General features: G+C 63.8%; 214 protein-coding genes, 2 tRNA genes and 3 pseudogenes (2 of these 219 cut by a window edge). 93 read left to right on the top strand and 126 right to left on the bottom strand.

The features are described from left to right. A protein-coding gene (locus LMJ30_RS20150; protein ID WP_229434352.1) for a hypothetical protein crosses the window boundary here: on the top strand, positions 1-66 show its 3' end. It extends 201 nt beyond the left edge of the window; the window shows 66 of its 267 coding nt (coding positions 202-267); its start codon lies off the left edge, out of view; it ends in the stop codon at positions 64-66. Between the two features lie 16 nt (positions 67-82). Beyond that, positions 83-286, top strand: coding sequence for a hypothetical protein (locus LMJ30_RS20145; RefSeq protein ID WP_229434351.1), 204 nt, complete (start codon positions 83-85; stop codon positions 284-286). On the opposite strand, the gene LMJ30_RS20140 is transcribed toward LMJ30_RS20145, so the two are convergent. Next, positions 283-846: a carboxymuconolactone decarboxylase family protein gene (locus LMJ30_RS20140; RefSeq protein WP_229434350.1), complete on the bottom strand. Its 564-nt coding sequence runs from the start codon at positions 844-846 to the stop codon at positions 283-285. The genes LMJ30_RS20145 and LMJ30_RS20140 overlap by 4 nt on opposite strands. Positions 847-966: 120 nt before the next feature. Here LMJ30_RS20140 and LMJ30_RS20135 point away from each other — a divergent pair, with 120 nt between their 5' ends. Then, a complete protein-coding gene (locus LMJ30_RS20135; RefSeq protein ID WP_229434349.1) occupies positions 967-2,292 on the top strand; it encodes an aspartate aminotransferase family protein in 1,326 nt (441 codons plus the stop codon). 134 nt (positions 2,293-2,426) lie between these two features. Here LMJ30_RS20135 and LMJ30_RS20130 read toward each other — a convergent pair whose 3' ends face one another. The 3 genes from LMJ30_RS20130 to LMJ30_RS20120 are packed head-to-tail and all read right to left on the bottom strand — an operon-like array spanning position 2,427 to position 5,275. Then, entirely contained in the window at positions 2,427-3,278 is an 852-nt protein-coding gene (locus LMJ30_RS20130; protein WP_229434348.1) for a fumarylacetoacetate hydrolase family protein, read from the bottom strand. Positions 3,279-3,285: 7 nt separating this feature from the next. Then, positions 3,286-4,401 (bottom strand): AI-2E family transporter, encoded by a 1,116-nt coding sequence (locus LMJ30_RS20125; protein WP_229434347.1) that lies wholly within the window; start codon positions 4,399-4,401, stop codon positions 3,286-3,288. 4 nt (positions 4,402-4,405) lie between these two features. After that, positions 4,406-5,275, bottom strand: coding sequence for a c-type cytochrome (locus tag LMJ30_RS20120; protein ID WP_229434346.1), 870 nt, complete (start codon positions 5,273-5,275; stop codon positions 4,406-4,408). A 78-nt stretch (positions 5,276-5,353) separates the two neighbouring features. Here LMJ30_RS20120 and LMJ30_RS20115 point away from each other — a divergent pair, with 78 nt between their 5' ends. From LMJ30_RS20115 to LMJ30_RS20100, 4 genes are read left to right on the top strand one after another with little or no spacing between them, the layout of a single operon-like run. Next, a complete protein-coding gene (locus tag LMJ30_RS20115) occupies positions 5,354-5,737 on the top strand; it encodes a c-type cytochrome (protein WP_229434345.1) in 384 nt (127 codons plus the stop codon). Continuing rightward, on the top strand, positions 5,734-6,663 hold the full coding sequence (locus tag LMJ30_RS20110) for a cytochrome c oxidase subunit II (protein WP_229434344.1): 930 nt from the start codon (positions 5,734-5,736) through the stop codon (positions 6,661-6,663). The genes LMJ30_RS20115 and LMJ30_RS20110 overlap by 4 nt, the downstream gene beginning before the upstream one ends. Continuing rightward, entirely contained in the window at positions 6,660-9,173 is a 2,514-nt protein-coding gene (gene ctaD, locus LMJ30_RS20105; protein WP_229434343.1) for a cytochrome c oxidase subunit I, read from the top strand. The genes LMJ30_RS20110 and ctaD overlap by 4 nt, the downstream gene beginning before the upstream one ends. After that, positions 9,170-9,508 carry a hypothetical protein gene (locus tag LMJ30_RS20100; RefSeq protein ID WP_229434342.1) on the top strand — a complete coding sequence of 113 codons (339 nt, stop codon included), beginning with the start codon at positions 9,170-9,172 and terminating at the stop codon, positions 9,506-9,508. The genes ctaD and LMJ30_RS20100 overlap by 4 nt, the downstream gene beginning before the upstream one ends. On the opposite strand, the gene LMJ30_RS20095 is transcribed toward LMJ30_RS20100, so the two are convergent. Next, positions 9,444-10,730 carry an MFS transporter gene (locus LMJ30_RS20095; protein WP_229434341.1) on the bottom strand — a complete coding sequence of 429 codons (1,287 nt, stop codon included), beginning with the start codon at positions 10,728-10,730 and terminating at the stop codon, positions 9,444-9,446. The genes LMJ30_RS20100 and LMJ30_RS20095 overlap by 65 nt on opposite strands. A 16-nt stretch (positions 10,731-10,746) precedes the next feature. Beyond that, positions 10,747-12,150, bottom strand: a complete 1,404-nt coding sequence (locus LMJ30_RS20090) for a KamA family radical SAM protein (protein ID WP_229434340.1) — start codon at positions 12,148-12,150, stop codon at positions 10,747-10,749. A 290-nt stretch (positions 12,151-12,440) separates the two neighbouring features. Here LMJ30_RS20090 and LMJ30_RS20085 point away from each other — a divergent pair, with 290 nt between their 5' ends. Both LMJ30_RS20085 and LMJ30_RS20080 read left to right on the top strand, forming a co-directional pair. Further along, positions 12,441-12,896, top strand: a complete 456-nt coding sequence (locus tag LMJ30_RS20085; RefSeq protein WP_229434339.1) for a cache domain-containing protein — start codon at positions 12,441-12,443, stop codon at positions 12,894-12,896. A 53-nt stretch (positions 12,897-12,949) separates the two neighbouring features. Next, positions 12,950-14,647, top strand: a complete 1,698-nt coding sequence (locus tag LMJ30_RS20080) for a methyl-accepting chemotaxis protein (protein ID WP_229434338.1) — start codon at positions 12,950-12,952, stop codon at positions 14,645-14,647. Here the strand turns inward: LMJ30_RS20080 and LMJ30_RS20075 are convergent. After that, the gene (locus LMJ30_RS20075; protein WP_229434337.1) at positions 14,644-15,216 is read right to left on the bottom strand and encodes a DNA-3-methyladenine glycosylase; all 573 of its coding nucleotides are present in this window, start codon (positions 15,214-15,216) and stop codon (positions 14,644-14,646) included. The two genes, LMJ30_RS20080 and LMJ30_RS20075, sit on opposite strands and share 4 nt — an antisense overlap. Before the next feature lie 144 nt (positions 15,217-15,360). Here LMJ30_RS20075 and LMJ30_RS20070 point away from each other — a divergent pair, with 144 nt between their 5' ends. Both LMJ30_RS20070 and LMJ30_RS20065 read left to right on the top strand, forming a co-directional pair. Further along, positions 15,361-16,224, top strand: coding sequence for an HDOD domain-containing protein (locus LMJ30_RS20070; RefSeq protein WP_229434336.1), 864 nt, complete (start codon positions 15,361-15,363; stop codon positions 16,222-16,224). Between the two features lie 94 nt (positions 16,225-16,318). Further along, on the top strand, positions 16,319-17,515 hold the full coding sequence (locus LMJ30_RS20065) for a tetratricopeptide repeat protein (protein WP_229434335.1): 1,197 nt from the start codon (positions 16,319-16,321) through the stop codon (positions 17,513-17,515). On the opposite strand, the gene LMJ30_RS20060 is transcribed toward LMJ30_RS20065, so the two are convergent. Continuing rightward, positions 17,509-18,006 (bottom strand): DNA-deoxyinosine glycosylase, encoded by a 498-nt coding sequence (locus tag LMJ30_RS20060; RefSeq protein ID WP_229434334.1) that lies wholly within the window; start codon positions 18,004-18,006, stop codon positions 17,509-17,511. The genes LMJ30_RS20065 and LMJ30_RS20060 overlap by 7 nt on opposite strands. Positions 18,007-18,090: 84 nt before the next feature. Between LMJ30_RS20060 and LMJ30_RS20055 the strand changes: the two genes are divergently transcribed. After that, entirely contained in the window at positions 18,091-18,537 is a 447-nt protein-coding gene (locus LMJ30_RS20055; RefSeq protein WP_229434333.1) for an Mpo1 family 2-hydroxy fatty acid dioxygenase, read from the top strand. 5 nt (positions 18,538-18,542) lie between these two features. Here LMJ30_RS20055 and LMJ30_RS20050 read toward each other — a convergent pair whose 3' ends face one another. Next, the gene (locus LMJ30_RS20050) at positions 18,543-18,683 is read right to left on the bottom strand and encodes a hypothetical protein (protein ID WP_229434332.1); all 141 of its coding nucleotides are present in this window, start codon (positions 18,681-18,683) and stop codon (positions 18,543-18,545) included. A 156-nt stretch (positions 18,684-18,839) separates the two neighbouring features. Here LMJ30_RS20050 and LMJ30_RS20045 point away from each other — a divergent pair, with 156 nt between their 5' ends. Then, on the top strand, positions 18,840-19,778 hold the full coding sequence (locus tag LMJ30_RS20045) for a DMT family transporter (protein ID WP_229434331.1): 939 nt from the start codon (positions 18,840-18,842) through the stop codon (positions 19,776-19,778). Beyond that, the gene (locus LMJ30_RS20040) at positions 19,775-20,272 is read left to right on the top strand and encodes a GNAT family N-acetyltransferase (RefSeq protein ID WP_229434330.1); all 498 of its coding nucleotides are present in this window, start codon (positions 19,775-19,777) and stop codon (positions 20,270-20,272) included. The genes LMJ30_RS20045 and LMJ30_RS20040 overlap by 4 nt, the downstream gene beginning before the upstream one ends. Before the next feature lie 279 nt (positions 20,273-20,551). Here LMJ30_RS20040 and hutI read toward each other — a convergent pair whose 3' ends face one another. The 9 genes and pseudogenes from hutI to ada form a co-directional block, all read right to left on the bottom strand. Continuing rightward, positions 20,552-21,790, bottom strand: a complete 1,239-nt coding sequence (hutI, locus tag LMJ30_RS20035) for an imidazolonepropionase (protein ID WP_229434329.1) — start codon at positions 21,788-21,790, stop codon at positions 20,552-20,554. Then, a complete protein-coding gene (locus LMJ30_RS20030; protein WP_229434328.1) occupies positions 21,791-22,375 on the bottom strand; it encodes a HutD/Ves family protein in 585 nt (194 codons plus the stop codon). It abuts the gene before it with no gap. Then, positions 22,372-23,739, bottom strand: a complete 1,368-nt coding sequence (locus LMJ30_RS20025; RefSeq protein WP_229434327.1) for a formimidoylglutamate deiminase — start codon at positions 23,737-23,739, stop codon at positions 22,372-22,374. Before LMJ30_RS20025 ends, LMJ30_RS20030 begins: the two co-directional genes overlap by 4 nt. After that, positions 23,736-24,524: an N-formylglutamate deformylase gene (gene hutG / locus LMJ30_RS20020; RefSeq protein WP_229434326.1), complete on the bottom strand. Its 789-nt coding sequence runs from the start codon at positions 24,522-24,524 to the stop codon at positions 23,736-23,738. Before hutG ends, LMJ30_RS20025 begins: the two co-directional genes overlap by 4 nt. 14 nt (positions 24,525-24,538) lie before the next feature. Continuing rightward, positions 24,539-26,083 carry a histidine ammonia-lyase gene (gene hutH / locus LMJ30_RS20015; RefSeq protein ID WP_229434325.1) on the bottom strand — a complete coding sequence of 515 codons (1,545 nt, stop codon included), beginning with the start codon at positions 26,081-26,083 and terminating at the stop codon, positions 24,539-24,541. Between the two features lie 20 nt (positions 26,084-26,103). Further along, positions 26,104-27,816, bottom strand: coding sequence for a urocanate hydratase (gene hutU / locus LMJ30_RS20010; RefSeq protein WP_229434324.1), 1,713 nt, complete (start codon positions 27,814-27,816; stop codon positions 26,104-26,106). Between the two features lie 152 nt (positions 27,817-27,968). After that, positions 27,969-29,646 (bottom strand): annotated as a pseudogene (locus LMJ30_RS20005) (amidohydrolase). Positions 29,647-29,744: 98 nt separating this feature from the next. Continuing rightward, positions 29,745-30,425: a 2OG-Fe(II) oxygenase gene (locus LMJ30_RS20000; RefSeq protein ID WP_229434323.1), complete on the bottom strand. Its 681-nt coding sequence runs from the start codon at positions 30,423-30,425 to the stop codon at positions 29,745-29,747. After that, on the bottom strand, positions 30,422-31,480 hold the full coding sequence (gene ada / locus LMJ30_RS19995) for a bifunctional DNA-binding transcriptional regulator/O6-methylguanine-DNA methyltransferase Ada (protein ID WP_229434322.1): 1,059 nt from the start codon (positions 31,478-31,480) through the stop codon (positions 30,422-30,424). The genes LMJ30_RS20000 and ada overlap by 4 nt, the downstream gene beginning before the upstream one ends. A gap of 144 nt (positions 31,481-31,624) precedes the next feature. Between ada and hutC the strand changes: the two genes are divergently transcribed. The 11 genes from hutC to LMJ30_RS19940 all read left to right on the top strand — a co-directional run bounded on the left by hutC (position 31,625) and on the right by LMJ30_RS19940 (position 39,938). Then, positions 31,625-32,344: a histidine utilization transcriptional repressor HutC gene (gene hutC / locus LMJ30_RS19990; protein ID WP_229434321.1), complete on the top strand. Its 720-nt coding sequence runs from the start codon at positions 31,625-31,627 to the stop codon at positions 32,342-32,344. Between the two features lie 176 nt (positions 32,345-32,520). Further along, positions 32,521-32,967 carry a response regulator gene (locus LMJ30_RS19985; protein ID WP_229434320.1) on the top strand — a complete coding sequence of 149 codons (447 nt, stop codon included), beginning with the start codon at positions 32,521-32,523 and terminating at the stop codon, positions 32,965-32,967. A gap of 230 nt (positions 32,968-33,197) precedes the next feature. Continuing rightward, on the top strand, positions 33,198-33,524 hold the full coding sequence (trxA, locus tag LMJ30_RS19980; RefSeq protein ID WP_169465639.1) for a thioredoxin TrxA: 327 nt from the start codon (positions 33,198-33,200) through the stop codon (positions 33,522-33,524). 143 nt (positions 33,525-33,667) lie between these two features. Next, positions 33,668-34,930: a transcription termination factor Rho gene (gene rho, locus LMJ30_RS19975; protein ID WP_229434319.1), complete on the top strand. Its 1,263-nt coding sequence runs from the start codon at positions 33,668-33,670 to the stop codon at positions 34,928-34,930. A gap of 128 nt (positions 34,931-35,058) precedes the next feature. Then, positions 35,059-35,367, top strand: coding sequence for a hypothetical protein (locus LMJ30_RS19970; RefSeq protein ID WP_229434318.1), 309 nt, complete (start codon positions 35,059-35,061; stop codon positions 35,365-35,367). Between the two features lie 144 nt (positions 35,368-35,511). After that, a complete protein-coding gene (locus LMJ30_RS19965; RefSeq protein ID WP_229434317.1) occupies positions 35,512-35,781 on the top strand; it encodes a type B 50S ribosomal protein L31 in 270 nt (89 codons plus the stop codon). Positions 35,782-35,887: 106 nt separating this feature from the next. Continuing rightward, positions 35,888-37,615 carry an ArnT family glycosyltransferase gene (locus LMJ30_RS19960; protein ID WP_229434316.1) on the top strand — a complete coding sequence of 576 codons (1,728 nt, stop codon included), beginning with the start codon at positions 35,888-35,890 and terminating at the stop codon, positions 37,613-37,615. A 66-nt stretch (positions 37,616-37,681) separates the two neighbouring features. Then, positions 37,682-37,766 (top strand) — tRNA-Leu (locus LMJ30_RS19955). A gap of 197 nt (positions 37,767-37,963) precedes the next feature. Next, positions 37,964-38,290, top strand: a complete 327-nt coding sequence (locus LMJ30_RS19950; RefSeq protein ID WP_229434315.1) for a hypothetical protein — start codon at positions 37,964-37,966, stop codon at positions 38,288-38,290. A 70-nt stretch (positions 38,291-38,360) separates the two neighbouring features. Beyond that, the gene (gene ampC / locus LMJ30_RS19945) at positions 38,361-39,515 is read left to right on the top strand and encodes a class C beta-lactamase (RefSeq protein WP_229434314.1); all 1,155 of its coding nucleotides are present in this window, start codon (positions 38,361-38,363) and stop codon (positions 39,513-39,515) included. A 45-nt stretch (positions 39,516-39,560) separates the two neighbouring features. Beyond that, positions 39,561-39,938, top strand: a complete 378-nt coding sequence (locus tag LMJ30_RS19940; RefSeq protein ID WP_229434313.1) for a PH domain-containing protein — start codon at positions 39,561-39,563, stop codon at positions 39,936-39,938. Between the two features lie 7 nt (positions 39,939-39,945). Here LMJ30_RS19940 and LMJ30_RS19935 read toward each other — a convergent pair whose 3' ends face one another. The 9 genes from LMJ30_RS19935 to LMJ30_RS19895 all read right to left on the bottom strand — a co-directional run bounded on the left by LMJ30_RS19935 (position 39,946) and on the right by LMJ30_RS19895 (position 50,925). After that, on the bottom strand, positions 39,946-41,358 hold the full coding sequence (locus tag LMJ30_RS19935; RefSeq protein ID WP_229434312.1) for a diguanylate cyclase domain-containing protein: 1,413 nt from the start codon (positions 41,356-41,358) through the stop codon (positions 39,946-39,948). Between the two features lie 178 nt (positions 41,359-41,536). Further along, complete coding sequence (locus LMJ30_RS19930; protein ID WP_229434311.1) at positions 41,537-41,929, bottom strand: GFA family protein; 393 nt, start codon at positions 41,927-41,929, stop codon at positions 41,537-41,539. A 64-nt stretch (positions 41,930-41,993) separates the two neighbouring features. Further along, entirely contained in the window at positions 41,994-43,055 is a 1,062-nt protein-coding gene (locus LMJ30_RS19925) for a hypothetical protein (protein ID WP_229434310.1), read from the bottom strand. A 142-nt stretch (positions 43,056-43,197) separates the two neighbouring features. Continuing rightward, the gene (locus LMJ30_RS19920) at positions 43,198-43,971 is read right to left on the bottom strand and encodes a substrate-binding periplasmic protein (RefSeq protein ID WP_229434309.1); all 774 of its coding nucleotides are present in this window, start codon (positions 43,969-43,971) and stop codon (positions 43,198-43,200) included. Between the two features lie 81 nt (positions 43,972-44,052). After that, positions 44,053-45,198 (bottom strand): glycosyltransferase family 4 protein, encoded by a 1,146-nt coding sequence (locus LMJ30_RS19915; RefSeq protein ID WP_229434308.1) that lies wholly within the window; start codon positions 45,196-45,198, stop codon positions 44,053-44,055. 2 nt (positions 45,199-45,200) lie between these two features. Then, positions 45,201-46,331, bottom strand: coding sequence for a glycosyltransferase family 4 protein (locus tag LMJ30_RS19910; protein WP_371873058.1), 1,131 nt, complete (start codon positions 46,329-46,331; stop codon positions 45,201-45,203). After that, a complete protein-coding gene (locus LMJ30_RS19905; protein ID WP_229434307.1) occupies positions 46,328-47,269 on the bottom strand; it encodes a GDP-mannose 4,6-dehydratase in 942 nt (313 codons plus the stop codon). Before LMJ30_RS19905 ends, LMJ30_RS19910 begins: the two co-directional genes overlap by 4 nt. Position 47,270: 1 nt before the next feature. After that, positions 47,271-48,314 carry a GDP-mannose 4,6-dehydratase gene (gmd, locus tag LMJ30_RS19900; RefSeq protein WP_229434306.1) on the bottom strand — a complete coding sequence of 348 codons (1,044 nt, stop codon included), beginning with the start codon at positions 48,312-48,314 and terminating at the stop codon, positions 47,271-47,273. A 298-nt stretch (positions 48,315-48,612) separates the two neighbouring features. Further along, positions 48,613-50,925: an NADP-dependent malic enzyme gene (locus LMJ30_RS19895; protein ID WP_267869735.1), complete on the bottom strand. Its 2,313-nt coding sequence runs from the start codon at positions 50,923-50,925 to the stop codon at positions 48,613-48,615. Positions 50,926-51,100: 175 nt separating this feature from the next. Between LMJ30_RS19895 and thiL the strand changes: the two genes are divergently transcribed. Then, positions 51,101-52,069: a thiamine-phosphate kinase gene (gene thiL / locus LMJ30_RS19890; protein ID WP_229434305.1), complete on the top strand. Its 969-nt coding sequence runs from the start codon at positions 51,101-51,103 to the stop codon at positions 52,067-52,069. Here thiL and LMJ30_RS19885 read toward each other — a convergent pair. From LMJ30_RS19885 to LMJ30_RS19875, 3 genes are read right to left on the bottom strand one after another with little or no spacing between them, the layout of a single operon-like run. After that, positions 52,056-54,656, bottom strand: a complete 2,601-nt coding sequence (locus tag LMJ30_RS19885) for an EAL domain-containing protein (RefSeq protein ID WP_229434304.1) — start codon at positions 54,654-54,656, stop codon at positions 52,056-52,058. The two genes, thiL and LMJ30_RS19885, sit on opposite strands and share 14 nt — an antisense overlap. After that, positions 54,653-56,683 carry a sensor histidine kinase, YfiR-like protein-associated gene (locus LMJ30_RS19880; protein WP_229434303.1) on the bottom strand — a complete coding sequence of 677 codons (2,031 nt, stop codon included), beginning with the start codon at positions 56,681-56,683 and terminating at the stop codon, positions 54,653-54,655. The genes LMJ30_RS19885 and LMJ30_RS19880 overlap by 4 nt, the downstream gene beginning before the upstream one ends. Continuing rightward, entirely contained in the window at positions 56,680-57,231 is a 552-nt protein-coding gene (locus LMJ30_RS19875; protein ID WP_229434302.1) for a TOL_0243 family YfiR-like periplasmic protein, read from the bottom strand. The genes LMJ30_RS19880 and LMJ30_RS19875 overlap by 4 nt, the downstream gene beginning before the upstream one ends. Before the next feature lie 316 nt (positions 57,232-57,547). Here LMJ30_RS19875 and LMJ30_RS19870 point away from each other — a divergent pair, with 316 nt between their 5' ends. From LMJ30_RS19870 to LMJ30_RS19850, 5 genes are read left to right on the top strand one after another with little or no spacing between them, the layout of a single operon-like run. Beyond that, positions 57,548-58,030 carry a CinA family protein gene (locus LMJ30_RS19870; protein WP_229434301.1) on the top strand — a complete coding sequence of 161 codons (483 nt, stop codon included), beginning with the start codon at positions 57,548-57,550 and terminating at the stop codon, positions 58,028-58,030. A gap of 21 nt (positions 58,031-58,051) precedes the next feature. Then, a complete protein-coding gene (locus LMJ30_RS19865) occupies positions 58,052-58,927 on the top strand; it encodes a metallophosphoesterase family protein (RefSeq protein WP_229434300.1) in 876 nt (291 codons plus the stop codon). 38 nt (positions 58,928-58,965) lie between these two features. Continuing rightward, a complete protein-coding gene (locus LMJ30_RS19860) occupies positions 58,966-59,694 on the top strand; it encodes a P-loop NTPase family protein (protein ID WP_229434299.1) in 729 nt (242 codons plus the stop codon). A 5-nt stretch (positions 59,695-59,699) separates the two neighbouring features. Then, positions 59,700-60,203, top strand: a complete 504-nt coding sequence (gene traM, locus LMJ30_RS19855; RefSeq protein ID WP_229434298.1) for a conjugal transfer transcriptional regulator TraM — start codon at positions 59,700-59,702, stop codon at positions 60,201-60,203. Position 60,204: 1 nt separating this feature from the next. Further along, on the top strand, positions 60,205-61,152 hold the full coding sequence (locus LMJ30_RS19850) for a cation diffusion facilitator family transporter (RefSeq protein WP_229434297.1): 948 nt from the start codon (positions 60,205-60,207) through the stop codon (positions 61,150-61,152). Here the strand turns inward: LMJ30_RS19850 and cysK are convergent. Genes cysK through tcdA form a run of 3 tightly spaced genes read right to left on the bottom strand, consistent with a single transcriptional unit; the run spans position 61,149 to position 63,623 of the window. Continuing rightward, the gene (gene cysK, locus LMJ30_RS19845) at positions 61,149-62,078 is read right to left on the bottom strand and encodes a cysteine synthase A (protein WP_229434296.1); all 930 of its coding nucleotides are present in this window, start codon (positions 62,076-62,078) and stop codon (positions 61,149-61,151) included. The two genes, LMJ30_RS19850 and cysK, sit on opposite strands and share 4 nt — an antisense overlap. A 34-nt stretch (positions 62,079-62,112) precedes the next feature. Beyond that, complete coding sequence (locus LMJ30_RS19840) at positions 62,113-62,700, bottom strand: FKBP-type peptidyl-prolyl cis-trans isomerase (protein WP_267869734.1); 588 nt, start codon at positions 62,698-62,700, stop codon at positions 62,113-62,115. A gap of 47 nt (positions 62,701-62,747) precedes the next feature. Continuing rightward, positions 62,748-63,623: a tRNA cyclic N6-threonylcarbamoyladenosine(37) synthase TcdA gene (gene tcdA / locus LMJ30_RS19835; RefSeq protein ID WP_229434295.1), complete on the bottom strand. Its 876-nt coding sequence runs from the start codon at positions 63,621-63,623 to the stop codon at positions 62,748-62,750. A 77-nt stretch (positions 63,624-63,700) separates the two neighbouring features. Between tcdA and pdxH the strand changes: the two genes are divergently transcribed. Together pdxH and LMJ30_RS19825 are read left to right on the top strand one after the other, a co-directional pair. After that, positions 63,701-64,882 (top strand): pyridoxamine 5'-phosphate oxidase, encoded by a 1,182-nt coding sequence (gene pdxH, locus LMJ30_RS19830; RefSeq protein ID WP_229434294.1) that lies wholly within the window; start codon positions 63,701-63,703, stop codon positions 64,880-64,882. 52 nt (positions 64,883-64,934) lie between these two features. Further along, positions 64,935-66,140 carry a class I SAM-dependent methyltransferase gene (locus LMJ30_RS19825; protein WP_229434293.1) on the top strand — a complete coding sequence of 402 codons (1,206 nt, stop codon included), beginning with the start codon at positions 64,935-64,937 and terminating at the stop codon, positions 66,138-66,140. Between the two features lie 162 nt (positions 66,141-66,302). Here LMJ30_RS19825 and msrA read toward each other — a convergent pair whose 3' ends face one another. After that, positions 66,303-66,842 carry a peptide-methionine (S)-S-oxide reductase MsrA gene (gene msrA / locus LMJ30_RS19820; protein WP_229434292.1) on the bottom strand — a complete coding sequence of 180 codons (540 nt, stop codon included), beginning with the start codon at positions 66,840-66,842 and terminating at the stop codon, positions 66,303-66,305. 141 nt (positions 66,843-66,983) lie between these two features. Here msrA and LMJ30_RS19815 point away from each other — a divergent pair, with 141 nt between their 5' ends. The 3 genes from LMJ30_RS19815 to LMJ30_RS19805 all read left to right on the top strand — a co-directional run bounded on the left by LMJ30_RS19815 (position 66,984) and on the right by LMJ30_RS19805 (position 71,875). Beyond that, entirely contained in the window at positions 66,984-67,493 is a 510-nt protein-coding gene (locus tag LMJ30_RS19815) for a flavin reductase family protein (RefSeq protein WP_229434291.1), read from the top strand. 64 nt (positions 67,494-67,557) lie between these two features. Then, the gene (locus tag LMJ30_RS19810) at positions 67,558-68,751 is read left to right on the top strand and encodes an acyl-CoA dehydrogenase (RefSeq protein ID WP_229434290.1); all 1,194 of its coding nucleotides are present in this window, start codon (positions 67,558-67,560) and stop codon (positions 68,749-68,751) included. A gap of 217 nt (positions 68,752-68,968) precedes the next feature. Next, complete coding sequence (locus tag LMJ30_RS19805; protein WP_229434289.1) at positions 68,969-71,875, top strand: EAL domain-containing protein; 2,907 nt, start codon at positions 68,969-68,971, stop codon at positions 71,873-71,875. A 108-nt stretch (positions 71,876-71,983) separates the two neighbouring features. Here the strand turns inward: LMJ30_RS19805 and LMJ30_RS19800 are convergent, their stop codons facing one another. The 10 genes from LMJ30_RS19800 to LMJ30_RS19755 all read right to left on the bottom strand — a co-directional run bounded on the left by LMJ30_RS19800 (position 71,984) and on the right by LMJ30_RS19755 (position 82,251). After that, positions 71,984-73,405, bottom strand: coding sequence for an SGNH/GDSL hydrolase family protein (locus LMJ30_RS19800; RefSeq protein ID WP_229434288.1), 1,422 nt, complete (start codon positions 73,403-73,405; stop codon positions 71,984-71,986). Between the two features lie 135 nt (positions 73,406-73,540). Continuing rightward, the gene (locus LMJ30_RS19795; protein WP_229434287.1) at positions 73,541-74,572 is read right to left on the bottom strand and encodes an L-threonylcarbamoyladenylate synthase; all 1,032 of its coding nucleotides are present in this window, start codon (positions 74,570-74,572) and stop codon (positions 73,541-73,543) included. Further along, entirely contained in the window at positions 74,569-75,759 is a 1,191-nt protein-coding gene (locus LMJ30_RS19790; protein WP_229434286.1) for a 5-(carboxyamino)imidazole ribonucleotide synthase, read from the bottom strand. The genes LMJ30_RS19795 and LMJ30_RS19790 overlap by 4 nt, the downstream gene beginning before the upstream one ends. Further along, on the bottom strand, positions 75,756-76,253 hold the full coding sequence (purE, locus tag LMJ30_RS19785; RefSeq protein ID WP_229434285.1) for a 5-(carboxyamino)imidazole ribonucleotide mutase: 498 nt from the start codon (positions 76,251-76,253) through the stop codon (positions 75,756-75,758). Before purE ends, LMJ30_RS19790 begins: the two co-directional genes overlap by 4 nt. A 1-nt stretch (position 76,254) precedes the next feature. Beyond that, the gene (locus tag LMJ30_RS19780; protein WP_229434284.1) at positions 76,255-77,151 is read right to left on the bottom strand and encodes a phosphoribosylaminoimidazolesuccinocarboxamide synthase; all 897 of its coding nucleotides are present in this window, start codon (positions 77,149-77,151) and stop codon (positions 76,255-76,257) included. 57 nt (positions 77,152-77,208) lie between these two features. Beyond that, entirely contained in the window at positions 77,209-78,273 is a 1,065-nt protein-coding gene (fba, locus tag LMJ30_RS19775) for a class II fructose-bisphosphate aldolase (protein ID WP_229434283.1), read from the bottom strand. A gap of 122 nt (positions 78,274-78,395) precedes the next feature. Beyond that, the gene (gene pyk, locus LMJ30_RS19770; RefSeq protein ID WP_229434282.1) at positions 78,396-79,844 is read right to left on the bottom strand and encodes a pyruvate kinase; all 1,449 of its coding nucleotides are present in this window, start codon (positions 79,842-79,844) and stop codon (positions 78,396-78,398) included. A gap of 46 nt (positions 79,845-79,890) precedes the next feature. Beyond that, positions 79,891-81,105, bottom strand: coding sequence for a phosphoglycerate kinase (locus LMJ30_RS19765; RefSeq protein ID WP_229434281.1), 1,215 nt, complete (start codon positions 81,103-81,105; stop codon positions 79,891-79,893). 70 nt (positions 81,106-81,175) lie between these two features. After that, entirely contained in the window at positions 81,176-81,505 is a 330-nt protein-coding gene (locus tag LMJ30_RS19760) for an AzlD domain-containing protein (RefSeq protein WP_229434280.1), read from the bottom strand. After that, positions 81,502-82,251: an AzlC family ABC transporter permease gene (locus LMJ30_RS19755; RefSeq protein ID WP_229434279.1), complete on the bottom strand. Its 750-nt coding sequence runs from the start codon at positions 82,249-82,251 to the stop codon at positions 81,502-81,504. The genes LMJ30_RS19760 and LMJ30_RS19755 overlap by 4 nt, the downstream gene beginning before the upstream one ends. Before the next feature lie 216 nt (positions 82,252-82,467). Here LMJ30_RS19755 and LMJ30_RS19750 point away from each other — a divergent pair, with 216 nt between their 5' ends. From LMJ30_RS19750 to LMJ30_RS19735, 4 genes are read left to right on the top strand one after another with little or no spacing between them, the layout of a single operon-like run. Further along, positions 82,468-82,662 (top strand): zinc-finger domain-containing protein, encoded by a 195-nt coding sequence (locus tag LMJ30_RS19750; protein WP_169465550.1) that lies wholly within the window; start codon positions 82,468-82,470, stop codon positions 82,660-82,662. A gap of 21 nt (positions 82,663-82,683) precedes the next feature. Then, on the top strand, positions 82,684-83,106 hold the full coding sequence (locus LMJ30_RS19745; protein ID WP_229434278.1) for a YybH family protein: 423 nt from the start codon (positions 82,684-82,686) through the stop codon (positions 83,104-83,106). An 11-nt stretch (positions 83,107-83,117) separates the two neighbouring features. After that, complete coding sequence (locus LMJ30_RS19740) at positions 83,118-84,110, top strand: YheT family hydrolase (RefSeq protein ID WP_229434277.1); 993 nt, start codon at positions 83,118-83,120, stop codon at positions 84,108-84,110. Further along, positions 84,103-84,678, top strand: coding sequence for a DUF2946 family protein (locus LMJ30_RS19735; protein WP_229434276.1), 576 nt, complete (start codon positions 84,103-84,105; stop codon positions 84,676-84,678). Before LMJ30_RS19740 ends, LMJ30_RS19735 begins: the two co-directional genes overlap by 8 nt. An 89-nt stretch (positions 84,679-84,767) precedes the next feature. Here the strand turns inward: LMJ30_RS19735 and LMJ30_RS19730 are convergent, their stop codons facing one another. Then, a complete protein-coding gene (locus LMJ30_RS19730; RefSeq protein WP_229434513.1) occupies positions 84,768-86,321 on the bottom strand; it encodes a M48 family metalloprotease in 1,554 nt (517 codons plus the stop codon). Between the two features lie 130 nt (positions 86,322-86,451). Between LMJ30_RS19730 and moaC the strand changes: the two genes are divergently transcribed. Beyond that, positions 86,452-86,964 (top strand): cyclic pyranopterin monophosphate synthase MoaC, encoded by a 513-nt coding sequence (gene moaC / locus LMJ30_RS19725; protein WP_229434275.1) that lies wholly within the window; start codon positions 86,452-86,454, stop codon positions 86,962-86,964. Between the two features lie 81 nt (positions 86,965-87,045). On the opposite strand, the gene LMJ30_RS19720 is transcribed toward moaC, so the two are convergent. The 8 genes from LMJ30_RS19720 to recA all read right to left on the bottom strand — a co-directional run bounded on the left by LMJ30_RS19720 (position 87,046) and on the right by recA (position 94,826). After that, positions 87,046-87,504, bottom strand: coding sequence for a pilin (locus LMJ30_RS19720; RefSeq protein ID WP_307729385.1), 459 nt, complete (start codon positions 87,502-87,504; stop codon positions 87,046-87,048). A gap of 188 nt (positions 87,505-87,692) precedes the next feature. Beyond that, complete coding sequence (locus tag LMJ30_RS19710; RefSeq protein WP_229434274.1) at positions 87,693-88,262, bottom strand: FHA domain-containing protein; 570 nt, start codon at positions 88,260-88,262, stop codon at positions 87,693-87,695. A 118-nt stretch (positions 88,263-88,380) separates the two neighbouring features. After that, the gene (gene sucD / locus LMJ30_RS19705; RefSeq protein WP_229434273.1) at positions 88,381-89,262 is read right to left on the bottom strand and encodes a succinate--CoA ligase subunit alpha; all 882 of its coding nucleotides are present in this window, start codon (positions 89,260-89,262) and stop codon (positions 88,381-88,383) included. Positions 89,263-89,277: 15 nt separating this feature from the next. Further along, positions 89,278-90,447, bottom strand: coding sequence for an ADP-forming succinate--CoA ligase subunit beta (sucC, locus tag LMJ30_RS19700; RefSeq protein WP_229434272.1), 1,170 nt, complete (start codon positions 90,445-90,447; stop codon positions 89,278-89,280). Positions 90,448-90,527: 80 nt separating this feature from the next. After that, positions 90,528-91,091 (bottom strand): DUF2889 domain-containing protein, encoded by a 564-nt coding sequence (locus LMJ30_RS19695; protein ID WP_229434271.1) that lies wholly within the window; start codon positions 91,089-91,091, stop codon positions 90,528-90,530. 189 nt (positions 91,092-91,280) lie between these two features. Continuing rightward, positions 91,281-92,921 carry a methyl-accepting chemotaxis protein gene (locus LMJ30_RS19690; protein ID WP_229434270.1) on the bottom strand — a complete coding sequence of 547 codons (1,641 nt, stop codon included), beginning with the start codon at positions 92,919-92,921 and terminating at the stop codon, positions 91,281-91,283. 359 nt (positions 92,922-93,280) lie between these two features. After that, positions 93,281-93,733, bottom strand: coding sequence for a recombination regulator RecX (recX, locus tag LMJ30_RS19685; RefSeq protein WP_229434269.1), 453 nt, complete (start codon positions 93,731-93,733; stop codon positions 93,281-93,283). Between the two features lie 7 nt (positions 93,734-93,740). Then, on the bottom strand, positions 93,741-94,826 hold the full coding sequence (gene recA / locus LMJ30_RS19680; protein ID WP_229434268.1) for a recombinase RecA: 1,086 nt from the start codon (positions 94,824-94,826) through the stop codon (positions 93,741-93,743). Positions 94,827-95,015: 189 nt separating this feature from the next. Here recA and LMJ30_RS19675 point away from each other — a divergent pair, with 189 nt between their 5' ends. The 5 genes from LMJ30_RS19675 to LMJ30_RS19655 all read left to right on the top strand — a co-directional run bounded on the left by LMJ30_RS19675 (position 95,016) and on the right by LMJ30_RS19655 (position 100,892). Then, the gene (locus LMJ30_RS19675) at positions 95,016-95,726 is read left to right on the top strand and encodes a response regulator (RefSeq protein WP_229434267.1); all 711 of its coding nucleotides are present in this window, start codon (positions 95,016-95,018) and stop codon (positions 95,724-95,726) included. A gap of 26 nt (positions 95,727-95,752) precedes the next feature. Beyond that, on the top strand, positions 95,753-97,246 hold the full coding sequence (locus LMJ30_RS19670) for a sensor histidine kinase (protein ID WP_229434511.1): 1,494 nt from the start codon (positions 95,753-95,755) through the stop codon (positions 97,244-97,246). Beyond that, positions 97,246-97,557 carry a DUF4212 domain-containing protein gene (locus LMJ30_RS19665; protein ID WP_229434266.1) on the top strand — a complete coding sequence of 104 codons (312 nt, stop codon included), beginning with the start codon at positions 97,246-97,248 and terminating at the stop codon, positions 97,555-97,557. Before LMJ30_RS19670 ends, LMJ30_RS19665 begins: the two co-directional genes overlap by 1 nt. Continuing rightward, positions 97,554-99,602, top strand: coding sequence for a sodium:solute symporter family protein (locus tag LMJ30_RS19660; protein WP_229434265.1), 2,049 nt, complete (start codon positions 97,554-97,556; stop codon positions 99,600-99,602). Before LMJ30_RS19665 ends, LMJ30_RS19660 begins: the two co-directional genes overlap by 4 nt. A gap of 75 nt (positions 99,603-99,677) precedes the next feature. Further along, complete coding sequence (locus LMJ30_RS19655; protein ID WP_229434264.1) at positions 99,678-100,892, top strand: 6-phosphofructokinase; 1,215 nt, start codon at positions 99,678-99,680, stop codon at positions 100,890-100,892. 155 nt (positions 100,893-101,047) lie between these two features. Here the strand turns inward: LMJ30_RS19655 and purM are convergent, their stop codons facing one another. Beyond that, positions 101,048-102,091 carry a phosphoribosylformylglycinamidine cyclo-ligase gene (gene purM / locus LMJ30_RS19650; protein WP_229434263.1) on the bottom strand — a complete coding sequence of 348 codons (1,044 nt, stop codon included), beginning with the start codon at positions 102,089-102,091 and terminating at the stop codon, positions 101,048-101,050. A 265-nt stretch (positions 102,092-102,356) separates the two neighbouring features. Between purM and hda the strand changes: the two genes are divergently transcribed. The 7 genes from hda (at position 102,357) to thpR (ending at position 107,336) form a co-directional block, all read left to right on the top strand. Continuing rightward, on the top strand, positions 102,357-103,028 hold the full coding sequence (gene hda, locus LMJ30_RS19645) for a DnaA regulatory inactivator Hda (RefSeq protein ID WP_229434262.1): 672 nt from the start codon (positions 102,357-102,359) through the stop codon (positions 103,026-103,028). Beyond that, a complete protein-coding gene (locus LMJ30_RS19640; RefSeq protein ID WP_229434261.1) occupies positions 103,025-103,699 on the top strand; it encodes a histidinol-phosphatase in 675 nt (224 codons plus the stop codon). Before hda ends, LMJ30_RS19640 begins: the two co-directional genes overlap by 4 nt. Continuing rightward, entirely contained in the window at positions 103,692-105,056 is a 1,365-nt protein-coding gene (gene pcnB, locus LMJ30_RS19635; protein WP_229434260.1) for a polynucleotide adenylyltransferase PcnB, read from the top strand. Before LMJ30_RS19640 ends, pcnB begins: the two co-directional genes overlap by 8 nt. Further along, complete coding sequence (folK, locus tag LMJ30_RS19630) at positions 105,053-105,526, top strand: 2-amino-4-hydroxy-6-hydroxymethyldihydropteridine diphosphokinase (protein WP_229434259.1); 474 nt, start codon at positions 105,053-105,055, stop codon at positions 105,524-105,526. The genes pcnB and folK overlap by 4 nt, the downstream gene beginning before the upstream one ends. Positions 105,527-105,528: 2 nt before the next feature. Then, the gene (locus LMJ30_RS19625; RefSeq protein WP_229434258.1) at positions 105,529-105,876 is read left to right on the top strand and encodes a DMT family protein; all 348 of its coding nucleotides are present in this window, start codon (positions 105,529-105,531) and stop codon (positions 105,874-105,876) included. Positions 105,877-105,945: 69 nt separating this feature from the next. After that, positions 105,946-106,815: a 3-methyl-2-oxobutanoate hydroxymethyltransferase gene (panB, locus tag LMJ30_RS19620; protein WP_371873056.1), complete on the top strand. Its 870-nt coding sequence runs from the start codon at positions 105,946-105,948 to the stop codon at positions 106,813-106,815. Positions 106,816-106,829: 14 nt separating this feature from the next. Further along, the gene (thpR, locus tag LMJ30_RS19615; RefSeq protein ID WP_229434509.1) at positions 106,830-107,336 is read left to right on the top strand and encodes an RNA 2',3'-cyclic phosphodiesterase; all 507 of its coding nucleotides are present in this window, start codon (positions 106,830-106,832) and stop codon (positions 107,334-107,336) included. A 22-nt stretch (positions 107,337-107,358) separates the two neighbouring features. On the opposite strand, the gene LMJ30_RS19610 is transcribed toward thpR, so the two are convergent. Then, a complete protein-coding gene (locus LMJ30_RS19610) occupies positions 107,359-108,840 on the bottom strand; it encodes an aldehyde dehydrogenase (RefSeq protein ID WP_229434257.1) in 1,482 nt (493 codons plus the stop codon). A 173-nt stretch (positions 108,841-109,013) separates the two neighbouring features. Between LMJ30_RS19610 and LMJ30_RS19605 the strand changes: the two genes are divergently transcribed. Further along, on the top strand, positions 109,014-110,450 hold the full coding sequence (locus tag LMJ30_RS19605) for a high affinity choline transporter 1 (protein ID WP_229434256.1): 1,437 nt from the start codon (positions 109,014-109,016) through the stop codon (positions 110,448-110,450). Positions 110,451-110,497: 47 nt separating this feature from the next. On the opposite strand, the gene LMJ30_RS19600 is transcribed toward LMJ30_RS19605, so the two are convergent. The 4 genes from LMJ30_RS19600 to LMJ30_RS19585 form a co-directional block, all read right to left on the bottom strand. After that, a complete protein-coding gene (locus LMJ30_RS19600; protein WP_229434255.1) occupies positions 110,498-111,919 on the bottom strand; it encodes an aspartate aminotransferase family protein in 1,422 nt (473 codons plus the stop codon). Positions 111,920-111,945: 26 nt separating this feature from the next. Beyond that, positions 111,946-113,316 carry a glutamine synthetase family protein gene (locus LMJ30_RS19595; RefSeq protein WP_229434254.1) on the bottom strand — a complete coding sequence of 457 codons (1,371 nt, stop codon included), beginning with the start codon at positions 113,314-113,316 and terminating at the stop codon, positions 111,946-111,948. Between the two features lie 120 nt (positions 113,317-113,436). Further along, positions 113,437-114,198 (bottom strand): gamma-glutamyl-gamma-aminobutyrate hydrolase family protein, encoded by a 762-nt coding sequence (locus LMJ30_RS19590; RefSeq protein ID WP_229434253.1) that lies wholly within the window; start codon positions 114,196-114,198, stop codon positions 113,437-113,439. A 157-nt stretch (positions 114,199-114,355) separates the two neighbouring features. Further along, entirely contained in the window at positions 114,356-115,699 is a 1,344-nt protein-coding gene (locus LMJ30_RS19585; protein ID WP_229434252.1) for a S41 family peptidase, read from the bottom strand. Positions 115,700-115,879: 180 nt separating this feature from the next. Here LMJ30_RS19585 and gabD point away from each other — a divergent pair, with 180 nt between their 5' ends. Next, positions 115,880-117,334: an NADP-dependent succinate-semialdehyde dehydrogenase gene (gene gabD / locus LMJ30_RS19580; protein WP_229434251.1), complete on the top strand. Its 1,455-nt coding sequence runs from the start codon at positions 115,880-115,882 to the stop codon at positions 117,332-117,334. Positions 117,335-117,427: 93 nt separating this feature from the next. Here the strand turns inward: gabD and LMJ30_RS19575 are convergent, their stop codons facing one another. The 6 genes from LMJ30_RS19575 to grpE form a co-directional block, all read right to left on the bottom strand. Further along, the gene (locus tag LMJ30_RS19575; protein WP_229434250.1) at positions 117,428-118,042 is read right to left on the bottom strand and encodes a DedA family protein; all 615 of its coding nucleotides are present in this window, start codon (positions 118,040-118,042) and stop codon (positions 117,428-117,430) included. A 282-nt stretch (positions 118,043-118,324) separates the two neighbouring features. After that, positions 118,325-118,681 carry a nucleotide pyrophosphohydrolase gene (locus tag LMJ30_RS19570; RefSeq protein WP_229434249.1) on the bottom strand — a complete coding sequence of 119 codons (357 nt, stop codon included), beginning with the start codon at positions 118,679-118,681 and terminating at the stop codon, positions 118,325-118,327. Next, positions 118,678-119,355: a carbonate dehydratase gene (gene can / locus LMJ30_RS19565; protein ID WP_229434248.1), complete on the bottom strand. Its 678-nt coding sequence runs from the start codon at positions 119,353-119,355 to the stop codon at positions 118,678-118,680. The genes LMJ30_RS19570 and can overlap by 4 nt, the downstream gene beginning before the upstream one ends. A 67-nt stretch (positions 119,356-119,422) precedes the next feature. Then, positions 119,423-120,547, bottom strand: a complete 1,125-nt coding sequence (gene dnaJ, locus LMJ30_RS19560) for a molecular chaperone DnaJ (protein WP_229434247.1) — start codon at positions 120,545-120,547, stop codon at positions 119,423-119,425. A 132-nt stretch (positions 120,548-120,679) separates the two neighbouring features. Further along, positions 120,680-122,623: a molecular chaperone DnaK gene (gene dnaK, locus LMJ30_RS19555; RefSeq protein ID WP_229434246.1), complete on the bottom strand. Its 1,944-nt coding sequence runs from the start codon at positions 122,621-122,623 to the stop codon at positions 120,680-120,682. Positions 122,624-122,715: 92 nt separating this feature from the next. Further along, the gene (gene grpE / locus LMJ30_RS19550; protein ID WP_229434245.1) at positions 122,716-123,264 is read right to left on the bottom strand and encodes a nucleotide exchange factor GrpE; all 549 of its coding nucleotides are present in this window, start codon (positions 123,262-123,264) and stop codon (positions 122,716-122,718) included. Between the two features lie 225 nt (positions 123,265-123,489). Between grpE and LMJ30_RS21720 the strand changes: the two genes are divergently transcribed. Continuing rightward, positions 123,490-123,612, top strand: coding sequence for a hypothetical protein (locus LMJ30_RS21720; protein WP_267869732.1), 123 nt, complete (start codon positions 123,490-123,492; stop codon positions 123,610-123,612). Positions 123,613-123,692: 80 nt separating this feature from the next. On the opposite strand, the gene LMJ30_RS21900 is transcribed toward LMJ30_RS21720, so the two are convergent. From LMJ30_RS21900 to LMJ30_RS19530, 5 genes and pseudogenes are all read right to left on the bottom strand, one after another. Further along, on the bottom strand, positions 123,693-124,139 hold the full coding sequence (locus LMJ30_RS21900) for an STY0301 family protein (RefSeq protein ID WP_371873055.1): 447 nt from the start codon (positions 124,137-124,139) through the stop codon (positions 123,693-123,695). Continuing rightward, a pseudogene (locus LMJ30_RS19545) lies at positions 124,126-124,530 on the bottom strand (BPSL0067 family protein). The gene LMJ30_RS21900 and the pseudogene LMJ30_RS19545 overlap by 14 nt, the downstream one beginning before the upstream one ends. Positions 124,531-124,639: 109 nt before the next feature. Next, positions 124,640-125,746, bottom strand: coding sequence for a ferrochelatase (gene hemH, locus LMJ30_RS19540; protein ID WP_229434244.1), 1,107 nt, complete (start codon positions 125,744-125,746; stop codon positions 124,640-124,642). Positions 125,747-125,790: 44 nt separating this feature from the next. Continuing rightward, positions 125,791-127,455: a DNA repair protein RecN gene (gene recN / locus LMJ30_RS19535; protein WP_229434243.1), complete on the bottom strand. Its 1,665-nt coding sequence runs from the start codon at positions 127,453-127,455 to the stop codon at positions 125,791-125,793. Positions 127,456-127,471: 16 nt separating this feature from the next. Continuing rightward, positions 127,472-128,374, bottom strand: a complete 903-nt coding sequence (locus LMJ30_RS19530; protein WP_229434242.1) for an NAD kinase — start codon at positions 128,372-128,374, stop codon at positions 127,472-127,474. Between the two features lie 282 nt (positions 128,375-128,656). Between LMJ30_RS19530 and LMJ30_RS19525 the strand changes: the two genes are divergently transcribed. The 4 genes from LMJ30_RS19525 (at position 128,657) to gloA (ending at position 131,366) form a co-directional block, all read left to right on the top strand. Continuing rightward, on the top strand, positions 128,657-128,962 hold the full coding sequence (locus LMJ30_RS19525) for a hypothetical protein (protein WP_229434241.1): 306 nt from the start codon (positions 128,657-128,659) through the stop codon (positions 128,960-128,962). Beyond that, positions 128,962-130,326, top strand: a complete 1,365-nt coding sequence (locus LMJ30_RS19520) for a PQQ-dependent sugar dehydrogenase (protein ID WP_229434240.1) — start codon at positions 128,962-128,964, stop codon at positions 130,324-130,326. The genes LMJ30_RS19525 and LMJ30_RS19520 overlap by 1 nt, the downstream gene beginning before the upstream one ends. 92 nt (positions 130,327-130,418) lie before the next feature. Continuing rightward, the gene (locus LMJ30_RS19515) at positions 130,419-130,847 is read left to right on the top strand and encodes an OsmC family protein (protein ID WP_229434239.1); all 429 of its coding nucleotides are present in this window, start codon (positions 130,419-130,421) and stop codon (positions 130,845-130,847) included. A gap of 90 nt (positions 130,848-130,937) precedes the next feature. Next, positions 130,938-131,366 carry a lactoylglutathione lyase gene (gloA, locus tag LMJ30_RS19510; protein WP_229434238.1) on the top strand — a complete coding sequence of 143 codons (429 nt, stop codon included), beginning with the start codon at positions 130,938-130,940 and terminating at the stop codon, positions 131,364-131,366. Positions 131,367-131,562: 196 nt separating this feature from the next. Here the strand turns inward: gloA and LMJ30_RS19505 are convergent, their stop codons facing one another. The 4 genes from LMJ30_RS19505 to LMJ30_RS19490 form a co-directional block, all read right to left on the bottom strand. Continuing rightward, positions 131,563-132,921 carry a TolC family outer membrane protein gene (locus LMJ30_RS19505; protein ID WP_229434237.1) on the bottom strand — a complete coding sequence of 453 codons (1,359 nt, stop codon included), beginning with the start codon at positions 132,919-132,921 and terminating at the stop codon, positions 131,563-131,565. Between the two features lie 76 nt (positions 132,922-132,997). Continuing rightward, on the bottom strand, positions 132,998-133,321 hold the full coding sequence (locus LMJ30_RS19500) for a rhodanese-like domain-containing protein (protein ID WP_229434236.1): 324 nt from the start codon (positions 133,319-133,321) through the stop codon (positions 132,998-133,000). 12 nt (positions 133,322-133,333) lie between these two features. Next, positions 133,334-133,987, bottom strand: coding sequence for a protein-L-isoaspartate O-methyltransferase family protein (locus LMJ30_RS19495; protein WP_229434235.1), 654 nt, complete (start codon positions 133,985-133,987; stop codon positions 133,334-133,336). Between the two features lie 162 nt (positions 133,988-134,149). Then, positions 134,150-134,800 (bottom strand): TetR/AcrR family transcriptional regulator, encoded by a 651-nt coding sequence (locus LMJ30_RS19490; RefSeq protein WP_371873054.1) that lies wholly within the window; start codon positions 134,798-134,800, stop codon positions 134,150-134,152. 201 nt (positions 134,801-135,001) lie between these two features. On the opposite strand from LMJ30_RS19490, the gene LMJ30_RS19485 reads away from it, so the two are divergent. The 3 genes from LMJ30_RS19485 (at position 135,002) to LMJ30_RS19475 (ending at position 136,024) form a co-directional block, all read left to right on the top strand. After that, positions 135,002-135,397, top strand: coding sequence for a hypothetical protein (locus tag LMJ30_RS19485; RefSeq protein WP_229434233.1), 396 nt, complete (start codon positions 135,002-135,004; stop codon positions 135,395-135,397). A gap of 18 nt (positions 135,398-135,415) precedes the next feature. Then, the gene (locus LMJ30_RS21935) at positions 135,416-135,613 is read left to right on the top strand and encodes a heavy metal-binding domain-containing protein (RefSeq protein WP_229434531.1); all 198 of its coding nucleotides are present in this window, start codon (positions 135,416-135,418) and stop codon (positions 135,611-135,613) included. A 123-nt stretch (positions 135,614-135,736) separates the two neighbouring features. After that, complete coding sequence (locus LMJ30_RS19475; RefSeq protein WP_229434232.1) at positions 135,737-136,024, top strand: YkgJ family cysteine cluster protein; 288 nt, start codon at positions 135,737-135,739, stop codon at positions 136,022-136,024. Positions 136,025-136,046: 22 nt separating this feature from the next. Here the strand turns inward: LMJ30_RS19475 and LMJ30_RS19470 are convergent, their stop codons facing one another. Both LMJ30_RS19470 and LMJ30_RS19465 read right to left on the bottom strand, forming a co-directional pair. Next, positions 136,047-136,268 carry a hypothetical protein gene (locus LMJ30_RS19470; protein ID WP_229434231.1) on the bottom strand — a complete coding sequence of 74 codons (222 nt, stop codon included), beginning with the start codon at positions 136,266-136,268 and terminating at the stop codon, positions 136,047-136,049. A gap of 14 nt (positions 136,269-136,282) precedes the next feature. Further along, positions 136,283-137,158 carry an alpha/beta hydrolase gene (locus tag LMJ30_RS19465; protein WP_371873053.1) on the bottom strand — a complete coding sequence of 292 codons (876 nt, stop codon included), beginning with the start codon at positions 137,156-137,158 and terminating at the stop codon, positions 136,283-136,285. A gap of 298 nt (positions 137,159-137,456) precedes the next feature. Here LMJ30_RS19465 and LMJ30_RS19460 point away from each other — a divergent pair, with 298 nt between their 5' ends. After that, positions 137,457-138,290, top strand: a complete 834-nt coding sequence (locus LMJ30_RS19460; protein WP_229434229.1) for an undecaprenyl-diphosphate phosphatase — start codon at positions 137,457-137,459, stop codon at positions 138,288-138,290. Positions 138,291-138,292: 2 nt separating this feature from the next. Continuing rightward, positions 138,293-140,113: a DNA helicase RecQ gene (gene recQ, locus LMJ30_RS19455; RefSeq protein WP_229434228.1), complete on the top strand. Its 1,821-nt coding sequence runs from the start codon at positions 138,293-138,295 to the stop codon at positions 140,111-140,113. A 271-nt stretch (positions 140,114-140,384) separates the two neighbouring features. On the opposite strand, the gene trmB is transcribed toward recQ, so the two are convergent. The 5 genes from trmB to LMJ30_RS19430 form a co-directional block, all read right to left on the bottom strand. Next, positions 140,385-141,065, bottom strand: a complete 681-nt coding sequence (gene trmB / locus LMJ30_RS19450) for a tRNA (guanosine(46)-N7)-methyltransferase TrmB (protein ID WP_229434227.1) — start codon at positions 141,063-141,065, stop codon at positions 140,385-140,387. Positions 141,066-141,172: 107 nt separating this feature from the next. Further along, positions 141,173-143,275 (bottom strand): CHAT domain-containing protein, encoded by a 2,103-nt coding sequence (locus LMJ30_RS19445; RefSeq protein ID WP_229434226.1) that lies wholly within the window; start codon positions 143,273-143,275, stop codon positions 141,173-141,175. A gap of 19 nt (positions 143,276-143,294) precedes the next feature. Further along, positions 143,295-144,173 carry a hypothetical protein gene (locus LMJ30_RS19440; protein ID WP_229434225.1) on the bottom strand — a complete coding sequence of 293 codons (879 nt, stop codon included), beginning with the start codon at positions 144,171-144,173 and terminating at the stop codon, positions 143,295-143,297. Positions 144,174-144,186: 13 nt separating this feature from the next. Continuing rightward, complete coding sequence (locus tag LMJ30_RS19435) at positions 144,187-144,609, bottom strand: DUF4019 domain-containing protein (RefSeq protein ID WP_229434224.1); 423 nt, start codon at positions 144,607-144,609, stop codon at positions 144,187-144,189. Positions 144,610-144,689: 80 nt separating this feature from the next. Beyond that, a tRNA-Gly gene (locus LMJ30_RS19430) sits at positions 144,690-144,763 on the bottom strand. 223 nt (positions 144,764-144,986) lie between these two features. On the opposite strand from LMJ30_RS19430, the gene ahpC reads away from it, so the two are divergent. After that, on the top strand, positions 144,987-145,550 hold the full coding sequence (gene ahpC / locus LMJ30_RS19425; RefSeq protein ID WP_229434223.1) for an alkyl hydroperoxide reductase subunit C: 564 nt from the start codon (positions 144,987-144,989) through the stop codon (positions 145,548-145,550). A gap of 106 nt (positions 145,551-145,656) precedes the next feature. Further along, positions 145,657-147,252, top strand: a complete 1,596-nt coding sequence (ahpF, locus tag LMJ30_RS19420) for an alkyl hydroperoxide reductase subunit F (protein WP_229434222.1) — start codon at positions 145,657-145,659, stop codon at positions 147,250-147,252. A gap of 120 nt (positions 147,253-147,372) precedes the next feature. Here the strand turns inward: ahpF and LMJ30_RS19415 are convergent, their stop codons facing one another. From LMJ30_RS19415 to leuS, 19 genes and pseudogenes are all read right to left on the bottom strand, one after another. Then, positions 147,373-148,374 carry a TraB/GumN family protein gene (locus tag LMJ30_RS19415; RefSeq protein ID WP_229434221.1) on the bottom strand — a complete coding sequence of 334 codons (1,002 nt, stop codon included), beginning with the start codon at positions 148,372-148,374 and terminating at the stop codon, positions 147,373-147,375. 75 nt (positions 148,375-148,449) lie between these two features. Beyond that, complete coding sequence (locus LMJ30_RS19410; RefSeq protein WP_229434220.1) at positions 148,450-149,199, bottom strand: LytR/AlgR family response regulator transcription factor; 750 nt, start codon at positions 149,197-149,199, stop codon at positions 148,450-148,452. Further along, positions 149,196-150,419, bottom strand: a complete 1,224-nt coding sequence (locus LMJ30_RS19405; protein ID WP_229434219.1) for a sensor histidine kinase — start codon at positions 150,417-150,419, stop codon at positions 149,196-149,198. The genes LMJ30_RS19410 and LMJ30_RS19405 overlap by 4 nt, the downstream gene beginning before the upstream one ends. Before the next feature lie 137 nt (positions 150,420-150,556). Beyond that, complete coding sequence (locus LMJ30_RS19400; protein ID WP_229434218.1) at positions 150,557-152,068, bottom strand: UdgX family uracil-DNA binding protein; 1,512 nt, start codon at positions 152,066-152,068, stop codon at positions 150,557-150,559. Next, positions 152,044-153,273, bottom strand: coding sequence for a putative DNA modification/repair radical SAM protein (locus LMJ30_RS19395; protein ID WP_229434217.1), 1,230 nt, complete (start codon positions 153,271-153,273; stop codon positions 152,044-152,046). Before LMJ30_RS19395 ends, LMJ30_RS19400 begins: the two co-directional genes overlap by 25 nt. 108 nt (positions 153,274-153,381) lie before the next feature. Further along, the gene (locus LMJ30_RS19390; RefSeq protein WP_229434216.1) at positions 153,382-154,617 is read right to left on the bottom strand and encodes a M16 family metallopeptidase; all 1,236 of its coding nucleotides are present in this window, start codon (positions 154,615-154,617) and stop codon (positions 153,382-153,384) included. Positions 154,618-155,009: 392 nt separating this feature from the next. Then, positions 155,010-156,152 (bottom strand): annotated as a pseudogene (locus tag LMJ30_RS19385) (M16 family metallopeptidase); the annotation flags it as partial. Positions 156,153-156,213: 61 nt separating this feature from the next. Further along, on the bottom strand, positions 156,214-157,809 hold the full coding sequence (locus LMJ30_RS19380) for an SEL1-like repeat protein (protein ID WP_229434215.1): 1,596 nt from the start codon (positions 157,807-157,809) through the stop codon (positions 156,214-156,216). Positions 157,810-157,814: 5 nt separating this feature from the next. Beyond that, positions 157,815-160,061: a putative bifunctional diguanylate cyclase/phosphodiesterase gene (locus LMJ30_RS19375; RefSeq protein WP_371873052.1), complete on the bottom strand. Its 2,247-nt coding sequence runs from the start codon at positions 160,059-160,061 to the stop codon at positions 157,815-157,817. A gap of 4 nt (positions 160,062-160,065) precedes the next feature. Then, on the bottom strand, positions 160,066-162,156 hold the full coding sequence (locus LMJ30_RS19370) for an HDOD domain-containing protein (RefSeq protein WP_229434507.1): 2,091 nt from the start codon (positions 162,154-162,156) through the stop codon (positions 160,066-160,068). Between the two features lie 283 nt (positions 162,157-162,439). Next, positions 162,440-162,841, bottom strand: coding sequence for a CCDC90 family protein (locus tag LMJ30_RS19365; protein ID WP_229434214.1), 402 nt, complete (start codon positions 162,839-162,841; stop codon positions 162,440-162,442). 90 nt (positions 162,842-162,931) lie between these two features. Beyond that, on the bottom strand, positions 162,932-164,200 hold the full coding sequence (locus tag LMJ30_RS19360; RefSeq protein ID WP_229434213.1) for a multidrug effflux MFS transporter: 1,269 nt from the start codon (positions 164,198-164,200) through the stop codon (positions 162,932-162,934). 1 nt (position 164,201) lies between these two features. Continuing rightward, positions 164,202-165,404: a THUMP domain-containing class I SAM-dependent RNA methyltransferase gene (locus LMJ30_RS19355; RefSeq protein WP_371873051.1), complete on the bottom strand. Its 1,203-nt coding sequence runs from the start codon at positions 165,402-165,404 to the stop codon at positions 164,202-164,204. Between the two features lie 42 nt (positions 165,405-165,446). Beyond that, positions 165,447-166,046, bottom strand: a complete 600-nt coding sequence (locus tag LMJ30_RS19350; protein WP_229434212.1) for a 2-hydroxychromene-2-carboxylate isomerase — start codon at positions 166,044-166,046, stop codon at positions 165,447-165,449. A 13-nt stretch (positions 166,047-166,059) separates the two neighbouring features. Then, positions 166,060-166,470: a CopD family protein gene (locus LMJ30_RS19345; RefSeq protein WP_229434211.1), complete on the bottom strand. Its 411-nt coding sequence runs from the start codon at positions 166,468-166,470 to the stop codon at positions 166,060-166,062. Positions 166,471-166,487: 17 nt separating this feature from the next. After that, positions 166,488-167,753 (bottom strand): glutamate-5-semialdehyde dehydrogenase, encoded by a 1,266-nt coding sequence (locus tag LMJ30_RS19340; protein WP_229434210.1) that lies wholly within the window; start codon positions 167,751-167,753, stop codon positions 166,488-166,490. Positions 167,754-167,868: 115 nt separating this feature from the next. Next, positions 167,869-168,885, bottom strand: a complete 1,017-nt coding sequence (holA, locus tag LMJ30_RS19335; RefSeq protein ID WP_229434209.1) for a DNA polymerase III subunit delta — start codon at positions 168,883-168,885, stop codon at positions 167,869-167,871. Between the two features lie 9 nt (positions 168,886-168,894). Then, the gene (locus tag LMJ30_RS19330) at positions 168,895-169,395 is read right to left on the bottom strand and encodes an LPS-assembly lipoprotein LptE (protein ID WP_229434207.1); all 501 of its coding nucleotides are present in this window, start codon (positions 169,393-169,395) and stop codon (positions 168,895-168,897) included. A 3-nt stretch (positions 169,396-169,398) separates the two neighbouring features. Next, the gene (leuS, locus tag LMJ30_RS19325) at positions 169,399-172,041 is read right to left on the bottom strand and encodes a leucine--tRNA ligase (RefSeq protein WP_229434206.1); all 2,643 of its coding nucleotides are present in this window, start codon (positions 172,039-172,041) and stop codon (positions 169,399-169,401) included. A 128-nt stretch (positions 172,042-172,169) separates the two neighbouring features. On the opposite strand from leuS, the gene LMJ30_RS19320 reads away from it, so the two are divergent. Together LMJ30_RS19320 and LMJ30_RS19315 are read left to right on the top strand one after the other, a co-directional pair. Further along, positions 172,170-172,568 carry a gp58-like family protein gene (locus LMJ30_RS19320; protein WP_229434204.1) on the top strand — a complete coding sequence of 133 codons (399 nt, stop codon included), beginning with the start codon at positions 172,170-172,172 and terminating at the stop codon, positions 172,566-172,568. A 42-nt stretch (positions 172,569-172,610) separates the two neighbouring features. Then, positions 172,611-172,976 (top strand): VOC family protein, encoded by a 366-nt coding sequence (locus LMJ30_RS19315; protein WP_229434202.1) that lies wholly within the window; start codon positions 172,611-172,613, stop codon positions 172,974-172,976. 183 nt (positions 172,977-173,159) lie between these two features. Here the strand turns inward: LMJ30_RS19315 and LMJ30_RS19310 are convergent, their stop codons facing one another. From LMJ30_RS19310 to LMJ30_RS19290, 5 genes are read right to left on the bottom strand one after another with little or no spacing between them, the layout of a single operon-like run. Then, positions 173,160-173,486, bottom strand: coding sequence for a barstar family protein (locus LMJ30_RS19310; RefSeq protein ID WP_229434200.1), 327 nt, complete (start codon positions 173,484-173,486; stop codon positions 173,160-173,162). Continuing rightward, complete coding sequence (locus LMJ30_RS19305; RefSeq protein WP_229434199.1) at positions 173,486-173,911, bottom strand: ExbD/TolR family protein; 426 nt, start codon at positions 173,909-173,911, stop codon at positions 173,486-173,488. The genes LMJ30_RS19310 and LMJ30_RS19305 overlap by 1 nt, the downstream gene beginning before the upstream one ends. A 6-nt stretch (positions 173,912-173,917) precedes the next feature. Further along, positions 173,918-174,583, bottom strand: coding sequence for a MotA/TolQ/ExbB proton channel family protein (locus LMJ30_RS19300; RefSeq protein ID WP_229434197.1), 666 nt, complete (start codon positions 174,581-174,583; stop codon positions 173,918-173,920). A 9-nt stretch (positions 174,584-174,592) separates the two neighbouring features. Further along, positions 174,593-175,402 carry a 4-hydroxy-tetrahydrodipicolinate reductase gene (dapB, locus tag LMJ30_RS19295; RefSeq protein WP_229434195.1) on the bottom strand — a complete coding sequence of 270 codons (810 nt, stop codon included), beginning with the start codon at positions 175,400-175,402 and terminating at the stop codon, positions 174,593-174,595. Positions 175,403-175,411: 9 nt separating this feature from the next. Next, on the bottom strand, positions 175,412-176,002 hold the full coding sequence (locus LMJ30_RS19290; protein WP_229434194.1) for an outer membrane protein assembly factor BamE: 591 nt from the start codon (positions 176,000-176,002) through the stop codon (positions 175,412-175,414). A gap of 89 nt (positions 176,003-176,091) precedes the next feature. On the opposite strand from LMJ30_RS19290, the gene fur reads away from it, so the two are divergent. Further along, positions 176,092-176,520 (top strand): ferric iron uptake transcriptional regulator, encoded by a 429-nt coding sequence (fur, locus tag LMJ30_RS19285; protein ID WP_229434193.1) that lies wholly within the window; start codon positions 176,092-176,094, stop codon positions 176,518-176,520. Positions 176,521-176,550: 30 nt separating this feature from the next. On the opposite strand, the gene LMJ30_RS19280 is transcribed toward fur, so the two are convergent. The 4 genes from LMJ30_RS19280 to LMJ30_RS19265 form a co-directional block, all read right to left on the bottom strand. Beyond that, on the bottom strand, positions 176,551-177,795 hold the full coding sequence (locus tag LMJ30_RS19280) for a c-type cytochrome (protein WP_229434192.1): 1,245 nt from the start codon (positions 177,793-177,795) through the stop codon (positions 176,551-176,553). A gap of 208 nt (positions 177,796-178,003) precedes the next feature. Further along, positions 178,004-178,708, bottom strand: coding sequence for an RNA polymerase sigma factor (locus LMJ30_RS19275; protein ID WP_229434191.1), 705 nt, complete (start codon positions 178,706-178,708; stop codon positions 178,004-178,006). A gap of 94 nt (positions 178,709-178,802) precedes the next feature. Then, positions 178,803-179,816 carry a heat-inducible transcriptional repressor HrcA gene (gene hrcA / locus LMJ30_RS19270; RefSeq protein ID WP_229434190.1) on the bottom strand — a complete coding sequence of 338 codons (1,014 nt, stop codon included), beginning with the start codon at positions 179,814-179,816 and terminating at the stop codon, positions 178,803-178,805. Positions 179,817-179,905: 89 nt separating this feature from the next. Then, on the bottom strand, positions 179,906-180,619 hold the full coding sequence (locus LMJ30_RS19265; protein WP_371873068.1) for an HAD family hydrolase: 714 nt from the start codon (positions 180,617-180,619) through the stop codon (positions 179,906-179,908). A 192-nt stretch (positions 180,620-180,811) separates the two neighbouring features. On the opposite strand from LMJ30_RS19265, the gene LMJ30_RS19260 reads away from it, so the two are divergent. From LMJ30_RS19260 to LMJ30_RS19250, 3 genes are all read left to right on the top strand, one after another. After that, on the top strand, positions 180,812-181,420 hold the full coding sequence (locus LMJ30_RS19260; protein ID WP_229434188.1) for a hypothetical protein: 609 nt from the start codon (positions 180,812-180,814) through the stop codon (positions 181,418-181,420). A gap of 28 nt (positions 181,421-181,448) precedes the next feature. Beyond that, on the top strand, positions 181,449-182,045 hold the full coding sequence (locus LMJ30_RS19255) for a hypothetical protein (RefSeq protein ID WP_229434187.1): 597 nt from the start codon (positions 181,449-181,451) through the stop codon (positions 182,043-182,045). 271 nt (positions 182,046-182,316) lie between these two features. Continuing rightward, positions 182,317-184,566 (top strand): PhoX family protein, encoded by a 2,250-nt coding sequence (locus LMJ30_RS19250; protein WP_229434186.1) that lies wholly within the window; start codon positions 182,317-182,319, stop codon positions 184,564-184,566. A 118-nt stretch (positions 184,567-184,684) separates the two neighbouring features. On the opposite strand, the gene rsmA is transcribed toward LMJ30_RS19250, so the two are convergent. From rsmA to LMJ30_RS19230, 4 genes are all read right to left on the bottom strand, one after another. Beyond that, positions 184,685-185,464 (bottom strand): 16S rRNA (adenine(1518)-N(6)/adenine(1519)-N(6))-dimethyltransferase RsmA, encoded by a 780-nt coding sequence (rsmA, locus tag LMJ30_RS19245; protein WP_229434185.1) that lies wholly within the window; start codon positions 185,462-185,464, stop codon positions 184,685-184,687. Positions 185,465-185,478: 14 nt separating this feature from the next. Beyond that, entirely contained in the window at positions 185,479-186,570 is a 1,092-nt protein-coding gene (gene pdxA / locus LMJ30_RS19240) for a 4-hydroxythreonine-4-phosphate dehydrogenase PdxA (protein ID WP_229434184.1), read from the bottom strand. Between the two features lie 2 nt (positions 186,571-186,572). Continuing rightward, positions 186,573-187,928, bottom strand: coding sequence for a peptidylprolyl isomerase (locus LMJ30_RS19235; protein ID WP_229434183.1), 1,356 nt, complete (start codon positions 187,926-187,928; stop codon positions 186,573-186,575). A gap of 65 nt (positions 187,929-187,993) precedes the next feature. Continuing rightward, positions 187,994-190,216: an LPS-assembly protein LptD gene (locus LMJ30_RS19230; protein WP_229434182.1), complete on the bottom strand. Its 2,223-nt coding sequence runs from the start codon at positions 190,214-190,216 to the stop codon at positions 187,994-187,996. A gap of 98 nt (positions 190,217-190,314) precedes the next feature. Here LMJ30_RS19230 and LMJ30_RS19225 point away from each other — a divergent pair, with 98 nt between their 5' ends. From LMJ30_RS19225 to LMJ30_RS19205, 5 genes are read left to right on the top strand one after another with little or no spacing between them, the layout of a single operon-like run. Beyond that, complete coding sequence (locus LMJ30_RS19225; protein ID WP_229434181.1) at positions 190,315-191,370, top strand: aminoglycoside phosphotransferase family protein; 1,056 nt, start codon at positions 190,315-190,317, stop codon at positions 191,368-191,370. A 13-nt stretch (positions 191,371-191,383) separates the two neighbouring features. After that, positions 191,384-192,103 (top strand): N-acetylmuramate alpha-1-phosphate uridylyltransferase MurU, encoded by a 720-nt coding sequence (murU, locus tag LMJ30_RS19220; RefSeq protein WP_229434180.1) that lies wholly within the window; start codon positions 191,384-191,386, stop codon positions 192,101-192,103. After that, entirely contained in the window at positions 192,100-193,431 is a 1,332-nt protein-coding gene (pepP, locus tag LMJ30_RS19215; protein ID WP_267869731.1) for a Xaa-Pro aminopeptidase, read from the top strand. Before murU ends, pepP begins: the two co-directional genes overlap by 4 nt. Then, positions 193,431-194,585, top strand: a complete 1,155-nt coding sequence (locus tag LMJ30_RS19210; RefSeq protein ID WP_371873067.1) for an FAD-dependent monooxygenase — start codon at positions 193,431-193,433, stop codon at positions 194,583-194,585. Before pepP ends, LMJ30_RS19210 begins: the two co-directional genes overlap by 1 nt. A 49-nt stretch (positions 194,586-194,634) precedes the next feature. After that, a complete protein-coding gene (locus tag LMJ30_RS19205) occupies positions 194,635-195,501 on the top strand; it encodes a sensor domain-containing diguanylate cyclase (RefSeq protein ID WP_229434177.1) in 867 nt (288 codons plus the stop codon). A gap of 42 nt (positions 195,502-195,543) precedes the next feature. Here LMJ30_RS19205 and LMJ30_RS19200 read toward each other — a convergent pair whose 3' ends face one another. The 3 genes from LMJ30_RS19200 to LMJ30_RS19190 are packed head-to-tail and all read right to left on the bottom strand — an operon-like array spanning position 195,544 to position 198,439. Further along, positions 195,544-196,998, bottom strand: a complete 1,455-nt coding sequence (locus LMJ30_RS19200; RefSeq protein ID WP_229434176.1) for an NAD(P)(+) transhydrogenase (Re/Si-specific) subunit beta — start codon at positions 196,996-196,998, stop codon at positions 195,544-195,546. Continuing rightward, positions 196,995-197,309, bottom strand: a complete 315-nt coding sequence (locus LMJ30_RS19195) for an NAD(P) transhydrogenase subunit alpha part 2 (protein ID WP_229434175.1) — start codon at positions 197,307-197,309, stop codon at positions 196,995-196,997. Before LMJ30_RS19195 ends, LMJ30_RS19200 begins: the two co-directional genes overlap by 4 nt. 17 nt (positions 197,310-197,326) lie before the next feature. Next, the gene (locus LMJ30_RS19190) at positions 197,327-198,439 is read right to left on the bottom strand and encodes a Re/Si-specific NAD(P)(+) transhydrogenase subunit alpha (RefSeq protein ID WP_229434174.1); all 1,113 of its coding nucleotides are present in this window, start codon (positions 198,437-198,439) and stop codon (positions 197,327-197,329) included. A gap of 246 nt (positions 198,440-198,685) precedes the next feature. Here LMJ30_RS19190 and LMJ30_RS19185 point away from each other — a divergent pair, with 246 nt between their 5' ends. From LMJ30_RS19185 to LMJ30_RS19175, 3 genes are all read left to right on the top strand, one after another. Next, on the top strand, positions 198,686-199,189 hold the full coding sequence (locus LMJ30_RS19185) for an NUDIX hydrolase (RefSeq protein ID WP_229434168.1): 504 nt from the start codon (positions 198,686-198,688) through the stop codon (positions 199,187-199,189). A 1-nt stretch (position 199,190) separates the two neighbouring features. Then, positions 199,191-200,291, top strand: a complete 1,101-nt coding sequence (gene mnmA / locus LMJ30_RS19180; protein WP_229434166.1) for a tRNA 2-thiouridine(34) synthase MnmA — start codon at positions 199,191-199,193, stop codon at positions 200,289-200,291. Between the two features lie 104 nt (positions 200,292-200,395). Further along, complete coding sequence (locus LMJ30_RS19175; RefSeq protein WP_229434164.1) at positions 200,396-200,917, top strand: hypothetical protein; 522 nt, start codon at positions 200,396-200,398, stop codon at positions 200,915-200,917. A gap of 84 nt (positions 200,918-201,001) precedes the next feature. On the opposite strand, the gene LMJ30_RS19170 is transcribed toward LMJ30_RS19175, so the two are convergent. The 3 genes from LMJ30_RS19170 to LMJ30_RS19160 are packed head-to-tail and all read right to left on the bottom strand — an operon-like array spanning position 201,002 to position 202,866. Further along, entirely contained in the window at positions 201,002-201,394 is a 393-nt protein-coding gene (locus tag LMJ30_RS19170; RefSeq protein WP_229434162.1) for a response regulator, read from the bottom strand. A gap of 18 nt (positions 201,395-201,412) precedes the next feature. Then, positions 201,413-202,189 (bottom strand): 5'-3' exonuclease, encoded by a 777-nt coding sequence (locus tag LMJ30_RS19165; protein ID WP_229434160.1) that lies wholly within the window; start codon positions 202,187-202,189, stop codon positions 201,413-201,415. A gap of 5 nt (positions 202,190-202,194) precedes the next feature. Next, complete coding sequence (locus LMJ30_RS19160; RefSeq protein WP_229434505.1) at positions 202,195-202,866, bottom strand: glutathione S-transferase; 672 nt, start codon at positions 202,864-202,866, stop codon at positions 202,195-202,197. Between the two features lie 111 nt (positions 202,867-202,977). On the opposite strand from LMJ30_RS19160, the gene LMJ30_RS19155 reads away from it, so the two are divergent. After that, positions 202,978-204,879, top strand: coding sequence for a CocE/NonD family hydrolase (locus LMJ30_RS19155; protein WP_229434158.1), 1,902 nt, complete (start codon positions 202,978-202,980; stop codon positions 204,877-204,879). A gap of 72 nt (positions 204,880-204,951) precedes the next feature. Continuing rightward, entirely contained in the window at positions 204,952-205,824 is an 873-nt protein-coding gene (locus tag LMJ30_RS19150) for a DUF72 domain-containing protein (protein ID WP_229434504.1), read from the top strand. Between the two features lie 74 nt (positions 205,825-205,898). Here the strand turns inward: LMJ30_RS19150 and LMJ30_RS19145 are convergent, their stop codons facing one another. From LMJ30_RS19145 to LMJ30_RS19135, 3 genes are read right to left on the bottom strand one after another with little or no spacing between them, the layout of a single operon-like run. Beyond that, a complete protein-coding gene (locus LMJ30_RS19145; RefSeq protein WP_229434149.1) occupies positions 205,899-206,144 on the bottom strand; it encodes a DUF6587 family protein in 246 nt (81 codons plus the stop codon). Between the two features lies 1 nt (position 206,145). Continuing rightward, positions 206,146-208,035: a ferrous iron transporter B gene (gene feoB / locus LMJ30_RS19140; protein ID WP_229434147.1), complete on the bottom strand. Its 1,890-nt coding sequence runs from the start codon at positions 208,033-208,035 to the stop codon at positions 206,146-206,148. Between the two features lie 3 nt (positions 208,036-208,038). Further along, positions 208,039-208,308: a FeoA family protein gene (locus tag LMJ30_RS19135; RefSeq protein WP_229434145.1), complete on the bottom strand. Its 270-nt coding sequence runs from the start codon at positions 208,306-208,308 to the stop codon at positions 208,039-208,041. 259 nt (positions 208,309-208,567) lie between these two features. Here LMJ30_RS19135 and LMJ30_RS19130 point away from each other — a divergent pair, with 259 nt between their 5' ends. From LMJ30_RS19130 to bfr, 3 genes are all read left to right on the top strand, one after another. Next, entirely contained in the window at positions 208,568-208,780 is a 213-nt protein-coding gene (locus LMJ30_RS19130; RefSeq protein ID WP_229434143.1) for a (2Fe-2S)-binding protein, read from the top strand. Between the two features lie 7 nt (positions 208,781-208,787). Continuing rightward, positions 208,788-209,489: an energy transducer TonB gene (locus LMJ30_RS19125; RefSeq protein WP_229434141.1), complete on the top strand. Its 702-nt coding sequence runs from the start codon at positions 208,788-208,790 to the stop codon at positions 209,487-209,489. 72 nt (positions 209,490-209,561) lie between these two features. Further along, positions 209,562-210,032, top strand: coding sequence for a bacterioferritin (gene bfr / locus LMJ30_RS19120; protein ID WP_229434139.1), 471 nt, complete (start codon positions 209,562-209,564; stop codon positions 210,030-210,032). A 13-nt stretch (positions 210,033-210,045) separates the two neighbouring features. On the opposite strand, the gene LMJ30_RS19115 is transcribed toward bfr, so the two are convergent. After that, positions 210,046-210,969 carry a PfkB family carbohydrate kinase gene (locus tag LMJ30_RS19115; protein ID WP_229434137.1) on the bottom strand — a complete coding sequence of 308 codons (924 nt, stop codon included), beginning with the start codon at positions 210,967-210,969 and terminating at the stop codon, positions 210,046-210,048. Between the two features lie 15 nt (positions 210,970-210,984). Then, positions 210,985-211,596, bottom strand: a complete 612-nt coding sequence (locus tag LMJ30_RS19110; protein WP_229434135.1) for a glutathione S-transferase family protein — start codon at positions 211,594-211,596, stop codon at positions 210,985-210,987. Between the two features lie 124 nt (positions 211,597-211,720). Here LMJ30_RS19110 and purB point away from each other — a divergent pair, with 124 nt between their 5' ends. After that, positions 211,721-213,100, top strand: coding sequence for an adenylosuccinate lyase (gene purB, locus LMJ30_RS19105; protein WP_229434133.1), 1,380 nt, complete (start codon positions 211,721-211,723; stop codon positions 213,098-213,100). Between the two features lie 43 nt (positions 213,101-213,143). On the opposite strand, the gene LMJ30_RS19100 is transcribed toward purB, so the two are convergent. Continuing rightward, a complete protein-coding gene (locus tag LMJ30_RS19100) occupies positions 213,144-215,114 on the bottom strand; it encodes a TOL_0244 family TonB-dependent receptor (RefSeq protein WP_229434132.1) in 1,971 nt (656 codons plus the stop codon). 226 nt (positions 215,115-215,340) lie between these two features. Here LMJ30_RS19100 and LMJ30_RS19095 point away from each other — a divergent pair, with 226 nt between their 5' ends. Genes LMJ30_RS19095 through LMJ30_RS19085 form a run of 3 tightly spaced genes read left to right on the top strand, consistent with a single transcriptional unit; the run spans position 215,341 to position 217,044 of the window. After that, on the top strand, positions 215,341-215,868 hold the full coding sequence (locus tag LMJ30_RS19095; RefSeq protein WP_229434130.1) for a cytochrome b: 528 nt from the start codon (positions 215,341-215,343) through the stop codon (positions 215,866-215,868). 19 nt (positions 215,869-215,887) lie between these two features. After that, positions 215,888-216,442 (top strand): YceI family protein, encoded by a 555-nt coding sequence (locus LMJ30_RS19090; RefSeq protein WP_229434128.1) that lies wholly within the window; start codon positions 215,888-215,890, stop codon positions 216,440-216,442. 29 nt (positions 216,443-216,471) lie between these two features. After that, positions 216,472-217,044 carry a YceI family protein gene (locus tag LMJ30_RS19085; protein WP_229434126.1) on the top strand — a complete coding sequence of 191 codons (573 nt, stop codon included), beginning with the start codon at positions 216,472-216,474 and terminating at the stop codon, positions 217,042-217,044. A 181-nt stretch (positions 217,045-217,225) separates the two neighbouring features. Here the strand turns inward: LMJ30_RS19085 and LMJ30_RS19080 are convergent, their stop codons facing one another. Then, the gene (locus LMJ30_RS19080; protein ID WP_229434124.1) at positions 217,226-218,365 is read right to left on the bottom strand and encodes a hypothetical protein; all 1,140 of its coding nucleotides are present in this window, start codon (positions 218,363-218,365) and stop codon (positions 217,226-217,228) included. 274 nt (positions 218,366-218,639) lie between these two features. Here LMJ30_RS19080 and LMJ30_RS19075 point away from each other — a divergent pair, with 274 nt between their 5' ends. From LMJ30_RS19075 to LMJ30_RS19065, 3 genes are all read left to right on the top strand, one after another. Beyond that, positions 218,640-218,909: a GlsB/YeaQ/YmgE family stress response membrane protein gene (locus tag LMJ30_RS19075; RefSeq protein ID WP_229434123.1), complete on the top strand. Its 270-nt coding sequence runs from the start codon at positions 218,640-218,642 to the stop codon at positions 218,907-218,909. A gap of 63 nt (positions 218,910-218,972) precedes the next feature. Continuing rightward, on the top strand, positions 218,973-220,250 hold the full coding sequence (locus LMJ30_RS19070) for a phospholipase D-like domain-containing protein (protein WP_371873050.1): 1,278 nt from the start codon (positions 218,973-218,975) through the stop codon (positions 220,248-220,250). A 153-nt stretch (positions 220,251-220,403) separates the two neighbouring features. Next, on the top strand, positions 220,404-221,717 hold the 5' portion of the coding sequence (locus tag LMJ30_RS19065; RefSeq protein ID WP_229434121.1) for a S46 family peptidase. The gene runs 843 nt beyond the window's last position; only the first 1,314 of its 2,157 coding nucleotides appear in the window; its start codon is at positions 220,404-220,406; its stop codon lies beyond the right edge, outside the window.

Here is a 221,717-nt window from a genome sequence, read left to right as displayed (position 1 = left end):
AAAGAGCGCGGCGCCGACCTCAATGAGACGGTCGCCGAACTCCTCGCCAAGGGCCTCGCGGCCTGACCTACAGGAGGACAGCATGGCAAAGAAGAAAAACGAGGAACTCGACGAAGAGACGATGGCGCTGATTAACTGGTGCATCGAAGTCGAAGGATTCCTGGTGGCCGGCGGCGCGACCGTTGAACAAGCCCAGGAACACATCGAAGAACAGATCGAGTGGTTCACCGACCAGTTCTACGACGGCCTCACTCCCGAAGAGGCGGCGAAAGAAGCGCTGGCCTAGACGCGCTGGGGCAGGACAGCCGCAGGCGACGGCGGCGCCGCAGTCTGCGCGGCATTCATCACCATCGCGAGGAAGGTGTAGTAGCCGTTAATCGCCATCAGGTCGACCACCCCGCGCTCCCCAAACAGCGCCAGCGCACGCGCATAGGTGGCGTCCGACACCCGCTTGTCGCGGTTCAGCTCCAGCGAAAAATCGTGGACCGCCGCTTCCTCATCCGTCATGTTTTCCGGCCTTCTGCCATGCGCGACGTCGTCGATGGCGGCCGCGCCGATGTCCGACTGCGCCGCGATCGGCGCGTGGATCGCCCACTCGACCTGCTGGTCCCACTGGCGTGCCGTCACCAGGATGGCCAGCTCCGACAGCTTGGTGCCGATGGCGCTGCGGTAGCGCAGGTACTCGCCCATGCGCTGCGCATGGCCCGCCAGCTCTGGGCTGCGCAGCAGCGGCACGAACGGCCCGTACACCGCGCCGCGCGGGCCGTCGATGATGGCCTGCGCCGCAGCCTGCTGGGCGGTCGTCATGTGCCACGCGTCGATGGGGCCGAGCCGGTCCTGCGTCATGGGCGACTTTCACTGTGGTAGTGGAAAAATATTCGCATAGCTTCGGGGAAAAATCAAAAGAATCGCCCCGGTTCAAGATTATTGTCATTCATCAACCATCTTCTTTGCATGAGGGTCCCGATGAGCCACATCATTCACCGCAATCTCCGCCACGCGCCGCCCGTGGCTGTTAGTGCCGAAGGCATGCTGGTGCGCGACAGCCGCGGCAGTACCTACATCGACGCCAGCGGCGGCGCCGCCGTGTCCTCGCTGGGGCACGCCCATCCCGCCGTGATCGAAGCGATGCACCGCCAGATCGACACCATCGCCTACGCGCACACGGCGTTCTTCACCACCGAGGTGGCCGAGGAGCTGGCGGCGCGGCTGGTGGCCGGCGCCCCGCAGGGCTTGTCGGAGGTGTACTTCGTGTCGGGCGGATCGGAGGCGATGGAGACCGCGATGAAGCTGGCGCGCCAATACGCCGTCGAAAGCGGCGAAACCCAGCGCAGCGTGTTCATCGCGCGGCGCCAGAGCTATCACGGCAACACGCTGGGCGCGCTGGCCGTCGGCGGCAACGAGTGGCGCCGCAAGCCGTTCGCGCCGCTGCTGATGGACGTGCCGCGCGTGGCCCCGTGCTACGAATACCGCGACCGCAAGCCCGGCCAGACCCAGGGCGACTATACCGCGTCGCTGCTGCAGGAACTGGAGGGGGCGATCCTCGACGCCGGCCCGGAAAACGTCATCGCGTTCTGCGCCGAACCGGTGGTGGGCGCCACCGGTGGCGCCATACCGCCAACGCCCGGCTACTTCCGCGGCGTGCGCGCGATCTGCGACAAGTACGGGGTGCTGCTCCTCGCCGACGAAGTCATGTGCGGGATGGGCCGCACAGGCAGCATGTATTCGATCGAGCAGGACGGCGTGGCGCCGGACATCGTGACCGTGGCCAAGGGACTGGGCGCGGGCTATCAGCCGATCGGGGCGGTGCTGGCGCAGGGATGGCTGGTCGACCGGCTGCGGCGCGGCAGTGGCATCTTCCAGCACGGGCATACCTACATCGGGCATCCGGTGGCCGCGGCGGCGGCGCTGGCGGTGCAGAAGGTCATCGAGCAGGAAGACCTGCTGGCGGCGGTTCGCATGCGCGGCGCGTCGATGATGGCGATGCTGCACAACGCCTTCGGGCGCAATGAGCACGTGGGCGACATCCGCGGACGCGGCCTGCTGCTGGCGCTGGAGCTGGTGCAGGACCGCGAAACCAAACAACCGTTTTCCCCGGAGCGCAGGCTGCATGCGGCGATCAAGTCGCAGGCGATGGCGCACGGGTTGATGGTGTATCCGATGGGAGGAACGATCGATGGGCAGCATGGCGACCATATCCTCCTTGCGCCGCCGTTTATTGCGACCGACGCGGATCTGGCGGAGATTGTTTCGCGCCTGGTGGACGCAGTTAACGCAGCGCTGAGGGTTTAGACCCGCACCTCCCGGTGCCTTCTTGGTCGGATAAGGTCAGCGACGTAGGGCGGATAAGCGGAGCGCATCCGCGTGCAAGCGCTACGTTAACGCCGCCACGCGGATGCGGCCTTCGGCCTTATCCGCCCTACGGGTTATGGCTTTTCGAACGCGACCACTTCCTGCTGCTGCTCGCCCAGGCCGGGAATCCCCAGCCTGATCTTGTCGCCGCGCTTGAGGAAGCGCTGCGGCTTGCGCGCCATGCCGACGCCTGGCGGCGTGCCGGTCGCGATCAGGTCGCCCGGCTCCAGCGTCATGTAGCGCGACAGGTAGCTGACCAGCTGCGCCACCGTGAAGATCATCGTGCCGGTATTCCCGGTCTGCATGCGCTTGCCGTTCACTTCCAGGTACAGGTCCAGGTCCTGCTCGTCGAAGATCTCGTCGCGCGTCACCAGCCACGGCCCCACCGGCCCGAAGGTGTCGCAGCCCTTGCCCTTGTCCCACTGCGGCCCGGCTTCAAACTGGTACGCGCGCTCAGACACATCGTTGACCACGCAGTAACCGGCCACATACTTGAGCGCGTCGGCTTCGCTGACATACTGCGCGCGTGTGCCGATCACCACGCCCAGCTCCACTTCCCAGTCGGTCTTCTTGGACCCTGGCGGCAGCATCACCGGATCGTCCGGCCCCGACAGGCAACTGGTCGCCTTCATGAACACGATCGGTTCCTTCGGCTCGGGCAGGCCGGTTTCGGCGGCGTGGTCCGAGTAGTTAAGGCCGATGCCGATAAACTTGCCGATGCCCCGCACCGGTACGCCGAAGCGCGGGTTGCCGCGAACCAGCGGCAGCGTCTTGTAGTCGGCCTTGGCGAGCTTGCGCAGCGCCTTGTCGGACAAGACCGAAGCGTCGATATCGTCGACAAGCGAGGACAGGTCGCGCAGGCGGCCTTCATCGTCGAGCATGCCGGGCTTCTCTTTGCCCGGGCGGCCGTAACGCACTAATTTCATCTGTTACCTATTTTTTTTGGTCGCTAAGTTCGCTGGGTGTCATCACGTTATCACCCAGCACGTCCTGCACGTAGAGCATCGAGACCAGCACCGCCAGCACCGCGGTCAGCGGCGTCGCCAGCGCCACGCCGGCCAACCCGAACAGGGCGCCAAGCAGCACCTGCATGGTGATCGTCAGCGCCGGCGGTAGCGCCACCGTCTTTTTCTCGACCAGCGGCTGCAGCAGGTAGCCTTCGGCCAGCTGGATGAATACGAACAGGCCGACAGTGTACAGCGCCAGCTGCGGACTGATGGTCAGGGCGATCAGCACGCCAGGTACGCCTGCCATCAGCGGGCCAAGGTAGGGGATGAAATCGAGCAGCCCGGCGATGATGCCGAGGATGAGCGCGAGCGGCACTCCAAGCAGCGTCAGGCCGATGGCGGTGGCCGCGCCGACCAGCAGCATCGAGCACATTTTCCCGAACAGCCACTTGGACAGCGTCAGGCCGATTTCATCGAGCACTTCGCGGGCGCGGGCGCGCTTGTCCTTGGGGACCAGGGTGACGATGCCGTTAATGTAGAGGAAAGGCTGGGCCGCAAAGTAGATGCCGACGAAGGTGATGATCAGGACATTCCCAAGCGCGCCGAACACGCCCGAGAAGAACAGGCCGGCGCGCGGCAGCATGTCGCCAAGGGTGGAGCGCATCTGCTCCGCGGAAGGCATCCCGCCCAGTATGCTTTCGAGGAAGTCGTAGCGCTTGAGCGACTGCTGCAGCTGTTCGATCGACTTGGGCACCATTGCGGCCATCCGGTCGGCCTGCTCGGAGATGGCGGGGGCCATCAGCCAGCCGCCTCCGCCAATCACGACCAGCAAAATGATCACGACGATGCCCAGCGCAACCTGGCGCGGAAGCGGCAGGTGCCTGGCAAGCCTGCGGCTTGCGTCATACAACAGCACGGCGAACAGGATGCAGGCAAAGATCAGCAGCAGCGCGTCGGCTGCAAACCACATCGCAGCCAGTACCAGGATGAATACCAGTCCGAGGCCATCGACCAGCGCGACCCGGTGCAGGAATTTTCGCTCGCTGGCCTCCTGGCGCTGCTGTTCGGAGCCGGCCGCGGCGCGATTGTCTTGATCGTTCATGTTTTTATTGGCGGGTTAACAAGTAAGCGGCCATGTCGCGCGCGTCCCTTTCGGTCACGCCCAGCACGGGCATTGGGGTGTGCGGATCGATGCTGTGCGGGTCGCGGATCCAGCGCACCAGGTTATCCCGCGTGTTTGGCAGCGTGCCGGCGATGTACTTGCGCTCTGCCAGGCCATCGAGCGAACGCCCGACGTACACCCGCGGCCCGGTCACGCCGGGAATGATGTGGCACGACTGGCAGGCATATTGGGCCAAGGCGATGCGTCCGCGCCCGGCGTCCGGCGGCAGCGATGCGCCCGCGGCGAGCGATACCGAAGGCGCCGTGCTTTTGGACGTGATGTCGCGATAGGCGGCCGGCGTCAGCGTCGGCAGGTGCTGCATGAATCCGACCACTGCCCATAGCTCGTCGTCGGCCAGGTGGAACTCCCAGGCCGGCATGCCGCTCATCTTGATGCCGTGCCGGGTAATCCAGTAAAGCTCGGCCGGTGTCCAGCGCCGCGCGGCGTCGACCAGCGGGCCGGGGACCGGCTGCATCGCCTGTCCGTGGTCCGACTGCGCGAAGCCCGGGGCGCCGTGGCACTGCGCGCACTTGTCGCGGTAGACGATGGCGCCGGCCGCAATACGCTGGGGCGCCACCAGCCCGGCCGGCACGCGGATGTCGCGCGAGCGGTACTCGACCGATTCGCGCATGCCCTGCTCCAGCACGTCGTGTACAGGCTGCATATGCAGCGCCGTCGCGCCGATGTTGTACCAGCCCGCCTTGAACACGATGTAGCCGCCCGCCGCCGCCAGCATGCCAGCCACGAGCAAGGTCGCGGCGGCGGTTTTGAGGATGAGGCGGGTGCGGTTTGAGGGCATGTTCAGGGTGGGCAATAGCGCGTTCTATTGAAAAAATGCCATTATTTTTTTCTTGTATTATATATATCCATCAGGCTTTCGCAGGATCCAACCGTGCGCGTGTTTTCGATGTTGAACGCCAGGCCGCTACTTGCCGCCGTATGCCTTCTCGCCCTTGCCGCGTGCGGTAAACAGGGCGACGCCCCGCGCATCGCCGGCGGCGACGCCAAGGTCGGCAAGCAGCTGGTCGAGCAGTACCAGTGCGGTTCCTGCCACGCGATTCCCGACGTTCCCGCTGCGCGCGGCACCACCGGCCCCGCGCTGGAGGGATTCGGGCGGCGCAGCTACGTGGCCGGACGCTTCCCCAACAATGCCGACGCGCTCACGCGCTGGCTGGTCAACCCGCCCGCGATGAAGCCGGGCACGCTGATGCCCGACCTGGGCGTTTCCCCCGACGACGCGCGCCACATGGCCGCTTTCCTGTACACGCTCCGATGACGGGCCAGCTGCAGTCGGTACTGCACCCGGCCGGGCCGGACGCGGTCATCATCAGCCAGTTCGCCTGGGTGATGTTTGGCGCCGGCGCCCTGATCTTCATCGGCGTGATGGTGCTGCTGGCCCTGGGCGTCAAGCGCGCGCCGCGCGAGGTGCGGCCGCTGCGCTGGATTGCCGGCGCCGGCATCGTGTTCCCTCTGGTGGTGCTGTCCGCACTGCTGGCGTGGAGCACCTGGCGCAGCGCGCAGCTGACGCCGCAGTCGTCGAAGGCGTCGCTGGTCATCTCGGTGACCGCCAAGATGTGGTGGTGGGAGGTGCGCTACCACGACCCCAAAACCGGCCGCGAGATCATTTCGGCCAATGAGATACGCATCCCCGCCGGCCGCGACGTCTATGTGGCGCTGACCGCCACCGACGTCATTCACAGCCTGTGGGTGCCCGCGCTGGCGGGCAAGCGCGACATGGTGCCGGGCCGGATGACCGGGCTGACCCTGCGCGCCGACAAGCCGGGCGTCTACCGCGGACAGTGCGCCGAATACTGCGGCGCCCAGCATGCGCGCATGGCGCTGCACGTGGTGGCCGAAACCCCGGCGGCGTTCGACACGTGGCTGGCGCGCGAGCGCCAGGACGCCGCGCCTCCAACCGGCGCATTCCTGGAGCGCGGGCGCCAGGCTTTCATCGGCCAGCGCTGCGCGGCCTGCCATACCATCCGCGGGGTGGCAGGAGACGCGCGCCTCGGGCCAGACCTGACCCACGTCGGCAGCCGCCTGCATATCGTTGCCGGCACCTTGCGCAACCACCGCGGCACGCTGGCCGGCTGGATCGCCGACCCGCAATCCATCAAGCCCGGGGCGCGCATGCCTGCCGCAAACGATATCGACGGCGAGACGCTGCGCGCGCTCGCCGCTTACCTTGAGCACCTGAAATGACCAGTACCGACCACCAGAACCTGCCCAGCTCCTTGCCGCGTCCAGAGGGCGAACTGGAACGCCTGGAAGCGGTCTGGAAAACGCCGACCGGCTGGCGCTTCTTCTCCAGCGTGAACAACACCAACATCGGCCTGCTGTACATCGGCACCGCGCTGCTGTTCTTCGTATTGGCCGGCATCCTTGGCTTGATGATGCGCGCCCAGCTCGCGGTGCCGGACAACACCCTGCTCAGCGCCGGCACCTACAACCAGGTGTTCACCATGCACGGCACGGTGATGATGTTCCTGTTTGCGATCCCGGTCGTGGAGGCGCTGGCGGTCTACCTGCTGCCCAACATGCTGGGCGCGCGCGACCTGCCCTTCCCGCGCCTGTCCGCCTACGCGTACTGGGCCTATGCGATTGGCGGGCTGGCCTTCTTCTGCACGCTGTTTGTCGGCCTGGCGCCGGACGGCGGCTGGTTCATGTACCCGCCGCTGACCGGTATGGAGTACTCGCCCGGGCTCAATGCCGACTTCTGGCTGCTGGGGATCGGCTTCATCGAAATCTCGGCGATCGCCGGCGCCATCGAGCTTATCGTCGGCATCCTGTTCACGCGCGCGCCGGGCATGACCTTGTCGCGCATGCCGGTGTACGCGTGGGCCATGCTGGTGGTCGGCGTGATGATCGTGTTCGCCTTCCCCGCCATCATCGCCGGCACCGCGCTGCTGGAAATGGAGCGCGCCTTCGACTGGCCGTTCTTCATCGCGGACCGCGGCGGCGACCCGATCCTGTGGCAGCACCTGTTCTGGTTCTTCGGCCACCCGGAGGTGTACATCATCTTCCTGCCCGCCGCCGGCATGGTCTCGACGATGATCCCGACCATCGCCAGCACGCCGCTGGTGGGCCGCCGCTCGATTATCGTGGCGCTGGTGGCGGTCGGTTTCTTCAGCTTTGCGCTGTGGGCCCACCACATGTTCACCGCAGGCCTGGGCGTGATGGAGATGAGTTTCGTGTCGGCCGCCAGCATGGCAGTCGCGGTACCGACCGGCATCCAGGTGTTCGCCTGGATCGCGACACTCTGGCGCGGCAAGGTGCGGGTCAACGCGCCGACGCTGTTCCTCCTTGGCTTCATGTTCATTTTCGTGCTCGGCGGCCTGACCGGGGTGATGGTGGCAGTGCTGCCCTTCGACTGGCAGGTCCACGACACCTACTTCATCGTCGCGCACCTGCACTACGTCCTCATTGGCGGCATGGTGTTCCCGGTGTTTGCGGGGCTGTACTACTGGCTCCCGCTGATCAACGGCAACCAGATGTCGGAGCGCGTGGCGCGCTGGGTATTCGGCCTGATGTTCGGCGGCTTCAACATTTCCTTCTTCACCATGCACATCACCGGGCTGCTCGGCATGCCGCGCCGGGTCTACACGTACGACGCGGCGCTTGGATGGAATGCGCTGAACATGGTCTCGACGGTGGGCGCCTTCATCCTTGCCGCCGGCGTGCTGCTGTTTATCGTCGACCTGATGCGCACCTTGCGCAAGCCGGAAAAACACGTCGGCAATCCGTGGAATGCGCCGACGCTCGAATGGCTGCCGTCGGAAGACTATGGAAACCGCAGCATCCCGACCGTGACCAGCAACGATCCGCTGTGGGAACAGCCCTCGCTGTCGCCCGAAGTCGAGGCGGGCCAGCACTACCTGCCGTTCACCGCCACCGGGCGCCGCGAGACCATCGCCACCAGCCCTGTGGCGGCAGAGCCGCGCTACCTGATGATCCTCCCGGGCGACAGTTGGTGGCCGGTGATTGCGGCGGCGGGCACTGCGGGATTCTTCCTGCTGCTGACCATTAAGATGATCCTCATTGCGTGGATCTGCGGGATCACCGCGGTGGTGGCCACCATGGTGTGGCTGTGGCAGCTGGACCGCCAGCCGCCGATGGCGCAGACCAAGGTGTCCGATACGCTGGTGCTGCCGGTCGGCGCCACCGGCGCGGCTTCGCAGTCGTGGTGGGGCACGATGATCATGCTGGTGGTCGATGCAACCATCTTCGCGTCTTTCGTGTTCGCCTACATCCATATCTCAATGCGCCTGAATGTCTGCCCGCCACCCGGGGCGGCGCTGCCCGAGCCTTTGTGGCCGCTGCTGTCGTGCGGCCTGTTGGTGGCCGGTTCGGCGTTGATCGCCCTGTCCAAGCGCTTTATCGGGCGCTGGCCAATGCCGTTGCTGGTGCTGGCGGCGCTGGCGTGCGTGGCCGCGGCATTCGGCTTCGACCTGAACGGATACCGCCTGGCGGACCTGGACCCGAAGGAGCACGCGTGGAGCGCGGCGATTGCCGCCATCGTTTCCTACCAGGGGCTGCACGTGGTCGTGCTGGCGCTGTCCGGGCTGTTCCTCGCCGCGCGCGGATGGTGCGGCTACGTCAACCAGTCAAGCCGCGCCACGATCGACAACGTCGCACTGATCTGGCACTACACGACCCTGCAAGGCATCGCCGCGGCAGCCGCCATCCATTTCGTTCCGATGGTGATGGGATGAACATGCGCGACCGCTTCTTCGTGCGCGCGCTGCACGGCACCTTGCCGCTGCTGGTGTGGGCCCTGCATTTCTTCGCCAGCTACGCGCTGGTGGCGGCCCAGTGCAGCCCGGCCGTCATCACGCGCGAGGCGCCCAGCGTATGGATGCTGGCCTTGCTGTCGGCGGCGGCGGCGGGGTGTTGCGGCCTGCTGCTGTGGCGCGCGTGGCTCAGGGTGCGCGCGGCCGACGGCGAGCCGGCGCTGCACGACTGGGCGGCGCTCGGATCGGGCATCATGGGGTTGATGGGAGTCGTATGGACAAGCCTGCCGCTGCTGATGCTGGACGGCTGCGCCTGAGCGCGAACGACAACAGGCCAGGCAGCTGGAGCAGCACCAGCACCCCGAACGCCACCCGGTAGGCGGTGGCGGGATAGTGGCCGAGGTGGTTGGGCTCCCACAGGCCGACCAGCAGGCCGAAGCCCGCCTGCACCACGAACGCGCCGACAAAGATCAGCAGGTTCAGGCAGGTGGCCGCGCGGCCCGTCAGCGATTTGGGCATGCTCTGGGCGACAATCGCGTATTCGATCCCGGTGATCGTACCGATCAGCGTGAACAGCACCGACAGCAGCTGGAAGCTGGGCTTCCAGTTGCACACGATCGCCACCTGCACCGCGATAAACAAGGCGATGCCGATGCCCGCGACATCGAGCGGCTTGACGCCGCGCTTGCCCGCCCATTCGGTGATCATGCCGACCGCGATGGCGCCAAAGATGACCGCCGCCATCGACAGGTAAAGCAGGTAGACCACGGCGTGATCGGGAAACCGCGCGACGTCGCTCAGCCAGCGACCGATCCATAAGCCCTGGATGCCGAAGAAAACCGCATGCGGGATCAGGATCAGGGAGATCGTCTTGCGAAACGCGGGATCGCGGTAGACGGCGGCAATCGACGCGATGACCGGCACATCGGACTTCGCCTTGGGCGCCTGCGCAAGGCGCGGGGTGGCGGACCAGATCAGGAAAGCGGTACAGGCCAGCAGCAGTGCAAGGATCACAAACAGGCCGCGCCAGTCCATGTAGTGCAGCGCCGCGCGCACCGGCGCGGTGGCCGACGCGGCGCCCAGCCCGCCGATGGCGATCAGGAAGCCCTGGACCGATGGCAGCCGCGCGGGATCGATCCATGTGGAGATGGCCTTGACCGCCGCCATGAAGCAGCCGCCAAGCCCGAAGCCGATCACGGTGCGGGCCAGCATCAGTTCAAGGAAGCTGTCACCAGACGCAAACATCAGCGCGCCCGCGGCAGCCACCGCCAGCAGCACCAGCTGCACCTTGCGCGGGCCGTAGCGGTCCAGCGCGATCCCCACCGGCAGCTGCACCAGCGCGAACGACACGAAGAACGCGCTGGTGAGCAGCCCAAGCTGTGCGGGGCTTAAGGCGAGCGAGGCGACCAGGTCGGGCGCCAGCACCGCGTTCACGGTGCGCAGCAGCGCCGACAGGTAGTGCCCTGATGCGAACGGCAGGAACACATAAAAGAAGACTTCCCTGCCGCTCAGGCGTAATGCTGGCTGGCCGGCGTTCATGGTCGCAGCCCTGCCCTCAAGCCGCGGTGTGGGCGTTTTCGCAGCTCTTGCCCTGGGCGCGCTGGGCCACCGAGATCGGTATCACCTTGGCCTGCGGCGCGCGGTGGCCGTCGTCGTCCTCGGTCTCGAAGAAGAACTTCTGCTTGCCGAAGGCCGGCACCAGGTGGTCGAGCCAGGTCGCGTTGGGGTCGAACTTGGCGAAGAAGGGTTTGCGTACCCAGTCCGGATTGCGGGCCTGGAGGAACTGCAGCGCAAACAGCTTCTCGCCGTTGATGTTGACCACGCCGTCGATGGCGACCTTGCCGGGGAATGCGCTCATCGACGGGCCGCGCACCGTGCGCGACAGGCCCGACACCATCTGGTAGGCAGCCTGGAAGATCTCGTGGGCGCGCGCCAGCGGCAGCGAGAAGTATTCGCTCGGGCCGGTATCGCGCTCGACGAACATGTAGTACGGGATGGCGCCCAGGCGCACGCCGGTGGTCCACAGCTCGGCCCAGCTCGTGGGATCTTCATTGATGTGGCGGATCAGCGGGCCTTGCATGCGCAGGGTGGCGCCGGTCGACACGATACGCTTGACGGCGCGCTGGGCGATCTCGCTGCGCAGCTCCACCGCATGGCTGTAATGGCCCATGATCGCCAGGTTCTTGCCTGCCTTGACGACGCGCTCGAACAAACGCAGCAGGTCGTCGGAGTCCTTGTCGCTCACAAAACGCTGCGGCCAGTAAGCGACCGACTTGGTGCCGAGGCGGATGTTCTGGATGTGCGCCAGTTCCGGCGCCAGCAGCGGTTCGATGAACTCGGTCAGCGAGCGGGTGTTCATGATCAAGGGGTCGCCGCCGGTGATCAGGACATCGGTGACGTCCGGATGGGTCTTCAGGTAGGACACCAGCTCGGTGGTTTCGCGGGCGTCGAACTTCATGTCGTCCATGCCGACGAACTGCGGCCAGCGGAAGCAAAAGGTGCAGTAGGCGTGGCAGGTCTGGCCCGAGCTGGGGAAGAACAGCACGGTCTCCTTGTACTTGTGCTGCAGGCCCTTGAGCGGCGTGTCGTTCACGCGCGGGACGTTGTGGGTCATCTGGCCGGCCGGGTGCGGGTTCATGCGCATGCGGATCGCGTGCACCTGCTTCGCAATCGCGGCGTCGTCCTTGTTGAACAGCACCAGGTCGCGCAGGGTTTCGTATTCGTCGGCGTGCAGCATGTCGCGGTGCGGGAAAACCAGGCGGTAGATCGGATCGTCGGGAATGTTCGACCAGTCGATCAGCTGTTCCATCACGTATTCGTTGGCGCGGAAAGGCAGCACATGCGACACCACCTGCACGGCTTCCTGCAAGTCGGCCGGCATCCATTGCCACTGGCGCGCCTGGCTGATGGTCTGGCGGGTATAGGGCTTGAACTTCGCTGGCACGTTTTCGGTAGTCACGACAGTCTCCTGTTCTGGAAAAATCGGATCGGGGTATTCCTACAAAGCTAAGGAATTACCGGCAGAGATGTCATCTTAGGCTTGCCGTGCGGAATGCAATTGCCATGCGTCAATTGAACGACGGGAAGATTTCCAAGCGGAACAAATGCCGTGAAGGAATTGATATATCTCCTTGCGCTGCGCGGTGTGCGCCGCTTGCGGTAGCGCAAATCGGCCCTCGAATGGGCGCGTAAATTACCCAATGCACCTAAGCAATATTTAACCAGCGCATCAACCGAGAGGAAACCACCATGAAACTGCTAGTCAGCGCCACCGCCCTGTCCTTCGTCCTCGCCGCCGGCGCCGCCGTCGCCGCCGAACCAACCGAAAAAGACGCGATCGCCATGGTTGAACGGGGCGTCGCCCTGGTCAAGTCCAAGGGCAAGGACGAGATGATCAAGAAGATCAACGCCAAGGATCCGGACTTCGTCCAGGGCTCGCTGTACATCGACATGCGCGACGCCAAGACCGGCATCGTGCTGGCCCACCCGATCAACCAGTCGATCGTCGGCAAGGACCTGACCGACGTGCCCGATGCGACCGGCAAGAAGTACCGCCGCGAGATCATCGAGCTGGCCGCCAAGTCGAACAAGGGCTGGGTCGACTATCACTACAAGAATCCGACCAGCGGCAAGATCGAGCCGAAGACCACTTACATCCAGCTGGTCGATGGCGTGGTGCTGGAAGCAGGCATCTACAAGAAGTAAACAGCAAGCGCGGGCGGCCTGGCCGCCCGCTTAACGATCTGCCGGGGGTATGCATGCTGAACAAACTGCGAATTGGCCCGAAGCTGCTGCTTGCCCCGGGCCTGGTACTGGCCTTGCTGATGCTGCTGTCGGCAGCCGCTTATTACGGGATGGTGCGCCAGAACGCATCGCTGGAAAACATGGTGCAGGTGCGCGCCGCGCGGCTGAAAGCGGCGGCCGATGTGTCGGGCGACGCCAAGTACGCACACGCCAACATCTACCAGCTGCTGGCCTGGATCAATGGCAGCTTCGCCAAGAACCGCCTCGACGCGCTGACCGCCGACATCGGCAAGAAGCACGCCACCATCAAGGCGCAGCTTGGCGCGATGGCCGGCGTGTCCGACCCCGCCGAACGCAAGCTGGTCGATGCCTCGGCCAAGGCGCTGGAAGCCTACCGCAAGAGCGTCGCCGAAACCATCGAACTGGCCCAGGTCGACCAGTCGATCGCGACCAACTCGATGCAAAAAGCGGAAAAAGAATTCGGTGTCCTCAACGCCAACCTGGCGCAGCTGGCCACCCTTGAAAAGACCCTGAGCGAAGCTGCTTATGCGGCGGCCAAAAGCGAGTTCCGCACCTTCGGCATAACCCTCGCGGTGCTGGTGCTGCTGTCGATCGGCCTGTCGCTGCTGGTGACGATGCTGGTGCGCCGCGCGATGCTGACGGACATACGCGCGATCTCGGACGTGGTGTCGGAACTGGCCGAAGGCCGCCTGAGCGCGGGCGTCGGCAGCAAAGGCCGCGACGAGATCGCCGACACCTCGCGCGCGCTTGACCATACCATCGCCAACCTGAACCAGGCCTTGCGCACCGTGCTCACATCGGTTCGCTCGATCGACACGGCGTCGCAGGAAATCGCCACCGGCAACCTCGACCTGTCGAGCCGCACCGAGATGCAGGCCGGCTCGCTGGAAGAAACGGCCAGCGCCATGGAGAGCCTGACGCTGGCGGTGAAGGAGAACGCCAACAATGCGCGCATGGCCAACGAACTGGCGGCAAGCGCAGCCAGCCTCGCGGCCGACGGCGGCAAGGCGGTGGACCGCGCTGTGACGACGATGGAACGGATCAAGGCCAGCTCGCGCAAGATCGTCGAGATCATCGGCGTCATCGACGGCATCTCGTTCCAGACCAATATCCTGGCCCTGAATGCCGCCGTCGAAGCGGCGCGCGCCGGCGAACAGGGGCGCGGCTTCGCGGTGGTGGCGGCTGAGGTGCGTACGCTGGCGCAGCGCTCGGCCGCGGCGGCAAAAGAGATCAAGGCGCTGATTGCGGACTCGGTGGCGATCATCGACGGCGGCAGCGCCTCGGTCAACGAGGCCGGCAGCAGCATGGGCCACATCGTGGCCTCGGTGCGCCAGGTGAACGAGATCATCGAGCGCATCAGCGTGGCCAGCTCGCAGCAGGCCGAAGGCATCGCCGAAGTGAATAACGCGGTGGGCCAGATGGACGACATGACGCAGCAGAACGCGGCGCTGGTCGAACAGGCGGCAGCCGCCGCGGCCAGCCTGCACGAACAAACCGTGATGCTGGCCGAGGCGGTTGCGGTGTTCAAGATTGACGAAGGCAGCGGCGCTTCGCAAGCCGGCGCCGACGGATCGGGCTTCCATCACCCCGGCGAGCGGCGCGCCTCCACCAGCCCGATGCGAGGCGGGCCTCCTGCCAGCCTTGGCGTCAATCCTTCGGTGGCGGAACGGGCCGCGCGGGGCGCGACCTAGCCAGTGCGGAACGGCTTGCTGACAAAACGCGAACCGGCAAGCCCGAAGCGCCAGGGCACCTCCATCGCCTTCGAGATGCCGATGCGCGGACCGGCCACCAGTTCGATCGCGTCTTCCGGCGCCAGCAGCTCGAACGGCGGCGCCGCCAGCGACGCGCCGTTCAGCGCGCGCGTGACGCCGAGCGCCTGGCACAGCTTGCCGGGCCCAGAGCAGAGCAGGCGCGCATCGTCCACCCCGCGCCGCTCGCGCATGACGTCCAGCCCCACCAGCGGTTCCAGTGCGCGCAGCAGCACCCCGGCGCCGTGCCCGTGTTCGCGGCAGACGAAATTCAGGCACCAGTGAATGCCGTACGAGCGGTACACGTAGGCGTGCGCCGGTTCGCCGAACATCGCGCCATTGCGCTCCGTCGGTCCCGAGTAGGCGTGCGAGGCAGGATCCTCGCGGTCGTACGCCTCGGTTTCGACGATGCGCCCGCCGACGCCATTGACCAGCACCACGGTGCCGATCAGTTGTTGCGCCACCTCATGGGCGGGCGCGTGAAAGTCGATTCCAGCGAGAATAGTCTTCATGCAAGAATTTTATATTGATATCGCCTGTGCACCCCGTACAGTCCGATTTGCCACAGATTGCGATTGCCGAGATGCAACGAATTATGCATTCGTTTATGATTGAGCTTTGAAGCAGGCACCAGCGGCGACTCGCCGCATTACCCCATGAGCAACCTAGCCGATATGGCAACACCGAGCGCGGACCCGGTCGATGCCCTGATCAAGTCAATCCGGATTCCGCCCCGTCCCAGCCTGCTGGCCGACATGCAGCGCGAACTGGCCGCCCAAGATCCGTCGCCGGAGGCCATCGGCCGCATCGTCGCGCGCGACGTCGGCATGTCGGGCGCACTGCTCAAGCTGGCCAATTCCTCGTTCTACGGCGGCAAGCGCAAGGCCAAATCGATCGAACAAGCGATCCTTTTTCTCGGCATCAACCAGGTTGCCTCGCTGATGACCGGGTTGCTCGCGCGCCAGGCCATCGCCACCGACAACGCCGCACTGGCGAACTTCTGGGATCTCTCGGGCCGCCGCGCCCAGGCGATGGTGTACCTGTCGCGCCGCCTGCGCATCGGCGAGGCCGACGTGGCCCACACCTTCGGCCTGTTCTGCGATACCGGCGTGCCGCTGCTGATGGAGCGCTTTTCCGACTACGCCGGCACCTTCGCCGCCGCGGCGCTGGATATGGAGCGCCCTTTCACCGCGTTCGAGGATGAGCGCCACAGCACCAACCACGCCGCCATCGGCTGCCTGCTGGCCCGTAACTGGGGGCTGTCGAGCGACGTTTCGTGGGCCATCCTGCACCACCATGACTACAGCGTGTTCGACGACGGCGCCACCCCAGACGGCGTGCGTTCGCTGGTTGCGCTGTCGCTGCTGGCCGAGTGCGCGATCCAGAAGTACCAGGGCTGCGTCGACTCGGTCGAATGGAACAAGGGCGGCGAGCGCGCGTGTGCATACCTCGGCCTGTCGCTGGACGAAACCGCCGACCTGCTCGACGAACTGCACGAGTCCTTCCACAACGACCACTAGGGCGCTGACGGTCTTTACATTCGCCGCGCACAGGACGATACTTTAGTCATCGATCCGGCGCCACCATGCCGCCGTATCCCGACGGAGACGCGACATGACGATCCTGGCGACACTCACTCCCAAGCTGGCGGCGCTGCTGCTGGCGCCCCTCCTGCTCACCGGCTGCGCCGCGGTGCGCGTGCCGGCTCCGATGCCGGCCAACGAACTATTTTCCGACGCGGCGTTCAAACCGCCGTCCGAGCCGGTGGGCGCGGCCGACCTGTTCACCCTCAGCCCCGCGATGCGCGACTACCTCCGGAGCCCGGCGTTCGCGTCGCTGGTGCGCTCGCAAGGCGCGCAGCACGGCCTGGTGTCGGCGCTGTACCAGAAGGGCGAGTTAAAGCTCGAATACGAGTCGAGCAAAACCCGCACGGCCGCCGAAACCTACGAGGCGGGCGTCGGCAACTGCCTGTCGCTGGTGGTCATGACGGCGGCGTTCGCGCGCGAGCTGGGCGTGCCGATCACCTACCAGAACGTCATGGTTGACCACACCTGGAGCCGCACCGGGAACCTCTACTTCGGCAGCAGCCACGTCAACCTGGTGCTCAGCGAGAACCTGACGGACTTCATGCGCACCTACCAGAAATCGCGCGCCACGCTGACGATCGACTTCCTGCCGCCAAAGGATGCGGAGAGCTACCACACCTATCCGCTGGAAGAGCGCGACATCGTGGCCATGTACATGAACAACCGCGCCGCCGAAGCGCTGGCGCAGGAACGCGTCAACGACGCCTACTGGTGGGCGCGCGAAGCGGTAAAGCAGAACCCGAACTTCATTACCGGCTATAACACGCTGGCCGTGATCTACCGGCGGCGCGGCGAGAACGCGCTGGCCGAACGCGTGTTCCGCGCGGCGCTCGAACGCGAACCGGAGAACACGGTCGTGATGCATAACCTGGCGCCCTTGCTGGCCGCGCTGGGCAAGACCGCGGAAGCCGAGCAGCTCAAGGCGCGCCTGGCGGTCATCGAACCCTACCCGCCGTTCTACTACTTCAACCGCGGCATGACGGCGATGGAGAAAGGCGAGTACGAGACCGCGCGCGGCCTGTTCGCCAAGGAGGTCAAGCGGGCGCCGTTCAATCACGAGTTCCACTTCTGGCTGGGGATCGCGCACTGGCGCCTTGGCGACGGCCGCCGCGCGCATGAGGAGTTGAAGCTGGCGCTCGACACCAGCACTACCGCGACGTCATCCGAGCGCTATTCGGCCAAGCTTAGCCAGTTGAAGGGCGGAGCACGCAAGCGCACCTACTGACCGGACACCAGCCGGCTCCACGACGCCAGCTTGGACTCGAATGACAGCGCTGCATGCGCTGGAGAAGACGACGGCAGCACCAGCGTGCGGTATCCGGCCTGCTCGAACTGCGGCGCGAATTTGCCGGAGGCCTGGCCGTTGAAGCCGACCGTCTCCAGGCGCGGGCAAAGCGTGTGCAGGCGCGCGAAATCGTTGGCCGCCGGTTGGCGGATATTGGCGTCGAGGCTGCCCTCGCGTTCGCACGCGGCCAGCACGTCCCACAAGCCGACGCGGTGGGCCAGCAGGCGCGGCAAGCGCTCACTGTACGGCAGTGCTGCGAGGTCGTCGCCCAGCACGGCGGACAAGAGGCGCCACAGCTGGTTGCGCGGGTGCGCGTAATACTGGCCAGCGGCCAGCGAGGCCGCGCCGGGAAAACTCCCGAGGACGAGAACGCGGGTGTCGGCGGCGATGACCGGCGCGAGTCCGGACAGGGGGGGTGTGGTAGCTGGCATCAGGGCCGCATCATAATACGATTCGGCGCGGCGCGGCCGGTGTAGAATTCCCGGACAACCACACCGACACACGGAGACAGACCGATGCAAAACAGCGGCCAGCGGCAGGACATCCATACCTTGCTGTCGCTTTACAGCGAAAGCCACCGCAATTCCACAAACGAGCTGATCCACATCGTGTGCGTGCCGCTGATCGTGTTTTCGCTGCTGGGCATCATCTGGGCCGTGCATCCGGTCGCCGCCCTCGTCGTGGTCGCGGCGGCGCTGTATTACTATTTCCAGCTGTCGAAACCGTTTGCCGTCGGCATGCTGGCGATGTCGACGGTCATGCTGGTGCCGCTGGCCCTGCTGCCGCCGGCCACCGTGCTGGCGCTGTCGCTTGCGATTTTCGTGCTGGCATGGGTCGGCCAGTTTGTCGGCCACCAGATCGAGGGCAAGAAGCCATCCTTCCTCGACGACCTGCGCTTCCTTCTGATCGGCCCGCTGTTTGTGCTCAGCTTCCTGTACCGCCGCCTGAACGTCGCGTATTAATTCCGTCAACGATGAGCGGGATGCAGCAGCGACAGTGCCGCGCCCGCGTGTTCCCCATCGGACTGGGCGGCCTCCAGCACGATGGCAGTACACAGCGCGACATGCGCGATCAGCACGGCAACTCTCAGGTGCATCGACAGCTTCATCTTTGTCCTTTGCGTTAACCAAACCATCATACGTGGCGCTGGCCGCGCAACCGCGGCCCGCCCTCCTGCGTTTGACGGGCGTCACAGGCGGTTGACCCGCCTGTCGTTTCCAAGTCATATCCAGCAGGAAATTATGATTGACCGTATACTTTCGTGATGTCCTCCCCTCTCCTCTTTGTTATCGCGTCCCTCATCTGGGGCTCGACTTTCTGGGCCATCACCCTGCAGCTGGGCGAAGTCGCGCCGGCGGTGTCGGTTGCCTACCGTTTCGCGCTGGCGTCGGCCGCGCTGTTCGCCTGGTGCCTGGTGCGTGGCGACCGCTTGCGGCTGCCATGGAAAGTCCAGCGCTGGAGCCTGCTGCAAGGATTTTTCACCTTCGGCCTGTCCTATGTCTGCACCTACAACGCCGAGCAGTACGTGATTTCGGCGCTGGTGGCGGTGCTGTTCGCGCTGATGGTCTTCTGGAACCCGATCTGCAGCCGCTTCGCGTTCGGCACGCCGATTTCGTGGCGCACCTGGGCGGCCGGCGCGGTGGCGATGGGCGGCGTGACGATGCTGTTCTACCCGTCGATTTCGTCCTCGTGGAAAGACATTACCGAAGGCGGCAGCGGCAACTTCCTGGTCGGCCTGGTGCTGGCGCTGATGGCGACGATTGCCAGTTCCGTCGGCAACATCATGGTCGTGAAGGTACGCGAGCAGTCGCAGAACCTGTTCCTGACGATGGCCTGGTCGATGTTCTGGGGCGCCGCGATGGTCACCTTGTGGGCGCTGGCCAACGGCGAGTCGTTCACCCTGCCGGCGGCGCCGCGTTACTGGTTCGGCCTGCTGTACCTGTCGATGTTCGGTTCGGTGATCGCGTTTGCCGCCTACTTCACGCTGATCAACCGCATCGGCTCGTCCAAAGCCGTCTACATCGGCGTGATCACGCCGGTGATTTCCGTGCTGCTGTCGATGCAGCTGGAGAACTACCGTCCCGGTCCGCTGGAGTGGTTCGGCATGATATTGTGCCTGTCCAGCGTGGCCTGGGTCATGGCGTCGCCCGCGCCCCAGCCCACCAAATCCATTAACCTGACTACCGTACCTGAGGTTCCATGACCGTTTCGAACGCTTTTTCCATCCGCCCTGCCCAGCCATCCGACGTTGCCCACATCCACGGCATGATCGTCGAACTGGCCGTCTTCGAGAAACTGGAGCACATGGTGGTGGCCACCGAGGCCATGCTGCACGAAGGCCTGTTCGGCGCGCACCCGGCATGCGAGGCCATCATTGGCGAGGAAAATGGCGAGGTGGTCACTTTCGCGCTGTTCTTCCACAACTTTTCGACCTTCCTGACCAAAAAAGGCCTGTACCTGGAAGACCTGTACGTCAAGCAAGCACATCGCGGCAAGGGTTTCGGCAAGCGGATGCTGGTGAAACTGGCGCAACTGGCCGTCGAGCGCAACTGCGGCCGCTTCGAATGGTCGGTGCTGGACTGGAACGAACCCGCGATCAACTTCTACAAGGCAATGGGCGCCGAGATCCTTCCGGACTGGCGCGTCTGCCGCGTCACCGGCCCGGCGTTGACCCAGCTGGCTGCGCCAAGCGCTTAACGGACAGCAACATCGCCCTCTCCCCTCGCCTTCGGGGTCAGACCACGGGTCTGTCCCCTCGGACGAGCCCCGAAGTTGGGACGCCGAAGTTGGGCAAAGGGAAAGAAAAAACCCACGGGCGGTGAAGCGCCGTGGGTTAACCCAACTGTTAGGATGGGGAGGGGAGACGTTGAATCGAACACTTTCACTATAGATGCGAATACTTGTCGATTCATGATTCCTTACAATTGCTTACCGCTTCTAAAGATGGGAAGCAATCGATAACGAATATTTACGTATCTACACTTTTACGTGTTGATCGTAGTCAAACATTGCCCTCCGGCTCAATTCCCCTCCCTTGACCACTGCTTTGCATGGATTGAAGCCAATTCCATACGACAGGTCCGCCGGCCGGGCGATCTGCCATAGCGCAAAGTCGGCGCGCTTGCCAATTTCCAGTGTTCCAATTTCATGTTGCAGCCCCAGCGCCCGCGCTGCGTTGATCGTGCATCCGGCCAGCGCTTCCTGCGGCGTCAGGCGCCACAGCGTGCAGGCCATGTTCATCGCCAGCAGGATCGAGGTCATCGGCGACGTGCCGGGATTGCAGTCGGTCGCCACCGCCATCGGCACGCCCGCCGCGCGCAGCGCAGCTACCGGCGGCGGCGTGGTATCGCGCAGGAAGTAGTAGGCGCCGGGCAGCAGCACAGCGACCGTGCCTGCCGCCGCCATCGCATCGATGCCGGCCTGCGTCAGGTGTTCCAGGTGGTCGGCCGACAGCCCGCCAAAACGCGCCACCAGTTCGGCGCCGTTCTGGTCCGATAGCTGTTCGGCGTGCAGCTTGACTGGCAGGCCGAGTTTTTTCGCGGCGTTGAACACGCGCTCGGTCTGGGCGTTGGAGAAGCCGATCCGCTCGCAGAAGGCGTCGACGGCGTCGGCCAGCCCTTCGGCCGCCAGCGCGGGCAGCATGCGCTCGCAGATTTCATCGATGTAGTCGTCGGCACGCCCGGCAAACTCCGGCGGCAGCGCGTGCGCGCCAAGGAAGGTGGTCGATACGCGTACCGGCAGCACGTCAGCGATCCGGCGCGCCACGCGCAGCATCTTGGCTTCGGACTCGGTCGACAGGCCGTAGCCCGACTTGACCTCGATGGTGGTCACCCCTTCGGCCAGCAGGCTGGCGACGCGCGGCAGGCTTTGGCGCAGCAGCTCTTGTTCCGATGCCTCGCGCGTTGCCCGCACCGTCGACATGATGCCGCCACCAGCGCGGGCGATGTCTTCGTAGGTCGCGCCGTTCAGGCGCGCCTCGAATTCGCCGCTGCGGTTGCCCGCGTGGACGATGTGCGTATGGCAGTCGACCAGGCCCGGGGTCAGCCAGCAGCCGCCGCCGTCATGTTCAACGCGCGCGCCACGCGGCGCATCGGCCTGCCGGCCGAGCCATGCGATGCGGCCGTCCTTGACAGCTACCGCGCCGTCACGGATTTCGCCGTAGCCGTCCACCATCGTCGCCAGGTGGACGTTGGTAACCAATACATCAAGATCCATTTACGCACCGTCCAGGAAGATATCGACCACCAGCACCGCGGCCTCCGTCGTTTCGAGCTTCCATACGGTGTCGGTATCGAAGATCACGGCGTCAAAGCGCACCATGCCGATGCGTTCAGTGTCGCTGCACACCGACAGGCTTTCGCCTTCCGCCAGGAACAGGATGGTGATGTCGCCGCGCGGCGCAAACTCGGAAATGCCTTCGAGGCTGCGGCGGCCAAGCCGATGGTGGCAGCGCGCCCGCCGCGTCATCACATTGAAGTCGGTAGTCGGTTCGCCCAGCATCGACGCGCTCACCCGCGCCTCGCCCGGGAACTCCACGACCGGCGACTCCTCGGTCAGCAGAAAGCGCGAGTCGCCGTCGATATCGAGGTTGACGCCCGGCCCGTCGACCAGCGCCAGCGTCCGGTCTATGCCGCGGAAAATGGAAAACGGCCCGTCGTGCGCGATGGTCGCCAGGCTGATGCGCCAGTCGAACTCATCGAATGCGGCGCCGGGCGGATACACCGCAATTTCGGTGGTGCTGCCGCCGCCGTTCTTCCACGGCGCCGGTTCAAGGCTTGCGTACGGAATCAGGACTGTCATGATCGTAGCCTTCGCAGTTCGGTAAGCACTCGTTTGTAGCGTTGCGTAATCGCCGCCTGGCCGATATGCGCGCCATCCTTCACCACCCAGCGGCCGCCAACCAGCACGTCTCTTACCAGGTTGTCGTTACCGCAGAAGACGAAGCTGCCCAGCACATCGGATGCCTCGGCGCCGTCCAGGTTCGGATGCTCGCTGTCGAGCACCAGCAGGTCGGCGCGCAGGCCCGCTGACAGCGATCCTACCTTGCGTCCCGCGGCAAGCGCGCCACCTTGAAGTGCGCCTTGCCACAGGAAGTCGCCGACCTTGCGCTGCGTGCCCGACGCGGCCACGTTGCGGCGCTGGTGCAGCAGCCGCTGGCCGTACTCGAGCCAGCGCAGTTCTTCGACGGCGCTTTGCGAAATATGGCTGTCGCTGCCGATGCCAAAGCGGCCTCCCGCCTTGATGAAGGGCTCGAGCGGGAACAGGCCGTCGCCGAGGTTGGCCTCTGTCGTCGGGCATAAACCAGCCACCGCGCCGCTGGCGGCAAGCGCCGCGACCTCGCCATCGTCAAGGTGCGTGGCGTGCACCAGGCACCAGCGCGCATCGATGTCGATGTTGTCCATCAGGTAGCGCACAGGGCGTGCCCCCGTCTGCGCCACGCTTTGCTGCACCTCGGCCTGCTGCTCCGCGATATGGATGTGCACCGGGCGCTCGCCTGGCAGGCTGGCGAGCACCTCGCGCACCTGCCCGATGGACGCGGCGCGCAGCGAGTGCGGCGCAACGCCAACCTCGGTCTGCGCATCGCGCAGCGGTTCAAGCGCGTCGATGATGTGCAGGATATCGGCTGCATCGGTGCGGAAGCGGTTTTGTTCAGGCTTGAGCGGCTGTTCGCCGAAGCCGGAATAGCTGTACAGCACAGGCAGCATCGTGATGCCGATGCCTGCCGTTTTCGCGGCGGCCACGACACGCTCGGCGGTCTCCGCGGGCCGCGCGTACATCGCTCCCTGCTGGTCGCGCTGCACGTAATGGAACTCGCACACCGAGGTATAACCATGGCGCAGGCATTCCGAAAACAGCTGGGCGGCGATGGCTTCGATGTGCTCCGGGGTGATGTTGCGGGCGAACCGGTACATCAGGTCGCGCCAGGTCCAGAAGCTGTCCGGGCCCTCGCCCGCCGTTTCGGTCAGCCCGCCGAGCGCGCGCTGGAAGGCGTGCGAGTGCAGGTTGACCATGCCGGGCATGACCAGGTCCGCGGCAGCCACGCCTGCGGGAGGCGCGGCATCGGGCGTCACCGCCAGCAGGTCGCCGTCGGCGTTCCATTCGATGTGGACGTCGCGCCGCCAGCCTTCCGGCAGCAGCGCATGGCGGGCGAACAGGGCGTTCATGTCCGCACCCAGTTGACCGCCGCTTCCATCATCTGCTGAAGCAGGCCCTGGATGTCGCGGGCGCGCTCCGGCCGGTAGGCGAACGGCGGCGCCTCGTCCATGTACAGGCACTGCGCCATCTCGAGCTGGATCGCATGCACGTTGTTGTCCGGCTTGCCGAAGTGGCGTGTGATGTAGCCTCCCTTGAAGCGGCCGTTGACCGCCACCGAGAATCGGTCCTGCGCCTGCGCGGCGCCGACCACGGCCTGCTCCAGTCCCGGCGCGCAGGAGGCGCCGCTGGCGGTACCGAAGTTCAGGTCCGGCAGGCGGCCTTCGAAGAAGCGCGGCACCACGGATGCAATCGAGTGCGCGTCCCACAGCACCACCTTGCCGTGGATTGCCAGCAGGCGGTTAAGCTCGGCGCGGACCTGCGAATGATACGGGTGCCAGTAGTGCTTGAGGCGGACCCGCACCTCGTCTTCATCAGGCTCCTGGCCCGGCTTGTACAGCGGCGCGCTGCTGAAGGTATCGACCGGGCACAGGCCGGTGGTGTCCATGCCGGGATACAGGTTGGTGTCCTCGGGCGGGCGGTTCAGGTCGATCACGTAGCGCGACCAGCGCGCCGCAATGGTCGACGCGCCCATCTGCTCCAGGAAATCGTACAGCTGCACCAGGTGCCAGTCGGTGTCGGGCTTCAGCAATGCCTCGGGCGACAGGCGAGCCGCGATATCGTCCGGGATGTCGGTGCCGACGTGCGGCATCGACACCAGGAACGGAAGCGTGCCTGCCTTGAACTGGAAATCCATGCCTGGCTCCTGAATCAGTTATACAGCGATGCGAACAGCTCCTTGCAGGACGCGCTCAGTTCACCTTTGATGACCATCTGCTTGGCCGCTTCGATGTCCGGCGCGAAGAAGCGGTCGGTGTCGAAGAACGGCACCTTCTGGCGCAGCTGGCCATGCACGTGTTCGAGGTGCGCGGACGAGGCCAGCGGGCGATGGAAGTCGACGCCCTGCGCCGCCGCCAGCAGTTCGATGCCGACGATGACCGCCGTATTGTGCGCCATATCGTCAAGGCGGCGCGCAGCGAAGGTGGCCATGCTGACGTGGTCTTCCTGGTTGGCCGACGTCGGCAGGCTGTCGACGCTGGCCGGATGCGCCAGCGACTTGTTCTCGGACGCCAGCGCGGCGGCGGTGACGTGGGCGATCATGAAGCCGGAGTTGACGCCAGGGTCGCGCACCAGGAACGGCGGCAGGCCGGACAAGGTGGCGTCGATCAGCAGCGCGATGCGGCGCTCCGACAGTGCGCCGATTTCGGCGATGGCCAGCGCCAGCGTGTCGGCGGCGAAGGCCACCGGCTCGGCGTGGAAGTTACCGCCCGAGATGATCTCGCCGGTCTCCGGGAAGATCAGCGGGTTGTCGGTGACCGCGTTGGCTTCGATCAGCAGGGTGCGCGCGACGTTCTTGATGAGGTCCATGACCGCGCCCATGACTTGCGGCTGGCAGCGCAGGCTGTACGGGTCCTGCACGCGCTCGTCGCCAACCAGGTGCGAGGCGCGGATGGCGCTGCCCGACACCAGCTGGCGGTACATGCCCGCGGTGGCGATCTGGCCAGGCTGGCCACGCACTTCGTGCACGCGCGCGTCGAACGGCGAGTCGCTGCCCTTGGCCGCGTCCAGCGACAGCGCGCCGGTCACGATGCCCGCTTCCAGCAGGCGTTCGGCCATGAACAGGCCGTGCAGCGCCAGCGCGGTCGAGGTCTGGGTGCCGTTGATCAGCGCCAGGCCCTCTTTTGCGGCCAGCACGACAGGCTCGATGCCCGCCGCCTTCAGTGCGTCAGCCGCGTCGACCAGCTTGCCGTCCACGCGTACCTGGCCCACGCCCATGATCGCTAGCGTCATGTGCGCCAGCGGCGCGAGGTCGCCCGATGCGCCAACCGAACCCTTGGCAGGAATCGCCGGCGTGATGCCTGCGTTGTAGATCGCGATCAGCGTGTCGATGATCACCGGGCGCACGCCGGAGAAGCCGCGCGCCAGGCTGCCGATTTTCATCAGCACGATCAGGCGCGCTACCGCGTCCGACAGCAGTTCGCCGGTGCCGACGGAGTGCGACAGGATCAGGTTGCGCTGCAGTTCTTCGAGCTTGGCGTCAGGGATGCGGGTCTTTGCCAGCAGGCCGAAACCGGTGTTGATGCCGTAGGCTGCATCGCCCTTTGCGACGATGGCTTCGACCGCCGCGGCCGACTTGCGGATCACCGGATACGCTTCAGCGGCCAGGGTCAGTTTGGTTTGCGACGCCCACACGGAGCGCAGGTCGGCCAGCGTCATTGCGCCAGGGGTCAGGGTCCAGCCAATGTTTGGATGCATATTCATTGTCTCGTTATTCTTTACTTGATCATCGGGAGATTGAGGCCGTTGCGCTTGGCGCAGTCGATCGCGGTCTCGTAGCCGGCATCGGCATGGCGCATGACGCCGGAACCGCTGTCGTTGACCAGCACGCGCGCAAGGCGCTTGGCTGCAGCATCGGTGCCATCAGCCACGATAACCACGCCCGAATGCTGCGAGTAGCCCATGCCCACGCCGCCGCCGTGGTGCAGCGACACCCAGGTGGCGCCGCCAGCGGTGTTGAGCATTGCGTTCAGCAGCGGCCAGTCGGATACCGCGTCGGTGCCGTCGCGCATGCTCTCGGTTTCGCGGTTCGGGCTGGCGACCGAGCCGGTGTCGAGGTGGTCGCGGCCGATCACGATCGGGGCCTTCAGTTCGCCGGTGCGCACCATCTCGTTGAATGCCAGGCCTGCGATGTGGCGTTCGCCCAGTCCCAGCCAGCAGATACGCGCCGGCAGGCCCTGGAAGGCGATGCGCTCGCGCGCCATGTCGAGCCAGCGGTGCACCTGCGCGTGGTGCGGGAACAGCTCCTTGATCTTGGCGTCGGTCTTGTAGATGTCTTCCGGGTCGCCCGAAAGGGCCACCCAGCGGAACGGGCCGCGCCCTTCGCAGAACTGTGGGCGGATGTAGGCCGGCACAAAGCCCGGGAACGCGAAGGCATCCTTGACGCCTTCGTCCAGCGCGACCTGGCGGATGTTGTTGCCGTAGTCGACGGCCTTGACGCCCATCGCGTGGAAGTCGAGGATCGCCTGCACGTGCACGGCGCACGATGCGGCAGCTTCGGCCTTCAGGCGAGCGTGCTGCGACGGGTCTTTTTGGGCTGCCTTCCACTGCTCCACGGTCCAGCCGCGCGGCAGGTAGCCGTTGATCAGGTCATGCGCCGAGGTCTGGTCGGTGACCAGGTCCGGCACAATGCCGCCGGCTTTGGCGCGCTTGACCAGTTCCGGCAACACGTCGGCGGCGTTGCCGAGCAGCGCGATCGACACCGCTTCGCGCTTTTCGGTGTGGTGTTTGATCAGCGCGATGGCGTCGTCGATGTCCCTGGCCTGCTTGTCGACGTAGCGGGTGCGCAGGCGGAAGTCGATGCTGCTTTGCTGGCACTCGATGTTGAGCGAAACGGCGCCGGCGAAGGTCGCGGCCAGCGGCTGCGCGCCGCCCATGCCGCCCAGGCCCGCCGTCAGGATCCACTTGCCGCCCCAGTCGCCGCCAAAGTGCTGGCGCCCTGCTTCGGCGAAGGTTTCGTAGGTGCCCTGCACGATGCCCTGGGTGCCAATGTAGATCCAGCTGCCCGCGGTCATCTGGCCGTACATGAACAGGCCCTTGCGATCGAGTTCGTTGAAGTGTTCCCAGTTGGCCCACTTTGGCACCAGGTTCGAGTTCGCCAGCAGCACGCGCGGCGCGTTCTCGTGGGTCTGGAATACGCCGACCGGTTTGCCGGACTGGATCAGCAGGGTCTGGTCGTCTTCGAGCTCGCGCAGGGAGGCGAGGATCTGGTCGTAGCAGGCCCAGTTGCGGGCTGCGCGGCCGATGCCGCCGTACACCACCAGGTGCTTCGGATTCTCGGCCACCTCGGCGTCGAGGTTATTCTGGATCATGCGGTAGGCGGCTTCGGTAAGCCAGCTTTTGCAGGAGAGTTCAGTGCCGCGCGGGGCGCGGATCTCGCGGCTGCCGTCGTAACGCGGATCGTCGTCCAGGTGGTTCGAATCGTGGCTCATGGCGCTATTCCTTGAAGGTTAAAGGGGCGCGCCTGCACCGGCGCGCCATCATGCATCCTCAAAGTCTAAGTTGTCTATACAAGGTAGTCAATTCTTTTTGTCAGCGCCCCCCAATTCCGTCGCTCCCCCGAACGCGGGAACGACGGGTTGGCTTATTTTGAGCTGTATACCTGCTGCCCCGCCACCCAGGTCTGCAGCACGACCGTCTTGTGGATGTCCTTCGCCGGCATCTTGAACAAGTCCTGGTCGATGACGATGAAATCGGCCCATTTGCCCGCTTCCAGCGAGCCTAGTGCTTTTTCCTGGTGCCCGGCATAGGCTGCGTCAAGGGTGAAGCAACGGAACGCTTCCTTCAAGGTCATCGCCTCGTTGGCGTACCAGCCGCCGTCCGGGCGGCCGGCCGCGTCCTGGCGCGTTACCGCGGCATGGATGCCGTAGAACGGGTTTGGCGATTCGACCGGGAAGTCGGAGCCGCAGGCGATCTTCGAGCCCTGCTTGAGGAAGGTGCGCCATGCGTAGGCGCCCTTGATGCGCTTCGGCCCGACCCGGTCTTCGGCCATGTTCATGTCGGAGGTCGCGTGCGTCGGCTGCATCGACGGCACGATGCCGATCTCCTTGAAGCGCGCGATGTCCTCCATCGTGACGACCTGCGCGTGCTCCATGCGGTGACGCAGCCCGGCTGTCGCAGTACGGTCGACCAGCTTCTTGTAGCCGTCGAGGATCTGGCGGTTGCCGGCGTCGCCAATGGCGTGCACATTGACCTGGTAGCCCTTCTTCATCGCCTTTTCCATCAGGCCGTAGATGTCGTGGCTTTTACGGAACAGCAGGCCGTGCGATTTCGGCTCGTCGCTGTATGGCTCGATCAGGGCGGCGCCGCGGCTGCCCAGCGCGCCGTCGGAGTACAGCTTTACCGAGCGCAGTACATACATGTCGTTGGCGTAGGTTTTGAGCGGGCCGTTTTTCGACAGCTCGTCGAAGTCGGCGGCCACGTCGCCGATCATGCCGTACACGCGCGTGGTCAGCTTCTTGTTGCCGGCATAGTCGCGGTACAGGCGGTCGTGGCCCGCGCCAATGCCCGCGTCGTGGACGCTGGTCAGGCCCATCTTTGCGATCTGCTGGAGCGAGCGGTCAAGTACACGGCGCGCTTCGGCCTCGGTTTGCTTCGGCATCACTTTGGTGACGAGGTCCTGGGCGGAGTCGACCAGGACGCCGGTTGCGTTACCGTTCGCGTCGCGCACGATCTTGCCGCCTGCCGGGTCGGGTGTATCCCTGGTGATGCCGGCCAGCTGCAGCACGCGCGAGTTGCCCCAGCCGGCGTGGCCGTCGACCCGCTCGAGCCAGATCGGGCGGTCCGCCACCGCGCCGTCGAGTTCCGCCGCGGTGGGGAAGCGTCCGAGCTTCCAGATCTCCTGGTTCCATCCACGCCCGCGCAGCCATGCCTGGCCCGGGTTGGCCCGGGTTGGCGCGGGCGTAGTCGCCAGCTGCCTTGAGCGCGTCGGCCAGGGTGGCGGAGGCGGAGAGGTCGAGCTGGGTCAGCATCTCGCCCAGGCCGAACACGTGGCCGTGCGCGTCGATCAGGCCTGGCAGTACCGTTTTGCCCTGCACGTCGATGTGGCGCGCGTTCTTTGCCTTTGCCGCGACTTCCTTTGCGCCGCCGACCGCGATGATGCGCCCCTTGTCGTCGAAGGCCAGCGAGGCGAACCTCACCAGTTCATTTTTGCTGTTGAGCGTGTAGCCGTTGGCGTTGTCGATGACAGTGTCGGCCAGGGCCGGCGCCATGGCGCCAAGCGAAAGGGCCAACAGGGAACTCTGCAGGGGAATCATGCGCATCAATCTCTCCGTTTTTTTATAAGTTCGAAAACAACAAACGGAGTGTATCGAAATTCAGGGCGCGACAGTCAAAAGCGAACCGGCGCCCTCGCGGCCATCTATTCGGCGTCGTGGAATATCACGCCCAGCGTGTGGCGCAGGCCGGCGCGCAGCCGGCTGACGCCATGGCGCATGTTGACGCGGTAGACGCCGCGACTGCCATTCACCGGACGGTAATGCACCGGGAAGATCACCGCATCGCCCTGCCCGAGCGGCACTACCTCGACCCGCGACTGCATGCGCGGGCGCTGCTCGGTCAGCACAAACTCGCCGCCGCTGAAGTCCCTGCCGGGTTGCGACAGCAGTATCGCCACCTGCAGCGGGAATACGTGCTCGCCGTACAGGTCCTGGTGCAGGCAGTTGTAGTCGCCCGCGTGGTACTGGAGGATCAGCGGCGTCGGGCGGCGCTGGCCGGCCGCGTGGCAGCGCGCGATAAAGTCCGCATGCTGCGCCGGGAAGCGGGTGTCGATGCCCATCGCCTCGTGCCAGCGGTTGGCGATGGCCGCCAGCGGCCCGTACAGCGACTCGCGCAGCAGCGCCAGGCCTGGGGGCAGCGGGTAAGCGAAGTATTTGTATTCGCCTTTGCCGAAGCCGTGGCGCTCCATCAGCACGCGGCTGCGATACAGGCTGTCGTCCCCGTATGCGTGCGCGTAGGCGGCGCACTCGCCGGCTGACAGCAGCTGGGGCACGACCGCGCAGCCGTCGTTGTCGAGCTGCGCGCCGATGCGTTCCCAGTTCATTTCGCGCCTTCGCGCTCGAGCAGCGCGTGCTTGCGCTCGACGCCCCAGCGGTAGCCCGAAATGCTGCCGTCATTGCGCACCACCCGGTGGCATGGAATCGCCACCGCCACCGGGTTGGCGGCGCAGGCCCCGGCGATCGCGCGCGCCCCTTTCGGCAGGCCGATGCGCTCGGCCAGTTCGGCATAGCTGACCGTCTGCCCTGCCGGTATCTCGCGCAGCGCCTGCCATACGCGCTGCTGGAACGCGGTGCCGCGCACGTCGAGCGGCAGGTCGAGGCCGATGCGGGGCGCTTCGACAAAGGCCACCACCTGCGCCACCGTCTGCTCGAAGTCGGCTTCCGCGCCGCGCAGTTCGGCCTTCGGGAAGCGGTCCTGCAGGTCGCGCGCCAGCAGCTCGGGGTCGTCGCCCATCAGGATCGCGCAGATGCCCTTGTCGGTGGCGGCCACCAGGATCGCGCCGAGCGAGCTGGCGGCGATGGCGAAGCGGATGCTGGCGCCGGTGCCGCCCGCGCGGAAGGCTTGCGGCGTCATGCCGAGCACTTGCGCCGACGCCGCGTAAAAGCGCCCGCTCGAATTGAAGCCGGCTGCGTAGATTGCTTCGGTCACCGTGGGCGCATCGGCCAGTCCCTGCTGCACGCGGCGCGCGCGGCCGGCGTCGGCATAGGCTTTCGGCGTGATGCCAGTGTGCGCCTTGAAGATGCGGTGGAAGTGGAAGCGGCTCATGCCGCAGGCCTGCGCCAGCGTGTCGAGGTCGGGCACGCCGTCGGCGGCGTCGATCAGCCGGCAGGCTTGCGCGACCACGCCGGCATGGCGTTCGGCCAGCGATGGCTGGCCAGGCTTGCAGCGCAGGCAGGCGCGAAACCCGGCCTGCTCGGCGGCGGCGCAGCTGTCGTGGAAGGCGACGTTCTTGCGCAGCGCCGGACGGGCGGCGCAGGACGGGCGGCAGTACACGCCCGTGCTCTTGACCGAGTAATAGAAGACGCCGTCGGCGCCGCTGTCGCGCTGCTGCACGGCTTCCCAGCGTTCGGCTTCGCTTGCGTATCTTGCGGTGATCATCTCTGCTTTCATGGGGCACCTCGCCTGGTTGATGACGGCCATCTTCGCGCAGGGCGCCACCACCGTCATCCCGGCGCTTGCTTTTGAATTCACAAAGCTGCGCGGTGCTAGAATCGGCTTTTAAGCCGGCCTTCGGAGAGTAGTTTGGAAGAACAGATTGCGCAAGACAGTACGCCCATTTTCCAGCGCATTAAGGATTACCTGCTAGGCGAAATCGCCGCGGGCCGCTGGAAGGAAGGCGACGTGGTGCCGTCCGAGCAGGCGCTGGTGCGCCAGTTCGGCGTCTCGCGCATGACCGTCAACCGCGCCGTGCGCGAACTGACCGCCGAGCAGGTGCTCACGCGCCGCCAGGGCTCGGGCACCTTCGTCGCCGCGCAGAAGTACCAGGCCACGCTGGTCGAGATCCGCAACATCGCCGACGAGATCCGCGCGCGCGGCCACGTGCACCGCAGCCACCTGCACCTGCTCGAACCGGCCAAGGCGAGCGATGCGATGGCGGTGCAGTTCGAGCTGGCGGCGGGCCACCCGCTGTTCCACTCGGTGATCGTCCACTTCGAGAACGATGTCCCGATCCAGGTCGAGGACCGCTGGGTCAACCCGGATTGCGCGCCTGACTACCTGGCGCAGGACTTCAGCGCCAGCACCCCGAACCAGTACCTGATGACGGCCGCGCCGCTGCAAAGCGCTACTTACAGTATCGAAGCGCTGCCCGCGCCGCGCCCGGTGGCGGACATGCTGTCGATCGAACCGCGCACCTGCTGCCTCGTTTTAAAGCGTAAAACCCGCTCGCACGACCAGATCGCTTCGGTGGTGACGATGTGGCACCCGGGCCAGCTGTACCAGTTCGCCGGCGCGCTTGGCTGAAATATTCTTTCACCGGATCGATTTTCCCGGTATTTTCTTTCATATTTCCACAGGGCACCGTATCGTTTTGACAACACATTAATATTTTTGCAATGCACTGTGCAGCGCGGGGGTGCGATGGTTGATAATCCACTCCGCCACTGTAACGGCTAATTACAAAAAATAAGTGGACGACAATGAGCGACACGACGGAAAAACCATTGCGCGCCCCCCTGCGCGTGATGCTGCTGGACGACGACCCCTTCATGCTGGAACTGCTGCACGGCATGCTCGACGAGCTCGGCTCGTTCGAGGTGCTGCGCGAAACCTGCGCGCGCCACGCATTGCGCACCCTGCCTGTCGATGCGCCGGACCTGCTGGTATGCGACCTGTCGATGCCGGAGATGGACGGCATCGAGTTCATGCAGGCGGCCGCGCGCGGCGGTTTCGCGGGTGGGGTGCTGCTGCTGTCCGGGCTCGACAAGGGCGTGCGCAACGCCGCCGAACGGCTCGCCAGCGCCTACGGCCTGCGTGTGCTCGGCTCGTTTGCCAAGCCCTTGCCGCTCAACGCATTGCGCGGCGTGGTCGAGGCGCTGGTGGCCACCCAGCCGCGCTTCGGCGGCCATGCTGGCGAACGCGGCTGACTACCGCACGAGAATTTGTACAAGCGCACGACACGTTATGGAAAATAGGTTATTATTTCGGCTAATTCCCCGCCTGACACCCTCTTGCCGCCCTTCCCAATATTGAAATTGGCAACACAGTCTCCACCATGAGTGTTGCAAGAAAAAACGGAAGCCGGATGGCGATACCTTTTAGCAGGGTCGGCTAAATCCCCAGGCGTTATTGACCCACCTCTGATTTGAGGAAAAAAATGAGCGAAAACATCAAACACATTAGCGACGCATCTTTCGAAGCGGACGTATTGAAATCCGAACGTCCAGTCCTGGTCGACTTCTGGGCCGAGTGGTGCGGCCCTTGCAAGGCGATCGGCCCGATCCTCGAAGAAGTCGCTAAGGAATACGACGGCAAGATCCTGATCGCCAAGATGGACGTCGATGCGAACCAGGCAGTGCCTGCCAAGTTCGGCATCCGCGGCATCCCGACCCTGATCCTGTTCAAGAACGGTGTCGCCGCCGCCCAGAAAGTGGGCGCCATGGCCAAGGGCCAGCTGACGTCCTTCATCGACAGCAATATCTAAAGAACCTTAAGCGGCGGCAGCGCGCCCGCACTGCCGCCAAAGACTGGCCGGGAAGCGAAACAGCCTCGACTGATTCCTTCCCAACTTGATTAACCCACGCAGTTCCCTCCCCTACCTTTACCTCCCGTCACGGGACTCAACACATGCACTTATCTGAACTAAAGGCGATGCACGTCTCAGCCCTCCTTGAGATGGCGATCGGCCTTGATATCGACAACGCTGCGCGCCTGCGCAAGCAAGAGCTGATGTTCGCGATCCTGAAGAAGCGCGCGAAATCCGGCGAACAAATTTTTGGCGACGGCGCCCTCGAAGTGCTGCCTGACGGCTTCGGCTTCCTGCGCTCGCCCGACGCCAGCTACATGGCGTCCACCGACGACATTTATATCTCGCCTTCGCAGATCCGCCGTTTCAACCTGCATACCGGCGATTCGATCGAAGGTGAAGTACGTACTCCAAAAGACGGCGAGCGCTATTTCGCGCTGGTCAAGGTCGACAAGGTCAACGGCGAATCGCCGGAAGCGTCCAAGCACCGCATCCTGTTCGAGAACCTGACCCCGCTGCACCCGAACGAGCCGCTGCGCCTCGAGCGCGACATGAACGGCCAGGAAAACATCACCGGCCGCATCGTCGACCTGATTTCGCCAATCGGCAAGGGCCAGCGCGGCCTGCTGGTGGCGTCGCCGAAGTCCGGCAAATCGGTCATGCTGCAGCACATCGCGCACGCGATCACCGCCAACCATCCTGACTGCACCCTGATCGTCCTGTTGATCGACGAGCGTCCTGAAGAAGTGACCGAGATGCAGCGTTCGGTGCGCGGCGAAGTAGTCGCATCGACCTTCGACGAACCGGCAACCCGCCACGTGCAAGTGGCCGAGATGGTGCTGGAAAAGGCCAAGCGCCTGGTCGAGATGAAGAAGGACGTCATCATCCTGCTCGACTCGATCACCCGCCTGGCACGCGCCTACAACACCGTGATCCCGGCATCGGGCAAGGTGCTGACCGGCGGTGTCGACGCCAACGCACTGCAGCGCCCGAAGCGCTTCTTCGGCGCGGCGCGCAACATCGAAGAAGGCGGCTCGCTGACCATCATCGCCACCGCGCTGATCGAAACCGGCTCGCGCATGGACGACGTGATCTACGAAGAATTCAAGGGTACCGGCAACATGGAAGTGCACCTCGAGCGCCGCCTGGCCGAGAAGCGCGTCTACCCTGCGATCAACCTGAACAAGTCCGGCACCCGCCGCGAAGAACTGCTGATCAAGCCGGACCAGCTGCAGAAGATCTGGATCCTGCGCAAGTTGCTGTACTCGATGGACGAGATCGAAGCGATGGAGTTCATCCTCGACAAGATGCGCGCGACGAAGACCAACCTGGAATTCTTCGACATGATGCGCCGCGGCGGGTAATACTGCCAAAAGCATCACAGGAACGGACGGCATTGCCGTCCGTTTTTACGTTTGCACGCACGATAGACACGCCTCAACGGCAACCCGCGACGCTTACGCAAACTAGCAGGACTAGCATGGGGGCGTGCATGGAATCCGACATTGCGAATGGTGATCACGATGACTATATTAGACAGATGGACCGCCGCCTCACCGTGCTCGAAACGCGTTTCGATACTATCCTGCCTACGCTTGCCACGAAGGCCGACCTGGCGCAACTTGAAATGCGCGTGATCACCGAGCTGCATAAATCGATCGCCGGGGTGCACAAATGGCTTGCTGCGATGGCAATCGCGATGCTGCTGGGGTTTGGTGGAATGTCGCTCACCATGCTCAGCGTGATCAACTCCCTTGCCGACCGGGTTGAGCAAGCCGTCCTCGCCCAGCCAAGGCGATAGCCCGCATTTGCCCTCCCCCACCAATCCCCTGTATAATCGCCGGTTGCAGTATTTAACCCCTGGCAAGTGAACAACAATCGGGTCACGAAGCAAGACCGACCGACGAAGTGATGTTTGGCTACCAAACTAACCGAGGCTATACAAATGAAGACCGATATCCATCCAGATTACCGCGAAGTAGTGTTCCACGACATGTCGTGCGATTTCAAGTTCATTACCCGCTCGACGATCCAGACCCGCGACACGATCAACCACGAAGGTAAAGACTACCCACTGGTCAAGATCGAGGTGTCCGCTGAATCGCACCCATTCTTCACCGGCAAGCACAAGATCGTCGACACCGCTGGCCGCGTTGAAAAGTTCCGCCAGAAGTTCGGCAAAGTCGGTTCGAAGACCGAAGTCGCAGCAGGCTAATTGCCGCGCGATGCACGCTGGAAGTTGCAGCGGTAAAAAAAGCAGCCCCCGGCTGCTTTTTTTTCGTTGATACTACGCCTTACCAAAATTTTCCCTACCGTTATCGATGAAGCCAGTCCGCCTTCCCGCCGCCGCCACCCTGGCGCTGCCACGATGGGCCCTGTTCGCACTGGGTCTTTTGTACATCCTGCCGGGCCTGATCGGCCGCGACCCGTGGAAGGACGACGCCGGCAGCTTCGGCATCATGTGGACCATGGCGCACGGCAGCCTCAACGACTGGCTGGTGCCCAACATCGCCGGCCTGCCGTACGCCGAAGACGGCCCGCTGGCGTTCTGGCTGGGCGCCATCTGCATCAAGCTGTTCGGCTGGCTGCTGGGCGACGTCAACGCCGCCCGCGTCTCGACCATTGCCATCTTCGTCACCGGCACCGTCTCGGTCTGGTACACCGCCTTCCACCTCGGGCGCCGTCCCGAAGCCCAGCCGCTGCGCCTGGCCTTCGGCGGCCAGCCCGAACCCAACGATTACGGCCGCACCCTGGCCGACACCGCCGCGCTGATCTACCTCGGCTGCCTCGGCCTGCTGCTGTTCAGCCATGAAACCCTGGCCGTCACCCTGCAGGGCTCGCTGGTCGCCTACTTCCTGTACCGCGCGGTGCGCTACGTAGAAGCGCCAAGCCTGCGCAACGCCGCCCTGATCGGCCTGTCCCTCGGCGGCCTGATCCTCACGCGCGGCTGGCTGACGCCGGTCACCCTGGTGCTCACCTTGTTCCTGGGCACCCGTTTCCTGTCGGTGCCGCCTGGCCGCACCCTGAGCCACCTGGCTGTCGCCTGCGCCGCCGCGGTCGCCATCGCCCTGGTCTGGATCCTCCCTGTATCGGCGCTGGAGCCCTACGGCGAGGCGCCGGTCGCAGCGTGGTTTGCCTGGAACGCCAGCCAGTTCGGCATGCCGGGCTGGACCTCGATCAAGAGTTTCTTCCGCATCGGCATCTGGTTCTTCTGGCCGGCGCTGCCGTTTGCCGGCTGGGCCATCTACGCCTGGCGCCGCCAGAACCACCTGCTGCACATTGTGCTGCCGCTCAGCTTTACCGGTGCGCTGACCCTGCTTGTCCTGTGCGACCCGCACCCTGAAAACGGCGACCTGCTCAAGCTGCTGCCGCCGCTGGCCATCATGGCCGCGTTCGGCCTGCCGACCATGAAGCGCAGCGCCATCAACGCCATCGACTGGTTCTCGGTGATGGTGCTGACCATGATCGCCAGCATCTTCTGGCTGTTCTGGGTCGCCAAGCTGACCGGCTGGCCGGCCCAGTTCGCCAAGAACCTGCTCAAGCTGCTGCCGGGCTACGAGCCAGAGTTCCAGGTGATACCGGTGCTGGTGGCCGCCTGCGCCACCATCGGCTGGTTCTTCCTGGTGTACTGGCGCGTGTCGCGCCGCCCATCGGTGTTGTGGCGCGCCGTGGTGCTGTCGTCGGGCGGGCTGATCCTGCTGTGGGTGCTGGTGATGACCTTGTTCCTGCCTGACCTGAACTACAGCAAGAGCTACGCGACCGTCGCACAGCAGATCGCCGACAAGCTGCCTGCCAACAGCAACTGCATCGATTCGAACGTCGGCCAGCCCCAGCGCGCCTCGTTCGCCTACTTCGGCAAGCTGCCGTTTGCCGGCGTGACGCAGGACCGTGAGCAGTGCGACTTGCTGCTGTTGCAAGACAGCGTGAAAATCAAGGACGACCGCGAAGCCCTGCGCCCGCCCAAGGGCCGCAACTGGAAGCTGCTGTGGGAAGGCCGCCGCGCCGCCGACCGCGACGAGCGCTTCCGTCTTTACCAGCGCCTGGACTGACCCGGCGCTGTTAAAAAAGCTCGTTTTCTGTTCGTCGCTGGTCTATAATGCGGACCTTGCGTGTGAGCCTTGGTGGTGGAACTGGTAGACACAGCAGACTCAAAATCTGCCGCTGAAAGGCGTGCCGGTTCGATTCCGGCCCGAGGCACCAAAACGCAACAATGCAGGACACTTAAGAAGACGCACTCTCATTCTTGGAGACTGCGTCTTTTTTTATGCCGCCTGCGCCAAAACCTGCTTCCTGCGCCCACCAGAGAAAATTTGCGCCCCCGGATGACAAAACAACAGCGACCCCTGCTAAGCTGGCGGTTCATGCAGTTCGACCGGACAATTGAAAGGAAACATGCGATGAAAACCATGAGCGGTGGCCACGGATTTAACGTACAGCAGTCGGTAACGAAAAAGATCGGCATCGTCGTCCTCGTCACGGCGGCCATCCTGCTGGTGCCTCTCATCGCGATGCAGTTCACAGGCGAAGTGAACTGGAGCGCCTTCGACTTCGTGGTTGCTGGCGTGCTCCTCGCAGGCACGGGCCTGGCCTACATCCTCTCGACGATGAAGATGAGCAGCCCGCGTTCGCGCCTGGCCATCGGCGCCATGCTCGCTGTCGCGCTGGTGCTGGTCTGGGCGGAACTGGCTGTCGGCCTTTTCGGGACACCGTTCGCAGGCTCCTGATCCATGCACTGCATCCGAAGCCCGGTTTGACGCCGGGTTTTTTTTCGCCAATCAAAAAGGACACATTACCTTGGCCAACTGCGCAGCAATCGCCCTCCTTTGTTCTGCACTGCTTCCGGTCACCAGCCTGGCAGCGGATCACACCGCCGACATGCGTGCCATCGTCGACGCCGCCATCCGCCCCTTGATGGCAGAGCACGACGTGCCCGGCATGGCGGTCGCCATCACCATCGATGGCAAGCCGGCCTTCTTCAACTACGGCGTAGCTTCGCGCGAAAAGCAGACGCCGGTGAGCGAGAAGACCTTGTTCGAGATGGGCTCCATCAGCAAAGTGTTCACGGGAACGCTGGCCTCCTACGCGCAGGTGCTCGGCAAGCTGTCGCTGGACGATAGTCCCGGCAAATACATGCCGCAGCTCAAAGGCAGCGCGATCGACAAGGCGAGCCTGCTCCACGTCGGCACCTATACCGCCGGCGGGCTGCCGCTGCAGTTCCCCGACGAGGTCTCAAACGCCGGCATGGCCGCCTACTTCCAGCAGTGGAAGGCGGATGCGGCGCCGGGCACGCAACGCCGGTATTCCAATCCCAGCCTCGGCCTGTTCGGCCACCTGACCGCGCTGGCCCTGAAGCGTGATTTCGCTGAGCTGATGGAAACCCAGCTGTTCCCACGCCTTGGCCTCTACAACAGTCATATCCGGATACCAGCCGGCGCGATGGCCAGTTACGCGTGGGGCTACAACCGGGACAACAAGGCGATCCGCGTCAATCCGGGCGTATTTGCCGACGAAGCCTATGGGGTCAAATCGAGCGCAGCGGACATGATCCGTTTCGTGCAGGTGAACATCGATCCAGGGCAGTTGCCCGGCCCGATGCAGCGCGCCGTCGCCGGGACCCATGTGGGTTACTTCAAGGTCGGGGAGATGGTGCAGGGGCTGGGATGGGAGCAGTACCCCTACCCGATCACCGTGGAGCGCCTGTTGGCGGGCAATTCTGCGACGATGATCATGGATCCGAATCCCGCCACGCGGCTCGATCAGCCGGCAGCGCCCGCCAAAGGTACCTTGTTTAACAAGACCGGTTCGACGGGCGGCTTTGGCGCTTACGTGGCCTTCGTACCGGCTGCCAGGATCGGCATCGTGATGATGGCAAACAAAAATTATCCGATTCCCTCGCGCGTGAAGGCGGCGCATGCGATCCTGGCGCAACTCGCAGCGGCCGCCCGGTAAGCCTGCGGGTATGATGCTTAGTCACTCCAACACAAAGGAAACAAGATGGGCTTGCTCGACGGCGTATTAGGCAATGCATCGAAGATCGATGCGGCAAAGGTGCAGCAGGAGTTCCAGCAGGTGCTGGCCCCGAACGAAAAAGTGGAGCACGCCTACCAGCTGATCCGCGACTATTTCGTCTTCACCGACAAGCGGCTGGTGCTGGTCGATAAGCAAGGCGTGACCGGCAGCAAAGTCGAGTACCACTCAATTCCTTACAAGAGCATCACCCACTTCAGCATCGAGACCGGCGGCACGTTCGACATGGATGCCGAGCTCAATATCTGGATCTCGGGCACGGCTGTGCCGTTCAAGAAGCAGTTCAACAAGAAGCTGAGCATCTACGAAGTCCAGAGCGTGCTGGCGGCTTACGTGCTGCGCTAAGTCCGGGTCAGTCGAGGGCCACGGCCTCCGCTTCGCGCGCGGTGCGCGCCAGCGCGATGCAATCCTTGCCTTCGCCCTTGGCCACATACATGGCCTGGTCGGCGCGCACCAGCAGCGCCGCCATATCCTGCGCGTCGTCCGGCAGGAACACGGCCACGCCGATACTGGCGCTGACCGTGACCACGTTGTTCGACAGCGCAAACGGCAGGCGCAGCTGCGGCAGGATCTTGCGCGCGGTGGCTTCGGCATCGCCGGGCGCCGGCAGCATTTCAAGGACCACCACGAACTCGTCGCCCGCCAGGCGCGCCACCGTGTCGGTCTTGCGTACCGAAGCGGCGATGCGCGCGCCAACCTGCCTGAGCAGTTCGTCGCCTTCTTCATGGCCGTAGCTGTCGTTGACGCCCTTGAAACCGTCCAGGTCGAGGAACAGCACGGCGCACGAGCGGCGCAGCCTGACCGCGCGCTTGATCGCCTGCGGCAGCACGTGCATCAGGGCGCGCCGGTTCGGCAGCCCCGTCAGGGTGTCGCTCATCGCCATCGCATGCAACTCGGCGGTGCGCTCGGCCACCTTGGCTTCCAGCTCTTCGTTCATGCGCTCCAGCACGCGCACGTGCTGGCTTTCGGCTTCCAGCATGTGCCACATCGCCTTGGACAAAACCTGGGCTTCGCGGAAGCCATACTCGTCGGGAAGCGCCAGCACCGGACCGGCCGCGGCGCCACTGGCGCGCGTTTCCATCATGCTGCTCAGCTGGTTCATCGGCCGGGTGACCTTGCGCGCCAGCATAGTCGCGATCCACGCAAGCGCGCCGCCCAGCGCCAGGCTGATCCACAGGATGCGCCATTTCAACGCGTCCCAGCCAGCCATCGCCGTCGCTTCGGGCTGCCGTGCCAGCACCGCCCATTCGACCGGGGCGGGGTCCTTCGGATCGCCTGTGCGCGCGTAGCCGGTGAAGTAGGTGCGTCCGTCAGGCCATGTTTCGGCGACCGCCCCGGTGGCGCCGCCAAGCGCCAGCTTCAGGCTGTCGGTGGCGATCTTTTGCCCTTCCATGCCAGCCGGCCCCAGCAGGACTGTGCCGTCGCGGCGCACCACCACGATCTCGGCGCCGTACTCCTTGAACGCATGGTCCGTGACCGTGGCCTGCAAGCTGCCCGGGACGGAGCGCACGTCGGGCAGCAGGCTGGGGTCGCCGCCAGCCTTGTTCGCCACGCGGTCGACGGAGTCGCGCATCTGCCACGCTAATTGCTGCAGCCGCAGTTCGGCTTCCCTGGTGGCATACGGGACGGCGAAATGGTTGACGAGGGCGAGCATCGCCAACATCGTCAGGCCGACCGCGGCGCACACGCCAAGGGTCACAAAACTGCCGAGCCGCGGCGCGGTTCTGGTTTTTTTGGGCGCCGGGACGGCAGTTATCTTGTGCATCACGTTTGTCGTGTGGGTTTTCGATAGATTGCCGACAGGGTACACGCGAACGCAGGAAATGGCGAAAAGTTATTGCCGAACAGCAGGGAAAATAACAGGAAAGCAAGCATTGTGTGGCAAATTTGCATTTGCTTGATGCATAAGCATTGCCGCCGCGCCCCCGGCTGCTGTCTGATAGTTACAGGTAAGCGGTGACTGCCGGCGCCGCATTCCAGCAATCGTTGCGTCCATCGAGGAAGGTCACGGGAGCCGCCGCGAGTTCCTCGTCGCTGGCGTTGTCCAGGCAGGTCACGCTGACGGCGTAAAAAGGGCCCCAGCGCGGCGATGTCCCGGTGCCGAAGGTGTGCACGCCGCAATCCTTGCAGAAATAATGATGGTCGGCCCGGGCGCCAAACTGATAGACGCCCGGCGTTCCCTTGATCAGCCTGAATGCCTCCGGCCTGACGATGGCTGGCCAGAACCGGCGCTTGCGGCAGATCGAGCAGTTGCACTTGATGGTGCCCTGGCCAAGATCGATATCGGCTTCGAAGCGCAGTGCACCGCAGTGGCAGCTGCCATGGTAGGTTTTCATCGGCCGGAACTCCTGTTTGGAAAAAGAAACTCCGGACGAGTCTACCAGCACGCACGCGCCGATCTCAAGGCAGCGGGTCAAGCCGCACCGCATAGCATGTCAGGCCCTTGCATCCGGTGGCGGCAATCTGCCCGCTGTTATTGATACCGCCCGCGCTGACCAGCACCCAGCCGCTGGCCGGATTGATCATCTTGTTCAGGTCGCGCATCTTGCCGGCATGGTAAATGAATGCCTTCTGCCACCCGGTGTCCGATTCGCCTGTTGCCGGCCCGCTAGAGTGGCCAACGACATGGCCATGGTCGTTGATGTCATTTGCCGAGCTGAACTCGCCGCCTGGCAAGGTGCCCAGGTTCTTCATCACGCCGCGGTAGTACAGGAATGCGCGGTTGGCGCGCAGTTCCGGGGTCGAGGATTCGCCGGCAACCTGCCCGCGCTCATTGATCGCCAGCGCCACGCTGTACTGGCCGCCCAGCGTGCCGAGGTCGATCATTTCCTCGCATTTGTAGAGGAAGGCGTGATACGCGCTTTCCGGCGGACTGTACGGCCCCACGACCGAACCGCCAACCACCTGGCGGTGCTCGTTCAGGCCCATCGCGCTGCTGCTGCCTTCGGCATCGGGCACCTCGATCCGGCCCAGGTCCTGCATCGACACGCCGGGACGCAGCAGGAAAGCGCGCGCTTCGAGAGCGGCGTCCGGCCCGAGGTCGGCCCAGCCCGCGATATCGCCGCGGTTGTTGATGTCGCCCGCGGCACTGTTGTTGCCGCCCAGGGTACCCAGGTCGACCATGGTTCCGGCCGCGTAGCGGAACGCGCGGCGGTAGCCGTCGGTGTTGATGGAGGTCCCGACGATGACATTGCTGTCATTGATTGCGGACGCATAGCTGTCCGGCCCGCCGAGGGTGCCCAGGTCGGTGATCACGCCGGCGATGTTGACGAAACCATGGGTGACAGTGGCGCCGAACTGGAAATTGCCGACGACCGCCCCGCTGCTGTTGATATCGGTGGCCTCGCTGCCCGCCACTCCGACCTGGGTGACAGTGTAGCGTGGGGAATGCGCGGACGCGGCCGGCGGCAGTGCAATCAGCACCGCCAAGGCGAGCGGGGAAAGGCTGGGAAGCAAGGACATGGTGTTCTCCCTGGTGTGGACCCGAGATGGGTGGATCCAGCATAGGGATAGCGAACTGTGCCGCTGTGCGAAAAATCATGCGGCCGGGCGCGGCGGGTCAAGGCCTGTGGTCCGATGCCAGCGGGAATACTGTTTATACTTTTTATTGCCTGCGCTGGGCAGGTCCCGGCGCGACGATGTTCTGCTTCCCCCAGGCTTCATATTTGCTGTCGATGCGGCGCGATGTACCGTCGCGCCCCATTGCTTCAAACGCGCCCTGCATCCGCACAACCAATGTGTCGGGCACGGCTTTGTTACAGGCGAGATAGACCTGGACTGTGCGGAACGTCAGCACGGGCTCGATGCTGGCGCTCCAGCCGTTCTGTTCGAGCACTACGCTGCCGCGTCGCAAGCTCGCGGCCCACAGGTCTATCCGGTTGAGCAGCAACTTGCGCGGATTGATCAGGTCGTTGTGGGCGGAGTCGACCTGGAAACCGCGTGCGCGCAGGTATTCCTCGCGGGCGTCGCCGTTGTAAGTGCCGATGCGCAGGCCGCGCGCGTCCTCCAGCGACTTGAAGCGGTAGTGCCGGTCTGTGCGCGCCAGCAACACCCAGTCGGCCGCGTCCAGCGGGCCGATCCAGTGGAACAGCTTTTCGCGTTCAGGCGTACGGGTGGTGGAATACACGCAGCCATTCTTGCGCCGCAGGGCCGAGGTATAGGCCCGCTTCCACGGCAGCAGGTCGATCCGGTAGGCCACGCCACTGCGCGCCATGATCTCGCGCACTTTGTCGGTGCTGCTGCCGGTAACGGTGCGGCCGGCCATCATGCTCGCCGGCGGCGAGCTTTCGGTGGCGATGTACAGCGAGGGCTGCGCGGCCAGGGCCGGAACCAGTGATACGGCCAGCAACAAGCCAGCCAGGGTGTGGGACGTTCGCATACCGACCTCCGGCAGCAGAGGACTTTTGCCGCTGCGCGGTTTCAGCATACCAGCATAGTCGGGTGCGCGGCAATACCGGGGTCAGGCGCCGGCCGGGGCAAGCTGGGTCACCGCGCGGCGCGCGGCGAGCTCTTCGTACAGGGCCAGGTAATTGCTGGCCATCGTCTCGGACGAGAACAGCTCCCAGTAGCGCGCCTCGGCGCGCTTGCCCATGTCGGCCGCCAGCTGCGGGTTGTCCCACAGCGTGCGCATCGCTTCGCCCAGCGCCTGCGGATCGCTTGGCGGCACCACCAGGCCGGTGTCGCCGTCGATGTTGATATAGGTGGTGCCGGTGCCGATCTCGCTGGAGATCATCGGCTTGCCGTACATCGCGCCTTCCAGCAGCGAGATGCCGAAGGCCTCCGAGCGCAGGTGCGACGGGAAGGCCATCGCGTAGCACAGCGTCAGCAGCGCGGCCTTGTCGTCCTCGTCGACCGCGCCGACGAACAGCACGTGCTTCAGGCCGAGCCGCTCGGCATGCGCCTTGAGCTCAGCCTCGATCGGCCCGGAACCGACGATGACGACCGGGTAGTCCGAACTGGCGACCGCGTCGAGCAGAATGTGCAGGCCCTTGTAATAGCGCAGCACCCCGACAAACAGGAAGAAGCGCTCGCCGACTTTGGCGCGCCACTTGTCCATCAGTTCCGGCTTGGCGGCCGGGTAGGTGCTCTTGTCGAGGCCGTAGGTGATGACGCGGGTCTTGTCCTGGTAGCGCTCCAGCACCTGCGACGACGCCATGTAGTTGGGCGAGGAAGCGACAATGGCGTCGACGCTTTTCAGGAAACGGTGCTTGAGCGGCTGGTACAGGCGCAGCAGGTGCTTCTGGCGCACGATATCGGAATGGTAGGTCACCAGCGATGGCTTGTTCACGCGCGAGATGAAGTGGGCCAGGTCCATGAACGGCCACGGGAAATGGTAGTGCACCACGTCGGCCTGTTCGGCCATGCGCGCCAGTTCGCCGAAGGCGGCGAACGACACGGCGTTCGAGGCGATTTCAAAGTCGAGCGGCACGCGGCGCACGTGGTGGCCTTCGAACTCGAAGTCGGCATTGTCCTTCTGGCGCGTCAGGGTCAGCACGTCGTTGGTGACGCCAAGGCGGCCGGTCCCGACGCACATCTGGCGGATCACCTGCTCGATGCCGCCGACCGAGTCGGGATAATAGGTTTTGTAGAAGTGAAGGACACGCATAATCAGTTTTTCAGTACGGCGCGGTACACGTCGGCGGTCAGCCGCGCCGTGTGGCGCCAGGTAAGTTGTTCAGCACGGCGGCGGCCCGCTGCGATGCAGCGCGCGCGCAAGGCATCATCGCGCACCAGCGCCAGCATCGCGTCGGCGATCGCCCCGGTGTCAAACGGGTCGACTTCCAGCGCGGCGCCCTGGCTGACCTCGGGCAGCGAACTGGCGTTCGATGCAACCACCGGCACGCCTGACGCGAACGCCTCGACCACGGGAATGCCGAAGCCTTCGTACAGCGACGGAAATACAAACACCCCTGCGCCAGCATACACTTCGCGCAAGGCGGCGGCGCTCGCCAGGCCGCTCAGCCAGGCCACGTTTTCGCCGTTGGCGGCAGCGGCCTGCAGGCGCCGGGCCAGCTGCTCGCTGCGCGCCCCCGGGGCGCCGACGATGACCAGCTGGCGTTCCCTGCGCACCTCGGCCGGCAGCGCCAGCCAGGCGTCGAGCACGCGCTCGATGTTCTTGCGCGGCTGGAGCGTGCCGACAAACAGGAAGTAGCCGGGGCGCAGGCCGTTGGCGGCCAGGGTCGCGGCCACCGCCTCCGGGTCGGGGGGCGACAGCCATTCCTCATCGACGCCGCAAGGCACCACGCTGATGCGCCGCGGGTCCGCCCCGAAGCACTCGACCAGCTCGTCGACGGCGAAATGCGACAAGGCGATCACATGGTCGGCCTTGCGCGCGGCCTTCACCTGCAGCCAGTTCTTGGCAGCCCGGAAGCGCGGGTTGCACCATTCGGGATACTTGATCGGCAGCGCATCGTGCAAGGTTGCCACCACCGGGCAGTCCATCCGCACCACCCGGTAGTCGGTAACGTGGAAGATATCGGCCGGCATATGCAGGCGCGGCGCGGCCAGTGCCAGGTCCAGCAGCGACGCGCCGGCGAACGAACGCGCCAGCGGGCGCCCCACCGTGATGTCGCCCGCGGCGCCGCGCAGCCGCGGAAAGGAATACGGTTTGACGTCGCAGCCGGCCTGCGGCAGGTTGCGCAGCAGTGCGCCGGTGTAGACGCCGATGCCATCGACCCTGCCGCCAGTCAGCCCCGGTTCGATCATCGTCGTCCCCAGGCCGACAGTCAGCGCACTCACGCCTGGTACATCCAGCGCAACGTGTCTTCCAGCGGTGTCGCTTCGATCTCGCCGATGACGCTGGCCAGCTTGCGGTTGCTGCCAACCAGTGTCGGCACGTCGCTGGCGCGTACAAAGGCAGGGTTGACGCGCACGTCGATGTCGTAGCCGGCGATGCCGGCCATGGTGTCAAGGATGCCGCGCAGCGAATAGGCGCGGCCCGAGCAGACGTTGTAGGCCTGGCCCGGCGGCGACAGCGCCAGCAGGCGGCGGTAGGCCTTGGCCACCACGCGCACATCGGAGAAGTCGCGCGCGATGTTCAGGTTGCCCAGTTCGATGTCGCGGGCGCCGCTGCGGAAGTGCGAGACGATCTTCGGCAGCAGGAAGTTGGCGTCCTGGCCGACGCCGGTGTAATTGAAAGGACGGGCGATGATGATCGGCAGCTTGTCCGACCACAGCTGCGCCATGTGCTCCATCGCCAGCTTGCTCACGCCGTAGTCGTTGAACGGCGCCGGCGTCATGCTCTCGTCAATCACCGGCACGTCCACATGGCCGTAGATGTTGGCCGACGAGGCCAGCAGCACGCTGGACGGCTGGTGGCGGGCGCCAGCCAGTGCTTCGAGCAGGTTGCGGGTGCCGACGATGTTGACCCGGTAGATCAGCTCGGCGTTGGAGTGGGCGACGAAGGCGATGCCGGCCAGGTGCACCACCACGTCCGGCTGCACTTGCTCGACGGCGCGCAACACCGCGTCGCGGTCGCACAGGTCGACGGTAAACACATCAGGACCGGTGGGCTCGCCCGGCAGCACCGTGCCAAACACGCGGTAACCCGCGCTGGTCAGCTCTTGCGCCATGTAATGGCCAGTGAAGCCGCGCAGGCCGGTGATCAGCGCGCGCTTTCCTTCACCCTCGCGGTCAAGCACGAGACTGGTGAATTTTTCCGTGGCCAGGCGGTTCATGTCAGAACGAGAAACCCAGCTCGTTGCGGCGCATATCGGCTTCGACCATCATCTGGCACAGCTGTTCGAGCGTCGTGTCCGGCGCCCAGCCCAGCTCGCGCTTCGCTTTCGATGCGTCGCCGATCAGCAGGTCGACTTCGGCAGGACGGTAGAACTTCGGGCTGATGCGGACCAGCAGCTTGCCGGTGCGCGAGCAGTGGCCGGTTTCGGCTTCGCCCTGGCCCTTCCATTCGACGCCGATGCCGGCGCCCTTGAACGCCATCGTGACGAAATCGCGCACGGTTTCGGTACGGTTGGTGGCGAGGATGAAGGTGTCCGGCGTATCGACCTGCAGCATGCGCCACATGCCTTCGACGTATTCGCGCGCATAGCCCCAGTCGCGCTTGGCGTCGAGGTTGCCCAGTTCGAGCACGTCCAGCTTGTTCAGCACGATCTTGGCGACCGAGTCGGTGATCTTGCGGGTGACGAACTCACGGCCGCGCAGCGGCGACTCGTGGTTGAACAGGATGCCCGACGAGCCGAAGATGCCGTAGGACTCGCGGTAGTTGACCGTCATCCAGTGGGCGTACAGCTTGGCGACGCCATATGGGCTGCGCGGGTAGAACGGGGTGTCTTCCAGCTGCGGAATGGCTTGCACCTTGCCGAACATTTCCGAGGTCGACGCCTGGTAGAAGCGGATCTTCGGGTTGACGATGCGGATCGCCTCGAGCAGGTTGACCGCGCCCATGCCGGTGATGCTGGCGGTCGCGAGCGGCTGCTCGAACGACACGCCCACGAAGCTTTGCGCAGCCAGGTTGTACACCTCGTCCGGCTCGCTCGACTGCATCAGGCGGATGGCCGAGGACAGGTCGGTCAGGTCGTATTCGACCAGTTTCAGGTTGGGATGGGCCTCGATACCGAGTTCCTCAATCCTCCAGAAATTGACTGAGCTGGAGCGGCGGTAGGTACCGGTGACCTGGTAGCCCTTCTCGAGCAGCAGCTGCGCGAGATAGGCGCCGTCCTGGCCGGTAATGCCGGTAATGAGGGCTTTTTTTGCTGTGTGCATGTTATTCGGTATATGACGTGGTGTGGCCGGCTGCCGGAATGGCCAACTGGCTAAATTCAGCCCGGCATTGTAACAGAGACCATATAGCCCCTATTACGCGATAGTAAGGCGTGCAAAATAAACAACATCTGCACTGAGCATTATGCATTGAAACGCAGTTCGGGCGGCGCGCCTTTACGGTTTGTTACTAGTGTCTTCAAGTGTCTTTAAGTGTATTCCGCTCCGATGTGTGGCTTGTCTGACACACATCAAACGCGCGAATTGTCGGCCGGACGCAAAAGTGTCCGGCCGGCATTGCTTAGCGTTGCGCTACAGCATCAACCACGCACAGCGCGGTCATATTCACGATCCTGCGCACCGTCGCCGACGGGGTCAGGATATGCACCGGTTTGGCGCAGCCCAGCAGGACTGGCCCGATCGCGATGCCGTTGCCGGCCGCGGTCTTGAGCAGGTTGTAGGAAATGTTGGCGGCGTCGATGTTCGGCATCACCAGCAGGTTGGCGTCGCCTTCCAGGGTCGACTGCGGCATCTGCTTTTTGCGCAACTTGGTGTCGAGCGCCGCATCGCCGTGCATTTCGCCGTCGATTTCCAGCCCGGGCGCCTGCTGCTGCACCAGCGCCAGCACGGCGCGCATCTTCCTGGCCGATTCGCTGTTGGCCGAACCGAAGTTCGAGTGCGACAGCAAGGCGGCGCGCGGGCACAGGCCGAAGCGGCTCATTTCCTCGGCCGCCATGATGGTGATCTCGGCCAGCTGCTCGGCGGTCGGGTTCTCGTTGACGTGGGTGTCGACCATCGCCAGCTGGCGTTCCGGCAGGATCAGGAAGTTCATCGCCGCATACACATTGGCGCCGGCGCGCTTGCCCAGCACCTGGTCGATGTAATGCAGGTGCAGCATCGTGGTGCCGAAGGTGCCGCAGATCATGCCGTCGGCGTGGCCCTTGTGGATCATCATCGCGCCGATCAGGCTGTGGCGGCGGCGCATTTCCAGCTTGGCCCACTCCTCGGTCACGCCTTTGCGCATGCCCATCTGGTGGTAGGTCTGCCAGTAATCGCGGTAGCGGTCGTCGTGGTCCGGGTTGATCACGTCGAAATGCACGCCCAGCTTCAGGCGCAGGCCGAACTTCTCGATGCGCTTTTCCAGTACGCCGGGACGGCCGACGAGCACGGGGCGCGCCAGCTTCTCGTCGACCACCACCTGCACCGCACGCAGCACGCGCTCGTCTTCGCCCTCGGCGTAGACAATGCGCTTGAGCTCGGGCGGCGTGTTCTTGGCGGTCGCGAACAGCGGCTTCATGAAGGTGCCGCTGCGGTAGACGAACTGCTGCAGGCTGTCGGCATACGCGTCCAGGTCGGCGATCGGGCGCGTCGCCACGCCCGACTCGAACGCGGCCCTGGCCACGGCCGGGGCGATCTGCATCAGCAGGCGCGGGTCGAACGGCATCGGGATCAGGTATTCCGGCCCGAACGACAGGTTCTTGATGCCATAGGTGGTGGCGACGACGTCCGACTGCTCGGCGTGGGCCAGCTCGGCGATCGCATGCACCACCGCGATCTCCATTTCGCGGGTGATCGTGGTGGCGCCGCAATCGAGGGCGCCGCGGAAGATGTACGGGAAGCACAGCACGTTGTTGACCTGGTTCGGATAGTCCGAACGGCCGGTCGCGATGACCGCGTCGCTGCGCACGGCGCGCACTTCTTCCGGCAGGATTTCCGGGGTCGGGTTGGCCAGCGCGAGGATCAGCGGGTTGGGCGCCATCGCGCGCACCATGTCCTGCTTGAGCACGCCGCCGGCCGACAGGCCGAGGAAGATGTCGGCGCCAGGGATCGCCTCGGCCAGGGTACGGAACGGCGTATCCTGCGCGAAGCGCGCCTTGTCCGGGTCCATCAGCTCGGTGCGGCCCTTGTAGACCACGCCGGCCAGGTCGGTCACGGTGATGTTTTCGATCGGGAAGCCGAGGTCGACGATCAGGTCAAGGCAGGCCAGCGCCGCGGCGCCCGCGCCCGACACGACCATCTTGCAGTCCTTCAGGTTCTTGCCGACCACCTTGATGCCGTTCAGGATCGCCGCGCCGACGATGATCGCGGTGCCGTGCTGGTCGTCGTGGAAGACCGGGATCTTCATCCGCTCGCGCAGCTTGCGCTCGATGTAGAAGCACTCGGGCGCCTTGATGTCCTCGAGGTTGATGCCGCCGAAGGTAGGCTCAAGCGAGGCGATGATGTCGACCAGCTTGTCCGGGTCGCTTTCGTTGATCTCGATGTCGAACACATCGACGCCGGCGAACTTCTTGAACAGGACGCCCTTGCCTTCCATGACCGGCTTGGAGGCGAGCGCGCCGATGTTGCCAAGCCCGAGGACGGCGGTACCGTTGGTAATGACAGCGACCAGGTTGCCGCGCGCAGTATATTTAAAGGCGGCGGCCGGGTCCTTGACGATCTCTTCGCAGGGCGCGGCCACGCCTGGCGAGTACGCCAGCGCCAGGTCGCGCTGGTTCAGGAGTTGTTTGGTGGGGGTGACGCTGATTTTGCCGGGGCGCGGGATTTCGTGATATTCGAGCGCTGCGAGGCGAAGCTGTTGACGCAGTTCTTCTTTCTTGTCTGATGACGAATCCATCGGTTGCGGCCTTCCAAGAGCTTACGGGGATTGTCGATTTTAGCAGACCGCCACTTTTGGCAACTACGTATTTTTACCGAGGGCCTGGCGGCGGCGCCGATTGGCCGCCAACCAGCAAAAGATTCACCTCAGCAACTTCGGGCAACTTCCGACAACACTTGGGTACAATCCGGCCATGCTCTCCGAATTCGACCTCATCAAACAATACTTCCAGCGGCAGCAAGCGGGCCGCGCCGTCCTTGGCATCGGCGACGATTGCGCTCTGCTGGCGCCCTCCCCCGGCATGCAGCTGGCCATCTCGTGCGACATGCTGGTCGAGGGCCGCCACTTTTTCGCCGGCGCCGATGCCCGCATGCTGGGCCATAAATCGCTGGCCGTGAACTTGTCCGACCTGGCCGCCATGGGCGCCACGCCGCGCGCCTTCACCCTTGCGCTGTCGCTGCCCTCGGCCGACCGCAGCTGGCTGGAGGGCTTTTCCGCCGGCCTGTTTGCCTTGGCCGACGCCCACCAGTGCGAACTGGTCGGCGGCGACACGACCAAGGGCCCGCTCAACATCTGCATCACCATCTTTGGCGAAGTGGCGCCAGGGCGTGCATTGCGGCGCGACGCGGCAAAAGCCGGCGACGACATCTGGATTTCGGGCACCCTGGGTGATGCGCGCCTTGCGCTGGCCGGCTACCGCGGCGAATTCGCGCTCGATGCCGGCAGCCTTGCCGCTGCGGCGCCGCGCATGCACGCGCCGACGCCCCGCGTCGCACTCGGCATGGCGCTGTCCGGACAGGGGGCGGCGCACGCCGCCATCGATATTTCCGATGGGCTGGTGGGAGACCTCGGCCATATCCTGGCAGCGTCGCAGGTGGGGGCCACGCTCGATGCGGACGCGCTGCCGGCCGGCCCGGTGCTGGCGCGCCAGCAGCAGGACCTGAAGCGCCGCTTCTGCGCGGCCGGGGGCGACGATTACGAGTTGTGCTTCACCGCGCCTGCGTCACGGCGCGAGGCGGTGATCGCGGCCGCGGCGCGGGCCGGTACGCCGGTCACCCGGGTCGGCGCCATCGACGCCGAACCTGGCCTGCGCCTGGTCGATGCGTCCGGCTCCACGCTGGACCTGTCGCTGGCGGGCTTCGACCACTTCAGCGGCGACTGACCCGCAGCCCTTCGGCTTCTTCGTCCTGGGTGATCACGCGGCTGCGGCGCGGGTCGTCGCGGGCGCCGTTGACCCGCCAGTAATGGTGGAACGCCAGCCGGATGTTGTCGCGCAGCTGGGTGTCGTCCCACGGCTTGGTGTAGAAGCGGTAGATCGCGCCGCTGTTGATCGAGTCGAGCACCGCCTGCAGCCCGGTTTCGCCGGCCAGGATGATGCGCACCGTGTCCGGGTACATTTCCTTGACCCGGCTGAGGAATTCGGTGCCGCTCATGAACGGCATCCGCTGGTCGCAGACGATCACCTGCACCTGGTGCTGGGCCAGCAGGTCGAATCCTTCGGCCGGCGACACCGCCGTCAGGATCTTGTAGTTATCGCGCCTGAACAGCCGGTGCAGCGCGGCCAGCGCATTGATGTCGTCATCGACGATCAGCAGGGTCGGATGTTCGGTGTCGTTTGCGGCGTGGTCGTCCGGCGCCAGCCGGTTGGCCGCGACCATTTCGCCCAGCTGGCGCGCCGTCAGCGCGCGGCTGACGTGGAAGCCCTGCACCTGGTCGCAGCGGTGGCGCCGCAGGTACATCAGCTGCGCGCGGCTTTCCACCCCTTCCGCAATCACCTGCATGTGCATGCTGTGGGCCATGCTGATGATCGCCAGCGCAATGGCGGCGTCGTCCGGATTGGTGGTGATGTCGCGCACGAACGCGATGTCGATCTTCAGTTTGTCGATCGGGAAGCGCTTCAGGTAGGCCAGGCTGGAATAGCCGGTGCCGAAGTCGTCGATCGATATGCGGATGCCGAGGTCGCGCAGGCGCGTGAGCACTTCGCTGGTGTGCTCGGCGTTGGCCATCAGCGCGCTTTCGGTCAGCTCCAGTTCGAGCAAGGCCGCATCCACGCCGTGCCGGCGCAGCGCCGTGCCGACCTCTTCTTCCAGGTCGCCTTCGACGAACTGGCGGCTCGACACATTGACCGCCACCCTCACCTCGCCGATGCCGGACGCCAGCCAGGCTGCGACCTGCCTGCAGGCCGCGTCGATGATCCATGCGCCGACCTTGACGATCAGGCCGGTCTCTTCGAGGATCGGCACGAATTCGGCGGGGAATACCATGCCGTAGCCGGGGCGGTGCCAGCGCAGCAGCGCTTCGACCCCGGTGATGCGGCCGGTGTTGACGTTCATCTTCGGCTGGTAGTACAGCTCGAACTCGCCGTTCTCCAGCGCGCGCCGCAGCGCCACCTCGAGGTCGAGGCGCGCCAGGACCTGCACGTTCATCCCGGCGGTGAAGAAGCGGTAGCCGTCGCGCCCCGCCGCCTTGGCGCGGCCCATCGCGGTGTCGGCGTACTTGATCAGGGTCTGGGGGTCGGTGGCGTCGTCCGGATACATGGCGATGCCGATGCTGGCCGTCAGCTGCAGCTGCTGGCCGTCGATGTCGAACGGCCAGCGCAGCGCTTCGCGCACTTCGCTGGCGACATGCACCGCTTCGTCCTGGTCGCGGGTCGGCAAAATGAGCGCGAACTCGTCGCCGCCAAGGCGGCCGAGCGTATCGCGCGCGTGCAGGCACTGCACCAGGCGGTTGCTGAACTGGCGCAGCAGCTCGTCGCCGTGCATCGAGCCGAGCGAGTCGTTGACAAGCTTGAAGCGGTCAAGCCCGATCGACAGCACGGCCACCCGGCCGTCCTTGTCGCGCGCCATCTCTATCGTGTCGTGCAAGGTCTGGTAAAACAGCACCCGGTTCGGCAGGCCGGTCAGGCTGTCGTAGTTGGCCAGGTGTTTCAGGCGCTGCTGCGCGAGGCGGCGTTCGGTGATGTCGCGCGCTACCGCGATCAGCATGCGGCGTCCGTCCGACACCTCCAGCTGCCAGCGCACTTCGGCCGGCAGCGCCGCCATGTCGCTGCCGGTCAGTTCGGTTTCGACCAGCTCCGGCTGCCCCCCGCTGGCGCGCTTCGGCGACGCCTGCGCCGCCATCTGGGCATGGGTCGCCAGGCCGAAGCCGGCCGGGTCGGCGCCGATCAGTTCGTCGCGTTCGTAGCCCAGCATGCGGCAGGCGCCGTCGCTGACATCGACCAGCTCCATGCTGGCCGCGTCGATCAGGAAGATCGCGTCGGCGGTGGCGTCCATCGCGCTGCGGAAGCGCTGCAGTTCGGCGGTGCGTTCGCGTACCGTTTGTTCAAGCCGCGCGCCGTAGCTGGTCGACTCGCGGTGCAGCAGCCGCACTTCCAGCAGGTTGCGGATGCGCGTGAGCACCTCAAGCGCATCGAACGGCTTGCCGATGAAGTCGCGCGCGCCCGCTTCCAGCGCCGCCATTTTCTTGTCCGGGTCCGCGGTGACCACCAGCACCGGCAGCCAGGCGCCGGTTTCCACCGCTTTCAGCGCGCGCATGACGTCGAGGCCATTCATGACAGGCATGTGCAGGTCAAGGATGATCAGGTCATAGCGGTGCTCCGCGTGCAGCGGCGCGACCTGCAGCGGGTCGGTCGTGCTGCTGACGCTGGCGTAGCCGCTGCCGCGAAGCAGCACCTCGAGCAGCTCGACGTTGACCGGATTGTCGTCGACCACCAGGATGCGCGCGCGCAGCAGTTCTTCTTGCGCGATCAAGGCTGCTGCTCCTTGCGGCTTGCCGCGCGGCGGTCGATCCAGGCCAGCGTGCTGTTGACCGCTTCGGTGAATTCGTCGATGTTGATCGGCTTGGTCAGGTAGCGGAAGAAGCCGGCGGCCAGGCCCCGCTCGACATCGCGCGGCATCGCGTTGGCGGTCAGCGCGATGACCGGGATATGGGCGGTGCGCGGATCGCTGCGCAGGGTCCTGAGCGCGTCAATCCCGCTGACGCAGGGCAGGTTCAGGTCCATCAGGATCAGGTCCGGCCGGTGCAAGCGCGCCATTTCGATGCCGAGGTGGCCGTCCTGGGCCGCCATCAGGCGCAGGTCGGGCCGGAAACGCACGATCTCCTCGACCAGCTTCAGGTTGGCCGGATTGTCTTCGACGTACAGCAGCGTGTGGCGCGCGTTCGCCTCCGGCGCTTCCACCGGTTGCGCCAGCGCGGGCGGCGCTTCTTTCAGCGCCAGTGCATGCGGGACGGTGACCGGCAGGTCGATCCAGAACACGCTGCCGACGCCGACCCGGCTCGATACGCCGATGGTCCCGTTCATCAGTTCGACCAGGCGGCGGGTGACGACCAGGCCGATGCCGGTGCCTTCCTGGCCGCTGTTTTCCTGGCCCAGCCGGTTAAACGGCTGGAACAGCATGTCGAGCTGGTCGGGACGCAGTCCAAGCCCGGTATCCTGCACCGACAAGCGCACCTTGCCCGGCGTATCGAAAGCGATGTCGACGACCACGGCGCCGGCGTCGCGGTTGTACTTGACCGCATTCGACAGCAAATTGAGCAGCACCTGCTTGAGGCGCGTGCGGTCCGCTTCGACCACGGTCTCGCAGGCGTCGGGGAACAGCACGCGGATGCCGCGCTCGGCGGCGATCGGTTCGATCATGCTGCGGCATTCGCCCAGCACGTCGCCCAGCTCCACCGGCTCGAGCGACAGGTTCACCGCGCCCGCCTCGACCTTTGCGAGGTCGAGGATTTCATTGATCAGGGTAAGCAGGTGGCGGCCCGACTTCAGGATATGGCCGGCAAACTCCTTCTTCTGCGGCAGCGTGGACGGCAGCGAATCGGAAGTCAGTATCTGGGCGAAGCCGAGGATCGCGTTCAATGGCGTGCGCAGCTCGTGGCTCATGGCCGACAGGAAGGCCGACTTGGCCTGGTTGGCCTCCTTCGCTTCTTCCATCGCCAGTTCGAGTTCGGCGTTGGCCGTCTCCAGCTGCAGCGTGCGTTCGTGCACCCGCACTTCGAGCTGCTCGTTCAGGCGCATCACTTCCTGCTGGGCGCGGGCCCTTTCCTCGGCCTCGCGGGCAATCGCGCGGTTCGAGGTTTCCAGTTCGCCGGTGCGTTGTTCGATCTCGGTCAGCATGGCGTTGAACGAGTCGACCAGTTCGCCCGCCTCGTCGGTGCTGGTGCGCGGCGCGCGGCGCGAATAGTCGCGCGTGCTGACCACTTCGCGCGCGACTTCGGCGATGGCGAAAATCGGCGCGGTGACGATGCGACCGAGGCGCCGCGTCAGCAGCAGCGCCAGCAGCATGGCGACCATCGTGATCAGCAGCGCGACGCCGATGTAGTCGAGGGTCCGCGACACCAGCGCATATTCGGCGCGCAGGTAAACGGTGCCGAGCAGCTCGCCGTTTTCGATGATGCGCCGGTACAGGAACAGGTTGCTGCCTTCGATCTGCACGCCGTCGGCGCGCGCTTTGGCGGGGAATTCGCGCGCCTCGCCGGGCGCCGCATACGATGCGAACAGCTCGCCGCGGGCGTTGTAGATGGCGCCGGCGCGCACCTGCGGACGGATGCGCAGCAGCGCCAGGTTTTCTGCGGCCAGGCGCTGGTCGTCGAAACTGAGCGCGGCCGACGTCATGTGCCCGAGCAGTTCGGCCTGGGTACTCATGTCGCCCAGCAGCGCGCGGTGGTAATGGCGCAGGTCGTAGGCGATCAGGATGGCCACCGAGACCAGCAGCGAGGCCAGGGTGGTCAGCATGACCACGGCGGCGAGCTTCTGGCGCAGCGAATGCATGCGGATCATGAGGCCCCCTCGACGCGCAGGGCAGCGGCAAGCATGCGCGCGCTGATGCGCAGGCGGCTGGTGGCGACGTTCTCGAGCGCCACCTCGAAGCGCAGGCGCTGGCCGTCGACGACGAAATTGACCATGCTGCCCAGCGCCAGCGCCTCGTCGGTGTCGGTGACAGTCAGTACCGACTGGCCGCGCGCGGCCTGCAGGTAATCGCCGATGGTGGCGCGGTCTTGCACGCCGACGAACAGGATGTGCAGGCCGGCGGTGGATTCGCCGCGCCTGACCTTGCGGATGGCGACGGCGTGGCCATTGACGCTGCGTCCGCCGACAGTGCGCGCAAGGTGCTCGGCCAGTGCGTCGTTGCCGGCCACGCCGATCTGCAGCACGCTGTCGGGACGTGCGAAGCTGCCCTCGGGCCACTCCACGAAGGTCGCGAACTTATACAGGTAGGCTGCCTTGACCGCGCTTTCCAGCGGCGCCTGCGGACGCGCCAGGCCGGCCGCAGCCGTCAGGCACAGCGCCAGGCACCCGGCCGCAACCCGGCGGCTCACGCGAACCATGAACAACCTGGTGCTGTGCTGCGGAGGCGGGCGTGAAAAACTGGCATCAATCGTGAATCCAAAAAAAGCGAATTATGCTGTAGAAAGTGACAAGCACAAGCGCGGAGCAGGATAGCAGGCGAGGTAATGAAACGGCGCACGTCTTGCGCCGGGGATTGCCCTCGCGCAATGGCCCCTCGCCCGTTCGTGATAATTGGATAGGATTGTACCTTTGTTACCGATGGGGCAGCTCGGCAATTTTAGCGTGGCGGAACGCTCGCTGCGGGGAACCGCATGGTAAAGTAGAAATGACCGATTTCGATCAAAGGAGCGACACGTGACGAATGACATTCTCGACCTGGCCGCGCGGGTTGGCCAGGCCCTGCAGGCCAAGGGCCTGCTGCTGGCAACCGCCGAGTCGTGCACCGGCGGCGGCATTTCGCAAGCCGTCACTGAAATCGCCGGCTCCACCGGCTGGTTCGACTGCGGCTTTGTTGCCTACTCCAATCCATCCAAAACCGAATTGCTGGACGTGCCGGCAGCGCTGATCGCGCAGATGGGCGCGGTCAGCGAAGAAGTGGCCGCGGCCATGGCGATCGGGGCGCTGGCCAACAGCAATGCCCATGTGGCGCTGTCGACCACAGGCATTGCCGGGCCGACCGGCGCGGTGCCGGGCAAGCCGGTCGGCACGGTCTGCTTCGGCTGGGCCAGGGGCGACCATACTTATACGGAACGCCTGGTGTTCCAGGGTGACCGCCAGGCCGTGCGCGAACAGACCGTGGTGCATGCGCTGCAGGGACTGTTGCGTTTCATCGAATAGGTGGCAGGCACGGCAACTGCCTTGCTGAGGCTGGCGTTGGCGGCCTGCGCCGCCGGCCCGGCCGCTCTTGCCCATGCACAGGCCTACACCGTGTACGCCGCGGGCGACATTGCCTGGTGCGACCACCCCGACCCCAGGTGGTCGGGTGCCGCCGCCACTGCCAGGGTGGTCGAGGCGGGCCTGGCGTTAAACCGCAACGCCGCGGTGCTGCTGCTGGGCGACATTACATACCCGCGCGGCAGGCTGCACGAATTTACCGACTGCTACCACCCGACCTGGGGCCGCTTCAAGGACCGTACCTGGCCCGCGCCCGGCAACCATGAATACCTGACGCCGGGCGCGCGCGGCTACTTCGATTATTTCGGCAGCGCCGCCGGCCCCGGCTATTACCGCGTCAAGCTCGGCAGCTGGCAGGTGTACTCCCTCGACAGCAACCTCGGGCCCGGCCCTGCCGCCGTCCAGCTGGACTGGCTGAAGCAGGAACTGGCCGCCAATCCATCGCACTGCATCCTCGCTTACTGGCATCACCCGCTGTATAGTTCTGGCGGACATGGCAGCATCGCGCGCATGGGCGACGCGTGGCGCGCCTTGCACGCTGCGGGCGCCGAGATCGTGCTGTCGGGACACGACCACGACTACGAGCGCTTCGCCCCGCAGGACGCCGCATCGCGCTACGACGCGCGCGGCATCCGCCAGTTTGTGGTGGGCACCGGCGGCGCCTATTCCACGCCGTTTTTGTTACCATTGCGCAACAGCGAACTGCGCGACAATAGCCGCACGGGCGTGCTGAAGCTGGTGCTGAAGGACGGCGCCTATGAATGGGCTTTCCTGGAGGCCGAGTATCAAGGCTTCCCGAACGGTAATGCGCCGGACCGCGGCGAAGGCCAGTGCCATTAGTTGCTGGCAGATGGATTCATTAATTTTGGAGCAATTCGATGCATAACACGGTTCACTTCATCCTCCAGGGCAAGGGCGGCATCGGCAAGACCCTGGTATCGACCATCCTCGCGCAATGGCTTGCCGGCAAGGACGAGAAGCCGCTGCGCTGCTTCGATACCGACCAGGAAAACGCCACCTTCTCGCGCTACAAGGCGATGAACGTGAAGCACGTGCCGGTGATGACGGACAACCGCATGATCGACCCGAAGCGCTTCGACGCCCTGATGATCGACATCCTGGAAGAAGAAGGCAACTGCGTCGTCGACAACGGCGCCAACACCTTCTCGCCGCTGATGGCCTACCTGCTCGAGAACGACTGCTTCTCGCTGCTGGAGGAGTCGGGCCGCAAGGTGTACATCCACGTGATCGTGGGCGGCGGCGACACCCTGCACGACACCGCGATGGGTTTCGTGTCGACTGCCAAGTCGACCAATGTGCCCCTGGTGCTGTGGGAGAACGAACATTTCGGCCTGCTGCAATCGGCCAGCGGCAAGCAATTTACCGAGTCCAACACCTACGCCGACAACGCCGGGCGCGTGGTCGGACGGGTGGTGCTGTCGCAGCGCAACGCAGACACCTTCGGCGCCGACCTCAAGAAGATGAACATCGCCCGCCTGACCGCAGAAGAAGTGCGCGCCAGCGAGAAGTTCAACGTGATGGAAAAGCAGCGCATCAAGGTGGTGTTCCGCGACCTGTTCGACCAACTCGACAAAGTGCAGTGGTAAGCGGCATGGACCAGCAAAAACTGCGCACCCTGGTGTTTGAAAAGACCGGCGTCAAGATCGACGTCGACGACCCCGTGTTTGCCCTGGTCGCCCTGAACGAAGCCGTGCTGGCCGAAGCGGTCGAGCGCCATGTGGCGCTGCTCGACGAGGCCACCCGCGAACTGGCGGGCCAGGTGCAGGCACTGCAGGATGGCGGGCACATTCCGCGCCCGGCAGCCGCGCGCCCGGCGCCTGCGCCTGCCAAGCCGGCCAATGCCGGGCCGCTCGATGGCGACCGGCGGGTGATCGCCATCGCCGGCGGCGCCGCCCTGCTGGGCGCGGTGCTGGTGCTGCTCGGCCAGGCTGCCTTCTTCCGCCCTCCCCCGCCGCCCGCGCCCATCGTGCAGGCGAAGGAGCTGACCCCGGAACAAACCAGGGCGCTCGCTGACGCCGACAAGATGGCGCGCGCCGTCGAAAAACTGGACGCCAAGAGCCGCAAGCTGATCCAGTCCGAGATGCAGAAACCCTGACATGCCGCACGACCATCACGATCACCACGGCCACGGCCACGGTCACCACCATCACCACCATATTTCGCCGGATGGAAACAACCGCGCGTTCGCGCTGGCCATTGGCCTGAACACGATCTTTGTCGCGATCGAATTCACCTACGGTTTCATTGCCAACTCGACTGCGCTGATGGCGGACGCCGGCCACAACCTGTCCGACGTGCTGGGACTGGTGCTGGCCTGGGGCGCGGCAATGCTGGCGAAGAGCGCGACCACCGAACGCTATACCTACGGGCTGCGCAGCAGTTCGATCCTGGCGGCGGTGCTCAACGCCCTGCTGCTGATGCTGGCCTGCGGCGCGATCGGCTGGGAAGCGGTGCAGCGCCTGGCCAATCCGGCGCCGGTGGCGGGTGTCACGGTGTCGGTGGTGGCGGCCATCGGCGTGGCGATCAACGGCGTGTCGGCCTGGCTGTTCATGGCCGGCAGCAAGAACGACCTGAACATCCGCGGCGCCTACCAGCACATGGCGGCGGACGCGGCCATCTCGCTGGGCGTGGTGGTGTCCGGGCTGGTGATCATGGGCACCGGCTGGACCTGGCTCGACCCGGCGGCCAGCCTGGTGATCGTGCTGCTGATTTTAATGAGTACCTGGGGCTTGCTGCGCGAGTCGATGCAGCTGGTGCTGGGCGCGGTGCCCCCCAATGTCGATGCCGAGAAGGTGTCGGCATTCCTGCGCAGCCAGCCCGGCGTGAGCGATATCCATGACCTGCACATCTGGGCCATGAGCACCACCGAAAACGCCCTCACCGTCCACTTGGTGATGCCGGGCAGCTACCCGGGCGACCACGCCTTCGACGCGATCACCGCTGGACTGAAAGAGAACTTTGCAATCCATCACTGCACCCTGCAGATGGAACAGGGCACCACCGACCACGCGTGCGCCCTGAACGGGCACGATCACGATCACTAAGCCAGGTTGGCGTACAACGGCGTACTCAGGTAGCGCTCGCCGAAGGACGGGATGATGGTCACGATCAGCTTGCCCGCGTTTTCGGGCCGGTGCGCCACCTGCAGCGCGGCCCACAGCGCCGCGCCGGCCGAGATGCCGACCAACAGCCCTTCGCCACGCGCCGCCGCGCGCGCGGTCTCGAAGGCATTGTCGTTGCTGACGCAAATGACTTCGTCATACGCATGGACATTGAGCACGGCCGGAATGAAGCCGGCGCCGATGCCCTGGATCGGGTGCGGGCCTTTGGTGCCTTTGGACAGCATCGGCGAGGCTTCCGGCTCGACGGCAATGGCCTGGAACCCCGGCTTGCGCGACTTGATGACTTCGCTCACGCCCGTGATGGTGCCGCCCGTGCCGACACCGGCGACCAGGATGTCGACCTGGCCATCGGTGTCGCGCCAGATTTCCTCGGCGGTGGTGCGGCGGTGCACCTCGGGATTGGCCGGATTGTTGAATTGCTGGGGCATGAAGTGGCTCGGGTTACCGGCCACCAGTTCTTCGGCGCGGCGGATCGCGCCCAGCATGCCTTCCGCCCCCGGGGTCAGCACCAGCTCGGCCCCGTAGGCGCGCAGCAAGGTGCGGCGCTCGGTGCTCATGGTTTCGGGCATCACCAGCTTGCAGCGGTAGCCGCGCGCGGCGCACACCATTGCCAGGGCGATGCCGGTGTTGCCGCTGGTTGGTTCGACGATGACGGTGTCCGGGCCGATCAGGCCGGCCGCCTCGGCCGCCTCGATCATTGCCAGGCCGATACGGTCTTTGACGCTGTGGGCCGGATTGTGGAATTCCAGCTTGGCCACGATCTGCGCGCCGGCGTCGCGGCCAAGGTTGCGGATACGGACCAGCGGGGTGTTGCCGATTAATTCAGTGACGTCGTTTGCAATTCTCATGACATGTCTCCCACCGGTTCGTTATCGATTTGACTTACTTCACCTGCAGCAGTTCCACCTCGAAAATCAGGTCCGAGTCCGGCGGGATCATGCCGCCGCCGGCGCCGCGCTTGCCGTAGGCCAGGTGGCTCGGGATGATCAGGGTGCGCTTGCCGCCCACCTTCATGCCCGCCACGCCCTGGTCCCAACCCTTGATGACCCGTCCGGCGCCCAGCTGGAACTCAAGCGGTTCGCGGCCGATCGAAGTATCGAACTGGCGGCCGCGCTGGTTTTTGGCCATCGGCTTGTAGAACCAGCCGGTGTAGTTGACCAATACCTTGGCGCCGACGGACGCTTCGGGGCCGGTGCCGACTTTGGTGTCTTTGGTGACCAGCGGATCGAGCGCAGGCTCGGCTGGCGCGGCGGCCACCGCAGGCGCTGCCGCCGGGGCTGGCTGGGCGACTGGCGCGGTAGCTTGTGCTGGCTGGGCCGGCTGGGCAATGGCCGCGGCCTGCGCGGCAGGATCGGTTGCCGCCTGCGACTGCGCCTGGGCTTGCGCGTGGGTGTCCGTGCCAGTCGACTGGGCCTGGGCCAGCGCGCTTGCGGCGCTCAGCATGGCGAACAAGATGGAGCTGCGAATCATGTGGTGATCTTTCTTTGAAAGGTGGTCAAAACGCGATTATCCTGTGCTTATGATAACGCGGCTGCATCGCTCTGCACAGCGGCTTGCTGCGGCTCGCCTGCGGCGTTGGCGTCGGCCGCCAGTTTGCGCAGCAAGTGGCCTGCGGCAACCATGCCAAAGGTGGCGGTGACCACCATGCTGGAGCCGAAGCCAGCGCAGTTCAGGCCGGTAATGCCGGCCGCGCCCTCATCGATGTCGCAGGCCCCGCCTTCGGCCGGCATGGCCAGCGGTTCCATCGAGAATACCGCATCGATATTGAATTTGGTTTTGAGGCTGCGCGGAAAGCCGTACTGGCTGCGCAGGCGCTTGCGCACCATTTTCAGCAAGGGTTCCTGCTCGGTCTTGCTGAGGTCGCGGATGTCGATCCGGGTCGGGTCGATTTTCCCGCCGGCGCTGCCGATGGTGATCATGGGAATCGCATGGTCGCGGCAGTAGGCAATGACCGCGGCTTTCGATTTGACGGAATCGATGGCGTCGATCAAAAAGTCATAGCCGCGTCCGCCGACCATGTGTTCGAGGTTATCGGGTTCGATGAAGTCCTCGACCAGGTTGACCCGGCAGAAAGGATTGATCTGGGCGATACGCTCGGCCAGCGCGCCGATCTTGGCCTGGCCGATGGTGCCGGACAGGGCCTGGATCTGGCGGTTGATATTCGACTCGGCCACGTTGTCCAGGTCGATCAGGGTCAGCTGGCCGATGGCGCTGCGCGCCAGCGCTTCGACGATCCAGGAGCCGACCCCGCCGACGCCGATCACGCACACATGCGTTGCGCGGAAACGCTCCAGCGCCGCGTCGCCATACAGCCGCGCGATACCGCCGAAACGCCGGGCGAAATCGACCTCGCCAGCCTCGTCCGTGAAGATATGGGTGTTGATGGTATTCATCCCCGCATTGTAAACGGACACTGCGGTTCGCACTGTTCTAAAATGTGATTACACTTAGCACTAATTGAAAGCCTGACATGACCAATGCCCTCCTTGACGCAGCACCCGGGTTCGACCAGCCGATCGCCGTGCTCAAGCATTGCCACGACCGCATCCGCAAGCAGCTTGCCACCATGCAAAAGCTGCTCGACCACCTGCCCCAACATGGCGCCGACGAACAGGCGCGCCAGGCGGCTGCTGCGGTGATCCGCTATTTCGACAAGGCGGCCCACCTGCACCATGAAGATGAGGAGCAGAACCTGATCCCGATGCTGCGCGAGGTGGCGCAGGGAGAAGACGCGGCCTTGCTGGCGTCGCTGGCACCCGGCATCATCGACGACCATGACAAGATGGACGCGCTGTGGCAGCGCCTGCATGAGCAGCTGCGCCCGATTGCCGACGGCGCCGCGCAGGCGCTGTCGGCGGCCGACGTGCGCGAATTTACCGAGCGCTACACGGCCCACATGGAGCGCGAGGAAGGCCATATCGCACCGATGGCCAAGCGCCTGTTCAGCGCCGGCCAGATGGCCAGCCTGGGCGAAGCGATGCAGGCGCGGCGCGGGATTGCACCGGCTGCCCTGACCGGCGAGGCGGTGGCCCACCTGCGCAAGGATTACGGCCAGGCCAGCCTGTCGGAAAACGACGTCGACGCCGACCCGATCCAGCAGTTCGGCATGTGGTTCGATGAGGCGCTGAAGGCGCAGGTGAACGAGCCCAATGCGATGGGCGTATCGACCGTGGACGAGCGCGGACGGCCGACGTCGCGCATCGTGCTGGTCAAGCAGTTCGACCAGCGCGGCTTCACCTGGTACACGAATTACGACAGCCAGAAGGGCCGCCAGCTTGAGCAAAATCCATATGCCTCGCTTCTCTTCTTCTGGAGCGAACTTGAACGCCAGATTCGCATCGAAGGGAGGGTGGAGCGCACGTCACCCGCGGAAAGCGACCAATATTTCCACAGCCGCCCGCTGAAGAGCCGGCTGGCCGCAATCGCGTCCTCGCAAAGCGCGCCGATCGGCAGCCGCGAGGCACTGGAGCAGCAATACGAATCCGTAGCACAGCAGTATGGCGAGCAGCCGCCGCGCCCGGACCACTGGGGCGGTTTCCGTCTTGTGCCCGAGCGCATCGAGTTCTGGCAGGGACGCCGCTCGCGTTTCCATGACCGCATCGTGTACACGCTGCAAGACGGCAGCTGGACACGGCAGCGTTTGCAACCGTAAGGGGCAGCGGCGAGTCGCCAGGGCCCCTGCCTGACAAGCGGGAGGTATGCGAGTGTTTAGCCAACTCAGATTGGACGCCTGGAGCACAGGTGTGCGCAGCAAGGCGACGGTGCCGCTACGGGTTGAGCTGTGGAATGGCCAGCGCCTGGATTTTTCCGACGAGGCGCCGCGCGTCACGATCCGCGTGCCGCAGGCCTCGGCCGTGCGCTACCTGGTGTCGCCATCGCTGTATAACCTCGGGCGCGCGTATGTCGAAGGCGCGATCGAGGTCAGCGGCCGCGCCACCGACATGATCGCCGTCGTCAATGCGCTGGCGGCCGCCTCGGTCAAGCCGCACGGCGCACTGCGCCGCTTCGTGCGCTCGCTGCCGCACACGCGCCAGGTCGACGCCGAAGCGATCCGCTACCACTATGACGTCTCCGACGCTTTCTACCAGGCCTGGCTCGACCCGGCGATGGTGTACTCGTGCGCCTACTTTGAAAATGGCGACGAAGACCTGGCGACGGCGCAGCGCAAGAAAATCGACCACATCCTCACTAAAATCGACCTGCGGCCCGGCCAGACCCTGCTCGACATCGGCTGCGGCTGGGGCGCGCTGGTGATCCGCGCCGCCCAGCGCTTCGGGGCGCGCTGCGTCGGCATCACCCTGTCCGAAAACCAGCACCGGCTGGCGCGCGAGCGTGTCGCCCAGGCCGGCTTGCAGGGCCAGGTCGAGATCCGCCTGCAGGATTACCGCGACGTGGAGGGACAGTTCGAGCGGATCACCAGCGTCGGCATGTTCGAGCACGTGGGGGTGCGCCACCTTCCCGATTACTTCGCGCGCATCAATGCGCTGCTGGCCCCGGATGGGCTGGCGATGAACCACGGCCTGACCAGCACCGATCCGCAAGGGCGCGGCACGCCCTATGGCGGCGGCGAGTTCATCAGCAGATATGTGTTCCCACACGGCGAACTGGCGCACCTGGGCGTGGTGATCCGGGCGATGCAGCAAGGCGGGCTGGAAGCGCGCGACGTGGAAAACCTGCGCCGCCATTACGCCCGCACCTGCGAGCTATGGACCGAAAATTACGAAGCCAACGCGGCGCGCATCCGCACCCTGACCGATGAGCGGCATTTCCGCATCTGGCATGTCTATCTGGCGGGGTGCACGTATGCGTTCAACCACGACCTGATCAGTTTGTACCAGGTGGTGTGCGGCAAGGCGGGAACGGCGCCGGCCAGCCATCCATGGTCGCGGCGGTACATGTATCCATGTTGAGTTCACGGCGCCGCGGGTACCGCCCGTGACGGCTCGGGAAACGTAGGGCGGATAAGAACGCAGTTCGCATCCGCCGAATTGCGCGGCGCCGCTGCGGATTGACATGCCATTCGGCGGATGACGCCCTGCGGGCTCTTCCGCCCTACGATATCAGCAGCTTTTTTACTTCAAGCGGTTCGCAAACGTCTTGCGGAACTTGGCCACCTTTGGCGCCACCACGAAGGCGCAATACCCCTGCAGCGGATGCTGGCGGAAATAATCCTGGTGATAATCCTCGGCCTTGTACCAGGTCGCCGCGGGCGCCACCTCGGTGACGATCGGCGCGTCCCACACGTTGGCCATCTCGGCAATCACCTGCCGCGCGACTGCCTCCTGTTCGGGCGTGGTGGTGAAAATAACTGAACGGTATTGGGTGCCGACGTCATTGCCCTGGCGGTTCAGGGTGGTCGGGTCATGGATCGTGAAAAACACTTCCAGCAGGTCGTGATAGCTGATCACTTCCGGGTCGAACTCGAGCCGCACCACTTCCGCGTGCCCGGTCGTGCCCGCGCACACCTGCTCGTAACTCGGATTGTCCTCGTGCCCGCCCATATAGCCGGATTCGACCCTGGTCACTCCGCGCGTCTCCAGGTACACCGCTTCCAGGCACCAGAAACAGCCGCCCCCCAGTATCGCGACATTGCCCGCCGATTGGTTCGTCATCACACACCTCATTGCCCGCAAACGCGTATGGAGTAACTGTAACCCAAAGCGCAATGCCGTGCAGCTATACCAAGCGCAGGGACTGCTAGCGGTACTTCAGGGCTGAAGTTTGGCATAATGGTATAAATAGACAGGTCACCGATGAACACTAGCTCCCCCCGCGCGCAAGCGCGCGATTTCGATTCGACGCAATTCCGGCAGGCACTGTCCCAGTTCGCCACCGGCGTGACCGTGATCACGACCCGCCTGGCCGACGGCAGTTTCCGCGGCCTGACGGCCAGTTCGTTCAATTCGGTGTCGCTGGAGCCGCCCCTGGTGCTGTGGAGCCTGGCCGAGGGCGCCAACAGCATGCCCATCTTTAGCGGCAACTCGCACTATGTCATCAATGTGCTGGGCGCGGACCAGGCCCATCTGGCGCAGCGCTTTTCACGCCGCACCGAGAACCCGTTCGAAGGCGTCGAGTACGAACTGTCGCGCACCGGACAGCCCATCCTCAAGGGCGTGTCGGCGTGGTTCGAATGCCACAACCGCAGCCGCTATCCCGAGGGCGACCACGTGATCTTCGTGGGCGAAGTCGAGAATTGCGCGTTCCATCCGCAGGCGTCGCTGCTTTTCCACGCCGGCCAGTTCGGAAGCACGCAAACGCGGTAGAATTGCATATTTATAAAGCAGTATATACAACTTGCCCCACAATCCAACAGAGACAGGAAAGAGCATGAACCGATCCGATTCGCCCCGCAAGGCGCAGTTCCACTGGGATGATCCGCTGCTGCTGAATGAACAGCTGAGCGACGAAGAGCGCATGGTGCGCGACGCCGCCGCGGCTTACTGCCAGGACAAGCTGGCGCCGCGCATCCTCGAAGCCTTCCGCCACGAGCGCATGGACAACTCGATCTTCCGCGAGATGGGCGAACTCGGCCTGCTGGGCCCGACCATTCCGGAACAGTACGGCGGACCGGGCCTGAACTACGTGTCCTACGGCCTGATCGCGCGCGAAATCGAGCGCGTCGATTCCGGCTACCGCTCGATGGCGAGCGTGCAGTCGTCGCTGGTCATGGTACCAATCTATGAATTCGGCACCGAAGCCCAGCGCCAGAAATACCTGCCGAAGCTGGCGACCGGCGAATGGATCGGCTGCTTCGGCCTGACCGAACCGAACCACGGTTCCGACCCTGGCTCGATGATCACCCGCGCGCGCAAGGTCGACGGCGGCTACGCGCTGACCGGCTCCAAGATGTGGATCACCAACTCGCCGGTCGCCGACGTGTTCGTCGTGTGGGCAAAGGACGATGAAGGCGCGATCCGCGGCTTCGTGCTGGAAAAAGGCATGGCCGGCCTGTCCGCCCCTGCGATCCACGGCAAGTTCGGCCTGCGCGCCTCCGTCACTGGCGAAATCGTGATGGACAACGTGTTCTGCCCCGAAGAAAATGCCTTCCCGGACGTGCGCGGCCTGAAAGGCCCGTTCACCTGCCTGAATTCGGCACGTTATGGCATCGCCTGGGGCGCGCTGGGCGCGGCCGAAGCCTGCTGGCACACCGCGCGCCAGTACACGATGGACCGCAAGCAATTCGGCAAGCCGCTCGCGGCCAACCAGCTGGTGCAAAAGAAACTGGCCGACATGCAGACCGAAATCACCCTGGGCCTGCAAGGCTGCCTGCAGCTGGGCCGCATGAAAGACGCCGGCACCGCCGCCGTCGAAATCACGTCAATGATGAAGCGCAATTCCTGCGGCAAGTCGCTGGACATCGCCCGCACCGCGCGCGATATGCTTGGCGGTAATGGCATCTCCGACGAATTCGGCGTGATTCGCCACATGGTCAACCTCGAGGTGGTCAACACCTACGAAGGCACGCACGACATCCACGCGCTGATCCTCGGCCGTGCGCAAACCGGCATTGCGGCTTTCTAAGGAAAGCTGGAGCTGACCCAACCCGCTACGGCGGGTTTTTTTATGGCTGCTTGAATCCGCAGGCTCCCGCCGTACGTACACTGGCAGTCTGCCTCGCCGCTTTATGGTAGAAGTGATTGGCCGGGCAAAACTTTCCGGTATGCTCAGCGTGCCAGGACATGTTTGCCCGGCCACGCACACGACGATTGGAGGAAATGTGGGTTGTACGCATCGCTTCATGCTGTGTTTCGCCCTGCTCTTTTGCTGGTCCGGGGTTGCTGCAGGCCAGGCGCAGCCGCTCAGGGTCGGCCTTTATGAGAATGCCCCAAAGATCTTCATCAATGGCAAAGGCGATCCCGACGGCATCATGATCGACCTGCTGCGCAAGATCGCCGAGGAGGAAAACTGGCAGCTCGAATTTGTGCCGTGCGCGTGGGCGGCCTGCCTGCGCGCACTGGAAAACGGCGACATCGACGTGCTGCCCGATGTCGCATGGTCCGAAGAGCGTAGCCGCACCCTGGATTTCCACCGCACCCCGGCGCTGCACAGCTGGTCGCAGGTCTACCGCCACCCGCGCACCGCCATCGTCTCGATCCTTGATCTCGACGGCAAGCGCGTGGCGATCCTGGGCGGTTCGATCCAGCAGCATTTCCTGGAGACCTTCTGGAGCCAGTTCGGCATCCGCCCGACCCTGGTGCCGGTGGCGTCGATCGAAGACGGTTTCGCGCTGGTGGAGGCCCGCAAGGCCGACGCCATGGTGGCCAACAAATACGCCGGCGACAGGTTCGCCATCCGTTATGGGCTGGCCGAGACGCCGATCGCCTTCCAGCCGGCCCAGCTGTTTTTCGCCACCGCGAAAGGGCGCGGCGCCGGCTGGCTTGCTGCCATCGAGCGCCATCTGGCGCGGTGGCAGGAGGAGCCGGACTCGCCTTATTTCCAGGTGTTGAACCGCTGGCAGCAACAGACGCTGCTGGCCCGCACCCCCGGCTACGTCTGGTGGATCGGCGGCGCGGTGGTCTGCGCCCTGATGCTGGCCCTGCTTGCGGCGCTGTGGCTGCGCCGCCAGGTCCGTATCAAGAGCGGCGCGCTGCGTGACAGCCAGCGGCGCTTGTCGACCATCCTCGACAGCGTCGACAGCCTCATCTACATCAAGGACGCCGACTACCGCTACCAGTACGTGAACCGCGCGGTGTGCCAGTTCTATGGCATGGACTCGGGCAACATCCTCGGCAAAAGCGACGCCGAGATCTTCGACGCTGCGACCGCCGCGGCCATCCGCAAGACCGACAGCCAGGTGATCGAACAGGGCGAACGGGTGATCGCCGAGGAAGTGCAGTCGTTGAGCCGCGCGGACGCCCCTACCTTCCTGTCGACCAGGATCCCCTTGTGCCGCGAGGATGGCAGCGTCTACGGGCTGTGCGGCATCGCCACCGACATCTCCGAGCGCAAACATGCCGAAGAGTCGACCCGCGTCGCAGCGACCGTGTTCCAGTCCCAGGAAGGCATGTTTGTCACGGGCCCCGACCGGCTGGTGCTCGATGTCAACGACGCGTTCACCACCATGTCCGGCTACGCCGCCGCCGAGCTGGTCGGGCGCGGCCCCCAGCCCGTCTCGCTGGAGCCCGGCGGGCAGGACTTCTGGCCGGACATGTGGGACATCATCAGTACGCGCGGCAAGTGGCAAGGAGAAGTCTGGACCAGGCGCGAGAATGGCAAGGAATACCCGGCCTGGCTGACGGTGACGGCGGTGCGCAACGCGGCCGGGCGCACCACCAACTATGTCGGCACCCAGGCCGACATCACCCGGCAGAAGCTGGCGCAGGACGAGATCATGCAGCTCGCCAACTACGACTCGCTCACCGGACTGCCCAACCGCCGCCTGCTGCTCGAGCGGCTGCAGCATTGCCTGTCGGTCTACAACCGCAGCAAGCAGGCGGTGGCGCTGCTGTTCCTCGACCTCGACAACTTCAAGGACCTCAACGACACGCGCGGCCACGAAGTGGGCGACCAGCTGCTGAAGCAGGTTGCGCAGCGGATTCGTGACTGCGTCCGCGAAGGCGACACAGTGGCGCGGCTGGGCGGCGACGAATTCGTAATCCTGTTGGAGAGCATCGGCGAGCGCGAAGACGAAGCCGCCGAGCACACCGCCGCCACGGGATGGAAGATCATCCGTGCCATCGGCCAGCCGTTCGACATCGGGGGCGGCTCGCACCACGCCACCTGCAGCATCGGCGCCGCCCTGCGGGTCGACCAGGAAACCGACATCGACGACCTGATGAAACGCGGCGACCTGGCCATGTACGAAGCCAAGCGCGACGGCCGCAACACGCTGCGCTTTTTCCACAACAACATGGAGTCCGACGTCACCTACCGGATGGCCCTGGAAATGGAACTGCGCGAATCGCTCGGCAAGTCCGAATTCGTGCTGCACTACCAGCCGCAGGTCGACGGCAGCGGCACGGTGGTGGGCGTGGAGGCGCTGCTGCGCTGGAACCACATCAAGCGCGGCATCGTCGGGCCGGCTGTGTTCGTGCCGATTGCGGAGGCATCCGGCCTCATCGTGCAGCTCGGCAGCTGGGTGATCCGCAGCGCCTGCCAGCAACTGGCCGAATGGGCAGCGGTGCCGGAAATGGCGCACCTGACCTTGGCCGTGAATGTCAGCGCGCGCCAGTTCCGGCAACAAGACTTCGTCAGCGAAACGCTGGCCACGATCGCCGAAACGGGCGCCCGGCCCGACCGCCTGAAGCTGGAGCTGACGGAAACACTGCTGATCGAAAACGTCGAAGACACGATCGGAAAGATGCGGCAATTAAAGCAAAGTGGCATCAGCTTTGCGCTGGACGACTTCGGCACCGGCTATTCCTCGCTCAGCTACCTGAAGCTGCTGCCGCTGGACCAGTTAAAAATCGACCGCTCGTTCGTGCGCGACGTGCTGGTCGACCCGAACGACGCCTCGATCGCCCGCAGCATCGTAGCGCTTGGGCAAGCACTCGGACTGGCGATCATCGCCGAAGGCGTCGAAACGGAAGCGCAGCGCGCCTTCCTGGCCGAGCTCGGCTGCGAATGCTGCCAGGGCTACCTGTTCGGCCGGCCGATGGAAGTGCACCTGCTCGAAGCCATGATCCGCGATATGCACTCTGCCTGACCCGGCAACTGCTTGCCTTCCCCCTTTTGACCTTCCGGGATAAAAAATGCCGCACAGCTTTTGACTGTGCGGCATCGCCCACCGGGGTAGGTTTATTCTTCGTTCAGCTTACAGCCAGCCCTTGGCAACCATTTGCTCGGCAACGAAGTTCGACATCAGCGAGTAGCCGAATGGCGTTGGGTGCACGTCGTCGGCGAACAGGTATTTGCTGACGTCGCCCGCGACGACGTTGCTGCCGTTGCACACCAGCGAGGTGGTGCCGAGTGCGTTGGGTCCGCAGGCAGGCTTGGTGGAGTTGCTGATGCCGTACTTGGCCGGATTCAGGATCTGGTCCTGGCTAGGCGTGAACAGGTCGACATACAGGACCTTCGCGTCGAGGCCGTCGATGCCAACACGCAGCGCGATGTTAAACGCATTGACCATGCCGTTGATCAGGGTCTGGGTCGATGCGGCCTGGGCCTTCGAGCTTGGCGCGCCGCCCAGGTCTGGCAGGTTGACCAGGACCACGTAGTTGGCGCCTTTGCCGACGATCTGGGTGCGGACGATGTCCGCCAGCTCGGCAGCTGCAGCGGCCATGCGCGGTACCATCTTCGGACCGTTTTCAGCACCGTAGGCAGCGCCTGCGGCAGCGCCAGCCTTGGCGCCGGCAGCAGCGCCGGCGGTGGCCGCTGCAGTCTGCGCCTGGGTGACCATCGGGCCGTACACGGTTGGCGAACCGACGGCCATGTTGCCCGGCTGGGCGGCGGCGGTGGCAACCGCCACGCCGACGATGGTTTGCGAGGTGCTGCCTGCGCGCGCCGACTCGGTGGCCACTGCGGCGCCGATGGCCTGGGCTGCGGTGGTCGGGTTGGTGGCGCCGGCTGCGAGCAGGCCGACCAGGGTGCTGGCGAAGGTCTGCGCGCCCACCTTGGCGCCTTCGGCCGCACCGGCGGCGTTGCCGGCCGCGGTTGCAGCGGCGGTCAGCTCGCCCAGCAGGGCAAAGGCGTCATTGCCGCCTGCGCTGACGAACACCACTTCGTTGCCGCTGAACTTGCCGCCGTTGCGCGCAAGGTGGGTGGCGACCTGGGTCGCGACCGGATGGGTCAGCTGGCCAATCGGGGTGCCGGTCAGCTTGTTGCCTGGGCCGACAGGGTTGGTGACGCGGGCGCCGCCCTGGGCGTAGCCGGTGCAATTGAGGTTGTTGGTGATAGGAACTGCGAAGCCGCGGGTGGGGTCGCCATCGAGGCCAGTGACCGCGGCGCACGGCGCCGCCAGGCCGAGGCGCGATGCCATCAGCTCGGTCCAGTTCTTGCCGGTAAGCGAAGCATTGACGGCGGTGTTGTCGCCGTTGATCGTGTACTTGCCGCCACGCAGGGCGGCGATCGGGCCGACTGCATAGGTACCGACGTCGGACAAGCTGTCGCCGAACGATACCTGGGAAGCGAATTTCGGCTTCGGTGCTTGCGTTACGTTGTTGTCGCTGTCGCTGCTGCCGCAAGCGGAAAGGATAGCCGCCGCCAGCAAAGCCAGCGCGATATTAGTGTGACGCATTGTGTCTCCTAAGAAGAATTTATTTTGATGCGAACGCCCGTGCTTTTTGCACTACAACTAATATGCCAGCGTTAAGCAATCTTGTACATCAATAAACTTATCTTCCCGTCGGGTGCTAACAACAATGCGCACTTGTCAGGCCGGTGCGTCGTGGTTCAGCAGGCCATGCACGATGCCGCTGGACCCATGCGCGGCGCGGCGCAGGCGGTCGTTGACGCCCAGCCACTCCTCGCTGCGCGGCGGGGCTTCCACCAAAATCACGTCGGCGCCGGCCTGGTCCATCGCGCGCAATGCCGCGTACAGGGCGTGCGCGAAGCCTTCAGGGCTGGACGGCAGCCGTGCTTCGGCATGCGCCTGTGGAAACTCGCTGTAATGGATCAAGGCAACCTTGCGGCCGGCCGTTTGTAACTGTTTCAGCGTGTCCAGCAGTTCGGCGCCGTCCTGCATCGCAACCGGCGTGTGCGGTGCGTAATGCGACTCCAGCGTGCCGGAAGCGCGCGGCGCGGCAGCATCCGGTGCGGCCGGGACACTGTCGATGACCGCGGCGATCGCATCGGCGCTGATATGGCCGGGCCGCAGCAGCACCGGGCCGTGCGTGGCCAGGCGCGACAGGTCGACGATGGTCGATTCGATGCCGACCTGGCTTTGTCCGCCGTCGAGGATGGCGGCAATCGTGCCGTCCGCGCCGAACTCGTCGCGCACGTGCTGGGCGGTGGTCGGGCTGACGTTGCCGAACTTGTTGGCCGATGGCGCCGCGATGCCGCCACGGCCGCCCTTGAATTCTTGCAGCAGAGCGATGGCGACCGGATGCGACGGACAACGGATGCCAACCGTGTCCTGGCCGCCGGAGACGGCGTCGGGAATGTGCGCTGCGCGTTTGAGGATCATGGTCAGCGGGCCGGGCCAGAAGGCCTCGGCCAGCTCCCGCGCTTCGTGCGGGATGTCGGTGGCCCAATGGTCGAGACCTGCGCCGGGCGCGATGTGCACGATCACCGGGTGGTCCATCGGCCGCCCCTTGGCAGCGTAGATACGCGCGACTGCCGCCGGGTTTTCGGCGTCGGCGCCCAGGCCGTACACAGTCTCGGTAGGCAGTGCTACCAGGCTGCCCTGTTCCAGCAGGCGCGCGGCCGCGGCAATTGCCGCCTTGTCGACATCCTGGCCGCTCATGCGTCCTGCTCGATGCCGAGGATGGCGCAGGCGGAACGCAGCTTGGCTTGCGCTTCAGCCAGGGTCGGTGCAACCAGGGTCAGGTGGCCCATCTTGCGGCCGCGGCGCGCCTCTTCCTTGCCGTACAGGTGCAGGCAGGCGCCTGGCAGCGCCAGCACTTGCTCCCACGCAGGCTCGCGCGCGGTGTCGCTGCCCTCGTCGAACCACACATCGCCCAGGATGTTCAGCATGACTGCCGGCGAGTGCTGGCGCACGTCGCCCAGCGGCAAGCGCGCCATGGCCCGCACTTGCTGGGCGAACTGGCTGGTGACGCAGGCGTCGATGGTGTAGTGCCCGCTGTTATGCGGGCGCGGCGCCATTTCGTTGACCACCAGGGTGCCGTCTTCGAGCACGAAGAATTCAATGCACAGCACGCCAACATAGCCGAGCTGCGAGATGATCGCGCGGGCGGCGTCCTGCGCCATGCCGGCACAGGCGTTGGACACATTCGGGCCCGGCACGGTCGTGGTAAACAGGATGCCGTCGCGGTGCACGTTTTCGGCAATCGGGTAGACCACCGATTCGCCGTCGGCGCCGCGCGCGGTGAGCACCGACACCTCATACGCCAGCGGCAGCATTTTTTCGAGCAGGCAGGTGACGCCGTTCATGCCGGCAAACGCGGCGCGCACGTCGGCGCGCGTCTTGACGCGGACCTGGCCCTTGCCGTCGTAGCCCATGCGCACGGTTTTCAGGATACCCGGCAGCAGGTCGTCCGGAATGGCGTCGATGTCTTCGCTCGATGCGATGGTCTTGTGCGGCGCCGGCATCACGCCGGAACTTGGCGCGCAGTCGACAAAGAAGCGCTTCTCGGCAATGCGGTCCTGGGCGACGGATACGCACTGCGCGGCAGGCGCCACGAAGGTACGCTCGCCAAGCCAGGCCAGGCTGTCGGCCGGGACATTTTCAAATTCGGTGGTGATGGCAACGCACGCCGAGGCCAGGTCGGCCAGTCCCGCAGGGTCCTGGTAGCCGGCCACGATCAGGCGGTCGGCCGCCTGCCCTGCCGGGCTGTCGCGCGCAGGGTCGAGTACGGCGACCTTGAAGCCCATCGCCTGCGCCGCGTGCGCGAACATGCGGCCAAGCTGGCCGCCGCCCATGACGCCCAAGGTCGCCGGTGGGCGCGCCGGGGGAAACTGCTTGTCGCTCATGCTGGTAAGACCATGGCCTTTGCGGCCGCTGTTTGTACGTTGCGGAAATCCTGCAGGCGGTCGGCCATGGCATCGTCCAGGCTGGCAATCATCGCCACTGCGGCCAGCGCCGCATTGGCCGCGCCAGCCTCACCGATGGCGAAGGTTGCCACCGGAATGCCTTTCGGCATCTGTACGATCGACAGCAAGGAATCCTCGCCGCGCAGGTACTTCGACGGCACCGGCACGCCCAGCACCGGCACGATGGTCTTGGCGGCGATCATGCCCGGCAGGTGGGCGGCGCCGCCGGCGCCGGCAATGATGGCGCGCAGGCCGCGCGCACGCGCGCTTTCTGCGTAGGCAAACATTTCATCCGGCATGCGGTGCGCCGATACCACTTGCGCTTCATACGGTACGCCGAATTCCTTCAGGATGGCGACCGCATGCTGCATCACGTCCCAGTCCGACGACGAACCCATCACGACGCCGACGAGCGGCTTGGCTTGGTTATCCATCTCAGAGATCCAGTTTCTGGCCGGTGAGGCGCTCGAGCGCTTCGAGGTACTTGGCCTGGGTCTTGGCGATCACATCGGCCGGGACCGGCGGCGATGGCGGCGCCTTGTTCCAGTCCTTCAGGGTTTCCAGGTAGTCGCGCACGAACTGCTTGTCGTACGACGGCGGCGACATGCCGGTGGCGTAGCTTTCCATCGGCCAGAAACGCGAGGAGTCCGGGGTCAGGATTTCGTCGATCAGGTAGATCTTTCCGCTGTCATCCTGGCCGAACTCAAACTTGGTGTCGGCGATGATGATGCCTTTTTCGGCGGCGTATTCGGCGGCCTTGGTGTAGAGGGCGACCGCGTAGTCGCGCACCTGGCGTGCCACGTCGGCGCCGACGATCTTCTCGGCTTCTTCAAACGAAATGTTCTCGTCGTGCGCGCCGGCCGGGGCCTTGGTCGACGGCGTGAACAATACCTGCGGCAGCTTCTCGGCTTCCTTCATGCCCTCTGGCAGCGCAATGCCGCAGACCTTGCCGGTCTTCTGGTAATCCTTCCAGCCCGAGCCGATCAGGTAACCGCGCACGATCGCCTCGATGCCCAGCGGCTTGAATTTCTTGACGACGATGGCGCGGCCTTCGACCTGCGCGCGCTCTTCGGGCGCAACGACGGACAGCGGATCGATGCCGGTCTCGTGGTTCGGCATCAGGTCGGCAAATTTCTGGAACCAGAAGTTCGACATGGCCGTCAGGATCTTGCCCTTGCCCGGGATCGGATCGTCGAGGATGACGTCGAACGCCGACAGGCGGTCGGTCTGGACGACCAGCAGCTTGTCGTCGCCGACCGCGTAAATGTCGCGCACTTTACCGCGGTGCAGGAAGGGAAGCGACTTGAGATTTGTTTCGAGAACACTAGACATCACGAATCCTTGCATTGCCAAAAGCTGAGCGCGCCCCGTAGGGCGCGCAGGGTTTGATTATTTTACGATCTGGGCCAGTTCGCCGTTCTTGTAACGCTCGGCCATTTTTTCCAGTGGCATCGGCTTGATCTTGGCTGCCTGTCCTTCGCAACCGAAGGCCAGGAAACGCGCCTTGCAGATTTCCGTCGCCGCTTCGCGCGCAGGCTTGAGGTAGTCGCGCGGGTCGAACTTGGATGGGTTCTGGAACAGGTATTTGCGGATCGCGGCCGTCATCGCCAGGCGGATGTCGGTATCGATGTTGATCTTGCGAACGCCGTGGCGGATGCCTTCCTGGATCTCTTCAACCGGCACGCCATAGGTTTCCTTCATGTCGCCGCCGAATTCGCGGATCACTGCCAGCAGTTCCTGCGGCACCGACGACGAACCGTGCATCACCAGGTGGGTGTTCGGGATGCGCGCGTGGATTTCCTTGATGCGGTCGATTGCCAGGATGTCGCCGGTTGGCTTGCGCGAGAACTTGTAGGCGCCGTGCGAGGTGCCGATGGCGATGGCCAGCGCGTCGCACTGGGTACGCTGCACGAAGTCGGCGGCCTGGGCCACGTCGGTCAGCAGCTGTTCGCGGGTCATGGTGCCGTCGGCGCCGTGGCCGTCTTCCTTGTCGCCCTTCATGGTTTCGAGCGAACCGAGCACGCCCAGTTCCGCTTCGACCGTGACGCCGATCGAGTGCGCGAACTTGACGACTTCACGCGAGACTTCGACGTTGTAGTCGTACGATGCGACACTTTTGCCGTCGGCTTCGAGCGAGCCGTCCATCATCACCGAGGTGAAGCCGGAGCGGATCGCAGCCATGCACACTGCCGGCGACTGGCCGTGGTCCTGGTGCATGACGACCGGGATGTGCGGGTAGGATTCGACTGCTGCGTCGATCAGGTGGCGCAGGAAAGCTTCGCCGGCATATTTGCGGGCGCCAGCCGATGCCTGCATGATGACCGGGGAACCGACCGCGTCAGCGGCAGCCATGATGGCCTGCACCTGTTCGAGGTTGTTGACGTTGAACGCTGGCAGGCCATAGCCGTTTTCGGCGGCATGGTCCAGCAGTTGACGCATGGATACGAGGGACATGGTAGTACTCCAAGAACAATAGAAATCTGTAACCACCGTCGTTCCCGCGCAGGCGGGAACCCATGCTGAGTCTAGGCTCCATAGGTTCCCGCCTTCGCGGGAACGACAGCGGTTGTCGTGTTTTAGTCGAATTCTCCTACGCGCACGATTTTCAGTGCGTTGGTGCCACCGGCCTGTCCCATCGGGGAACCCCAGGTCACGACGATGGTATCGCCCTTGCGCACGACGCCCTGTTTCATCAGCAGTTCTTCCGCCTGGCGCAGCACCGCGTGGCTGCCGCCTTCCTGCAGCAGGTGATAAGCTTGCACGTTACGATACAGCGAAGCCTTGCGCTGCGTCTGCTGTGACGGGGTCAGTGCGAAAATTGGCGTGTCGATGCTGTGACGGCTCATCCACAGCGCGGTCGAGCCCGATTCAGTCAGCGCGACAATCGCTTTCACGCGCAGGTGGTGTGCGGTGAACAGCGCACCGTAGGCGATCGACTGGTCGATGCGGGTGAACTGGATGTTCAGGAAGTCGGCGTCGAGCTTGTTGTATTCGGACTGCTCGGCTTCGGCACAAATGGCCGCCATCATTTCCACGGTTTCGATCGGGTACTTGCCCGATGCGGTTTCAGCCGAGGTCATCACCGCGTCGGTACCGTCCAGCACCGCGTTGGCCACGTCCGAAACTTCGGCGCGGGTCGGCACGGCGTTGACGATCATCGATTCCATCATCTGGGTCGCGGTAATGGCCAGCTTGTTCTGCTCGCGCGCCATGCGGATCATGCGCTTTTGCAGCGCTGGCACGGCGGCGTTGCCGACTTCCACAGCCAGGTCGCCACGCGCCACCATGATGCCGTCGGACGCATCGAGGATTTCCTGCAGCACAGGAATCGCTTCGGCGCGCTCGATCTTGGCGATCATCTTCGGCTTGTGATGGTATTGCTCGCCGGCGATGTTGGCCAGCTGGCGCGCCATTTCCATGTCGGTGGCGCTTTTCGGGAACGAGATCGCCAGGTAATCGGCCTGGAAGCTCATCGCGGTCTTGATGTCTTCCATGTCCTTGGCCGTCAGCGCCGGCGCGGTCAGGCCGCCGCCCTGGCGGTTGATGCCCTTGTTGTTGGACAGCTCGCCGCCCACCTTGACCGTGGTGTGCACTTCGTGGCCGGCCACGCGGTCGACGATCAGCACGATCAGGCCGTCGTTCAGCAGCAGCTTGTCGCCGGGACGCACGTCGCGCGGCAGCGCCTTGTAGTCGAGGCCGACGCGGTCCTGGTTGCCCATTTCGCCTTCATCGCCCCACTTTGCATCGAGGATGAACTTGTCGCCATTGTTCAGGTAGATCTTGCCGTCTTCGAACTTGCCGACGCGGATCTTCGGACCCTGCATGTCGGCCATGATCGCCACTTCCTTGCCGCACTCGGCAGCCGCGCGGCGCACCAGGGTGGCGCGGTCGATGTGGTCTTGCGCCTTGCCGTGCGAGAAATTCAGGCGGACAACGTCAACGCCCGCCCTGATCATTTTGACGAGGATATCGAAGTCGGTCGAAGCCGGGCCGATGGTTGCAACGATCTTTGTGCCACGATACATAGGAGTCCTTGAAGTAAAAGCGCAGCCGGAGGGCTGCGCTGGCGTGTTACTTGGTGCTGCGTTGCAGGAGGATGTCTACCGCCGGCAGCGTCTTCCCTTCGAGGAATTCGAGGAAAGCCCCGCCGCCCGTCGAGATGTAGCCGATTTTATCGGTAATGCCGTATTTCGCAATGGCAGCGAGCGTGTCGCCGCCGCCGGCGATCGAGAAGCCCTTCGAGCCGGCAATGGCCAGCGCCAGCATGCGGGTGCCTTCGCCAAACTGGTCGAACTCGAACACGCCGACCGGGCCGTTCCAGACGATGGTGCCGGCGCCGCGGATCTGCTGGGCCAGCGTGGCCGCCGTCTTCGGGCCGATGTCGAGGATCATGTCGTCATCAGCAACGTCGGCCACATCCTTGATGGTGGCTTCGGCCGTCGGCGAGAACTCCTTGGCGCAGACCACGTCGACCGGAATCGGCACGGTGGCGCCGCGCGCCGACATCATGTCGATGATCGCTTTGGCTTCGTCGACCAGGTCAGCCTCGACCAGCGATTTGCCGATGTTCAGGCCCTTGGCTTTCATGAAGGTGTTGGCGATGCCGCCGCCGACGATCAGGTTGTCGACCTTGCCAGCCAGCGCCTTCAGGATCGACAGCTTGGACGACACCTTCGAGCCGGCAACGATGGCCAGCAGCGGGTGGTTTGGTGCGCCCAGGGCTTTGCCCAGCGCGTCCAGTTCGGCAGCCAGCAGCGGTCCGGCGCAAACAACCGGGGCGAACTTGGCGATACCGTGGGTGGTCGCTTCGGCGCGGTGGGCAGTGCCAAAGGCATCGTTGACGTAGACGTCGCACAGCTTGGCCATCTTCTGGGCCAGCTCGTCGGAATTCTTTTTCTCGCCCTTGTTGACGCGGCAGTTTTCCAGCAGCACGACCTGGCCAGGCTGGAGGTTCTCGAGTCCCTTGCCGTCAACCCAGTCCTGCTTCAGTTCAACCGGCTGGCCAAGCAGCTCGGACAAGCGCGCGGCGACTGGCGCCAGGCTGTCTTCAGGCTTGAACTCGCCTTCGGTCGGACGGCCCAGGTGGGACGTCACCATGACGGCGGCGCCTGCCTTGAGGGCGGCCTGGATGGCTGGCACCGAAGCGCGGATGCGCGTGTCTTCGGTAATGTTGCCCGCATCATCCTGCGGCACGTTCAGGTCGGCGCGGATGAATACGCGTTTTCCTTGCAGCGCGTTTTGGTCGATCAGGTCTTGCAGACGGGTGAAGTTGAGAACAGCGTGCATGGCACCCCAAACGGTCGAATATGAAAGAACGCTATTTTAACTCATGAACAATGCAAATTTGCCAGTACGCTCACTGCAACCAAAGCCTGAGCCCGGTAAAGAAGAGCATCCCGAAAACAATGGTTTCCAGCATGTTTCGGCGCAGGAGGTAATAGCCGATTGACGCCAGCCCCGCGACCAGCTTCAGGTTGGAGACGGCGAGGTGAAGTTCGCCCTTGTTACCGAGCAACAAATCGGGCGCCACGATGGCTGCCAGTGCGCAGGCCGGGGCGAAGCGCAACATTTCCTGCACCCGTTTCGGGATCGTGATGTGGTGGCCGATCAGCCAGAACGAGCTGCGGGTGGCGGCGGTGGCCACGGCCAGCACGCCGATCGTGATCCAGATTTCGAGGTCGCTCATGTGCGGGCCTGTATTTTTTCCAGCGTTTCTTCGACGACCATCGCGGTCACCATGCCGAGCAGCACAGCGGCAAGCAGGCCCAGCTTGTACGGCAGGTCGTAGGCCAGCACCGCGGTAGCCGACGCCACCAGCACGCCGCAGGCCGCGGCCTTGTTAACCGTCAGCGGCACCATGATGCAGATGATCGCAAGAGTACCGGCAAAGCCCAGGCCCCATTCCGGCGGCACCACCGCGCCGAGGAAGATGCCGGCAATCGAGCCGACCTGCCAGGCAGCCCAGTTCGGGTACAGCAGGCCCTTCAGGTAGGAAAGCTTGCCCACCGCCGGTGCTTCGTTCGGAAAGCGTTGCAGGAACAGCGCGACGCTCATGTCGCCGGACACGTAGCCAAGCGCAAAGCGCTTTTTCCAGGGAAGGTGGGCGAAATGCGGCGCCAGGATGGCGGAGAAAATGACGAACCGCAGGTTGACGACCAGGGCCGTGGCGAAGATCACCCAGATGGGCGCATTGGCGACAATCAACGGCAGGGAGGCGAGCTGGGCCGATCCGGCGAACACCAGCAAGGTCATGGCGAGCGCCTGGGGGATCGTCAGCCCGGTCTTGATCATCGCGATGCCAACCACCAGGCCCCATGCGCCGATGCCGAACAGGGTCGGGATGCCGACTTTCAGGCCTTCACGGAAAATGGCCGGGTCTTCGTCCGCCGGGCGGGTTGCATCCACCGCCACAGGAGGGATCGGCCCGTTCATGTTGTTTTCCTGCCACAGCGTACGCTGGGGAATGGAGCGGGCAATGCGGGACGGTCGGCCATGAAGCGCAATTCTTTGTGAGGCGCCGGCCCAGTCTTTCCATAGGAAAGCGGCGAGCACGGCCGTGATTGTTGAGGCGCTATTTTAACGGCCATTCCGGATGGCTGCCCGAATCCGCTAAAATCGAGGTCTTGCCCTTAGCGTTTCGGAGAATCCATGAATCACAAACAAGTGCCAGCTGTAGAGCTCGAAGCCAAAGACCTGCCGGCGCACTGCCCGAACCCGGCGATGCCGCTGTGGTCGTCCCACCCGCGCGTGTTCCTCGACTTCGGCCACGACGGCCTGGCCAAGTGCCCGTACTGCGGCACCGAGTACATGCTCAAGCCAGGCACGGTCCTGTCGCACCACTGATTCGCCCAGGCCGGTGACCAGATGAAACGCGAGAAACAGCTGATTGGCACCGCCGCCGAAGTCGAGGCGGCTTTCTATGAAGCACTCAACCGCGGCGATGTCGACGGCCTGATGGAACTGTGGGCGGACGACGAGGAAATCATCTGCGTCCACCCTGGCGGCCCGCGCCTGCACGGGCACGCGGCCATCCACGCCTCGTGGGAAGCGATCCTTGAACGCGGCGGCCTGCAGATCCGCCCGTCGCAGCTGCACACCAGCCATAACATGATGAGCGCGGTGCACAGCGTGGTCGAAGGCGTGACTTCCAGCGGCGGCGATGCCGCGCATTTGATCGCGACCAACGTTTATATGAAAACGCCGGCAGGCTGGCGCATGGTGTCGCACCATGTGTCTGTCGCGCCCGGCCCGGTACCTGCGGGCGCGCTGCCAACCAACCTGCACTGACCTTTCCGCGCATGCGTTACACCGCACCGTTCTGGCTTCCCAGCGGCCATCTCCAGACCATTTATCCCGCCATTGCGATTCCAAAGCCGCCGGTTGCGTTCCGGCGCGAGCGCTGGGATGCGCATGACGGGGATTTTGTCGACGTCGACTTTGTCGACGGCGCTCCGGGCAAGCCGTTCGTTGTGCTGTTCCATGGCCTTGAGGGTTCATCCAACAGCCATTACGCGCGCGCCCTGATGGCCGCAATTGCTGCACGCGGCTGGTCGGGCGCGGTGCCGCACTTTCGCGGTTGCTCGGGCGAGCCCAATCTTGCCCCGCGCTTCTATCACTCGGGCGACGCACAGGAAATCGACTGGATCATCCGGCGCCTGCGGCCACGCACCACAGGCAAGTTCTACGCGGTGGGCGTCTCGCTTGGCGGCAATGCGCTGCTGCGCTGGCTCGGAGAATCCCAGCACGAGGCGGAGATTGTCGATGCGGCTTGCGCCGTGTCGGCGCCGCTTGACCTTGCGCGCGGCGGCGAGTCGCTATCGTCCGGCTTCAACATGCTTTACACGCGCATGTTCCTGCTAACGCTGAAGCCCAAGTGCATTGCCAAGCTGGACCAATTCCCCGGCCTGTTCGACCGCGACGCCCTGCTCTCCGCGCGCGACCTGTACGCGTTCGACAACGTGGTGACGGCGCCGCTGCACGGCTACCGCGACACCGATGATTACTGGGACCGCGCGAGCGCCAAGCACGTGCTGGGCGACATCACGGTTCCAACCCTGGTCCTCAACGCGCGCAACGATCCATTCCTGCCCGGCGTGCATTTGCCCGACAGGGCATCGCCGAGCGTTACCCTGGAATACCCTGAGCAGGGAGGCCACGTAGGCTTCGCCAGTGGCGGCGTGCCGGGCAGCCTGGACTGGCTGCCGCAGCGCCTGATCCGCTTCCTTGAAGGCGAAGGGCCGACGCGAGCGCCCGCTGAGCGAGAAGTGTGCGAAGCTGTCGCGCATGGATGACATCGTAAAACAGGCCATTGCGAAATGGCCGAACGTACCGCACTGCTACGGCTGGCTCGCACTCGACGCGCGGGGCGCATGGCGCATGCGCGACGAACGCGCGCAGCAGCTTGACCTGCCTGGCGACAAACTGAACCAGCCGACCCTGGTTGGGTTTATCAACCGAAATTATGCGTCCGACGAACGCGGTTGCTGGTATTTCCAGAACGGTCCGCAACGCGTGTACCTGAACCTGGAAGCGACGCCATTCATCGCCCGCACCGACCCGCAGCAGGGCTTGCTGGTGCAGACTGGCGAAGTGTTGGGCGACATCGAGCGTGCGGCCATGACGGAGACGGGTGAGCTGATTGTCGCCGGCGGCGGCAAGGTCGCCAAGGTGGATGACCGCGACATGGCGCAGATGATTGGCGCCATGCACATCGACGGACAACCGGCATCGGACGACGCGCTGATGGCGTGGATGGAAGGCGGCGCGGGATCGCTGACGCTCGGACAGGTACAGGTCGAGCGGATCCGGCAGGCGGCGGTACCTGAAGAATTCGGTTTCGTTCAGATACCGCAGCCGTAATGTCGTTCCCGCGCAGGCGGGAACCCATACGCAGCATGCAAGCCGATTCAGCATCGGTTCCCGCCCACGCGGGAACGACGTGTGAGACCTTACTTCTTGGCTTCCTCGAGCTCTTCCCTGCGCTTGGCTTGCCACTCCCGTTCGCGCGCGTCGATCAGCGCGAGGTCATAGAACGACGCATCTTTCGCCTTGCGCGCGATATTGAGCTGGTCCAACGCGGCCAGCACGCTACCACCCAGGGCATACGATTCCGCCAGCGCCATGTGCTGAAGCGTCAGCTTGCCCTGCGCGGCATACGTCTTGGCCAGCAGGTCGTGCAGTTTCGGTTCCGACCGGTAGGACTGAACCTGGTCGCGCAGGAACTTCGCGGCATCATCGAGCTTGCCGTTGGCGATCATTGCATCCGCGTACTGACGCGCGATCCCGCGTGACAGCGGGAACTGCAGGTGAGCCAGCTCAGCATCCTTCATCCCTTGCAGCTTGACCGCGGCAGACTGGCTTGGCGCCAGCTTGATCTCAATGCCGAGGCTGGCGAACATCGCCGCGCCGGTGGAATCGGCGCGCTCCGCGGACAGCACCGCCTTGTTTTCGGGCGGCTTCATCGTCGCGCGTGCCTTGTCGAGCCATTCCTGGGCCTTGACGTGATTGCCGCGCTTTAGCTCAAGGAAAGACAAACCGTACTGCGCCCCGGCCTTTTGCTGGCGGCTCAGCTGGTAAAGCTGGCTCTCGAATGCCGCCTGGGTGTCGCGCAGGCCCTGTACCGATTCGTCCTGCAGCACCCGGACGCGTGCGCGCACCAGGTGGAACTCGATACTGTCGACGCGCTGGCGATAGGGCGTTTCGCGGATGCGCGACTGGATGTCGGAAATACGTTCCGAGGTCAGCGGGTGGCTGCGCAGGTAGGCTGGCGTCAGGTCCGAGTAGTTGCGGCTGGCCGACTGAAGGCGCTGGAAAAATTCCACCATGCCCGTCGTATCGTAGCCGCCCGAACCCATGATCTGGAAACCGACCCGGTCGGCCTCGCGCTCGGCATCGCGCGAGAAATCGAGCTGGCGCTGGATCGCCAGGCCCTGTCCGCCCATAAACACACCCATCGCCGCGTCGCTGCTCGCCTGTGACGCAAGCGCCGCTAGCAGCATGGCGGCGAGCGGGATCAGCGCGTCCTGGCGTTGCTGGCCAAGCATCCGGGCAATATGGCGCTGGGCGACGTGGCCAATTTCGTGCGACATGACCGAGGCCAGTTCGGATTCGGACTGGGCGGCAATCAAGAGGCCGGAATGGGCGCCGATGAAACCGCCCGGCAAGGCGAATGCGTTGAGGACGGGATCACGAACCGCGAAAAAATAATAGTCGGCATTGGTTTCACCGCGCGCGCCGGGATAGGCGGCGACCAGCGCATTGCCGAAGTTATTCATGTATTCGAGGACGGCGTCGTCGTCGAGGAAATCGCGGTCGCGCCGGATGTCGCGCATGATTTCTTCGCCGAGCTTGCGCTCGAAGACGGGCGAAAGGTCTTCGCGGGCAGTGTCGCCGAGGGTCGGCAGGCTGGGTGCGCCCGACGTTGCCTGGGCGTGACCGGCCGGGGCGGCGGCAATCAATGAGGTCAATGCGGCAGCGGAGACGGCCGTGACGGCACGCCGCATGCGGCTGGTGAGGCGGCGAAGAGCTGGAGCTGGTTTCGTTTTCACGATGCTATGATACCCGGATCCGCGAATCACGCATCACCTCGCCCCCTTATTGACACATTTTGTTACCACCTCTCATTTCCCCACCATGACGAAGAACCAGACAGCGCAAGGCGCAGGCGACCTTACCCATTTTGACGCAAGCGGCCAGGCGCATATGGTCGATGTAGCGGACAAGGCCGAAACTCATCGGGTTGCGGTAGCCGCAGGAACGATCCGGATGAAGCCCGAAACCCTGGCGCGGGTCGTGTCGGGTACGGCAAAAAAAGGAGATGTGCTGGGCATCGCGCGCATTGCGGCAATCATGGCGGCCAAGAAGACCAGCGACCTGGTGCCGCTGTGCCATCCGCTGGCGCTGACGCGGGTTGCGGTCGATTTTGAGGTGGATGAAGCCGGATCAAGCGTGCATTGCCGCGCGCAGGTGGAGACCGTGGGAAAAACGGGTGTGGAGATGGAGGCGCTGACCGCGGTGCAGGTCGGGTTGCTGACGATTTACGACATGTGCAAGGCGGTGGATCGCGGCATGGTGATGACCAATGTGCGGGTGCTGGAAAAGCACGGTGGAAAGAGCGGAGACTGGACGGCGGATGTAGGCGAGTAGGGTCCGAAATGAAAAATCCCTGACAGCGTTTCCACTGTCAGGGATTTCAGCCGGTCACTCATTAACCGGGCTACATCTTGATTAAACGCCGTCGCAGGTTTCGACCGGACCGACGAACTTCTGCTCAACGGTGGTGGTGCATGCCCACTTGCCGGTACCCTCATCGCGGGTCAGCGTGATGGATTCGCCGACGATGCCTGCTGGGCCGCCAACGATGGTGCCAACGATGGTACCTGCAGCGCCTTCGGTCAGGGTTACAGTGCTGTTGGTGTTCGATGCTTGCACGCCGATGAACCATTCGGTATCGCCGGTCGCAGCAGCCAGAACTGGCGTCTTGTTGTCGTTCAGGGCGACTTCAAAACCCATCTTACCTGGGGTTACTTCAGCCAGCGCTGCCGAGAACTTGGCCTTCTTGACGTAGTCCTGGTAAGCAGGAATCGCAACAGCTGCCAGGATACCGATAATGGCAACAACGATCATCAGTTCGATCAGGGTGAAGCCGGCTTGAGCTTGTTTCTTCATCATTTTCATCGATTTCATGGTGTTTCTCCGTGTGAGTTTAAATTTTGTCTTGCACTGCTACCGCTCTTTCATATGAGCAATTGTCGTGCCAGCCTGAATTCACGGGTTTATGTTATTTCGGAGATATCAAAACCGGGTAACTCAGCCATTTTTCGTCATTACTACTGACAATTTTTGTCAGCTTTGGTTCCGAAGTTTGTCACTGATCAAGCGGTGACAGAAAATTGCATCCTGGTTCCGGCCAGCTCAATGCTGTCGCCGTCGGCCAGGAAGTGCTGTTCGCCTTCGATGGCCGCGCCGTTGACCAACGGGACGCCCGAGCCATCCACGTGACGGATGAAGTAGCGCTCATCCTGCCGCCCGATGACGACCACCAGCACACCTGGGCTGCCCAGCGTGGTCAGCGGTTTGACGAGCGTGAGCTTCTTGCCCTGGTTCGGGCCGTTCATGACTTCGATCGCCGCTACCGGCGCAGTAGCGGCCACAGCGGCGCCGGCGACATAGCTAATAGTATGCAAGGCAACCTTGATGACATCGCGATCGGCCAGGGTGTGCCGGGCGATCCGCTGGCCGTTGACGAAAGTACCATTGGTACTGCCCAAGTCTTCCACCTGGATATCGCTGGCAGACACGGTGATGGCGGCGTGCTGGCCGCTGACGGCGCGGTGCGAAATCACGATATCGTTACTGGAATGGCGTCCAATGGTCATGCGTGGCTTGGTCAGCTCGACCTCCTGCTCCACCATGTCGCCCTGCGATATGATAATCCTGGCCACGGGTCCTCTCCATGTGACAGTTTATGGGTTCCCGCCTGCGCGGGAACGACGTGCCAAAAAAAACGGGGAGCGAAACCGCTCCCCGTCATTATTGACTACCTTCGACCATGCCTACAAATTACAGCATGGCTTTCAACAGACGCGCCATTTCCGACGGGTTCTTGGTGGTCTTGATGCCGCAGGCAGCCATGATTTCCAGCTTGGCTTCCGCGGTGTCCGCGCCGCCCGAGATCAGCGCGCCGGCGTGGCCCATGCGCTTGCCTGGAGGAGCGGTCACACCAGCGATGAAGCTGACGACCGGCTTTTTCATGTTGTCCTTGATCCAGTAAGCCGCGTTGGCTTCGTCCGGACCGCCGATTTCGCCGATCATGATGACGGCGTCGGTTTCAGGATCGTCGTTGAACATCTTCATGATGTCGATGTGCTTCAGGCCGTTGATCGGGTCGCCGCCGATGCCCACTGCCGAAGACTGGCCCAGGCCCAGTGCGGTCAGCTGGCCGACTGCTTCATAGGTCAGGGTGCCCGAACGCGATACCACGCCGATACGGCCCTTCTTGTGGATGTGGCCTGGCATGATGCCGATCTTGATTTCGTCAGGGGTGATCAGGCCTGGGCAGTTAGGGCCCAGCAGCAGGGTCTTCGAACCTGCTTTGGCCATGCGGTCCTTCAGGGCCATCATGTCGCGGACAGGAATGCCTTCGGTGATGCAGATGGCCAGGTCCAGTTCAGCTTCGACAGCTTCCCAGATCGCGGCAGCCGCGCCCGCTGGCGGAACGTAGATGACCGACACGTTGGCGCCGGTTTCTTTTTTCGCTTCAGCGACGTTGGCGAAAATTGGAATGCCTTCGAAGTCTTCGCCGGCTTTCTTTGGGTTGACGCCGGCAACGAAGGCTTCCTTGCCGTTCGCGTAGTCGCGGCACATACGGGTGTGGAACTGGCCGGTCTTGCCGGTAATTCCCTGGGTTACAACTTTTGTATCTTTATTAATCAGGATCGACATGTTATTTCCTTCGAATTAGGCTTTACCAGCAGCAGCGGCTACTACGGCTTTCGCTGCGTCTTCCATCGTATCGGCGGCGATGATCGGCAGGCCGGAGTCGGCCAGCATCTTCTTGCCGATGTCTTCGTTGGTGCCCTTCATGCGCACGACCAGCGGCACTTGCAGGGAAACCGCCTTCGATGCGGTGATCACGCCTTCGGCGATCACGTCGCAGCGCATGATGCCGCCGAAGATGTTGACCAGGATGGCTTTCAGGCCAGGGTTCTTCAGCATGATCTTGAATGCTTCGGTCACTTTTTCTGCCGTCGCACCGCCGCCCACGTCGAGGAAGTTGGCAGGCTCGCCGCCGAACAGCTTGATGGTGTCCATGGTGGCCATCGCCAGGCCTGCGCCGTTGACGAGGCAGCCGATGTTACCGTCGAGCGAGATGTAAGCCAGGTCGAACTTCGATGCTTCGACTTCAGCCGGATCTTCTTCGTCCAGGTCGCGGTAAGCGACGATTTCTGGGTGGCGATACAGCGCGTTCGAGTCAAAGTTGAACTTGGCGTCCAGTGCGATGACCTTGCCGCTGCCGGTCAGGATCAGCGGGTTGATTTCAGCCAGCGATGCATCGGTGTCCCAGTACGCCTTGTACAGGCCCTTGAGCTGGGTGCGCGCGTCGGCGATCGATTCGGCAGGCACGCCGATCTTGGCCGAGATGTCGTCCGCTTCCGCGTCGGTCAGGCCGACCGATGGGTCGATCGCGATCGAGTGGATTTTTTCTGGGTTCGAATGAGCAACTTCCTCGATGTCCATGCCGCCTTCCGACGACGCCATCAGCACAACCTTCTGGCTGACGCGGTCGGTCACCATCGACACGTACAGTTCTTTCTTGATGTCCGCGCCTTCTTCAACCAGCAGGCGGCGTACTTTCTGGCCTTCAGGGCCGGTCTGGTGCGTGACCAGCTGCATGCCCATGATCTGTTCTGCGTATTCCTTGACCTGCTCCAGCGATTTCGCCACTTTCACGCCGCCGCCCTTGCCGCGGCCGCCAGCATGGATCTGCGCCTTGACTACCCAGACCGGGCCGCCCAGCGTTTCTGCTGCTTTGACAGCCTCTTCTACGGACATGCACGGGATGCCGCGCGGTACCGTCACTCCGAATTGCCGGAGGATTTCTTTGCCTTGATACTCATGGATTTTCATGCTGGCTTCCCTTCTTATGATGCTGATTTGTAGAAATACGGTTGAGATGTGAAACGAACCTTGGAAAAACGGAACTCTTATCAGCTGCTGGCCGCCTTGGCCACCCAGCGCGGATAGTACATGGCGACCGCCGGGCCATCGGCGCGCAGGCCGTGGCATTTATCGATCTGGAACGGACGGTGCGGCAGCAAGTCGCCAGCGCCGTCGCGCGTCTTGATGACGTCGTTGGCGAAGGCCTGGATGGCAGCCGTCGGCAGCACCTGGGCCAGTTCGGTCAGGTGGGTACAGCCGAGTACGCCGGACAGGCGCTCTTTGAGGCCGGCGCGGAAACCCTTCATCAGCGACAGGCCGGCCAGCTGCTTGTAGGCAGGGCCGATGACGTCGCAATAGCCGGGATACGGAACCGCATCGGAGGCCGCTTCGGCGTCGACGATGGTCAGTTCGAGATCAATGGTGATGCGCAGGTTCAGCTCATGCAGGGGCGTTCCGCCAGCCCGTACGCCGGAAGCGAGGGTCACGTCGTTCACCTTCACATCGGTGAGGCGCGCATCGAGGTCCCATAGGCCATCGTCGCGCTTGAACGCTTCGACTTGGATGGCGCGGGTGTGCCGCAAAGCGCGCGGAACAGGTGGAGACAGGGGCATAAGGACCGAATGCCGGAAAGCGGCGATAAATAGTGTGCAGCTGGTGTGCTGATGCACGTTGCCGCAGCTTCTGCGGCAACTACCGCTCATGCGGCGCTGCTTAAACCCCAAAAGTTTATCACATGTAGGGCGTCGATTGCGCCCTGACATTGCTTTTCAGTCGATACCGGCATTGCAGTTGTCGAGTCATCAATATTGCTCTACGCCGGGCAATTGGGCCACAACTGCGCTGCGGCGCAGGTGCGGGCGCACCGGTGCAGCCGCAGTTGCGGCACTCTCCGGCGGGGCCGCAACGAGCTTGAAGACGCTGACGGTATGGGCCAGTGCTTCCGCCTGCTCGCGCAGCAGTTCCGCGACCGCCGCGGCCTCTTCGACTTGCGCCGCATTTTGCTGCGTCGCTTCGTCCATCAGGCTGATCGCCTGGTTGACTTGCTCGATGCCGGAGGTCTGTTCCTGGCTGGCCGTGGTGATCTCGGCCATGATGTCGGTGACGCGGCGTACGCGCTCGACAATCTCGGCCATCGTGGTGCCGGCCTGGTCGACCAGCCGGGTGCCGCTTTCCACCTTGTCGACCGAGTCGTCGATCAGCTCCTTGATTTCCTTGGCCGCCGCCGCCGAACGCTGGGCCAGGTGGCGCACCTCGCCGGCCACCACCGCAAAGCCCCTGCCCTGTTCACCCGCACGGGCCGCCTCGACGGCAGCGTTCAGGGCCAGGATGTTGGTCTGGAACGCAATGCTGTCGATGACGGCGATGATGTCGACGATCTTCATCGACGATGCGTTGATCGAGCCCATCGTGGCAACCACCTCCGCGACCACCTTGCCGCCCTTGACCGCGACATCGGATGCCGACAAGGCAAGCTGGTTGGCCTGCAGCGCGTTGTCGGCGTTTTGCTTGACGGTCGAGGTCAGCTCCTCCATCGACGCGGCCGTTTCCTCCAGCGAGCTGGCTTGTTGCTCGGTGCGGCTGGACAGGTCCATGTTGCGGCTGGCAATCTGGATCGACACGGCGGAAATCTCGTCCGACCCGGTCTGCACCTTCTGCACCATCGCCGTCAGGTTGGTGTTCATGTGCTTGAGCGCCGACATCAGGTGGCCGGTCTCATCCTGGGTGGTGACTTCGATCGACTGGGTCAGGTCGCCCCTGGACACGCTGCGCGCGATGCTCACGGCCTTGTCCACCGGCCGGGAGATTGCGCGGATCAGCCACACGCCGATCAGGTTGGCAATGATGACGCCGAAGATGATGCCGGTGATGCAGCTGATGCGCACCAGCTCGAAGATCCGCTGGCTGCTCTCGAACTCCATTTTGGCTTGCTCAAGCTGGTGGCGCAGCAGCGCATCCATGCTGTCCTGGGAGGGCTTGAACAGTTGCTTCATCGGGCCGTTCATCAGGGTGCGCGCCGCTTCCACGTCTCCAGCACGCAGCGCTGCCACGGCCGGCTTGAGACCTTGGGTGACGAACGCGCTGCGGTTGCTGATAAATTTGTCGGCCAGCTGCTTTTCCTCGCCCACCGGTCCGGTCGCCTGGTATTCCTGCCAGACCTTGTCGATCACCGCGGCGCGTTTATCGACCTCATCCATTTCGGCGCCGACGCTGGCCAGGTCGCCCGATAATGCTTGCGCCACGGCCAGCTGGTTGCGATCGACCATGCGGATGATCTGGTCAAGGCGCTCCATCGGCACCAGGCGGTTTTCATAGTTGGTTTTGAGCGAGTCATTGGCCATGCCGAGGCTGAAAATGCCGATGACGCCGCCGCCGATGAGTAAGACCGACATGAATCCAATAACAAACAGCAGCCGGGACTTGATGGTGAGATGCTTAAACATGTGCCTATCCTTGTGATTGCCCGACGCCGTACGCGGAACCGTTACCGCGACTTGCAAATCAAGAAGCTTGATATGGGTCAATGTGATCAGGATAGGGATTTGAAACTAAGAAATCTTTGATCCAACTCAAAAATTTCCACAAACCAACACAATGTGCAGGTTCAGGCGGGTGTCAGGGCAAGGGAGAATGCATGACATTTCGCCAAGGAGCGGCGCAAAGACCAGGCGGGAATGTGGCGAAATGGACACGAAAAGCGTTGCCGCCGGCGGGGCCGCCCGCTGTTGGTGAGGAGATGTGCACCGTTGCCAGGGCACATCAACAACGGAAGGCGGCCTCGGCGGAAGCCACGGGAAGCGAATCAGAACTCGTCGTCTGGTTCACCCTTGACTGCGGAAAATACGGCACGCTGCGAAAAGCCGCGCTGCATCAGGAAACGGATTTGCTTGTTGCGTTCAGCGGGATCGGTGGCAACCGCGCCGTAGCGCCGCTCCCACAGTTCGCGGGCACGCGCCATTTCTGTTCCGGCCAGGCCGGACTTCACTTCTTGCAGCGCTTCGCCGCTCAGGCCGTGACTTTGCAGCTCGGCCATGATGCGGCTGTTGCCAAAGCGTGCGGAGCGCCGGTGTACCAGCGATTCCGAAAAGCGCTCCTGCGACAGCCAGTTGTTCTTCTCGAGGAAATCAAGAAGGGCTTCGACATCGTCGCCCTCCTCCGCATATCGCGACAATTTGCGCCCCAGTTCCAGCCGGCTGTGCTCCCGCATTGACAGGTAACGCAGGGCGCGGCCCTTCAGGCTGAGCCGGGGTTTCATGACCAGCTTATTCGGCGACGGCCTTCAGCTTGGCGACTTTCGGGGTCGCTTCGGCATCGCCTGCTACCGGCGGCAGCTCGCGCACGCCCAGGGCAACACGCACCTTGTTTTCGATTTCGCGCGCCAGCGCCGGACGCTCTTGCAGGAAGGTACGTGCATTGTCCTTGCCCTGGCCGATACGTTCGCCGTTGTAGCTGTACCAGGAGCCCGACTTCTCAACGATCTTGTTGTCCGCGCCCAGGTCGAGGATTTCGCCTTCGCGCGAGGTGCCGGCGCCGTACAGGATGTCGAAGTGGGCTTCCTTGAACGGCGGCGCGATCTTGTTCTTAACGACTTTGACCTTGGTTTCGTTACCAATGACTTCGTCGCCCGACTTGATCGAACCGGTGCGGCGGATGTCCAGGCGGACCGACGCGTAGAACTTCAGCGCGTTACCGCCGGTGGTGGTTTCCGGGCTGCCGAACATGACGCCGATTTTCATGCGGATCTGGTTAATGAAGATCACCAGCGTGTTGGTGCGGTTGATCGAACCGGTCAGCTTGCGCAGCGCCTGGGACATCAGGCGTGCCTGCAGGCCTGGCAGCGAGTCGCCCATGTCGCCTTCGATTTCGGCGCGCGGGGTCAGCGCTGCAACCGAGTCGATGACCACCAGGTCGACACTGCCCGAGCGCACCAGCGCATCGGTGATTTCCAGTGCCTGTTCGCCGGTGTCCGGCTGCGAAATGAGCAGCTCCGACAGGTTGATGCCGAGCTTTTGCGCATAGGTGACGTCGAGCGCATGTTCCGCATCGATGAAGGCGCAGGTGCCGCCCAGCTTTTGCATTTGTGCGATGGTCTGCAGGGTCAGCGTGGTTTTACCCGACGACTCAGGGCCGTAAATTTCGACGATACGGCCGCGCGGCAAGCCGCCGACGCCCAGCGCGATGTCGAGGCCGAGCGAGCCGGTCGACACGGTCTGTACTTCCTCGACCGGCATGCTGGCATCCATGCGCATGACCGAGCCCTTGCCAAACTGCTTTTCAATCTGTGCCAGGGCGGCGGCGAGCGCCTTGCCCTTTTCAGCGCCATGCAATGCGGTTTTTTTGTCGTCCATAATGTTCTTTCAGTCTTGAAAAGGGGCGGAGTCACTCGGTGCAGCCAGTACTGTATAAAAAAACAGTGGTCTTTGCAAGCGCAACTTGCAGATATCCGCGAATAGCTCAAAAATCGTGATTATTCTCCCAGTGTTACGGGAAATGAAACACAATAGGATATCTGCCAGTTTCGACGTTCCGGTGCCACCATGCGTATTCTACTTGCCGAAGATGATAGTGTACTTGCCGATGGGCTGACGCGTTCCTTGCGCCAGTCCGGCTACGCCATCGATTGCGTGCGTAACGGCCAGGAGGCCGATACCGCCCTGTCGACCCAGGAGTTCGACCTCCTGATCCTCGACCTGGGGCTGCCGAAGATGTCCGGCCTCGAAGTGCTGCGCCGCCTGCGCGCGCGCTCGTCGCTGCTGCCCGTGCTCATCCTCACCGCGGCCGATTCGATCGAGCAGCGCGTCAATGGCCTGGACCTGGGCGCCGACGATTACATGGCCAAGCCGTTCGCGCTGTCCGAACTCGAAGCGCGCGTGCGCGCCCTGACCCGGCGCGGCGCCGGCGGCGGCCCCACCGTCATCCGCCACGGCCCGCTGGTATACGACCAGGTCGGGCGCAGCGCGTATGTCAACGACCAGATGCTCGACCTGTCGGCGCGCGAACTGGGACTGCTTGAGATTTTGCTGGCCCGTACCGGCCGGCTGGTATCGAAAGAGCAGCTGGTCGACCATTTGTGCGAATGGGGCGAGGAAGTCTCGAACAACGCCATCGAAGTCTACGTACACCGCCTGCGCAAGAAGATCGAAGTGGGCGGCGTGCGCATCGCCACGGTGCGCGGGCTGGGCTACTGCCTTGAAAAATACTCCGATGCCGCGCGCGCCGGCGCGGACGCGCACACCGAATCGAAGTGAACGATCGCGACGCCGGCCTGGCCGGGATGAACGAGCCGCCTGCGCCGGCCGACCTGTACCAGCCGCCCAACCCCGAACCGGAAGAGAACATCCAGCACTCGCTGTTCGGCGAGATCCTCGACTGGATGCTGGCCCCCCTGCTGCTGCTGTGGCCAATGAGTATCGCGATCACCTACCTGGTCGCCAAGTCGATCGCCAACCAGCCGTTCGACCACGCGCTGGAGGACAGCGTGACCGTGCTGGCGCAGCAGGTGCGCGAAGTCGACGGGGTAGCCGTGTCGCGCCTGCCCGGCACAGCGCGCGACATCCTGCGCGCCGATGACGTCGACAACGTCTACTTCCAGGTCACCGGCCCATACAAGGAATACGTCGACGGCGACCGCGAGCTGCCGCTGCCCGACAATCCCGGGCGCTACCGCACCGGCACCGTCCACTTCCGCAACGATGCGATGAACGGCACCCAGGTGCGCGTCGCCTTCAGCTACGTCAACCTGCGCCCTGCCGCGCGCAACGAGGAGCCGCACGCGGCGCTGGTGCAGGTGGCCGAAACGCTGGACAAGCGCGCCCACCTGGCCAACGAAATCATCAAGGGCGTGATCCTCCCGCAGTTCATCATCTTGCCGATCGTGCTTGCGCTGGTGTGGTTTGCGCTGGCCCGCGGCCTGTCGCCGCTGGCCGAGCTGCAGCAGCGCATCCGCGCGCGCCGGCCTGACGACCTGTCCCCCATCGACGCCACCCAGGTGCCGGAAGAGATCTCGCCGCTGGTCGGCTCGCTCAACGACATGCTGGGCCGCCTGTCGCAAACCATCGACATGCAGAAGCGTTTCATCGCCGATGCCGCGCACCAGATGAAGACGCCGCTCGCCGGCATGCGCATGCAGTCGGAACTGGCGCTGCGCCAGCTCGACCCCGATGAAATCCACCGCTCGCTGGAACAGCTGGCCAAGAGCTCGGAGTCGGCCACCCGGCTGGTCAACCAGCTGCTGGCCCTGGCGCGTGCAGAAAACCAGCCGCACACCGGACTGGCGTTCGAGCAGGTCGACCTGAACGTGCTGGCGCGCGACACGGTGCAGGACTGGGTCCAGGCCTCATTCACGTACCGGATCGACCTCGGCTTCGAAGCGTCCGATGCGCAGGTGGTCATCGACGCCAACGCCATGATGCTGCGCGAACTGCTGTCGAACCTGATCGACAATGCGCTGCGCTACACCCCTGCGGGCGGCAGCGTGACCGTGCGCGTGCGCCTCGATGCGCAGCAGGCGATTTTGGAAGTGGAAGACACCGGCCCCGGCATCGCGCCAGCCGAACGCGCCCACGTGTTCGAGCGCTTCTACCGCATCCTGGGCAGCAGCGCCAGCGGTAGCGGCCTGGGGCTGGCGATCGTGCGCGAGATCGCCCAGCAGCACGGCGCGGAGGTGGACGTGTTCAGCAACCCGCGCGGCTTTGCCAAAAAACTCCCCGGCAGCCTGTTCCGCGTGACGTTCCCGCCGCCGCCAATCATCGAAGAGGAAGCCGACTGATGGAAGTACAGCACGAAGACGCGGGCCTTGCCGCCCGCCGCCTGCACGCGCTGGTCACCGCGCGCGCGCTGCACTGGCGCCGCACCCGCGTCATTACCGGCGTGCTGCTCGCGCTGTGGCTGGCCACCACCTTCGGCACCGTGTTTTTCGCACGCGAGCTGCAAGGACTGTCCATATTCGGCTGGCCGCTGTCGTTCTACCTCGCCGCCCAGGGATCGCTGCTGATCTATCTCGCCATCATCGGCGCGTATGCGTGGATGATGCGGCGCGCCGACCGCCAGTTCGAGCAGCGCCAGCGGGAGCTTGCATGAACCGCGCTTCGCCCTACTTCAACAAACTGTCCCGCTACTATCTCTGGTACACCGCCTGCTTCGCCGGCTTCCTTGCCGCGCTTGCGCTGCTTGAACAGGAGGGCATGCCGCGGCTGTGGATCGGCTATTCGTTCATGTTCGCGACCATTGTGCTGTATGCCGCCATCGGCGTGATCAGCCGCACGTCGAACGTCTCTGAATACTATGTGGCCGGGAGGCGCGTGCCGTCACTGTTCAACGGCATGGCGACGGCGGCGGACTGGATTTCCGCCGCCAGCTTCATCAGCCTGGCCGGTGGGCTATACCTGCACGGCTTTGATGGCCTGGCCTACATCATGGGCTGGACCGGAGGCTACTGCCTGGTGGCGCTGCTGATCGCGCCCTACCTGCGCCGCTTCGCGCAATACACCATCCCCGATTTCCTCGCGACGCGCTTCGGCGGCGGCGCGGGGGGCCGCGGCGGGCCAGTGCGCGCGATTGCCGTCGGCGCCACCATCATCGTCTCGTTCACCTACGTGGTGGCGCAGATCTACGCGGTGGGCCTGATCGCGTCGCGCTTTACCGGCGTCGATTTCTCTGTCGGGATTTTCCTCGGGCTGGCCAGTATCCTGGTGTGTTCTTTCCTCGGCGGGATGCGCGGCATCACCTGGACCCAGGTGGCGCAGTACATCATCATCCTGGTGGCGTTCCTGATCCCGACCATGTGGCTGTCCGTGAAGCACGCGGACAACCCGCTGCCGCAGCTGGCTTACGGATCGGTGATGCCGAAGCTGGCGCAGCGCGAGGCCGAACTGGCCGCCGATCCGAAGGAGCGTGAAGTGCGCGCCATCTTCCGCGAGCGCGCCCTCGCCTACCATGCGAAGATCGCGGCGCTGCCGTTGTCATGGGAGCGCGGCAAGGAAGAAGTCGAGCGCCAGCTTGATGAAGTCCGCATGCGCAACGCATCGCTGGCGGAGATCCGCGCGGCCGAGCGTGCCCTCATCGCCTACCCCAAGGATGCCGCCGAGGCCCGCGGCATCTGGGCCAGCCTGCGCGAGGCCAACCTGAAGCGCTCGCGCGCGCCGGCGCCCCACGCGACCCCGTTCCCGGGCGACGACCCTGGGCAGTCCGACATCCGGCGCAATAACTTTTTGGCGCTGGTGTTCTGCCTGATGCTCGGCACCGCCGCGCTGCCGCACATCCTGATGCGCTCCTATACGACGCCGTCGGTGCGCGAGACGCGCGGCTCGGTGTTCTGGACCCTGTTCTTCATTTTGCTGGTCTACCTGACGATTCCCGCGCTGGCGGTGCTGGTCAAGTACGACATCTACAGCGCGCTGGTGGGCGCCGACTTCAGCAAGCTGCCCGACTGGATTTCGTACTGGGCCAATGTGGACAAGGTCAATCCCCTGATCAGTATCGCCGACATCAACCGCGACGGCGTCGTGCAGCTGGCTGAAATCGCCATCGACGGCGACGTGCTCGTGCTGGCCACGCCCGAAATCGGCGGCCTGCCCTATGTGATCTCGGGGCTGGTGGCGGCCGGCGGCCTGGCCGCCGCGCTGTCGACCGCCGACGGCCTGCTGCTGGCGATTTCCAACGCGCTGTCGCACGACATCTACTACAAGATCGTCGACCCGGCCGCATCGACCCAGAAGCGGGTGACGATTTCCAAGCTGCTGCTGCTCGCGGTGGCCTTCATCGCCGCTTACGCGGCGTCGCAAAAGCCGGCCGACATCTTGTCGCTGGTCGGCGCGGCGTTCTCGCTGGCGGCGTCCACGCTGTTCCCGGCACTGGTGCTCGGCGTGTTCTGGAAGCGCGCCAACCACCAGGGCGCCATTGCGGGCATGGTGGCCGGCTTCGTGATGTGCCTGTATTACATGGTGCATACGCATCCGGGAGTGGGCGGTTCAGCCGCGGACCAGTGGTTCCACATCGCGCCGATTTCGGCAGGCGTGTTCGGCGTACCTGCGGGAATTGCGGTGATGGTGCTCGCCAGCCTGCTGACTGCGCCGCCGAGCCGCAAATCGGACGGGCTGGTCGACCATATCCGTTCGCCAGAATAGCCGGCAAGCGGTAACATGGCGTTCAATTTGCGGTAACCTGATGCGATTGCAACCACCCGTCCAAAGGAGCTGCGCATGTCGTCCGGAAAAATCCTCGTTGCCCAGGGAGGCGGTCCTACCGCCGTGATCAACCAGTCGCTGGTCGGCGTCGTGCTGGAGGCGCGGCGCTTCCGGCATGTGACGCGCGTGTACGGTGCGATGCACGGCGTACGCGGCATCATCAACGAAGATTTCGTCGACCTGACGCAGGAGACCAGCCATAACCTGGAGCTGGTCGCCAGCACGCCGTCGTCAGCGCTCGGGTCAACCCGCGACAAGCCCGACCTGGCCTACTGCCACAAGATCTTCGAGGTGCTGCGCGCGCACGAGATCGAGCATTTTTTCTACATCGGCGGCAACGACTCGTCCGACACGGTACGCATCGTCAGCGAAGAGGCGCGCAAGGCAGGCTATCCGCTGCGCTGCATCCACATCCCGAAAACAATCGACAACGACCTGGTCGGCAATGACCACACCCCGGGTTTTCCATCGGCGGCTCGGTTCGTGGCGCAGGCCTTCGCGGGGGCCAACCTCGACAACGCGGCATTGCCGGGTGTGTATGTCGGCGTGGTGATGGGCCGGCATGCCGGCTTCCTGACGGCTGCGTCGGCGCTCGGCAAGAAGTTTCCGGACGATGGCCCCCACCTGATCTACATTCCCGAGCGCACCTTCGATATCGAACAGTTCCTTGCCGACGTGAAGAAGACTTATGAGCGTTTCGGGCGTTGCGTGATTGCAGTGTCAGAGGGCATTCATGATGCGTCGGGTGAAGCCATCCTGACGCTGCTGGCCAAGGAAATCGAGCGCGACGCGCACGGCAACGTGCAGCTGTCGGGTACTGGCGCGCTGGCCGACCTGCTGTGTGAGGAAATCAAGACCAAGCTGGGCATCAAGCGCGTGCGCGGCGACACCTTCGGCTACCTGCAGCGCTCCTTCATTGGCTGCGTATCGGACGTGGACCAGCGCGAGGCGCGCGAAGTGGGCGAAAAAGGGGTGCAGTTCGCGATGTGGGGCGATCGCGACGGTTCGGTGGCCATCAAGCGCACTGGCTATTACTCGGTCGACTATGAACTGATGCCGCTGGAAGACGTCGCCGGCAAGACGCGTGTGATGGAGGATGAATTCATCACCGCCGATGGCACCGATGTGACCGATGCATTCCGGATGTACCTGCGTCCGCTGCTTGGGTCGAAGATGCCGGATGCGTACAGGCTGCGCCCGGCGCCTGTTGAAAAGATTCTCAACAAATAGACAAGGCCAGGGCTGGCGAACGTTGTCCTTTGCGGCTCATGGCGGGTGCGCTGTCGCTTACCCGCCCTACGGTCGCTGGCAGGCTGGCCGCAATATTGGCGGGTGAAATGAAAACGGCGCCATCACTGGCGCCGTGTTGTCCGACCTGCGAATGTTTATTCGACGATGGTCTGGGGCTCGTCACCCTCGCGTGCGCGGATCGTGCCGATGCGCGACACGGTCTCGCCCGCTGCCTGCAGCTGCGCAAACGCGGCGTCCGCGTTTTCCTTCGACACGATAACGATCATGCCGATGCCGCAGTTGAACACGCGGTGCATTTCAGCGTCGGCAACGCCGCCATGCTGCTGCAGCCAGGTGAACAGCGGAGGCATGGTCCACGACTTCGAGTCCAGCACGGCAGTCAGGCCAGGCTGAAGCACGCGCGGGATGTTTTCAACCAGTCCGCCGCCAGTGATGTGCACCATGCCCTTGACTTCCATCGAGGCCATCAGCGCCAGCAGCGGCTTGACGTAGATACGGGTCGGTTCCATCAGCACGTCCGACAGCTTGCGGCCGTGGAAGTCGCCTTCCAGGTCCGGCTTGGCCACTTCGATGATCTTGCGGACCAGCGAGTAACCGTTCGAGTGCACACCCGACGAGGCCAGGCCGAGGATCACGTCGCCCGGGGTAATCTTGGTGCCGTCGATGATCTGCGACTTTTCCACCGCGCCGACGGCGAAGCCGGCGAGGTCATATTCGCCGGCCGGGTACATGCTTGGCATCTCAGCGGTTTCGCCGCCGATCAGCGCGCAGCCTGCCTGCTCGCAGCCCTGGGCGATGCCCTTGACGACGGCGGTGGCGGTCGGCACGTCCAGCTTGCCGCATGCGAAGTAATCGAGGAAGAACAACGGCTCGGCGCCCTGCACCAGGATGTCGTTGACGCTCATCGCGACCAGGTCGATGCCGACCGTGTCATGGCGGTTCAGTTCGAAAGCCAGGCGCAGCTTGGTGCCGACGCCGTCGGTGCCGGAGACCAGTACCGGTTCCTTGTACTTCTTGCTGATCTCGAACATGGCGCCGAATCCGCCAAGTCCGCCCATGACACCTTCGCGCATGGTGCGCTTGGCAAACGGCTTGATAGCTTCGACCAGGGCGTCGCCGGCATCGATATCGACACCCGCATCGCGGTAGGAGAGTGAAACATTTGAAGGTTGGCTCATGGTGTTTTTCGCAGCGGAGGCGGTAAAATAGAAGGCGGTGGATCAGTCCGGCCCAAGCGATGTCTTTTTCGCAGCCGGTTGCTGGTCAATTCGCTATTTTATCAAAATGCCCCGCCCGCAGCCGGTTTAACCGAGATAACAACACATCCATGCCTTTTTCATTCGCGTCCTTGCAGTCGAGAATTTCGACTGTCCGCGCAACAGCTTTTATAATGCCTGATGCAAATGACGCGGAAAGCAGGGAATTCAGGATGAAACGGACGCCATGAAACAACTGGTGCTCGATCTAGGCGCAGACCAGGCGCAGAGCCTCGACTCGTTCGAGGTGGGACAGAACGCCGAGCTGGCGCATCTGATGCATCAGTTCGCCGAGCGCACGTCGCGCGAGCATTTCGCTTACCTGTGGGGCGAGGCCGCCGCCGGCAAGACCCACCTGCTGCAAGCCCTCGCGGCCACCGCCAACTCGCGCTACATCGCCGCCGACGCGCCCGAGAGCGCCTTTGTCTACAGCCCGGACATCAGCCTGTACCTGCTGGACGACTGCAACCAGTTATCGGGCCAGGCCCAGATCGACGCTTTTGCGCTGTTCAACCAGATCCGCGAGCACGGCGCCTACATGGTGTCCACCGGGCCGGTTCCGCCAGTGGTGCTGCCGGTGCGCGAGGACCTGCGCACGCGCATGGGCTGGGGCCTGATTTACCAGATCCACGGCCTGTCCGACGACGAAAAGATCGCCGCCCTGACCCATGCGGCCGAATCGCGCGGTTTGACGCTGTCGGCCAGCGTGTTACCCTACTTGCTGTCACACTTTAAGCGCGACATGCGCTCGCTATCGACGATGCTCGACGCACTTGACCAATATTCGCTTGAGACCCAGCGCCCGGTCACCCTGCCGCTGCTGCGCGACTTGCTGCTCCAGTCGGAACCGAAAGAATGAACAACCTGGCCCTGTTTGACCTCGACCACACCCTGCTGCCGATTGACTCGGACTACGAATGGGGCCAGTTTTTGGTCCGCACCAACGCCGTCGATCCGGTGGAATTCAAGCGCCGCAACGACGAATTCTTCGCCCAGTACCAGGCCGGCACCCTCGATCCGGTCGAATACCTGGAGTTCGCGCTCGGCACCCTGGCGCGCTTCCCGCGCGCCCAGCTCGACGCCATGCACGCGCAGTTCATGCATGAAGTGATCAATCCGTCGATCCGCCCGTGCGCACGCGAGCTGCTGCAAAAGCACCAGGACGCGGGCGACCTGGTGGCCATCATTACCGCGACCAACCGCTTCGTCACCGCGCCGATCGCCAGGGAACTCGGCGTGCAGCACCTGATCGCCGCCGTGCCGGAAGAAGACGCGCAGGGCAACATCACCGGCAAGCTGCTTGGCGTGCCGACCTCCGGGCCCGGCAAAGTCACGCACACCCACGCATGGTTAGAGACCATCGGCAAACCGCTCGCCGCATTCGAGCGCAGCCACTTCTACAGCGATTCGCATAACGATATCCCGCTGCTGTCCGTTGTCACCCACCCTGTCGCGACCAACCCGAACGCCGTGCTGGCGTCGCACGCGGCGAACCTTGGCTGGCCTTCACTCCACTTATTCAATGATTAAAAAATTCATCCGCAAGATCCTTGGCGTTAAAGACCAGCGCGACCCGACCGAGCCAGTGGTGCTTGGCGCAGCTGAACACGGAATCGATCCGAAACTGCTGTCGTCGAACGCGATCCGCGTCACGTCAACCTTGCAGGACGCGGGCTTCAAGGCCTTTGTGGTGGGCGGCGCCGTGCGCGACCTGCTGCTCGGGGTGAAACCGAAAGACTTCGACATCGCCACCAACGCGACGCCGGAAGAAGTGAAAAAGCTGTTCCGCCGCGCCTTCATCATCGGCCGCCGCTTCCAGATCGTGCACGTGATGTTCGGCCAGGACCTGCTGGAAGTAACCACCTTCCGCGGCGCCGGCCCTGCGAATGCGCCGAAAGATGAACATGGCCGCGTCCTGCGCGACAATACCTTCGGCCCGCAGCATGAAGACGCGATGCGCCGCGACTTCACCATCAACGCGATGTACTACAACCCTGCGACCCAGGAAGTGCTGGACTACCACGGCGGCATCGCCGACATCCGCGACAAGACCCTGCGCATCATCGGCCAGCCGGAAGCGCGCTACCGCGAAGACCCGGTGCGCATGCTGCGCGTGGTGCGCTTTGCGGCCAAGCTGCAGTTCACCATCGAGCCATCGACGCGCGAGCCGATTCCCGTCATGGCCCCGCTGATCGACAACGTGCCGGCGGCGCGCGTGTTCGACGAAATGCTCAAGCTGCTCATGAGCGGCCACGCGCTGGCCTGCCTGCAGCAGCTGCGCAAGGAAGGCCTGCACCACGGCCTGCTGCCGCTGCTCGACGTCGTGCTGGAACAGCCGATCGGCATGAAGTTCGTCACCCTGGCGCTGGAGTCGACCGACAACCGCGTCAAGGCCGGCAAAGGCGTATCGCCGGGCTTCCTGTTTGCCTCGCTGCTGTGGCACCAGGTGGTCGAGAAGTGGACCGCCTACCGCGCCGCCGGCGAATCGCCGATTCCTGCGCTGCACCTGGCGGCCGACGACGTGCTCGAATCGCAGACCGAACAACTGGCGCTGCAGCGCCGCATCGCCTCCGACATGCGCGACATCTGGTCGATGCAGCCGCGCTTCGAGCGCCGCAACGGCAAGACGCCGTACAAGCTGCTTGAGCACCCGCGCTTCCGCGCCGGCTACGACTTCCTGCTACTGCGCTGCGCGTCCGGCGAAATCGAGATGGAACTGGGCGAATGGTGGACCGCGTTCTACGAAGGCGACCCTAACGAACGCGAACAGCTTGTCGCTACCGCGAACGCCGCGCCGTCAGGCGCCAAGCGCAAGCGCGCGCCGCGCCGCGCACCGCGCAACAAGACCGGCGCAGCAGCGAGCGAAAGCACCACGAGCGAGGAATGATCGCCTACATCGGGATCGGCGCCAACCTGGGCGACGCGCTGGCCAACGTCGACGACGCCATAGTCCGGATCGCAGCCCTTCCCGGCACGCGGCTGCTCGCCAGCTCGTCACGGTACCGCACTGCCCCGATCGACTCGTCTGGCGACGACTACATCAACGCGGTTGCGTGCATCGACACCTCCCTTGGCGCCCACGAACTGCTGGCGGCGCTGCAGGCCATCGAGCTGGCGCATGGCCGCGAACGGCCCTACCGCAACGCCCCGCGCACGCTTGACCTGGATGTGCTGCTCTACGGCGACCACCTCATCGACACGCCCACATTGCAGGTGCCGCATCCGCGCATGCTCGAACGCGCTTTCGTGCTGGCGCCGCTGCTGGAAATCGCGCCAGCCGCCGTCGTTCCAGGCTACGGCCCCGCGCAGCAGTTTGCCGGCGCCGTGGCAGGCCAGCAGGTCGCAAAGATCTCCTAACCATGCAGATTCCGGTCATCGTCCAGACCACCGGCCTGCTGGTGCTGTCCAACGTCTTCATGACGATCGCGTGGTACGGCCACCTGAAGAACATGTCGTCCAAGGCGTGGTGGTACGCCGCCATCGTCAGCTGGGGTATCGCGCTGTTCGAATACCTGCTGCAGGTCCCCGCCAACCGCATCGGCCACACCGAATACAGCCTCGCGCAGCTCAAGATCCTGCAGGAAGCGATTACGCTGACCGTGTTTGTGCCGTTTGCGATGTTCTACATGAACCAGCCTTTCAAACTCGACTACGTCTGGGCCGGCCTGTGCCTGGTCGGCGCCGTCTACTTCATCTTCCGCACCTGACCGGGCAGGTTCGCGCGGTTGGCATTACACTATCGCCGTTGGCGTCAAATTCGATATCAAAGGAATAATATGAGCGGTTACTTGCAGGGTAAAGATATGGCTGGCAGCGATCCGAAGGTCCCCGGCGCGCCTGCGGCCCCGGTTGTCACCAAAGCCGTCACGATTCCATCGCTCAATGCGATGCGCGCCGCTGGCACCAAGATCTCGATGCTGACCTGCTACGACGCCAGCTTTGCCGCGTTAATGGACCGCTGTGGCGTTGACGTGCTGCTGATCGGTGATTCGCTCGGGATGGTATGCAATGGCCACCAGTCGACCTTGCCGGTCACGCTGGCCGAAGTGGCGTACCACACCTCGGCTGTCGCGCGCGGCAGCAAAAGTGCGATGGTGGTCGCCGATATGCCCTTCGGCACCTATGCGACCAAAGAAGCGGCATTCGACAACGCGGTCAAGCTGATCCAGGCCGGCGCCCACATGGTCAAGATCGAAGGCGGCGCCTGGCTGGCCGACACCGTGCGCTTCCTGACCGACCGCGCCATTCCGGTCTGCGCCCACCTCGGCCTGACGCCACAGTCGGTACACCAGATGGGCGGCTACAAGGTACAGGGCAAAACGATCGAAAGCGCGGACCAGCTCAAGGCCGACGCCGTGCTGCTGGCGGAATCCGGCGCCGCGATGCTGGTGATCGAGGCGATTCCCGCAGGCCTTGGCAAGGAAGTGACCGATATCCTGGCGATTCCGACCATCGGCATTGGCGCAGGCCCGGATTGCTCCGGCCAGGTATTGGTCATGCATGACATGCTGGGCGTGTTCCCGGGCCGTAAAGCGAAGTTCGTCAAGAACTTCATGGATGGCCAGACCACCATTGAAGCAGCGGTGTCGGCCTACGTCCATGCGGTCAAGGACGGCAGCTTCCCGGGACCGGAGCACTGCTTCTAAAGGAAGGCAGCGTGATGAACGGCGACGCCCAGTCAAGGCTGTTTATCGCACTGTGGCCGGACCCGCAGGTCCGGCATGTGCTGCGCGCCTGGCGCGACGCCTGGAACTGGCCGCGCGGCGCGACCCCGGTGAAGAACGAACGCCTGCATATGACGCTGCACTTCCTCGGCAGCGTCAGCACCGCGCGCATTGCCGAACTGCGCGAGGCGCTGGCGGTGCCGTTTGAACCCTTTGCGATTGAATTCGGCCAGCCGAAACTGTGGCCGCACGGGATCGCCGTGCTTGAGCCGCACGCCGCGCCGGGACAGCTGGTGCAGCTACATGCGGATCTTGGCGGCGCACTGCAACGGCTCGACATGCCGGTCGAGGAGCGCGCCTTCAAGCCGCACGTGACGATGGCGCGGCGCGCCGTCAAGGCGGCGCCTCCGGAGGGCGGTCCAGCCCTGACGTGGGCAGTCGACAGCTACGCGCTGATGGAATCGACTGCCGGCGGATACAGCGTGCTTCAACAATATAGCTAGCCGAAGCGGCGGATGCGCGCCTTCAGCCGACCTGGATCCAGGTTGTCTTCAGCTCGGTGTACTTGTCGAAGGCGTGCAGCGACTTGTCGCGCCCGTTGCCGGACTGCTTGACGCCGCCAAACGGCACCGTGATGTCGTCATTGTCGTACTGGTTCACGTGCACGGTACCCGCACGCAGCGCACGCGACACCTTGATGGCCTTGCTGATGTCGGCGGTCCACACCGCAGCGGCCAGGCCGTACGGCGTGGCGTTGGCCTGCTTGACGGCCTCATTCACGTCGGTGAACGTGAGCACCGACAGCACCGGCCCGAAGATCTCTTCCTGAGCGATACGCATGCTGTTGTCGACCTTGTCGAACAAGGTAGGCGCGACGTAGTAGCCGCCGCTGTCCAGGCGCACCGCTTCCCCGCCCGCCAGCAGCTTGGCGCCGCCGGCCTTGCCCGCTTCGATATAGCCCATCACGGTTTTCATCTGCGCGTCGTCGACGATGGCGCCCATGATCGTGTCCTCGTCCAGCGGATCGCCCGGCGCGTAGCGCGGGATCATCGCCAGCGCTTTCTCGATGAACGCCTCCTTGATCGACGCTTCGACAAACAGGCGCGATGGCGCATTGCAGCTTTCACCCTGGTTGAAGTAGATCGAGCCGATGGCGGCGCTGACCGCGGCGTCGAGGTCGGGACAATCTGCGCAAACGATGTTGGCTGATTTGCCCCCCAGCTCGGTCCACGCGCGCTTCATGTTCGATTCGGCTGCCATGCGCAGGATTGCGCGGCCGGTGCGGGTCGAGCCGGTAAAGCCGATGCAGTCGACGTCCATATGCTCGGCCAGCGCAGCCCCGGCTTCATGGCCGAAGCCGGGCACCACATTGAAGACACCTGCAGGCAGGCCCGCCTCAATGGCGATTTCGGCCATGCGCAGCGCGGTGAGCGGCGATTTTTCGGACGGCTTGAGCACCAGGCTGTTCCCTGCCGCCAGCGCCGGCCCGATCTTCCACGCGGCCATCAGCATCGGGTAATTCCAAGGCACGATCGCGCCCACCACGCCGACCGGCTCGCGCGTGACCAGCGCCAGCGATTCTTCGCCGGTCGGCGCGATCTGGTCGTAGATCTTGTCGATCGCCTCGCCATACCAGCGGATGCAGTTGGCCGCCAGCGCGACGTCGACGCCCTGGCTGTATTTGATCGGCTTACCCATGTCGAGCGTTTCGAGCAGCGCCAGCTCTTCCGAGTTCTTGAGCATCAGCTCGGCGAACCTCACCAGCACGCGCTTGCGCGCCGCCGGAGCCTTGCCGGCCCAGCGCCGGTCTTCGAAGGCGGCGCGGGCCGCAGCAACCGCCAGGTCGACGTCGGCGCGGTCGCAGCGCGCCATCATCCCCAGCTTACGCCCGTCGACGGGGGACACGTTTTCAAACTGCTGCCCCGAATTGGCCCACACCCGGTGCCCGCCGATGTAGGCGCGTCCATCGATTTTCAATGCGCTGGCGCGCTCGTGCCACTGTGCCATGTATCGCTCCTGAAACTGGTAACGGTCGAAACCCGCCTATAGCTTAACTGACAACGGAAATTATGTGCGCATGCCGGGTTTTTTTGCATTTTTGCCGTCGATAAGCGTGCTTTCTACAGCTATAATCGCCCAATTTTCCAGTCAGGCAATTTCCCAGCGCGGAGCTCATATACATGAATTACACCTTGATTACCTCTGTCGTGCTGTATTTGCTGGGCACGCTTGCATTGGGGGTATGGGCGGGCACCCGCATCAAGAACACCACCGATTTCGCCGTCGCGGGCCGCAGCCTGCCGCTGATCATGGTTGTGACCACCACCTTCGCCACTTGGTTCGGCGCCGAAACCGTGATGGGCATCCCCTCGCGCTTCGTGCAGGGCGGCCTGAACGCGGTCGTGGAAGATCCGTTCGGCGCTGGCATGTGCCTGGTGTTGGTCGGTATGTTCTTCGCCGCCAAGCTGTACAAGCTGAACCTGCTGACCATCGGCGACTATTACCGCCAGCGCTACGGCAAGGGCATCGAGGTGTTCTGCTCGGTCGCCATCATCATGAGCTATCTTGGTTGGGTCGCGGCGCAGATCACGGCACTTGGGCTGGTGTTCACGGTGCTGACCAATGGCGCGATGTCTGAAGCTGCCGGCATGATCGTCGGCACCCTGGCAGTGCTGATCTATGTGGTGGTGGGCGGCTTCCTTGCGGTGGCGCTGACCGACTTCATCCAGATGATCGTTCTCGTGATCGGCCTGTCGATCATCGCCTTCTTCTCGGCCGAGCTGGCGGGCGGCGCCGGCCAGGTATTCGCGATGGCCGACCAGGGCCAGTTGTGGCGCTTCCTGCCGCCGCCGACCTTTAACGACATCGTCTTCTTCATCGGCGCGGGTGTGACGATGATGTTTGGCAGTATCCCGCAGCAGGACGTGTTCCAGCGCGTGATGTCGGCCAAGGACGCGCCTACCGCGCGCACCGGCGCCATCATCGGCGGCGCCAGCTATATCATGTTCGCCTTCGTCCCGATGTTCATCGTGGCCAGCGCGGTGCTAGTGATGGGCGACGCTGGGCTGGCGATGGCTAAGAACGACTACCAGCGCCTGCTGCCGACCTTCGTGATGACCAAGATGCCGCTGATTATGCAGATCATCTTCTTCGGCGCGCTGCTGTCGGCAATCAAGAGCACCTCGTCGGCCACCCTGCTGGCGCCGTCCACGAGCTTTGTCGAGAACATCCTCAAGCACCTGCGTCCGGGGATGAGCGACCGCCAGCAACTGTTCGCCATGCGCAGCACGATCGTGGTGTTTGCCGCGCTGGTGCTGGCTTACGCCATCGCCATGCAGGGCACCTCGATCTACGAGCTGGTGTCGACCGCCTACCAGGTGACGTTGGTAGCGGCCTTCGTACCGCTGGTGATGGGGTTGTACTGGAAACGCGCAACGACCCAGGGCGCGATCGCCTCGGTGGCGGCGGGGTTGGGAACGTGGATTATCTTCTTCCCGCAAATTACCAGCCTGGGTGAGCACTTCCCGGGCCAGCTGGCCGGCCTGTTGGCCGCGTTCGTGGGGATGTTCGCCGGATCGGTGCTGCCGCAAGTGCTGGAAGACCGCCGCGAAATCTAGCCTTGACAGGTAGGGCGGATAAGGCCGGAGGCCGCATCCGCCGTGCTTTAGCGGAACAGGCCGCGCTGGCGCAGGTCGGCCAGCGTGGCGTCGAGCGCGTCGCGGATACGGTCTACCATCTCGTCGATCTGCACCTTGGTCATCACCAGCGGCGGCGCCACGATCATGCGGTCACCGACGGCGCGCATGATGATGCCGTTGTTGAACATGTGGCCGCGGCAGATCATCCCCACACCATCGCTCGACTCGAACGGCTCGCAGTCGTGCACCAGCTCCGCCTTCTTCTTCACCAGGTTCAGCCCGGCGACGAAACCGCAGGCGTCCGGATGGCTGACCAGCGGATGGTCGGCCAGCGATACAAACTTCTGGCGCAGGTACGGGCCGGTATCGACCGCCACCGCATTCACCAGATTCTCTTCCTGGATGATGCGCAGGTTCTCCAGCGCCGCCGCACAGGCCACCGGATGGCCTGAATAGGTGAAGCCGTGGTTGAAGTCCCCGCCCTTTTCAATCAGCACGCTGGCGACCCGGCTGCCCACCAGCACGCCGCCCAATGGCACGTAACCGGACGTAACGCCCTTGGCGAAGGTAATCAGGTCAGGCTTGATCTGCATGAGCTCCGAGCCGAACATGGTGCCCAGGCGGCCGAAACCGGTGATCACTTCGTCGGCAATCAGCAGGATGCCGTACTTGTCGCAAATGCGCTGGATCTCGGGCCAGTAGGTCGATGGCGGAATGATCACGCCGCCCGCGCCTTGCACCGGTTCCCCGATGAAAGCCGCAACCTTTTCGGGGCCGAGATCGAGGATTTTTTCTTCCAGCCAGCCTGCTGCCACGATACCGAATTCGGCTTCGGTCATGCCGCGCCCTGACTCCGCGTAGTTAGGCTGGCCGATGTGGGCCACGTTCGGAATCATGCCGCCCTGCTCGTGCATGCCCGACATGCCACCCAGCGCCGCCCCGGCCACCGTGCTGCCGTGGTAGCCGTTGTAGCGGCCGATGATGGTGTGGCGGTCCTTGCAGCCCATCAGGTCCCAGTAACGCCGCACCAGCCGCACATTGGTGTCGTTGGCCTCCGAGCCCGAACTGGTAAAGAACACGTGCTTGAACTGCGGCGGGGCGATTTCCGCCAGCAGCGTGGCCAACTGCACCGCCGGCAGGTTGGTCGTGTTGAAGAAGCTGTTATAGAACGGCAGCGTCTCCATCTGTCGGTAGACCGCCTGCGAGATGCTGGTGCGGCCGTAGCCGACATTCACGCACCACAGGCCCGACATGCCGTCGAGGATCTTGTTGTTGTCCGAGTCCCACAGGTAGATGCCTTCGCCGCGCACCATCACGCGCGCGCCCTTTGCCGCCAGCGCGGCGTGGTCGGTGAACGGATGGATGAAGTGCGCCGAATCGAGTTCGCGCACGGCGGCGGTGTCGAAGTCCTGCTGGACCCCGGCTTTGGTTTCTGCGATTGCTGCCATGATGGCCTCCCGTTTTGCGTTCAGGGTCAGACGTGAAGCAGCAAATGCTCGCGTTCCCACGGACTGATGACAGTCATGAATTCCTGGTGTTCCAGGTCCTTGATGGCAGCGTACACGTCGATGAAGCGCTCGCCAAGCACCGTGCGCAGCTTGTCCTCGCCGCGCAACAGCGCCAGCGCTTCGGGCAGGCCTTGCGGCAGCTCGAACGGCATGTCGTAGGCGCTGCCGCCCATCATGGCGGTCGGTTCCAGCTGCTCGGTCATGCCAAGATAACCACAGGCCAGCGTCACTGCCAGCGCGAGATACGGGTTGGCGTCGGCGCCAATGATGCGGTTCTCGACGCGGCGGTCCTGCACGCCCGATTCCGGCACGCGGAAGCCCACGGTGCGGTTGTCCAGGCCCCACTGGATGTTGATCGGCGCGGCCGTATGGCGCACGATGCGGCGGTAAGAATTGACGTAGGGCGCGACGATGGCCATCGCCGACGGCATGTAGCGCTGCAGGCCGCCGATGTAGTGCTTGAACAGCTGCGACGACGAGCCGTCTTCGTTGCTGAAGATGTTCCAGCCGGTCTTGGCGTCCACCACGCTCTGGTGCACGTGCATCGCAGAACCCGGCTCGCCCGCCATCGGCTTGGCCATGAAGGTGGCGTACATGTCGTGCTTGAGCGCCGCCTCGCGCAAGGTGCGCTTGAAGTAGAACACCTTGTCGGCCAGGCCCAGCGGGTCGCCGTGCAGGAAGTTGATCTCCATCTGGCCGGCGCCGATCTCGTGGATCAGGGTGTCGACGTCGAGGTTCATCATTTCGCAGTAGTCGTAGATGTCCTCGAACAGCGGGTCGAACTCGTTGACCGCGTCGATCGAATACACCTGGCGGCTGGTTTCGGCGCGGCCGCTGCGGCCGATCGGCGCCTTCAGCGGCAGGTCGGGATCGATGTTCTTGGCGGTCAGGTAGAACTCCAGCTCGGGCGCCACCACCGGCTTCCAGCCCTTGTCCTCGTACAGCTTGAGCACGCGCCGCAGCACGGTGCGCGGCGCGAAGTCGACCAGTTTGCCGTCCGCGAAATAGCAGTCGTGGATCACCTGCCCGGTGGGGTCGGCGGCCCATGGCACCATGGTAATCGTGGTCGGGTCGGCCTTCAGGATCATGTCGCGGTCGGTGGCCGAAATGGCGCGGTCGTACGGCCCGTCATTGACCGGGTAGTTGCCCGTCACGGTCATGCCCAGCACCGCTTCCGGGATGCGCATGCCACGGTCCTGGGTAAATTTCGCGCGCGGCAGGATCTTGCCGCGGGCGACGCCGGTCAGGTCGGGAACCAGGCATTCAATTTCGGTGACTCGTTTTTCATTGAGCCACAAATCCATATCGGTATAAGTAAAGTTTTCACGAATTGCCATAATGCTCTCTCTATTGTCTTGCTCGGTGCGCAGGGCCAACATTGGCCGCGCGCGTGAATCGGCGGGGTGGAGAGCGACGCTAGGGCACGCGGCAGGCGGCCCATTCCTGGCACCGGTTCATCATTTGAGGCCCAAGCGCCTTTCCTGGTACTCCCGGCACGCCTGGCCGAAAGCGCCAAACAGTTTCATTGAATCGGGGTTTTGCAGCAGCCGCCACTCCGGGTGCCACTGCAGGGCCAGTGCGAACGCCACCGACGGCACCGAGAACGCTTCGATCAGCCCGTCGTGGGCGGTCGCTTCGATCGCGATGCCGGCGCCAAGGCGGTCGATGCCCTGGCCATGCAGGGAGTTGACGACGATTTCATCGACGCCGCCGAGAATGCGCGACATCAGCCCGCCCGCTACCAGTTGGATCGGATGCTTTGGCCCGTACTGGTTATCGAGCGTGTCTTCGGGGTTTTCACGGTGGTCCATCATGCCCGCGACTTCCTGCACCGCCTGGTGCAGGCTGCCGCCAAGCGCCACGTTCATCTCCTGGAAGCCGCGGCAGATGGCGAAGATCGGCACGCCGCGCTTGAGGGCGGCGCGGATCAGCGGCAAGGTGGTCGCGTCGCGCGCCGGGTCGAGCGGCAAGCTCAGGTCCAGCACGTCCTGCTCGTAATGGCTGGCGTGGACGTTGGAGGCCGACCCGGTCAGCATGATGCCGTCGGCATTGCCCAGCACGGTTTCAAGGTCGAAAGCGTCGCCCAGGGCAGGCACGATCAGGGGTGCGCAGCTTGCCCCCTGGACAACTGCGTCGATGTACTTGTACTGGACGGCATGGTAGGGATGGTCCCCGATCTCGCGCGTGCAGGCTGGAACGATAACGATTGGGCGGCGCATGAGTCTCACCTTTCCGTTGTTGTCGCGTTCAGCCCATCATAAATCCTATCTCGGCTGAACGCGAGTGGCTCTTAATCCGCGTCAAATTTTGACGTGTACGAAGGTAGAGCTTACCGGGAAGCGGCGAACCATGCCAACACGACAGTTATTTCTTTGATTACTTTCTTAACGTCAACAGTGCCGCCTCCAGTACGGTGTCGCGGCCCTTGCGCAAGTCTGCAACGGTCGGGCTCACCTGGATATTGGGCTGGATGCCGACACCGACGAAAGGTTTGCCGTCAGGATAAGTGTCGCGCTTGGACACGATACGGGCGGAGCCGCCACCGGGCAGGCTGATCATCAAGGGTTGGCCAGTGCTGCCGCCGCTTGCCTCGCCAACGATGGTGCCGCGCTTCATGGCGTCGAAGGCGACCAGGAAGTCCTCAGCGGCCGAATAGGTTGCTGCGGAACTGAGCACGATCACCGGTTTGGCGTACTGATGCTTCAGGTCGGGCTGCCAGTTTTCGTCTGCCTGCCCAAAGTTGGGCATCGGCTTGCCCCAGGCACGGTAGGTCGGCAGGTAATTGCGCGTCTCCCACTTGCCGGTTTCAAACTGCTTGTCCGTCAGGGTCGCCAGCACGCGGAAGCCCACATTGGAATTGCCGCCGCCGTTGTCGCGCAGGTCGATGACCAGGGCTTTCGACTGGGCGATCTTGTCGAACGCGGCAATGAACTTGTCGGCCGTTTCGTCGCTGTTGAAGGTGTTTAGCGCCACATAGGCCACGTCGCCCGGCAGCATGCGGAACTCGAACGGCGCCGCCGGGGTCAGTACTTTCATCATCCCGGCGATGCCGTGGCGCTGCACCGGCAATTCAAACGTTTTGCCGCTGGCGTCGCGGAAGCGCACGTTCGGGCGCTTGTCGATGGCGCCGACGAGGAAACCATAGGCGTAGGTGCGCACGTCGAGGTCCTGCTTCGTCGACGCGCTCTGGTACGGCGCGATTTCGCGCTGGGCGTAGGCCGTGACGGGTTCACCGTCGACCGCAACAATTTCCACGCCCGGCGCCACGCCCTGCGCGCGCAAGCCCGCGTCGAGGACGTCGCGCACCATTACCCTTCCCTCCATCAGGCGGGTCTTGATCAGCGGTCGCGCCAGGTCGCGGTCCCACACTTCTTTCGCGGGGTAGACGTTGGTATGGCCATCGCCGAGCCTGGCGCACAGTTCCATCAGCACGCGGTAATACTCGGCGGTCGAGCGGGTGGCGCGCACTTTCGGCAGGTAGTTGAGGTATTGCTGGTCCCAGTCGATTTCCTTCAATTTGTCGACGAACACGAAGTTGTACTTCACTTCGGACCAGAACTTCGACAGGCCGGCCACCTTTTCATCGTCGCTGATGTCGGCCTTGTAGGGACTGGCGAGCGCGGCCGAATTGAACAAGCGCGCTTCAAGCTGATCGGCAGCGGCAAAGCCTGGGGAGGACAGCGCGGCCAAAGCGGCGGCGAGGATAAACTTGCGGACCATCTGAAAAAGCTCCTGTGAATTTTGACAAGCGCGATGTTAAGCAAATCCTGCCCGGCAATCCCGCCGAATGCGATGGGCGGCAAATTTCGCACCCTGAAGTGCAATCCAGCCGCCAACCCACGGCGCAAAAACGGGCTAGTATGTGATATCTGAACCATCGAACATGATTGAGGAAATGCCATGCTGAACCTGAAAGATCCTTCCCTGCTGCGCCAGCAATGCTTCATCGACGGCGAATGGTGCGATGCGAATGATGCCAGTACGATCGACGTCGTCAACCCGGCAACCGGGGAACGGCTGGGCACGGTGCCGCACATGGGCAAGGCCGAGACCCAGCGCGCGATCGACGCTGCCAACGCGGCCTGGCCCGCGTGGCGCAAGAAGACCGCCAAGGAACGCAGCGCGATCCTGCGCACCTGGAACGACCTGATGCTGGCCAACGCGGACGACCTGGCGCTGATCATGACCGCGGAACAGGGCAAGCCGCTGGCCGAAGCCAAGGGCGAGATTTCCTACGCAGCATCGTTTATCGAATGGTTTGCCGAAGAAGGCAAGCGCGTCGCAGGCGATACGCTGCAGTCGCCGTGGCCGGACCGCCGTATCGTTGTGACCAAGGAGCCGATCGGCGTGTGCGCGGCGATCACGCCATGGAACTTCCCGGCGGCGATGATCACCCGCAAGGTCGGCCCTGCGCTGGCTGCCGGCTGCCCTATCGTGGTCAAGCCGGCTGAACTGACGCCGTTCTCGGCCCTGGCCCTGGCTGTGCTGGGCGAACGGGCGGGCTTGCCGAAAGGGGTTCTTAGCGTGCTGACAGGCGACTCCAAAGCGATTGGCCTCGAGATGACCAGCAACCCGATTGTGCGCAAGGTCAGCTTTACCGGATCGACCCAGGTCGGCCGCATCCTGATGCAGCAATGCGCGCCGACGATCAAGAAACTGTCGCTGGAACTGGGCGGCAACGCGCCGTTTATCGTGTTCGACGACGCCGACGTGGATGCGGCCGTGGAAGGCGCGATCGCGTCCAAGTACCGCAATGCCGGCCAGACCTGCGTGTGCGCGAACCGACTGTACGTGCAGGACGGGATTTACGAAAAATTTGCCGAGAAACTGGTTGCTGCGGTAAGCAAGCTCAAGGTCGGCAACGGCGTCGAGGCCGGCGTGACGCAAGGTCCGCTGATCGAGGAAAAGGCCGTGGTCAAGGTCGAGCAGCACATCGCCGACGCGCTGTCGAAAGGCGCGCGCCTGATGATGGGCGGTAAGCGCCATGAGCTGGGCCATAGCTTCTTCCAGCCGACGGTGCTGGCCGATGTCACCACATCGATGCAGGTGGCCGGAGAAGAGACCTTCGGTCCGCTGGCGCCGCTGTTCCGCTTCAAGACCGAGGACGAAGTGATCGCGATGGCCAACGACACCGAATTCGGCCTCGCGGCGTATTTCTATTCACGCGATATCGGCCGCGTGTGGCGCGTTGCCGAGGCGCTCGAGAGCGGCATGGTCGGCGTCAATACCGGACTGATCTCGAACGAAGTCGCGCCGTTTGGCGGCGTCAAGCAATCGGGCCTGGGGCGCGAGGGTTCGGTGTACGGGATGGACGACTATCTCGTCATCAAGTACATCTGCATGGGCGGGGTATAAAACACGTCATTCCCGCGCAAGCGGGAATCCATGCTGAGCCACCGGCGACAGCGTATGGGTCCCCGCATTCGCGAGGACGACGGCCAGGCGGGTTTATTCCGGCCGGCTTTCCGGCTCGGGGCGGAAGGTGACGAGGCGATACAGGTAGGTGGCAACCAGGATGCCGAGGACGACCTTCGATACCGGGTCGATGTACCTGGCGACGGCATCGTAGTTCGCTTCCAGGACAAATCCCGCACCAGTCAGGATCGAGCACCACACCAGCGAGCCAATCGTCGACCATGCAAGGAAAGGCAGCAGGCGCATTTCGGCAATCCCCGCGGGAATGGAAATCAGCGTACGAATCGCCGGGATCAGGCGCCCGAACAATACCGCTTTCGCGCCATGCTTCTCGAAGGTCGCCAGCGACTTGTCGATCTCGTCGGGCGTCACCGTCAGCCACTGGCCCCAGCGCGCGGACAGGCGGCGCAGGCGCTCGTGGCCGAAGGCCTTTCCAGCGTAAAACCATGGCAAGGTACCGAGCACGGAACCAGCCGTGCCGGCAAGCAGCACGCCCACCAGCCCAAGCTCGCCGCGGGCAACGATGAAGCCGGCGAACGGCATGATCATTTCAGATGGAATTGGCGGGAAGATGTTTTCCAGCGCCATTAAGAGGAACACCCCGAGGTAGCCAGCGCTACCGAGAAAATCAACGATGAATTCGAACATGGATTGCTTTGTGTCGTAGGAACCAACCTCGACCGTATCACGCGTTCAAATTCTCGTTCTGTTCGCTATCCCGCTTCCAGGGATTTTTCCTGAATTAAATCGCAGCGTCTTGAGGATGCGCCAAGCTGCTAGCATGTAAATACAAGCCGTGGTGGAACCTCCGATGTCGAGGCGCTTCGCGCGCGCTTTCATGCAACCTTCGAACGTTTATGCACCTCGACGGTGGCCTAACCGTTAGACGTGATTCGGAGGATAGTATCGGTAAGTTGGCGCACGTGTCACCTAAGCTTTGTACTCATCGTACTTGCGCGCGTCGCCGCGCACCAGGTCGGCGGGATACTTGGCGCGGTTGAGCGCCATTTTCTCGATGACTGCCGCGCCCAGGTCGACGTCGAGCTTGTCGGCCAGGCGCACCAGGTAGACCATCACATCGGCCATCTCATGGCGCACCTGCTCAAGCTTTGCCTGGCCCAGCTCGTCGCGCTGGCCGGACTGCAGCCATTGGAAGTGCTCCAGCAGCTCCGCCACTTCGACCGACAGCGCACACGCCAGGTTTTTTGGCGTGTGGAACTGGTCCCAGTCGCGCTCCTCCACGAAAGTGCGGACAGTGTCGCGAATGACGGTCAGGTCGTTGCTCATTGCGCTGCGGTGTAGCTTTCCAGGCGTCCCTTCAGCTTTGGTGCAAGCTCTTCGGCGCTGCTGACATCCATGCCGAGGTTGCGCAGCAGGCCGTCTTGCAGCCCATATACCCAGCCGTGCACGGTCAGCGGCTGGCCGCGTTCCCAGGCGTCCTGCACGATGGTCGTTTGCGCGACGTTGACCACTTGTTCGACGACGTTCAGCTCGACGAGCCGCTCAGCCCTCTCCTTGGTCGGCAATACCTCGCCAAGGTACTTCTCATGTTTCTGGTTGACGTCCTGCACGTGGCGCAGCCAGTTATCGGCCAGGCCGACACGGCTGTTGACCATGGCCGCGTGCACGCCCGAACAGCCATAGTGGCCGCAGACGATGATGTGCTTGACCTTCAGCACGTCGATCGCGAATTGCAGCACCGTCAGGCAGTTGAGGTCGGAATGCACGACCACGTTGGCGATGTTGCGGTGAACGAACAATTCGCCAGGGGCCATGCCGAGCAGCTCGTTGGCCGGCACGCGGCTGTCCGAGCAGCCGATCCACAGGTATTCCGGGGTCTGTTGCGCGGCCAGGTTCTTGAAGTAGCCCGGGTCGTTGGCGATGCGCGATGCTGCCCAGTCCTGGTTACGCTTGAACAGTTCTTCGGTGGTCAGGCCGTGTGGCTTATTGTCGTTGCTCATCTTATGTCCTTTGCTCGTAAAAAAACCGCCGGCTGCCTTGCGGCGCCAGCGGTTCGGGGTTCGCTTCTTACTCGAAGAAGTCTTTCACCTTGTCCATCCATCCCTTGCTCTGCGGGCTGTGCTTCGCCCCGCCTTCAACCGTCAGGCGCTCGAATTCACGCAGCAGGTCTTTCTGCTTGTCGGTCAGCTTGACCGGCGTCTCGACCACGACATGGCAGAACAAATCGCCCGCGTAGCCCGAACGCACGCCCTTGATGCCCTTCGACTTCAGGCGGAAGGTCTTGCCCGACTGGGTGCCTTCAGGAATCGTGAACGATACCTTGCCCGACAGGGTCGGTACTTCGATCTCGCCGCCAAGGGTGGCCTTGACGAAGGAGATCGGCATTTCGCAGTGCAGGTCGTCGCCTTCGCGCTGGAACACGGCGTGCGGCTTGATGTGGATTTCCACATACAGGTCGCCCGACGGTCCGCCGTTGGTGCCCGGCTCGCCATTGCCCGACGAGCGGATGCGCATGCCGTTGTCGATACCAGCCGGAATCTTCACTTCCAGCGTCTTGTTGCGCTTGATACGCCCCTGGCCGCCGCATGGCGCGCACGGGTCGGTGATGACCTTGCCGCTGCCATGGCACTTCGGGCAGGTTTGCTGGATGCTGAAGAAACCCTGCTGCATGCGCACCTGGCCGTGGCCGGCGCAGGTGGTGCAGGTGGTCGGCGATGTGCCTGGCTTGGCGCCGGTGCCGTGGCAGGTGTCGCACTTGTCCCAGCTCGGCACGCGGATGGTGGTGTCGAAACCGTTGGCCGCCTGCTCGAGGGTGATCTCGAGGTTGTAGCGCAGGTCGGCGCCGCGGTACACCTGCGGGCCGGCACTGCGGCCGCGGCCGCCGCCACCGAAGATGTCGCCGAAAATATCGCCGAAGCTGTCGGCGAAACCGCCGGCGCCAAATCCGCCGCCGCCACCCATGTTCGGGTCGACGCCTGCGTGGCCGTAACGGTCATATGCCTCGCGCTTGTCCGGCGTGGTCAGCATCTCGTAGGCTTCTTTAACTTCCTTGAACTTCTCTTCCGATTCCTTACTGTCCGGGTTGCGGTCCGGATGGTATTTCATCGCGAGCTTGCGATAGGCCTTCTTGATATCTTCTTCCGAAGCATTCTTGGCGACCCCGAGGATCTCGTAAAAATCACGCTTTGCCATATGTCGGGCACCTTGCTGTCTATCTGCTAACTTACTTCATTATGCAAAAAAACCGAGCCGCGAACCAAAAGGTCACCGGGCTCGGCCATGTTTGCGGGCGCCGACCTGCGCGCCCGCCCTCCATTATATTGCTTACTTCGCGTCTTTTACTTCCTTGAAGTCAGCATCGACGACGTCGTCCTGGTCAGCCTTGGCCTGTTCGCCGCCTGGCTGGCCGCCTGCGCCGCCTTCACCGCCGGCTGCCTGCTGCGCCTGCATGTCGGCGTACATCTTCTCGCCCAGCTTCTGCGACGCGGTCGACAGTGCGGCTACCTTGGCGTCGATCTCGGCCTTGTCGCCCGACTTCAGCGAACCTTCCAGGTCGGTGATCGCGGCTTCGATCTTTTCCTTCTCGCCGGCTTCCAGCTTGTCGCCGTATTCGGTCAGCGACTTGCGGGTCGAGTGCACCAGGGCGTCGCCCTGGTTGCGCGCTTCCGCCAGTTCCTTGACCTTCTTGTCTTCTTCCGCGTTCAGCTCGGCATCCTTCACCATCTTCTGGATTTCAGCTTCCGTCAGGCCGGAGTTCGCCTTGATGGTGATCTTGTTTTCCTTGCCGGTGGCCTTGTCTTTCGCGCCGACGTGCAAGATGCCGTTGGCGTCGATGTCGAAGGTCACTTCGATCTGTGGCGTGCCGCGTGCTGCTGGCGGGATGCCTTCGAGGTTGAACTCGCCCAGGCCCTTGTTGCCGGCCGCGATTTCGCGCTCGCCCTGGTAGACCTTGATGGTCACCGCAGGCTGGTTGTCGTCGGCGGTCGAGAACACCTGGCTGAACTTGGTCGGAATCGTGGTGTTCTTGTGAATCATCTTGGTCATCACGCCACCCAGCGTTTCGATACCCAGCGACAGCGGGGTCACGTCCAGCAGCAGCAGGTCCTTGCGCTCGCCCGACAGCACCGAGCCCTGGATCGCCGCGCCAACTGCCACGGCTTCGTCCGGGTTCACGTCCTTGCGTGGCTCCTTGCCGAAGAACTCTTTGACCTTTTCCTGCACCTTGGGCATACGGGTCATGCCGCCGACCAGGATGATGTCGTCGATGTCGGATACCTTGACGCCGGCGTCCTTGATCGCGGTGCGGCATGGCTCGATGGTCGCGGCGATCAGTTCCTCCACCAGCGATTCCAGCTTGGCGCGGGTCATCTTCAGGTTCAGGTGGACCGGCGCGCCGTTCGCCATGGCGATGTACGGCTCGTTGATTTCAGTCTGCTGCGACGACGACAGTTCGATCTTCGCGCGCTCGGCCGAGGCCTTGATGCGCTGCAGTGCGATCGGGTCTTTCTTCAGGTCGAGGCCGTTGATCTTCTTGAACTCGTCGATGATGTAGTCGATGACGCGCTGGTCGAAGTCTTCGCCGCCCAGGAAGGTGTCGCCGTTGGTCGACAGCACTTCGAACTGCTTTTCGCCTTCCACGTCGGCGATCTCGATGATCGACACGTCGAACGTACCGCCGCCGAGGTCATACACGGCGATCTTGCGGTCGCCCTTGTCGGTCTTGTCGAGGCCGAATGCCAGCGCAGCTGCGGTCGGCTCGTTGATGATGCGCTTGACGTCCAGGCCAGCGATGCGGCCGGCGTCCTTGGTTGCCTGGCGCTGCGAGTCGTTGAAGTATGCAGGAACGGTAATGACCGCTTCGGTGACTTCTTCGCCGAGGTAGTCTTCAGCGGTCTTCTTCATCTTGCGCAGGACTTCAGCGGAGATCTGCGGCGGCGCCAGCTTCTTGTCGCGCACAGTGATCCATGCGTCGCCATTGTCCGCCTTGTTGATCGAGTAAGGCATCAGGCCGATGTCCTTCTGCACTTCTTTCTCGTCAAACTTGCGGCCGATCAGGCGCTTGACTGCGAACAGGGTGTTCTTAGGGTTGGTGACTGCCTGGCGCTTGGCCGGCGCACCGACGAGGATTTCGCCGTCATCTTGGTAAGCAATAATGGAAGGCGTGGTACGCGCGCCTTCAGCGTTTTCGATTACCTTTGGCTGACCATTTTCCATGATCGCGACGCAGGAGTTAGTGGTTCCCAGGTCGATACCGATAATTCTGCCCATGATGTTGTCCTTTTAATTACTATGTTTTCAGATGATTCGGATATTTGGAAAAACTTCGCGCTTTCAAGAGCTTACGAAGCCTCGTCGCGTATTTATTTTGCTTGTGCCGCTGTGACGATGGCCGGACGCAACAGACGGTCAGCGATCATGTAACCTTTTTGCAACACGTTGACGACGGTGTTGGCTTCCTGGTCGGCTGGCACCACGGCCACGGCCTGGTGCTTCATCGGGTCCAGCTTCTCGCCCACGGCCGGCATGACTTCCACCAGGCGGTTGCGCTCGAATGCGGCGGAGAGCTGCTTCAGGGTCATCTCGACACCTTCCTTCAGCGATTCCACCGTCGGCGACTCCACCTTCAGCGCCATTTCCAGGCTGTCGCGCACTGGCACCATGGCTTCAGCGAAGCTTTCGATGGCGAATTTGTGCGCCTTGCTGACGTCTTCCTGGGCGCGGCGGCGGATATTCTCCGCCTCGGCCTTGGCGCGCATGAACGCGTCATGCGTCTCTGCCAGTTTCGCCTCGGTGGCGCTCAGCTGCTCTTCCAGATTGGAAACACCTTCGTCTGCGGCGGTGGCCGCCGATACCTGGACGGTTTCGTCTTCAGGCGTGCTGGACACATCCTTGTTTTCTTGGTCTTGCATCGAAAAAGCTCCTACTATCAATGACTTGGATGGTGGTATGACGTGTCGTGCTAACTACACTTCCCCCCAAATGGGGCTATAGCCTACAACTTCAAGGGGTATTAACAGCACTCTGTCGCGATGAGTGCTAAAAGCAAGATGTAACTACAGTTACAAGTCTTACCAATTCGAGCAATCTTGTGAGGATGGAACGAACTAATATTGAACTACCAACCGGAGTTCATCATGAAGTTATCCCTGCTCGTCGCTAGCGTTGTTGCCTATACCGTCCTGACTGTGGCGTGGCTCTGCTATGCCGAGCTGTCATCCATCAATCCGGGGAATATGCATGTCAGCCTGCTATTTTAACAGGCTGCAAATGTTGGTTGTCAATTGTGAAGTCTGCACCGGAAACCAGCGCGTATGCGGGGTGTCCGGCTAGCTGCCGACTAATTGCAGACTAGTTCGATATCGCGTATGGCGCGCCCTCGCACTTTGCTCGTCATGACACACTTGGACGCATGGTTTTGAATTGGCCGGAACATCTCGACCGCATCCCCGTAACCGCAGTATAGCCAGACGTTCTTCCGTGGGACGCCGAGGTCCCAGGTAGACACTACGGCATCCGTGTCACCGTTTCGCGTCAGCTCGGTCTTCAGCGGTTTTAAATACGCCCCTTCTGACGGATCGCCGGCAATCAGGCCTGCTGTATAAAGCCTGACTTCACGCTGGACCTGCGCGCGCCATTCGGCCGGAGGTCGAAGGGTGGCGATCGTTTCACCCGGCAATATGAGGGGACACGCTTCGCCCGCGTTTGCCTGTCCCCACCAGAGAACCAGCACCACCAAGCCGAGCGTGTTACAAACCCGTAGTGCTCCAGCATTACTCGATGACATAATATGCCTCCGACACGTTACTGGCATCAGGCCACGACCCGTCCGCATTGCGCCGAACTCGTGGCTTGGGGCCATGGATGAGTCGCGCACGGATATACGGTCGGTTGACGGGATCATTTTTCCATTGGTCGACAAACCAGAGTGCGGCACCCGAGCGGCGGAGGAAAAACGCGGCGTGGTTGCCCGACGGCTATTTCCCGCCGACGAAAGTCGCAATCGCAGTTCCTGGCGCGAGATTCCCATCGTCCATCACTCGCTTTCCGGCTCGCCATGCCGAAGTGGGTAGCGCTTGCAGGCCCGGCGCGTATTTCTTTACCAGCGCAACACAATCGCCATCGCCAGCCAGGGGTTCGCCTTCAAGTTTGTTAGCCTTCAAATACACGTATGGCATGATTTCCTCCATCGCCAGCCTCATTGGTAGCGTGGTGCAATCATCCTCCGCCTCGGCTGTCAAAATCTTGATGCTTAGCAACCGAGTTCATTCGCGTTTAAGCGGCTAGCTATGGGGCGCCGAGCGCTACGGCGTTCGCCCGGCCGGCTTCGGCGTCGAGCTGGCGCGCGTCGCGCTGCGCCTGCGACAGCATCGTCGGCCAGCCGATGATGTGCTGTTCGGCGATTTCGGCCAGCGCCGTGATCCAGGTCGGCGATTCGTTCAGGCAGGGGATGTAGTTGAATTCCTTGCCGCCCGCCGCTTCAAACTCATGCTTGGCTTCCATCGAGATCTCTTCCAGCGTTTCCAGGCAGTCGCTGGTAAAGCCCGGGCAGACCACGTCCACCCGCGCCACGCCGTCGCGCGCCAGCTGCTGCAAGGTCGGCGCCGTGTAGGGCTGCAGCCACTCGGCCTTGCCGAAGCGTGACTGGAAGGTCACCACATACTGGTCGGGCGTCAGGCGCAGGCGTGCGGCCAGCAGCCGCGCGGTCTTGTGGCATTCGCAGTGGTACGGGTCGCCCAGCAGCAAGGTGCGCTTGGGCACGCCGTGGAAACTCATCACCAGCTTGTCGCCGCGGCCATGCGCCTCCCAGTAAGACTGGATGCTTTCTTCCAGCGCCGTAATGTAGGCCTCGTTGTCGTGGTAGTTACGCACCATGCGCAGCTCGGGCAGGTTGCGCACGCCCGCATAGTGGGCGAACACGGCGTCGTAGATCGACCCGGTGGTCGTGCCCGAGTATTGCGGATAGGCGGGCAGCACCGCGATGCGCTCGACGTTTTTCGCCTTCAGCTGGTCCAGCACTTCCGGCAGCGAGGGCGAGCCGTAGCGCATCGCCATCACCACGCTGACGTCGCCGTGGCCGCGCGCTTCCAGCATGTCATGCAGCAGCGCCGCCTGCTTCTGGGTATGCACCTTCAGCGGCGACCCTTCGCGGGTCCAGATCGTGCGGTACTTGCTGGCCGACTGGCCCGAGCGGAACGGCAGGATGATCAGGTTCAGGATGAACCACCACACCAGGCGCGGAATTTCCACCACCCGCGGGTCCGACAGGAACTCCTTCAGGTAGCGCCGCACGGCCTTGCGGGTTGGCGCGTCAGGCGTGCCAAGGTTGACCAGCACGACGGCGCTCGTGGCCACGGTGCCGTGGATATAAGGAGGTTCTTTACGGAAGGGCATGAAGGTCCGGAAAAGGAGGCGGAAAGCCCGCTATTATAAGTTTTCTAGGACGCTAATAGTTCGCGGGCATGCTTTCTTGTTGTTGCTGTGATCTCTATTCCACCGAGCATGCGCGCGACCTCTTCCACTCGTGCTTTATTGTCGAGTACGTCGATGCGAGACACGGTCTTGCCGGCCTCCGTGGTGCCCTTGGCGACCTGGAAATGCTGGTTGGCCTGGCTGGCCACCTGGGGCAGGTGGGTGACGCACAACACCTGTCGCTCCTGTCCAAGCCGTTTGAGCAGGCGCCCCACCACCTCGGCCACGCCGCCGCCGATGCCGCTGTCGACTTCGTCAAAAATCAGGGTCGGCGTCGTTGCGGAATTGGACGTGATGACCGAGATGGCCAGCGCGATGCGCGCCAGCTCGCCGCCGGAGGCCACCTTGGCCAGCGGCCGCGGCGCCACGCCGGCATGGCCGGCTACCAAAAACTCCACCTGCTCGGCCCCGTGCACCGACGCTTCGACAGGATTGAGCGCAACCACAAAGCTGCCGCCGGTCATGTTCAGTTCCTGCATCGCGGTCGTCACCTGCGTGCCCAGTAATTTTGCCGCGCCCGTACGCACTGCCGACAGTTTCTTCGCCGCGGCAAGGTAGTCGGCCTTGAGCTTTTCTTCCTGCTTGCGCAAGCCGTCGATGTCGCTGGCGTCGGCCAGCTGCCTGAGTTTTTCCGACAGGCTCGCGTGTTCTTCGGGCAGCTCCTCCGGCGTCACGCGGAACTTGCGCGCCGTGCTGTGGATCGCTTCAAGGCGCCCTTCCACCTGGCGCAGGCGCTCGGGATCGAGGTCGACCCGGTCAAGGTAATCGTTCAGCGCGTACACCGCCTCCTGCAACTGGATGCGTGCCGGCTCCATGCAATCGAGCACCGGCTGCAGCTGCGCGTCGATGTCGACCAGCTTGCCCAGCTTCTGGTTCAGCGACGCAATCTGCGACAGGATCGGATGCTCTGATTCGGAAATCGCGGTCAGCGCCTCCTGCGCGCCTTCGAGCAGGCTGGCCGCGTGCGAAAGGCGGCTGTGCTCGTTGGTGATGTCAGCCCATTCGCCCGGCTTGACCGCCAGCTTTTCCAGCTCGTTCACCTGCCACTCCAGGCGCTCGCGTTCGACCAGCACGTTCCTGGCGTTGGTCTCGAATTCCTCGCGCTGGCGCGATACCGCGCGCCATGCCTTGTACGCGGCGGCCACATCCTGCGCATGCTGCGCGCCGCCGCCCTCTTTCGCTGCCGACTGGCTGTCGAGCAGCGCGCGCTGCGCGTCGAGCTTGAGCAGTGACTGGTGCGCATGCTGGCCGTGGATGTCGACCAGCAGCTCGCCCAGGTCGCGCAACTGGGTCGCCGTGGCTGCGATGCCGTTGATGTAGGCCTTCGAGCGGCCCGCATTGTCGATCACCCGGCGCAGCAGCGCGCCGCCTTCCTCAGTCGCAAACTCATTCTGGGCCAGCCAGTCGCTTGCCGCGCCGCCGGCCGTGAAGTCCGCCGTGATATCGGCCTTGGCCGCGCCTTCGCGCACCACGCTGGCGTCGCCGCGCCCGCCCAGCGCCAGCTGCAGCGCGTCGATCAGGATCGACTTGCCGGCGCCGGTCTCGCCGGTCAACACTGAAAAACCACTGGAAAATTCAAGCTCGATCGAATCGACAATGACGAAGTCGCGGATGGAAAGTGTACGCAGCATGTAGTGAGGTTTTCTGTTATTTCGGCCGGCTGTCGCCCGCCGGGTATTCGTTCCAGTGCAGCTTCTCGCGCAGCGTGTCGTAATAGGTCCAGCCTTCCGGGTGGAGGAAGGTCATGTCATGCGGCGAGCGCGAAATGATGATCTGGTCGCCGTGCATCAGGCTGGCGAAGGTCTGCATGTCGAAGTTCACGCTGGTGTCGCGCCCGGCCACGATTTCCACCGTGATGGTGCTGCTGTCGGGCACCACGATGGGCCGGTTCGACAGGGCATGCGGCGCGATCGGCACCAGCGCGATGCCGCCCAGCGTCGGATGCAGCAGCGGGCCGCCGGCCGACAGCGCGTACGCGGTCGAGCCGGTGGGCGTCGAGATGATCAGGCCATCGGAGCGCTGGTTGTACATGAAGTCGCCGTCCACCGTCACCTTCAGCTCGATCATGCCGGCGCCGGCGCCGCGCGCCACCACCACGTCGTTCACGGCCTGGCCGCAATGGATGGTTTCGCCGTTGCGCTTGACGCAGCCTTCGAGCATGGTGCGTTTTTCGGAGCGCGCCTTGCCGCCCAGGATGGCGTCCAGCGCCGGGATCATGCGCTCGACCGGAATATCGGTCATGAAGCCGAGGCGCCCGAGGTTGATGCCCACCAGCGGCACGTCGTAGGGCGCCAGCTGGCGCGCGATGCCCAGCATGGTGCCATCGCCGCCCATCACCACTACCGCCTGCGCGGTGGCGCCGATGTCGGCCGCGCTCATCGCGTCGATGCCGGGCAGGGCCAGGTGTTCGGCGGTGCCCGCTTCGAACACCACGCGGTAGCCGCTGTGCTGCAGGAAGTCCACCAGCTGCTGCACCGGCTGCTCGATGCCCGCGGTATTCGGACGCACGACCAGCGCAATGGTTTTCTGCATGTCAGGCGTTTCGGGCATAGGAATCTCGGCGGTTGATTGATGGCGTCACGCAGGAGATTACCCGATAATGCCTGCGCCTGCTACTTCGCCCCCGCGCTGCGAAGGCTGTATAAATGCACAGTATAGGGTGCGGCGCCAGCTTCCGGCAAGACAAGGACAAACATCATCTCGCCGGGGCCCGCGCCACCTTGGCCGGCGACATCGCGGCCTCCCTGCTGCGCGCCGCCCAATTGGGCGACCCGGTTCAATGCAAAGCGATACCATTTGCACAATTGAACCGCAAGCAGCGAGGGAGCACACATGGTTACCGAAACACGCGACCGCAGGGTCAACACCGACGCCAGGATGAAGAATGACGGCGTCAAACGCCTGCCGCACGAACGCGACGAGTCGCCGGACGCGCAGGACACCAAGCCACGCGGGGTCATGGAGCAGGCAGCCAGCGACCTCGAACAGGGACTGGTCGACACCGACCTGCACGGCACCCGCGGCATCGAAGAAGCCGTTCCACACGCCGGCAGCCCGGGCCAGGCCAAACCCCAGCCCGACGCTGCCAACGGCATGCGCCACCACGACGTCGTCACCCCAACCGGAGGAAAAAAATAATGAAACCAGCCGTATTGATCCCAGGCTTAGCCTTGACCGCCCTGTGCGCAGCGGCCGTTGCCCAGACCATGCCACCCGGCTTCGGGCCCAACCCGACCCTGCCGGCGCCGGACAAGCAGCTGATCCCGACGGTGAACGTGGCCAAGGCGCAGCCATGGCCGAAAGGCACCTACCCGGTAGCGGCGAAGGGCCTGGCGATCAATGCGTATGCGGGCAGCCTCGACCACCCGCGCTGGCTGTACGTGCTGCCGAACGGCGACGTGCTGGTGGCTGAAACCAACAAGCCGCCGAAGAAGGAAGAACACAAGCCTGACGGCGTGGTCAAGAAGATCAAGGGCGCGGTGATGGCCCAGCAGCAGAAGAAGGCCGGCGCCGGCGTGCCGTCCGCCAACCGCATCACCTTGCTGCGCGGCCTGGGCGCCAAGGGCGAGGCCACCACCCGCACCGTGTTCCTCGACGGCCTGACCTCGCCGTTCGGCATGGCGCTGGTCGGCAACGAACTGTTCGTGGCCAACGCCGACGCGCTGGTCAAGTTCCCGTACAAGGAAGGCGACACCCGCATCACCGCGAAAGCCACCAAGGTGGCCGACCTGCCTGCCGGGATGAACCATCACTGGACCAAAGGCCTCGTTGCCAGCCCTGACGGCAGCAAGCTGTATGTGTCGGTTGGCTCGAACAGCAATATCGGCGAGAACGGCATGGACAAGGAAGAAGGCCGCGCCGCGATCTGGGAATTCGACCGCGCCACCGGCAAGGGGCGCATCTTTGCCAGCGGCCTGCGCAACCCTGTGGGCATGGCGTTCCATCCGGAGAGCAAAGTCCTGTGGACCAGCGTCAACGAGCGTGACGAACTGGGCGACAACCTGGTCCCCGACTACATGACCTCGGTAAAGGATGGCGGCTTCTACGGCTGGCCGTACAGCTACTACGGCCAGATCGTCGACACCCGTGTGGAACCGCCGCGCCCGGACTTGGTGGCCAAGGCCATCAAGCCTGACTACGCGCTGGGCGCCCACACCGCGTCGCTCGGCCTCGCCTTTTACGATGGCAACCTGATGCCGCAGTTTAAAAACGGCGCGCTGGTCGGCCAGCACGGCTCGTGGAACCGCAAGCCGCATTCGGGCTACAAGCTGATCTACGTACCGTTCGCCGGCGGCATGCCGAACGGCCCACCGCAGGACCTCGTCACCGGCTTCCTGGGCAAGGATGAAAAAGCGTATGGCCGTCCGGTCGGCGTCGCGGTCGACAAGACGGGCGCGATTTTGCTGGCTGACGACGTCGGCAACATCGTCTGGCGCATCACGCCGGCCGGTACGCCGACAGCGGCGCCTGCCGCGGCAGCCCCGGCCGCCGCCAGGAAGTAAGCCCGCAGGGCTTTGTGCGCCCCCGTACAGAGTCCGCGCGCCCAGCGTGGCATTCTATGGCTTTAGAAACCCAAAAAGCCATGGAGGCACCAATGAACAAACGCTCAGCATCTGCCGCCTGGAGTGGCGGACTCAAAGACGGCAAAGGGTTTATCTCGACCCAAAGCGGCGTGTTGGACAACACGCAGTACGGCTTCAACACGCGCTTTGAAAACGGCCCCGGCACCAATCCGGAAGAACTGATCGGCGCCGCCCATGCGGGCTGCTTCACGATGGCCCTGTCGGGCAAGCTCGGCGAAGCCGGCATGACGGCCAAGCACCTGGCTACCACCGCAACCGTCACCCTGGACAAAGTCGACGGCGGTTTCGCCATCACGGCGGTGCACCTGCAACTGGTCGCGCAGATTCCCGGCGCCAGCCAGGAAGCCTTCGACGCCGCGGCGCAGGACGCAAAGGCCAACTGCCCGGTATCCAAACTGCTTAACGCAAAAATCACGCTTGACGCGAGGCTGGAAGCCTGACCATCGCTATTCCCGCGAAAGCGGGAACAGCGCGCAGGAATGCTCCTTAACGCTTAAAATTGTAGTCATTCATACAGCTAAGGAGCAAGGATGCGTATCCTGCACACCATGCTGCGGGTGGGCGACCTGCAGCGATCGATCGACTTCTACACCAAGGTGCTCGGCATGACACTGCTGCGCACGAGCGAGAACCCGGAATACAAATACACGCTGGCGTTCGTGGGCTATGGCAGCAACCCGGACCATGCCGAGCTGGAGCTCACCTACAACTGGGGCGTCAACACGTACGAGCTCGGCACTGCCTACGGCCACCTGGCCGTTTCTGCCGACGACATCTATGCAGCCTGCGACTCGGTGCGCGCCAACGGCGGCAACGTCACGCGCGAGCCGGGGCCGGTCAAGGGCGGCAGCACGGTGATCGCTTTCGTCACCGATCCGGATGGTTACAAGATCGAGCTGATTGAACGCAAGGACAATGGCGCCGGCGCTGGCCTGGCCGCGTTAAGCGAAGTCGCTTAGCGATTGACCTCAGAAAAAACCATATGCCGTCGTTCCCGCAAACGCGGGAACCCATGCTGAAGACGAGCAGCGGCGACTTATGCGCTCACCGTGCGTACTCGGTATGGATTCCCGCTTTCGCGGGAACGACGGCACTTGCCGGGGTAACTCGCCAAAAAAAACGGCGCCTCGGCGCCGTTCGCTATACCAGCCGCGTTTATTTCTGCAGCAGGTTGTTGACCGGGATCAGGTCGTCCTCGCGCAGCGAACCTGCCGCCGCCTTCAGGCGCAGGCCATTGACGATGGTGTCGTAACGCGCGCGCGACAGGTCGCGGCGGGTCGAGTACAGCTGGCGCTGGGCGTTCAGCACGTCGATGTTGATGCGCACGCCAACCTGGTAGCCCAGCTTGTTCGATTCCAGCGCCGAGGTGCTCGATACTTCGGCCGCTTCCAGCGCCTTCACTTGCGCCAGGCCGCTGTTGACGCCCAGGTAAGCCTGGCGTGCAAATTGCGCTGCGTTGCGGCGCGTGGTTTCCAGGTCATTGCGGGCCTTGTCTTCCAGCGCGATCGATTCACGCACGCGGCTGGTCACAGCGAAGCCGTTGAAAATCGGGATGTTCCACTGCACGCCGATGGCGTTGTTCTGCGTGGTGCCCGAGCTGTTGGTCTGGCCGTTGACCTTGCGGTGGGTCGAGTTGGCAACCAGGTCCAGGGTCGGGTAGTGGCCGGCGCGGTTCCTCGAGATGTCACGCTTGGCCGATTCCAGCGCCAGCTGGGCCGCGACCACGCCGTAGTTCTGGCTTTCGGCCGACGACACCCATGGGTCGATCAGTGCAGGCTCGGGCGAGGCCAGTGCAACGCCTGGCTTGAGCGGCGCGAGTGCCGATGGCGCGGTGCCGATGATGGCCTGCAGCGCGGTGCGCTTGACTTCGAGGTCGTTGACGGCGGCGAACTCCTGCGCCACAACCAGGTCATACGCTGCCTGTGCTTCGTGGGTGTCGGTGATAGTCTGGGTGCCGACTTCAAAATTGCGCTTGGCCGACGCCAGCTGCTCGGTGGTCGCGGTCTTTTGTGCGCGCGTCGATTCCAGCGTGTCTTCCGCTGCCAGCACGTCGAAGTAGGCCTGCGCCACGCGGGTGATCAGGTCTTGCTGGGCCTGCGCAAACTGCGCTTCGCTGACAGCCTGCAGCAGCTTGCTCTGCTGGTAGGTCTGCCAGTTCGCCCAGCGGAACAGCGGCTGCACCAGCGACAGCGTGTACTCGTTGGTGCGCAGGTTGCTGCCGCCGCCTGGAATGATGCCGGTGGTGCCGTTCGGCAGTGTTCCGAGCGCGCCCTCATTCCATGGCGAGACATCGGTGTCGTTCTTGACGATCGCACCGTTTGCACCTACGGTGGGGAGCAACAGTGAACGCCCTTGCGGAACCTTTTCCCTGCCAACCGCCGCTGACGCGCGCGCGCTGGCGAACACCGCATCATTTGCCAGTGCCTGCTTGTACACGTCGAGGAGGTCGGCCGCCTGTGCATTGAGCGAGACAACAGCGCTGGCAATCAGCACGGCGATTAGGGATTTCTGCATTGCATTCTCCGTTGGAGTCATCAAAAGGTTAAGTAAATTTGCAGCTGACTTGTTTCCGATTCCGCAGCGCTGGCGATCAGTACTGCGGCATCGTGCTGTCGACCTGCACAGCCCAGGCGTGGATTCCGCCCGTCAAATTCGTTACATCCGTGAACCCGTTGCGTTCCAGGAAGGACGCAACCGCCGCACTGCGCACGCCGTGATGGCAGATGCAGACAATCTCGGCATCGTCATCGAGTTCCTGCAGGCGCGCAGGAATGGTGTTCATCGTGATCAGGGTCGAGCCTTCGATCTTGCAGGCCTCGAATTCCCATCCCTCGCGCACGTCGAGCAGCAGCGGGCGTGGGCGCGATGGATCGGCCAGCCGCTCTGCAAGCTCGGGTGCGGTAAGGTGCTTCATCGCCGCTTCGCCTTAGAAAGTAAAATGCGACACCGCGGCCGCGCCGACCAGCGGCTTGACATTGGTCTCAAATACCTTGACCGTGTCGTACGCCGTTTCGGAAACGCGGGTGATGATATTTACCGACATCACAGGCGCGGTGCCGAGGATCGCAGCGATGCGGCCGCCAACCTTGACCTGCTTGAGGAACGCTTCCGGCAGCACTTCCAGCGCGCCCGAAATCACGATCACGTCGAACGGTGCACCCTTGTCCCAGCCAGCAGCGCCATTGCCTTCTTCGACGGTGGCGTTGGCCACGCCCGCGCGTGACAGGTTGGCTTCGGCCATCGCCTTGAGTTCCGGCGAGATTTCGACGGTCGTCACGTGACGGCCCTTGTGCGCCAGCAGTGCAGCCATGTAGCCGGAGCCCGCGCCGATTTCAAGGACGGTCTCATGCTTCTTGAGCATAATTTCCTGCAAAATGCGCGCTTCCATCTTCGGCGTAAACATTGCCTCGCCGCCTGGCAGCGGGATTTCGGTATCGACAAACGCCAATGCCTTGCACGCGGCAGGAACGAATTCCTCGCGCTTGACGACTACCAGCAGGTCGAGCACGTCCTGGTCCAGCACGTTCCACGGGCGGATCTGCTGTTCAATCATGTTAAAGCGGGCTTGTTCGATATTCATCTTTATGACTCGGTGGGAAAATAATAATCCGATATTTTATCGTTGAACGGCCTCAGAACCCACATCTTAGCGACATGGGTTCGTAGATCGCGAGAAATTGCGACAGTCTGCAGTTTAAAGGGAATGAACCCGCGAAAACGCCGACTTGGCGCTTGTGGCAACTCACGGCTGGGCTGCAGGGGGCGGCAACAAGCCGTGCAGCGCCATGTCGAGGAAGGAATCGATGAAGGCAGGGGCGTCGAGCTGGCCTTGCGCGCACGGGCCGACCGAATGCTTCCAGGTCATCAGCATCAGCACCGGCGCGATCAGCACCTGGGTCATCACGTTAATGTCGATGGGGCGGAACTCGCCCCGCTCGATGGCGCGCTCAAGCATGACAGCGGTGGCGCGGGTGCCGCGCGCGATGACTTCTTCCTGGTAAAAGCGGGCAAGGTCGGGGAAATTTCCTGCTTCGGCCATCACCAGTTTGATGATGCCGGACGCGTTGGTCATGCCCATGCGCTCCCACCAGCCGTGCACAACGCGGCGCAACAGGTCGGCGCTATGGCCTTCAAATCCGGCGATATCCTCCTCGGCGGCGTCGATGGCGGGCACGACGGTATTACGCACCACTGCCTTGAACAATTCTTCCTTGTTCGTGAAGTAGAGGTAAAGCGTGCCCTTCGACACGCCGGCGCGCTTGGCGACATCCTCGAGCCGGGTTGAAGCGAATCCCCGTTCGACAAACAGGTCCAGCGCGGCGGCCAGAAGCTCCTGGGGGCGCGCGTCCTTGCGGCGCTCCCAGCGCGGTTTCATATTGAAAGAGCAATCCATGTGCAGCCATCCGGGTAACTTACTTGCGAGTCATTAATATAGACCCGTGGTAACGGGCCGTCAAGCTGGGGCTGCTTTAGTTTCGGTTGCCAGTTCCAACCGGGCGCCGCCGAAATCTCCCCGCACGACTTTGAGACATCTCAACCGCCATGCGGCCGTGCTGCCTACGATGGATTGGGAACCGCCCCCTTAGGAGACCAAATGCACACCAATCTTATTGTTGTAGCCACTCTCGCCGCAGCGCTCCTGGCAGCCTGCGCTGGCCAGCGCGGCGCTAGCCCCCGTGGCGCTACCCTGCAAGCGGCGAATGTGTCGCAGCAGACCCAGATGGATGAGCGGATGCGGGCGATGACAGAAGCGCACGGCAGGATGATGTCGGCCAAAACGCCGGATGAGCGCAAGGCGCTCATGGCGGACCATCGAAAGGTCATGCGCGAAGGCATGGCCGCCATGCACGACTCGATGGGCATGATGCAGCCAGGTGCGCCCTGCATGGACCCGGCCATGGTCCAAAAGCACCAGGCCATGATGCAGATGATGATGCAAATGTTGACGGAAACGCCGGAGACGCCAGCGCCCGTTCCGGCGCCTGGTTAAGGCGTTCGGTGGCCAAGCATGCATACGTTCCGAACGCTTACCCTTGCCAAAGTTCAGTCCGGCTTGCATCCGTACCCGCAACCGCTGCCTGACGGCACCGTCTACACCTGCCCGATGCACCCGGAAGTGCGGCATGCCGGTCCGGGCGTGTGCCCGAATTGCGGTCGGGTGCTGGAGCCATTGCTGGACGGTGCGGATGTGATTGGCGGCGTGTAGTCAATTAGCGGATCATGCGCTGCCGCGCTTTTCCGTCCTGATCACGCGCTCAAGCTGCATTTTGGGGTGCATCAGGCGCCGCTTGCCGGGGTATACTGTCGCACCCTCTTTCCGAACTTGCCGATGTCCGCCAGTGCAAACAAGGTCAGCTGCCGTGCCGGATGCGGCGCATGCTGCACCGCTCCCTCGATCACCTCGCCGATTCCAGGTATGCCAAACGGCAAGCCGGCCGGGGTTCGCTGCGTCCAGCTGACGGACACCAATGGTTGCGCCATCTTTGGCCATCCGAGCCGCCCTGCATTCTGCGCGGGGCTGCAGGCGTCGGCCGACATGTGCGGCACGTCGCGGGAGCATGCGCTCCAATGGCTGGGCGACCTCGAGCGGGCAACCACCCCGGGGGCGTTTGAGTAATCCAGCTCAGGCGTCATCAGTATTATCCGGAACAAATCCTGTCCGGCGTTTGCGCTTCTTCTTTTTGACCACTTCCGTTTGTTCCTGAGTCGGCTTGAGAGCCGGCGGCGGCGCCACGGGCAGCGGGAACCCGAGAAATACCATAACGAAGAATATGGGTAGCAGCAGGTAGAAAAGCGGCCTCCTCCAGTTTAGCTTCTGTTTCATCATTGCCAACAAATGAGGACAATGATGGGTTTGGCAAGTGGGCGCCGCGCGTCAGGGCTTGCGTGGCTTGCCGTTGACGAAGCTATCGACCGCGTCCAGCGTGGGCGCCAGGCCGCGCAATGGCGCCGCAATCGAGCCGACCAGGGTGGTATGGCTGACCCCGTCGTAATACACCTCGGTGACGCCCACGCCGTTGCTGCGCAGTTTGTTCGCCAGCCGCCCGGTATTGCGGGCCGGGTTAACCAGTTTGTCGCGCGATGCGGCAATCAACAGTGCGGATGGAACCGCCTTGTCGACGTGGTTGATCGGCTGCGAGCCCGGCGGCGTGTCCGGGAAATGAAATACCGGCCGGGTCACCTTGTTCTCGATCGGCAGGAAATCATAAGGCCCCGCCAGACCGATCCAGCCACGCAGGGACGCCGGCTTCATGCCGAACTTTGCAAGGTAGGAGTCGTCAAGGGCGACCATCGCCGCGTTGTAGGCGCCCGCGCTGTGCCCCATTACGAACAAGCGCGACGCATCGCCGCCGTAACGGCCGATCTCGCGCGCCGTCCAGGCCACCGCTTGCGCCGAGTCGTCGAGGAAATCGGGGTAGCGTACTTCCGGGTACAGGCGGTAATCGGGAATGACGGCGACGATGCCGCGCGAAGCCAGGGCTCGGCCGACAAAAGCATAGTCGGCGCGCTCGCCGGCGTTCCAGTTTCCTCCGTAGAAAAAAACAACGACCGGCGCGCCCGCCCCTCCTCCGTTGGGCACATAAACATCCAGCTTGTGGCGCAGGTGGGCGCCGTACGCGATGCCGTCGGTGGCCGTGGAGGCGCCGCCGGGCGACAGCGCATTCAAGGCCTTGAGCGGCGAACATGCGGCCAGCCCGCCCATCACCACGACCAGGCCAGCCAATGCATACATCGGAAAACGTCCTGCCATGATCATCTACTCCCCTGTGGCCGTGAAATTATTATATACATTGCAATAAAATAGCGAGCACAGCACACGTGCAGGCCGCGCCCACAGGGGAGCCAGCCGCCGGAAGACGACCTGATTCATTGTCAATGCGGCGCAACCGCGACCCGATACAATCACAAGGTTGAGTAGAGCGTGGACCGGTTCCGTTGTTGCTCCAGAACCATAGCGTACAGGCTAGTCGTGGTAAGCTTCGACCCCGCACCGAAACGCCTTCCGGTCTTTCTCTTTCTCAACACTGACGTACGTTTTCGCCGAATACATGGATATCATCATCGCGGTAAAAGCCATCCTCATGGGCGTGGTTGAAGGGTTGACAGAATTTCTACCCATTTCCTCCACCGGCCACCTGATTTTGGCGGGCAGCCTGCTTAACTTTACCGACGAAAAGGCGAAAGTTTTTGAAATCGTGATCCAGGCCGGCGCCATCCTTGCCGTCTGCTGGGAGTACAGGAAGCGCATCGTGTCGATCTTCAGCGGCATCACGCATGACCGGAAGGCACAAAAATTTGTGCTGAACGTGTTTGTGGCTTTCCTGCCGCTGGCTTTGCTCGGCCTCATCTTCGGCAGCGCCATCAAGGCCGCCCTGTTCTCGCCGGTGCCGGTCGCGCTGGCCTTCATCATCGGCGGCATCATCATCCTGTGGGTCGAGCGCCACCACAAAAAACACCCCCCCGCAGTGCGCTTCGAGAGCGTGGACGACATGAGCATCGTCGACGCGCTGAAGGTGGGCCTGGCCCAGGCAGCGGCGCTGATTCCCGGCACCAGCCGCTCCGGCGCCACTATTATCGGGGCGATGGCCTTCGGCCTGCCGCGCCGCGTCGCCACCGAATTTTCGTTCTTCCTCGCGATTCCGACCTTGATGCTGGCGACCGTGTACTCGCTGATCAAGGAGCGCGACATCCTCACCCTGGCCGACCTGCCGATGTTCACGCTCGGTTCGATCTCGGCCTTCATTTCCGCGTTCATGTGCGTGCGCTGGCTGCTGCGCTACATCAGCACCCATGACTTCACGGTATTCGCGTGGTACCGCATCGTGTTCGGGCTCGTCGTGCTCGCAAGCTCGCATTACGGATGGGTCGTTTGGGTGCACTAGAGATGAATCCCGCGACCAGCGCGCGCGCCCTCGACCTGCTGCAGACCGTCTTCGGCTACCCCGCCTTCCGCGGGCAGCAGGCCGAAATCGTCGAACATGTCGGCAGCGGCGGCGACGCGCTGGTCCTGATGCCGACCGGCGGCGGCAAGTCGCTGTGCTACCAGATCCCCGCGCTGCTGCGCGACGGCGTCGGCGTCGTTGTGTCGCCCCTGATCGCGCTGATGCAGGACCAGGTCGACGCGCTGGCCGAAGTCGGCGTGCGCGCAGCCTTCCTGAACTCGACCCAGACCTTCGAAGAATCGATGCGCATCGAACGGCTGGTGCGCACCGGCGAGATCGACCTGGTGTACGTAGCGCCGGAACGGCTGATGACGCAGCGCTGCCTCGACCTGTTCGATGCAGCGAAGATCGCGCTGTTCGCCATCGACGAAGCGCACTGCGTATCGCAATGGGGCCACGACTTCCGCCCCGAATACATCCGCCTGTCGATCCTGCACGAACGCTTCCCGGACGTGCCGCGCATCGCGCTGACCGCCACCGCCGATCCGCAGACCCGCGCCGAAATCGCGATGCGCCTGCAGCTGGAAGACGCGCGCCAGTTCGTCTCGTCCTTCGACCGGCCCAACATCCGCTACCAGATCGTCGAAAAGGACAACGGCCGCAAGCAGCTGCTCGACTTCATCACCTCCGAACATGGCGGCGACTGCGGCATCGTCTACTGCCTGTCGCGCAAGAAGGTCGAAGAAACCGCTGAATTCCTGAACGAGCACGGCATCCGCGCGATGCCCTATCACGCAGGCATGGAGCATCCCAAGCGCGCCGCCAACCAGGCCAAGTTCCTGCGCGAAGAGAACATCGTAATGGTTGCGACCATCGCCTTCGGCATGGGCATCGACAAGCCGGACGTGCGCTTCGTCTGCCACCTCGACCTCCCGAAAAGCATCGAAGGCTACTACCAGGAGACCGGGCGCGCGGGCCGCGACGGCATGCCGGCCAGCGCCTGGATGGCATACGGGCTGCAGGACGTGGTGCTGCAGCGCCGGATGATCGACGAATCAGAGGCGGACGAAACCTTCAAGCGCGTGTTGTCGATGAAGCTCGACGCCATGCTCGGCCTGTGCGAGACGCTGAGCTGCCGGCGGGTTCGCCTGCTCGACTATTTTGGCGAGCAGTCCGGCCCCTGCGGAAATTGCGACACCTGCCTGATACCGCCGGTGTCCTTCGATGGGACCGTGCCCGTGCAAAAGCTGCTGTCTGCGATCTACCGTGTCGACCAGCGCTTTGCGGCTGGCCACGTGATCGACGTGCTGCGCGGCGCCGAGACGGACCGCATCAAGCAGTGGCACCACGATGCGCTGTCGGTGTACGGCATCGGCAGCGAACGCACCGAAGCCGAATGGCGCGCGATCCTGCGCCAGGCCATCGCGCTTGGGCTGGTGACGGTCGACCATGATTCGTACAGCTCGCTGAAGCTGACCGATGCGGCGCGGCCGGTGCTCAAGGGCGGGCAGAAGGTGCAGCTGCGGCAGTACGTGAAGCCGGTGAAGCAGAAGCGCGCGCCGTCGGCGTCGAAAGGCTATATCGAGAGCGAGCTGTCGAAATCGGAGCAGGAGATCTTCGACCGGCTGCGCTCATGGCGCATGGGTACGGCGCGCGAGCACAATGTGCCGGCGTATGTAATCTTCGTGGACGCGACCCTGCGCGAGATCGCCAAGGCTAAACCGCGCTCGCTGGACGACCTGCGCGGCGTCAGCGGCGTGGGCGAGAAGAAGCTGGCGTCGTATGGGGAAGAGATCGTCGCGCTGATTGGCGAGATGCTTTAATTCGGCGGAGGCGCGCTTCGCGCTTGTCCGCCCTACGACAACCACAGCGATTTTCCCGACCCACGAAAACCACGAACGATTGCGTAGGGCGGATAAGCCCGGAGGGCGCATCCGCGCGGCCACTCGCGTCGTATGGGGAAGAGATCGTCGCGCTGATTGGCGAGATGCTTTAATTCGGCGGAGGCGCGCTTCGCGCTTGTCCGACCCACGAAAACCACGGACGATTGCGTAGGGCGGATAAGCCCGCAGGGCGCATCCGCGCGGCCCGCGGCTACTTCTTAACGAACACCAGGTCCCACACCCCGTGTCCCAGCTTGAGGCCACGGTTCTCGAACTTGGTCAGCGGGCGGTACGCCGGCTGCGGCGCATACCCTTCAGCGGTATTCTGGAGCATCGGCTCGGCGCCCAGCACCTCCAGCATCTGCACCGCATAGTCTTCCCAATCGGTCGCGCAATGCAGGTAGCCGCCCGGCGCCAGCTTCTGCGCCAGCAGCTTGACGAACGGCCCCTGGATCAGGCGGCGCTTGTTATGGCGCGCCTTGTGCCACGGGTCGGGAAAGAACACGTGCACGCCGGCCAGCGATCCATCCGGGATCATCTGGTTCAGCACTTCAACCGCGTCATGCTGGATAAGACGCAGGTTGGTGATGCCCTGCTCGCCGATCTGCTTGAGCAGGCTGCCCACGCCCGGCGTGTGCACTTCCACACCGATGAAATCCTTCTCCGGCATGCCGCGCGCGATGTGCGACGTGGTGTCGCCCATGCCGAAGCCGATCTCCAGGACCACCGGCGCCTTGCGGCCAAACGCCTGCTCGTAGTCGAGCGGCGCCTTGGCGTATTCGATCAAAAACTTCGGTCCCAGTTCTTCCAGCGCGCGCGCCTGTGCCACCGACAGGCGGCCCGCCCGCGTGACGAAGCTGCGGATGCGGTGTTCGGTTGGGTCGTAGAGCATCGGCCGGTTTGGGCCGGTTGGTGGCGTATCAGAGGACATGGGATGTGATATTTCAGGAACTGGAAAACAGCCAGCATTGGCTGTACGGGAGCGCCATTATAGCCCAGCTACCCTGCACAGCCCTCCTTCAGCGACCCCACTTGCTGCGCAGCCCGTAGCGTGGCCGTGCCGTCCGGCGCGCACACGGCCTTCTGATACCACTCGATCGATTTTTCGTGGTATCCCGCGCTTGCGTAGGCAAACCCGAAGCCGTCGGCAATCGATCCAATGCCGCCCCACAGGGGGCCAAACTCGCTTTCCAGGTACTGCAGCTTCGCCAGCTGCACTTCGCGTGGCGCGCCTCCGAGTTTGCTCTGCACGGCCAGCGTCTCGAGCGCAATCGCCAGCGATACCGGCGACGCGAGGTCGCTGAACTCCTCTTTAAGCGGCACCGCCAGCCGCCTCGCGGTGTCATTCTGCCGCATCGACCGCCAGCGCCAGTCAGGGTCGCCATAGCACTGGTAGGCGGCCCAGGTATTCGATTCCGGAAGGGCGTTCCAGGCAGCGGTGCGCGCCAGGCCGACTGCCTCGATGAAGCGCGAGCCATTGAGCAGCGCGACGTAGAAGGCGGTGGCGAAGATTTCGGCCGCGTTGTCATTGACTGCCCAGCCGGCAGCCACTACGCAGCGCACGCCGATGCGGATCAGCGACTCTGCGACATTGGCCGCGAACTGGGCGCGGTCGTAGGGCTGCAGGATCGTTTCGGTATCGCGTCCGCCAGTGTGGCAGCAGTTAAGGAACACCAGGTCGGGAATGCTGCGCATGGCGTTGATCTCGTTCGCGCCGAGGAAGGTGTTGTCACCGGACAGCACCACCCCGCCATGCGGCCCCGGCTCGCCATGGCCAGCGATGTGGACGATGCGGTACGGGTCCTTGAGCAGCGCGATCAGGATCGCCTGCGCGTCGTTTTCTTCGGCGCGCAAGGTCACCTGGGCAGGGTCGACGCCACTGCCCGGCTGGGTCAGCGTTTGCGCGACCGCGATCGCCTCGCGTTTCGCGCCCGGCAGCGGCGGATACAGCGGCGACGTCGTTTTCGGATCGCCGATGATCAGGACCTTGTCGCCAATGCTGGCGGGTCGCAGGCTGGTGCGAAACTCCTCAAGCTGCATCTTGCGTACCAGCTTGCTGCGGATTGCCCACGGGCGCTTGTCGGCGGCGTCCGCCTCGGGACTTGTGTCGAGCAGTTCCCACGGAATGCCTGCGGTACCGGCATCGAGTTCCATTACCAGCTCGCTGGACCCGCCGAGGAAGGGTTCCATTTCAACCGGGATCAGCAGGTTGAACAGGGTGCGCCCAATTTCGGGATCGCTTGTGGCATCGTTCGAGGCCTTGGACACGAGTTCCCGCACCAGGGTCGCCTGCGCCCGGTGCGCGTGTACTTCCGCGCGGGCGCGTTTGGTGTCGAGGGTATAGGCAATGCCGGGATGCTTGGCGTCGGGTGTCGACTGCTGCAGCGCGCTGATGAAATCATAGCTGGTGCCGCGGTAACTGGAGTCGGGAGAGCGGCGCAAGGCGCCGGCGCCGAAGTGGATTTTGCCGACCAGTTGCAACAAGTTACGGTCAGCCAGCTCCTGCATCTGCAGCGCGTGCCAGGCATCGGTTGCGCGCTCAAGATATAGCTCGACCAAAGTGAGCTGGCGCAAACGCGGCCAGCCTTCGACTTGTTCGAGTTTCGCGTTGGCTTCATGCGCGGCCTGCACGATGGCCAGCGCCGAACTACCTGCCGTGACACCGCTGCCGCCACTGCCGACCAGGGTGGCAGCCAGGGAAAACTCGGTCGGTGCGCCGCCTTCCTGCTGCTCGGACAGGCGCTGCGCATAGGCCAGTATCGCCTGCCGCACCGTGTAGACAAGATCGGCTGCCCGCAATTCACCTTCATCGCCCAGCCCTGCGACGACAATGGCGGGCAGGCAGGTGCCCTCTCCGCTTTCGGCGATGCACGGGTGGCGAAAAACCTGGTGTGAACCAGGTGTGCTCGGATACAGCCCGGCGTTCAGGGCGCGGCTCATGCGATGGTCGAGCAGCACGTCGATGGCGGCTTCCGCGCCGGTCAGCGTGGTTGAGCGGTAATGTCCGACCAGCAGGGCCTGTTCGATAAAGCGCAGGTCAGCGTTGAGGACGACGACGTCGAGCCGCGGCGCAGGAGTATCTTGGTTTTCTGGAGGTGCCATACCGCCCCTTCTGATTTTTTTAAGGCGCAATCAGCGCCGCATGAATCCGCCTGGCCACGTCCTTGTCACTGAGGTACCCCGAAATGCCGTGCCGGTTCTCGGTGAAATTTTCCACCGTCGTCAGGTTCTCGATGGGCGGGAAAACGGCAAAGTGTTCCGACGTTAGCGGATATAGCGAAACCACGTCGCGCTCATCCATCGCGTTGAACCAATGCCTTACCGTCGCCGGATGCGAGACCGGCTGCAATTTCGCCTTCACCGCGCTGATGGCCAGGGGTGAGCCCAGCGTGACAAACAAGGGAACGTTTAGATCGGCGCGCGGCGGATCGTTCTTCAGCACGTTGTATGCTACCACCGTGCCGAGCGAGTGGCTGACGACCACCGCTTCGCTACCGGGCACAAACGCCGACCTGACCCCGTCATCCATCTCGGTGCGCAGTTCCTTGCGATGCAGGTACTGGAAGACGTCGTTGGTGAACAATGCGACCCCGGCGGCGCTGGCGAAAGGTACGGACTTGTCCAACACGCTCAGGATTGCCTGCACCCATCCCCAGTTGAGCGGCCCCCGTTCGACCGGCAGGCCTCGCAGTGCCTCCTCCGGTATCAGGCCGGCCTCCTTCAGTTCGCCAAGGTATTCCTTGAAGAAGGCTTCCTCGCTTGATGACAGCGGCACACCGCGCACGACAATGTCGACAGCATCCTCGGCGCTGGCGCCCTTGACCATCTGGTCCAGTGTATCGCCGTAATAAGGAAACCGGATCTCGTCTTCACCGATGGGCAATGCCAGGCCGCTTTTCGCCAGCCCCGCCTTTAATGAGAGTATCCATTCCTGCTTGAGCGCCAGCGCGTCTTTTCCATGCTGTGCCCGTCCGTGGACGAAAACCAGATGCCGTTTCATAGAGTGCCTCCTCTTAACGGATGCTGTATGCACCCACCTTCCATACGCCGCGCGCGTCCTTGACCGGCGTAACCGTTTCCACCGCGCTGACCTTGTTTTCAAAGCGCGTTTCATACTCAAGCACGACTGACTGCCCGACCGCCAGGTCTGGCAAGGTTTCGGTGTAGCTGGCCCACTTCAGGCGCCGGGCAAGGACAGGACCAAGCGGCGCCCGGCGCTCGCGAACAAGCGCTATCCAGGCCGGCCTCGACACTGTCCGCTGCAACTGATCCGCCGCCTGGTCCCAGCTTGCCGCGTACTGGCCCGAATCGAGCAGGTCCAGCCAGGCGACGGCCGCTTCCTGGCCTTTATGGACTGCACTGGCGCGCTGGGCGGCTGCGGTGGGGGCAATGACGATGCCCGCGCAGACAGCAACCACGGCGGCAAGGCTTTTCACGATTATCTCGCAGGAGTGGGAATGGGGGGCGGACGGAAAGACGGGGGATGATGTAACCAGAACATAGTTTCACCAGTCGATGGAGCGGGTGAAGGGAATCGAACCCTCGTCGTAAGCTTGGGAAGCTCCTGCTCTACCATTGAGCTACACCCGCGGACACCGCATTCTACGCGGGTTCGGGTGTATTACACAAATTTCAAGCGCTGCCCCATCCAATGGCTGGCTCGTTCTCAGCAGCAACGCCTTCATAGCATTCTTAATCACACCGATTGAAACAACCAATCAGGCGCTGCCGGATATTGGTGTATCATGTTTTCAATGAGTTCTTCTCATTCGATAGTTTTTATCAACCGACACATAGCATACGAGGATCTCCCATGTCACTGATCAATACTCAAGTTCCTGCTTTCAAAGCCCAAGCTTTCCACAACGGTAAATTCGTTGAAGTTACCAACGAAAGCCTCAAAGGCAAGTGGTCGGTCATCATCTTCATGCCTGCTGCCTTCACCTTCAACTGCCCAACCGAGGTGGAAGATGCGGCTACCAACTACGCCGAGTTCCAGAAGGCCGGCGCGGAAGTGTATATCGTCACCACCGACACCCACTTCTCGCACAAAGTGTGGCACGAGACCTCGCCAGCGGTTGGCCAGGCCCAGTTCCCACTGGTTGGCGACCCAACCCATGCGCTGACCCGCGCTTTCGGCGTGCACATCGAAGAAGAAGGCCTGGCACTGCGCGGCACCTTCATCGTCAACCCGGAAGGCGTCATCAAGACCATGGAAGTGCATGACAACGCCATCGCACGCGACGTCTCGGAAACCCTGCGCAAGCTGAAGGCTGCCCAGTTCGTTGCATCGCACCCTGGCCAGGTCTGCCCAGCCAAGTGGAACGAAGGCGCGAAGACCCTGACCCCATCGCTGGACCTGGTCGGCAAGATCTAAGTAGTAACGGCACAGAAGGGCGCGCTGCCTTGCCGCCCTTCTTCGCCCGGGCCAGTTCACCGGCCCTCGCAGTTCAACTGCAAGGCGCTTTCTTACGGATACCGACATGCTTGACGCCACCTTAAAAACTCAGTTGCAGGCCTATTTGCAGAACCTGCGCGGCCCGATCACACTCATCGCGACGCTGGACGACAGCGCCAAGAGTGCCGAACTGCGTGAGCTGTTGGCCGACATCGCCAGCCTGTCCGACAAAGTCAGCGTTGACGAATCGGGCACCGACAGCCGTTCGCCGTCCTTCGTTATCGCCAAACAGGGCGAAACGCGTGGCGTGCGCTTTGCCGCTATTCCCCTGGGCCACGAGTTCACCTCGCTGGTGCTGGCCCTGCTGTGGACCGGCGGCCATCCGCCCAAAGTAGACGCGGAAATCCTCGACCAGATCAAGTCGCTGGACGGTGGCAACTTCGAGGTGTACATGTCCCTCTCTTGCCATAACTGCCCAGACGTGGTGCAGGCCGCCGCGCTGATGGCAATCTACAACCCGAATATCAATACCGTGGTCATCGACGGCGGTATGTATCAAAAAGAAGTTGAAAGCCGCCAGGTCATGGCGGTGCCGATGGTGTTTAAGGACGACGAGCTGTTCGGCTCGGGCCGCATGACGCTGGAAGAAATCGTCGCCAAGCTTGACACCAAATCGGCCGACCGCGAAGCCACCAGGCTCAACGAGAAAGCACCGTTCGACGTGCTGATCGTCGGCGGCGGCCCTGCCGGCGCGGCAGCTGCCGTGTACGCGGCACGCAAGGGCATCCGTGTCGGTATTGCGGCGGAGCGTTTCGGCGGCCAGACCAACGACACCATGGCGATCGAAAACTATATCTCCGTGCTGGAAACCGACGGCCCGAAATTTGCCCTCGCACTGGAGGCGCAGGTGCGCCACTACGACGTGGACATCATGAACCTGCAGCGTGCCGACCGCATCGTGCCGGCGGCAAAGCCGGGCGGGCTGGTGTCCGTGCACATGGCAAACGGCGGCGTGCTGCATTCGCGCAGCGTGATCGTGTCCACCGGCGCGCGCTGGCGCAATGTGAACGTGCCCGGCGAAGCCGAGTACAAGAACAAGGGCGTGGCATACTGCCCGCACTGCGACGGGCCGCTGTTCAAGGGCAAGCGCGTGGCGGTGATCGGTGGCGGCAACTCGGGCATCGAAGCGGCCATCGACCTGGCAGGCATCGTCCAGCACGTGACGGTGATCGAATTTGCCGATTCGCTCAAGGCGGACGCCGTGCTGGTGAACAAGCTCAAGAGCCTCGACAACGTCACCATCCATGTCAACGCCCAGACCACCGAAATTACAGGCGACGGCCAGAAGGTCAATGGCATCAGCTACAAGGACCGGGTGAGCAATGAGATCCACCACGTCGGGCTGGAAGGCGTGTTCGTCCAGATCGGCCTGGTGCCTAACACAGAGTTCCTGAAAGGGACTTTGGAGCTGAGCAAGTTCGGCGAGATCGTTGTCGACGCCAAGTGCCACACCAGCCTGCCTGGCGTGTTCGCCGCCGGCGACGTGACAACGGTGCCGTACAAGCAGATCGTCATTGCCGCGGGTGAAGGCTCCAAGGCTGCGCTGAGCGCGTTCGATTACCTGATCCGCCAGCCGGTGGATGTGCCAGCCGAGGCGGACCAGGAAGCGGTAGCGGCCTGATAGAACCGTCCCTCACCGTCGTTGCTGCGAAAGCGGGAACCCATACTGAACTCGATCGGCTGCAAAACTTAGCCGCAGCCTACTCAGCATAGGTTCCCGCGTGCGCGGGAACGACGGTATCTACTCCGGCGACTCGACCTGATATCCCCTGGCTTGCAGGTCGGCCAATACACCCTTTGGATCGAGTAGCCGCTTGAGCGGCATGACCGCAAACGTCGACAGGTTGGCCGTCAGGGCCTGCTCCGCGGCGTCGACCCACGCCAGCTGCAGGCGCGCGTCCAGGCTCTGGACGTCCGGTTGGCCTTTCATGATGGCGCTGTTCATGACTGCGGCGTGGCAGGCCTCGCCCCCGTCCGCAAACACGAGCTTGCGGATTGTCTCCAGATCGCCCTTTGCCCATGCATTCGCGCGCACGCGCATCGCGTCGATGTCTGTTTCAAGCCGCTCGATCGTCCTGGCAAAACACTGCACGTCTTCCAGCGACGTTTTCTTGAAATCCCGGACGGCCCTGACCGGACTATCGATCGACAAATCCACCTTCGGTTCAGTGATTTTAAGATTATTCTTTTTAGCGATCTTGATGATGGCGTCCGTGACATCACGGCTATTTGAAAGGCCATTCTTGTAGAGCGCGCCGCCGTACAGGTCACCCGCCGCGAAAAGCGGACGGCGGCGTTCGACGCGGTCAACGTCGCGGATGTACTTTTCCCTCAGCGGAAGCCAGCGCGCGTACAGGTCTGGCGGCAACACATCCTTCAGGGTCGCGTCGCCCGGATTCTTGTCGGCGCCGATGGCAAATGGCAGGGCCCGCGCGATCTGGAAGATCGGCATCTTGGGTGATGGCGGCCAGATGAACTCCTGCGACTTCGCCAGGATCGCCTCAACCTCGTGCGAGCGCCATTCCATTTTCATCGGCAGCGGAGAATAAGTGCCGAACACCCACAGCACATGGTCGCCTTTCGAGACTTTCCACAAACCCGGACCGGGGCGCTGGCCGACCACCAAAATTTTCTCCGGTGCGACTTCCAGGGATTCGGCGCTGGTCGTTTCCGCTTCCGTCTGCGACCAGGCTGGCGCTGCGAACGCGCAGAGGCACACTACGGAAACGATGTGTTTGAGCATGGAACGATCCCTTTGGAAGTGATGGCAAAGATTACTAGCTTTGCATCATTTCTCAAAGCGACTTTGGATACATATCTAGTCGCGGAACAGGTGGTTGAAGGTCCTGCTGACCGGCAGCTTTTCGTCGCTGCCGCGCAGTAGCACCTGCAAGCGTTCCGCGTCGACGCGTTCAGCGGCGGCAATGGCGTTCACGTTCACCATCGTGCAGCGATGGATTTGCCAGAACTGTTGCGGGTCAAGGCCGCTCATCAAATCCTTCAGCGGTATCCGCACCAGCGCTTCCGACCCCGCCAGCACCACGCGCGTGTATTTGGTATCGGACTGAAAGAACAGCACGTCGTTGACGTCGATCAGGCGGATTTGTTTGCCGACCGTCGCTTTGATCCACTTCATTTTTTCGCGCTGCGGTTCAGGGATCGCCGTCTTCAGCTGGCGCAGGATGTCGCCGATTTCAACGGGAGCTGCGCCCAGCTTGCTGCGAAGCCGGCTGATCGCGCGTTCCAGCCGGTCCGCCTGGACGGGCTTGAGCACGTAATCGACCACGCCCGCGTCGAAGGCATCGACTGCATACTGGTCGTAGGCGGTCACGAACACGATATGCGCCGATGTGCCGATGCGCTCGGCTACTTCAAGCCCCGACAGGCCGGGCATGCGGATATCGAGGAACACCACGTCCGGTTCGTGCTCCAGGAAACCGTCCCATGCATCGTTGCCGTTCTCCGCGACTACGACAACCTCGGCCTCTGGCCACGCATCGGCCAGCATGCCGAGCAGTCGCTCGCGCATCAGCGGCTCGTCTTCCGCGATCAGGATTCTTGTTTTCATGCTTGCTGTTCAATAGGTTGGTAAGGGATGACGATTTCAGCGGCGACGCCCTCGCCGTTGTCATCGAGCTTCAGGCTGGCCGCGCCGCCATGCACCAGCTGCAAGCGGTGCCGCACATTCTCCAGGCCCACGCCGGCGCCCGGTTCCGGGCTCATACCGGCCCCGGTGTCGAGCACGCGAATCACGACCTTGCCCTCTTCTTGGGCCGCCGACACATGCACCTCGCCCCCACGCAGCGCTGGCTCGATGCCGTGCTTGATGGCGTTTTCAACCAGCGTGAGCAAGATCATGCTGGGCACGCTCACCGATACCAGCGCATCCGGCAGGCTCAAGCTGTACCGCAGGCGCGCGCCAAGACGCGGCTGCATCACTTGCAGGTAGGCTTCGACCAGCTTGAACTCGGCGCCGAGGCTGGCTTGTTCGCTGCGCATGTCGGTCATGCTGGCTCGCAGGAAAGCGATCAGGCTGGCGGTCAGGCGGGCTGCTTCCGGCGCGCCGTTTTCGGCAAGCTGCTGCACGGCGCCGAGCGTATTGAACAGGAAATGCGGCTCGATCTGCGCGCGTAGCAGGCGCAACTGCGATTCGGAGAGTTCGCGCGCCATCCGTTCCCGCTCGGCCTCAAGCTGGAGCTGGACGGCAATTGTCTCGGAGAAGCGATTGCGCAAGGCGCCGATAATGATCAGCGGTACCGCGCCCAGCACGCCGACGCCGATCGCGGTCAGCGCAAGGGTGCGCGGGAGCTGTTCCAGTACAAGGTCGAGCGGCTTGTCACCGGAAAAATAGGACATTGCCGCGCCGATCAAGACGCCGCAAAGGGTGGCGCCAACAAAACGCAGCAGTACCTTGAGCTTGTGGTTCGCGATCTTGCGGTAATTGAACCAGACGGAAACCAGGCCCATCACGGCTGTAATTCCCACGAGGTTGGTCAGGAGGAATGCTTTCAGCAATGAGAACTTGTCGGGAAAAGCCAGGTGCAACAGCGGCGCCAATGCACTGAAGGCAAGCACCTGCTTGCCCAGCGCGGCCCAGCCGCGGCGTCCCCGATAGGTGAGGCAAAATTCGCGCAGTTGCTGGCGCTCGATGGGCGACAATGCGGCGAGCTTCTGTCCGCCATAGCGGCGGTAGCCCGGCGGCAAACTGGCGGCGAGACTGGGGTCGTCCAGCACGTCGAGTTGCTCCTGTTCCCAGCCGTTGTACCACTTTGCGATGCGACTCAGCATTCCACCCTCCCTGTGGCCGTTAATATAAGGCAATGAGGGAAGTCTAGGGGTATGTGGGAAAGCAAAAAAGATGCAGGTGACGAAGCACGACTACAGCGGTGCGAAATACGAATCGGCGGATTCGGTGCAGCGCGTGCTTATGCGGCGGGCGGCGCCGACAGCAGCGCGACGGCCTGCCTGAAACCAGCCACCATTGCCGCAAAGGCCTGGGCCTTGGCGTCGTCGCCTGGCACCCTCAGCACGTAGCTCGGATGATAGATCGCAACGATCCAGCGGCCCTCGTGCATGAAGGGCTCGGCCATGGCGTCCTTCAGGGTGGCGTGCGAATCGCCCGTCACCGCCTTGAGCGCGGTGCTGCCCATCGCCACGATCACGTCCGGCGCAACCTGCTTCAGCTCGCGCTCAAGCCAGTAGCTGCATGCCTCGATCTCGCGCTGGGCCGGCGTCTTGTGCAGTCGGCGCTTGCCGCGCGGCTCCCATTTGAAATGCTTGACCGCATTGGTGAGGTAGACCTTGCGGCGGTCGAGTTCGGCATCGGCCATCGCTCGGTCGAGCAGTTTGCCGGCCGGCCCGACAAACGGCTCGCCGGACAGGTCTTCCTGGTCGCCCGGCTGTTCGCCCACCAGCATGATGCGCGCGCGTTTGGGCCCGGCGCCGCCCACCGCCTGCGTGGCGTTTTTCCACAGGTCGCAGCGGCGGCACTGGTCGAGCGAGGTGGGGGCGTCGCGCTGCGGCTGGGCGCGGCTTGCGGCGATCGGGATGGCTGTGCCCGCCCGCTGCCCCACGCTCTGGGTTTGCCCGACCTTGCGCGCGCCCGCCGCGGCCTGGGTCACCATCTCGGGGACGATGCTGCCTTCGGGCAGGTTTTTCCAGAAACGTGAGGGGATATGCGAGTGCAACAGGTCGGCGTTGAGGCGCGCCGGGTTGAAAATGCTGCGGTAGTAGGTCAGCCACAAGGCCTCGCCGGCGTCATCGATTTCTTCCGGGCCGCGCATCAGCGGGCCGGTGGTGTGCAGGTTGGCGCCGTCCCACATCACGCTGGCGTCGGGCGTGGCGATCATCCAGGTGACGCGGCCCATGCGGCTGGCGAAATGGCGCGCCACCTGCGGCAGCACGTCATGGCTGGGCTCGAACCATGCGACAAAGCGCGGCGGACCTGCATCCTCGCGCCGTTCGCGGAACCGGATGTAGGCGTGCATGTCATGCTCCTCGCGGTGGACTGCCTTGACCATCGCATGCAGTTTGGCGCCGTCTTCGTCCGCTGCGGAGATCACGTCTTTCTCGCCATGGCTCCAGCGCCACAGCACCAGGTACAGGAAGGCCCAGCGGTTCGGCACGCGGCAGCATGCGGCCGTTTGCAGCATGTCCATCAGCTCGCGCGAGACGCGCACCTGCCCCGGTGCCTGGCCAGCCGGCGCGGCGCTCGCCTGCCCGGCGCCGTCGGATTCTTCTTCATCGGCGCAAGCGACGGGATTGGAAAACAGGTCGGCATCGTGCTTGCTTGCCACCCACTGGACCGCATGCGGCGCGACCTTGTGCGCAAGCAGGTCGCGCGCGGCGTCGCGCCACTGGCCAAACGAGTTGACCAGGACCGGATGGCCCGCCGCCACCGCGGCCGCCGCGCTTACGCGGCCTGCAGTTCCGTCCATAGGTCCAGCTGCCTTGGTTGCTCGGCCATCGAGCGGCGCAGCACTTCCGATGCCGCGGCGCCCTGCGAAGGCTTGTAGTCCGCGGCGACGATGAAGGGCGCGATTTTTTTCATGCTGCATCGCAGGCGCACCAGGTCGGCGTAGCGGATACGCCGCAGCCGCCGCAGCTCGACCAGGCGGCGGGCGTTGCGCAAGCCGATGCCGGGTACGCGCGAAATCATGCTCTCGTCGGCCATGTTGAGGTCGAGCGGAAAATGCTCGCGGTGCGCCAGCGCCCAGGCCAGCTTGGGGTCGATGTCGAGCGCCAGGTTGCCGGCCGCAGGCAGCAATTCATTGGCCTGGAAGCCGTAGCTGCGCAGCAAAAAGTCAGCCTGGTAGAGACGGTGCTCGCGCTGCATCGGCGGCGGCGCCAGCGGCACGCTGCCCGGGCTTTGCGGGATAGGGCTGAACGCCGAGTAATACACGCGCTTGAGCTTGTAGCTGCCGTACAGCGTTTCAGCGGTGGACAAGATGGTCTGGTCGTCGCTGGCGTCGGCGCCGACGATCATCTGCGTGCTCTGCCCTGCCGGCGCAAACTTCGGCGCCCTGGGTTCCTCCGCTTTTTCATCGAGCTTGCGGCGGATCGACCCCATCGCCAGCTTGATCGTGTGGACGCTTTTTTCCGGAGCCAGCCGTTCGACGGCGGCTTCAGTGGGCAGTTCGATATTAACGCTGAGGCGGTCGGCATAGCGGCCGGCCGCGGCAATCAGCGCCGGATCTGCGTCGGGAATGGTTTTCAGGTGGATATAGCCGCGGAACTGGTGGACTTCGCGCAGCTCGCGCGCAATGGCCACCAGTTGCTCCATAGTGTAATCCGCGGACTGGATGATGCCCGAGCTGAGGAACAGCCCGTCGATGTAGTTGCGCAGGTAAAAATCAGTGGTCAGCTTGACCACTTCCGCCACCGAAAACCGGGCCCGCGGGACATTCGACGTGCGCCGGTTGACGCAGTATTGGCAGTCGTAGACGCAGAAGTTGGTCAGCAAAATCTTGAGCAGCGAAACGCAGCGCCCGTCCGGCGTATAACTGTGGCAGATGCCCATGCCACTGGTCGCGCCGAAGCCGTCCTTGCCCTCGGACGTGCGCTTTGGCGCGCCGCTGCTTGCGCAGGACGCGTCGTACTTGGCTGCATCAGCCAGAATTTCCAGCTTGTCCGTCAGTTCCATCGCTTGTCTTTGACTGTATGTTTATACAGTATATTACACGATGGCTGACAGGCGCGCCCGCTGGCGTGCGGACCTGTGTGGCGCCGATCCGACGGCGCCGCAGTCCTGCTAGCGGGGCGCCGGGGTCCCGTCCGCGTTCAGGATGGTGGCCTCACCCCAGCCAAGCTCGCGCACGCCCGCCTCGATCTTGCGCAGGTCGCCGATGACCAGCCAGACTAGCTCGTTCGGCCGTACGAATTTGCCGGACGCCGCCGCCAGCTGCGCTTCGGTCAGGCCACGGATGTTGCCCGCATACGCCGACCAGTAGGTATCGGGCAGGCCAAGGTTGAGCGAGGTGATCGCGGCGGACTCCAGCGCGCTCAAGGTCGCAAAACGGCCGGCCAAGCGCGATGTCATGTTGCGCATGATGCTGGCGTACTCTTCCCCTGCAAGTGGGCGCTCACCTGCAACGCCCCTGATCTCTTTCGCCACTTCCAGCATCGACTCTTTGGTCTTGTCGGTCTGGACCGGCGCAACCACCATGAACGCGCGCTGGCCGCGCGGGTACGTCAACTGGCCAGAGGTGCCATAGCTCCAGTGCTTGTCGAGTCGCAGGTTGCGGTTCAGGCGTGACGTCGCCATGCCGCCGAAGTTCTGCATCACCGGTTCCATCGCCAGGTCTTCCGGCTGGCCAGCGGCCTCGGACACGTGCGCGGCGACGATGGTCGATTGCGGCGCGCCCGGCTTGTCGATCAGGTAGAGGCGCTTGCCCTGGGTGCGCGCTACAGTGCTCACCTGCTTGGCAGGCGCGGTTCCGGCCTTCCAGCCGCCGAAGCTCGCTTCCAGCGCAGGCACCAGCTTGGCCAGTGTCGTATCGCCGGTGACGATGATGGTGGCGCTCCCCGGCTTGAACCAGGTGGCATGCCAGCGCGCCAGGTCTTCGCGCGCGATCTTCCCTACCGTCGCCTCGGAACCGGACGCGGGCTTGCCATAAGCGTGCGCCTCGCCGTACAAAAGGCCGGGCACGATGCGCTGGGCGAGCGCGTTTGGCTGCGCCCGTTCCTGCGCGATCTGCGCCAGCCTGCGCTGCTTTTGCAGCGTGAACTGGTCGGCCGCGAACGACGGGTTAAGGGCCGCATCGGCCATCAGCGCCAGTGACGGTTGCAGCGCGGCCGTGGTCGACTGCAAGCGCACAATCGAGAGGTCGGCGCCAGTTGCGGTCGACAGGTTGGCGCCCAGCGACGCCAGGTCGTCGGCCAGCTTGAACACATCGCGCGATCTGGTGCCCTTGTCGAACAGGTCGAGGGCAAGTGACGCCGTACCGGCATTGGCCGCGCTTTCCGAGGCGGCGCCCGCATCGACCACCAGGGGGCGTTGACGATAGGCGCCGAGTGGCGCTCGAGCAGGACCACTTTCAGCCCGTTCGACAAGGTGGCGCGCTGCATGGCGGGGAAGCTGACGTCGGGCGCAGCGCCCAGCGCCGGCAGCACCTTGCGGTCCAGCGCCGATTTGGCGGAGGCCAGTTTGGCGAATGGCTTCACCGTCATCGTGTAATGGTGCGCGCGCAGCCACTTCTGCGCGGCGGCCTTGACCTGCGCCGGGGTGGCGGTAGCCATCGCTTCGAGGCGGTTGAGGTAGGCGTCGGGCTGGCCTGCATAGGTCATGTGCTCGGCCAGCACGTCGGAGCGTCCGCCGAAGCCGCCCAGGCGCTCGATCGAGCGTGAGAAGCCGGCCAGGTTGCCCGTCTGCGAGCGGCGCACCGGTTCGGCTGCGGGACCGGTTTCGATCATCGCGCCCAGCACCGCGTCCATCTCGCGCTCCACTTCGGCCGGGTCGACCCCGGGCTTGACGGTGACGACGATATTGAAGGTGCTCCCCAGTTCGGCATCGCTGACGTAGCTGCTCACGCCCGTCGCCAGGCCTTTCTCGTAGACGAGGCGGCGCGGCAGCGCCGAGGCGCGCGAGCCGGCGATGACATCGGCGAACAGGCCGAGGTGCTGCAGCTCCGGGTCCTTCCACGCCGGTGCGTGATAGCTGCGGTAGATGCGTGCCTGCGGCACCTGGTCTTCCATCTCGTCGCGGATGTCGCGGTCCAGCTTTGGAATCCATGTCTCGGTGCGCGGCAGCGGCGGGCCTGGCGGGATCGCGCCGAAGTATTTGTCCACCAGGGCCAAAGCGCGTTCCGGGGTGATGTCGCCTGCCAGCGACAGCACCGCGTTGTTCGGGCCATAGTAGGTGCGGTACCAGTTGCGGATATCGTCAAGGGTCGCGGCGTTCAGGTCGTCCATGCTGCCGATCGGCGACCACGAATACGGGTGCGAATACGGATACATCTTGGCGTCGATCTCGTAGTGCACGCGGCCATATGGCTGGTTGTCGCCCTGGCGTTTTTCGTTCTGCACCACGCCGCGTTCGCGCTCGAGCATCTCCTTCGAGATGTAATTGCCCAGGAAACCCATGCGGTCCGATTCGAGGAACAGCGTGCGCTCCAGCGCCGACACCGGCACGTCTTCAAAGAAGTTGGTGCGGTCGGTGTTAGTGGTGCCATTGCGGTTGTTCGCGCCCAGGTCGTCCATCGCCTCGCGGAAGCCATGCGGATAGTTTTCGGAGCCGTTGAAGAAGAAGTGTTCGAACAGGTGCGCAAAGCCGGTCTTGCCGCGCGCCTCGTTGCGCGATCCGACGTGATACCAGACGTTGACGCCGACGACAGGCGTGCTGTGGTCTTCATGGACGATCAGGGTCAGGCCATTGGCCAGCACGAATTTCTTGTACGGGATCGTATAGGCCTTGCGGTCGAATACCGCTGGCGCCGCAGCCTTGGCCTGCACCGCGGATGCCGCGCTGGCGGGAACCGGCGCGCAAGCGGCCAGCGACAGGCCTAGCGCGATGGGCAAGAGCATCGTGTGCTTCATGAAGTCACCTGTTTGGAAGGGAGGAAACGAAGTGCGCGGCGCGCCGGGGTCAGGCCGCCAGTTCGGTGCGCACGGCCAGGCATTGCGCTTGCGCCAGCTGGGCCGGATTCATGCGCGCGGCAGTCGACTTGACGTACTTCGTCGCGGCTGCAACGCCTGCCATCTCGGCCTGCTGCAGCCAGGTCAGCGCCTGCACCAGGTCGGGAACGGCGCCATGGCCGGTGGCGTGCATCAGCCCGAGGTTGAACTGCGCTCGAGCGTGGCCCTGGCGCGCGGCCTGCAAGTACCAGAAATAGGCGGCTTCGTAGTCGCGTGCGACGCCCTGCCCGCTGTCGTGCCGCAGTCCAAGCGCGAACTGGGCGCGTGCATAGCCCTGGTCGGCCGCCTTGCGGTACCAGCCATATGCTTCGCGGCTGTCGAGCATGCCCGCGTCGTCGCTGTCGAACAACGCGCCGACCATAAACTGCGCAGGCGCGTAGTCATGGTCCGCCGCGCGTCGGTACCATGCCATCGCGCGCCGGTAATCGCGCGGCACATCGATGCCGCTTTCGTAGCGCAGCCCCAGTTCAAACTGGGCGCGTACGTGGCTTTGTTCGGCCGCCTTGTGGAACCAGCCGATCGCCTTCGCCGTGTCGCGTTCGACGCCATTGCCGGCGTCGTACAGCAAGCCAAGGTGGTACTGGGCGCTGGCGAAGCCCTGTTCGGCCGCCTTGCGGTACCAGCCCCCGGCCTGTGTGAAGTCCTGGGCCACGCCCTGGCCATGCTCGTAGCGCAGGCCGAGGTTATCCTGCGCGCCCGCGTGGCCCTGTCCCGCAGCCTTGCGGTACCACTCCAGCGCCAGCTCTTCGTCGCGCGGCACGCCGTGGCCGCTGTCGTACATCAGGGCGAGGTTGAACTGGGAGCTCGCGTGGCCCTGTTCAGCGGCGCGGCGGTACCAGCTGATCGCCTTCTGGCTGTTCTGCGGTACGCCCTGGCCTTTGTCGAAGCGCAGCGCGAGGTTGAACTGCGCGGGCGCGTAGCCCTGCTCGGCCGCCTTGCGGAACCACGAGATGGCCTGTTGCTGGTCGAGCGGCACGCCCTGCGCGTTATCGTAGCGCAGCGCGAGGTTGAACTGGGCGCGTGCGTAGCCCTGCTCCGCGGCTTTGCGGTACCAGAAGATCGCCTGCTTGAAGTCCTGCGGCACGCCCTTGCCGGTTTCGTACATCATGCCGAGGTTGTTCTGCGCGCCCGCGTCGCCCTGCTCGGCGGCCTTGCTGAACCAGTGCATCGCCTGCTGTACATCGTGCCCGACGCCCTGGCCCTTCGCATACAGCCAGCCAAGGTTGTACTGGGCGGCGGCGTAGCCCTGCACCGCGGCGCGCTCGTACCAGATGGCCGCCTGCATGTAATCCTGGGCCACGCCCTGGCCCTTCTGGTACATCACGCCGAGGTTGTACTGCGCGTGTTCGAGGCCCGAATTGGCCGCCTTGAGGTACCACTCGACCGCCAGCGCGAAGTCTTGCGGCACGCCTTGCCCGTTCACGTACATGAAGCCCAGGCTGTGCTGGGCGTTCGCCACGCCGCGTTCGGCCAGGGCTTTCACGCGCAGGTATTCGGCCGTGTGCCCACGGGCCGCGTCAGGCTGGCGCGCGCTCGCGTTCTGCATGCAGTTCAGGCCTGGATTGCGGCAGGCGCTGGGGCCGGCGCGTCATTTTTCGCGTCCTGCGACTGCAGGACAGTGATGAAGTTAGGCAGCGAGATCGGGCGGTGGAACAGGTAGCCCTGCATCGTCAGGCAGCCGTTGGCCTTCAGGTAGCGCGCCTGGATGTCGGTCTCCACGCCTTCGGCGATCAGGTGCAGCCCAAGGCCGCGCGCGATCGAAATGATCGCCAAAATGACCGGATAGTGTCCGTTCTCGTCGTGGATCTCCTTGACGAAGGACTGGTCGATCTTGATGGTATGGATCGGGAAGCGGTGCAGGTACGACAGCGACGAGTAGCCGGTGCCGAAATCGTCGATCGCCACCGACACGCCCAGCTGGCACAGTTTGTTCAGCTGTTCGATCGCGTATTGCGGATTGCGGATGCAGATGTTCTCGGTGATCTCGCACTCGATCTGGGCCGGCGAGATCCCGTAGCGCACCAGCGCGCCGCGCATCTTCTCGAAGAAGTCGCCGCGGTCGAGGTATTGCGGCGACAGGTTCAGCGACAGGCGGATGTTTTCGCCGCCGGCGGCATTCCAGAGCAGCATGTCGCGGCACAGCGCGCCGATCATCCAGTCGGAGATCGGCAGCATCAGGCCGTTTTCTTCGGCGAATGGCAGGAACTCGCCCGCGGTCAGCAAGCCGCGCTGCGGGTGGTTCCAGCGCATCAGCCCTTCGGCGCCGACGATGCGGCCGGTGATGACGTCGATCTGCGGCTGGTAGTACATCTCCAGCTCGTTCTGTTCGAGCGCCTTGCGCAGGCTCTGTTCCAGCGCGATCTTCTGGTGCGATACATCCAGCATCGAGTTGTGATAGAAGCTGTGGCCGTTCTTGCCGAGCGCCTTGACCTGGTACATGGCGATGTCGGCGTGGCGCAGCAGCTCGTCGATCGACTCGCCGTCGCCGGGGTAGATCGCGATGCCGATACTGGCCGAGATGTGCACCTGGTGGCCATCGAGGTCGAACGGCTTCTGCAGGCATTCGAGGAACTTGTCGGCGATGGCTTTCGCGTCTTCGCGGTCGCGCAGCTCAGGCAGCACGATGGTGAATTCGTCGCCGCCCTGGCGCGCCAGCGTATCGCCGCGGCGCAGGCAGTCCTTCAGGCGCAGCGCGACCTGCTGCAGCAACTCGTCTCCCTTGACGTGGCCGAGCGTGTCGTTGACCAGCTTGAAGCGGTCAAGGTCGATGAACATCACCGCCAGCTCGGTCAGCTTGCGCTTGGCCTGGATGACGGCCAGGCCAAGGCGGTCCTTGAACAGCATGCGGTTCGGCAGGTCGGTCAGGATGTCGTGGTAAGCCTGGTACGAGATGACTTCTTCGGCGCGCTTGCGGTCGGTGATGTCGCGCGCGACGCCGTAGGTGCCGAAGAACTCGAGCTTTTTCACCTCCTGGTCGGGCACGTGCATGCCGATGGAGTTGAGCGAAATCGTCATCAGGGTGTTGTTGAAGGTGCGGTCCTGGCCGCCGCCGCTGTGGTACTTCAGGCGCAGTTCGACATTGCGCGATGCGCGCTCGTCGACGCGGCGCTCGTTGAACACGTAGCGCGCGCGCTCCAGGTCTTCTTCATGCACCAGGATCGAGTAGTGCTTGCCGATCAGTTCATCGCGCGAGAAGCCGAGCAGCTGGTAGGCGCGGTCGTTGATGAAGGTGAACTTGCCTTCGTGGTTCAGGGTGTAGATGATGTCGGGCGAGCTGTCGACCAGGTAGCGGTACAGCTTTTCGGAAGTCTCGAGCTGTGACGCGATGCGGCGGTTGGCCATTTCCAGCCGCCGCCGCTGCAGCGCGTTGGCCACGGTCTTGAGCAGTTCTTCCCGGCTGTACGGCTTGCGCAGGTAGTCGTAGGCGCCGCGCTTGAGCGCGCCGATGGCCGCATCGATGCCGACTTCGCCGCTCATCACGATGACATCGGCGTCGATGCCCTTGTCGTTAATGAAGTCCATGATCTGGTGGCCGCTGACATCGGGCAGGCGCAGGTCGAGCAGCACCAGGTCGAAGCGCATCTTCGACAGGTGCGCGAGCGCTTCGCTGCCGCAGGTGGCGGTCACCAGGTTGTAGTCGCGGCCGCGCAGCAGTTCGTAGAGCGAGGACAGAAGCCTTGGTTCGTCGTCGACCAGCAGGATGCGCGGAAGGGTGACCGTCTCCGACTGGGAGATCTGGGTTGGCTCGCCTGCAGCCTGGGTCATTGCCGTAGCGCCGGCAGTGTTCGCGTTCATCATGGCCTTAAACTGAGTCCACCGCCTGCGCTGGCGCGCTGGCGATCATATTTGCACTGCTGCGCGCAGGCAGCAGGATTTCAAATGTTGTACCGCCGCTGCCACTGCGGCAGCTGATCAATCCGCCCAGCTGTTTGACCAGCCCGTGGACGATCGACAGTCCAAGGCCGTGGTGCGGGCCTTCCTTGGTGCTTCGCACCGGCGAGAACAGGTTCGCCAGCACCTCCGGCGACATGCCGGGGCCAGTATCGCTGACAACCAGCTCGAGGTACAGCTTTCGTTCGCGGTTGACGTGGCCGCGGTTTGAGATGTCAATACGCCCGCTGCCGCCAAGCGCTTCGACGGCGTTTTTCACCAGGTTCACCAGGATCTGCTTGAGGATGTCGGCGTCGCCTTCGATCTCTGACGAGGCGCCGTGCATATTGACGGCAATCTGTACGCCGGACGGTATGAAGTCGGTGGCGCGGAACAGGCGCAGCACATCGTCGACGACCTTCGACGCATCGGTTGCGCGGTTGACCGGTGTCGGCTTCAGGTCGGCCAGGCCGTTGATCAGCTGGCCGACGCGGTCGATTTCTTCGTTCAGGATTGACATTTCGCCGACCACCGGTTCGCGCTTGGCCAGCTTGTCGTCGAGGACGGACAGGTAGTTTTTGATGATCGACAGCGGGTTGTTCACTTCGTGCACCACGCGGCGCGAGGCCTCGCGGTATTCTTCAGCGACGTGGGCGATCTGGCGGCGGGCGTAGCCGCGCTCGGCCAGCGCGGTTTCCAGCGCACTGGCGGCCTGCGTGCCGAACGACTGCATGAAGCGTTCGCGCTTCTGGCACGACGGCACCTGCCACGATGCGAGGCCGCCGATCATGACGCCGAGGCAGCGCGCGCCGGAGACCAGCGGTACGCACACCAGGCTGTCGGTACCGAGCATGCGGAACAGCTGTTCTTCGGCCAGGCCCAGCGCTGGCTGCTCGCGGCTCAGGAATGCCAGCCGGCGTTCGATGGCCGCATCGGCCACTGCATTGCCTTTTTCAAGCGGAATCGAGAACTCGGCGATGCGCTGCTGCTCGCCGGTCGGCATGCCGACCAGCGCATGGCCGGTTGGGTTTTCAAGCAGGATGACGGTGTTATCGAAGTCGAACAGGATGCGCGCCGAGCGCGTCATCGATTCAAGCAGGCCGTTCTCGCCCTGCTGGCGCGCGAAGGTCTGCCCTACTTCCGACACCAGCACCAGGTTGCGTACTTCTTCGGACAGGCGCTGCTGCACCGGGTCTTGCATCACCGGCGGCGCGTACGCGGGCGGCTGTGGGATGTCGTCGGCGCCAGCCAGGTCGATGCCAAGGTGCGCGGCCGATTTGTCGACCTGGCGCGCGGCCAGCGCCAGCAGGCGGCCCACGTCGTCCTCGTCAAGGCTGCACAGGCCAAGCGCGTCGCGGACTTCTTCCTGGTCGACGTCGCGCGTCGACAACAGGTGGGCAACGCGCACGATGCGGATCAGGGGGTGGGCTTGCGCCAAGCGGCTGCTTGGCTCGTGGTGGTACAGCACCGAGTCGGCCAGGAAGGAATCGAGGTGCCAGCGTTCGACCAGCCAGGCGCCCGCCTCGGAGTGCGTGATCTGCAGCGTGCGCTGTTCGACGGCGCACAGGTCTTCATCGTCGCGCGCGCTGAAGTTGAATGCGTATTCCTTGGGCGCCGTCGCCAGCAGCGCAAGGCGGCCGACGTTATGCAGCAGGCCGGCCAGGTAGGCTTCCTCAAGCTGCGCATACTCCATCTTCTTGGCCAGCTCGCGCGCGATAACGGCCGCGGTCAGCGAGCTTTTCCAGAAGGCGCGCAGGTCAGTGCTGCCGGAATGGGGGAAATTATTAAAGGTCTGGAAGACCGATTCGCTGATGACCAGCGTCTTGATCATGTCGGTGCCGAGGGTGACGAGCGACTGCTCAAGTCCCACGCTGCGGCTGTTGCGGTGGTACGCGGAGCTGTTGGAGACGGCCAGGATCTTGGTCGTCATGCCCGCGTCCTTCGAAATCAATGCGGCGAGCTCCGGCATGCCCAGATCGTCGGCCTGCAGGTGCTCTATCAACTTGATCAGTATCTGCGGCATGGCCGGCAGACGTGCAATCAGCAAGCGATTGCGAATGTCATGGTCTGATTGATGCATGATTCAGGAACAGCCGCCAATTGTCGATGGATTCGGGTGGCGCTAACGGCGAAGCGGCCACGACGTTTTTTGTAGTTTTAATGAACGTGGCGTTTTCGCTGGGCCACTGTTCGGTGCTTCTAAAAACTTATATTAGCATATATACACTAAAGTTGACTGTAAGAACATTACTTTCGGAAATAAGTCGCTAGTTTGCCACGGTAACAGGCAGCGGACAATGAAGGGTTTATGCAGCAAGCTTAAATAGTAGCGCGGCGAGCAATCCGGTCTGCAAAAACCACAGTGAGACGGCCCAGCGGAGGATGTCGATCTTGACTTCGGCGGCATTTTTCTCAATCTTCAGCTCAACCCGGTCGAGCTTCCCTTCGAGGCGGTCGTCGCGCGCCTGGCTTTCAGCGGCAAGGCGATCGACTTTTGCATCCAACTTCTCAATGCTCGATTTGATTGGCCAGAGCTCATGGGCCAGTTCTCCACGGGGGAGATAGCGGGCATCCATCCGCCTGCGTTCGTCGCCGATGACTTCGGCCAGTACCGTGGCCTGCACCCTGGCCTGCTCATGCGGAACGCCGCCGCCTTCAAGGCGCTCGACGATTTTGAGCACATCCAGTGGGACGCCGTTGTTCATCATGAGCTCCGTCCGAAATGTCCTGCAGGAGTCGCAGGCATACAAATTAGACTGGTTCGGCGGGCTCGTGGTTCCAGCTCGCGACCGAAATCCCTAGGCCGGCCGGCGGCGGCGGTAGCGCCTTGACGCCGCCCAAAGAGCCAGCGAAAACAGGGCAAACGCCAGCTGACCGCTGGCGATCCACAGCACCGAATGCGAGAGGAATGGCGCGATCACGCCGGCCACCAGCGCCCCAAGCAGGGTCACCGCGAACGACTGGCACGAGGCGACGGTGCCGCGGATATGCGGGAACATGTCCAGCGCCAGCAGCGTGACGGCGGGCGCCATCAGCGAGCTGCCGAAGGTGTAGAAGAACATCGGCGCCACCGACCACGGCACCGCAGGCGGCATGAACAAGTGGTACAGCACGTTGGCGCCGGCCGCCGACAGCATGAAGCAAAAGCCCAGCGCGACCTGGCGCCCGAAAGTCGATTTGCCGGCCATGCGGTTCGCTGCGAGCGAACCCAGGAACAAGCCGCTGACGGTCGGGATGAACAGCCACGCAAACTGGTCGGGGCCCAGGTGCAGGTGCTGCGGCAGCATCACCGGGGCGGCTGCGATATACAGGAACATGCCGGCGAAGTTGGCGGCGACGACGCCTGCCTTCATGTGGAACAGGGGCGAGCTGAAAATGGCCCAGTAGTTCTGCGCGACGTAGCCGGGATTGAAAGGCTGGCGCTTTTCCTTCGGCAGCGTCTCGGGCAGGCGCTTGTAGCAGAAAAAGCACAGCACGATGGTGTACCCAAGCAGGGCCAGGAAGATCGTGCGCCAGTCGAAGTACTTGACGATCCAGCCGCCCAGCACGGGGGCGATCGCGGGCGCGATCGAGAAGATCATCGTCACCAGCGACAGCAGCCGCGCGGCCGGCGCATCGGAATACAGGTCGCGGATGATCGCCCGCCCAACCACCACCCCGGCCCCCGCAGACACCCCCTGCATGATGCGGAACACCCACAGGTAGTGCACCGAATGGGCGGACGCGCAGCCGAGCGTACCGATGGCGAACACCACCAGCGACACGAGGATGACATTGCGGCGGCCGAAAGCATCGGCCAGCGCGCCATGCCACAGCACCATGACCGCGAACGCCAGCATGTAGGCCGTCAGCGTCTGCTGCACCTCGATCTGGGTCGCGCTGAGGGCCGCCTGAATGTTCGGGAAGGCGGGCAGGTAGGCATCGATGGAAAACGGCCCGAGCATCGACAGGGCCGCCAGCAAGGTCGCCAGGCCCGTCGCGCCCAGCATCGCGATCTTGTGCGCGGGCGGCAGCGGTACCGGGGTTACCGGATCTGGCGGGACGTTGGGCGGCGGCGTCGGGAACATCTCAGTCCTGTTTCGGCTTGGCTTCTTCGCGGCGGTTGTAACCCGCGACCATGTCAAACCGGAACAGGCGGCACTCAAGCGCACCATTGAAGAACGGCGTCTTGCGCGCTTCTCTCAGGCGCAGCAGCTTTGGCAGCGACAGGTCGGCGGTGAACAGGAACACCGTCCAGCCGGCGAAGCGCTGCTTGAGCGTGGTGCCCAGCGCCGAGTAGAAGCCAACGGCCATTTCGTCGGCCGGGATGGTGCTGTCGCCGCGCACGCCGATACGCTCGCCGTACGGCGGGTTGGTCAGCAGGATGCCCGGCTGCTCGGTTGGCGGTTTGACTTCCTGCGCCTCGATCTGCTTGAGCGGCACGTCGAACATGATGCCGGCCATCTTCAGGTTATGGCGCGTCATCGCCACCATGTCACCCGAGATGTCGGAGCCGAAGATGGTCGGCGACTCAGGCAGCGGGTTTGGCTTGATCGCGTGCTTCATCGCCAGCCATGGCGCCGGATCGAAAGTGTGGAACTTCTCGAACGCGAACTTGCGGCGCGCGCCCGATGGAATGCCCTGCACCTGCTGGGCCGCTTCGATCAGGATGGTGCCCGAACCGCACATCGGGTCGAACAGCACCGTGCCCGGCTTCCAGCCCGACACGCGCAGCATGCCGGCGGCCAGGTTCTCGCGCAGCGGCGCGTCGCCTGTCTCTTCGCGCCAGCCGCGCTTGAACAGCGCTTCGCCCGAGGTGTCGAGGTAGATGGTGAAATTGCGCTGGTCGAGGAAGCCGACGATGCGCATGTCCGGCTCGCGGGTGTTGACCGACGGGCGCTTGTTGAACTGGTCGCGGAAGCGGTCGCACACGGCGTCCTTGATCTTCAGCGTGGTGAATTCAAGGCTGCGCAGCGGCGACTTGACCGCGGTGACGTCGACGCGGATCGTGTGGTCGACATCGAACCAGTCTTCCCACGGTTGCGCCAGCACGAGGTCGTAGATGTCGTTTTCGTTCGAGTAGCTCGAATGGCCCATGCGCATCAGCACGCGCGACGCGATGCGCGAGTGCAGGTTGATGCGGTAGGAGTCAGTCAGGTCGCCCGAGCAGTGAACCCCGCCCGGCACCTGGTTGTGCACCTTCATGGTGGTGCTTTGCTGGGCGATCTCGCCCAGTTCCTCGGCCAGCGCCGCTTCCATGCCGCGCGGGCATGGGCAAAAATATGAAGCCATGGTGTACCCTTTATCCGTTGTAAAAATGAAGTCTTGCGCTGTCTATTCCAGCGCGCGCCTGACGAAGTCAAGCCGGTCCTGCCCCCAGAAGCCCTCGCCATCGACGACGTACCAGGGCACGCCGAAGACGTTTGCCGCGATGGCTTCTTCGGTATTGCGGTCATATTGTTCCTGCACGCCCGGCGTCTGCGCGGACTTGAGCAGCATGCGCCCATCGAAGCCGCACAGGTTGGCGACCTGCGCCAGCGTGTCCTCGTCGGCGATGTTCTTTTCCTCGGCCCACAGCGCGCGCATGATCGCGCCCGACAGCTCGAGCGCCGCGTCGGCGCCAAGGCTGGTGCGCGCCGCGATGATCAGGGTCGACGCCGCATCCGGCGACACCGGAAAGAACTGCGGCTGTACGTTCATCGGCAAGCCGAGGAATTTCGCCCAGCGCTCCAGCTCGACCAGGCGGTAGGCCTGGCGCTGCGGGGCGCGCTTGGCCAGCGGCAGTCCTCCCGACACGCTGAATACTTTGCCAAGGTCAAAAGGTTTGAGCTCGACCTGCGCGCCGGTCTCGCGCGCGATGTCCACCAGGCGCTGGTGGCCCAGGTAGCACCACGGTGACTGCGGCGACAGGAAATACTCGACAGTTTTGCTCATGCCATCACCTCGATCAGAAAGGCTTGACCACCACCAGGATGACGATCGCCAGCAGCAGCACGACCGGCACTTCGTTAAACCAGCGGTACCAGGTGTGGCTGCGCTTATTGGCGGCGTTCTCGAACTTCTTCAGCAGGGAACCGCATGCGTGATGGTAGCCGATGGTCAGTACGACCAGCGCCAGCTTCGCGTGCAGCCAGCCGCCCTTGAAGCCGTAGCCGAGCCAGAGCCAGACGCCGAACACCACAGCGGGAACCATCAGGATCGACGTGAACCGGTACAGCTTGCGCGCCATCAGCAACAGGCGCGCGTGCGCCACCGTTTCGGACTCCTGCGCCAGGTTCACGAAGATGCGCGGCAGGTAGAACAGGCCGGCAAACCAGGAGGTCACGAAAACGATGTGCAGTGCTTTAATCCAGAGCATAAGGGTCCAGTCTTTGGTTAGTTACGTACTTCGCCGTGTCCGAACACGACGTATTTGAGGGAAGTCAGTCCTTCCAGTCCGACCGGGCCGCGCGCATGCAGCTTGTCGTTCGAGATGCCGATTTCGGCGCCGAGGCCATATTCGAAGCCGTCGGCGAAGCGGGTCGACGCATTGACCATCACCGATGCGGAGTCCACCTCGCGCAGGAAGCGCATGGCGGCGCTGTAGTCCTCGGTGATGATCGACTCGGTATGCTTGGACGAATAGGCGGCGATGTGGTCCATCGCCTCGTCGATGCCGCCGACGACTTTGACCGCGAGGATCGGCGCCAGGTATTCTGTTTTCCAGTCTTCCTCGACGGCTTCGACCAGGTGCGGGTAGCCGGCCAGCAGCGCGAACGCTTCCGGATCGGCGCGCAGCTCCACCTGTTTGGTCGCGTACAGTTCTGCGAGCCTGGGCAGCACGGCTGGCGCGATGCTGCGCTCGACCAGCAGCGTTTCCATGGTGTTGCAGGTGCCGTAGCGGTGGCACTTGGCGTTGAAGGCCACCGGCACCGCCTTGGCGAGGTCGGCCCTGGCGTCGATGTACACGTGGCAGATCCCGTCGAGGTGCTTGATCATCGGGACTGTCGCTTCGGCCATCAGGCGCGCGATCAGGCCCTTGCCGCCGCGCGGCACGATGACGTCGACGTATTCGGGCATGGTGATCATGGCGCCGACGGCGGCGCGGTCAGTGGTGTCGACGATCTGCACGCCGTGTGCGGGCAGACCGGCGCCGGCCAGGCCCTCGGCAACGATTTTCGCCAGCGCGCGGTTGCAGTTGATTGCCTCCGACCCGCCGCGCAGGATGGTGGCGTTGCCGCTCTTGATGCACAGGCCCGCCGCGTCGACCGTCACGTTCGGCCGCGCTTCGTAGATGATGCCGATGACGCCCAGCGGCACGCGCATCTGGCCGACCTGGATGCCGCTCGGACGGACTTTCATGTTCGAGATTTCACCGACCGGGTCGGGCAGCGAGACGATCTGGCGCAAGCCTTCGACCATGGTGGTGATTGCGGCGTCGGACAGGGTCAGGCGGTCGATCATGGCCGGGTCGAGGCCGGCGGCCTTTGCGGCGTCGAGGTCGAGCTGATTGGCGGCGCGCAGCAGGGCGGCATCGCGCACGATGGCGTCGGCGATCAGCAGCAGCGCGCGGTTGCGGGTGGCCGTGTCGGCTTTCGCCATCGCGCGCGATGCAGCGCGGGCCAGGCGGCCGGTTTGTTGCATGTAGTCGGTGATGTTCATAGTGTGCGATTCTTTATGCAGCTGTTCGGCGGAGGCGTGCTGCGCACTTATCCGCCCTACGGTCGCGGGGTTTCGTAGGGCGGATAAGCACAACGTGCGCATCCGCCGTTTTCGATCAGCCCCTGGCCACCTTCAGAGCCAGCTGCAGCATCGCATCCCACGCGTCGCCCGCGAACGCCTTGGCGCGCAGGCCCTTGACCATCTTGTCGACCTGCGCGGCTTCGCGCATCGCCGCTTCCAGTGTCGGGAGGCTGATGCGCCGCAGCGCCGGTTCCATCATGCGCTCGCGCGGACCCCAGATACGGTATTCCTTGAGCAGCACGCCGAGCGGCCTTCCCTGCGCCATCCCGGACTTCAATTTTAACAGCGTGCGGATTTCCTCGGCGACCGCCCATAAAACCAGCGGCAGCGCCTCGCCCTCGCCTTTCAAGCCTTCCAGCATGCGCACCAGCCGCGCGGCATCGCCCGACAGCATCGCCTCACTGAGCTTGAACACGTCGTAGCGCGCCACGTTCAGCACCGCGTCGTGGATCTGCTCGAACGTCAGCTTGCCCGGTTCATGCAGCAGCCCCAGTTTCTGGATCTCCTGGTGCGCCGCCAGCAGGTTGCCTTCGACCCGGTCGGCGATGAAGTCCAGCCCCTGGCGGTCCGCGCTTTGTCCCTGCGCCGCAAGGCGGGTGCCGATCCATCCCGGCAGCTGCGCGCGTTCGATGGTCGGAATCTCGATGTACACCGCAGCCTGCTGCAAGCTCGCCACCCACGCCGCCTTGGCCGTCTGCCAGTCCAGCTTGGGCAAGGTGATCAGGGTCAGGTTGTCGGGGTTGAGGTCCTTGGCGTAGCTTTGCAGCGCGGCGCCGCCATCCTTGCCCGGCTTGCCGGTGGGGATGCGCAGTTCGACCAGCTTCTTGTCGCCGAACAGCGACATGGCGTTGTTCGCCGCCAGCAGCTCGCCCCACTTGAAGGTGCGCTCCACCGTCAGCACGTCGCGCTCAGAATAACCATTGGCGCGCGCGGCCTTGCGGATCTTGTCGGCCGCTTCCATCGCCAGCAGGTGCTCGTCGCTGCTGATCACATACAGCGGCGCGAGCGACTTGGCCAGGTGTCCTTCGAGCGCGTCAAACCGCAGTTGCATCGCCTGCCCTCACACCGGCTTGATTGCGGCCAGGCGGCGCAGGATCTGCTGCACCAGGTCGGTCTGCATGTCGCGGTACAGCAGCGCTTCTTCCGATTCCTTCGCCAGCACTTCGGTTTCGTTGAAGGTGATCGAACGCTTCAGGTTGATCTCCGTCGGGCCAAGCAGCTCGGCGCCAGCCTTGTCGCGCACGCGGAATACCAGCGTGTACGTCAGCAGGTATTCGCGCACGCGGCCCTGGCTGTTCAGCGACAGGATCGCTTTGCCGCGCGATTCGGACATGACGTCGAGGCGGGCTTGCGCCAGCGCCGGATCGGCTACCACTTCGGTGTCGCCGCCGCGCAGGTTGCGCTTGAGCTCAGTGCCAAGCGGCGAGGTCTCCGGGAACGCCAGGTAGATGCTCTGGAACGGCATGTTGAAGCGGCCGTCCGACCCGCGCAGGTGGAAGCCGCAGGCGCTCAGCGACGCAGCGAGGACGGTCAGCGCGATGGCGCGGCGAAGGACTTTCATCGCTTACACCACAATGCTGATCAACTTGCCCGGAACGACGATCACCTTCTTCGGCGGCGTCTCGACGAACTTCTGCGCGGTTTCGGAGGCCAGCGCCAGCGCTTCGATGGCGGCCTTGTCGGCGTCCTTCGGTACCTTGACCGAACCACGCAGCTTGCCGTTCACCTGGATCATCATCTCGATCTCAGCCTGCTCCAGCGCCGCGGGGTCGACCTGCGGCCACTGCACGTCGAGGATGTCGCCGTGGACCTTGGCGAAACCGAGTTCCTGCCACAGCGCGTGGGTGATGTGCGGCGCCACCGGGTTCAGTACGCGCAGGAAGATCGACAGGCCTTCGGCGATCACTGCGTCGGTGGCAGCGCCGTCTTCCAGCTTGCTCGACTCCAGCGTGTTAAGCATCTTCATGCAGGCCGAAACGACCGTGTTGTACTGGATGCGCTTCAGGTCATAGTCTGCCTGCTGCAAAATCTTGTGCAGTTCGCGGCGCAGTGTCTTGTGCGCTTCGGCGGCGCCTTCGATCGAAGGGTTCGCGATGCCGTTGGCCACGCGGCCCGACTGCGCATACGCAAACGCCCACACGCGGCGCAGGAAGCGGCTGGCGCCTTCAACGCCGCTGTCCGACCATTCCAGGGTCTGTTCCGGCGGCGACGCGAACATCGTGAACAGGCGGGCCGTGTCGGCGCCGTACTGCTCGATCTGCGCTGCCGGGTCGATGCCGTTGTTCTTCGACTTCGACATCTTCTCGGTGCCGCCGATCTGCACTTCGCCGCCGTCGGCCTTCAGCTTGGCGCCTTGCGGGCGGCCCTTGTCATCCAGCGTCAGGTCGATGTCGGCCGGGTTGTACCAGGTCTTCTTGCCCGCCGCGTCTTCACGGTAGTAGGTTTCGTTGAGCACCATGCCCTGGGTGAGCAGGTTGACGAACGGCTCGTCGAACTTGACCAGGCCGAAGTCGCGCATCACCTTGGTCCAGAAGCGCGCGTACAGCAGGTGCATGACCGCGTGCTCGATGCCGCCGATGTACTGGTCCATCGGCATCCAGTAGTCGTTGCGCGCATCGACCATGGCGTCGTTCGAGCCCGGCGAGGTATAGCGCATGTAGTACCACGACGAATCGACGAAGGTATCCATCGTGTCGGTCTCGCGGCGCGCAGGCTTGCCGCACTTTGGGCAGTCGCACTTGAGGAAGGCTTCGTGCTTGTTCAGCGGGTTGCCGGTGCCGTCCGGGACGCAGTCTTCCGGCAGCACGACAGGCAGGTCTTTTTCCGGGACCGGCACCACGCCGCACTCGGCGCAGTGGATCATCGGGATCGGGGTGCCCCAGTAGCGCTGGCGCGAGATGCCCCAGTCGCGCAGGCGGAAGGTGGTCTTCTTCTCGCCCAGGTTTTGCGCGGCGAGGTCGCCGGCCACGGCGTTGACGGCGGCGATGTAGTCCAGGCCATCGTACTTGCCCGAGTTGATCAGCTTGCCGTGTTCCTTGTCGCCGTACCATTCCTGCCATGCGTCGAGCGAATATTCCTTGCCTTCGCTGGCGACCACCTGCTTGATCGGGAGGCTGTATTTTTGGGCGAACGCGAAATCGCGCTCGTCGTGCGCCGGCACGCCCATCACGGCGCCGTCGCCGTAGGTGATCAGGACGTAGTTGCCGACCCAGACTTCGACCTGCTCGCCGCTGACCGGGTGGGTGACGTACAGGCCGGTCGGCATGCCCTTCTTTTCCATCGTCGCCATGTCGGCTTCGATCACGGAACCCAGTTTGCACTCGGCGATGAAGGCAGCCAGCTCCGGGTTGTTCTTCGCGGCTTGCTGCGCCAGCGCGTGTTCCGGCGCGACTGCGCAGAAGGTCACACCCATGATGGTGTCGGCGCGGGTGGTGAACACATACAGCTTGCCGTCGTTGATCAGGGCGCCGTCGTCGCCCTTGATCTGGTGCGGGAACGCGAAGCGCACGCCGGTCGACTTGCCGATCCAGTTCGCCTGCATCACGCGCACGCGCTCAGGCCAGCCTGGCAGCTTGTTGTCGACGTAATCGAGCAGTTCATCCGCGTAGTCGGTGATGCGCACGTAGTACATCGGGATTTCGCGCTTCTCGATCAACGCGCCCGAGCGCCAGCCGCGCCCGTCGACGACCTGCTCGTTGGCCAGCACGGTCTGGTCGACCGGATCCCAGTTCACGGTGCCGGTCTTCTGGTAGATGATGCCCTTTTCGAGCATCTTCAGGAACATCCACTGGTTCCACTTGTAGTATTCGGGTTTGCAGGCTGTCATTTCGCGCGACCAGTCGATCGCCAGGCCCATCGAGGACATCTGGTCCTTCATGTGGGCGATGTTCGCGTAGGTCCACTGCGCCGGCGGCACGTTGTTGGCCATTGCCGCATTCTCGGCCGGCATGCCGAACGCGTCCCAGCCCATCGGCATCAGCACGTTGTAGCCGTTCATCCGCAGGTAGCGGTACATCACGTCATTGATCGTATAGTTGCGCACGTGGCCCATGTGCAGCTTACCGGACGGGTAAGGCAGCATCGAGCAAGCGTAGTACTTACCCTTTGGGAAACGCGGGTCGTTTTCAACCGCCTTGTAGGCGTCGATCGCCTTCCAGTGGGATTGGGCGGCTTGTTCGACGTCGGCTGGACTATATTTATCTTGCATGATGGTGTGCGGCCTAGCGTGGCCCGGCTAAAAGTGGTGGATATGAACAGGACATTATACTGGTTCAGCATTCCTTGCGGCGGTGCAGCGAACTGGTGGGCTGAACTATAAAGAATGGGCCTTGTCTAATGATTATGACAAGCCAATTTGACTCGCTGGAGTACGCACAACGGCTGGAACGCGCGGGCGTTCCTGGAGATCAGGCCGCTGTTCACGCGCAGGTGCTGCATGAGGCACTTGGACAAGTTGTATGGGCGCGGCAATTATCTGCAGCTGAGGACGGCTTGCGCCTCGAACTCAGGCAGATCGAAGAACGATTAACGAATCAAACAATGCGCATGCGGGACGAGTTAAGCATCAAGATCGAACTGGTCCGCGCCGAACTGAGCGGGAAAATTGAGACGTTACGTGTTGAACTCGAAGCTAAAATTGAGGGAATCCGTACGGAGCTCAAGTACATGCGCTGGTTGTTCGGCGTAGTCATTGCCCTGAACACTGCGATACTTGTAAAAATGTTGAGTGTCTGACAATCCGGGATTACCATTGCGTTTTCTGACCAGGAGACGAGCATGATCCACGGAATGCGTACCACCAAATATCCTGTAGCTGATCTGGCTAAGGCGAAAGCATGGTTTGCCGAAGTTTTTGGAAAGGCGCCTTATTTCGACCAGCCCTTCTACGTCGGCTTCGAGATCGGCGGGTTTGAACTGGGACTGGTGCCCGACGGCGAGCCGGGAACGCAGGGCTGCACCGCGTACTGGGGAGTCGATGATATCGAGGCCGAAGTCGCACGCATCGTCGGCCTGGGGGCCAAGGTGCACGCGGATATCCAGGATGTCGGCGATTCGATCAAGGTGGCCGAGCTGCAAGATCCGTTCGGTAATTTGCTGGGGCTGATTTATAACCCGCATTTTGACTTGAAGGCGGTGCGGTAAGGGTTCGCTCGCATCCGTTGTGCTGCATGTCGTTCCCGCGCAAGCGGGAATCCATACTGGGCGGCTCGATCGTTGACGCTTGGGTTCCCGCTTGCGCGGGAACGACGACGATATGGCGGATAAGCAAAATCGGCGGATGCGCGCCTTGCGCTTATCCGCCCTACGCGAAATACCGGGGTGCGGTTAGCGCAGCACCAGCGCCAGCGCCGGCTTCTCGCCGTAATCCTCGTAGCGTTCGTTGATGCCGCCGACGCAGAACGCGACCTCCTCCAGCAGCTCCGGCGCCTTCTCGCGCATCGTGGCCGCATCCTTCACGACGATCTCCAGCTTCTCGTTTGCGCCCAGCTTGAACCTGGTCATGCCGTCTTCATCGCGCAAATAGCTCAGGCAATCCACCCAGGCATCCATCGTGTCGCTGTACGACTCCGGAAAGCCGAACGCGCGGCGGCACTCGGCGTGGAAGGCTTGTTCGCTATCGATTACCGCACCGTTCAGTTCAACGCTGGCCATTATTTTTTCTCCTTGACGGGATCGGTGACGAAACCAAGCTTCGTCAGCCCCTTCGACTGCGCGGCCGCCATCACCTGGGCGACCACTTCGTATCGGGTGTTCTTGTCTGCGCGTAGCTGCAGTTCGGGCTGCGGATCGAGCAGCGCGGCCTCGGACATCAGCACGGCCAGCGCGTCCTCGCCTACCGCTTCCTCATTCCAGTATACCGCGCCTTCGCCGTCGATCGCGATGCTGACGGTGTCGGCCTGCTGCGCGCTGGCTTGGGCCTGCGCCTGTGGCAGGTCGAGCTTGACCGAGTGCGTGAGCATCGGCGCAGTGATGATAAATATGATCAACAGCACCAGCATCACGTCCACCATCGGCGTGACGTTAATGTCGCTCATCATCGATGGCTGCCGCTGCGGATTGAAGGAGCCGAATGCCATGCTGGCCTACCTGCCGGTGAAGTAGGACTGCAAATCGTGCGCGAAGCCGTCAAGCTCCGCCAGGGTCATGCGGTTGAAGCGGTTGAAAGCGTTGTAGGCAAGGACCGCGGGAATCGCCACCACCAGCCCGAAGCCGGTCATGATCAAGGCTTCGCCTACCGGCCCGGCCACTTTATCGATCTGCACGGTTCCGCTGGCCGAGACGTTGGCCAGCGCGTGGTAGATGCCCCATACGGTGCCGAGCAGGCCGACGAAAGGCGCGGTGGCGCCGATCGATGCCAGCAGGGTCAGGCCGCCTTCGACGCGGTGGGTGGCGCGGGTGATCTGCTGGCGCAGGATGCGGATGACCTGCTCGTCGCGGCTCATCTCTCCGGCCAGCGTGCTGCCGGCACTTGCGTGCGCGCGGCCGTGCACCGGCAGCGGCGAGTACACGCCTTCGCGGTCGGCCAGCGTCAGCAGGGTGATGCCGTCGTCGAGCGTCGGCGCGGACCAGAATGCGTCGACCGCGCCGGCTGCCTTGCGCACCCGCCAGGTGCTGTAGGCCTTGGCCAGGATGCAGAACCAGCTGACCAGCGACATCGCCAGCAGCAGGTAGGCCACGCCGTGGCCAATGGCGTCACCCTGCTCCCAGTAGCGGGCAAGGCTGAACGGGTTATCGACAGGCGGCGTCATCTCGCCCGATTAACGCGGCAGCGCCAGCACGTCCTGCATGTCATACAGTCCGGTGGCTTTGTCGGCGAGGAAGCGCGCGGCGCGCAGTGCGCCGTGGGCGTAGGTGACGCGGCTGCTCGACTTGTGGCTGATCTCGATGCGCTCGCCGATGCCCGCAAACAGCACGGTATGGTCGCCGACGATGTCGCCGCCGCGGATGGTGGCAAAGCCAATGGTCGACGGGTCGCGCTCGCCGGTTACGCCTTCGCGGCCGTAGACGGCGCATTCCTTCAGGTCGCGGCCCAGCGCGTCGGCGATCACTTCGCCCATCTTCAGCGCGGTGCCGGACGGCGCGTCCACCTTGTGGCGGTGGTGCGCTTCGACGATCTCGATGTCGTAGCCTTCGGACAGGCTCTTGGCCGCCATCTCCAGCAGCTTGAGCGTGACGTTCACGCCCACGCTCATGTTCGGCGCGAACACGATGGCGGTCTTTTCGGCCGCGGCGCGGATCGCCGCCTTGCCCGCGTCGTCGAAACCGGTGGTCCCGATCACCACCTTGATGCCGTTGGCGGCGCAGTATTCGAGGTGCTTGAGCGTGCCTTCAGGCCGCGTGAAGTCGATCAGGTAGTGCGCATCGGCCAGCCCTTTGGACAACTCGGACTGGATCGCCACCCCGGCCAGCTGTCCCGAGAACGCGCCCGCATCCGTGCCGACCGATGGCGAACCCGCCACGTCCAGCGCGCCGGCCAGTACCGTATCCGGGGCGGCGGCAATCGCCTCCACCAGCATCCGGCCCATGCGCCCGCTGGCGCCTGCTACTGCAATCTTCAGCTCGTTCATCGCGCCTGCTTACTTGTTCATCTGGATTTTGCCGACGTTGGCGTCGTTCTTCTGTACTTCCGCATCCGGCTTCTTCTTGGCCTTGCCGGCGATGCGCTCGATGTATTCGCGCTCGGTCGGCAGGTTGCCGCCGTCGAACTTCTCGACCTTGTTGTCCTTGAAGTAGACGGTCACGCGGCTGGAAGTCAGCTCGCCATCGCCGCGCGCCAGGTAGAACGGGTAGTCCCAGCGGTCCTGGTGGAAGATGTCGGTCAGCAGCGGCGTGCCAAGGATGAAGATGACTTGCTCGCGGGTCTGGCCGACCTTCAGCTGGGCCAGCATTTCCTGCGACACGAAGTTACCTTGCTGGATGTCCGGGCGGTAAGGCGAGAACACCCACAGGAATTTCTGCAGGCGGCTGGCCTGCGTGGTCTGCGCACCGGCATTGGCCGCGGCCGCGCCGTCGGCGCCGCTGGCCCTGGCCGCGTCAACCGGGGCGGCCGGGCCCGTCAGGTCGCGCCAGGCGGCGCAACCGGACAGGGTCAGGCTGGCGCACACGAGGGCCGCCACGAGCGGGGCGCGGACGTAAAAACGGTACGAAACAGCATTATTGACGCGCATAAGTGACCTCGATACGTGAAACGGAAGCTAGGCACCCCCGTATAAAACGCTATATGATAAAGCACTAAGCCAATTAGCGAGTAACAAACATGAGTTCCAATCCAACCGACCTGAAGGCAAGCGGCCTGAAAGCAACCCTTCCGCGCCTGAAAATCCTCGAAATCTTTCAGAACAGCGAGGTCAGGCACCTGACGGCCGAAGACGTCTACAAGATCCTGCTGTCTGAGAATATGGACGTGGGACTGGCCACCGTGTACCGTGTGCTGACCCAGTTCGAACAGGCTGGCCTTCTCAACCGCAACCATTTTGAGACCGGCAAGGCCATTTTCGAGCTGAACGCAGGGTCGCACCACGACCACCTGGTCTGCCTCGACTGCGGCCGGGTGGAAGAATTTTTCGACGACGAAATCGAATCGCGCCAAAACAAGGTTGCCGCCGAGCGCGGCTTCAAGATCGCCGAGCATGCGCTGGCGATTTACGGCAACTGCATCAAGCCGGCCTGCCCGCACCGCAGCTAAGCGGGCAACAGGCCGGCAGCCCTTGCCGGCCTAGAGGGACTTCAGGTATTCAGCCACGTCCTTCACTTCGGCTTCGCTCAATCCCAGCGATTTGCGCACATTGTAGGTCTGCACGACGTCTTCCAGGCTCGCAGCGCTGCCGTTATGAAAATACGGCGCGTGCTGCCATACGCCCCGCAACGGCGACGTCCGGTAAAACCCTGTGGTCTGACCCCGATTTGGGAAATGTTGCCCGGTGGCGGTGCGCGACGCATAGCTTGGCACGCCCGGCGCTTCCGGCTCCCCCACCGTATCGGCGACCGGGTGCAGGCGGAAATTGGCGTCGGTGAACTTCGGCCCGCTGTGGCAGCTGATGCATTGCGCCTTGGTGGCAAACAACAATCCGCCCCGCGCTGCCGCCCCGATATTGAAGCTGCCCGGCGGCGCGGCAGGCGCGTCCAGCGACAGCTGATAGGCACGCAGTGCGGGCAGCTTGGGGCTGACCAGGTCGACCGTGCCGTTGGTCACGTTGACGCCGATGCGCGGGTCGGAAAACGATCCCAGCCCGCCCATCTGGGTCACTGCGACGTAGCGGTTCCAGTACGTCACATCGTTGCCGTCACCCGTAAAGGTGACGCTGTGGATGCCGCGCAATCCATACGCGGGCGGGATCACCACCGCTCCATTCTTGCCGTCCTGGTTAAATCGCGGGTCGTACTTGCCCTTGCCCCAGGAGTTGTACACGGCCTTCTGCGCCTCGCTCAGCGCGGGCGACAGGGCAATGATCGCGCCCGGGTTCAGGTCGCGGTTGGCCCAGCCGTCCAGGCGTTTGCCGATTCCAGGAGCAAAAGAGTCGTCCACCGTCGAGTGGCACAGGGCGCAGGTGACGCCGACCCGCACCAGCCTGTCCTTGCCGTGGATCGTCTCGACCTTGCCGGCGATGCCGACCACGGCGTTGAGCTTGATCAGCGCTACCGTGGTGGCCGGGCTTTTCAGGTCGATGCTGCCGTCCTTGATCCCCTGCACCACCGCCGGCGGCAAGGCCTCCGCGTCCACTTTCAGTCCCACCGAAAGCGCCGTGACAGGGTCGACCGCCGATTCGATCACCTGGTGCATGCGCAAGCTATCGGTCCAGCGCGCCTCGTCGCCGAAGGTGTCGAAGCGGAACACCTGCTTCCCCTGCTTGACCAGTTCCGGATCCAGCGGCTCCGGCGGTGCGGGATCGTCGCTGCCGCATGCCGACAGGACGGCCATGGCCGCCACCAAGGCGGTGAGGCACAAGTTTTTGATAAGCATGGTTGTCTCCTTGTCTCAAGAAAATGTGGATCGATTCGAAGCCTCCCGCTTCGATAGCGAACTCAAGCACTCTTGCGTCCGACTGTAGGGCAAGCGCGGGCTCGCGTACCCGTCCTCGACAAACCTGGGCTTCCTTTTAAAAGTCGGGACGAAGCACTGCAACCGGCGGCGCTCGCGCGCGGCTGGCATGGCTAGCGGCGGGAGTGGGTCAGGCGCCGGGTGGTGACGCGATGCGCGCGATCACGGCGGCGACAATGCGGTCGCAGCGCTCGCCGTCGAACGAGAACACGCTTTCGAAGGCCAGGTCGACCTCCTGCAGCAGCGCGGTGCGCAGCTGGGAGCGGGCGCGGAAGAAACGGGTTCGCACCGTCGCTTCCGGGATGCCCAGCGAGTGGGCGACTTCTTCGTTGCTCATTTCCTCGACCGCGCGCAGCACGAAAACCATGCGGAACGCTTCCGGGAGCGCGTCGATCGATTGTTCCAGGATGCGCCGCGCCTGCGCGCGCATCGCGCCCATTTCAGGTGAGCTGCCCGCCTCTGCCTCCATGCCGGTCTCGCTGTCGTCGTTGCTAATATGGTCCGCGCCCGGATAAAGCTGCATCACCTCGGCGCCGCGGCTGCGCTTGCGCGCGCGGGCAATCGATGCGTTGACCACGATGCGCGTCAGCCAGGTGGACAGGCGGGCGTCGCCGCGGAACTGGCTGATCGAGCGGTAGGCCTGCAGGTAGGCGTCCTGCACCGCGTCTTCGGCGTCGCGGTCGTCGCGCAGGATGCTGCGGGCGGTACGGAACAGCAGCTGGTTATGGCGCCGCATCAGCAGCACGAAGGCCTTCTGGTCGCCTGCGGCGATGCTGCGCGCCAGCTCGGCATCGGTTGCCGGCTCGGGCGCAGCGCTGTGGGTCATGGTCGGCATGGGGCTGGCTCTCTGCTTGAGGTGATATGAGCCATTAGATGAAGGCTGCGCCCGCGGCGTTCCCGCGCGCCGCCAGATAAGCAGGAGAGCGTTGTTACTGGTGGCTCAGCGCGTTCGACAGCAGCTTGGCGGTAATGTCGACAATCGGGATCACGCGCTCGTAGGCCATGCGGGTCGGGCCGATCACGCCGAGGGTGCCGACAATTTTGCCGTTGACTTCATACGGCGCCGTGACCACGCTCATCTCGTCCATCGGCACCAGCTTCGATTCGCCGCCGATGAAGATCTGCACGCCGGTAGCCTTGCTCGACACGTCGAGCAGCTGCATCAGGCCGGTCTTTTGCTCGAACATGTCGAACATCTGGCGCAGCGAGTTCATGTTCGAGGACAGGTCGGACACGCCCAGCAGGTTGCGCTCGCCGGAGATAACCATGTCTTCCGATTCGGCCATGGCCTCGCTGCCCGCCTCCACGGCCGCCTGCATCAGGCGGCCCATGTCGTCGCGCAGCTGCTGCAGCTCGCCAGTCAGGCGCGCACGCACCTGGTCGAACGACAGGCCGGCGAAGTTCTGGTTGATGTAGTTAGCCGACTGCACCAGCTGCGACGGCGAGTAGTCGACGTCGGTCAGCAGCATGCGGTTCTGGACATCGCCGCGCGGGTCGACGATGACGAGCAGGATGCGCTTTTCGGACAGGCGCAAAAATTCGATTTGCTGGAAAACCGATTCGCGCCGCGGGCTCATGACCACGCCGGCGAAGGTCGACAGTGACGACAGCATCTGCGCCGCGTTGGCGATGATCTTCTGTGGCTGCTGGGCCGGGAAGTGCATGCGCGATTCAACCGATTGCTCATCGATATGCTGCACGGTCAGCAGCGTGTCGACAAAAATGCGGTAGCCGCGAGGCGTCGGGATACGGCCGGCCGAGGTGTGCGGGCTGGAAACGTAGCCCATTTCCTCCAGGTCGGACATGATGTTGCGGATCGTTGCGGGCGACAGGTCGAGGCCGGAGATTTTCGACAGCGCGCGCGAGCCGACCGGCTGGCCGTCGGCGATGTATCGCTCGACCAGGGCTTTCAGCAGGGTTTGGGCACGGTTATCGAGTTGCATGATTGTTCTGCGGGTACTGGCTGTGGACACGCCTATTATGCACTTTCGACGAACGCAAGTGTGCGCTAATGCATCAGCAGCCGCGCCTGCTACACGTCGCCGTGCTCGCGCCTGAGCCAGTCGATCAGCTCGTCGAAGCTGGAGCAGATCGCATCGGGCACCACATCGTGCTCCAGGTGGGCTGCGCTGCCGCTGCGGTTCAGCCACACCGCGCGCAGCCCGGCCTTCTGGGCGCCCTGCACGTCGAGCAGCACATCGTCGCCGACATAGACCGCGTCTGTCGGCGCCACGCCCAGCAGGCGGCAGGCCTCGTGGAAGATCGCCGCGTCCGGTTTCGCGTGGCCCAGCTGGTGCGCCGCCACCGACACCTTGAAGTGGTGCGACAGCCCGATCGCCTCGAGGTCGGCATTGCCGTTGGAAATCGACCCGATGGCCACCCGGGATTTCAGGCGCAGCAGCCCTGGCACCACGTCGTCGAAGGGCACCACGGCGTTGCGGGCGGCGAAAAAATTGACCATCGCCAGTTCCACCTTGTCGAGGTCTTCACCGGCTTCCTCGAACGCCGACTTGAGGCCGGCGCGGCGCAACTCGCCCAGGTCGAGGCTGAATTCAGGCTGTTTTGCCAGCAGCGCCAGCCTGGCCTGGCGCAGGTTCTCGATCGAAAACCGCTCGGCGACGCGCGGCGCGTGCTCCTGCAGCCAGGCATGCAGGGTTTGCTCGGCCTGCAGGATGACGGGGGTAATCGGCCACAAGGTATCGTCGAGGTCGAACAGGATAGCCTTCGGCCAGGCGCGGCGGATCATCGGGTTCATATAGCAAGCATAGCCACGCCGCGCCCAAAAATCAAACCGCGGCCCGGACCGCTGGTTACAGCAAGATACAAAGGCGAATAAGCCTGCCGGATGGCAAATGCACTAAAATGACGAGCAAACAATTTTACCCTTGATGGCGCCGGCCCGTAGCCCGCCCGTACCCTGTTCGTTTTTGGAGAAATTATGAAAAGTTTGTACCTGCGTTCCAGCCTTGCGCTGGCGTGCGCATTGGGCCTGGCGGCTTGCGGCGGCGGCAACGACAACCTGCAGCTTGGCGGCAGCGTGACCGGCCTGCTCAAGACCGGCCTGGTAGTCCAGAATAAAGGTGGCCCCGACCTGGCGATCCCGGCTGGCGCGACAAGCTTTGTTTTCCCCGAACTGATCGGCAGCGACGACGATTTCGACGTCACCATCAAGACCTTGCCTCCAAGCACCAAATGCGACGTGGTCAATGGCAAGGGCAAATCGGGCGCGTACAGCGTGTATTCGGTGGAAATCCGTTGCACCACGACCAGCTATGACCTCGGCGGCACGATCACCGGCCTCGACGCGAACGGCCTGATCCTGATCAACGGCAGCCAGCGCCAGGAGATTCTTGCCGGCGCGACCAGCTTCACCATGACCAAATTCAAGGAAGACAAGGTCACCTACGACAGCGGCCGCGTACCTGACGGCCAGCCGTACGGCATCACGATCCTCCAGCAGCCGACCGGCCGCACCTGCAGCGTTGCAAACGGCACCGGAACGATGGGCAGTTCGGCTGTCACCAACGTGGTTGTCACCTGCGGCTAAGCGCTACTACTATCTACTGGAGCATTCTATGAAATCATCTTCCCTGCGCCCTGCACTGGCGCTTGCGCTGGCACTGGGCCTGAGCGCGTGCGGCGGCAGCGCCTCCTTCAGTGTCAACGGTACTGTCTTCGGCCAGGAATATCCTGGGCTGGTCCTGACCAACAACGGCACTGACCTGCCGATCGCGGTCGGCGCCACCACCTTCAGCTTCCCTGGCTCGCTCGAATACGGCGACACCTTCGATGTCAAGGTCAAGACCAATCCGCCCCACCAGACCTGCGAACCGGACACGCGCTTCAGCACCGGCACTGCGGGCCGTACGGCATCGATCAATGTCCCGATCGGGTGCCGCGTCAATACGTTCTCGCTTGGCGGCAAGATCACCGGCCTGACCACCGATGGCCTCGTGCTGACCAACGGCACCACCGGCGGCACTGTCGGCATCGTCAAAGGCGCGGCCGGTTTTGCATTCCCCGTGCAGGTTGCCTTTGGCCAGAGCTATGGCGTGACGGTATTGACCCAGCCCACCGGCCAGACCTGCGTTGTCAGCAACGGCATCGGCGTGATGGGCGACGCCAACGTAGAAAATATCGCGGTCACCTGTAATACCTCGATCGGAGGATGAGATATGTAATTTGCGCATAACGGGTATTGGAAAGATAAATTAGCGTTATATTCCGTGCTGCAGCATAATTGCACCTGTCTCCTCCAACTCTCCTCAGAAAAGAATTGGATTTAAGCCCGCCTTCAAACAGCGGGCTTTTTTTTATTCTTTTTTTCCGGCAACTGCAAGCGGGTGCCAGAGTCATGCGCTCGTCACACAGCGGTCACTTGGCGGTCATGTTCGGCCGATAGAATCGATTGGCTTGATTAACCAACAACGCCAAGGACCCTGCATGAACAAGCCGAATGACCTGTTGTGCCACGTCGACGCCGACGATATCGACTGCAACGATTCGCCTAACGAACACTTCAACACGATCCTTAACGCCCGCCTGAGCCGCCGCAGCCTGCTGCGCGGAAGCTTTGCCTCGGCCGCGACCGCCGTGCTGGGCGCCACCGGCCTGTCGGCCTGCGGTGGCGACAACGGCCCGCCCGACCCGGTCCCGCCGGTCAGCCCGGCACCCGCCCCGGAAAAACTGCTGGCCTTTGGCGCCGTATCGAAAAGCCTGGCGGACACCGTCGTGGTGCCGGCCGGTTACACCGCCACCGTGCTGTATGCGCTGGGCGACCCGCTTTCGGCCACCACCCCGGCGTTCAGGAACGACGGCACCGATAGCGACTTCGAACAGCGCGCGGGCGACCACCACGACGGCATGGAATTCTTCGGCCTGACCGCGGCAGGAACGCCGTCGACCAGCAGCTCGGACCGCGGCCTGCTGGCGATTAACCACGAAGCAACCACCGACGAGCAGCTCTCCTCGTTCTTCCTGCACCCGACCGGCGGCACCACCACGCTGCCGCGTCCGGCCGCTGAAGTCGACAAGGAAGTGGCGCTGCATGGCGTGGCCGTGGTCGAAGTGAAGAAAAGCGGCAGCGCCTGGCAGTACGTCAAGGAGTCGTCGTTCAACCGCCGCCTGACCGCGCTGTCGGACATGGAACTGTCCGGCCCCGCACGCGGCAACGCCCTGTTGGTGACCAAACATTCGCCGACCGGCGTGCGCACCCGCGGCACCCTGAATAACTGCGGCACCGGCAAGACCCCATGGGGCACCTTCCTGACCGGCGAAGAAAACTGGTCGGGCTACTTTGCGCGCGGCGCGGCCGACGACGCGGCGCGCGGCAACGACAAGAGCGTGGTCGCGCTCAAGCGCTACGGCCGCAGCCAGGGCGCCAGGTCGCGCCACGGCTGGGAGACCGGCGGCAGCGACGACAAGTACGCGCGCTGGAACAACAGCAAGCTGGGCGCCTCGGCCAACGGCAGCGACGACTACCGCAACGAGATGAACGGCATGGGCTACATCGTCGAGATCGACCCGTACGACAAGAGCAGGGCCGCGCGCAAGCGCACCGGCCTGGGCCGCTTCGCCCACGAAAGCGCGGCGTTCTCGGTGCCGGCGGCCGGCCAGCCGCTGGCCGTCTACATGGGCGACGACTCGCGCAACGAATACATCTACAAATGGGTGTCGGCCGCGGCATGGTCGGCGCAGGACGCGGCGCCGGCCGACCGCCTGGCCACGGGCGACAAATACCTCGACAACGGCAAGCTGTATGTGGCGAAGCTCAATGCCGACGGCAGCGGCCAGTGGATCGAGCTGTCGCTGGCCAATGCCGCCATCGCCGCGTACGCGGCGTACAAGTTCGCTGACCAGGGCGACGTCATGGTGAATGCGCGCCTCGCGGCCGACGCCGTTGGCGCGACCAAGATGGACCGCCCGGAATGGTGCTCGGTCAATCCAAAGAACGGCGAGGTGTACTACACGCTGACCAACAACTCCAACCGCACCGTCAATCCGTCCGGCTCGTCGCAGCTGGCGCCTGACAGCGCCAACCCGCGCGCCTACACCGACATGAAGGGCGCGTCGGCGCAGAACGGCAATCCAAATGGCCACATCCTGCGCCTGAAGGAAGGCGCCGGCGCGGCGCAGGCGACCTCGTTCACCTGGGATGTGTACCTGTTCGGCGCGGAAGCATCGGCCGACGCGGGCAAGGTCAACCTGTCGAACCTGACGGCCGACCAGGACTTCTCCAGCCCGGACGGCCTGGCGTTCAGCCCGTACACCGGCATCTGCTGGATCCAGACCGACGACGGCGCGTACACCGATGTCACCAACTGCATGATGCTGGCGGCGATACCTGGGCAGGTGGGCGATGGCGGCAAGGTCACGCTGAACTACGCACAGGCCTCAGGCGCGACGCTGGCGGTCGATACCTTCGTGGGCAAGAAGGCCGCGCCGGACACGCTCAAGCGCTTCCTGGTCGGCCCTGTGGGGTCGGAGATCACGGGGATCGCGGAGACGCCGGATGGCAAGACGATGTTCGTCAACATCCAGCATCCGGGTGAGAACACGTCGCAGGCCAACCTGGCCGACCCGTCGAAGTACACCAGCCAGTGGCCTGGCAACGCGGGTTACGGCGCGGGCAAGCGGCCGCGGTCGGCAACGATTGTGATCACCAAGAACGACGGCGGCAGGATCGGGTCGTAAGCGCCAACCGTAGGGCGGATAAGCGCGAAGCGCGTCATCCGCCGAATAGAAGCATGCGCCATGTTGACGCACGCCTTTGTTCGGCGGATGACGCTTCGCTCTTCCGCCCTACGTTATTCTACGACTGCGGTCGTAACAAGTTCGCCAGCGCCACATACTGCTCCAGGCTCACCGTCTCCGGCCTGGTCTGGGGGTCAATCCCCGCCTCCACCAGCTGCGCCTCGGTGAACATCCCCGCCACGCAATTGCGGATCACCTTGCGGCGCTGCGAGAACGCCTTGGTGACCACCGCTTCCAGCGTCGCGCCATCGCAAGCCAGCTTGCGCCTGGTCGGAATCATGCGCACGATCGCCGAATCCACCTTCGGCGGCGGGTCGAACGCGGTTGGCGGCACGATGAACAGCAGCGACATGTCGTAACGCCACTGCAGCATCACCGACAAGCGCCCGTACACCTTGCTGCCCGGCTCGGCCACCATACGCTCGACCACTTCCTTTTGCAGCATGAAGTGCTGGTCTTCGATCAGGTGCGCGAACTCCGCCAGGTGGAACAGCAGCGGGCTCGAGATGTTATACGGCAGGTTGCCCACCACGCGCAGCTTCTGGCCTTCTGGCACCGGGATCTGGCCAAAGTCGAACTTGAGCGCGTCGCCCGAGTGGATCGTCAGCTTCTCGCGCGGGAAGGCCTTTTCGAGGCGCACCACCAGGTCGCGGTCCAGCTCCACCACATGCATGTGGGGCAGGCGCTTGAGGATCAGCGCCGTCATCGCGGCAAGGCCCGGCCCGATTTCAACCATCGCCTGGCCCGGCTCGGGATTGATCGCTTCAATGATGGCGTCGAGGACGAATTTGTCGGTCAAAAAATTCTGGCCGAAGCGCTTGCGAGCGATGTGTTTCATGATTTCTTTTCGTTTTAGTGGTTGGCCGCGCGCCGTGCGCCGGCCATGTGCAGCGCGGTGCGGATCGCTTCGGTCATGCTGCCGCAGTCGGCCAGCCCGAGGCCTTGCGCCGCGAGGTCGAGCGCGGTGCCGTGGTCGACCGAGGTGCGCACCAGCGGCAGGCCGAGCGTGATGTTGACGCCGCGCCCGAAGGTGGCGTACTTCAGTACCGGCAGGCCCTGGTCGTGGTACATCGCCAGCACGCAGTCGGCGTCCTTCAGGTAGCGCGGCTGGAACAGGGTGTCGGCCGGGTACGGGCCGCTGCAGTCGATGCCGCGTCCGCGCGCGGCCTCGATGGCGGGCGTGATCGTGTCGATCTCCTCGCGCCCCAGGTAGCCGCCCTCGCCCGCGTGCGGGTTCAGCCCCGTCACCAAAATGCGCGGCGCCTCGAGCCCGAACTTGGTCTTTAAATCGCGGTCGATGATGTCGAGCACCTGGGCCAGGCCGTCCGCGGTAATCGCAGCCGGCACGTCCTTCAGCGGCAGGTGGGTGGTGGCCAGCGCCACGCGCAGCGGCGGCTGGCCTTCGCCCGGCACGCCGGCCAGCATCATCACCACTTTGCGGGTCGCGGTTTTTTCGGCGAGGTATTCGGTGTGGCCGGAGAACGCCACGCCGGCGTCGTTGATGGTCGATTTCTGCAGCGGCGCGGTGACGATGGCGTCGAACCAGCCGGCCAGCACGCCTTCCACCGCGAGGTCGAGCGTGGCCAGCACGGCGCGGCCGTTGGCGGCGTCCAGGGTGCCGGGCACCACATGCGCTTCGACCGGCACATCGATGACGGCGATGCGGTCGGCGCCGAACTGCGGCAGGCCGCTGTTGCGCAGCGCCTGCACCGATAGCGCCGCCAGCTTGATGGAAGGGTCGATGTAGCTGGCGGTCAGCGCCAGGAAGGCGGCGTCGCCGATCAGCACGCAGTTGGCTTCGTGCCGCATGTCCCACGCGGCGCGAATCGAGATTTCAGGGCCGATGCCGGCCGGCTCGCCGGTAGTGACGGCGAGCGTGGGTCTTACAACGCCCGCCTGGCGCCGCGGCTCGGGAGCTTGGCGCTCATGCGGGACGGTGCTCATGCTTACTGCTCGTCGCGGAACTCGACGTAGGCGCGGTCGCGCACCTGGCGCGCCCAGTCCTCGGTCGCTTCGGCCAGCTTCTGCTCGCGGATCGCCTGGCGCGCCGCAGTGCGCTCGCGCTCCTTCGACTTGTCGTCGCTCTTGCGCTCAAGGACTTCGATCAGGTGGTAGCCATACTGGGTTTCGACCACGCCGCTGATTTCACCCGGTTTCAGGTCGTTCATGACGTTCTCGAATTCAGGCACGGTGTCGCCCGGGTACAGCCAACCGAGGTCGCCGCCCTTGCTGGCCGAGCCGTCGTTGGAGAACAGGCGCGCCAGTTCCTCGAACTTGGCGGCCTTGTTGTCGAGGCGCTCCTTCAGTTCCAGCAGCTTGCGCTTGGCGTCGTCCGCCGTCATGGTCGGGGTGACCTTGAGCAGGATGTGGCGCGCGCGCGTCTGCTGCACCACCGCCTCGGCGGATGCTTCAGCCGGGGTGCGCTTGTCGATCAGCTTGAGGATGTGGAAGGCGGTCGCCGACTTGATGATCGGGGTGACCTGGCCAGGCTTGAGCGGCGTCAAGGCCTTGGCGAACGCTTCCGGCAGGCGCTGCGAATCGAGCCAGCCGATCTCGCCGCCCTTGAGCGCGTCGCCGGCGTCGGAATAGGTGGCGGCGATTTTGGCGAAGTCGCCGCCGGTGCGCAGCTGGCGCGCGATTTCTTCGGCGCGTGCGCGGCGCGCGGCGATCTGCTCGGGCGAGGCGTTTTCAGGAATGCGCACACGGATCTGCGCCAGGTTCATCTCGACGCGTTCAGCCGCTGCGGCCTTGCGCGCCGCGAGGAAGGTGTCGACTTCGGCGTCGGACACCTGGATCTTGTTGTCGACTTCGTGCTGGCGCAGGCGCTGCAGCATCATCTCGCTGCGGATCTCTTCGCGGAATGCGGGGAAGGTAGTGCCTTCCTTTTCCAAGGCGTCGCGCAGCTGCTGCACGTTCATCTTCTGCTGCTCGGCGATGCCGCCGATGGCGCGGTCCAGCATGGCGTCGTCGACGCGCACGCCCATCTCCTTGGCCAGCTGGATCTGCGCGCGCTCGACGATCATCGATTCGATCACCTGGCGCTGCAGGTCGGCGCGGTCGGGAATCTGCGCGTTTGCTGCGCGCATGCGCTGTATCACGGCCTCGACCCGCTTGGCCACTTCGTTCCTCGTGATGACTTCGTCGTTGACCACCACCGCGATCGAATCGATCACGTTAGCCGAGCTCGACGCCGGCGGCAAAAAGCCCGACGATGGTTTGGCTGCAGGCGCGGTGGCCTGGGCGGCTACCTGGCCGGCGGACAGGGCGCACAGCAGGACAGCTGCGATCTTGAGTTGGTGCATACTGACTTTACGCATAATCTGGGAAGCACTCATGTTCAGGTGAATGAAAAAATCGATTGTGCTGCTTAGCGGCCGTAGCCAGGGTTCAGCCTCGAATAGCCGGGAATACTCTTGTAGAACGATTCGAGCGGATTACCGAAGCCGAGCTTCGACAGGCCGTTCAGCTCAAGCTGGAAGAAGATCGGCGTCGAGGTATTGCGCAAGGTGGTCACGAAGCGCTGCGCGCCCATCCGGAACACCCAGCAGTCGGCACGATACTCGAGACCGAGCAGGCTCTCAAGGATCTTGTGATCCCTGACAGAATAACTTACCCGGCCAACGCCATACCAGCGCATCGACAGCGGCCATTGCGACGACAGGTCGATGTTCTTGAAGGTGTCGCGCAGGTAGCGGTACTCCGCGTTGATCACCTTCTTGTCGCCCGGGCGCCACTGCACGCCGTAGTTCGAACTGAAGGTCTGCTTCGCGCTGTAGTCGTATTGTACTGCGCTGTCGAAGCCCCAGTTATCGTCGATGCGCCCGGACGCCGCCACCAGCAGGTCGGAGCGGCGGTCGTCGCGCGGCTGGCTCGGGTTGAGCAGCACGCGCTGGTCGCGGAAGTAGAAGCGCTGGCCGAGGGCCAGTCGCAGGCGCTCGGCGCCGTTTTCTTCGATGAAGCGCGAGGTCACCGCCGCCGTCACCTGGTTGGCGTCGGCCACGCGGTCCGATCCGATGAAGCGGTTCTCGCTGAAGATCTGGGCGAAATTAAAGCCTGCCTCCGCCGTATCGAACAGCGGGAACATGCTCTGGTCCTTGTACGGCGTGTACACGTAGAACAGGCGCGGCTCCAGCGTTTGCGTGATGTTCTTTCCGAACAGCGTGGTATCGCGCTCGTAGATCAGGCCACTGTCCAGCGAGAAGGTCGGCAGCGTGCGGGTGAGCGTGCGCGAAGCGCCGCCGACCGTATCGACATCGTATTTGCTGCTGTGGACGATCAGCTTGGGCGTGACGAAGTAGCCCGGGCGGATGAACGGGTAGCTGACCTGCGGGATCGCCACGGCGCGGTTACCGGTCTGGAAATCAGGGTGCGAGAAGCGCACCAGTTCGGCGTCGAGCGCCCAGTCGAAACCGCCGACGTCATAGCGGCCGGCGTGGAAGTTAACCTGCGGCAGGCGGTCGTACGGGCGGATCACGGTGAGGCTTGGATCGGTGGCCGCGGCCGGGTCCTGCAGGATCTGGTAGTTCTGCGCGCGCGCCGTCAGGCTCCAGTACTGGCTGACGTAATCGGTGCGGATCTCGCGCAGCAGCTGGCGCTCGGCGCTGGTCGAAATCGACTGCGAAAAGTCGCTCGGATATTCATCGTCGGACGCGGCGCGGATGTTCCAGCCGAACGACAGGCCCTTGGCCAGCGCCTGCGAGTGGTTCGAATTGACCAGCCAGCGGTCGGTCTTGGTTTCCTTGTCGTTGAGCAGGAATTCCAGGTGGGTCTCGCCGCCGTACCAGCCGGCCCCGGTTTCGCCGATGTAGCGGCCGGTGGCGCCCATCTGCAGGCCGCGGTCAAGCATCAGGCGCGGGTACAGCGTCAGGTCGCGGTTGGGCGCGATGTTGAAGTAGTAAGGCACCATCACTTCGGCGGCGCCCTTGGAGCCGAAGCCCACGCTTGGCGGCAGCCAGCCGGAGCGGCGCGCGCCCGACAGCGAGAACGACAGCGCCGGCGTGCCGAGGATGGGCACATCCTTGAAGTAGACCACGGTGCCGCTGGCGACGCCGACATCGCGGCCCGCATCGAGGCGCAGCGTGTTGGCCTTCAGGTACCAGTCCGGGTTCAGGCCTTCGCAGGTGCTGTAGGTGGCGTTGGTGACGACCGCCTCGTCCTGGCTGATGAAGTCGAGCCGGTCGGCGCCGCCCTGGGCGTTGTTCATCTGGAGCTTGTAGGTCGGGTTGAGCACATAGCCCTTGCCCGAACTGAGGTTCAGCTTCAATTCGTCGCCAGTGTAGCGGTCGCCGAAGCGCTGCATGAATACATTGCCGCGCGCCGATACTTCGTCTTCCACCTGCAGGTAGCAGGCGGTGTCCGATGTCAGGCGCATCTGGCCGCGTGTCAGTTCGACATTGCGGTTCAGGTTGATCTCTCGGTCGGGACGGCCGGTGATCTCCTCGGCCTGCACCGTCACCGGTGCGTTGGGGTCTTCGGTGTTCGATGGCGAAGCGGCGGTCTGGGCGTGCGCCGGCACCGCGGTGGCGGTGACGATCGCTGTCAGGGCGAATACCCAACGTTGCGAGGGTGGGGGAGCCAAAAACCAGCTCATGAAAAGATGCGTTCAAACACCATGACAGGCGCTTTTTTGAGTTTAATCCCTTATTATATGGGATTGTGTCACTCAACCGGATTCCACAGGCCTGCTTCATGTCTTTAATGTCATCAAATACCCCCGCACCCAAGCCAGACGCCCGCCTGGAACAGCTTTCCGCATGGCTGGGCACGCTTAACCTGGTGCAGGTCGAGACCAAGCGCCCTGCCTCGTCCGACGCCAGCTTCCGCCGTTATTTCCGCTTGGATGTTGTGCCGGAACTACGTGAGAAACTTGGCAACACCCTCATCGCCATGGACGCCCCGCCCGAGCGCGAGAACGTGCCGGCGTTTATCCATGTGCAAGGCCTGCTGCTGGAAGCCGGCGTCACCGTGCCGGCCATCGTGGCGCAGGACGTCCCTAACGGTTTCCTGCTGCTGTCGGACCTCGGCACCACCACTTACCTGCAGCGCCTCGATATCGACAACGCGCCGTTCATGTATTCGGACGCGGTCGACGCGCTGGTCCAGTTCCAGCTGCACAGCAAGCCGGACGTGCTGCCAAATTACGACCGCGCCTTCGTCGAGCGCGAACTGAACCTGTTCCCTGAATGGTTCGTCGGCAAGCACCTCGGCATCGAGATGACACCCGAGCAAAGCAAACAGCTGAATGGCGTGTTCGAAGCGATCATCGCCAACGTGCTGGCGCAGCCGCAGGTGTTCATGCACCGCGATTTCCATTCGCGTAACCTGATGTTCCTCGACCAGGGCAACCCTGGCGTGCTGGACTTCCAGGACGCCGTGTTCGGCCCGGTCACCTACGACCTCGGTTCGCTGCTGCGCGACGCCTACATCCAGTGGGATGAGGAAGTGGTGCTGGACTGGGTGGTGCGCTACTGGCAGCGCGCCAAGCAGGTGGGACTGCCGGTCAACCCGGACATCGACGCGTTCTACCGCGACTTCGAGTTCATGGCCCTGCAGCGCCACCTGAAAATCCTCGGCATCTTCTGCCGCCTGAATTACCGCGATGGCAAATCGATCTACATGGGCGATTTGCCAACCGTGACCGACTACGTGCGCAAGACGGCCAACCGCTACACTGTGCTCAAACCGCTGGTGCGCCTGCTCGACACGTTCGAGGACAAGGCGCCGCAGGTCGGCTACACCTTCTGACAGCAAGGCATCGATGAAAGCCATGATTTTTGCCGCCGGGCGCGGCGAGCGTATGCGTCCGCTGACGGACACCTGCCCCAAGCCGCTGCTGAAAGTGCGCGGCCGCCCGCTCATCACGTGGCACGTGCTGAACCTGGTGCGCGCCGGGATCACCGAGATCGTCATCAACCACGCCCACCTCGGCCACATGATCGAGGAAGAACTGGGCGACGGCAGCAAGTACGGCGCGCGCATCGCCTACTCGCGCGAGGAAACCGCGCTTGAAACGGCCGGCGGCATCGCCAACGCGCTGCACCTGCTGGGCGACGAGCCCTTCGTGGCGGTGTCGGGCGATATCTACTGCCCTTACTTCGACTTCGAGCAGGTCAAGGACGTGCTGGCGGAGAAGGACGCGCTGGGCAATCCCTACCCGGTTGACCAACGCGACGCCTGCTGGCTGTACCTGACTCCGAACCCGTGGCACAACCCGGAAGGCGACTTCGCGCTCACCATGTATTCGGTGGCGAACGAAGGCACGCCGAAGTGGAACTTTGCGAACATCGGCGTCTACCGTCCCGAGATGTTCGCCGACATCAAGCCGGGCGAGAAAGCGCGCCTGGGTACGCTGATGCGCGATTACGCCGACCGCGGCCTGGTCGGCGGCGAAGTGTACAAGGGCGAGTGGGTCAACGTCGGCACCATCGGCCAGCTCGAAGAGCTCAACGCGCCACTCGCAAAAAAGGCAAGCGCTTGAAACACCATGCGGCACGGCGGGAACGGCTATGCGGGCAGATGCCCGCAGGCGCAGTTGCAATCCTCGCCACCGCGCCTGAAGTGCAGCGCAATGCCGACAGCGACTACCCGTACCGCCACGACAGCTATTTCTATTACCTGACCGGCTTTGCCGAGCCGGAGAGCGTGGTGGTGCTGGTGGCCGCGCAAGGCGCCAGGCCGGCGCGTTCGATCCTGTTCTGCCGCCAGAAAAACGCCGAGCGCGAAATTTGGGATGGCTTCCGCCATGGCCCGGAAGCTGCGCGCGAAGCCTTCGGTTTCGACGAAGCCTTTGCCATCGACGACATCGACAGCGAGTTGCCAAAGCTGCTGGCCAATGCCCCTGCCCTCTACTGCCCGCTGGCGCACAGCGCCGCATTCGACGCGCGCATCAAAGGCTGGATGGACAAGGTGCGCAGCCAGTCCCGAAGCGGCGTCACCGCCCCTGCCAGCGTGCACGACCTCCTGGCGCTGCTCGATGAGATGCGTCTATTTAAGGATGATCACGAACAGGCGCTGATGCAGCGCGCCGCCGATATTTCGGGCCGTGCGCATGAACGCGCGATGCGCGCCACCCGTCCTGGCATGTTCGAGTATGAAATCGAAGCCGAGCTGCTGCACGAGTTCCGCCGCAGCGGCGCGCAATCGCCCGCGTACCCGTCGATAGTGGCGTCGGGCGCGCATGCCTGCGTACTGCACTACAACGCGAACAATGCGCAGATGCGCGACGGCGACCTGGTGCTGATCGACGCAGGCTGCGAACTGGATAGCTACGCGTCGGACATCACCCGCACCTGGCCGGTGAACGGGCGCTTTAGCGAGCCGCAAAAGCAGCTGTACGAACTGGTGCTGGCGGCGCAGGCGGCCGCACTGGCCGCCATCGTTCCCGGCCGGCGCTACAGCGCCATCCACGACGCCGCACTGAAGGTGCTCGCGCAGGGCATGCTCGACTTCGGCCTGCTCGACAAGTCCAGCTTCGGCAACGTCGACGACGTGATCGCCCAGCGCGCCTTCGCGCAGTTCTACATGCACGGCACCGGACACTGGCTCGGGCTCGACGTGCACGACGCCGGCGCCTACCGCAACGTCACGCTGGAAGACCGGCCGTCGCGCATCCTGCAGCCGGGGATGGCGCTGACCGTGGAGCCGGGCATCTACGTGCGTCCCGCGCCTGGCGTTCCCGAACAGTTCTGGAACATCGGCATCCGCATCGAGGACGACGTCGTGGTCACGCCAGGTGGCCATCATATCCTCAGCGGCACGGCGCCGAAGCTGGTCGCCGATATCGAGAAGGCGATGCAACACGGATGATGGAAGTAACAGACAACAAGCTTGACATCGCGATCTGCGGCGCCGGCCCGGTCGGCATGGCGCTGGCGGCATTGCTGGCCAGGCGCGGAATGGACCCGCAGAAAATCGGGCTGCTCGACGCCAAACCGCTGGCGCTGTCGCTGGCCGATCCGCGCTCGATCGCGCTGTCGTACGGCAGCCGCCAGCTACTCGAAGCTGTTGGCGCATGGCCGGTGCAATCGACGCCGATCCATGAAATCCATGTGTCGCGCCGCGGCCACTTAGGCCGCAGCATGATCGACCGCGGCGACCACAAGGTGCCCGCGCTGGGCTACGTGGCCCGCTACGGCGACGTGGTTGGCGTGCTGGCCTCGGTGTGCGATAGCCTCGGCATCCACGTCACGCGCCCTGCGCGCGTGGCCGGCATGGCGGAAAACGATGATGGCGTGGTGCTGCAGCTGGAGGACGGACGCGAAGTTGGCGCCGCGCTCGCGGTGCAGGCCGAAGGCGGCGTGTTCGGCGCGCAGGAAGCGCGTGCGCGCGTGCGCGACTATGGCCAGACTGCCGTGATTGCCCGCGTCAGCACCAATGCCCCCGTTGCCCACCGCGCCTACGAACGCTTCACCGAGGAAGGGCCGCTCGCCCTGCTGCCGCAGGATGGATCCGACGGCCAGCAGTACGCGCTGGTGTGGTGCGTGCGCCCGGAACGCGCGCAAGTGCTGATGGCGCTCGACGATACCGAATTCTTGTCCCAGCTTGGCCAGGCATTCGGCACCCGGCTTGGCCGCTTTGCCGGCGCGACCCGGCGCGTGGCGTATCCGCTGGGGCTCAATGCGGACGCACCTGCCACCGCGCGCACTGTCGCTATCGGCAATGCCGCCCAGACGCTGCATCCGGTGGCCGGCCAGGGCCTGAACCTGGGCCTGCGCGACGCGGCCGTGCTGGCGCGCCTGCTCGCACGCGAAGCGACCCCTGGCGCACTGGTGCAGTTTGCCGCCGAGCGCCGGCGCGACCGCGGCCTGGTGGTCGGGCTCACCGACACGATGGCGCGTGTGTTTGCCAGCGGCGGCGCCTCGCAGGGGCTGCTCGGCCTTGCCCTGGGCGTGCTTGACACCGTCAAGCCAGCGCGCACCCTGCTGGCCGAGACCATGATGTTCGGGCATCGCGCGCCCTGATTCTTGCGGCGGTGGGAAAATAGCAAGACTATTCCACCTCGCCGACGCCATGTCCAACGCCCTGCCCACATCACTGATGTCGGCCCTCATTGAAGAGTCGCTCGACGCAGTGCTCATCATCGATGAGCACTGCCGCATCCGTTACGCCAACCAGTCGCTGCAGACGCTGTGCGGCTGTACCGAGTCGGAGTTGATGGGCCAGCCGCTGGAGGCGCTGCTGCCCGGCGCCACCGCCCCTTACCACACCGATTATGTGCGCGAGTATGCAATACGGCATAAGAGCGGCACAGCCATCCCGGTCGAAATGAAGGCGCTCGACCTGGGCGAGCATGATGGATTGCGCTACTTCGGCGCCTTCCTGGAAGACCTGCGTCCGCGCCGGCGCATGGAGGAACAAAACGAGGCGCTGCTGGCGCGGCTTGAACAGGAAGCGATGACCGATGTGCTGACCGGGATCGCGAACCGGCGCGCGTTCGAAGCGGAAGCAGCGCAGATGATGGCGCGGTCACGGCGCACCGGGAAACCAGTCGCCGTCGGCATCGCCGATATCGACCACTTCAAGAACATCAACGACGAGCATGGGCACCCGGTGGGGGATATCGTGCTGCGTACGGTCGCCTCGCGGATCGTCGACGCCGCGCGGGCGACCGATTTTGTGGCGCGTATCGGCGGGGAGGAGTTCGGCCTGCTGTTCCCGGAGACGCCGCCCGAGACCGCGATCGGCATCGCACAGCGCATTCGCGAGGCGGTTGCCGCAAGTCCGATTCCGGCCGACGGCGCGGAAATGCCCGCGACCATCAGTATTGGGCTTGCCACCATGACGCCCGGAAGCGAACTGGATGACGCGCTGGCCAGTGCCGACAGCGCGCTGTACACCGCCAAGAACGGCGGGCGCAACCGCGTCGAGGCAGCATGAAGGAATGGGCGGATAAGCGAAGCGCATCCGCCGAACGTTTGCTTACTCGACGGCCTTCACCATCGACTCCAGCACCTTCTTCGCGTCGCCAAACACCATCATCGTGTTCGGCTGGTAGAACAGGTCGTTGTCGAGGCCCGCATAGCCGGACGCCATCGAGCGCTTGTTGACGATGATGCTCTTGGCCTTGTACGCCTCGAGGATCGGCATGCCGGCAATCGGCGACTTGGGGTCCTTGGCCGCCGGGTTCACGACGTCGTTCGCGCCCAGCACCAGCACCACGTCGGTCTGCCCGAATTCGCCATTGATGTCCTCCATCTCGAACACCTGGTCATACGGCACCTCGGCTTCGGCCAGCAGCACGTTCATGTGGCCAGGCATGCGGCCAGCAACCGGGTGGATCGCGTACTTCACGTTGACGCCCTGGTGGGTCAGTTTTTCAACCAGCTCCTTGAGCGCATGCTGCGCCCGCGCCACCGCCAGGCCGTAGCCCGGGACGATGATGACGGATTCGGCATTGCTCATGATGAAGGCCGCATCGTCGGCCGAGCCGGATTTGACCGGGCGCTGTTCCTGCGCCGCGCCGCCTGCCGCTGCGGCCTCGCCGCCGAAGCCGCCCAAAATCACATTGAAGAACGACCGGTTCATCGCCTTGCACATGATGTACGACAGGATCGCACCGCTTGACCCGACGAGCGAGCCTGCGATGATCAGCATCGAGTTATTGAGCGAGAAGCCGATGCCTGCGGCGGCCCAGCCCGAGTAGCTGTTGAGCATCGACACCACCACCGGCATATCCGCGCCGCCAATCGGGATGATGATCAGCACGCCCAGGATGAACGACAGGATGGCCATGATGACGAACGGCGTCCATGCCGGTTCGGCGCCTTCGGAGAAGCAGAACATCAGTCCCAGCACCACGATCGCGATGGCGATGCCGAGGTTGACCATGTGCTGGCCGGGGAAGCTGACCGGCGCGCCCTGGAACAGGCGGAATTTGTACTTGCCCGACAGCTTGCCGAAGGCGATCACCGATCCGGAGAAGGTGACTGCGCCCACAAACGTACCGATGAACAGTTCGAGGCGGTTACCGAATGGCAGTGCGACGCCGCGCTCGGTGATCTGGAATACCCATGGCTCCGACACCACCGCGACCGCGATGCAGACTGCGGCCAGGCCGATCAGCGAGTGCATTGCCGCGACCAGTTCAGGCATCTTGGTCATCTCGACCTTCTTGGCTGCGAACGCGCCGATGCCGCCGCCGACCACCAGGCCGAGGATGACAAGGCCGTAGCCCATCGTCCCGGTGGCCATTTCGGCTTTTAGTTTGAGGATCAGCGCCACGGTGGTGACGGTGGCAATCGCCATGCCGGTCATGCCGAAGGCGTTGCCGGCGCGCGCCGTGGATGGCGAGGACAGGCCCTTGAGCGCCTGGATGAAGCAGACCGACGCCACCAGGTACAGCAGCGTCACCAGATTCATGCTGATGAAGTTCATGCCTGGTCTCCCGCTTTAGCTTTCGGCTCTTTTTTCTTGAACATCTCGAGCATGCGCTGGGTGACGAGGAAGCCGCCGAACACATTGACGGCGGCCAGCGCCACCGCGACCGTGCCGGCCACCTGCCCAAGCAGGCCCTCGGTGAGCGCGGCGGCCAGCATGGCGCCGACGATGATGATCGCGGAGATCGCGTTGGTGACTGCCATCAGCGGCGTATGCAGCGCCGGGGTGACGGTCCAGACGACGTGGTAGCCGACATAAATGGCCAGCACGAAGATGATCAGGTTGATGATGGTGTGGCTGATTTCCATGTGAAGTCCTGTCCTTGTTATTTACGCAGCACGTCGCCGCCGGCACACACCAGCGTCGCTTTCAGGATCTCGTCCTCGCGGTCGATCACTAAATTTTCGTCCTTGTCGATGACCAGCTTGAGGAAGTCGAGCACGTTGCGCGCGTAGAGCGCCGACGCGTCGGCCGCCACCAGCGTGGCCAGGTTAGGCTCGCCGACGATCGATACGCCATGCTTGACCACCGTCTTGTTCAGCTCCGACAGCGGGCAGTTGCCGCCCTGTTCGACAGCCAGGTCGACGATCACCGAGCCTGGCTTCATCGCCTTGACGGTGTCTTCGGAGATGAGCACAGGCGCCGGACGGCCCGGAATCAGGGCGGTGGTGATGATGATGTCGGCCAGCTTGGCGCGCTCGTGCACCAGTTCGGCCTGGCGGCGCATCCAGTCGGCCGGCATCGCGCGCGCGTAGCCGCCGGCTCCCTGGGCGATTTCCTTTTCTTCGTCGGTCAGGTAAGGCACGTCGATGAACTTGGCGCCCAGCGACTCGACCTGCTCTTTTACAGGCGGCCGTACATCCGACGCTTCGATCACGGCGCCCAGGCGCTTGGCGGTGGCGATGGCCTGCAGGCCGGCGACGCCCACGCCCATGATCAGCACGCGCGCCGCTTTCACGGTGCCCGCAGCTGTCATCAGCATCGGCATGAAGCGCTGGTAGGTATTCGCTGCGACCATCACGGCCTTGTAGCCCGCGATGTTGGCTTGGGAGGAGAGAACGTCCATCGACTGCGCCCGCGTGATGCGCGGCACGGCTTCGAGGGCGAACGCGGTCAGGCCGGATGCGGCCATGGCGGCAGTGTTCTCTGCATCGAAAGGATTGAGCATACCGATCAGGACGGCCCCCTGCTTCATCAGCGCGCGTTCGCCGGCATCGGGCGCGCGCACCTTGAGCACCACGTCGCAGCCGAAGGCGTCTGCCGCGCTGCCGATGGTGGCGCCCGCCGCTACGTACGCTTCGTCGACGACGGAGGCGGCTACGCCCGCGCCGGCCTGCACGACGACCTGGTGCTTTGCCGCGAGCTTCTTGACTATCTCGGGAGTTGCGGCGACCCGGGTTTCGCCCGCCCGCGTTTCGGCGGGGATGCCTATCCTCATAAATGCCTCCGTGAAATGATTTGATTGATAAGATAGTACACGGAAATTGTTAATACAAAATGCCGCAACCTTAATCAAAGGGCAATCCGCGATTTTCATGCCGCACGTGTTCCACAGCCAGCGGAATCTCGCCAAATCTTGTATCAGATCAACCCTCCATCCCATGCAAATCGCATAACACGCGTGCGCGTGAGCAACTGATGCGGGGCCAAGGTAGAATGTCGGCTTCAATTTTGAGGGGCGCACATGCCACACACCTGGAGACCGTCAGTTACCGTCGCCGCGATCATCGAGCGCGACGGCCGTTTTTTGCTGATTGAAGAAGAGACCAGTGAAGGCGTGCGTCTCAACCAGCCCGCCGGTCACCTCGACCCGTACGAGACGCTTGAACAAGCGGTGATCCGCGAAGTGATGGAAGAGACGGCGCACGAGTTCATCCCGCACGCGCTGGTCGGCATGTACATGTCGCGCTACACCTCGAAGCGGCGCGGCACCGACGTCACCTACCTGCGCTTCACCTTCTGCGGCGTGGCGGGCAAGGAATACGACCAGCCGCTCGACCACGGCATCCTGCGCACGATGTGGATGACGCGCGACGAAATCGCCGCCTGCCCCGAACGCCACCGCAGCCCGATCGTGCTCACCTGCGTCGACGACTACCTGGCCGGCAAGCGCACCGCGCTGGACCTGCTGCATACCCACTCCTCGGTATTCGAGGGCGGGCTTTCACTAAAAACGGATGTGACCTGAAATGAGCAAGAAAAAAGTCGTGATCGGTATGTCGGGAGGAGTCGACTCCTCGGTCGCGGCGTGGATGTTGAAGGAACAGGGCTATGAAGTCATCGGCCTGTTCATGAAAAACTGGGAAGACGACGACGACTCCGAATTCTGCTCGTCGCGCCAGGACTGGATCGACGCGGCCAGCGTGGCCGACGTGGTCGGCGTCGACATCGAAGCCGTCAACTTCGCCGCCGAATACAAGGACCGCGTGTTCGCCGAGTTCCTGCGCGAGTACCAGGCCGGCCGCACGCCGAACCCGGACGTGCTGTGTAACGCCGAAATCAAGTTCAAGGCTTTCCTCGACCACGCGATGCACCTGGGCGCTGACCTGATCGCGACCGGGCATTACGCGCGCGTGCGCGAGAACGCCGGCAAATTCGAACTGCTGAAGGCCGTCGACGCGACCAAGGACCAGAGCTACTTCCTGCACCGCCTGAACCAGGCGCAGTTGTCGAAGACCCTGTTCCCGCTCGGTGAAATCCCGAAGACCGAAGTGCGCAAGATCGCGGAACGGCTGGCGCTGCCCAATGCGGCGAAGAAGGACTCGACCGGCATCTGCTTTATCGGCGAGCGCCCTTTCCGCGACTTCCTCAATCGCTACCTGTCGTACAAGCCGGGGCCGATGAAGACCGACGACGGCACCGTGGTGGGCGAGCATGTCGGGCTGTCGTTCTACACGCTGGGCCAGCGCAAGGGCATCGGCGTGGGCGGCATGAAGAAGTACAAGAACGACGACGGCACCAGCGAGCCGTGGTTCGTCGCGCGCAAGGACGTCGAGACCAACACCTTGTGGATCGTGCAGGGGCATGACCACCCGTGGCTGCTGTCGGCGTCGCTGGAAGCCGGCCAGGCCAGCTGGATCGCGGGCGAGCCTCCGATGGCGCGCGCGCTGTCGGCCAAGACGCGCTATCGACAGGCGGACGTGGCGTGCCACGTAACGCCGCAGGGCATGGACCGGTTCACGCTCGACTTCACCGACCCGCAATGGGCCGTGACGCCGGGCCAGTCGGCCGTGCTGTATGACGGTGATGTTTGCCTTGGTGGCGGGATTATCGACAGCTCGCGCATCTGACGCTTGGGGCGGATGGCGTCCCAACGTATGCATGTTTACACGATGTAAATATGCCAATATACTCGGCGGGCGCCTGACTGGGGCGACCATCAAGGATATTGCCAATGAATGCAGTTCCCACCCATCGTACCCGTGTCGTACTCACCGCTGCCGCACTGATTTTCGAGCTCGCCCACCTCGCGTGGGAACACGTCAACGGAGGGGTCGTGGCGCATCACCTGCTTAACCGCGCCGACATGCCGGCAATCTCGAACTGGTGGGGTGTGCTCGTCATTCCCGCACTCACATGGTTCCTGACCGGGCGGATTGGCCGCCGGGTGTCAAAACGCGGCCCCGTACTGGCGGGCTTCCTCAGCGCGCTCGCCTATGGCGCAATGCTCGCCCTGGCCTTCACACTGCAACACGCGGCGCTGACTTACATATTCCTGGCACTGTTTGCGATCTCGGTCATTGTGCCGACCTATCGCGCCGAGTATGTGCTGGGCTTCGTGCTCGGGATGACGTTCACCTTTGGCGCGGTGCTGCCGACGATCATCGCGCTGGTGATCGCGTCATTTTCGCGCCTTGTTCACTTGCTGGCCGGTTTTGTGTGGCGGCTCGTCCGCTCGCCCATCAAGCACTACTGACCGTAGGGCGGGTAAGCGCTCGCGCGCATCCGCCTAAGCCTCGTTGACGCAAGCACGGCGGATGCGCGCAAGCGCTTATCCGCCCTACGCCCGGTTCGCTGGACTGTTCTTTTTGACGACAGCGATCACGGTATTCCTGATCGTCTTCAGCACGGCGTCGGCCTTGAATGGCTTGACGATAAAACCGTGAACTCCGCGCGCCAGGGCCGACTGCACGGTTGGCGCATCGAGCGCTCCCGACACCAGGAAGATCAGCGTCTTGGGCATCGTCTCCCTGATCTGCTCGACGATGTTGTTCCCGTCCTCCATCTGCTCGAGCGCGATGCAAAAAATATGCGGGTGGTGCTTCTGCAGCAGCGCGTAGCCCTGCGCGCTGGTGTGCGTGTGCCCGACAACGTCGTAGCTGCCGTCGGTGAGCACGGTATTGAGCAAGCCGCGTGAAATGGCGTTTGAATCCACCAGAACTGCCTTCAACATCTGTTCTTGTCCTTGTTTTTAGAATGTTTGGTATGCCAGCATCTTCCAGCTTACACCCAGCCGCACGTCGGTCTTGAGCTGCACCAGCTGGCGCGACAGGTACAGGATTTCGCGCTCGGCGCGCAGCCGCTCGCCGATTGGCGTCTTGAGTATTCCCGCCCCGGCCATCACCGCATCGAGATTGCCGTAGGCGTTGAGCAGCTTGGCCGCCGTTTTCATGCCAACCTTCGACACGCCGGGCACGCCGTCGGTCACATCGCCCATCAGCGCCAGCAGGTCTACCAGCAGTTCTGGCGCGACGCCGAATTTGTTGCGCACCCATGCGTCGTCGTGCCATTCGCCCTTGAAGTGATCCCACACCAGCGCGCCTTTCGCGATCAGGCCGTGCAGGTCCTTGTCGGTGGTGGCGATGATCGCATCGCCGCGCCCTTCTTCGAGCCAGCGCCGCACGCCAGTGCCGATCACGTCGTCAGCCTCGACCTCGGGCAGCATCAGCACGTGCAGTCCCGCCTGCGCGAGCTTGTCGTGGAAGCTTGGAAGCGCTTCGCGCAGGCATGAGGGCATCGGCGCGCGGTTCTCACGGTAGCGGGGGTACAGCGCATGGCGCCAGGTGCTGCCCCCAAAATCGAATGCCGCCAGCACGTGCGTCGGCTCGTGCGCATGGAGCAGGTTGCGGAACGACGACAGCGCATGGCGCAGCGCGATGTCAGCTTTTTCGCGCGAGTCCGGCTCGGGACTGGCTTCGTACACGCGCCGGACGATATTCAGCCCGTCGATCGCTAACAGCTTGCCCATCGCGCTTATTTCGCTATCGTGAACGGGCCGCCGCGTTCGAGCGCCCGCTGGTATGCAGGCCGCGCATGGATGCGCTCCAGGTAGGCGTTCAGCTTGGGGTACTTCGCATCCAGCCCGCCGCGCGAGGCCGCCGCTTCGATGACGAAGCTGAGCTGGATGTCGGCGGCGGTAAATTCTTCGCCTGCAAACCAGGTGCTCTTGCCAAGCTCGGATTCAAGGAAAGCCAGGTTTTGCTGGATCTGCGGCAGGATGAAGCTGCGCTTTACTTTTTGCGCAATCGAGCGCGCAACCGGCTTTACAAAAAATGGCATTGGCGCGGTTTCAATGCGGTCGAACACGAGCTTCATCAGCAGCGGCGGCATTGCCGAGCCTTCAGCGTAATGCAGGAAGTAGGTGTAGCGACGCTTGTCGGCCGTACCGGCAGGCGGCACCAGCTGCGTGCCGCCCTGGCGCTCCACCATGTACTCAATGATGGCGCCCGATTCGGCGACCACGATGTCGCCATCGCTTACCACGGGCGACTTGCCGAGCGGGTGGATGGCGCGCAGTTCAGGCGGCGCCAGCATGGTCTTGGGGTCGCGCTGGTACTTCTTGATCTCGTAGGTGAGACCAAGTTCTTCCAGCAGCCACAGGATGCGCTGCGAGCGCGAGTTGTTCAGGTGGTGGACGATGATCATGCTGTGCTGCCCCATGTTCGCAAATACGTGCATTGTAACGGCAGTAAGACCAAGATTGCGCGACATTCGATGCTTCGGTAGTATGCCTGCATCTAATCAGTGGAGTTATCGATGTCGCGCCGAATCGCCCTGCAGTTATCCGCCCTTTCCATGCTTGTCACGGCGCTGCATGGCCCGTCATCCGCCCAGACCCCGGCGATGGCTCCCGACATTTCCGCCGCGCGCTTCGACGTGCCTGTTCCAGGCGCCGATTATGTGAAGAAGGTAGTGATGGTCCCGATGCGCGACGGCGTCAAACTGTACACGGTGATCGTGGTCCCCCGGAACGCGAAGGGCGCGCCGATGATGCTGACCCGCACGCCCTACAACGCGGCCAAGCGGGCTGAGCGAAACATCAGCCCGAATATGCTGTCGATGCTTCCCGAAGGCGATGACAACTTCATCGCGGGCGGTTACATCCGCGTGTTCCAGGACGTGCGCGGCAAGCACGGGTCGGAAGGCGACTATGTGATGAACCGTCCGCTGCGCGGCGCGCTGAACAAGACCGACGTGGACCACGCAACCGATGCGTGGGATACGATCGACTGGCTGGTAAAGAACGTGCCGGAATCGAACGGCAAGGTCGGCATGGTCGGTTCGTCGTACGAAGGCTTCACGGTGCTGATGGCGATCGCCGATCCGCACCCTGCCCTGAAGGCGGCGGTGCCAATGAGCGCGATGGTTGACGGCTGGCGCGGCGACGACTGGTTCCACAATGGCGCTTTCCGCCTGCCGATGCTGAATTACTTCGCCAACCAGACGAGCGCGCGCGGCAACGGCCCGTCGCTGGCGACCGGCGTGTACGACGACTACGAGTTCGCGCTGCGCGCCGGCTCCACATCCGATTACGCCAGGCGCTTTGGCATCGACCAGCTGACATTCACGAAAAAGATCTTCGAACATCCGGCGTATGACAGCTTCTGGCAGGAGCAGGCTGTAGACCGCATCCTTGCCGCGCGCCCGCTCAAGGTGCCGACCATGCACGTGGTGGGACGCTGGGACCAGGAGGACATCTACGGTCCTTACGCCGCCTATGCCGCCACTGAGCGCATGGACAAGAACAACGACATGAACCACCTGGTGGTGGGGCCGTGGCGCCACAGCGGCGTCAATTACCAGGGCTCGACCCTGGGGCCGCTGAAGTTCAACGGCGACACCGCGGCGCAGTTCCGCCGCGACGTGATGCAGCCTTTCTTCGACCAGCACCTGCGCGACGGGGCGCCGAAGGCCGCCACGGCCCCGGTGCTGTCCTACCGCACCGGCTCCGACCACTGGCAAAAGCTGGACAAGTGGCCGCTGTCGGAGAAGATGCAGCCAATGTACCTGAAGGCTGGCTTGGCGCTGGGCCACGGCAAGCCGGCTGGCGGCGCGCAGTTCGACGAATACGTGTCCGACCCGGCCAAGCCGGTGCCGTTCGTGCCGCGCCCGGTGCGCATGCATGACGCCGCGGTGTGGAAGCCGTGGCTGGTCAGCGACCAGCGCTCATTCTCGGATCGTCCGGACGTGCTGACCTACGTGTCGGAGCCTTTGACCGCGCCATTGAAGATCGCAGGCGCCCCGATGGTCAACCTGTTCGCGTCGACCACCGGCAGCGACGCCGACTGGGTGGTGAAGCTGATCGACGTGTACCCGGACGAGGTATCGGCGCAGCCCGAGATGGGCGGCTACCAGCTGGGCATCTCGATGGACATCTTCCGTGGCCGCTACCGCCAGGGCTTCGACAAGCCGCTGGCGATCACGCCGAACAAGGTCGAGCGCTACCGCTTCGAGCTGCCGAATGCGGACCACGTTTTCCTGCCGGGCCACCGCGTGATGGTGCAGATCCAGTCGAGCTGGTTCCCGCTGTACGAGCGCAATCCGCAGACCTTCGTGCCGAACATTTTCTTCGCCCAGCCGGGCGACTACCGCAAGGCCACCCAGCGCATCTACCATGCGCCAGGGATGGAAAGCGCCGTCGAGCTGCCGGTCTACTGAGCCCATACGTTCCGATGCGGTTGGTTCGCCAGCGAACGGAGCCCCCCATCCGGGGCAATTATGCTGTCAGCCATGGGCGCGATCCGCATCGGAATTTCTGGCTGGCGATATGAGCCGTGGCGCGGGGTCTTCTATCCGGAAGATCTCGTGCAGCACCGCGAGCTTGAATTTGCATCGCGCGCGCTGCCCACCATCGAGATCAACGGTTCCTTCTATTCGCTGCAGCGCCCCGATAGCTACGCAGCCTGGTACGCGGCGACGCCGCCCGGCTTTATGTTCAGCGTCAAGGGCAACCGCTTCATTACCCATATCCTGCGCCTGAAGGACATCGATGGTCCGGTTGCCAACGTGCTGGCGTCGGGCGTGTTCAACCTGCGCGAAAAGCTCGGGCCCTTCCTCTGGCAGTTCCCGCCGAATTTCAAATTCGATCCCGAACGGATGGAGCACTTCCTCAGCATCCTGCCGCATGACAGCGAGGCCGGGCTGGAAATGGCGCGCCATTACGAGCCGCGCATGGAAGGCAAGGTGGCCCTCGACGTCGACAAGAAACGCAAGCTGCGCCATGCGGTCGAGATCCGGCATGAGAGCTTCATGGACGATGCCTTCATCGCGCTGCTGCGCAAGTACAAGGTGGCAGTGGTGGTTGCCGACACCGCCGGCAAGTGGCCCTACATTGAAGACGTGACGGCCGACTTCATGTACCTGCGCCTGCACGGCGACAAGGAACTGTATGCCAGTGGATACACGGATCAAGCACTGGACCGGTGGGCGGCGCGGATACAGGCGTGGTCTGGCGGTTCGCAGCCGGGCGACGCCCACCTGGTGTCGTCGAAAGCGCCGCCGGCACGCAAGAGCCGCGACATCTTCTGCTACTTTGACAATGACATCAAGGTGCGCGCACCCTTCGACGCGCGCCGGTTGATCGAGAAGCTGGGTTTAGCATAAAGGTCGTCCCCGCGCAGGCGGGGACCCATGATGCTTACGCCGGGCTTGGGTTCCCGCCTTCGCGGGAACGACGGTCAGGGTTTGTGGATCTTGATGACGCGCTTCGGGTCTTCAGGTGCGGGCGCGGGATCGGCGCAGGCCTTGCAGGTGTCGCAACCGCTGCCGCAACCGGGGTCCGGGTTGAGCAGGCGGCCCAGCGCCGATTCGCTGCCGCCCACGCGGTACGATAGCTTCTTGCGCCACGCCGCCGGCATGTACTTGCGTGCCGTGTAAAACGCGGCGGCCGCAACGATCAGGCCAACGATGGCGTATTCAAGCACCTCAGCCTCCCAGCGCCAGCGCCGTGCGGTAAGTGATGAAGGAGGCCGCGTAGGCCAGCGCGAACATGTAGCCGGCCATGATCAGCGGCCAGCGCATGCTGTTGGTCTCGCGCTTGACGACCGACAGCGTCGACAGGCACTGCGGCGCAAACACGTACCACGCCAGCAGCGACAGCGCGGTGGCCAGGCTCCACGACTGCGCGATCAGCGGGGTCAGCGTGGTGGCCAGCTCGTCGCCGGTCTGCGACAGCGCATACACGGTGCCCAGCGCGCCGACGGCCACTTCGCGCGCCGCCATGCCCGGCACCAGCGCGATGCAGATCTGCCAGCCGAAGCCGATCGGCTCGAACACCACTGCCAGCGCGCGGCCGAGCATGCCCGCCACGCTGTAATAGATAGGCGGCTGGGTGGCGCCTTCCGGCGCGCCCGGGAAGGTCGACAGGAACCAGATCAGGATCATCAGGGTGAGGATCAGGGTACCGACGCGGGTCAGGAAAGTTTTGGCGCGCTCCCACAATCCGATCGCCAGGTTTTGCAGGTGCGGCCAGTGGTAGCTTGGCAGTTCCAGCATCAGCGGGTTGTGGCGGCTGCCGCCCATGATGCGCTTGAAGATCCAGGCCACGGCCATCGCGCCGACGATGCCGGCGAAGTACAGCGCGAACAGCACCAGCCCTTGCAGGTTCATGAAGCCGCCCACCTCGCGGTCGGGGATGAATGCTGCGATCACCAGCGCGTACACCGGCAGGCGCGCCGAGCATGTCATCAGCGGCGCGATCATGATGGTGACCAGGCGGTCGCGCGGGTTCTGGATCGTGCGGGCGGCCATGATGCCGGGAATGGCGCAGGCAAAGCTGGACAGCAGCGGAATGAAGGCGCGGCCCGACAGGCCTACCCCGCCCATCATGCGGTCGAGCAGGAAGGCGGCGCGCGGCAGGTAGCCGCAGTCCTCCAGCACCAGGATGAAGAAGAACAAAATCAGGATCTGCGGCAGGAACACCAGCACGCTGCCGACGCCCCCGAGGATACCCTCGACCAGCAGGCTGCGCAGCGGGCCTTCGGACATATTGGCCGACACCATCTGGCCGATCGCGTCGACACCGGCGGTGATCATTTCCATCGGCACGGCGGCCCAGCTGAACACGGCCTGGAAAACCAGGAACATGATCGCGGCCAGCAGCACCGGGCCAATGAACGGGTGCAGCACCACGTTGTCGATCTGCTCGGTGAGGTTGCCGGTGTCGTTGGCATAGCTGGTGGACGCGTCGAGGATGCGGCGCACTTCGCGCTGGGTCTCCTCGACCGATACTTCATCGATGGCCGACAGGGGACGCGGCGCCGCGTGCGCTTGCTGCGGCATGCGGTCGAGCGCCTGCAGCAGCGCCTGTTCGCCGCCGGAGTGCACGGCGACCGTTTCGACGACCGGGAAGCCGAGTTCTTTTTCCAGCCTGGCCGTGTCGATCACGATGCCGCGCTTTTTGGCCATGTCGACCATGTTCAGCGCCAGCACCATCGGCATGCCGAGGCGCTGGATCTCGAGGACCAGGCGCAGGTTCAGGCGCAGGTTGGTGGCGTTGACGACGCAGACGATGGCGTCGGGCGCCTGTTCGCCGGCGCGCAGGCCGGCCACGACGTCGCGCGTGATCGCTTCGTCAGGGGTGGTGGCGGACAGGCTGTAGGCGCCCGGCAGGTCAAGCACGCGGAAGGCGCGCCCGGCTGGCGATGTAAAGCTGCCTTCCTTGCGTTCGATGGTCACGCCTGCGTAGTTGGCGACCTTCTGGCGCGCGCCGGTCAGGCGGTTGAACAGCGCGGTCTTGCCGCAATTCGGATTGCCCAGCAGGGCGATCAGCGGGGTGCGGGCGGCTGCCTGCACCGGTGAATCAACTGCTCCCATCGCTTACTCCGGCTGGATCGAGACCAGCGCGGCTTCATAGCGGCGCAGTGCAAACGTGGACTGGCCTACCTTGACGGCAACCGGATCGCCGCCCGGCAGGCGCTTGAGCATGCGGATGCGCTCACCCGGCACGAACCCCAGTTCCATCAGGCGGCGCGACACGTCCACACCGTTGTCGCCGTCATGGCGTTCGCTCGGCGCGAGATGGATTACGGTGGCGCTCTTGCCCGCCGCAAGGGCGTCGAGTGTGGTCAGGGTAGGTGCAAGTGTCATGTGTCGCTTCTTTCAGGTTTGGGGCGACCGGCTGGGTATGGCGGCCTTGTCGCACCTTTGCATCATAAACCTAAATGCGAATTATTACTATTTGAGTAGCTAAGCTAGATCAAAAAAATCGTCATCGCCGACGAATTTCCCAACAAAATCGCTTGCACCACTTGTGAAACTGGTCCAAAATACGAACCGTAATGCGAATGATTCGCATTAGAGAAAACGACAATATTGTCGGCTTCTTCATACTGGACAGGGTAATGCCATGATCGTCTGCGTCTGCAACAACATCTCCGACCGCGAAATCCGCCAGGCGGTCGACCTTGGCCTGTCGTCCATGGCCGAGCTGCGCGAAACCCTCGGCGTAGCAACCTGCTGCGGCAAGTGCGAAAGCTATGCCGAAGAAGTCCTGAGCGCGCACGTCGAGAGCACCACCCGCATCACCGAATTGTCGTTCCGCACCACCCAGGCGGCGTGACAGTGCCATGAGCGCGATGGCCTGGTCCAACGGCACCGATTTCAGCGGTGCAGCGCCGCTCATCGGGCGGCTGCGCGCCAGGTTCGGCCCGATTTCCGCCGTCGTCGCCCTTCACGCACTGCTGTTTTACCTGATCTCGAGCGGCCTGCTGGCCCGTGTTGCCGAAGTCGCCCTGCCCCAGGTGGTCGAGGTAAGCTTCGTCGCAACGGAGCCCGAACCGCCCGCCCCGGCTCCTCCCGCAGCCCCTAAAACCGTCACCCTGGCGCAATTGCCGCCACCTGTCGTGGTGCCCGTCCCGGTCATCGAAGTGGCGCGCGCGCCTGACGCCATTACCCTGCCGCCTCCTCCCGCTGCGCCCGCGCCGGCAACTGCCGAGCCGCTGCGCGTGGCAGAGGCAAGCGCAGCGGCGCCTGCGCCGCAAGCGGGCCCGAAAACCATTTCCAGCGGCGTGGAGTACATCCAGCCGCCGCAGCCGGTCTACCCGTCGCAGTCGCGCCGCATGGGCGAACAGGGCAAGGTGGTGCTGCGCGTGCTGGTCAATGAGAAGGGCCGGCCCGACCAGGTGCTGGTGCAGCATTCGTCGGGTTCCTCCCGCCTCGACGAAGCCGGGCGCCAGGCTGCCCTGCGCGCGCTGTTCAAACCCCATGTCGAAGATGGCCGCCCGGTGGCCGTTTTTGTGATCGTTCCGCTCAACTTCCAGCTCGGCTGAGCACGCGCCTTTTGCGGCAGGCGTGTCGGTTTGCTATGATGGTGGAATACCCACCATTTTCGAAAGCATCCCATGAAGGGCGATCCAAACATCATCCGTCTGCTGAACGCGCAGCTCACCAATGAGCTGACCGCCGTCAACCAGTACTTCCTGCACGCGCGCATGTACCGCCACTGGGGCTTTGAAAAGCTCGGCAAGAAGGAGTACGACGAATCGATCGGCGAGATGAAGCATGCGGACAAGCTGATCGACCGCATCCTGATGCTCGACGGCCTGCCAAACCTGCAGGCGCTGCACAAGCTGCTGATCGGCGAGTCGACCCAGGAGATGCTCGAAGCCGACCTGCAGCTTGAAAAAGCCGCCCAGGTCACGGTCAAGGAAGGCATCGCGGAAAGCGAGAAGGCGGCGGACTACGTGTCGCGCGACCTGTTCCTGCAGATCCTCGAGGACACCGAAGAGCACATCGAATGGCTCGAAACGCAGCTGGACCTGATCGTCAAGATCGGCATCCAGAACTACCTGCAGAGCCAGATGGGCGAATGACCTGGCGGCTACGTCAGGCGGCGCGCCAGCGCGCCACCCACCTGTCGTAGAATCCCATGTCGCGCGGTACCGCTCCGGGTATCGCGCACACCGCGCCGGCAAACTCGTTGGCGCGCGTGAGGGTTTGCGCCAGCGGCCAGCCAAGCGCGCGGCCCAGCAAAAAAATCGCCGAGAACGCATCGCCCGCACCGACCGTGTCGATCACGTAAGGCGGCGCCGGCGTGTCGCGGTTGGCGATCATCGTACCGTCCGCGCCAAAGTACACCGAGCCGCGATGGCCCAGGGTGACCACCAAGGCCTCCAGCCTGAACTTCTTTACCAGCGCGGCGCAGGCCGCGTGCACGTCCTCAAACCCCATCGCGTCGGCGGGACCGTCGATACCGAGGAACTGGCGCAACAGCGTTTGCAGCTCGTCTTCATTGACTTTGACGATGTCGGCGGCCGACAGCGAACGCTCCAGGCAATCGTTGTCGCACTGGCCTGGGCGCAGGTTCAGGTCGAGGAAGCGGGTGGCGGTGGCGGCGCCCAGCAGCGCGAACAGCGCCTCGCGTGAACGATCGCCGCGCTGGGCCAGGGTGCCGAAGTAAAACGCCGTTGGTTTCACTTCGCGCACCGCGGCGAGTGCGGCGTCGGCGGCGATGAAGTCATACGCCTGCTTGGGCAGGATAATGAAACGATGGCCGTCGCCGCTGCGCTCGACAAGCACGCGGCCGGTTTCTTCCATCGGATCGACCTGCAGGCCGCGCGCGGACATCGCGAAGCGTTCGAACTCCGCGCGCACCAGGTTGCCGTTGCGGTCCGCCCCCACGCGCGTGACCATCAGCTGCGGCGCCATGAAGGCGGCGAGGTGGCGCGCCACGTTGAACGGCGCGCCGCCCACCACCTGGTCGCCGCCGAAGTCGTCGACCAGCGCCTCGCCAAACACCACCGTCGTCATCAGGCCGGCCCGCGCTTACTGTTGCGGTACCGTGTCGCGGAACGACTGGCGCTCGGACAGCTTGTCGTACAGGCGCGCCAGGTTCGGATAGTCGCCGCGCCAGTCGATGTCGGGGAAGCGGAAAGCCAGCCAGCCCAGCGCGCAGCCGACGGCCACGTCAGCCAGCGTGTAGTGGGTGCCCATGCAGAACGGCGACTCGCCCAGGTCTTGCGACATCACGGCCAGGCCGGCGCCGACCTTGGCCATCTGGCGGTCGATCCAGGCCTGGCTCTGCTGCTCGGGCGGGCGCAGGGTTTTTTCGAGGCGCACCAGCACGGCCGCATCGAGCACGCCGTCGGCCAGCGCCTCCCACACCTTGACGTTGGCGCGGTCGCGGCCATTGGGCGGCAGCAGCTTGCACACCGGGGTCAGGGTGTCGAGGTATTCGGCGATCACGCGCGAGTCGTACATCGGGCTGCCGTCTTCCATCATCAGGCACGGCACTTTGCCCAGCGGGTTGGACGCGTTGATTTTGGTATCCGGGGCCCAGACGTTTTCAAGCTCGTAGTCGTAGTCGAGCTTTTTCTCGGCGAGGACCACGCGCACCTTGCGGACGTAAGGGCTGGCAAGCGAACCGATCAGTTTCATAGGCTTATAAAGTAGATTAATTATCAACAGTATAGCACCGTGGCTTATACCGGCTGGCGGCGCGCGAGTGGTAAAATCCATCCTCTGTCGTATCGCACCTCATTTTCAATCAACGCCCTCTCCCATGACCTCTACCGCACCTTACTCCACGCTGTCGGCCCTGTCGCCGCTGGACGGCCGCTACGCCGCCAAGACCGATACCCTCCGCCCGATCCTGTCCGAAGCGGGCTTCATGCATCATCGCGTCAAGGTTGAAATCGCGTGGCTGCAGGCGCTGTCGCAGGCGGGCTTCGACGAGATCAAGCCGTTTTCGGGCAGCGCCATCGCGCACCTCGACAAGATGGCCGCCGACTTCAGCGAAGCCGACGCGGCCCGCATCAAGGAAATCGAAGCGGTCACCAACCACGACGTCAAGGCGGTCGAGTACTGGCTGAAGGAACAGGTCAAGGATGTGCCGGAACTGGTGGCGGCGACGGAGTTCATCCACTTCGCCTGCACCTCGGAAGACATCAACAACACCTCGCACGGCATGATGCTCAAGGCCGCGCGCGACACCGTGATGCTGCCGACCCTGAACAAGCTGGTCGCCAAGCTGACCCAGATCGCGCACGACAACGCCGACGTGCCGATGCTGTCGCGCACCCACGGCCAGACTGCCAGCCCGACCACCCTCGGCAAGGAGATCGCCAACGTGGTCGCGCGCCTGCAGCGCGCCGCCAAGCGCATCGCCGATGTCGAAGTGCTGGCCAAGATGAACGGCGCGGTGGGCAACTACAACGCGCACCTGTCGGCGTATCCGGGCTTCGACTGGGCGGCGTTCTCGAAGGACGTGATCGAGCAGCGCCTCGGGCTGACCTTCAACCCGTACACCATCCAGATCGAGCCGCATGACTACATGGCCGAACTGTTCGACGCGATCGCGCGCACCAACACCATTTTGCTGGACCTGAACCGGGACATCTGGACCTACATCTCGCTGGGCTACTTCAAGCAGGTGACCAAGGCTGGCGAGATCGGCTCGTCGACCATGCCGCACAAGGTCAACCCGATCGACTTCGAAAACTCGGAAGGCAACCTGGGCCTGGCCAACGCGGTGCTGCGCCACATGGCCGAGAAGCTGCCGGTCTCGCGCATGCAGCGCGACCTGACCGACTCGACAGTGCTGCGCAATATCGGCGTGGGCTTCGGCTACACGCTGCTGGCGTATGACAGCTGCCTGCGCGGCCTGAACAAGCTGGAAGTGAACCGCGCGCGCCTCGAACAGGACCTGGACGCGAACTGGGAAGTGCTGGCCGAGCCGGTACAGACGGTGATGCGCCGTTATGGCATCGAGAACCCGTACGAGCAGCTGAAGGAGCTCACGCGCGGCAAGGGCATTTCGAAAGATGCGCTGCGCGAGTTCATCCTGACGCTGGCAATGCCGCAGGAAGCCAAGGACCTGCTGCTGGCCATGACGCCGGCGAATTACACCGGTATCGCGGCCAAGCTGGCACGCGAGATCTAAGGGGTTAAAAAAGCGGCGGATGCGAGCGCGTCCGCCGGCCCCGTCAAATTCCCCACACCAGCCGCACGGCCAGCGAGCGCGGAATCTCCGAGCGCGTTGCGGCCGGCCCGTACTCCGGGTGATCGCCATTGAGATTGTGCGCCGTCACCGACACTTCGAACTCAGGATTGACCTGCCACCCGAAGCGCGCATCGACCGCGGTATAACCCGGCACGGCTGCCTGGTCCAGCTCCGCCACCTTGCGCACCGCAACCTCCAGATCCTTGCCCCGCGCGATGTTATACGTCGAGCGCAGCTGCACCGTGTGCGACGGGTCCTTGCCCGCCGTGCCCGGCCCGGCCAGGTCATTGCTGCCCGGCTTGAGCTGCATGCTCTGGTGTAGCGCGGTGAACCCCGCGCTCAGGCGCCAGGTCGGCGAGGCCTGGACACTGCCCCACATCTCGATGCCGTTCGCCTTGCCTTCCATCAGGCTGTCGAACACGATAAACGTACGGCTCGCGTCAACCTCCTGGGTGCGCAAGTGGTCGTAGTCGTTGTGGAACACCGTCGCCGAGTACGAGACGCCCGGCAGCGGCTGGCCGCGGTAGCCCAGCTCGAATACCTTGGCCACCTCCGAGCGCACCCGTAGTCCCCCGCGCAGCAGGTAAGGCGGGCGGCCCGGAATATAAGCGTCGGCATCAAGCCGCGATGGCGCGCGCACCGTGCGCGAGGCAGCCGCCCACAAGGAATGCGTGGGCGCCGCCTGCCACGCGAGGCGCAGCGTCGGCAGGAACTCGTTGCCGGTGTAATCGTTGCGCTCGATGCGCGCGCCCATCGTCAGGCGCAGGTTGTCGCGCAGGCTGATCTCGTCCTGCGCAAACAGGCTGGACCAGTCTTGCTCGACTTCGGCCGGCAGGAAGGCGATGGTTTCGCTGTTGGTGACGTTATCCCACGCGTGGCGGTAGTTCGCGCCCCAGACGATGCGGTGCTTGCCGGCCGGCCGCAGCGAGTGCTGGAACTGGATGTCGGCGATGTTGAGCAGTTCGGAGAAGGTCGGCGGCACCGTGCGCTGGGTGTGGTCGAGGTAGGCCTGGAGGCTGATGCTGCCGCCATCGGCGAGTTGGCGCGTCCAGCTGCCTGTCAGGTTGACGCCCGAGGTATCGACCGTTCCTAGCTTGAGCGTGGTGCCGCTGACGGCGATCAGGCCCGGCTCCGGCTGCTGGTTCGCGCCCCGGTAGGCACTGCCGTGAAGGCTGAAGCGGTCGGCGTCCCTGTTCCAGTCCGCGCGAAAACCCAGCTGCGACTGGTGGCGCGCGTCGTTGACACGGGCGCCGCTGGCCAGCTCGGTATGGCTGGCTTCGAGATGCTTGGCGTAGACCCGCCAGCCGCCGTGCGGCGTGGCCCAGCCCTGCCGGAACGCGACTTGCGCCCCGCGGTTGCCGGCGTCCAGGGTCGCCAGGCTGCCCGCCGTGTTGGCGGCCGAACGCGTGATGATGTTGATGACGCCGTTGACCGCGTTGACGCCCCACAAGGTGCCGCCCGGCCCGCTGACGACTTCGATGCGCTCCACATCGTCGAGCATCAGGTCCTGCGCATCCCAGAACACGCCGGAGAAGAATGGCGAGTAGACCGAACGGCCGTCGATCAGCACCAGCAGTTTGTTGGGCGCGCTGTTGTTGCTGCCATTTAGGCCACGCGCAGTGATCGCATAGCCGGCCACGCTGGACTGGGCGACCTGCAGGTTGGGCGCGAGCCGCAGTGCTTCCGGCACGCTGCTGGCGCCGGATCGGCGGATGTCGTCGGCGGTGATGACGAACACGGAGGCGGCGGCGCTGCCGAGCGGCTCCGGATTTTTCGATACCGAGGTAATCTGAATGTTGGCCAGCTCTTCAATCGACAGGTCCGCCATGTCGCGCACATCGGCGTATTCGGCATGGGCTGGCAGCGCCAGCAACAACGATGCCAATGGCGCGAGCAAGGCGCGGCGGTACGTCGGGACGTAAGCGACGGCGTGCGGCTGGTGGACAGACTCCATGATGCTCCCCTGGTTCCCCGGCTACCGTGACGGTAGTAAATGTTGCTGCAAGCCATTATTCACCATTATGGCAGGCAACGCGATTATTTTACATTCCGAGGCGGCCTGTTCCGTACGAACAACGCGCGGCGTGATAGTGTAATGGCATCAGAATGAGGCGTTTAAACGTCAATTCCTTTTGTCTGGTATATTCGTTCTAATGAGTACGATCAAGCTAACCAGTTCCATGCGGCAACGATACACCTCCACTGCCATGCTGTTTCACTGGCTGGTCGCGGTGCTGGTGGTGGCCGTTTTCACGCTCGGACTGGTGATGACCGACATCCCCGGCCTGACGCCCACCAAGCTGCGCTATTTTTCGTGGCATAAGTGGATTGGCGTGACCGTCCTGATGCTGGCCGTGCTGCGCGTGCTGTGGCGCCTGTTCCACCCCGCCCCCGCTTACCCGGACACCATGGCGCGCTGGCAGCAGCGCGCCGCGAACGGCCTGCACATCCTGCTGTACGTGCTGATTTTCGCGGTGCCGCTGTCGGGCTACTTCTACAGCCTCGCGTCCGGCGTGCCGGTCGTCTACCTCGGCCTGTTCGAGCTGCCGGTGCTGATCGACGCCAATCCCGGACTCAAGCCCGTCCTCAAGGGCGTGCACTACTGGCTCAACATGCTGCTGGCCGGTGCGGTCGGCGTGCACGTGGCTGCTGCGCTGAAGCACCAGTTCGTCGACCGCGATGGCGTGTTGCGCCGCATGCTGCCTTAACTTTCTACTGGAGACCCTGATGATCCTGACCCGTGGCCCACTGCTGGCCTCGCTCCTGGCGGTCACGCTGGCGGCCGGCGCCGCCCCGCTGAAAACCGACACCGCCAAAAGTTCCATCACCGCGACCTTCAAGCAGATGAACGTGCCGGTCGAAGCGACATTCCGCACCTTCAGCGCCCAGCTCGACTACGACCCGGCCAAACCGGAAGCAGCCCGCGCCAGTGTGGACATCACGACCGCCAGCCTCGACCTGGGCGACCCGGACATGAACAACGAAGTGGCCAAGAAAGACTGGTTCAACTCGGCCCAGTTCCCCAAGGCGACCTTCGTGTCCTCGGCGATCAAGCCGGCCGGGCCGGGCAAGCTCAACGTCACCGGCAAACTCACCATCAAAGGCAAGGCGGCCAATGTCAGCTTCCCGCTGGCCGTGCGTAGCGAGGGCGGAAAGCAATTGTTCGAGGGTGCGCTGCCAATCAGGCGGCTTGCCTACAATATCGGCGACGGCGAGTGGAAAGACACGAGCATGGTTGCCGACGAGGTCGTAATCCGGTTCCGCGTTTTGGCCGGCCAGTAAATTTTCACTCCCATTAAAAGGAAAACCCGATGAAATTCAAGCACTTGGTCGTTGCACTCGCCACCGCTGGCGCCGCCAGCATCGCTTTTGCCGCCGATACCTACACCATCGATCCGGGCCACACCTATCCAAGCTTCGAGGCCGACCACATGGGCATCTCCGTCCTGCGCGGCAAGTTCAATTCGACCAAGGGCACCATCACGCTGGACCGCGAAAAGAAAACCGGCTCGATGGAAATCATCATCGACGCGGCCAGCATCGATTTCGGCCATGACAAGCTGAATGCGCACGCCAGAAACGCCGACATGTTCGACGTCGAAAAATTCCCGGAAGCGCGCTACATCGGCAAGTCGATCAAGTTCAACGGCGACACGCCGGTCTCGGTGGAAGGCGAACTGACCCTGCACGGCGTCACCAAGCCGGTCACGCTGACCATCAACAAGTTCAAGTGCATCATCGACGGCATGACCAAGCGTGAAAAGTGCGGCGCCGACGCCTCGGCCGAGTTCAAGCGCACCGATTTCGGCATCAACTACGCCACCCCGCGCTTTGCGCCGGAAGTAAAGCTGCAGATCGAAGTCGAAGCGCTGAAAAACAGCTAAGTCACAACGTCGTTCCCGCGAAAGCGGGAAACCCTCGTTAGCGTCAGCCCGATTCAGCGACGCATGGATGCCCGCCTGCGCGGGCACGACGTACCGATGATTTAGCCAAAGAAAAAACCCCCGCTTCCTTCGCAGGAAGCAGGGGTTTTTTATTGCCTGGCGTTGTTACTGCCAGCGGCGATTAACGTCCGTCGCCGTCCGCGTCGCCTGGAATGGCGCGCTCAACGCGGTGCCATGCTGCACGGGTTGCCGACTTGGCCTGGTCCCACGACAGGCGCGAATTGCCCTTGACGCGGTCCCAGTCGCTCGACATGTCTTGCTCATAGGTGTCGAAGTCGCCCGAATACTTGCTGCGGCTGTTGTAGCCCAGTTCGTATGCCGGACCGTAGTCGTCATAGGTGTAGCCCGGGGTGTAGTACGGCGCGGTCTGGTAAGCGCTGCGCCAGTAAGCCGACTCTTCTTCCGGATTGACCATGCGGCCAGCTGCCTTGCCTGCCATGCCGCCGGCAACTGCGCCGACCACCGCGCCTGCTGCCGCGCCGACCGGGCCGCCGACCGCACCAGCGGCTGCGCCCATTGCTGCGCCGCTACCTGCGCCCACGCCCTTGGCGAAGTGGTGCTCATGCAGCTCGTCGCCTGGTTCTGGATTGACTACCTCGGCTGCGCCCTTGCCTGCCAGGCCACCAGCGATGCCGCCGATGGCTGCGCCCGCGGCGATGCCGACCGGGCCAGCAGCAGCGCCAATGCCAGCGCCGGTCAGTGCACCAGCGCCAGCGCCCAGGCCGGTACCGATGATGTGCTCGCCTTTGTTTTCAGTCCAGGTGCGCTCGATGTGCGCTGCATCTTCATCCGAACGTGGGTTCACGCCCATCAGGATGCCGCCACTCTTGATGCCTTCTTCGTAGTGCTTGACGCGCTCTTCAGGGATGCCTGCGCCGATCAGTGCGCCAACCAGGCCGCCTGCGATACCGCCGGCGCCAGCGCCAGCCAGTGCCGCTGCGATCGGGCCAGCCACGACCAGGCCGATGCCTGGCAGGACCAGGGTGGTGCCGACTGCCGCCACACCAGCCAGTACTGCGCCGATGGTGCCACCGATGCCGGCGCCAACGCCTGCGCCTTCAGCCGCTTTGCTGCCCAGCTCGGTGTCGGTGTCGGCGAAGTGGCGCTTGCGTGCGTCGTCGGACATCATCAGCGTGACGTCATCCTTGGAATAGCCGCGGTCGGAGAGCGAGTTGTAAGCGCGCTCGGCGCTGTCGCGATCGCGGAACAGACCGGTTACCATGCGCTGGTTTTTCTGATTCGTCGTGTCGTAGTTACTCATATCAATCTCCTAGAATTATTCAATCTGCGGGGCTTAAAAAGACCTGGAATACGTTGCCAGTTCTTTAACAATATGCCTCGACAAGATTGCGCTCTGTACGCTGACGCACCCAACTTTCGACTTTCCAAACGGCATGAAATTCGCGCAAGGCGATATCGCCGTTACGTTCGTTGCCGCACCGACCAAGGGTTATCGAAAGACTATTCTTTTTCCACGGTCAGCACTTTTAGGGATGGCCAAGGGGTACGTTTCTAATCTAATAGGAGGAATCAACATGTTATTCATCATCTGGATTATTGTCGGTGGTATCTTGGGTTGGCTGGCTAGCATGGTCATGAAAACGGACGCTGAGCAGGGCATGATCCTGAACATCGTTGTCGGTATCATCGGCGCCTTCCTGGGCGGCTGGTTGCTTTCTCCACTGTTCGGCACCGGCACCATCAACTCAGACGACTTCAGCATCACTTCGCTGCTGGTGTCGTTCCTGGGCGCTGTCATCCTGCTCGCTATCGTCAACCTGCTGCGTCGCGGCAAGGTACGTTAATCGAAGCACGCTCTACTAACCAACGCCTAAACCGCGTTGGTTTTTTTTCGTCTGGAATATCGAATGAACAGGAAAATGGTCACTACTGCATTGCTGAGCATTCTCGCCACCTTGGTCGCAGTCTTTTTAGTATTTAATTTATTGCCGAGCGAAAAGAAGATCGAGAAACAGCTGCTCCAAAAGTACGACACGGCCGATCCGCAATTCCGCCGTTCCATGGGCGTCCTGCTGGGCCCGCCTATTATCGAAGGGAACAAGGTTGAAGTACTGCTCAATGGCGACCAGATTTTCCCGGCGATGCTCGAAGCAATCCGCGGCGCACAGCACACCATCACGTTTGAAACATATATTTACTGGTCAGAAACGATCGGCAAGGAATTCGCCGACGCGCTGATCGAACGCGCGCGCGCCGGCGTCAAAGTGCACGTCATGCTCGACTTTATGGGCAGTATCAAAATGGACCTCGCGGCCATCGACGCCATGAAGCAAGCCGGCGTCCATGTGCAGCGCTATCACAAGCCGGTCTGGTGGAAGTTTACCCGCCTGAACAACCGCACCCACCGCAAACTGCTGATCGTCGACGGCAAGACCGGCTTTACCGGCGGCGTCGGCATTGCCGACCAGTGGCGCGGCAATGCCCAGGACGACAAGCACTGGCGCGACACGCATTTCCGCGTGCAGGGACCGGTGGTTGGGCAGATGCAGGCCGTATTTAACGATAACTGGACCAAGGCCACCGGACAAGTACTGGACGGCCCGCACTACTTCCCGGCGCTGGAAAAGATCGGCAACCACGACGCCCAGATGTTCAGCAGCTCCCCGACCGGCGGCAGCGGCAGCATGCACCTGATGTACTTGATCGCCATTAACGCGGCGCGCCACACGATCCAGCTGTCGGCCTCCTATTTCGTGCCGGACGAGCTGGCGATCAAGGCGCTGGTGGCTGCCAGGAAGCGCGGCGTCGACGTGCGCATCATCACACCCGGGCCGGACATCGACTCCGACGTGGTGCGCGCCGCATCGCGTGAGCGCTGGGGCGACCTGCTCAAGGCGGGCATCCGCATCGCCGAATACCAGCCCACGATGTACCACGTCAAAGCCCTGATCGTCGACTCGATGATGGTGTCGGTCGGCTCGACCAACTTCGACAACCGCTCGTTCAGCATCAACGACGAAGCCAACCTGAACATCATGGACCGCGAATTCGCCAGGCAGCAGGTCGAGATCTTCAACGCCGACTGGGCCAAATCGAAACCGATCACCTTGCAGGCCTGGGAAAACCGCCCATGGACCGACAAGCTGCACGGCGAAATCGCCTCGCTGATCGGCGCGCAACTGTAAGCACGAACGTCGCGTTACTCTCTGGCAAAACTGTACAAAACCCCATATGTACAGTTCAAAATATGGTTGACTTAAATTAGGTCGATACGGATACTCTAGGGCGCTCCAGTAGCGCCCTGTCCAGACCTGATTACCATAAGAGACGAAACGCGAATGAAAAAAATCCTTCTCCCGCTCGCCCTGCTGTCGACCGTCGCCCAAGCCGACGAAGGCATGTGGATGCCGCAGCAGCTGCCACAAGTAGCCAAGCAACTCAAAGCAGCCGGCCTCAAGCTCGATCCTGCCGCCCTGACCAAGCTGACCGAATTCCCGATGGGCGCGATTGTCAGCCTGGGTGGTTGCTCGGCGTCGTTCGTATCGCCGCAAGGCCTGGTTGCAACCAACCACCACTGCGTCTACAACAGCATCGCGGTGAACTCGACCCCTGAGCGCGACCTGCTGGCCAATGGCTTCCTGGCCAAGACCTTCGCGGAAGAACTGCCGGCGTCGCCAGGCAGCCGCATCTTCGTCACCAAGGAAGTGACCAACGTCAGCGACAAGATCATCACCGCCGACGTCGCCAAGCTGTCGGGCAAGGCGCGCGTGGACGCGATGGAAAAGAATATGAAGGCAATGGTAGCCGAGTGCGAAAAAGACGCCGGCCACCGCTGCAACGTGGCCAGCTACTACGGCGGCCTTGAGTTCTACCTGATCAAGCAACTGGAAATCCGCGACGTGCGCCTGGTGCACGCGCCTCCTTCGGGCGTGGGCAAGTTCGGCGGCGACACCGACAACTGGATGTGGCCGCGCCACACCGGCGACTACGGCTTCTACCGCGGTTACGTGAGCAAGGATGGCAAGGCTGCCGACTTCTCGAAGGACAACGTGCCTTACGTGCCGAAGCACCACCTGAAGATTGCAAAAGAAGGCGTCAAGGAAGGCGACTTCATCATGGTGCTGGGCTACCCAGGCCGCACCAACCGTCACCGCCTGCCGTCGGAAGTGGCGTTCACCTTCGACTGGAACTACCCGGCGTTCGTGCAGGCATCGCAAGAGACCCTGCAGATCATCGACCGCGAAACCAAGAACGATCCTGACGCCAAGCTCAAGTACGCTGGCCAGGTCGCGGGCGTGAACAACTACTACAAGAACCGCAAGGGCATGCTGACCAGCTACGAGAACAGCGATTTCCTGGCGCGCAAGACCCGCGAACACGCAGACCTCAAGGCCTGGATCAACTCGAACGCCGCGCGCAAGAAAGAGTTCGGTGGCGACATCGAAGAAGTGGAAAAGCTGATCGCCCAGCGCGACGCCGACACCAAGCGCGATTTCTTCCTGACCTCGTCGTCGCCACGCCTGCTGCGCACCGCGCGCGAGCTGTATCGCCTGTCGAACGAAAGCACCAAACCGAACGTCGAGCGCAAGGCCGGCTACCAGGAACGCGACCTGCCGCGCTTCCAGGCAGGCGTTGCCGCGGTTGACCGCACC

The sequence above is a fragment of the Massilia agrisoli genome (assembly GCF_020831365.1).
In the GTDB taxonomy this organism is placed as follows: domain Bacteria; phylum Pseudomonadota; class Gammaproteobacteria; order Burkholderiales; family Burkholderiaceae_D; genus Telluria_A; species Telluria_A agrisoli.
This window is presented reverse-complemented; position numbering and strand designations above follow the sequence as displayed.

Excerpts from the sequence above, each read along its gene's own strand:
- LMJ30_RS20145 (WP_229434351.1), top strand. The coding sequence starts at position 83 with ATGGCAAAGAAGAAAAACGAGGAACTCGACGAAGAGACGATGGCGCTG.
- LMJ30_RS20140 (WP_229434350.1), bottom strand. The coding sequence starts at position 846 with ATGACGCAGGACCGGCTCGGCCCCATCGACGCGTGGCACATGACGACC.
- LMJ30_RS20135 (WP_229434349.1), top strand. The coding sequence starts at position 967 with ATGAGCCACATCATTCACCGCAATCTCCGCCACGCGCCGCCCGTGGCT.
- LMJ30_RS20130 (WP_229434348.1), bottom strand. The coding sequence starts at position 3,278 with ATGAAATTAGTGCGTTACGGCCGCCCGGGCAAAGAGAAGCCCGGCATG.
- LMJ30_RS20125 (WP_229434347.1), bottom strand. The coding sequence starts at position 4,401 with ATGAACGATCAAGACAATCGCGCCGCGGCCGGCTCCGAACAGCAGCGC.
- LMJ30_RS20110 (WP_229434344.1), top strand. The coding sequence starts at position 5,734 with ATGACGGGCCAGCTGCAGTCGGTACTGCACCCGGCCGGGCCGGACGCG.
- ctaD (WP_229434343.1), top strand. The coding sequence starts at position 6,660 with ATGACCAGTACCGACCACCAGAACCTGCCCAGCTCCTTGCCGCGTCCA.
- LMJ30_RS20100 (WP_229434342.1), top strand. The coding sequence starts at position 9,170 with ATGAACATGCGCGACCGCTTCTTCGTGCGCGCGCTGCACGGCACCTTG.
- LMJ30_RS20095 (WP_229434341.1), bottom strand. The coding sequence starts at position 10,730 with ATGAACGCCGGCCAGCCAGCATTACGCCTGAGCGGCAGGGAAGTCTTC.
- LMJ30_RS20085 (WP_229434339.1), top strand. The coding sequence starts at position 12,441 with ATGAAACTGCTAGTCAGCGCCACCGCCCTGTCCTTCGTCCTCGCCGCC.
- LMJ30_RS20080 (WP_229434338.1), top strand. The coding sequence starts at position 12,950 with ATGCTGAACAAACTGCGAATTGGCCCGAAGCTGCTGCTTGCCCCGGGC.
- LMJ30_RS20075 (WP_229434337.1), bottom strand. The coding sequence starts at position 15,216 with ATGAAGACTATTCTCGCTGGAATCGACTTTCACGCGCCCGCCCATGAG.
- LMJ30_RS20070 (WP_229434336.1), top strand. The coding sequence starts at position 15,361 with ATGAGCAACCTAGCCGATATGGCAACACCGAGCGCGGACCCGGTCGAT.
- LMJ30_RS20065 (WP_229434335.1), top strand. The coding sequence starts at position 16,319 with ATGACGATCCTGGCGACACTCACTCCCAAGCTGGCGGCGCTGCTGCTG.
- LMJ30_RS20060 (WP_229434334.1), bottom strand. The coding sequence starts at position 18,006 with ATGCCAGCTACCACACCCCCCCTGTCCGGACTCGCGCCGGTCATCGCC.
- LMJ30_RS20055 (WP_229434333.1), top strand. The coding sequence starts at position 18,091 with ATGCAAAACAGCGGCCAGCGGCAGGACATCCATACCTTGCTGTCGCTT.
- LMJ30_RS20050 (WP_229434332.1), bottom strand. The coding sequence starts at position 18,683 with ATGAAGCTGTCGATGCACCTGAGAGTTGCCGTGCTGATCGCGCATGTC.
- LMJ30_RS20045 (WP_229434331.1), top strand. The coding sequence starts at position 18,840 with ATGTCCTCCCCTCTCCTCTTTGTTATCGCGTCCCTCATCTGGGGCTCG.
- LMJ30_RS20040 (WP_229434330.1), top strand. The coding sequence starts at position 19,775 with ATGACCGTTTCGAACGCTTTTTCCATCCGCCCTGCCCAGCCATCCGAC.
- hutI (WP_229434329.1), bottom strand. The coding sequence starts at position 21,790 with ATGGATCTTGATGTATTGGTTACCAACGTCCACCTGGCGACGATGGTG.
- LMJ30_RS20030 (WP_229434328.1), bottom strand. The coding sequence starts at position 22,375 with ATGACAGTCCTGATTCCGTACGCAAGCCTTGAACCGGCGCCGTGGAAG.
- LMJ30_RS20025 (WP_229434327.1), bottom strand. The coding sequence starts at position 23,739 with ATGAACGCCCTGTTCGCCCGCCATGCGCTGCTGCCGGAAGGCTGGCGG.
- hutG (WP_229434326.1), bottom strand. The coding sequence starts at position 24,524 with ATGGATTTCCAGTTCAAGGCAGGCACGCTTCCGTTCCTGGTGTCGATG.
- hutH (WP_229434325.1), bottom strand. The coding sequence starts at position 26,083 with ATGCATCCAAACATTGGCTGGACCCTGACCCCTGGCGCAATGACGCTG.
- hutU (WP_229434324.1), bottom strand. The coding sequence starts at position 27,816 with ATGAGCCACGATTCGAACCACCTGGACGACGATCCGCGTTACGACGGC.
- LMJ30_RS20000 (WP_229434323.1), bottom strand. The coding sequence starts at position 30,425 with ATGAACTGGGAACGCATCGGCGCGCAGCTCGACAACGACGGCTGCGCG.
- ada (WP_229434322.1), bottom strand. The coding sequence starts at position 31,480 with ATGATCACCGCAAGATACGCAAGCGAAGCCGAACGCTGGGAAGCCGTG.
- LMJ30_RS19985 (WP_229434320.1), top strand. The coding sequence starts at position 32,521 with ATGAGCGACACGACGGAAAAACCATTGCGCGCCCCCCTGCGCGTGATG.
- trxA (WP_169465639.1), top strand. The coding sequence starts at position 33,198 with ATGAGCGAAAACATCAAACACATTAGCGACGCATCTTTCGAAGCGGAC.
- rho (WP_229434319.1), top strand. The coding sequence starts at position 33,668 with ATGCACTTATCTGAACTAAAGGCGATGCACGTCTCAGCCCTCCTTGAG.
- LMJ30_RS19970 (WP_229434318.1), top strand. The coding sequence starts at position 35,059 with ATGGAATCCGACATTGCGAATGGTGATCACGATGACTATATTAGACAG.
- LMJ30_RS19965 (WP_229434317.1), top strand. The coding sequence starts at position 35,512 with ATGAAGACCGATATCCATCCAGATTACCGCGAAGTAGTGTTCCACGAC.
- LMJ30_RS19960 (WP_229434316.1), top strand. The coding sequence starts at position 35,888 with ATGAAGCCAGTCCGCCTTCCCGCCGCCGCCACCCTGGCGCTGCCACGA.
- LMJ30_RS19950 (WP_229434315.1), top strand. The coding sequence starts at position 37,964 with ATGAAAACCATGAGCGGTGGCCACGGATTTAACGTACAGCAGTCGGTA.
- LMJ30_RS19940 (WP_229434313.1), top strand. The coding sequence starts at position 39,561 with ATGGGCTTGCTCGACGGCGTATTAGGCAATGCATCGAAGATCGATGCG.
- LMJ30_RS19935 (WP_229434312.1), bottom strand. The coding sequence starts at position 41,358 with ATGCACAAGATAACTGCCGTCCCGGCGCCCAAAAAAACCAGAACCGCG.
- LMJ30_RS19930 (WP_229434311.1), bottom strand. The coding sequence starts at position 41,929 with ATGAAAACCTACCATGGCAGCTGCCACTGCGGTGCACTGCGCTTCGAA.
- LMJ30_RS19925 (WP_229434310.1), bottom strand. The coding sequence starts at position 43,055 with ATGTCCTTGCTTCCCAGCCTTTCCCCGCTCGCCTTGGCGGTGCTGATT.
- LMJ30_RS19920 (WP_229434309.1), bottom strand. The coding sequence starts at position 43,971 with ATGCGAACGTCCCACACCCTGGCTGGCTTGTTGCTGGCCGTATCACTG.
- LMJ30_RS19915 (WP_229434308.1), bottom strand. The coding sequence starts at position 45,198 with ATGCGTGTCCTTCACTTCTACAAAACCTATTATCCCGACTCGGTCGGC.
- LMJ30_RS19905 (WP_229434307.1), bottom strand. The coding sequence starts at position 47,269 with ATGAACCGCCTGGCCACGGAAAAATTCACCAGTCTCGTGCTTGACCGC.
- gmd (WP_229434306.1), bottom strand. The coding sequence starts at position 48,314 with ATGCACACAGCAAAAAAAGCCCTCATTACCGGCATTACCGGCCAGGAC.
- LMJ30_RS19895 (WP_267869735.1), bottom strand. The coding sequence starts at position 50,925 with ATGGATTCGTCATCAGACAAGAAAGAAGAACTGCGTCAACAGCTTCGC.
- thiL (WP_229434305.1), top strand. The coding sequence starts at position 51,101 with ATGCTCTCCGAATTCGACCTCATCAAACAATACTTCCAGCGGCAGCAA.
- LMJ30_RS19880 (WP_229434303.1), bottom strand. The coding sequence starts at position 56,683 with ATGATCCGCATGCATTCGCTGCGCCAGAAGCTCGCCGCCGTGGTCATG.
- LMJ30_RS19875 (WP_229434302.1), bottom strand. The coding sequence starts at position 57,231 with ATGGTTCGCGTGAGCCGCCGGGTTGCGGCCGGGTGCCTGGCGCTGTGC.
- LMJ30_RS19860 (WP_229434299.1), top strand. The coding sequence starts at position 58,966 with ATGCATAACACGGTTCACTTCATCCTCCAGGGCAAGGGCGGCATCGGC.
- traM (WP_229434298.1), top strand. The coding sequence starts at position 59,700 with ATGGACCAGCAAAAACTGCGCACCCTGGTGTTTGAAAAGACCGGCGTC.
- LMJ30_RS19850 (WP_229434297.1), top strand. The coding sequence starts at position 60,205 with ATGCCGCACGACCATCACGATCACCACGGCCACGGCCACGGTCACCAC.
- cysK (WP_229434296.1), bottom strand. The coding sequence starts at position 62,078 with ATGAGAATTGCAAACGACGTCACTGAATTAATCGGCAACACCCCGCTG.
- LMJ30_RS19840 (WP_267869734.1), bottom strand. The coding sequence starts at position 62,700 with ATGATTCGCAGCTCCATCTTGTTCGCCATGCTGAGCGCCGCAAGCGCG.
- tcdA (WP_229434295.1), bottom strand. The coding sequence starts at position 63,623 with ATGAATACCATCAACACCCATATCTTCACGGACGAGGCTGGCGAGGTC.
- pdxH (WP_229434294.1), top strand. The coding sequence starts at position 63,701 with ATGACCAATGCCCTCCTTGACGCAGCACCCGGGTTCGACCAGCCGATC.
- msrA (WP_229434292.1), bottom strand. The coding sequence starts at position 66,842 with ATGACGAACCAATCGGCGGGCAATGTCGCGATACTGGGGGGCGGCTGT.
- LMJ30_RS19815 (WP_229434291.1), top strand. The coding sequence starts at position 66,984 with ATGAACACTAGCTCCCCCCGCGCGCAAGCGCGCGATTTCGATTCGACG.
- LMJ30_RS19810 (WP_229434290.1), top strand. The coding sequence starts at position 67,558 with ATGAACCGATCCGATTCGCCCCGCAAGGCGCAGTTCCACTGGGATGAT.
- LMJ30_RS19805 (WP_229434289.1), top strand. The coding sequence starts at position 68,969 with ATGCTGTGTTTCGCCCTGCTCTTTTGCTGGTCCGGGGTTGCTGCAGGC.
- LMJ30_RS19800 (WP_229434288.1), bottom strand. The coding sequence starts at position 73,405 with ATGCGTCACACTAATATCGCGCTGGCTTTGCTGGCGGCGGCTATCCTT.
- LMJ30_RS19795 (WP_229434287.1), bottom strand. The coding sequence starts at position 74,572 with ATGAGCGGCCAGGATGTCGACAAGGCGGCAATTGCCGCGGCCGCGCGC.
- LMJ30_RS19790 (WP_229434286.1), bottom strand. The coding sequence starts at position 75,759 with ATGAGCGACAAGCAGTTTCCCCCGGCGCGCCCACCGGCGACCTTGGGC.
- purE (WP_229434285.1), bottom strand. The coding sequence starts at position 76,253 with ATGGATAACCAAGCCAAGCCGCTCGTCGGCGTCGTGATGGGTTCGTCG.
- LMJ30_RS19780 (WP_229434284.1), bottom strand. The coding sequence starts at position 77,151 with ATGTCTAGTGTTCTCGAAACAAATCTCAAGTCGCTTCCCTTCCTGCAC.
- fba (WP_229434283.1), bottom strand. The coding sequence starts at position 78,273 with ATGTCCCTCGTATCCATGCGTCAACTGCTGGACCATGCCGCCGAAAAC.
- pyk (WP_229434282.1), bottom strand. The coding sequence starts at position 79,844 with ATGTATCGTGGCACAAAGATCGTTGCAACCATCGGCCCGGCTTCGACC.
- LMJ30_RS19765 (WP_229434281.1), bottom strand. The coding sequence starts at position 81,105 with ATGCACGCTGTTCTCAACTTCACCCGTCTGCAAGACCTGATCGACCAA.
- LMJ30_RS19760 (WP_229434280.1), bottom strand. The coding sequence starts at position 81,505 with ATGAGCGACCTCGAAATCTGGATCACGATCGGCGTGCTGGCCGTGGCC.
- LMJ30_RS19755 (WP_229434279.1), bottom strand. The coding sequence starts at position 82,251 with ATGAACGGGCCGATCCCTCCTGTGGCGGTGGATGCAACCCGCCCGGCG.
- LMJ30_RS19750 (WP_169465550.1), top strand. The coding sequence starts at position 82,468 with ATGAATCACAAACAAGTGCCAGCTGTAGAGCTCGAAGCCAAAGACCTG.
- LMJ30_RS19745 (WP_229434278.1), top strand. The coding sequence starts at position 82,684 with ATGAAACGCGAGAAACAGCTGATTGGCACCGCCGCCGAAGTCGAGGCG.
- LMJ30_RS19740 (WP_229434277.1), top strand. The coding sequence starts at position 83,118 with ATGCGTTACACCGCACCGTTCTGGCTTCCCAGCGGCCATCTCCAGACC.
- LMJ30_RS19735 (WP_229434276.1), top strand. The coding sequence starts at position 84,103 with ATGGATGACATCGTAAAACAGGCCATTGCGAAATGGCCGAACGTACCG.
- LMJ30_RS19730 (WP_229434513.1), bottom strand. The coding sequence starts at position 86,321 with ATGCGGCGTGCCGTCACGGCCGTCTCCGCTGCCGCATTGACCTCATTG.
- moaC (WP_229434275.1), top strand. The coding sequence starts at position 86,452 with ATGACGAAGAACCAGACAGCGCAAGGCGCAGGCGACCTTACCCATTTT.
- LMJ30_RS19720 (WP_307729385.1), bottom strand. The coding sequence starts at position 87,504 with ATGAAATCGATGAAAATGATGAAGAAACAAGCTCAAGCCGGCTTCACC.
- sucD (WP_229434273.1), bottom strand. The coding sequence starts at position 89,262 with ATGTCGATCCTGATTAATAAAGATACAAAAGTTGTAACCCAGGGAATT.
- sucC (WP_229434272.1), bottom strand. The coding sequence starts at position 90,447 with ATGAAAATCCATGAGTATCAAGGCAAAGAAATCCTCCGGCAATTCGGA.
- LMJ30_RS19695 (WP_229434271.1), bottom strand. The coding sequence starts at position 91,091 with ATGCCCCTGTCTCCACCTGTTCCGCGCGCTTTGCGGCACACCCGCGCC.
- LMJ30_RS19690 (WP_229434270.1), bottom strand. The coding sequence starts at position 92,921 with ATGTTTAAGCATCTCACCATCAAGTCCCGGCTGCTGTTTGTTATTGGA.
- recX (WP_229434269.1), bottom strand. The coding sequence starts at position 93,733 with ATGAAACCCCGGCTCAGCCTGAAGGGCCGCGCCCTGCGTTACCTGTCA.
- recA (WP_229434268.1), bottom strand. The coding sequence starts at position 94,826 with ATGGACGACAAAAAAACCGCATTGCATGGCGCTGAAAAGGGCAAGGCG.
- LMJ30_RS19675 (WP_229434267.1), top strand. The coding sequence starts at position 95,016 with ATGCGTATTCTACTTGCCGAAGATGATAGTGTACTTGCCGATGGGCTG.
- LMJ30_RS19670 (WP_229434511.1), top strand. The coding sequence starts at position 95,753 with ATGAACGAGCCGCCTGCGCCGGCCGACCTGTACCAGCCGCCCAACCCC.
- LMJ30_RS19665 (WP_229434266.1), top strand. The coding sequence starts at position 97,246 with ATGGAAGTACAGCACGAAGACGCGGGCCTTGCCGCCCGCCGCCTGCAC.
- LMJ30_RS19660 (WP_229434265.1), top strand. The coding sequence starts at position 97,554 with ATGAACCGCGCTTCGCCCTACTTCAACAAACTGTCCCGCTACTATCTC.
- LMJ30_RS19655 (WP_229434264.1), top strand. The coding sequence starts at position 99,678 with ATGTCGTCCGGAAAAATCCTCGTTGCCCAGGGAGGCGGTCCTACCGCC.
- purM (WP_229434263.1), bottom strand. The coding sequence starts at position 102,091 with ATGAGCCAACCTTCAAATGTTTCACTCTCCTACCGCGATGCGGGTGTC.
- hda (WP_229434262.1), top strand. The coding sequence starts at position 102,357 with ATGAAACAACTGGTGCTCGATCTAGGCGCAGACCAGGCGCAGAGCCTC.
- LMJ30_RS19640 (WP_229434261.1), top strand. The coding sequence starts at position 103,025 with ATGAACAACCTGGCCCTGTTTGACCTCGACCACACCCTGCTGCCGATT.
- pcnB (WP_229434260.1), top strand. The coding sequence starts at position 103,692 with ATGATTAAAAAATTCATCCGCAAGATCCTTGGCGTTAAAGACCAGCGC.
- folK (WP_229434259.1), top strand. The coding sequence starts at position 105,053 with ATGATCGCCTACATCGGGATCGGCGCCAACCTGGGCGACGCGCTGGCC.
- LMJ30_RS19625 (WP_229434258.1), top strand. The coding sequence starts at position 105,529 with ATGCAGATTCCGGTCATCGTCCAGACCACCGGCCTGCTGGTGCTGTCC.
- panB (WP_371873056.1), top strand. The coding sequence starts at position 105,946 with ATGAGCGGTTACTTGCAGGGTAAAGATATGGCTGGCAGCGATCCGAAG.
- thpR (WP_229434509.1), top strand. The coding sequence starts at position 106,830 with ATGAACGGCGACGCCCAGTCAAGGCTGTTTATCGCACTGTGGCCGGAC.
- LMJ30_RS19610 (WP_229434257.1), bottom strand. The coding sequence starts at position 108,840 with ATGGCACAGTGGCACGAGCGCGCCAGCGCATTGAAAATCGATGGACGC.
- LMJ30_RS19605 (WP_229434256.1), top strand. The coding sequence starts at position 109,014 with ATGAATTACACCTTGATTACCTCTGTCGTGCTGTATTTGCTGGGCACG.
- LMJ30_RS19600 (WP_229434255.1), bottom strand. The coding sequence starts at position 111,919 with ATGGCAGCAATCGCAGAAACCAAAGCCGGGGTCCAGCAGGACTTCGAC.
- LMJ30_RS19595 (WP_229434254.1), bottom strand. The coding sequence starts at position 113,316 with ATGGCAATTCGTGAAAACTTTACTTATACCGATATGGATTTGTGGCTC.
- LMJ30_RS19590 (WP_229434253.1), bottom strand. The coding sequence starts at position 114,198 with ATGCGCCGCCCAATCGTTATCGTTCCAGCCTGCACGCGCGAGATCGGG.
- LMJ30_RS19585 (WP_229434252.1), bottom strand. The coding sequence starts at position 115,699 with ATGGTCCGCAAGTTTATCCTCGCCGCCGCTTTGGCCGCGCTGTCCTCC.
- gabD (WP_229434251.1), top strand. The coding sequence starts at position 115,880 with ATGCTGAACCTGAAAGATCCTTCCCTGCTGCGCCAGCAATGCTTCATC.
- LMJ30_RS19575 (WP_229434250.1), bottom strand. The coding sequence starts at position 118,042 with ATGTTCGAATTCATCGTTGATTTTCTCGGTAGCGCTGGCTACCTCGGG.
- LMJ30_RS19570 (WP_229434249.1), bottom strand. The coding sequence starts at position 118,681 with ATGAGCAACGACCTGACCGTCATTCGCGACACTGTCCGCACTTTCGTG.
- can (WP_229434248.1), bottom strand. The coding sequence starts at position 119,355 with ATGAGCAACGACAATAAGCCACACGGCCTGACCACCGAAGAACTGTTC.
- dnaJ (WP_229434247.1), bottom strand. The coding sequence starts at position 120,547 with ATGGCAAAGCGTGATTTTTACGAGATCCTCGGGGTCGCCAAGAATGCT.
- dnaK (WP_229434246.1), bottom strand. The coding sequence starts at position 122,623 with ATGGGCAGAATTATCGGTATCGACCTGGGAACCACTAACTCCTGCGTC.
- grpE (WP_229434245.1), bottom strand. The coding sequence starts at position 123,264 with ATGCAAGACCAAGAAAACAAGGATGTGTCCAGCACGCCTGAAGACGAA.
- LMJ30_RS21720 (WP_267869732.1), top strand. The coding sequence starts at position 123,490 with ATGAAGTTATCCCTGCTCGTCGCTAGCGTTGTTGCCTATACCGTCCTG.
- LMJ30_RS21900 (WP_371873055.1), bottom strand. The coding sequence starts at position 124,139 with ATGTCATCGAGTAATGCTGGAGCACTACGGGTTTGTAACACGCTCGGC.
- hemH (WP_229434244.1), bottom strand. The coding sequence starts at position 125,746 with ATGCCCTTCCGTAAAGAACCTCCTTATATCCACGGCACCGTGGCCACG.
- recN (WP_229434243.1), bottom strand. The coding sequence starts at position 127,455 with ATGCTGCGTACACTTTCCATCCGCGACTTCGTCATTGTCGATTCGATC.
- LMJ30_RS19530 (WP_229434242.1), bottom strand. The coding sequence starts at position 128,374 with ATGCCCGAAACGCCTGACATGCAGAAAACCATTGCGCTGGTCGTGCGT.
- LMJ30_RS19525 (WP_229434241.1), top strand. The coding sequence starts at position 128,657 with ATGGTTACCGAAACACGCGACCGCAGGGTCAACACCGACGCCAGGATG.
- LMJ30_RS19520 (WP_229434240.1), top strand. The coding sequence starts at position 128,962 with ATGAAACCAGCCGTATTGATCCCAGGCTTAGCCTTGACCGCCCTGTGC.
- LMJ30_RS19515 (WP_229434239.1), top strand. The coding sequence starts at position 130,419 with ATGAACAAACGCTCAGCATCTGCCGCCTGGAGTGGCGGACTCAAAGAC.
- gloA (WP_229434238.1), top strand. The coding sequence starts at position 130,938 with ATGCGTATCCTGCACACCATGCTGCGGGTGGGCGACCTGCAGCGATCG.
- LMJ30_RS19505 (WP_229434237.1), bottom strand. The coding sequence starts at position 132,921 with ATGCAGAAATCCCTAATCGCCGTGCTGATTGCCAGCGCTGTTGTCTCG.
- LMJ30_RS19500 (WP_229434236.1), bottom strand. The coding sequence starts at position 133,321 with ATGAAGCACCTTACCGCACCCGAGCTTGCAGAGCGGCTGGCCGATCCA.
- LMJ30_RS19495 (WP_229434235.1), bottom strand. The coding sequence starts at position 133,987 with ATGAATATCGAACAAGCCCGCTTTAACATGATTGAACAGCAGATCCGC.
- LMJ30_RS19490 (WP_371873054.1), bottom strand. The coding sequence starts at position 134,800 with ATGGATTGCTCTTTCAATATGAAACCGCGCTGGGAGCGCCGCAAGGAC.
- LMJ30_RS19485 (WP_229434233.1), top strand. The coding sequence starts at position 135,002 with ATGCACACCAATCTTATTGTTGTAGCCACTCTCGCCGCAGCGCTCCTG.
- LMJ30_RS21935 (WP_229434531.1), top strand. The coding sequence starts at position 135,416 with ATGCATACGTTCCGAACGCTTACCCTTGCCAAAGTTCAGTCCGGCTTG.
- LMJ30_RS19475 (WP_229434232.1), top strand. The coding sequence starts at position 135,737 with ATGTCCGCCAGTGCAAACAAGGTCAGCTGCCGTGCCGGATGCGGCGCA.
- LMJ30_RS19465 (WP_371873053.1), bottom strand. The coding sequence starts at position 137,158 with ATGGCAGGACGTTTTCCGATGTATGCATTGGCTGGCCTGGTCGTGGTG.
- LMJ30_RS19460 (WP_229434229.1), top strand. The coding sequence starts at position 137,457 with ATGGATATCATCATCGCGGTAAAAGCCATCCTCATGGGCGTGGTTGAA.
- recQ (WP_229434228.1), top strand. The coding sequence starts at position 138,293 with ATGAATCCCGCGACCAGCGCGCGCGCCCTCGACCTGCTGCAGACCGTC.
- trmB (WP_229434227.1), bottom strand. The coding sequence starts at position 141,065 with ATGCTCTACGACCCAACCGAACACCGCATCCGCAGCTTCGTCACGCGG.
- LMJ30_RS19445 (WP_229434226.1), bottom strand. The coding sequence starts at position 143,275 with ATGGCACCTCCAGAAAACCAAGATACTCCTGCGCCGCGGCTCGACGTC.
- LMJ30_RS19440 (WP_229434225.1), bottom strand. The coding sequence starts at position 144,173 with ATGAAACGGCATCTGGTTTTCGTCCACGGACGGGCACAGCATGGAAAA.
- ahpC (WP_229434223.1), top strand. The coding sequence starts at position 144,987 with ATGTCACTGATCAATACTCAAGTTCCTGCTTTCAAAGCCCAAGCTTTC.
- ahpF (WP_229434222.1), top strand. The coding sequence starts at position 145,657 with ATGCTTGACGCCACCTTAAAAACTCAGTTGCAGGCCTATTTGCAGAAC.
- LMJ30_RS19415 (WP_229434221.1), bottom strand. The coding sequence starts at position 148,374 with ATGCTCAAACACATCGTTTCCGTAGTGTGCCTCTGCGCGTTCGCAGCG.
- LMJ30_RS19410 (WP_229434220.1), bottom strand. The coding sequence starts at position 149,199 with ATGAAAACAAGAATCCTGATCGCGGAAGACGAGCCGCTGATGCGCGAG.
- LMJ30_RS19405 (WP_229434219.1), bottom strand. The coding sequence starts at position 150,419 with ATGCTGAGTCGCATCGCAAAGTGGTACAACGGCTGGGAACAGGAGCAA.
- LMJ30_RS19400 (WP_229434218.1), bottom strand. The coding sequence starts at position 152,068 with ATGGACGGAACTGCAGGCCGCGTAAGCGCGGCGGCCGCGGTGGCGGCG.
- LMJ30_RS19395 (WP_229434217.1), bottom strand. The coding sequence starts at position 153,273 with ATGGAACTGACGGACAAGCTGGAAATTCTGGCTGATGCAGCCAAGTAC.
- LMJ30_RS19380 (WP_229434215.1), bottom strand. The coding sequence starts at position 157,809 with ATGCAGAACGCGAGCGCGCGCCAGCCTGACGCGGCCCGTGGGCACACG.
- LMJ30_RS19375 (WP_371873052.1), bottom strand. The coding sequence starts at position 160,061 with ATGATGAACGCGAACACTGCCGGCGCTACGGCAATGACCCAGGCTGCA.
- LMJ30_RS19370 (WP_229434507.1), bottom strand. The coding sequence starts at position 162,156 with ATGCCGCAGATACTGATCAAGTTGATAGAGCACCTGCAGGCCGACGAT.
- LMJ30_RS19365 (WP_229434214.1), bottom strand. The coding sequence starts at position 162,841 with ATGATGAACAACGGCGTCCCACTGGATGTGCTCAAAATCGTCGAGCGC.
- LMJ30_RS19360 (WP_229434213.1), bottom strand. The coding sequence starts at position 164,200 with ATGTTCCCGACGCCGCCGCCCAACGTCCCGCCAGATCCGGTAACCCCG.
- LMJ30_RS19355 (WP_371873051.1), bottom strand. The coding sequence starts at position 165,404 with ATGGCTTCATATTTTTGCCCATGCCCGCGCGGCATGGAAGCGGCGCTG.
- LMJ30_RS19350 (WP_229434212.1), bottom strand. The coding sequence starts at position 166,046 with ATGAGCAAAACTGTCGAGTATTTCCTGTCGCCGCAGTCACCGTGGTGC.
- LMJ30_RS19345 (WP_229434211.1), bottom strand. The coding sequence starts at position 166,470 with ATGCTCTGGATTAAAGCACTGCACATCGTTTTCGTGACCTCCTGGTTT.
- LMJ30_RS19340 (WP_229434210.1), bottom strand. The coding sequence starts at position 167,753 with ATGAACATCACCGACTACATGCAACAAACCGGCCGCCTGGCCCGCGCT.
- holA (WP_229434209.1), bottom strand. The coding sequence starts at position 168,885 with ATGCAACTGCGGTTTGACGCGCTCGAAGGACACCTGGCCAAGTCGCTC.
- LMJ30_RS19330 (WP_229434207.1), bottom strand. The coding sequence starts at position 169,395 with ATGAAAGTCCTTCGCCGCGCCATCGCGCTGACCGTCCTCGCTGCGTCG.
- leuS (WP_229434206.1), bottom strand. The coding sequence starts at position 172,041 with ATGCAAGATAAATATAGTCCAGCCGACGTCGAACAAGCCGCCCAATCC.
- LMJ30_RS19320 (WP_229434204.1), top strand. The coding sequence starts at position 172,170 with ATGATTATGACAAGCCAATTTGACTCGCTGGAGTACGCACAACGGCTG.
- LMJ30_RS19315 (WP_229434202.1), top strand. The coding sequence starts at position 172,611 with ATGATCCACGGAATGCGTACCACCAAATATCCTGTAGCTGATCTGGCT.
- LMJ30_RS19310 (WP_229434200.1), bottom strand. The coding sequence starts at position 173,486 with ATGGCCAGCGTTGAACTGAACGGTGCGGTAATCGATAGCGAACAAGCC.
- LMJ30_RS19305 (WP_229434199.1), bottom strand. The coding sequence starts at position 173,911 with ATGGCATTCGGCTCCTTCAATCCGCAGCGGCAGCCATCGATGATGAGC.
- LMJ30_RS19300 (WP_229434197.1), bottom strand. The coding sequence starts at position 174,583 with ATGACGCCGCCTGTCGATAACCCGTTCAGCCTTGCCCGCTACTGGGAG.
- dapB (WP_229434195.1), bottom strand. The coding sequence starts at position 175,402 with ATGAACGAGCTGAAGATTGCAGTAGCAGGCGCCAGCGGGCGCATGGGC.
- LMJ30_RS19290 (WP_229434194.1), bottom strand. The coding sequence starts at position 176,002 with ATGCGCGTCAATAATGCTGTTTCGTACCGTTTTTACGTCCGCGCCCCG.
- fur (WP_229434193.1), top strand. The coding sequence starts at position 176,092 with ATGAGTTCCAATCCAACCGACCTGAAGGCAAGCGGCCTGAAAGCAACC.
- LMJ30_RS19280 (WP_229434192.1), bottom strand. The coding sequence starts at position 177,795 with ATGCTTATCAAAAACTTGTGCCTCACCGCCTTGGTGGCGGCCATGGCC.
- LMJ30_RS19275 (WP_229434191.1), bottom strand. The coding sequence starts at position 178,708 with ATGCCGACCATGACCCACAGCGCTGCGCCCGAGCCGGCAACCGATGCC.
- hrcA (WP_229434190.1), bottom strand. The coding sequence starts at position 179,816 with ATGCAACTCGATAACCGTGCCCAAACCCTGCTGAAAGCCCTGGTCGAG.
- LMJ30_RS19265 (WP_371873068.1), bottom strand. The coding sequence starts at position 180,619 with ATGATCCGCCGCGCCTGGCCGAAGGCTATCCTGTTCGACCTCGACGAT.
- LMJ30_RS19260 (WP_229434188.1), top strand. The coding sequence starts at position 180,812 with ATGAAAAGTTTGTACCTGCGTTCCAGCCTTGCGCTGGCGTGCGCATTG.
- LMJ30_RS19255 (WP_229434187.1), top strand. The coding sequence starts at position 181,449 with ATGAAATCATCTTCCCTGCGCCCTGCACTGGCGCTTGCGCTGGCACTG.
- LMJ30_RS19250 (WP_229434186.1), top strand. The coding sequence starts at position 182,317 with ATGAACAAGCCGAATGACCTGTTGTGCCACGTCGACGCCGACGATATC.
- rsmA (WP_229434185.1), bottom strand. The coding sequence starts at position 185,464 with ATGAAACACATCGCTCGCAAGCGCTTCGGCCAGAATTTTTTGACCGAC.
- pdxA (WP_229434184.1), bottom strand. The coding sequence starts at position 186,570 with ATGAGCACCGTCCCGCATGAGCGCCAAGCTCCCGAGCCGCGGCGCCAG.
- LMJ30_RS19235 (WP_229434183.1), bottom strand. The coding sequence starts at position 187,928 with ATGCACCAACTCAAGATCGCAGCTGTCCTGCTGTGCGCCCTGTCCGCC.
- LMJ30_RS19230 (WP_229434182.1), bottom strand. The coding sequence starts at position 190,216 with ATGAGCTGGTTTTTGGCTCCCCCACCCTCGCAACGTTGGGTATTCGCC.
- LMJ30_RS19225 (WP_229434181.1), top strand. The coding sequence starts at position 190,315 with ATGTCTTTAATGTCATCAAATACCCCCGCACCCAAGCCAGACGCCCGC.
- murU (WP_229434180.1), top strand. The coding sequence starts at position 191,384 with ATGAAAGCCATGATTTTTGCCGCCGGGCGCGGCGAGCGTATGCGTCCG.
- LMJ30_RS19210 (WP_371873067.1), top strand. The coding sequence starts at position 193,431 with ATGGAAGTAACAGACAACAAGCTTGACATCGCGATCTGCGGCGCCGGC.
- LMJ30_RS19205 (WP_229434177.1), top strand. The coding sequence starts at position 194,635 with ATGTCCAACGCCCTGCCCACATCACTGATGTCGGCCCTCATTGAAGAG.
- LMJ30_RS19200 (WP_229434176.1), bottom strand. The coding sequence starts at position 196,998 with ATGAACTTCATCAGCATGAATCTGGTGACGCTGCTGTACCTGGTGGCG.
- LMJ30_RS19195 (WP_229434175.1), bottom strand. The coding sequence starts at position 197,309 with ATGGAAATCAGCCACACCATCATCAACCTGATCATCTTCGTGCTGGCC.
- LMJ30_RS19190 (WP_229434174.1), bottom strand. The coding sequence starts at position 198,439 with ATGAGGATAGGCATCCCCGCCGAAACGCGGGCGGGCGAAACCCGGGTC.
- LMJ30_RS19185 (WP_229434168.1), top strand. The coding sequence starts at position 198,686 with ATGCCACACACCTGGAGACCGTCAGTTACCGTCGCCGCGATCATCGAG.
- mnmA (WP_229434166.1), top strand. The coding sequence starts at position 199,191 with ATGAGCAAGAAAAAAGTCGTGATCGGTATGTCGGGAGGAGTCGACTCC.
- LMJ30_RS19175 (WP_229434164.1), top strand. The coding sequence starts at position 200,396 with ATGAATGCAGTTCCCACCCATCGTACCCGTGTCGTACTCACCGCTGCC.
- LMJ30_RS19170 (WP_229434162.1), bottom strand. The coding sequence starts at position 201,394 with ATGTTGAAGGCAGTTCTGGTGGATTCAAACGCCATTTCACGCGGCTTG.
- LMJ30_RS19165 (WP_229434160.1), bottom strand. The coding sequence starts at position 202,189 with ATGGGCAAGCTGTTAGCGATCGACGGGCTGAATATCGTCCGGCGCGTG.
- LMJ30_RS19160 (WP_229434505.1), bottom strand. The coding sequence starts at position 202,866 with ATGATCATCGTCCACCACCTGAACAACTCGCGCTCGCAGCGCATCCTG.
- LMJ30_RS19155 (WP_229434158.1), top strand. The coding sequence starts at position 202,978 with ATGTCGCGCCGAATCGCCCTGCAGTTATCCGCCCTTTCCATGCTTGTC.
- LMJ30_RS19150 (WP_229434504.1), top strand. The coding sequence starts at position 204,952 with ATGGGCGCGATCCGCATCGGAATTTCTGGCTGGCGATATGAGCCGTGG.
- feoB (WP_229434147.1), bottom strand. The coding sequence starts at position 208,035 with ATGGGAGCAGTTGATTCACCGGTGCAGGCAGCCGCCCGCACCCCGCTG.
- LMJ30_RS19135 (WP_229434145.1), bottom strand. The coding sequence starts at position 208,308 with ATGACACTTGCACCTACCCTGACCACACTCGACGCCCTTGCGGCGGGC.
- LMJ30_RS19130 (WP_229434143.1), top strand. The coding sequence starts at position 208,568 with ATGATCGTCTGCGTCTGCAACAACATCTCCGACCGCGAAATCCGCCAG.
- LMJ30_RS19125 (WP_229434141.1), top strand. The coding sequence starts at position 208,788 with ATGAGCGCGATGGCCTGGTCCAACGGCACCGATTTCAGCGGTGCAGCG.
- bfr (WP_229434139.1), top strand. The coding sequence starts at position 209,562 with ATGAAGGGCGATCCAAACATCATCCGTCTGCTGAACGCGCAGCTCACC.
- LMJ30_RS19115 (WP_229434137.1), bottom strand. The coding sequence starts at position 210,969 with ATGACGACGGTGGTGTTTGGCGAGGCGCTGGTCGACGACTTCGGCGGC.
- LMJ30_RS19110 (WP_229434135.1), bottom strand. The coding sequence starts at position 211,596 with ATGAAACTGATCGGTTCGCTTGCCAGCCCTTACGTCCGCAAGGTGCGC.
- purB (WP_229434133.1), top strand. The coding sequence starts at position 211,721 with ATGACCTCTACCGCACCTTACTCCACGCTGTCGGCCCTGTCGCCGCTG.
- LMJ30_RS19100 (WP_229434132.1), bottom strand. The coding sequence starts at position 215,114 with ATGGAGTCTGTCCACCAGCCGCACGCCGTCGCTTACGTCCCGACGTAC.
- LMJ30_RS19095 (WP_229434130.1), top strand. The coding sequence starts at position 215,341 with ATGCGGCAACGATACACCTCCACTGCCATGCTGTTTCACTGGCTGGTC.
- LMJ30_RS19090 (WP_229434128.1), top strand. The coding sequence starts at position 215,888 with ATGATCCTGACCCGTGGCCCACTGCTGGCCTCGCTCCTGGCGGTCACG.
- LMJ30_RS19085 (WP_229434126.1), top strand. The coding sequence starts at position 216,472 with ATGAAATTCAAGCACTTGGTCGTTGCACTCGCCACCGCTGGCGCCGCC.
- LMJ30_RS19080 (WP_229434124.1), bottom strand. The coding sequence starts at position 218,365 with ATGAGTAACTACGACACGACGAATCAGAAAAACCAGCGCATGGTAACC.
- LMJ30_RS19075 (WP_229434123.1), top strand. The coding sequence starts at position 218,640 with ATGTTATTCATCATCTGGATTATTGTCGGTGGTATCTTGGGTTGGCTG.
- LMJ30_RS19070 (WP_371873050.1), top strand. The coding sequence starts at position 218,973 with ATGAACAGGAAAATGGTCACTACTGCATTGCTGAGCATTCTCGCCACC.